221 protein-coding genes, 2 tRNA genes, 4 other RNA genes and 6 pseudogenes (2 of these 233 cut by a window edge) are annotated in these 226437 nt (G+C 56.6%); 91 read left to right on the top strand and 142 right to left on the bottom strand.

The annotated features are described in order from the left end of the window. Positions 1-3 carry the beginning of a two-component system response regulator RssB gene (gene rssB, locus ACF8PE_RS13520; RefSeq protein WP_032611283.1) on the bottom strand. 1011 nt of this gene lie to the left of the window's left edge, so the window shows 3 of its 1014 coding nt (coding positions 1-3); its start codon is at positions 1-3; the stop codon falls past the left edge of the window. A 92-nt stretch (positions 4-95) separates the two neighbouring features. Further along, the gene (gene rssA, locus ACF8PE_RS13515) at positions 96-998 is read right to left on the bottom strand and encodes a patatin-like phospholipase RssA (RefSeq protein ID WP_059307700.1); all 903 of its coding nucleotides are present in this window, start codon (positions 996-998) and stop codon (positions 96-98) included. Between the two features lie 114 nt (positions 999-1112). Between rssA and ACF8PE_RS13510 the strand changes: the two genes are divergently transcribed. The 8 genes from ACF8PE_RS13510 (at position 1113) to ACF8PE_RS13475 (ending at position 3514) form a co-directional block, all read left to right on the top strand. Further along, positions 1113-1571, top strand: coding sequence for a YchJ family protein (locus ACF8PE_RS13510; RefSeq protein WP_071886439.1), 459 nt, complete (start codon positions 1113-1115; stop codon positions 1569-1571). A 46-nt stretch (positions 1572-1617) separates the two neighbouring features. Further along, positions 1618-2460, top strand: a complete 843-nt coding sequence (purU, locus tag ACF8PE_RS13505) for a formyltetrahydrofolate deformylase (protein ID WP_032611289.1) — start codon at positions 1618-1620, stop codon at positions 2458-2460. Between the two features lie 156 nt (positions 2461-2616). Continuing rightward, positions 2617-2701, top strand: a tRNA-Tyr gene (locus ACF8PE_RS13500). Between the two features lie 43 nt (positions 2702-2744). Then, positions 2745-2876, top strand: a non-coding RNA gene (locus ACF8PE_RS13495) — RtT sRNA. Positions 2877-2910: 34 nt separating this feature from the next. Continuing rightward, positions 2911-2995 (top strand) — tRNA-Tyr (locus tag ACF8PE_RS13490). Between the two features lie 46 nt (positions 2996-3041). Then, a non-coding RNA gene (locus tag ACF8PE_RS13485) (RtT sRNA) lies at positions 3042-3172 on the top strand. 46 nt (positions 3173-3218) lie between these two features. Further along, positions 3219-3349: non-coding RNA, RtT sRNA (locus tag ACF8PE_RS13480), on the top strand. Positions 3350-3394: 45 nt separating this feature from the next. Next, a non-coding RNA gene (locus ACF8PE_RS13475) (RtT sRNA) lies at positions 3395-3514 on the top strand. 129 nt (positions 3515-3643) lie between these two features. Here ACF8PE_RS13475 and ACF8PE_RS13470 read toward each other — a convergent pair. Beyond that, positions 3644-4087, bottom strand: coding sequence for an Lrp/AsnC family transcriptional regulator (locus tag ACF8PE_RS13470; protein WP_144882857.1), 444 nt, complete (start codon positions 4085-4087; stop codon positions 3644-3646). Positions 4088-4193: 106 nt separating this feature from the next. Between ACF8PE_RS13470 and ACF8PE_RS13465 the strand changes: the two genes are divergently transcribed. Further along, positions 4194-5090, top strand: coding sequence for a DMT family transporter (locus tag ACF8PE_RS13465; protein WP_059307698.1), 897 nt, complete (start codon positions 4194-4196; stop codon positions 5088-5090). Here the strand turns inward: ACF8PE_RS13465 and narI are convergent. The 5 genes from narI to ACF8PE_RS13440 all read right to left on the bottom strand — a co-directional run bounded on the left by narI (position 5087) and on the right by ACF8PE_RS13440 (position 13523). Continuing rightward, the gene (gene narI / locus ACF8PE_RS13460; RefSeq protein WP_032611294.1) at positions 5087-5764 is read right to left on the bottom strand and encodes a respiratory nitrate reductase subunit gamma; all 678 of its coding nucleotides are present in this window, start codon (positions 5762-5764) and stop codon (positions 5087-5089) included. The two genes, ACF8PE_RS13465 and narI, sit on opposite strands and share 4 nt — an antisense overlap. Beyond that, positions 5764-6474 carry a nitrate reductase molybdenum cofactor assembly chaperone gene (narJ, locus tag ACF8PE_RS13455; protein WP_032611295.1) on the bottom strand — a complete coding sequence of 237 codons (711 nt, stop codon included), beginning with the start codon at positions 6472-6474 and terminating at the stop codon, positions 5764-5766. The genes narI and narJ overlap by 1 nt, the downstream gene beginning before the upstream one ends. Then, the gene (narH, locus tag ACF8PE_RS13450) at positions 6471-8006 is read right to left on the bottom strand and encodes a nitrate reductase subunit beta (RefSeq protein ID WP_032611297.1); all 1536 of its coding nucleotides are present in this window, start codon (positions 8004-8006) and stop codon (positions 6471-6473) included. Before narH ends, narJ begins: the two co-directional genes overlap by 4 nt. Then, positions 8003-11746 carry a nitrate reductase subunit alpha gene (locus ACF8PE_RS13445; protein ID WP_032611299.1) on the bottom strand — a complete coding sequence of 1248 codons (3744 nt, stop codon included), beginning with the start codon at positions 11744-11746 and terminating at the stop codon, positions 8003-8005. Before ACF8PE_RS13445 ends, narH begins: the two co-directional genes overlap by 4 nt. 382 nt (positions 11747-12128) lie before the next feature. After that, entirely contained in the window at positions 12129-13523 is a 1395-nt protein-coding gene (locus ACF8PE_RS13440) for a NarK family nitrate/nitrite MFS transporter (protein WP_032611300.1), read from the bottom strand. Positions 13524-13832: 309 nt separating this feature from the next. Between ACF8PE_RS13440 and narX the strand changes: the two genes are divergently transcribed. Next, the gene (narX, locus tag ACF8PE_RS13435; RefSeq protein WP_392494978.1) at positions 13833-15629 is read left to right on the top strand and encodes a nitrate/nitrite two-component system sensor histidine kinase NarX; all 1797 of its coding nucleotides are present in this window, start codon (positions 13833-13835) and stop codon (positions 15627-15629) included. Beyond that, positions 15622-16272 (top strand): two-component system response regulator NarL, encoded by a 651-nt coding sequence (gene narL, locus ACF8PE_RS13430; RefSeq protein WP_032611305.1) that lies wholly within the window; start codon positions 15622-15624, stop codon positions 16270-16272. The genes narX and narL overlap by 8 nt, the downstream gene beginning before the upstream one ends. A 2-nt stretch (positions 16273-16274) precedes the next feature. Here the strand turns inward: narL and ACF8PE_RS13425 are convergent, their stop codons facing one another. The 7 genes from ACF8PE_RS13425 to nasR all read right to left on the bottom strand — a co-directional run bounded on the left by ACF8PE_RS13425 (position 16275) and on the right by nasR (position 28677). After that, the gene (locus tag ACF8PE_RS13425; RefSeq protein ID WP_191152551.1) at positions 16275-17678 is read right to left on the bottom strand and encodes a YchO/YchP family invasin; all 1404 of its coding nucleotides are present in this window, start codon (positions 17676-17678) and stop codon (positions 16275-16277) included. A gap of 191 nt (positions 17679-17869) precedes the next feature. Then, the gene (locus ACF8PE_RS13420) at positions 17870-20380 is read right to left on the bottom strand and encodes a nitrate reductase (protein WP_059307694.1); all 2511 of its coding nucleotides are present in this window, start codon (positions 20378-20380) and stop codon (positions 17870-17872) included. Then, complete coding sequence (gene nirB, locus ACF8PE_RS13415) at positions 20377-24357, bottom strand: nitrite reductase large subunit NirB (RefSeq protein WP_392494977.1); 3981 nt, start codon at positions 24355-24357, stop codon at positions 20377-20379. Before nirB ends, ACF8PE_RS13420 begins: the two co-directional genes overlap by 4 nt. An 11-nt stretch (positions 24358-24368) precedes the next feature. Next, the gene (locus ACF8PE_RS13410) at positions 24369-25157 is read right to left on the bottom strand and encodes an ABC transporter ATP-binding protein (protein WP_032611310.1); all 789 of its coding nucleotides are present in this window, start codon (positions 25155-25157) and stop codon (positions 24369-24371) included. Between the two features lie 9 nt (positions 25158-25166). Next, a complete protein-coding gene (gene ntrB, locus ACF8PE_RS13405; protein ID WP_032611312.1) occupies positions 25167-26045 on the bottom strand; it encodes a nitrate ABC transporter permease in 879 nt (292 codons plus the stop codon). Between the two features lies 1 nt (position 26046). Next, on the bottom strand, positions 26047-27294 hold the full coding sequence (locus ACF8PE_RS13400; RefSeq protein ID WP_032611314.1) for a CmpA/NrtA family ABC transporter substrate-binding protein: 1248 nt from the start codon (positions 27292-27294) through the stop codon (positions 26047-26049). A 228-nt stretch (positions 27295-27522) separates the two neighbouring features. Further along, entirely contained in the window at positions 27523-28677 is a 1155-nt protein-coding gene (nasR, locus tag ACF8PE_RS13395; RefSeq protein WP_059307693.1) for a nitrate regulatory protein NasR, read from the bottom strand. A 70-nt stretch (positions 28678-28747) separates the two neighbouring features. Here nasR and ychN point away from each other — a divergent pair, with 70 nt between their 5' ends. The 3 genes from ychN (at position 28748) to ACF8PE_RS13380 (ending at position 31448) form a co-directional block, all read left to right on the top strand. Then, the gene (ychN, locus tag ACF8PE_RS13390) at positions 28748-29101 is read left to right on the top strand and encodes a DsrE/F sulfur relay family protein YchN (protein ID WP_032611323.1); all 354 of its coding nucleotides are present in this window, start codon (positions 28748-28750) and stop codon (positions 29099-29101) included. 107 nt (positions 29102-29208) lie between these two features. Beyond that, the gene (locus ACF8PE_RS13385) at positions 29209-30993 is read left to right on the top strand and encodes a methyl-accepting chemotaxis protein (RefSeq protein ID WP_336654039.1); all 1785 of its coding nucleotides are present in this window, start codon (positions 29209-29211) and stop codon (positions 30991-30993) included. A gap of 212 nt (positions 30994-31205) precedes the next feature. Continuing rightward, on the top strand, positions 31206-31448 hold the full coding sequence (locus tag ACF8PE_RS13380; RefSeq protein ID WP_032611330.1) for a DUF1883 domain-containing protein: 243 nt from the start codon (positions 31206-31208) through the stop codon (positions 31446-31448). A gap of 42 nt (positions 31449-31490) precedes the next feature. Here ACF8PE_RS13380 and ACF8PE_RS13375 read toward each other — a convergent pair whose 3' ends face one another. Both ACF8PE_RS13375 and chaB read right to left on the bottom strand, forming a co-directional pair. Then, complete coding sequence (locus tag ACF8PE_RS13375) at positions 31491-32186, bottom strand: gamma-glutamylcyclotransferase (protein WP_032611333.1); 696 nt, start codon at positions 32184-32186, stop codon at positions 31491-31493. A 193-nt stretch (positions 32187-32379) separates the two neighbouring features. After that, positions 32380-32610, bottom strand: a complete 231-nt coding sequence (chaB, locus tag ACF8PE_RS13370) for a putative cation transport regulator ChaB (RefSeq protein WP_032611335.1) — start codon at positions 32608-32610, stop codon at positions 32380-32382. 268 nt (positions 32611-32878) lie between these two features. Here chaB and chaA point away from each other — a divergent pair, with 268 nt between their 5' ends. After that, on the top strand, positions 32879-33979 hold the full coding sequence (chaA, locus tag ACF8PE_RS13365; RefSeq protein WP_032611337.1) for a sodium-potassium/proton antiporter ChaA: 1101 nt from the start codon (positions 32879-32881) through the stop codon (positions 33977-33979). 94 nt (positions 33980-34073) lie between these two features. Here chaA and kdsA read toward each other — a convergent pair whose 3' ends face one another. From kdsA to hemA, 6 genes are read right to left on the bottom strand one after another with little or no spacing between them, the layout of a single operon-like run. Beyond that, a complete protein-coding gene (kdsA, locus tag ACF8PE_RS13360) occupies positions 34074-34928 on the bottom strand; it encodes a 3-deoxy-8-phosphooctulonate synthase (protein WP_059307690.1) in 855 nt (284 codons plus the stop codon). A gap of 36 nt (positions 34929-34964) precedes the next feature. Beyond that, positions 34965-35774, bottom strand: a complete 810-nt coding sequence (sirB1, locus tag ACF8PE_RS13355; RefSeq protein ID WP_392494976.1) for an invasion regulator SirB1 — start codon at positions 35772-35774, stop codon at positions 34965-34967. 3 nt (positions 35775-35777) lie between these two features. Beyond that, the gene (gene sirB2, locus ACF8PE_RS13350) at positions 35778-36170 is read right to left on the bottom strand and encodes an invasion regulator SirB2 (RefSeq protein WP_130588656.1); all 393 of its coding nucleotides are present in this window, start codon (positions 36168-36170) and stop codon (positions 35778-35780) included. Beyond that, on the bottom strand, positions 36167-36997 hold the full coding sequence (gene prmC, locus ACF8PE_RS13345; RefSeq protein WP_280713329.1) for a peptide chain release factor N(5)-glutamine methyltransferase: 831 nt from the start codon (positions 36995-36997) through the stop codon (positions 36167-36169). The genes sirB2 and prmC overlap by 4 nt, the downstream gene beginning before the upstream one ends. After that, entirely contained in the window at positions 36997-38079 is a 1083-nt protein-coding gene (gene prfA / locus ACF8PE_RS13340) for a peptide chain release factor 1 (RefSeq protein ID WP_032611342.1), read from the bottom strand. Before prfA ends, prmC begins: the two co-directional genes overlap by 1 nt. 42 nt (positions 38080-38121) lie before the next feature. Next, positions 38122-39378, bottom strand: coding sequence for a glutamyl-tRNA reductase (gene hemA / locus ACF8PE_RS13335; protein ID WP_032611343.1), 1257 nt, complete (start codon positions 39376-39378; stop codon positions 38122-38124). A 268-nt stretch (positions 39379-39646) separates the two neighbouring features. On the opposite strand from hemA, the gene lolB reads away from it, so the two are divergent. From lolB to dauA, 4 genes are all read left to right on the top strand, one after another. Further along, a complete protein-coding gene (gene lolB, locus ACF8PE_RS13330) occupies positions 39647-40258 on the top strand; it encodes a lipoprotein insertase outer membrane protein LolB (RefSeq protein WP_392494975.1) in 612 nt (203 codons plus the stop codon). Next, positions 40255-41124 (top strand): 4-(cytidine 5'-diphospho)-2-C-methyl-D-erythritol kinase, encoded by an 870-nt coding sequence (ispE, locus tag ACF8PE_RS13325; RefSeq protein ID WP_032611347.1) that lies wholly within the window; start codon positions 40255-40257, stop codon positions 41122-41124. Before lolB ends, ispE begins: the two co-directional genes overlap by 4 nt. A 123-nt stretch (positions 41125-41247) precedes the next feature. Then, positions 41248-42195, top strand: coding sequence for a ribose-phosphate diphosphokinase (gene prs, locus ACF8PE_RS13320; protein ID WP_003856663.1), 948 nt, complete (start codon positions 41248-41250; stop codon positions 42193-42195). 120 nt (positions 42196-42315) lie between these two features. Further along, a complete protein-coding gene (dauA, locus tag ACF8PE_RS13315; RefSeq protein ID WP_032611399.1) occupies positions 42316-43992 on the top strand; it encodes a C4-dicarboxylic acid transporter DauA in 1677 nt (558 codons plus the stop codon). Here the strand turns inward: dauA and ACF8PE_RS13310 are convergent. After that, on the bottom strand, positions 43978-45021 hold the full coding sequence (locus ACF8PE_RS13310) for a MerR family transcriptional regulator (protein WP_392494974.1): 1044 nt from the start codon (positions 45019-45021) through the stop codon (positions 43978-43980). The two genes, dauA and ACF8PE_RS13310, sit on opposite strands and share 15 nt — an antisense overlap. Positions 45022-45140: 119 nt before the next feature. After that, entirely contained in the window at positions 45141-45416 is a 276-nt protein-coding gene (gene ychH / locus ACF8PE_RS13305; RefSeq protein ID WP_392494973.1) for a stress-induced protein YchH, read from the bottom strand. Positions 45417-45690: 274 nt separating this feature from the next. Here ychH and pth point away from each other — a divergent pair, with 274 nt between their 5' ends. Both pth and ychF read left to right on the top strand, forming a co-directional pair. Further along, on the top strand, positions 45691-46275 hold the full coding sequence (gene pth, locus ACF8PE_RS13300) for an aminoacyl-tRNA hydrolase (protein WP_032611351.1): 585 nt from the start codon (positions 45691-45693) through the stop codon (positions 46273-46275). A gap of 126 nt (positions 46276-46401) precedes the next feature. Next, a complete protein-coding gene (gene ychF / locus ACF8PE_RS13295) occupies positions 46402-47496 on the top strand; it encodes a redox-regulated ATPase YchF (protein WP_032611353.1) in 1095 nt (364 codons plus the stop codon). 64 nt (positions 47497-47560) lie between these two features. Here the strand turns inward: ychF and ACF8PE_RS13290 are convergent, their stop codons facing one another. Beyond that, entirely contained in the window at positions 47561-49621 is a 2061-nt protein-coding gene (locus ACF8PE_RS13290; protein WP_392494972.1) for a beta-galactosidase, read from the bottom strand. An 11-nt stretch (positions 49622-49632) separates the two neighbouring features. Continuing rightward, a complete protein-coding gene (locus tag ACF8PE_RS13285) occupies positions 49633-50865 on the bottom strand; it encodes an oligosaccharide MFS transporter (protein ID WP_117385427.1) in 1233 nt (410 codons plus the stop codon). A 340-nt stretch (positions 50866-51205) separates the two neighbouring features. On the opposite strand from ACF8PE_RS13285, the pseudogene ACF8PE_RS13280 reads away from it, so the two are divergent. Then, positions 51206-52195, top strand: a pseudogene (locus ACF8PE_RS13280) (LacI family DNA-binding transcriptional regulator); the annotation flags it as partial. A gap of 41 nt (positions 52196-52236) precedes the next feature. Here ACF8PE_RS13280 and ftrA read toward each other — a convergent pair. Beyond that, positions 52237-53217 (bottom strand): transcriptional regulator FtrA, encoded by a 981-nt coding sequence (ftrA, locus tag ACF8PE_RS13275; protein WP_392494971.1) that lies wholly within the window; start codon positions 53215-53217, stop codon positions 52237-52239. Between the two features lie 108 nt (positions 53218-53325). On the opposite strand from ftrA, the gene ACF8PE_RS13270 reads away from it, so the two are divergent. After that, positions 53326-53721 carry a rhodanese-like domain-containing protein gene (locus tag ACF8PE_RS13270; protein ID WP_032611361.1) on the top strand — a complete coding sequence of 132 codons (396 nt, stop codon included), beginning with the start codon at positions 53326-53328 and terminating at the stop codon, positions 53719-53721. A 23-nt stretch (positions 53722-53744) separates the two neighbouring features. Here the strand turns inward: ACF8PE_RS13270 and ACF8PE_RS13265 are convergent, their stop codons facing one another. Then, the gene (locus ACF8PE_RS13265; protein ID WP_392494970.1) at positions 53745-55181 is read right to left on the bottom strand and encodes a purine-cytosine permease family protein; all 1437 of its coding nucleotides are present in this window, start codon (positions 55179-55181) and stop codon (positions 53745-53747) included. Positions 55182-55397: 216 nt separating this feature from the next. Between ACF8PE_RS13265 and ACF8PE_RS13260 the strand changes: the two genes are divergently transcribed. The 4 genes from ACF8PE_RS13260 (at position 55398) to ACF8PE_RS13245 (ending at position 59442) form a co-directional block, all read left to right on the top strand. Further along, positions 55398-55970, top strand: coding sequence for a HutD family protein (locus ACF8PE_RS13260; protein ID WP_059307683.1), 573 nt, complete (start codon positions 55398-55400; stop codon positions 55968-55970). Continuing rightward, on the top strand, positions 55963-58236 hold the full coding sequence (locus tag ACF8PE_RS13255) for an FdhF/YdeP family oxidoreductase (RefSeq protein WP_392494969.1): 2274 nt from the start codon (positions 55963-55965) through the stop codon (positions 58234-58236). The genes ACF8PE_RS13260 and ACF8PE_RS13255 overlap by 8 nt, the downstream gene beginning before the upstream one ends. Before the next feature lie 106 nt (positions 58237-58342). After that, positions 58343-58750, top strand: a complete 408-nt coding sequence (locus ACF8PE_RS13250) for an MbcA/ParS/Xre antitoxin family protein (RefSeq protein WP_051915989.1) — start codon at positions 58343-58345, stop codon at positions 58748-58750. Further along, complete coding sequence (locus tag ACF8PE_RS13245; RefSeq protein WP_392494968.1) at positions 58747-59442, top strand: RES family NAD+ phosphorylase; 696 nt, start codon at positions 58747-58749, stop codon at positions 59440-59442. Before ACF8PE_RS13250 ends, ACF8PE_RS13245 begins: the two co-directional genes overlap by 4 nt. 7 nt (positions 59443-59449) lie before the next feature. Here ACF8PE_RS13245 and ACF8PE_RS13240 read toward each other — a convergent pair whose 3' ends face one another. The 3 genes from ACF8PE_RS13240 to ACF8PE_RS13230 all read right to left on the bottom strand — a co-directional run bounded on the left by ACF8PE_RS13240 (position 59450) and on the right by ACF8PE_RS13230 (position 61040). Beyond that, entirely contained in the window at positions 59450-59851 is a 402-nt protein-coding gene (locus ACF8PE_RS13240; protein WP_392494967.1) for a YybH family protein, read from the bottom strand. Positions 59852-59980: 129 nt separating this feature from the next. Next, positions 59981-60304 carry an AzlD domain-containing protein gene (locus tag ACF8PE_RS13235; RefSeq protein ID WP_103792048.1) on the bottom strand — a complete coding sequence of 108 codons (324 nt, stop codon included), beginning with the start codon at positions 60302-60304 and terminating at the stop codon, positions 59981-59983. A gap of 1 nt (position 60305) precedes the next feature. After that, complete coding sequence (locus tag ACF8PE_RS13230) at positions 60306-61040, bottom strand: AzlC family ABC transporter permease (RefSeq protein ID WP_032611376.1); 735 nt, start codon at positions 61038-61040, stop codon at positions 60306-60308. 113 nt (positions 61041-61153) lie between these two features. Here ACF8PE_RS13230 and ACF8PE_RS13225 point away from each other — a divergent pair, with 113 nt between their 5' ends. Further along, the gene (locus ACF8PE_RS13225) at positions 61154-61990 is read left to right on the top strand and encodes an AraC family transcriptional regulator (protein ID WP_392494966.1); all 837 of its coding nucleotides are present in this window, start codon (positions 61154-61156) and stop codon (positions 61988-61990) included. A gap of 122 nt (positions 61991-62112) precedes the next feature. Here ACF8PE_RS13225 and catA read toward each other — a convergent pair whose 3' ends face one another. The 17 genes from catA to ACF8PE_RS13140 all read right to left on the bottom strand — a co-directional run bounded on the left by catA (position 62113) and on the right by ACF8PE_RS13140 (position 76050). Then, positions 62113-63039 carry a catechol 1,2-dioxygenase gene (gene catA, locus ACF8PE_RS13220; protein WP_059307679.1) on the bottom strand — a complete coding sequence of 309 codons (927 nt, stop codon included), beginning with the start codon at positions 63037-63039 and terminating at the stop codon, positions 62113-62115. Between the two features lie 51 nt (positions 63040-63090). Beyond that, positions 63091-63375, bottom strand: a complete 285-nt coding sequence (gene catC, locus ACF8PE_RS13215; RefSeq protein WP_077227085.1) for a muconolactone Delta-isomerase — start codon at positions 63373-63375, stop codon at positions 63091-63093. Between the two features lie 12 nt (positions 63376-63387). After that, positions 63388-64503, bottom strand: coding sequence for a muconate/chloromuconate family cycloisomerase (locus tag ACF8PE_RS13210; RefSeq protein WP_155166955.1), 1116 nt, complete (start codon positions 64501-64503; stop codon positions 63388-63390). Next, the gene (pcaD, locus tag ACF8PE_RS13205; RefSeq protein ID WP_155166956.1) at positions 64487-65266 is read right to left on the bottom strand and encodes a 3-oxoadipate enol-lactonase; all 780 of its coding nucleotides are present in this window, start codon (positions 65264-65266) and stop codon (positions 64487-64489) included. The genes ACF8PE_RS13210 and pcaD overlap by 17 nt, the downstream gene beginning before the upstream one ends. Then, positions 65267-65929: a 3-oxoacid CoA-transferase subunit B gene (locus ACF8PE_RS13200; RefSeq protein WP_130588643.1), complete on the bottom strand. Its 663-nt coding sequence runs from the start codon at positions 65927-65929 to the stop codon at positions 65267-65269. Between the two features lie 9 nt (positions 65930-65938). After that, on the bottom strand, positions 65939-66625 hold the full coding sequence (locus ACF8PE_RS13195; protein ID WP_077227082.1) for a 3-oxoacid CoA-transferase subunit A: 687 nt from the start codon (positions 66623-66625) through the stop codon (positions 65939-65941). Beyond that, positions 66622-67947 (bottom strand): MFS transporter, encoded by a 1326-nt coding sequence (locus ACF8PE_RS13190; RefSeq protein WP_077227081.1) that lies wholly within the window; start codon positions 67945-67947, stop codon positions 66622-66624. The genes ACF8PE_RS13195 and ACF8PE_RS13190 overlap by 4 nt, the downstream gene beginning before the upstream one ends. A gap of 24 nt (positions 67948-67971) precedes the next feature. After that, complete coding sequence (locus ACF8PE_RS13185; RefSeq protein WP_059307674.1) at positions 67972-68466, bottom strand: flavin reductase; 495 nt, start codon at positions 68464-68466, stop codon at positions 67972-67974. Between the two features lie 10 nt (positions 68467-68476). Then, the gene (locus tag ACF8PE_RS13180) at positions 68477-69409 is read right to left on the bottom strand and encodes a PDR/VanB family oxidoreductase (RefSeq protein WP_151585068.1); all 933 of its coding nucleotides are present in this window, start codon (positions 69407-69409) and stop codon (positions 68477-68479) included. Between the two features lie 9 nt (positions 69410-69418). Beyond that, on the bottom strand, positions 69419-70159 hold the full coding sequence (locus ACF8PE_RS13175) for an SDR family NAD(P)-dependent oxidoreductase (protein ID WP_155166957.1): 741 nt from the start codon (positions 70157-70159) through the stop codon (positions 69419-69421). Positions 70160-70169: 10 nt separating this feature from the next. Then, positions 70170-70649 (bottom strand): aromatic-ring-hydroxylating dioxygenase subunit beta, encoded by a 480-nt coding sequence (locus ACF8PE_RS13170; RefSeq protein WP_059309093.1) that lies wholly within the window; start codon positions 70647-70649, stop codon positions 70170-70172. Beyond that, positions 70649-71962 (bottom strand): Rieske 2Fe-2S domain-containing protein, encoded by a 1314-nt coding sequence (locus ACF8PE_RS13165; protein ID WP_144882879.1) that lies wholly within the window; start codon positions 71960-71962, stop codon positions 70649-70651. The genes ACF8PE_RS13170 and ACF8PE_RS13165 overlap by 1 nt, the downstream gene beginning before the upstream one ends. 28 nt (positions 71963-71990) lie before the next feature. Further along, entirely contained in the window at positions 71991-72506 is a 516-nt protein-coding gene (locus ACF8PE_RS13160) for a nuclear transport factor 2 family protein (RefSeq protein WP_392494965.1), read from the bottom strand. Between the two features lie 8 nt (positions 72507-72514). Continuing rightward, positions 72515-72871, bottom strand: coding sequence for a hypothetical protein (locus ACF8PE_RS13155; RefSeq protein ID WP_032611415.1), 357 nt, complete (start codon positions 72869-72871; stop codon positions 72515-72517). A gap of 21 nt (positions 72872-72892) precedes the next feature. Then, positions 72893-74020 carry an acyl-CoA dehydrogenase family protein gene (locus ACF8PE_RS13150; RefSeq protein ID WP_059307670.1) on the bottom strand — a complete coding sequence of 376 codons (1128 nt, stop codon included), beginning with the start codon at positions 74018-74020 and terminating at the stop codon, positions 72893-72895. A 105-nt stretch (positions 74021-74125) separates the two neighbouring features. Then, positions 74126-75250 (bottom strand): amidase, encoded by a 1125-nt coding sequence (locus ACF8PE_RS13145; protein ID WP_392494964.1) that lies wholly within the window; start codon positions 75248-75250, stop codon positions 74126-74128. A gap of 335 nt (positions 75251-75585) precedes the next feature. Then, positions 75586-76050, bottom strand: a complete 465-nt coding sequence (locus ACF8PE_RS13140) for a MarR family winged helix-turn-helix transcriptional regulator (RefSeq protein ID WP_032611424.1) — start codon at positions 76048-76050, stop codon at positions 75586-75588. 311 nt (positions 76051-76361) lie between these two features. On the opposite strand from ACF8PE_RS13140, the gene hpaX reads away from it, so the two are divergent. Next, complete coding sequence (gene hpaX, locus ACF8PE_RS13135) at positions 76362-77747, top strand: 4-hydroxyphenylacetate permease (RefSeq protein WP_059349897.1); 1386 nt, start codon at positions 76362-76364, stop codon at positions 77745-77747. A gap of 49 nt (positions 77748-77796) precedes the next feature. Here the strand turns inward: hpaX and ACF8PE_RS13130 are convergent, their stop codons facing one another. Continuing rightward, positions 77797-78993, bottom strand: a complete 1197-nt coding sequence (locus ACF8PE_RS13130) for an MFS transporter (protein WP_032611428.1) — start codon at positions 78991-78993, stop codon at positions 77797-77799. Positions 78994-79108: 115 nt separating this feature from the next. Here ACF8PE_RS13130 and ACF8PE_RS13125 point away from each other — a divergent pair, with 115 nt between their 5' ends. Further along, positions 79109-80065, top strand: a complete 957-nt coding sequence (locus ACF8PE_RS13125) for an AraC family transcriptional regulator (RefSeq protein ID WP_155166962.1) — start codon at positions 79109-79111, stop codon at positions 80063-80065. Between the two features lie 17 nt (positions 80066-80082). Here ACF8PE_RS13125 and ACF8PE_RS13120 read toward each other — a convergent pair whose 3' ends face one another. The 3 genes from ACF8PE_RS13120 to ACF8PE_RS13110 form a co-directional block, all read right to left on the bottom strand. Beyond that, positions 80083-80832, bottom strand: coding sequence for a phage antirepressor KilAC domain-containing protein (locus tag ACF8PE_RS13120; protein WP_392494963.1), 750 nt, complete (start codon positions 80830-80832; stop codon positions 80083-80085). A gap of 128 nt (positions 80833-80960) precedes the next feature. After that, the gene (locus ACF8PE_RS13115; protein WP_151585078.1) at positions 80961-81797 is read right to left on the bottom strand and encodes an MBL fold metallo-hydrolase; all 837 of its coding nucleotides are present in this window, start codon (positions 81795-81797) and stop codon (positions 80961-80963) included. A gap of 12 nt (positions 81798-81809) precedes the next feature. Continuing rightward, a complete protein-coding gene (locus ACF8PE_RS13110; RefSeq protein ID WP_392494962.1) occupies positions 81810-82607 on the bottom strand; it encodes an OBAP family protein in 798 nt (265 codons plus the stop codon). A 757-nt stretch (positions 82608-83364) separates the two neighbouring features. Here ACF8PE_RS13110 and treA point away from each other — a divergent pair. Beyond that, positions 83365-85035: pseudogene (gene treA / locus ACF8PE_RS13105) on the top strand (alpha,alpha-trehalase TreA); the annotation flags it as partial. Between the two features lie 471 nt (positions 85036-85506). Here treA and ACF8PE_RS13100 read toward each other — a convergent pair. Then, complete coding sequence (locus tag ACF8PE_RS13100; protein WP_032611437.1) at positions 85507-85761, bottom strand: GlsB/YeaQ/YmgE family stress response membrane protein; 255 nt, start codon at positions 85759-85761, stop codon at positions 85507-85509. Positions 85762-85967: 206 nt separating this feature from the next. Between ACF8PE_RS13100 and ACF8PE_RS13095 the strand changes: the two genes are divergently transcribed. After that, positions 85968-86699, top strand: a complete 732-nt coding sequence (locus ACF8PE_RS13095; protein WP_032611439.1) for a flagellar brake protein — start codon at positions 85968-85970, stop codon at positions 86697-86699. Positions 86700-86735: 36 nt separating this feature from the next. Here the strand turns inward: ACF8PE_RS13095 and emtA are convergent, their stop codons facing one another. Further along, positions 86736-87347, bottom strand: coding sequence for a membrane-bound lytic murein transglycosylase EmtA (gene emtA, locus ACF8PE_RS13090; RefSeq protein WP_032611441.1), 612 nt, complete (start codon positions 87345-87347; stop codon positions 86736-86738). A 113-nt stretch (positions 87348-87460) separates the two neighbouring features. Between emtA and ldcA the strand changes: the two genes are divergently transcribed. Both ldcA and ACF8PE_RS13080 read left to right on the top strand, forming a co-directional pair. Then, positions 87461-88375: a muramoyltetrapeptide carboxypeptidase gene (gene ldcA / locus ACF8PE_RS13085; protein ID WP_392494961.1), complete on the top strand. Its 915-nt coding sequence runs from the start codon at positions 87461-87463 to the stop codon at positions 88373-88375. 98 nt (positions 88376-88473) lie between these two features. Further along, positions 88474-90207 (top strand): potassium/proton antiporter, encoded by a 1734-nt coding sequence (locus ACF8PE_RS13080; RefSeq protein ID WP_032611445.1) that lies wholly within the window; start codon positions 88474-88476, stop codon positions 90205-90207. Between the two features lie 38 nt (positions 90208-90245). On the opposite strand, the gene dadX is transcribed toward ACF8PE_RS13080, so the two are convergent. After that, positions 90246-91316, bottom strand: a complete 1071-nt coding sequence (dadX, locus tag ACF8PE_RS13075) for a catabolic alanine racemase DadX (protein WP_392494960.1) — start codon at positions 91314-91316, stop codon at positions 90246-90248. A gap of 12 nt (positions 91317-91328) precedes the next feature. Then, positions 91329-92627 carry a D-amino acid dehydrogenase gene (locus ACF8PE_RS13070; RefSeq protein WP_392494959.1) on the bottom strand — a complete coding sequence of 433 codons (1299 nt, stop codon included), beginning with the start codon at positions 92625-92627 and terminating at the stop codon, positions 91329-91331. 323 nt (positions 92628-92950) lie between these two features. Between ACF8PE_RS13070 and ACF8PE_RS13065 the strand changes: the two genes are divergently transcribed. After that, positions 92951-94483, top strand: a complete 1533-nt coding sequence (locus ACF8PE_RS13065; protein WP_032611453.1) for a SpoVR family protein — start codon at positions 92951-92953, stop codon at positions 94481-94483. A gap of 71 nt (positions 94484-94554) precedes the next feature. On the opposite strand, the gene fadR is transcribed toward ACF8PE_RS13065, so the two are convergent. Next, the gene (gene fadR / locus ACF8PE_RS13060) at positions 94555-95274 is read right to left on the bottom strand and encodes a fatty acid metabolism transcriptional regulator FadR (protein WP_032611456.1); all 720 of its coding nucleotides are present in this window, start codon (positions 95272-95274) and stop codon (positions 94555-94557) included. 198 nt (positions 95275-95472) lie between these two features. Here fadR and nhaB point away from each other — a divergent pair, with 198 nt between their 5' ends. Beyond that, positions 95473-97011 carry a sodium/proton antiporter NhaB gene (gene nhaB, locus ACF8PE_RS13055; RefSeq protein WP_155166964.1) on the top strand — a complete coding sequence of 513 codons (1539 nt, stop codon included), beginning with the start codon at positions 95473-95475 and terminating at the stop codon, positions 97009-97011. A 142-nt stretch (positions 97012-97153) separates the two neighbouring features. Beyond that, complete coding sequence (gene dsbB / locus ACF8PE_RS13050) at positions 97154-97684, top strand: disulfide bond formation protein DsbB (protein ID WP_032611461.1); 531 nt, start codon at positions 97154-97156, stop codon at positions 97682-97684. Between the two features lie 38 nt (positions 97685-97722). On the opposite strand, the gene ACF8PE_RS13045 is transcribed toward dsbB, so the two are convergent. The 3 genes from ACF8PE_RS13045 to ACF8PE_RS13035 form a co-directional block, all read right to left on the bottom strand. Continuing rightward, positions 97723-98166, bottom strand: a complete 444-nt coding sequence (locus tag ACF8PE_RS13045) for a YcgN family cysteine cluster protein (protein WP_077227068.1) — start codon at positions 98164-98166, stop codon at positions 97723-97725. A gap of 93 nt (positions 98167-98259) precedes the next feature. Beyond that, positions 98260-98919 (bottom strand): fumarylacetoacetate hydrolase family protein, encoded by a 660-nt coding sequence (locus ACF8PE_RS13040; protein WP_032611466.1) that lies wholly within the window; start codon positions 98917-98919, stop codon positions 98260-98262. A gap of 47 nt (positions 98920-98966) precedes the next feature. After that, positions 98967-99242, bottom strand: a complete 276-nt coding sequence (locus ACF8PE_RS13035; protein ID WP_032611469.1) for a YcgL domain-containing protein — start codon at positions 99240-99242, stop codon at positions 98967-98969. Positions 99243-99367: 125 nt separating this feature from the next. On the opposite strand from ACF8PE_RS13035, the gene minC reads away from it, so the two are divergent. From minC to minE, 3 genes are read left to right on the top strand one after another with little or no spacing between them, the layout of a single operon-like run. Next, complete coding sequence (minC, locus tag ACF8PE_RS13030; protein WP_032611471.1) at positions 99368-100060, top strand: septum site-determining protein MinC; 693 nt, start codon at positions 99368-99370, stop codon at positions 100058-100060. A gap of 23 nt (positions 100061-100083) precedes the next feature. Continuing rightward, complete coding sequence (minD, locus tag ACF8PE_RS13025; RefSeq protein ID WP_032611473.1) at positions 100084-100896, top strand: septum site-determining protein MinD; 813 nt, start codon at positions 100084-100086, stop codon at positions 100894-100896. Between the two features lie 3 nt (positions 100897-100899). Further along, entirely contained in the window at positions 100900-101169 is a 270-nt protein-coding gene (gene minE, locus ACF8PE_RS13020; RefSeq protein WP_032611475.1) for a cell division topological specificity factor MinE, read from the top strand. Positions 101170-101259: 90 nt separating this feature from the next. On the opposite strand, the gene rnd is transcribed toward minE, so the two are convergent. From rnd to ACF8PE_RS12995, 5 genes are all read right to left on the bottom strand, one after another. Next, positions 101260-102387 (bottom strand): ribonuclease D, encoded by a 1128-nt coding sequence (gene rnd, locus ACF8PE_RS13015; RefSeq protein ID WP_200142406.1) that lies wholly within the window; start codon positions 102385-102387, stop codon positions 101260-101262. A gap of 74 nt (positions 102388-102461) precedes the next feature. Beyond that, complete coding sequence (gene fadD, locus ACF8PE_RS13010) at positions 102462-104147, bottom strand: long-chain-fatty-acid--CoA ligase FadD (RefSeq protein WP_072250878.1); 1686 nt, start codon at positions 104145-104147, stop codon at positions 102462-102464. Positions 104148-104351: 204 nt separating this feature from the next. Next, a complete protein-coding gene (locus tag ACF8PE_RS13005; RefSeq protein ID WP_032611481.1) occupies positions 104352-104936 on the bottom strand; it encodes a Slp family lipoprotein in 585 nt (194 codons plus the stop codon). Between the two features lie 37 nt (positions 104937-104973). Continuing rightward, complete coding sequence (tsaB, locus tag ACF8PE_RS13000; protein WP_077227066.1) at positions 104974-105669, bottom strand: tRNA (adenosine(37)-N6)-threonylcarbamoyltransferase complex dimerization subunit type 1 TsaB; 696 nt, start codon at positions 105667-105669, stop codon at positions 104974-104976. 66 nt (positions 105670-105735) lie between these two features. After that, positions 105736-107646, bottom strand: coding sequence for an ATP-dependent DNA helicase (locus ACF8PE_RS12995; RefSeq protein WP_117385407.1), 1911 nt, complete (start codon positions 107644-107646; stop codon positions 105736-105738). Between the two features lie 127 nt (positions 107647-107773). On the opposite strand from ACF8PE_RS12995, the gene ACF8PE_RS12990 reads away from it, so the two are divergent. Then, positions 107774-108118, top strand: coding sequence for a RidA family protein (locus tag ACF8PE_RS12990; protein WP_032611486.1), 345 nt, complete (start codon positions 107774-107776; stop codon positions 108116-108118). A gap of 5 nt (positions 108119-108123) precedes the next feature. On the opposite strand, the gene ACF8PE_RS12985 is transcribed toward ACF8PE_RS12990, so the two are convergent. After that, on the bottom strand, positions 108124-108309 hold the full coding sequence (locus tag ACF8PE_RS12985; RefSeq protein ID WP_032611488.1) for a YoaH family protein: 186 nt from the start codon (positions 108307-108309) through the stop codon (positions 108124-108126). 61 nt (positions 108310-108370) lie between these two features. On the opposite strand from ACF8PE_RS12985, the gene pabB reads away from it, so the two are divergent. The 4 genes from pabB to ACF8PE_RS12965 all read left to right on the top strand — a co-directional run bounded on the left by pabB (position 108371) and on the right by ACF8PE_RS12965 (position 113610). After that, a complete protein-coding gene (gene pabB / locus ACF8PE_RS12980) occupies positions 108371-109723 on the top strand; it encodes an aminodeoxychorismate synthase component 1 (RefSeq protein ID WP_392494958.1) in 1353 nt (450 codons plus the stop codon). A 3-nt stretch (positions 109724-109726) separates the two neighbouring features. After that, positions 109727-110305, top strand: coding sequence for a CoA pyrophosphatase (locus tag ACF8PE_RS12975; RefSeq protein ID WP_032611493.1), 579 nt, complete (start codon positions 109727-109729; stop codon positions 110303-110305). Positions 110306-110488: 183 nt separating this feature from the next. Next, positions 110489-111853 (top strand): L-serine ammonia-lyase, encoded by a 1365-nt coding sequence (gene sdaA / locus ACF8PE_RS12970; protein ID WP_059307653.1) that lies wholly within the window; start codon positions 110489-110491, stop codon positions 111851-111853. A 164-nt stretch (positions 111854-112017) separates the two neighbouring features. Next, complete coding sequence (locus tag ACF8PE_RS12965; RefSeq protein WP_077227063.1) at positions 112018-113610, top strand: EAL domain-containing protein; 1593 nt, start codon at positions 112018-112020, stop codon at positions 113608-113610. On the opposite strand, the gene yoaE is transcribed toward ACF8PE_RS12965, so the two are convergent. Both yoaE and ACF8PE_RS12955 read right to left on the bottom strand, forming a co-directional pair. Continuing rightward, the gene (gene yoaE / locus ACF8PE_RS12960; protein ID WP_032611501.1) at positions 113611-115170 is read right to left on the bottom strand and encodes a CNNM family cation transport protein YoaE; all 1560 of its coding nucleotides are present in this window, start codon (positions 115168-115170) and stop codon (positions 113611-113613) included. Continuing rightward, entirely contained in the window at positions 115158-115316 is a 159-nt protein-coding gene (locus ACF8PE_RS12955; RefSeq protein WP_371320486.1) for a protein YoaL, read from the bottom strand. The genes yoaE and ACF8PE_RS12955 overlap by 13 nt, the downstream gene beginning before the upstream one ends. 316 nt (positions 115317-115632) lie before the next feature. Between ACF8PE_RS12955 and manX the strand changes: the two genes are divergently transcribed. From manX to mntP, 5 genes are all read left to right on the top strand, one after another. Then, the gene (gene manX, locus ACF8PE_RS12950; protein ID WP_032611503.1) at positions 115633-116607 is read left to right on the top strand and encodes a PTS mannose transporter subunit IIAB; all 975 of its coding nucleotides are present in this window, start codon (positions 115633-115635) and stop codon (positions 116605-116607) included. Between the two features lie 46 nt (positions 116608-116653). Beyond that, positions 116654-117451: a PTS mannose/fructose/sorbose transporter subunit IIC gene (locus tag ACF8PE_RS12945; RefSeq protein ID WP_032611504.1), complete on the top strand. Its 798-nt coding sequence runs from the start codon at positions 116654-116656 to the stop codon at positions 117449-117451. Positions 117452-117463: 12 nt separating this feature from the next. After that, on the top strand, positions 117464-118315 hold the full coding sequence (locus ACF8PE_RS12940; protein ID WP_032611505.1) for a PTS mannose transporter subunit IID: 852 nt from the start codon (positions 117464-117466) through the stop codon (positions 118313-118315). A 57-nt stretch (positions 118316-118372) separates the two neighbouring features. Continuing rightward, complete coding sequence (locus tag ACF8PE_RS12935; RefSeq protein WP_032611507.1) at positions 118373-118831, top strand: DUF986 family protein; 459 nt, start codon at positions 118373-118375, stop codon at positions 118829-118831. A gap of 390 nt (positions 118832-119221) precedes the next feature. Then, positions 119222-119785, top strand: a complete 564-nt coding sequence (mntP, locus tag ACF8PE_RS12930) for a manganese efflux pump MntP (RefSeq protein WP_032611566.1) — start codon at positions 119222-119224, stop codon at positions 119783-119785. Here the strand turns inward: mntP and rlmA are convergent. The 7 genes and pseudogenes from rlmA to mgrB all read right to left on the bottom strand — a co-directional run bounded on the left by rlmA (position 119782) and on the right by mgrB (position 125009). Then, complete coding sequence (gene rlmA, locus ACF8PE_RS12925) at positions 119782-120597, bottom strand: 23S rRNA (guanine(745)-N(1))-methyltransferase (RefSeq protein ID WP_191152522.1); 816 nt, start codon at positions 120595-120597, stop codon at positions 119782-119784. The genes mntP and rlmA overlap by 4 nt on opposite strands. Before the next feature lie 66 nt (positions 120598-120663). Next, a complete protein-coding gene (gene ftsI / locus ACF8PE_RS12920; RefSeq protein ID WP_059307650.1) occupies positions 120664-122382 on the bottom strand; it encodes a peptidoglycan glycosyltransferase FtsI in 1719 nt (572 codons plus the stop codon). 217 nt (positions 122383-122599) lie between these two features. Beyond that, entirely contained in the window at positions 122600-122809 is a 210-nt protein-coding gene (gene cspE, locus ACF8PE_RS12915; RefSeq protein WP_001062678.1) for a transcription antiterminator/RNA stability regulator CspE, read from the bottom strand. 18 nt (positions 122810-122827) lie between these two features. Continuing rightward, positions 122828-122966: pseudogene (locus ACF8PE_RS12910) on the bottom strand (DUF2627 domain-containing protein); the annotation flags it as partial. A gap of 526 nt (positions 122967-123492) precedes the next feature. Beyond that, positions 123493-124482, bottom strand: coding sequence for an MBL fold metallo-hydrolase (locus tag ACF8PE_RS12905; protein ID WP_392494957.1), 990 nt, complete (start codon positions 124480-124482; stop codon positions 123493-123495). 19 nt (positions 124483-124501) lie between these two features. Continuing rightward, positions 124502-124792 (bottom strand): YebO family protein, encoded by a 291-nt coding sequence (locus ACF8PE_RS12900; RefSeq protein WP_032611519.1) that lies wholly within the window; start codon positions 124790-124792, stop codon positions 124502-124504. A gap of 73 nt (positions 124793-124865) precedes the next feature. Then, on the bottom strand, positions 124866-125009 hold the full coding sequence (gene mgrB, locus ACF8PE_RS12895; RefSeq protein WP_032611520.1) for a PhoP/PhoQ regulator MgrB: 144 nt from the start codon (positions 125007-125009) through the stop codon (positions 124866-124868). 157 nt (positions 125010-125166) lie between these two features. Between mgrB and ACF8PE_RS12890 the strand changes: the two genes are divergently transcribed. Then, positions 125167-125406: a YobH family protein gene (locus tag ACF8PE_RS12890; protein WP_117385402.1), complete on the top strand. Its 240-nt coding sequence runs from the start codon at positions 125167-125169 to the stop codon at positions 125404-125406. Positions 125407-125459: 53 nt separating this feature from the next. Here ACF8PE_RS12890 and kdgR read toward each other — a convergent pair whose 3' ends face one another. Continuing rightward, the gene (kdgR, locus tag ACF8PE_RS12885) at positions 125460-126251 is read right to left on the bottom strand and encodes a DNA-binding transcriptional regulator KdgR (RefSeq protein ID WP_032611524.1); all 792 of its coding nucleotides are present in this window, start codon (positions 126249-126251) and stop codon (positions 125460-125462) included. Between the two features lie 178 nt (positions 126252-126429). Here kdgR and ACF8PE_RS12880 point away from each other — a divergent pair, with 178 nt between their 5' ends. Further along, positions 126430-127803 (top strand): MFS transporter, encoded by a 1374-nt coding sequence (locus ACF8PE_RS12880; protein WP_392494956.1) that lies wholly within the window; start codon positions 126430-126432, stop codon positions 127801-127803. Between the two features lie 47 nt (positions 127804-127850). Here the strand turns inward: ACF8PE_RS12880 and htpX are convergent, their stop codons facing one another. The 4 genes from htpX to ACF8PE_RS12860 form a co-directional block, all read right to left on the bottom strand. Continuing rightward, positions 127851-128732: a protease HtpX gene (gene htpX, locus ACF8PE_RS12875; RefSeq protein ID WP_032611530.1), complete on the bottom strand. Its 882-nt coding sequence runs from the start codon at positions 128730-128732 to the stop codon at positions 127851-127853. Between the two features lie 193 nt (positions 128733-128925). Next, on the bottom strand, positions 128926-130974 hold the full coding sequence (prc, locus tag ACF8PE_RS12870) for a carboxy terminal-processing peptidase (protein WP_032611532.1): 2049 nt from the start codon (positions 130972-130974) through the stop codon (positions 128926-128928). A 19-nt stretch (positions 130975-130993) separates the two neighbouring features. Further along, entirely contained in the window at positions 130994-131680 is a 687-nt protein-coding gene (gene proQ / locus ACF8PE_RS12865) for an RNA chaperone ProQ (protein WP_032611533.1), read from the bottom strand. 97 nt (positions 131681-131777) lie between these two features. Then, positions 131778-132275 (bottom strand): GAF domain-containing protein, encoded by a 498-nt coding sequence (locus tag ACF8PE_RS12860; protein ID WP_059307646.1) that lies wholly within the window; start codon positions 132273-132275, stop codon positions 131778-131780. A 131-nt stretch (positions 132276-132406) separates the two neighbouring features. On the opposite strand from ACF8PE_RS12860, the gene yebS reads away from it, so the two are divergent. From yebS to ACF8PE_RS12835, 5 genes are all read left to right on the top strand, one after another. Then, positions 132407-133690: a membrane integrity lipid transport subunit YebS gene (gene yebS / locus ACF8PE_RS12855; protein ID WP_059307645.1), complete on the top strand. Its 1284-nt coding sequence runs from the start codon at positions 132407-132409 to the stop codon at positions 133688-133690. Next, positions 133659-136292, top strand: coding sequence for a PqiB family protein (locus tag ACF8PE_RS12850; protein ID WP_032611541.1), 2634 nt, complete (start codon positions 133659-133661; stop codon positions 136290-136292). Before yebS ends, ACF8PE_RS12850 begins: the two co-directional genes overlap by 32 nt. A gap of 77 nt (positions 136293-136369) precedes the next feature. Further along, a complete protein-coding gene (rsmF, locus tag ACF8PE_RS12845; protein WP_223610250.1) occupies positions 136370-137812 on the top strand; it encodes a 16S rRNA (cytosine(1407)-C(5))-methyltransferase RsmF in 1443 nt (480 codons plus the stop codon). A 103-nt stretch (positions 137813-137915) separates the two neighbouring features. Then, positions 137916-138155: a YebV family protein gene (locus ACF8PE_RS12840; protein ID WP_032611546.1), complete on the top strand. Its 240-nt coding sequence runs from the start codon at positions 137916-137918 to the stop codon at positions 138153-138155. Between the two features lie 103 nt (positions 138156-138258). Beyond that, positions 138259-138450: a YebW family protein gene (locus ACF8PE_RS12835; protein ID WP_032611549.1), complete on the top strand. Its 192-nt coding sequence runs from the start codon at positions 138259-138261 to the stop codon at positions 138448-138450. Here ACF8PE_RS12835 and pphA read toward each other — a convergent pair whose 3' ends face one another. After that, the gene (gene pphA / locus ACF8PE_RS12830; RefSeq protein WP_155166974.1) at positions 138451-139095 is read right to left on the bottom strand and encodes a protein-serine/threonine phosphatase; all 645 of its coding nucleotides are present in this window, start codon (positions 139093-139095) and stop codon (positions 138451-138453) included. Positions 139096-139273: 178 nt separating this feature from the next. On the opposite strand from pphA, the gene ACF8PE_RS12825 reads away from it, so the two are divergent. The 4 genes from ACF8PE_RS12825 to ACF8PE_RS12810 all read left to right on the top strand — a co-directional run bounded on the left by ACF8PE_RS12825 (position 139274) and on the right by ACF8PE_RS12810 (position 141912). After that, positions 139274-140221: a VirK/YbjX family protein gene (locus ACF8PE_RS12825; RefSeq protein WP_155166975.1), complete on the top strand. Its 948-nt coding sequence runs from the start codon at positions 139274-139276 to the stop codon at positions 140219-140221. Positions 140222-140984: 763 nt separating this feature from the next. Next, the gene (locus ACF8PE_RS12820; RefSeq protein ID WP_213279076.1) at positions 140985-141299 is read left to right on the top strand and encodes a hypothetical protein; all 315 of its coding nucleotides are present in this window, start codon (positions 140985-140987) and stop codon (positions 141297-141299) included. Next, entirely contained in the window at positions 141299-141544 is a 246-nt protein-coding gene (locus ACF8PE_RS12815) for a hypothetical protein (protein ID WP_194499913.1), read from the top strand. Before ACF8PE_RS12820 ends, ACF8PE_RS12815 begins: the two co-directional genes overlap by 1 nt. Then, entirely contained in the window at positions 141526-141912 is a 387-nt protein-coding gene (locus ACF8PE_RS12810) for a hypothetical protein (protein WP_326293257.1), read from the top strand. The genes ACF8PE_RS12815 and ACF8PE_RS12810 overlap by 19 nt, the downstream gene beginning before the upstream one ends. 272 nt (positions 141913-142184) lie before the next feature. Here ACF8PE_RS12810 and ACF8PE_RS12805 read toward each other — a convergent pair whose 3' ends face one another. The 6 genes and pseudogenes from ACF8PE_RS12805 to ACF8PE_RS12780 all read right to left on the bottom strand — a co-directional run. Continuing rightward, positions 142185-142505 (bottom strand): hypothetical protein, encoded by a 321-nt coding sequence (locus tag ACF8PE_RS12805; RefSeq protein WP_326293258.1) that lies wholly within the window; start codon positions 142503-142505, stop codon positions 142185-142187. A 939-nt stretch (positions 142506-143444) separates the two neighbouring features. Further along, the gene (locus tag ACF8PE_RS12800) at positions 143445-144308 is read right to left on the bottom strand and encodes a hypothetical protein (RefSeq protein ID WP_231736528.1); all 864 of its coding nucleotides are present in this window, start codon (positions 144306-144308) and stop codon (positions 143445-143447) included. A 10-nt stretch (positions 144309-144318) separates the two neighbouring features. After that, on the bottom strand, positions 144319-144621 hold the full coding sequence (locus ACF8PE_RS12795; protein ID WP_156654757.1) for a hypothetical protein: 303 nt from the start codon (positions 144619-144621) through the stop codon (positions 144319-144321). Beyond that, positions 144621-146282, bottom strand: a complete 1662-nt coding sequence (locus ACF8PE_RS12790; protein ID WP_156654758.1) for a hypothetical protein — start codon at positions 146280-146282, stop codon at positions 144621-144623. The genes ACF8PE_RS12795 and ACF8PE_RS12790 overlap by 1 nt, the downstream gene beginning before the upstream one ends. A gap of 64 nt (positions 146283-146346) precedes the next feature. Further along, complete coding sequence (locus ACF8PE_RS12785; protein WP_392494955.1) at positions 146347-150597, bottom strand: DUF1983 domain-containing protein; 4251 nt, start codon at positions 150595-150597, stop codon at positions 146347-146349. Between the two features lie 59 nt (positions 150598-150656). Then, a pseudogene (locus tag ACF8PE_RS12780) lies at positions 150657-151133 on the bottom strand (terminase small subunit); the annotation flags it as partial. Positions 151134-151153: 20 nt separating this feature from the next. On the opposite strand from ACF8PE_RS12780, the gene ACF8PE_RS12775 reads away from it, so the two are divergent. Further along, positions 151154-151765: a hypothetical protein gene (locus ACF8PE_RS12775; protein WP_139565001.1), complete on the top strand. Its 612-nt coding sequence runs from the start codon at positions 151154-151156 to the stop codon at positions 151763-151765. Between the two features lie 81 nt (positions 151766-151846). On the opposite strand, the gene ACF8PE_RS12770 is transcribed toward ACF8PE_RS12775, so the two are convergent. The 11 genes from ACF8PE_RS12770 to ACF8PE_RS12720 form a co-directional block, all read right to left on the bottom strand. Then, positions 151847-152182, bottom strand: coding sequence for a hypothetical protein (locus ACF8PE_RS12770; RefSeq protein WP_139565000.1), 336 nt, complete (start codon positions 152180-152182; stop codon positions 151847-151849). A gap of 299 nt (positions 152183-152481) precedes the next feature. Continuing rightward, the gene (locus ACF8PE_RS12765; protein WP_139564998.1) at positions 152482-152754 is read right to left on the bottom strand and encodes a hypothetical protein; all 273 of its coding nucleotides are present in this window, start codon (positions 152752-152754) and stop codon (positions 152482-152484) included. Then, on the bottom strand, positions 152751-153293 hold the full coding sequence (locus ACF8PE_RS12760) for a glycoside hydrolase family 108 protein (protein ID WP_392494954.1): 543 nt from the start codon (positions 153291-153293) through the stop codon (positions 152751-152753). Before ACF8PE_RS12760 ends, ACF8PE_RS12765 begins: the two co-directional genes overlap by 4 nt. Then, positions 153290-153571, bottom strand: a complete 282-nt coding sequence (locus ACF8PE_RS12755; RefSeq protein ID WP_072778333.1) for a phage holin family protein — start codon at positions 153569-153571, stop codon at positions 153290-153292. The genes ACF8PE_RS12760 and ACF8PE_RS12755 overlap by 4 nt, the downstream gene beginning before the upstream one ends. After that, entirely contained in the window at positions 153568-153966 is a 399-nt protein-coding gene (locus ACF8PE_RS12750) for a putative holin (protein WP_061353777.1), read from the bottom strand. The genes ACF8PE_RS12755 and ACF8PE_RS12750 overlap by 4 nt, the downstream gene beginning before the upstream one ends. 263 nt (positions 153967-154229) lie before the next feature. After that, positions 154230-154919, bottom strand: coding sequence for a bacteriophage antitermination protein Q (locus tag ACF8PE_RS12745; protein ID WP_392494953.1), 690 nt, complete (start codon positions 154917-154919; stop codon positions 154230-154232). Continuing rightward, positions 154916-155056 (bottom strand): YlcG family protein, encoded by a 141-nt coding sequence (locus ACF8PE_RS12740; RefSeq protein WP_057107415.1) that lies wholly within the window; start codon positions 155054-155056, stop codon positions 154916-154918. The genes ACF8PE_RS12745 and ACF8PE_RS12740 overlap by 4 nt, the downstream gene beginning before the upstream one ends. Beyond that, a complete protein-coding gene (locus ACF8PE_RS12735; protein ID WP_392494952.1) occupies positions 155053-155658 on the bottom strand; it encodes a recombination protein NinG in 606 nt (201 codons plus the stop codon). Before ACF8PE_RS12735 ends, ACF8PE_RS12740 begins: the two co-directional genes overlap by 4 nt. Positions 155659-155660: 2 nt before the next feature. Next, complete coding sequence (locus ACF8PE_RS12730) at positions 155661-155861, bottom strand: hypothetical protein (RefSeq protein WP_392494951.1); 201 nt, start codon at positions 155859-155861, stop codon at positions 155661-155663. A gap of 4 nt (positions 155862-155865) precedes the next feature. Next, positions 155866-156465, bottom strand: coding sequence for a DUF1367 family protein (locus ACF8PE_RS12725; protein ID WP_392494950.1), 600 nt, complete (start codon positions 156463-156465; stop codon positions 155866-155868). 34 nt (positions 156466-156499) lie between these two features. Continuing rightward, complete coding sequence (locus tag ACF8PE_RS12720) at positions 156500-156739, bottom strand: hypothetical protein (protein ID WP_392494949.1); 240 nt, start codon at positions 156737-156739, stop codon at positions 156500-156502. Between the two features lie 693 nt (positions 156740-157432). Between ACF8PE_RS12720 and ACF8PE_RS12715 the strand changes: the two genes are divergently transcribed. Beyond that, a complete protein-coding gene (locus tag ACF8PE_RS12715) occupies positions 157433-157918 on the top strand; it encodes a hypothetical protein (RefSeq protein WP_392494948.1) in 486 nt (161 codons plus the stop codon). 44 nt (positions 157919-157962) lie between these two features. On the opposite strand, the gene ACF8PE_RS12710 is transcribed toward ACF8PE_RS12715, so the two are convergent. From ACF8PE_RS12710 to ACF8PE_RS12690, 5 genes are all read right to left on the bottom strand, one after another. Then, positions 157963-159846, bottom strand: coding sequence for a DNA cytosine methyltransferase (locus ACF8PE_RS12710; RefSeq protein WP_392494947.1), 1884 nt, complete (start codon positions 159844-159846; stop codon positions 157963-157965). Beyond that, on the bottom strand, positions 159843-160100 hold the full coding sequence (locus tag ACF8PE_RS12705) for a hypothetical protein (protein ID WP_392494946.1): 258 nt from the start codon (positions 160098-160100) through the stop codon (positions 159843-159845). The genes ACF8PE_RS12710 and ACF8PE_RS12705 overlap by 4 nt, the downstream gene beginning before the upstream one ends. Beyond that, positions 160100-161089, bottom strand: coding sequence for a replication protein (locus ACF8PE_RS12700; RefSeq protein ID WP_392495028.1), 990 nt, complete (start codon positions 161087-161089; stop codon positions 160100-160102). The genes ACF8PE_RS12705 and ACF8PE_RS12700 overlap by 1 nt, the downstream gene beginning before the upstream one ends. Before the next feature lie 81 nt (positions 161090-161170). Then, positions 161171-161740 (bottom strand): toxin YdaT family protein, encoded by a 570-nt coding sequence (locus ACF8PE_RS12695; protein ID WP_392494945.1) that lies wholly within the window; start codon positions 161738-161740, stop codon positions 161171-161173. A gap of 11 nt (positions 161741-161751) precedes the next feature. Continuing rightward, positions 161752-161961, bottom strand: a complete 210-nt coding sequence (locus ACF8PE_RS12690) for a YdaS family helix-turn-helix protein (RefSeq protein WP_000145712.1) — start codon at positions 161959-161961, stop codon at positions 161752-161754. A gap of 13 nt (positions 161962-161974) precedes the next feature. Between ACF8PE_RS12690 and ACF8PE_RS12685 the strand changes: the two genes are divergently transcribed. From ACF8PE_RS12685 to ACF8PE_RS12625, 13 genes and pseudogenes are all read left to right on the top strand, one after another. Beyond that, the gene (locus ACF8PE_RS12685; RefSeq protein ID WP_392494944.1) at positions 161975-162442 is read left to right on the top strand and encodes a helix-turn-helix domain-containing protein; all 468 of its coding nucleotides are present in this window, start codon (positions 161975-161977) and stop codon (positions 162440-162442) included. Between the two features lie 151 nt (positions 162443-162593). Beyond that, positions 162594-162773, top strand: a complete 180-nt coding sequence (locus ACF8PE_RS12680; RefSeq protein ID WP_233210484.1) for a hypothetical protein — start codon at positions 162594-162596, stop codon at positions 162771-162773. Further along, entirely contained in the window at positions 162736-163575 is an 840-nt protein-coding gene (locus tag ACF8PE_RS12675) for a hypothetical protein (protein ID WP_233210485.1), read from the top strand. The genes ACF8PE_RS12680 and ACF8PE_RS12675 overlap by 38 nt, the downstream gene beginning before the upstream one ends. A gap of 363 nt (positions 163576-163938) precedes the next feature. Beyond that, complete coding sequence (locus tag ACF8PE_RS12670) at positions 163939-164145, top strand: hypothetical protein (protein ID WP_230986986.1); 207 nt, start codon at positions 163939-163941, stop codon at positions 164143-164145. Continuing rightward, on the top strand, positions 164145-164342 hold the full coding sequence (locus tag ACF8PE_RS12665; protein WP_392494943.1) for a DUF1482 family protein: 198 nt from the start codon (positions 164145-164147) through the stop codon (positions 164340-164342). The genes ACF8PE_RS12670 and ACF8PE_RS12665 overlap by 1 nt, the downstream gene beginning before the upstream one ends. A 9-nt stretch (positions 164343-164351) precedes the next feature. Next, complete coding sequence (locus ACF8PE_RS12660; protein ID WP_392494942.1) at positions 164352-164507, top strand: YdaE family protein; 156 nt, start codon at positions 164352-164354, stop codon at positions 164505-164507. Between the two features lie 87 nt (positions 164508-164594). Next, positions 164595-164882: a DNA breaking-rejoining protein gene (locus ACF8PE_RS12655; RefSeq protein ID WP_392494941.1), complete on the top strand. Its 288-nt coding sequence runs from the start codon at positions 164595-164597 to the stop codon at positions 164880-164882. 128 nt (positions 164883-165010) lie between these two features. After that, positions 165011-167956, top strand: a complete 2946-nt coding sequence (locus ACF8PE_RS12650) for a RecE family exodeoxyribonuclease (protein WP_392494940.1) — start codon at positions 165011-165013, stop codon at positions 167954-167956. 11 nt (positions 167957-167967) lie between these two features. Beyond that, entirely contained in the window at positions 167968-169083 is a 1116-nt protein-coding gene (locus ACF8PE_RS12645) for a RecT family recombinase (RefSeq protein ID WP_392494939.1), read from the top strand. Between the two features lie 197 nt (positions 169084-169280). Then, positions 169281-169583 (top strand): annotated as a pseudogene (locus tag ACF8PE_RS12640) (DUF550 domain-containing protein); the annotation flags it as partial. 140 nt (positions 169584-169723) lie between these two features. Continuing rightward, positions 169724-169963, top strand: coding sequence for a DUF4060 family protein (locus tag ACF8PE_RS12635; protein ID WP_392494938.1), 240 nt, complete (start codon positions 169724-169726; stop codon positions 169961-169963). 64 nt (positions 169964-170027) lie between these two features. After that, the gene (locus ACF8PE_RS12630) at positions 170028-170300 is read left to right on the top strand and encodes an excisionase (protein WP_392494937.1); all 273 of its coding nucleotides are present in this window, start codon (positions 170028-170030) and stop codon (positions 170298-170300) included. Then, on the top strand, positions 170269-171354 hold the full coding sequence (locus ACF8PE_RS12625; RefSeq protein WP_392494936.1) for a tyrosine-type recombinase/integrase: 1086 nt from the start codon (positions 170269-170271) through the stop codon (positions 171352-171354). The genes ACF8PE_RS12630 and ACF8PE_RS12625 overlap by 32 nt, the downstream gene beginning before the upstream one ends. Before the next feature lie 320 nt (positions 171355-171674). Here the strand turns inward: ACF8PE_RS12625 and ACF8PE_RS12620 are convergent, their stop codons facing one another. The 3 genes from ACF8PE_RS12620 to yobA are packed head-to-tail and all read right to left on the bottom strand — an operon-like array spanning position 171675 to position 173276. Then, positions 171675-172013 carry a YebY family protein gene (locus ACF8PE_RS12620; RefSeq protein WP_032611900.1) on the bottom strand — a complete coding sequence of 113 codons (339 nt, stop codon included), beginning with the start codon at positions 172011-172013 and terminating at the stop codon, positions 171675-171677. Positions 172014-172027: 14 nt separating this feature from the next. After that, positions 172028-172900 (bottom strand): copper homeostasis membrane protein CopD, encoded by an 873-nt coding sequence (gene copD / locus ACF8PE_RS12615; protein WP_032611902.1) that lies wholly within the window; start codon positions 172898-172900, stop codon positions 172028-172030. A 1-nt stretch (position 172901) separates the two neighbouring features. Then, a complete protein-coding gene (gene yobA, locus ACF8PE_RS12610) occupies positions 172902-173276 on the bottom strand; it encodes a CopC domain-containing protein YobA (protein WP_032611904.1) in 375 nt (124 codons plus the stop codon). Positions 173277-173412: 136 nt separating this feature from the next. On the opposite strand from yobA, the gene ACF8PE_RS12605 reads away from it, so the two are divergent. From ACF8PE_RS12605 to exoX, 3 genes are all read left to right on the top strand, one after another. Continuing rightward, positions 173413-173643 (top strand): DNA polymerase III subunit theta, encoded by a 231-nt coding sequence (locus ACF8PE_RS12605; protein WP_032611906.1) that lies wholly within the window; start codon positions 173413-173415, stop codon positions 173641-173643. Between the two features lie 107 nt (positions 173644-173750). After that, complete coding sequence (locus tag ACF8PE_RS12600; RefSeq protein WP_032611908.1) at positions 173751-174407, top strand: nitrilase-related carbon-nitrogen hydrolase; 657 nt, start codon at positions 173751-173753, stop codon at positions 174405-174407. A 24-nt stretch (positions 174408-174431) separates the two neighbouring features. Next, on the top strand, positions 174432-175094 hold the full coding sequence (gene exoX, locus ACF8PE_RS12595) for an exodeoxyribonuclease X (protein WP_032611910.1): 663 nt from the start codon (positions 174432-174434) through the stop codon (positions 175092-175094). Here exoX and ptrB read toward each other — a convergent pair. The 3 genes from ptrB to yebF all read right to left on the bottom strand — a co-directional run bounded on the left by ptrB (position 175076) and on the right by yebF (position 178339). Further along, positions 175076-177157, bottom strand: a complete 2082-nt coding sequence (ptrB, locus tag ACF8PE_RS12590; protein ID WP_032611912.1) for an oligopeptidase B — start codon at positions 177155-177157, stop codon at positions 175076-175078. The genes exoX and ptrB overlap by 19 nt on opposite strands. A gap of 90 nt (positions 177158-177247) precedes the next feature. Further along, entirely contained in the window at positions 177248-177898 is a 651-nt protein-coding gene (locus ACF8PE_RS12585) for a tellurite resistance TerB family protein (protein WP_077227049.1), read from the bottom strand. A gap of 87 nt (positions 177899-177985) precedes the next feature. Then, positions 177986-178339: a protein YebF gene (gene yebF / locus ACF8PE_RS12580; RefSeq protein WP_392495027.1), complete on the bottom strand. Its 354-nt coding sequence runs from the start codon at positions 178337-178339 to the stop codon at positions 177986-177988. A gap of 149 nt (positions 178340-178488) precedes the next feature. On the opposite strand from yebF, the gene purT reads away from it, so the two are divergent. Continuing rightward, on the top strand, positions 178489-179667 hold the full coding sequence (gene purT / locus ACF8PE_RS12575; RefSeq protein WP_392494935.1) for a formate-dependent phosphoribosylglycinamide formyltransferase: 1179 nt from the start codon (positions 178489-178491) through the stop codon (positions 179665-179667). Between the two features lie 124 nt (positions 179668-179791). Here purT and ACF8PE_RS12570 read toward each other — a convergent pair whose 3' ends face one another. The 3 genes from ACF8PE_RS12570 to zwf form a co-directional block, all read right to left on the bottom strand. Further along, positions 179792-180433, bottom strand: coding sequence for a bifunctional 4-hydroxy-2-oxoglutarate aldolase/2-dehydro-3-deoxy-phosphogluconate aldolase (locus tag ACF8PE_RS12570; protein ID WP_106993318.1), 642 nt, complete (start codon positions 180431-180433; stop codon positions 179792-179794). A 39-nt stretch (positions 180434-180472) separates the two neighbouring features. After that, positions 180473-182284 (bottom strand): phosphogluconate dehydratase, encoded by a 1812-nt coding sequence (gene edd / locus ACF8PE_RS12565; RefSeq protein ID WP_392494934.1) that lies wholly within the window; start codon positions 182282-182284, stop codon positions 180473-180475. A gap of 231 nt (positions 182285-182515) precedes the next feature. Continuing rightward, positions 182516-183991 (bottom strand): glucose-6-phosphate dehydrogenase, encoded by a 1476-nt coding sequence (gene zwf / locus ACF8PE_RS12560; protein ID WP_059307635.1) that lies wholly within the window; start codon positions 183989-183991, stop codon positions 182516-182518. A 321-nt stretch (positions 183992-184312) separates the two neighbouring features. Here zwf and ACF8PE_RS12555 point away from each other — a divergent pair, with 321 nt between their 5' ends. Both ACF8PE_RS12555 and pyk read left to right on the top strand, forming a co-directional pair. After that, positions 184313-185218 (top strand): MurR/RpiR family transcriptional regulator, encoded by a 906-nt coding sequence (locus ACF8PE_RS12555; protein ID WP_071886436.1) that lies wholly within the window; start codon positions 184313-184315, stop codon positions 185216-185218. Between the two features lie 123 nt (positions 185219-185341). Continuing rightward, positions 185342-186784 (top strand): pyruvate kinase, encoded by a 1443-nt coding sequence (gene pyk, locus ACF8PE_RS12550; protein ID WP_032611932.1) that lies wholly within the window; start codon positions 185342-185344, stop codon positions 186782-186784. A 72-nt stretch (positions 186785-186856) separates the two neighbouring features. Here pyk and lpxM read toward each other — a convergent pair whose 3' ends face one another. The 3 genes from lpxM to znuA all read right to left on the bottom strand — a co-directional run bounded on the left by lpxM (position 186857) and on the right by znuA (position 190227). Further along, the gene (gene lpxM, locus ACF8PE_RS12545) at positions 186857-187828 is read right to left on the bottom strand and encodes a lauroyl-Kdo(2)-lipid IV(A) myristoyltransferase (RefSeq protein WP_130588620.1); all 972 of its coding nucleotides are present in this window, start codon (positions 187826-187828) and stop codon (positions 186857-186859) included. A 116-nt stretch (positions 187829-187944) separates the two neighbouring features. Beyond that, complete coding sequence (gene mepM, locus ACF8PE_RS12540; protein ID WP_032611935.1) at positions 187945-189267, bottom strand: murein DD-endopeptidase MepM; 1323 nt, start codon at positions 189265-189267, stop codon at positions 187945-187947. A 15-nt stretch (positions 189268-189282) separates the two neighbouring features. After that, a complete protein-coding gene (gene znuA / locus ACF8PE_RS12535) occupies positions 189283-190227 on the bottom strand; it encodes a zinc ABC transporter substrate-binding protein ZnuA (RefSeq protein ID WP_392494933.1) in 945 nt (314 codons plus the stop codon). 78 nt (positions 190228-190305) lie between these two features. Here znuA and znuC point away from each other — a divergent pair, with 78 nt between their 5' ends. Both znuC and znuB read left to right on the top strand, forming a co-directional pair. Beyond that, the gene (gene znuC, locus ACF8PE_RS12530; protein WP_032611939.1) at positions 190306-191061 is read left to right on the top strand and encodes a zinc ABC transporter ATP-binding protein ZnuC; all 756 of its coding nucleotides are present in this window, start codon (positions 190306-190308) and stop codon (positions 191059-191061) included. Beyond that, positions 191058-191843, top strand: coding sequence for a zinc ABC transporter permease subunit ZnuB (gene znuB / locus ACF8PE_RS12525; protein ID WP_032611941.1), 786 nt, complete (start codon positions 191058-191060; stop codon positions 191841-191843). The genes znuC and znuB overlap by 4 nt, the downstream gene beginning before the upstream one ends. An 89-nt stretch (positions 191844-191932) precedes the next feature. Here the strand turns inward: znuB and ruvB are convergent, their stop codons facing one another. The 6 genes from ruvB to aspS all read right to left on the bottom strand — a co-directional run bounded on the left by ruvB (position 191933) and on the right by aspS (position 197300). Then, on the bottom strand, positions 191933-192943 hold the full coding sequence (gene ruvB / locus ACF8PE_RS12520; protein ID WP_032611943.1) for a Holliday junction branch migration DNA helicase RuvB: 1011 nt from the start codon (positions 192941-192943) through the stop codon (positions 191933-191935). A gap of 8 nt (positions 192944-192951) precedes the next feature. Then, positions 192952-193563, bottom strand: coding sequence for a Holliday junction branch migration protein RuvA (gene ruvA / locus ACF8PE_RS12515; protein ID WP_032611945.1), 612 nt, complete (start codon positions 193561-193563; stop codon positions 192952-192954). Between the two features lie 82 nt (positions 193564-193645). After that, positions 193646-194167, bottom strand: coding sequence for a crossover junction endodeoxyribonuclease RuvC (ruvC, locus tag ACF8PE_RS12510; protein ID WP_032611947.1), 522 nt, complete (start codon positions 194165-194167; stop codon positions 193646-193648). A 34-nt stretch (positions 194168-194201) separates the two neighbouring features. Further along, positions 194202-194942 (bottom strand): YebC/PmpR family DNA-binding transcriptional regulator, encoded by a 741-nt coding sequence (locus ACF8PE_RS12505; protein WP_032611949.1) that lies wholly within the window; start codon positions 194940-194942, stop codon positions 194202-194204. Positions 194943-195082: 140 nt separating this feature from the next. Beyond that, positions 195083-195526: a dihydroneopterin triphosphate diphosphatase gene (nudB, locus tag ACF8PE_RS12500; protein ID WP_032611952.1), complete on the bottom strand. Its 444-nt coding sequence runs from the start codon at positions 195524-195526 to the stop codon at positions 195083-195085. A gap of 1 nt (position 195527) precedes the next feature. After that, complete coding sequence (aspS, locus tag ACF8PE_RS12495; RefSeq protein WP_032611955.1) at positions 195528-197300, bottom strand: aspartate--tRNA ligase; 1773 nt, start codon at positions 197298-197300, stop codon at positions 195528-195530. A 240-nt stretch (positions 197301-197540) separates the two neighbouring features. Between aspS and ACF8PE_RS12490 the strand changes: the two genes are divergently transcribed. The 5 genes from ACF8PE_RS12490 to cmoB are packed head-to-tail and all read left to right on the top strand — an operon-like array spanning position 197541 to position 201118. Continuing rightward, positions 197541-198107 (top strand): hydrolase, encoded by a 567-nt coding sequence (locus tag ACF8PE_RS12490; protein WP_130588619.1) that lies wholly within the window; start codon positions 197541-197543, stop codon positions 198105-198107. Further along, entirely contained in the window at positions 198104-198922 is an 819-nt protein-coding gene (locus ACF8PE_RS12485; RefSeq protein ID WP_059307631.1) for a DUF72 domain-containing protein, read from the top strand. Before ACF8PE_RS12490 ends, ACF8PE_RS12485 begins: the two co-directional genes overlap by 4 nt. Positions 198923-198973: 51 nt before the next feature. Beyond that, positions 198974-199369 (top strand): MAPEG family protein, encoded by a 396-nt coding sequence (locus ACF8PE_RS12480; RefSeq protein ID WP_032611959.1) that lies wholly within the window; start codon positions 198974-198976, stop codon positions 199367-199369. A 40-nt stretch (positions 199370-199409) separates the two neighbouring features. Next, entirely contained in the window at positions 199410-200150 is a 741-nt protein-coding gene (gene cmoA / locus ACF8PE_RS12475) for a carboxy-S-adenosyl-L-methionine synthase CmoA (protein WP_032611960.1), read from the top strand. Continuing rightward, complete coding sequence (gene cmoB, locus ACF8PE_RS12470; protein ID WP_032611961.1) at positions 200147-201118, top strand: tRNA 5-methoxyuridine(34)/uridine 5-oxyacetic acid(34) synthase CmoB; 972 nt, start codon at positions 200147-200149, stop codon at positions 201116-201118. Before cmoA ends, cmoB begins: the two co-directional genes overlap by 4 nt. 192 nt (positions 201119-201310) lie before the next feature. Here the strand turns inward: cmoB and cutC are convergent, their stop codons facing one another. Together cutC and ACF8PE_RS12460 are read right to left on the bottom strand one after the other, a co-directional pair. After that, a complete protein-coding gene (cutC, locus tag ACF8PE_RS12465; protein WP_148569325.1) occupies positions 201311-202054 on the bottom strand; it encodes a copper homeostasis protein CutC in 744 nt (247 codons plus the stop codon). 85 nt (positions 202055-202139) lie between these two features. Continuing rightward, positions 202140-202700: a VOC family protein gene (locus ACF8PE_RS12460; RefSeq protein ID WP_032611963.1), complete on the bottom strand. Its 561-nt coding sequence runs from the start codon at positions 202698-202700 to the stop codon at positions 202140-202142. A 175-nt stretch (positions 202701-202875) separates the two neighbouring features. On the opposite strand from ACF8PE_RS12460, the gene argS reads away from it, so the two are divergent. Next, on the top strand, positions 202876-204609 hold the full coding sequence (argS, locus tag ACF8PE_RS12455) for an arginine--tRNA ligase (protein ID WP_032611966.1): 1734 nt from the start codon (positions 202876-202878) through the stop codon (positions 204607-204609). An 88-nt stretch (positions 204610-204697) separates the two neighbouring features. Here the strand turns inward: argS and ACF8PE_RS12450 are convergent, their stop codons facing one another. The 16 genes and pseudogenes from ACF8PE_RS12450 to ACF8PE_RS12375 form a co-directional block, all read right to left on the bottom strand. After that, the gene (locus tag ACF8PE_RS12450) at positions 204698-205837 is read right to left on the bottom strand and encodes a glycoside hydrolase family 105 protein (protein WP_032611967.1); all 1140 of its coding nucleotides are present in this window, start codon (positions 205835-205837) and stop codon (positions 204698-204700) included. 4 nt (positions 205838-205841) lie between these two features. Next, positions 205842-207425 carry an MFS transporter gene (locus tag ACF8PE_RS12445; protein WP_032611968.1) on the bottom strand — a complete coding sequence of 528 codons (1584 nt, stop codon included), beginning with the start codon at positions 207423-207425 and terminating at the stop codon, positions 205842-205844. A 260-nt stretch (positions 207426-207685) separates the two neighbouring features. After that, complete coding sequence (locus ACF8PE_RS12440) at positions 207686-208078, bottom strand: flagellar protein FlhE (RefSeq protein WP_032612114.1); 393 nt, start codon at positions 208076-208078, stop codon at positions 207686-207688. Beyond that, positions 208078-210156, bottom strand: a complete 2079-nt coding sequence (flhA, locus tag ACF8PE_RS12435) for a flagellar biosynthesis protein FlhA (RefSeq protein ID WP_032611969.1) — start codon at positions 210154-210156, stop codon at positions 208078-208080. The genes ACF8PE_RS12440 and flhA overlap by 1 nt, the downstream gene beginning before the upstream one ends. Then, positions 210149-211297 (bottom strand): flagellar biosynthesis protein FlhB, encoded by a 1149-nt coding sequence (flhB, locus tag ACF8PE_RS12430; RefSeq protein ID WP_032612116.1) that lies wholly within the window; start codon positions 211295-211297, stop codon positions 210149-210151. The genes flhA and flhB overlap by 8 nt, the downstream gene beginning before the upstream one ends. A 218-nt stretch (positions 211298-211515) precedes the next feature. Further along, positions 211516-212160, bottom strand: a complete 645-nt coding sequence (gene cheZ / locus ACF8PE_RS12425; protein ID WP_032611970.1) for a protein phosphatase CheZ — start codon at positions 212158-212160, stop codon at positions 211516-211518. A 10-nt stretch (positions 212161-212170) separates the two neighbouring features. Next, positions 212171-212560, bottom strand: coding sequence for a chemotaxis response regulator CheY (gene cheY, locus ACF8PE_RS12420; protein WP_032611971.1), 390 nt, complete (start codon positions 212558-212560; stop codon positions 212171-212173). Between the two features lie 16 nt (positions 212561-212576). Further along, the gene (locus ACF8PE_RS12415) at positions 212577-213626 is read right to left on the bottom strand and encodes a chemotaxis response regulator protein-glutamate methylesterase (protein WP_032611972.1); all 1050 of its coding nucleotides are present in this window, start codon (positions 213624-213626) and stop codon (positions 212577-212579) included. Then, complete coding sequence (cheR, locus tag ACF8PE_RS12410; RefSeq protein ID WP_032611974.1) at positions 213623-214489, bottom strand: protein-glutamate O-methyltransferase CheR; 867 nt, start codon at positions 214487-214489, stop codon at positions 213623-213625. The genes ACF8PE_RS12415 and cheR overlap by 4 nt, the downstream gene beginning before the upstream one ends. 23 nt (positions 214490-214512) lie before the next feature. After that, the gene (gene tap / locus ACF8PE_RS12405) at positions 214513-216114 is read right to left on the bottom strand and encodes a methyl-accepting chemotaxis protein IV (RefSeq protein ID WP_392494932.1); all 1602 of its coding nucleotides are present in this window, start codon (positions 216112-216114) and stop codon (positions 214513-214515) included. A gap of 44 nt (positions 216115-216158) precedes the next feature. Next, the gene (tar, locus tag ACF8PE_RS12400; protein ID WP_103792082.1) at positions 216159-217814 is read right to left on the bottom strand and encodes a methyl-accepting chemotaxis protein II; all 1656 of its coding nucleotides are present in this window, start codon (positions 217812-217814) and stop codon (positions 216159-216161) included. A gap of 83 nt (positions 217815-217897) precedes the next feature. Then, a complete protein-coding gene (locus ACF8PE_RS12395; protein WP_077227038.1) occupies positions 217898-218863 on the bottom strand; it encodes a spore coat U domain-containing protein in 966 nt (321 codons plus the stop codon). Next, a pseudogene (locus ACF8PE_RS12390) lies at positions 218860-221245 on the bottom strand (fimbria/pilus outer membrane usher protein). The gene ACF8PE_RS12395 and the pseudogene ACF8PE_RS12390 overlap by 4 nt, the downstream one beginning before the upstream one ends. After that, positions 221221-221979 carry a molecular chaperone gene (locus ACF8PE_RS12385; protein WP_032611981.1) on the bottom strand — a complete coding sequence of 253 codons (759 nt, stop codon included), beginning with the start codon at positions 221977-221979 and terminating at the stop codon, positions 221221-221223. The pseudogene ACF8PE_RS12390 and the gene ACF8PE_RS12385 overlap by 25 nt, the downstream one beginning before the upstream one ends. Before the next feature lie 16 nt (positions 221980-221995). Next, positions 221996-222475 (bottom strand): spore coat U domain-containing protein, encoded by a 480-nt coding sequence (locus tag ACF8PE_RS12380; protein WP_392494931.1) that lies wholly within the window; start codon positions 222473-222475, stop codon positions 221996-221998. Positions 222476-222559: 84 nt separating this feature from the next. Further along, positions 222560-223111, bottom strand: a complete 552-nt coding sequence (locus tag ACF8PE_RS12375) for an SCPU domain-containing protein (RefSeq protein ID WP_390888510.1) — start codon at positions 223109-223111, stop codon at positions 222560-222562. Positions 223112-223554: 443 nt separating this feature from the next. Between ACF8PE_RS12375 and ACF8PE_RS12370 the strand changes: the two genes are divergently transcribed. Then, complete coding sequence (locus ACF8PE_RS12370; RefSeq protein WP_204231339.1) at positions 223555-224814, top strand: cation:dicarboxylate symporter family transporter; 1260 nt, start codon at positions 223555-223557, stop codon at positions 224812-224814. A gap of 660 nt (positions 224815-225474) precedes the next feature. On the opposite strand, the gene cheW is transcribed toward ACF8PE_RS12370, so the two are convergent. Beyond that, a complete protein-coding gene (gene cheW / locus ACF8PE_RS12365) occupies positions 225475-225978 on the bottom strand; it encodes a chemotaxis protein CheW (RefSeq protein WP_032611989.1) in 504 nt (167 codons plus the stop codon). A 21-nt stretch (positions 225979-225999) separates the two neighbouring features. Next, on the bottom strand, positions 226000-226437 hold the 3' portion of the coding sequence (gene cheA, locus ACF8PE_RS12360; protein WP_032611991.1) for a chemotaxis protein CheA. Its footprint extends 1584 nt past the window's final position; 438 of the gene's 2022 nt are visible here — the last part of the coding sequence; the start codon falls outside the window, past its right edge — the gene reads right to left on this strand; its stop codon occupies positions 226000-226002.

Genomic DNA, 226437 nt, shown 5'->3' with positions numbered 1-226437 from the left:
CATGGTTTCTCCCGGCGCTGACAATAGATCAATAGTGGCATGCTATCGGTACTATCGCCTGTCAGATTTTGCTGAAGTAATCAAAAAAAGCGTGCTCAGGCAGAAGCCCGCACCAAAGGTAATAATTCATCCATTTTCTTTTCGACTGCCTGCGCGCCAGCAGCTATTGCCGCTTCAGCACGATGGAAATCAAGTGTTGAAATTTGTGGACAAAAAGGTTGAATCAATATATCTGGCGGGTCGCCCGCCATTCGATTGCGTTTCAGGCGATTTTCCAGCACCTGAATCGATGTCGTCATAATTTCCATCGCGGTGGGTGCGGCAACCCGTTTACGTGTCGCCGCCCTGCTCAGGCGTCCACGCAAGCGCTCATGCCACGCGAGATCGTCGAGTGCGCCGTCATCCGTTTGGGTATTTACCGGCATCAGGTCCTGCTGCATCAGATGCGCATCATGCTGGAGATCGACCGCAATCACGATATCGGCCCCCATGGCGCGGGTCAGAGAAATTGGAACAGGATTCACAACACCGCCGTCCACCAGCCAGTAGCCATTGTGCGGAACCGGTGCCATCAGACCCGGCATACTACAGGAGGCACGAACGGCAAGATGGATATCGCCTTCGGTGAACCAGATTTCCCGGCCGGTGCTGAGGTTGGTTGCGACCGCACCGAAAGGCATCAGGCAGCTGGAGAATTCGGTCAGCGGCATTACCTGGCGAAAACGGTTAAAGACGCGTTCACCGCGTAATAATCCGCCACGTTGCCAGGAGAGGTCCATCAGGCGAAGGACGTCCCAGTAGCTAAAGGATCGTACCCAGGTTTCCAGCTCGGGGAGTTTGCCACACGAATAGGCGGCCCCTACCAGAGAACCTATTGAGCAGCCTGCGACAAGATCTATTTCGATACCTAAACGTTGTAAGGCATTGATCACACCAATATGCGACCAGCCCCGGGCTGCTCCTGAGCCCAACGCCAGTCCGATTTTTACTTTTCTCATTAGCCCTGTTTAATGTCCCCTGGATTCCTGGCATAGCGTCATTGCAACCGCTCAGTTAACATAGTGCTACCCTGGCGTTACGCGCCATTCATTTTTAATTTCAGGAAGAGCATTGTGTCACAACTCTGTCCCTGCGGTAGCGCTCTGGAGTATAGCCTATGTTGCCAGCGATATCTTACTGGAGAACAGGTTGCACCGGACCCGGCCTCACTTATGCGGTCCCGTTATGCCGCTTTTGTGATGCGGGACGCAGACTACCTGGTTAAGACCTGGCATCCCTCCTGCCATGCTACTGATTTTCGTCAGGAGATCGAGTCCGGCTTTGCGAATACGCAGTGGTCCGGCCTGACTCAATACGAAACGGCAACGGGTAAGGATGAGAACGAAGGGTTCGTCAGTTTTGTTGCCCGTTTTACCGAGCATGGTAAGGCAGGTGCCATCATCGAACGCTCACGTTTCTTAAAGGAGGGTGGACGGTGGTACTATATTGACGGTACGCGTCCACAGTTCGGTCGTAATGACCCCTGCCCCTGTGGTTCGGGTAAAAAATTTAAAAAGTGTTGCGGGCAATAAGGCCTGACGACACCTTTTCAGCAAACACGCAAAGGATTTTCCGGCAATGCAATCAACACAACGCAAAGTGCTGCGCACCATTTGTCCCGACCAGAAAGGGCTGATCGCCCGTATTACCAATATTTGCTATAAGCATGAACTGAACATCGTGCAGAACAACGAGTTTGTTGATCACCGTACCGGTCGCTTCTTTATGCGTACCGAGCTGGAAGGCATTTTCAACGACGCGACGCTACTGGCCGATCTGGACGGCGCGCTGCCAGAAGGATCTGTGCGTGAGCTGACCCCAGCCGGTCGTCGCCGGGTGGTAATCCTGGTCACCAAAGAGGCGCACTGCCTTGGCGATCTGCTGATGAAAGCTAACTACGGCGGTCTGGATGTGGAGATCGCCGCGGTCATCGGCAATCATGAGACGCTGCGCACCCTGGTCGAGCGCTTTGATATTCCGTTTGAGCTGGTCAGCCACGAAGGGCATACCCGCGAAGAGCATGACAATTTAATGGCGCAGGCCATCGAAGCGCATAACCCGGATTACGTGGTGCTGGCGAAATACATGCGTGTCCTGACGCCATCCTTCGTGGCCCGGTTCCCGAACAAGATCATCAATATCCACCACTCGTTCCTGCCGGCTTTCATCGGCGCGCGCCCTTATCACCAGGCTTACGAGCGCGGCGTAAAGATCATCGGTGCTACGGCCCACTACGTGAATGACAACCTGGATGAAGGTCCGATCATCATGCAGGACGTGATTCATGTCGATCACACCTACACGGCAGAAGATATGATGCGTGCCGGGCGCGACGTTGAAAAAAATGTCTTAAGCCGTGCGCTGTATCAGGTGCTGGCGCAGCGTGTCTTTGTCTACGGTAACAGAACGATTATTCTTTAATCCTTTATAAAATGAATTGATTAGCTTTACGTCTTTGTGCGTAAAAAGCAGGCAAACGATTCAATTTAGCAAAGGAAGTCTTTACAGGGGCGTGTCATTTGATATGATGCGCCCCGCTTCCCGCAAGGAAGCAGGCCAGTAAAAGCATTACCCCGTGGTGGGGTTCCCGAGCGGCCAAAGGGAGCAGACTGTAAATCTGCCGTCATCGACTTCGAAGGTTCGAATCCTTCCCCCACCACCATTATTCACCACAGCGATGTGGTAACACCGATGAGATGTAGCAAAGTTTGCACTTATCGGGAAGGGTGAGAACCTTCGATTAAGGTTCGAGTCGAGCGTAAGCGAGACAACGTTGCCAAAGGCAACGGCCCGAAAGGTGAGGAACGAAGTGACGAATAATCCTTCCCCCACCACCATCTCCAGTAATACCTCAAAATATGAATTACCCCTGGTGGGGTTCCCGAGCGGCCAAAGGGAGCAGACTGTAAATCTGCCGTCATCGACTTCGAAGGTTCGAATCCTTCCCCCACCACCATCACTTCCAGATTAATCAAGATTTCCTGTTCGTACCATGCCTCATACATCTTCCGATGCAGGGAAGGATGAGAAGCTTCGACTAAGGTTCGATTCGAGCGTAGCGAGAAAGCGTTGCCGCAGGCAACGACCCGAAGGGTGAGGAGCAAAGCGACGAATTATCCTTCCCCCACCACCATCACTTCCTGATTGCTATAAACTTCCTGTTCGCACCATGCCTCATACATCCTCCAATGCAGGGAAGGATGAGAATCTTCGACTAAGGTTCGATTCGAGCGTAGCGAGAAAGCGTTACCGCAGGCAACGACCCGAAGGGTGAGGAGCGAAGCGACGAATTATCCCTCCCCCACCACCATCACTTCCTGATTGCTATAAACTTCCTGTTTGCACCATGCCTCATACTCTTCCAATGCAGGGAAGGATGAGAAGGTTCGATTCGAGCGTAGCGAGAAAGCGTTGCCGCAGGCAACGACCCGAAGGGTGAGGAGCGAAGCGACGAATTATCCTTCCCCCACTACCATCACTTCCAGATTGCTTTAAACTCCATATTCGCTCCACCTCACAACAGTTACAAAATAATCGCACCCTGGTCGCTTGCCACGTCAGGCAACGCCGTCACCCGGCATGATAGCTGCACCCCGGTAAATCCCTACAACGGCGGCAGCCGACGCGTGACCGGGGAGCTCTTCACAATCGAGGTATTACACTGGGCATGTTCTGCCAGTCCATCCAGCAATGTATCCAGCTGCTCTATCGAGCGCACCACCAGTCTGATGACAAAACAGTCCTCGCCGGTCACTTTGTCACTTTCTATGCACTCCGGCATCGCCTGGATATAGTTATCTACCTTATGTAATAACCCCGGCAATGGCCGCACGCGCACCATCGCCTGCAGGGTATACCCTAACGCCGCCAGGTTCACCCGGGCGCCATATCCCTGGATGACGCCCCGCTCTTCCAGCCTTTTAAGCCGCTCTGCCGTACTGGGTGAAGTCAGCCCAACCCGCCCGCTCAGCACCTTCAGCGACATCCGCGCGTCCTCCACCAGGCAGGCCAGAATCTGGCGGTCGATCTCATCGATAAGGTAATCCATAACATTCACCTAATTATAAAAGCAAATCACCCCTACCACCTTAATTCAGCGCTGTTAAACCGCACGCTTTTTTTCAACAATAAAAGCATTAATCAGGAGGTGTACGATGCGTGAAATTCAACAGGGCGTCTGGCAAATGAGCCTGGCGATGCTTATCTCCGGTTCCATCGGCGCGTTTGTTTTGCTTTCAGGCTTGCCGGTAACAGAAGTGGTATTCTGGCGCTGTCTCATCGGCGCCATTGCACTGTTTCTCTTTATTCGATTCAGTAAGCACCCTTTTAGCCCGTTAACCAAAGTCACACTGGGTCTCGCTGTTCTCGGCGGCGTCGCGCTGGTGGTTAACTGGCTGCTGCTGTTTGCCGCCTTCGAACGTATCTCAATCGGTCTGTCTACGGTGGTCTATAACACCCAGCCCTTTATGCTGGTACTGATGGGCATGTTGCTGGGTGAACGGGTGAGCCTGGTGAAATGGGGCTGGTTACTTCTCGCCTTTGGCGGCGTCGTTATTCTGCTCTCCAGCGAACTGACTGGCGGACATGAAGCCGGATGGCTGGCAGGTATCGGCCTGGCGCTGGCCGCAGCTTTCTTTTACGCCCTCACCGCCATTATCACCCGAAAATTAAAGACCATCGCGCCACAGCACATTGCCTTTATTCAGGTCCTGACTGGCGTGGTGATGCTCCTGCCGCTGGCGCAGATGCCAGCCTTCTCGACCGATTTCCCGTGGGGGATTTTATTGACGCTGGGCATTGTCCACACCGGAGTCATGTACCAACTGCTTTATAGCGCCATTCAGAAGCTCCCTACCCCCATTATCGGATCGCTGTCGTTTATCTATCCGGTTGTCGCGCTGATTGTCGATAATCTGGTGTTTAACCACGCGCTGAGCTTCACCCAGTTAGCTGGCGGGGCGTTAATTCTGCTGGCGGCAGCGGGAAATAATCTCGGCTGGGGCGAAAAAAAACCCCGCCAGAGCGGGGTTCAGATTAAAACAGCGGATTAGCGACGGGCACGCACGATCTGATATCTGCGCGTCAGGTACTCCACCGGCGCGCTCCAGATGTGCACCAGACGGGAGAACGGGAACAGCAGGAACAGCGTCATACCCAGCACCAGGTGTACGCGGAAGATAAAGGCCACACCGTCCAGATGTTCAGACGCACCGCCGTGGAAGGTCACCACGGATTGCGCCCAACCCACCAGCTTCAGCATTTCGCTGCCATCCATGTGTTGCGCAGAGAATGGAATGGTCAGCAAGCCCAGCGCGCACTGCACCATCAGCAGGGAGAGGATCAGAATGTCTGCCCCGGTGGTGGTGGCCCGCACACGCGGGCTGAACAGACGACGCTTCAGCAGCATCAGGCCACCCACCAGGGTCATCACGCCGCAGGCCCCCCCGGCAATCATCGCCATCTTCTGTTTTACGTCCATCGGCAGGAAGGATTCATACATCCAGTGCGGCGTCAGCATCCCGAGGAAGTGACCGGCAAAGATACCCAGGATCCCGATGTGGAACAGGTTCGATGCCATGTTCATCCCTTTGCGATCCAGCATCTGGCTGGAGGCGGCACGCCAGGTGTACTGACCGTAGTCGTAACGCAGCCAGCTACCAATCAGAAATACCGAACCCGCAATATACGGATAGATATCGAAGAAGAACATATTCAGGAAGTGCATTATTGCTGTCCTCCGTTAGAGATATTCAAATATTGCGGGGCAACGGCACCGGCAAAACGACGCTGGTGAGCGGAGATTTCCGACTCGCCGCAGCTCTGGTCAGCAAAGAACTTCACCTGCTCCTCTTCCCAGACTGCATCCAGGGCCTGGGGAGTATCATCCCGGGCTTCATCCGCGATTTTCTCCGCCACTTTTTCACTGTCGACCGAGGCGTTTGCCAGCTTCACCAGCAGATCGAACAGCACGGCGTAGCGGCTTTCACGCTGTTGCAGACGTGCTCCCAGCAACGCCAGGATTGGCGCGATATCCTGCAATCCGCCGAGCGCCTCCTCTTTCGGCAGTTGCGCCAGATACTCAAGGTACAGCGGCAGGTGATCGGGCAGCTCGCGGCTGTCGAGCTGCATACCATGCTGCTCATACTGTGACATCAGGTCGACCATCGCCTGACCGCGATCGCGGGATTCGCCGTGCACGTGTTCAAACAGCAGCAGCGAGGTGGCGCGGCCGCGGTCAAACAGCTGGCTGTAGTCAGACTGGGCATCCAGCAGATCACGCGCCAACAGATCGCGCAGGAAAACGCCCAGGGTCTGGGCATCCTCTTTCTCCAGGTTTTCCGATGACGCGAGTGCATCGAAGAGTTCCTGTTGATGCTGCGCAAGCGCAGCATCCGGATACTCGAGCAGACGCGAAACAATGACAAGTTCAATCATTGGTGCGGCTCCGTTTTGCTGGTCACATCCATCGCATCAATGCGGCGGCTGTTGAACAGGTTGAATTTGTTGTCTGAACCGTGGCAACCGTCGCCGAAGGTAAAGCCACACCCGCTTTTTTCCGGGAAGGCTTCACGGGCCAGTTCACGATGGCTGCTTGGCACCACGAAACGATCTTCGTAGTTAGCAATGGCCAGATAACGATACATCTCCTGGGCCTGCGCTTCGCTTAAGCCCACCTCTTCCAGCGCGCGGGTATCGATGACGCCGTCAACGGTCTCCGCACGTTTGAAGTGGCGCATGGCCAGCATACGTTTCAGGGCCAGGAGGACCGGCTGGGTGTCACCTGCGGTCAGCAGGTTCGCCAGATACTGCACAGGGATACGCAGGCTTTCGACATCCGGCAGAATACCGTTGCTACCCAGCTCGCCCGCATCCGCCGCAGACTGAATCGGTGACAGCGGCGGCACGTACCAGACCATTGGCAGGGTACGGTATTCCGGGTGCAGCGGCAGGGCCAGCTTCCAGTCCATCGCCATTTTGTACACCGGAGACTGCTGCGCCGCGTCGATTACGCTCTGCGGAATGCCGTCTGCCAGCGCCTGAGCGATCACTTTCGGATCGTTCGGATCGAGGAATACGTCCAGCTGACGCTGATAGAGATCTTTCTCATGCTCGGTGCTTGCCGCGTTCTCAATGGCGTCTGCGTCATACAGCAGCACACCCAGGTAACGGATACGCCCTACGCAACTTTCGGAGCAGACGGTTGGCATCCCGGCTTCGATACGCGGATAGCAGAAGATGCACTTCTCGGACTTACCGCTCTTCCAGTTGAAGTAGATTTTTTTGTACGGGCAGCCGGTGATGCACATACGCCAGCCGCGGCACTTATCCTGGTCGATCAGTACGATGCCGTCTTCTTCACGCTTATAGATGGCGCCGCTCGGGCAGGTGGCGACACAGGCCGGGTTAAGGCAGTGTTCGCACAGGCGCGGCAGATACATCATGAAGGTGTTTTCGAACTGGCCGTACATCGCCTTCTGCATGTTTTCGAAGTTCTGGTCTTTGGCGCGTTTTTCGAACTCGCCCCCCAGAATCTCTTCCCAGTTTGGCCCGCTGGTGATCTTGTCCATGCGCTGGCCAGTGATCAGCGAGCGTGGGCGGGCGATCGGCTGGTGTTTGCTTTCCGGCGCGTTATGCAGGTTCTGATAATCAAAATCAAACGGCTCGTAGTAATCATCGATGCCCGGCAGATGCGGGTTAGCAAAGATTTTACCCAGCAGCAGCGCGCGGTTACCCATGCGTGGCTGCAGTTTACCGTTGATTTTACGGATCCAGCCGCCCTTCCACTTCTCCTGGTTTTCCCAGTCGGTGGGGAAGCCGGTACCCGGCTTGCTTTCCACGTTGTTGAACCAGGCGTATTCCATACCTTCGCGGCTGGTCCAGACGTTTTTACAGGTGACTGAGCAGGTGTGACAGCCGATGCATTTATCCAGATTCAGCACCATGCCGACTTGTGAACGAATTTTCATTTTACGCTCTCCTGTACCTGGTCATTACCTTCGCCGTCTAACCAGTTAATATTCTTCATCTTACGTACCACCACGAACTCATCGCGGTTCGATCCTACGGTGCCGTAGTAGTTAAAGCCGTAGGCCAGCTGCGCATAGCCGCCAATCATATGGGTCGGTTTCGGCGTAATACGGGTCACGGAGTTGTGGATCCCGCCGCGCTGCTCGGTGATTTCTGAACCCGGCAGGTTCACGATACGTTCCTGCGCGTGGTACATCATGGTCATCCCGGCAGGCACACGCTGGCTCACTACTGCACGAGCGGTGAGCGCCCCGTTGCTGTTGAACACTTCGATCCAGTCGTTATCTTCAATCCCCAGATCTTTGGCATCTGCCTCGCTCATCCAGACAATCGGGCCGCCGCGCGACAGGGTCAGCATCAGCAGGTTGTCGCTGTAGGTCGAGTGAATACCCCACTTCTGGTGCGGCGTCAGGAAGTTCAGCGCCTTCTCCGGGTTACCGTTAGATTTCTTGCCCATCACGGCTTTCACCGAACGGGTATCGATAGGTGGACGATAAACCAGCAGGCTTTCACCGAAATCACGCATCCACTGATGATCCTGGTACAGCGACTGACGGCCAGTCAGGGTACGCCATGGGATCAGCTCATGAACGTTGGTGTAGCCGGCGTTGTAAGACACATGCTCATCTTCAAGTCCTGACCAGGTCGGGCTGGAGATAATTTTGCGCGGCTGGGCCTGAATATCGCGGAAGCGGATCTTCTCGTCTTCTTTATTCAGTGCCAGATGCGTATGGTCACGACCGGTAAATTCACTCAGCGCTGCCCAGGCTTTCACCGACACCTGACCGTTGGTTTCCGGTGCCAGGGTAAGGATCATCTCTGCCGCATCAATCGCCGTGTTCAGCATTGGCTGGCCTTTGGCCGGGCCGTCTGCTTTGGTGTAATTGAGCTTACGCAGCAGATCCATTTCGCTCTGGGTGTTCCACGCAATGCCTTTACCACCGTTACCGATCTTCTCCATCAGCGGGCCGATAGAGGTAAAGCGCTCATAGGTTGCCGGGTAATCGCGTTCAACCGGGATGATGTGCGGTGCGGTCACGCCCGGGATCAGGTCGCATTCGCCTTTTTTCCAGTCCTTCACGTCCAGCGGCTGGGCCAGTTCAGCGGCGGAGTCGTGCTGGATTGGCAGCGTCACCACGTCGGTCTCTTTGCCCAGATGTCCTACACAGACTTCGGAGAATTTCTTCGCGATATCTTTGTAGATATCCCAGTCGCTTTTGGATTCCCATGCCGGGTCAACGGCGGCTGAGAGCGGATGAATAAACGGATGCATATCCGAGGTATTCATGTCGTCTTTTTCATACCAGGTGGCGGTAGGCAGCACGATATCGGAGTACAGGCAGGTGCTGGACAGACGGAAGTCCAGGGTCACCACCAGATCCAGCTTGCCGTCCAGACCGTTATCTTTCCACTCCACCTCTTCTGGCTTCACGCCACCCTGCTTGCCAAGATCTTTGCCCTGGATACCGTTTTCAGTGCCCAGCAGATACTTGAGCATGTACTCGTGGCCTTTACCGGACGAGCCGAGCAGGTTGGAACGCCAGATGAAGAGGTTACGCGGGTGGTTTTTACCGTTTTCCGGCTGTTCCGCCGCGAAACGAATCGAGCCTTCTTTCAGGGATTTGACGGTGTAATCAACCGGCGTCATGCCTGCTTTCTTCGCCTCTTCTGCGATGCGCAGCGGGTTGGTTCCCAGCTGTGGTGCAGACGGCAGCCAGCCCATGCGCTCTGCACGCACGTTGAAGTCGATCAGGTGGCCGCTGTAGCGGGATTTATCTGCCATCGGCGACAGCAACTCCTGCGCGGTGACCGTCTCGTAACGCCATTGACTGGAGTGGTTATAGAAGTAGGAGGTGCTGTTCATGTGACGTGCCGGACGCTGCCAGTCAAGGGCAAACGCCAGCGGCTGCCAGCCAGTCTGGGGACGCAGTTTTTCCTGGCCGACATAGTGCGCCCAGCCGCCGCCGCTCTGACCGACGCAGCCGCAGAAGATCAGCATGTTGATCAGCCCACGATAGTTCATATCGAGGTGATACCAGTGGTTCAGACCGGCACCCACGATGATCATCGAACGACCGTGAGTTTTATCCGCGTTATCGGCAAACTCACGTGCGGTACGGATGATCTGCGCCCGCGGTACGCCGGTGATCTGCTCTGCCCAGGCCGGGGTGTAGGCTTTCACGTCGTCATAGTGCGTCGCACAGTTTTCATCGTTCAGACCGCGCTCCAGGCCGTAGTTGGCCAAAGTCAGGTCGTAAACAGTGGTCACCAGCGCGGTGGAACCATCCGCCAGCTGCAGGCGTTTTGCCGGCAGTTTGTGCATCAGGACGTTTTGCAGTTGGACCTTGTTGAAGTGCTCAGAGCCTTCACCGCCAAAATAAGGGAAGCCAACATCGGCGATCTCATCCTGGCTGCCCAGCATGCTCAGGCGCAGTTCGGTCTCAACGCCTGTCGTACCATCACGCTGTTCAAGGTTCCATTTACCTTTTTCACCCCAGCGGAAACCGATAGAACCGTTAGGCGCCACCAGCTCGCCGTTGCTGTTACAGGCAACGGTTTTCCATTCCGGGTTGTTTTCCTGGCCCAGCGCATCCACCAGGTCGGCGGCACGCAGCATACGGCCAGCGGCGTAGTAACCGTCGCGCTCTTCCAGCATGACCAGCATCGGCATGTCGGTATATTTGCGCACGTAATCAGTGAAGTACTGGCTTGGCTTATCGAGGTGGAATTCACGCAGCATTACGTGGCCCATCGCCAGCGCCATCGCGGCATCTGTACCCTGCTTCGGTGCCAGCCACAGGTCGCACAGTTTGGCGATTTCAGCGTAGTCCGGGGTCACGGCAACGGTTTTGGTGCCTTTGTAACGCACTTCGGTAAAGAAGTGGGCGTCCGGGGTACGGGTCTGTGGAACGTTAGAACCCCAGGCGATGATGTAGCTGGAGTTGTACCAGTCAGCGGATTCAGGCACATCGGTCTGCTCACCCCAGGTCTGCGGAGACGCTGGCGGCAGATCGCAATACCAGTCGTAGAAGCTCAGGCAGGTGCCGCCGATCAAGGAAAGGTAACGCGCGCCAGAAGCATAGGAGACCATCGACATCGCCGGGATTGGCGAGAAGCCCGCGACACGGTCCGGGCCGTAGGTTTTGACGGTATAGACGTTAGAGGCAGCAATCAGCTCGTTCACTTCCTGCCAGGAGGAGCGTACAAAGCCGCCACGACCGCGAGCCTGCTTGAAGCTTTTCGCTTTGTCGGCGTCTTCGATAATGGATGCCCAGGCATCAACCGGATCGCTGTGCTGCACTTTCGCTTCACGCCACATTTTCATCAGGCGTTTACGCATCAGCGGATATTTCAGACGGTTGGCGCTGTAGAGATACCAGGAGTAGCTGGCGCCACGCGGACAGCCGCGCGGTTCATGGTTCGGCATATCCGGGCGGGTGCGCGGGTAGTCAGTCTGCTGCATTTCCCAGGTCACCAGACCGTTTTTCACGAAAATCTTCCAGCTGCATGAGCCGGTGCAGTTTACGCCGTGGGTGGAACGGACAACTTTGTCATGCTGCCAGCGCTGACGGTAACCGTCTTCCCAGTCCCGGTTGGTTTCCAGAACCTGGCCGTGCCCATCGGCAAAAGTCTCGCCCTTCTGTTTGAAGTAGCGAAACCGGTCCAAAAATTTGCTCATCGGGTATCTCCTGTGTGGAGCCTGTGGCTCTCTAAATCGACATTGCTGATTTGCAGCGAAGGTAACGCTATGAAAGATGGTGGGAATTGATAACGATCAAGTGGAACGGGGGATGTAAAAGGAGGCTAATCCTTGTCTACCTCTAAAGCGGTACAAGCATATTCATCGCAACCACCTGTTATATATCGTTATTTTTTATTTATCCTACAAAAGAGCGCGAAGCAGACAGGCGCAGTGGTATTAAGGGGTAGAACATCCTGTTCAGCGATGGCGATCACAGTGGCGACCATGATAGATGCAGTAACCACCATCAGTATGTTGTAACTAAATGCGACCTAAAAAAAGCGCGGCACCAGGCCGCGCAAACGGATAATCAACTTACTTACTTTTTATTAGAATTGCGTCCGTATACCAGCCAGGTGACAAACACGCAGACGATATAGAAAACGAGGAACACTTTCATGGCGCCCGCCGGTGAACCGGTCAGATCCAGAGAGATGCCAAAGGCTTTAGGAATAAAGAACCCACCGATTGCGCCAATCGCAGAGATAAAGCCCAGCGCGGCTGCGGTGTCGGTGGCCGCTTCACGCATCGCCTGCTGTTCGTTGCCGCCCTGCGCTTTTACGCGATCCATCGTCAGCTTACGGAAGATGACGGAAATCATCTGGAAGGTCGAGGCACTACCCAGTCCGGCGGTCAGGAACAGGACCATGAACACTGCGAAGAAGGCACCAAAGTTACCGCCCACGCCGTTAACCGGCAGGGTCATAAACAGCAGGGCACAGAAGATCGCCATCACCACAAAGTTCACCAGTGTCACGCGGGTGCCGCCCAGACGGTCGGAAATCATCCCCCCGGTGGAGCGCGCCAGTGCGCCAATGAACGGGCCGAAGAAGGCATAGTGCAGGATCTGCACGTCCGGGAACTGGGTTTTCGACAGCATTGCAAACCCGGCAGAGAAGCCGATAAAGGAGCCGAACGTCGCCAGATAAAGCAACGCCATGATCCACAGATGGGCGCGCTTCAGCACCGGCAGTTGTTCGCTCAACGACGCTTTAGACGCCGCCAGATCGTTCATACCGAACCAGGCCGCCAGAGTAAATACCACCAGGAACGGCACCCAGATCCACGCCGCATTTTGCAGGAACAGGTACGAGCCATCGGCCTGCTCAACGCCCGCGCCGCCAAAGGCTGCAAAGATAGAGACGGAGATCGCCAGCGGCGCAATCAACTGCATCACGCTCACGCCCATATTGCCCAGGCCGCCGTTGATGCCCAGCGCCCCACCCTGTTTCTGTTTCGGGAAGAAGAAGCTGATGTTCGCCATGCTGGAGGCAAAGTTAGCGCCTGCAAAGCCGCACAGCAGGGAGATAATCACAAAGGTGCTGAAAGGAGTAGAGGTATCCTGTACCGCAAAGCCCAGCCATACGCACGGAATAATCATGATCCCGGTACTAAAGGCAGTCCAGCGGCGACCGCCGAAAAGCGGCACCATAAAGGCATAAGGCACACGCAGCAACGCACCGGAGAGCGCCGGTAGCGCCGTTAACATAAACAGCTGGTCGGTGGTAAATTTGAACCCCACTTTGGGCAGGTTAACCGCGACGGCACTGAACAACATCCAGACGCAGAACGCCAGCAGCAGACAGGGAACCGAAATCCATAGATTACGACTGGCTATACGTTGGCCGCGCTGTTGCCAGAACGCCGGATCTTCCGGGCGCCACTCCGTAATAACCGGGCCAGAATCCCTTTCGGGGGTAGTTGAGTGACTCATAGACACCTCTGATTCTTAAAAGATGCTACAAAGATCAGGGTTTTAAGCAGACAGGAAGTTGATGTAAATCAAGGGGAAGGCGGGCAGATTCTGCGCCAAAAAGTCGCTATACTCCCTGGTGAGTAGCGTATTCCGTTAAAAAAGGTGTGGTTTTTCACGGCGCTGCTACTCCTGACTACCCCCCTCCTTCCATTCGTCCGACAAATGGCAATTAGTGGGTAATCCTTTTGGGGTATGGGTATACTCCAGGGGATGCCTGAGAATAGGCCGCTTGCCGGATTCAGGCATTGTCAGGAGCCAGACTGCCCTATGTTTAAACGCTGCTTTTCACCGCTAACGCTGGTTAACCAACTGGTATTGATTGTCATGCTGTCCACCGCAATTGGGGTGACGGGGATGGCAATTTCCGGCTGGCTGGTCCAGGGCGTTCAGGGCAGCGCGCACGCTATCAACAAAGCCGGTTCGCTGCGCATGCAGAGCTATCGTCTGCTGGCGGCGATCCCGCTGAAAGCCAAAGATCAGGGCCTTCTTACAGAGATGAACGCAACGGCGTTCAGCCCGGCACTGGAAAGCGCAGCACAACGCGATAATCAACAGGCGCAGCTGAAAGCCCTCCAGGATTACTGGCAAAATCAGCTGGCACCGGGGCTTCAGCAGGCGCAACAGCCTGACGCGGTCGCCAGTGACGTCGCGGCTTTTGTCAGTCGCATCGATAACCTGGTCTCCGCCTTCGACAGCAATACCGAACAACGCATTGAACGGGTGGTGCTGATGCAACGGCTGATGGTGCTGTTTATGGCGCTGCTGCTGGTGTTTACCATCCTCTGGCTACGTGCCAGGCTGCTGCACCCCTGGCGGCAGTTGCTGGCGGTGGCCCGCGCCGTTACCCAGCGCGATTTTACCCAACGCACCCACATCAACGGGCGCAATGAGATGGCCATGCTCGGCGACGCACTGAACACCATGTCTGGCGAGCTGGCCGAAAGCTATGCCGTGCTGGAGCAGCGGGTGCGGGAAAAAACCGCGGGGCTGGAGCAGAAAAACGAGATCCTCTCTTTCCTCTGGCAGGCCAACCGCCGCCTGCACTCCCAGGTGCCGCTGTGCGAGCGCCTCTCGCCGGTGCTAAATGGGCTACAGAATCTGACCCAACTGCACGATATTGAGCTCCGGGTGTATGACAGTGAAGATGAAAAAAATCACCAGGAGTTTACCTGTCAGTCCGACGCCAGTTGCGATGAGATTGGCTGCCGTCTCTGCCCGCGCGGCCTGCCGCCGCTGACCACCAGCGGAACAACCCTGAAATGGCGCCTGGCCGATAACCTGACGCAGTACGGTATTTTACTGGCGACCCTCCCCGCCGGACGCCATCTTAGCCACGATCAGCAGCAACTGGTGGATACCCTGGTAGAGCAACTGACCGCCACGCTGGCGCTCGACCGCCACCAGGAAAAACAGCAGCAGCTGATTGTCATGGAAGAGCGCGCCACCATCGCCCGCGAGCTGCATGACTCCATCGCTCAGTCGCTCTCCTGCATGAAGATGCAGGTCAGCTGCCTGCAGATGCAGGATACCGACCTGCCCGAGAGTAGCAAACAGCTGCTGAGCCAGATCCGCAACGAGCTGAACACCTCCTGGGTGCAACTGCGTGAACTGCTGACCACCTTCCGCCTGCAGCTGACAGAACCCGGCCTTCGTCCGGCGCTGGAGGCCAGCTGTCAGGAGTTCAGCGCCCGACTCGGCTTTACCGTGTCGCTGGACTACCAGTTGCCGCCCCGTTTTGTGCCTTCTCACCAGGCCATTCATCTGCTGCAGATCGCCCGGGAAGCGTTAAGCAACGCGCTAAAACACGCCGGGGCGACGGCGGTTTCGCTCACCGTCAGTCAACACGACAACCAGGTCAAACTGGTGGTACGTGACAACGGCCGCGGGTTACCGGCCAACGCCGAACGAAGTAACCACTACGGTCTGATTATTATGCGTGACCGCGCGCAGAGTCTGCGCGGAGATTGCCAGGTCCGTCCCGGCGAGTCTGGCGGAACGGACGTCATTGTCACCTTTATTCCCGAAAAGCCTCTTTTCACTGCCCAAGGAGAACACCATGTCTAATCAGGAGCCAGCCACAATCCTGCTAATCGACGACCATCCGATGCTGCGCACCGGCGTAAAACAACTTATCAGCATGGCCTCGGATATCACCGTCGTGGGCGAAGCCAGTAACGGCGAACAGGGCATTGAACTGGCCGAAGCGCTCGATCCTGATTTGATCCTGCTCGACCTGAATATGCCCGGTATGAACGGCCTGGAAACGCTCGATAAGCTGCGCGAGAAATCGCTCTCCGGGCGCGTGGTGGTGTTCAGCGTCTCCAATCATGAAGAGGACGTGGTCACTGCCCTGAAACGCGGCGCCGATGGTTACCTATTGAAAGACATGGAGCCGGAAGATCTGCTGAAATCCCTGCAACAGGCGGCGGCGGGTGACATGGTGCTGAGCGAAGCCCTGACCCCGGTGCTGGCGGCCAGCCTGCGCGCTAACCGCGCCACCTCCGACCGCGACGTGAGCCAGCTCACCCCGCGCGAGCGCGATATCCTTAAGCTGATTGCCCAGGGCCTGCCGAACAAGATGATCGCCCGCCGTCTTGATATCACCGAAAGCACGGTCAAGGTGCATGTGAAGCATATGCTGAAAAAGATGAAGCTTAAATCACGGGTCGAAGCTGCGGTGTGGGTGCATCAGGAACGCATTTTCTGAGTTTACTCATCCGGCAGCAGCGCCCAACGCGGATCCGCTTCTGGCAGGGCCAGTAGCGGCTGCGTCAGAGCCAGCGTGATCTCATTGGAAGAGACACGCTGCCCGGCTTTATCTTCCACCACCACTGACAACCGCCAGCGATTAGTCGCCCCCTCGCGGTTATCCCACGCTGGCAGAATAATGCTCCAGCCCTCGCTGTCATTAGCCTTCGCCGGTGAGGTCAGGCTCAGCGCCTGCGTGTCCCCCTGCCAGTTCAGGGTACGCACCCCATGACGGCTGCGAATATCCAGTTTCAGCACCACCGTTTCACCCGGCTTCAGATCCCACGGTGGCGTCGCCAGCCACACCGACAAGGTTTTACGCTGCCGGAACTCCAGCACCGGCAGATTCTCGCGTTCCGGCGGATCGTAGCGGCTGCCCCGCAGCGAGCGGCTGTCGATCACTTCGCTGGCAGAGAGTTGTTTTTTCAGCGGCACGCCAAAGCGATAGTTGAGCTTCAGGCCGAGATTGTTCTGACTCACTCCGCTCTCCCCCTGCTTGTGTGCGGCGGACAGGGTCACCAGCGGCACCGGGGTATAATCCAGCCCCAGATTAACCGCCAGCGGATTGCGATAGCCGGTGCCGGTATGAAACAGATCGACATTGTCGCCGTAGTATTGTTCAAAGCTGACGCTGGTATTGAGGTGATGATAGAACGGCAGCCAGGCTTTGGCGGTAATGTCGTAGCCGCGCGCCATGCGCTGCTCCTCTACCGCCGAGCTGTCACGCCAGCTGGCGAAGGGCTGATAGTAGTTGGCCGACAACCGCAGGTATTCGCCCCAGGCTTCGGCACCCAGCCCGGCGCGTTGCAGGTTCTCATCCAGCAGGTTGTCGTAAAAGGTGTTGTAACCCAGCAGCCATTTGCCCGCCACCCAGCGCTGGCCGATGCCCGCGTTGCTCACCAGGCCGTCTTCCTGCTGGGTAAGACCCAGCTGGCTCCAGGTCAGATAGTGGTTGTTATCCTGCCAGGGGATGAACCAGCTGCCCTTACTGCCGGTGAAACGCCCTTCGTCGTTGACCAGCAGATCCACACTGGCGTTTCCCCAGGGTGATAGCCACGACTCAATGTGCTGGTTGACCTCCTGACTGACCGCATCCCGCACCTTCCCCAGGGCAAACTGCCGGGCCTGCTCTTCGGTGGTGAGGCCATTGTCGGTCATGCTGGCCTCACCGAAGGCTTTCGCCATTTCCGCCAGATGCTTTTCCGCTTCCCCGGTGGGGGTCGCCATACCCAGATCCGGCAGGCTGTCGCCGTTATTATCAAAGGGGTTTTGCGCCTGATGAATAAAGGAATTCGGGGCAGCCTGAACGGCTCCGACATAACAGAGGAGAAGGCACAGCGAACGAATGCGGGGGGAAACAACCATCACCGTCGGGAAAGGGCACCTGTGTTAATAAAAAATAGAGTAAACACCTTAGCGCGATTGGGGAAAATTTTCAGCCATAAGGGAAATTTCAGGAATAACCTGAAAGGGTTCAGGCGATAAGTGTCGAATGGCGCTACACCTACCCGGCCTGTGCGCCCTGCTGGCCAGATAGGCGTAGCGCCATCAGGCAGTTACACCCGTACAGAAAGCATCGCTTTCAGCTCCGGCACGCAGGAGCCGCAGTTGGTGCCGCAGCGAAGTTTCGCCCCCAGCGCCGGCGCCGAGTCGCATCCTCCCGCCATCGCTTCGCGGATAGCGTTTTCTCCCACGCTGAAACAGCTACAGATAATGCGTCCAGGCTCGACGTGCTCACCGGCCTGTTGCCCGTTCAGCAGGGCGTGACGTTCAGCCAGCTGCACCGGCGCGGTACGAAAAGCCTCTTCGATAAAGGTATGCGCCAGCACCGGCAATCCAGTTCCTTGCCAGAATCCTAACATCAGTGCCCCGTCATGCCAGGCCAGCACGCTGCTTCGCTCGCCGGTTTGTGCGATTTGCAGCTGCCAGCCCTGCCCGGTGCAGTGCGCCATCAGCCATTCCAGCAGCGGCTTATCTGCCGCCAGAGTCATGCGTGATACCCCGGCCGTCGCCTTCCGCCACCAGTGGACCAAGGTCGGCAGCGTCAGTTCTTCCCGGCTGTAAAGCTCCCCCTGCCAGGCAGGTTGCCACGGCATAAGCCGCACTGCGGTTTGCTTGCTCTCCGGCTGGCCGGAATGCGGATCGCAGCGCCCCTCCACCAGCGCATTCACCTTGCCCTGACGGGAGAAACAGCTGTTCCAGTGCATCGGAACAAACAGCTCCCCGTCCCGCTGGCCGGGATTGATCTTCGCGCGAGCCACCATCAAGCCGCGCGGGGCGCTGATGCGCGTCAACTGCCCCTCCTGCACCCCCAGCCGTGCGGCGTCCTGTGGGGAGATATCTACCGTCGGCTCCGCGAGGTGCTGCATCAGGCGCGGCACATAGCCGGTGCGGGTCATGGTGTGCCACTGGTCGCGGAGACGCCCGCTGTTGAGCATCAGGGGATAAAGCAGATTTGGCGTCGCGCCGTGCGGCTGCGGGGTGACCTGCACCCGGCGGGCGTGGCTTAACGCCTCGCGATTAATCGGCCACTGCCAGGGCGCCAGGGCATCCCACTCTGCGCGGGTGAGCTGCGCCAGGGCCGCCAGGTTCAGCTGCCGATCGCCGTGGTTCTCAAAGGCCGTCAGCGCGGCGTGCTCGCTAAAGATGGCGTGGGGATGATCCCAGGCAAAGGCCGCGCCGTGGCCCAGCCGCTCTGCAATGCGGGCGATGATCCACCAGTCGGGTTTTGCCTCGCCGGGGGCAGGTAAAAAGGCCCGCTGGCGGGAAATACGGCGTTCGGAGTTGGTTACCGTCCCCTCCTTCTCTCCCCAGCCGAGCGCCGGAAAGCGGATGTGGGCGAAGCGGCTGGTGTCGGTGTCGCGCATCACTTCCGAGACCATCACCAGCGGGCAGGCCGCCAGCGCCTGACAGACCGCATGGCTGTCCGGGAGCGACACCGCCGGGTTTGTGCCCATGATCCATACCGCTTTCACCTCTCCGCGGGCAATGGCCTCGAACAGTTCCACCGCCATCAATCCGGGCGTTTGTGCCAGCCGTTCAGTTCCCCAGAAACGCGCCACCCGGCTCAGATCGTCCGGGGTAAAGTGCATGTGCGCCGCCAGTTGATTGGCCAGCCCACCCACCTCGCGCCCGCCCATCGCATTGGGCTGACCGGTCAGCGAAAAGGGTCCGCAGCCGGGGCGGCCGATTTTGCCGCTCGCCAGATGGACATTAATAATCGCATTGCACTTGTCACTGCCGCTGGTGGACTGGTTGATCCCCATGGTATAGAGCGTTACCGCCCGCGGGGCAGCGATAAACCAGGCGTAAAACGTGGCGACGTCGTCAGACGGCAGCCCGCAAAACGCCGCGACCCGCTCAATCGACCAGTCGCTACCCTGCCCTGGCTCGATAGCGTTCAGCAGGCCGACAAACAGCCCGGCATCGCTGCCCGGCGCCAGGGCCAGATGCAGGTCTGCAATCTCGCAGGTCGCGGTGCGCCGCGGGTCGATCACCACCACCTTCATCGCCGGATTAGCCGCCCGCGCCTGCACCAGCCGCTGATAAAGCACCGGGTGGGTCCAGGCGGCGTTAGAGCCGACCAATACCACCAGGTCGGTCTGCTCAAGATCCTCGTAGCTGCACGGGACAATATCCTCCCCGAAGGCGCGCTTGTAGCCCACCACCGCCGAGGACATGCAGAGCCGGGAGTTGGTGTCGATGTTCGCCGCGCCGATAAAGCCTTTCATCAGCTTGTTGGCGGCGTAGTAATCCTCGGTCAGCAGCTGGCCGGAGGCATAGAACGCCACCGCCTGGGGGCCGTAGGTGTCGATGATCGCCCGCAGGCGGGTGCTGGCGGTATCCAGAGCCTGTTCCCAGCTCACCGGCTGGTCGTCCACCTCCGGGTGCAGCAGTCGGCCCGCTAAGCCCGTTGTCTCCCCTAACGCCGAGCCTTTGACGCACAGTCTTCCGAAGTTGGCCGGGTGGCGGTCGTCGCCGCGCACGCTTACCTCGCCGTTTTCGACGCGGGCGATCACCCCGCAGCCTACGCCGCAGTAAGGGCAGGTAGTCCGGGTTTCACTCATGAGGCCTCCGCACGCATCACCAGCTCTTCGCTTCCTACCAGCACCCGATCACCGTCAATTTTCACCGGCCAGGCGCGTACCGCCACTTCGCCTGTATCGACCTGCCGTCCGTCGCGCAGGCGGATGCGTGTTTTGTACAGCGGGGAGATCACTACCGGCTCACCGCCAGCATCGCCGAGAATGCCGCGGGAGAGTACGCTGACGCTGCCGCCCGGCTCCCGATCTTCCAGCGCATAAACCGCCTTACCAAAGCGGAACAGCGCGATGTGCTCCCCACCCAGACGGGCGCCAATTCCGGCCTCTTGGGGGATCTCATCGAGGGTGCAGACCGCCTGCCAGCGTTTTGTTGCCACCGGGGCGGCATCGAGGGTGCGGAACTGCGCCAGACGACCAGGATCCTGCAAGGTGGTCTGCCATTCGCACTGATATGTATCCACCACGCGCTGCATCTCCTGCTCCAGCTCGTCGGCAATGCCGAGGCTGTCGTCGATGATCACTTCGCGGAGGTACTCCAGCCCGCCTTCGAGGTTATCCCGCCAGGTGCTGGTGCGCTGCAGGCGATCGGCGGTGCGGATGTAAAACATCAGGAAGCGATCGACATAGCGCAGGAGCGTGGCGTCATCGAGATCGCTGGCAAACAGATCCGCGTGGCGCGGCTTCATGCCGCCGTTGCCGCACAGGTACAGGTTCCAGCCCTTATCCGTGGCGATCACCCCCACGTCCTTGCTCTGGGCTTCGGCACACTCGCGGGTACAGCCCGACACTGCCATCTTGATTTTGTGCGGCGCGCGCAGCCCCTTGTAGCGATTCTCGAGGATCACCGCCAGCCCGGTGGAGTCCTGCACGCCGTAGCGGCACCAGGTGGAACCGACGCAGGATTTCACCGTGCGTAAGGATTTGCCATAGGCATGCCCGGTTTCAAACCCGGCATCGATCAGTTGCTGCCAGATCTCCGGGAGTTGCTCCAGCCGGGCACCAAACAGGTCGATACGCTGCCCGCCGGTGATTTTGCTGTAGAGCTGATAGCGTTTGGCGATCTGGCCGATGGCGATCAGCCCGTCGGCAGTCACTTCCCCGGCGGCCATGCGCGGCACGATGGAGTAAGTACCGTCTTTCTGGATGTTGGCAAAATAGCGGTCATTGGTGTCCTGAAGCGGCAGGTGGGCCGGTTTCAGCAGGTATTCATTCCAGCAGGAGGCCAGTACCGATCCCACCAGCGGCTTACAGATTTCGCACCCGTGGCCCTGCCCGTAGCGGCTGATGAGCTGTTCAAAAGTATGGATGCGGTTGACGCGCACCAGGTGGTAAATCTCCTGACGCGAGTACGCGAAGTGCTCGCAGATGTCCTTTTTCACCTCTACGCCCTGGGCTGCCAGCTGGAATTCCATCACCTGTTTCACCAGCGCGCTGCATCCGCCGCAGCCGGTGGCCGCTTTGGTGCAATGTTTTACCGCCCCGATGTCGGTCGCGCCATTGCTCACCGCCTGGCAGATATCGCCTTTGCTGACGTTATGGCAGGAGCAGATCTGCGCGCTCTCCGGCAGGGCCGCGACCCCCAGCGCTTTCGGCGCACTGCCTGCCACCGCAGGCAGGATCAGGGTCTCGGGATCCTTCGGCAGGGGGATATCGTTAAGCATCATCTGCACCAGGGTCGCGTATTCACTGGCATCCCCCACCAGCACCCCGCCGAGCAGGGTTTTGCTGTCGGCGCTGACCACGATCTTTTTGTAGATCTGCTGCGGGCCGTGGGTCCACTGGTAGCTTAGCGCCCCCGGCGTGCGGGCGTGGGCATCGCCGAACGAGGCCACGTCCACCCCCAGCAGCTTGAGTTTGGTGCTCATGTCTGCCCCGGTGAAGGCATTCGCCTCTCCGGCCAGGGTGGCCGAGGCTACCCGGGCCATTTGATAGCCTGGCGCCACCAGACCGTAGATTTTCCCTTCCCACAGGGCGCACTCGCCGATGGCGAAAATATCCTCATCGGAGGTGCGACAGTGGTTGTCGATGGCGATCCCGCCGCGCTCGCCCAGCACCAGACCGCAGCCCCGGGCCAGCGCGTCCTGCGGGCGGATCCCGGCAGAAAAGACCACCATGTCGGTGGCCAGCTCGCTGCCATCGGCAAAACGCAGCACCTTGCCCGCCCCGGTATCAACGATCTCCGTGGTGGCTTTGCTGATATGCACCCCCACGCCGAGGGCTTCGATTTTGCGCCGCAGCATGGCAGCGCCGTCGTTATCGAGCTGCACCGCCATCAGGTTCGGGGCGAACTCCACCACGTGGGTCTCCAGCCCAAGCTGTTTCAGGGCGTTGGCCGCCTCCAGCCCCAGCAGCCCGCCGCCGATCACCACCCCGGTACGTGAGCCTTTGGCGTGCGCAGCGATGTTATCCAGATCGTCAAGGGTGCGGTAGACAAAGCAGCCCGGCAGCTCGCGCCCCGGCACCGGCGGCACAAACGGATAAGAGCCGGTGGCCAGCACCAGTTTGTCCCAGTGGGTTTCATGTCCGCCAGCGGTGCGTACCACCCGGGCGTCGCGATCGATGGCGATAATTTGCTGCGACAGGCGCAGCTCAATACCGTTGTCGGCAAAGAAGTCGCCGGCCACCATCGACAGTGAGTCGGCGCTGCGTCCGGCGAAGTATTCCGACAGATGAACGCGGTCATAGGCGGCGTAGCGCTCTTCACCGAAGACCACAATCTGGTATTGCTGATGCAAACCGCGGTTCACGCAGTCTTCAAGAAAATGGTGGCCGACCATACCGTGCCCAACCACAATCAGAGTAGGTTTTGTCATCGCGTTTTGTCCTGCAACCTGCGGCTGCGTAGTGAATCGATCGAACAGCCAGTCCGCCTGAGCGGGTTCTGACGTAGCCAGTAAATCGGTAAGGGTGGCCGCACTGCGACACTCCCCCATCAGCAGCACGCCTGCCAGCGTGCCGTTGCGAACCAGTAAGCGGCGGTAGTGGTGGGTCAGCGGATCCCAGCTGGTCCACACCGCATCATTTTCCCGGGCAGTGATTTCTCCCACACTGAACAGCTCAACCCCGGTCACTTTCAGGCGCATGCCGGTTTGCATCGGGGTAAAGGGCGTCACACTCTCTCCGGCCAGACGCGCGGCGAGGATCCCGGCCTGGGCGAGACACGGAGCCACCAGCCCCCAGGTTTGCCCGTCTATTTCGCAGCACTCGCCGATGGCGCTGATGCCGCTTAGCGCGCTGCGCATCTGGTCATCCACCCGGATCCCGCGCCCGCACGGCACCCCGCTGGCCTGGGCCAGGGCAATGTTGGGGGTCACGCCGGTCGCCAGCACCACCCGCGTGGCCGCTAAGGTGCGCCCGTCACTGAGGGTGACGCTGTCGGCAGCAATCGCCGTCAGGCCGCTATTCAATTCACAGCCGATGCCCCGATCTGCAAGCGCCTGCTCCAGCAGCAGCCCGGCCTGCTGATCCAGCTGCTGCTCCATCAGCCACAGACCGCGATGAACCAGAGTGACGTTGTCACCGTGACGTTGTAACGCCGCGGCCGCTTCCACCCCGAGCACCCCGCCCCCCAGCACCACCGCCGGGCCGGGTGTCGTCAGAATGGCGTTCACGTCGTCGAGGGTGCGGAAGGTAAAGACGTGCGACAGACCACTGCCAGATATCGGCGGTACAAAAGGCTGCGACCCGGTGGCGAACACCAGCTCATCCCACCCCATCAGTCGTTTATCGGTGCGCAGCATCCGCGCCGCGCACTCCACCGCCAGGACCCGCTCCCCGCTCAGCACCGTAACGCCGCGCTGCTGATACCAGGCCTCATCGTGCAGCCGGATGGCGGCAGCCTCTTTCTCGCCTCCCAGCACTGGCGACAGCTGTATACGGTTGTAGGCTGGCATCTGTTCGTCACCGATGACGGTGATCGCGTAGCGACCGGGCGCGCGGTCAGTCAGCGACTCAATCAGTCGCGTTGCCGCCAACCCGTTTCCAATGATGACCAGGCGCATGGTGGTGCTCCTCAGGCCGCTTTCGGCTGTTTTTCGTAGAGGAAATGAAGGATCTGCTGGCGCATATGGTGATAGCGGCTCTCCTCCGCCAGCTGCACCCGGTTACGCGGGCGCGGCAGGTCGACGCGCAATATCTCCCCTACCGTTGCCGCCGGGCCGTTGGTCATCATCAGCACCCGATCCGAGAGCAGCACCGCCTCGTCAACGTCGTGGGTAATCAGCACGATGGTGGTGTTTAGTTCCTGCTGAATTTTCATCACCGAATCCTGCAGATGGGCGCGGGTCAGGGCGTCGAGGGCACCGAACGGCTCATCCATCAGCAATACTTTCGGCTTCATCGCCAGGGCGCGGGCAATGCCGACCCGCTGCTTCATGCCGCCGGAGATCTCTCCCGGACGCTTGTGGATGGCATGCCCCATCTGCACCCGATCGAGGTTGTGTTCAATCCACTCCCGACGCTCGGCCTTGCTCATGCTGCGGCGGAACACCTGATCCACCGCCAGCGCCACGTTGTCGAAGCAGGTCAGCCACGGCAGCAGGGAGTGGTTCTGGAACACCACCGCCCGCTCCGGCCCCGGGCCTGCGATCTCGCGGTTATCGCAGATCAGCCCGCCTTCGCTGGGCAGGGTGATACCGGCGATGAGGTTCAGCAGCGTCGATTTGCCGCAGCCGGAATGGCCGATCAAACTGACGGTCTCCCCCTCGTGGATATCAAAAGAGACGTTCTGCAGTGCCAGAAACTCGCCGCTGGCCGTGGAAAAACGCTGGCTGACGGCCTGGACCTGAATTAATGGTTTCATGTGCGCTCCTTATTTTTCCTGCCAGCTGAAACGACGGGCGATGAGCATCAGCCCCTGCTCCAGCAGTAAACCCACCACGCCGATAATGACGATGGCGATGAGAATGTTTTCGACGTTGAGGTTGTTCCACTCATTCCAGATCCAGAAGCCGATCCCCAGCCCCCCGGTAAGCATCTCGGCGGCGACAATCACCAGCCAGGCGATGCCGATAGAGAGGCGCACCCCGGTCAATACCGCGGGCAGCACGGCAGGAAACAGAATGCGGCGCATCACCGTCCACTCAGAGAGCTGTAACACCCGCGCCACGTTGAGGTAATCCTCGGGAATACGGCGTACCCCTTCGGCGGTGTTAATGACCATCGGCCAGATTGAGCAGATAAAAATGGTCCAGCTGGAGGCGGGTTCGGCTTTCTGGAACAGCAGCAGGCCAATCGGCAGCCAGGCCAGCGGGCTGACCGGGCGCAACAGGGCAATCAGCGGGTTAAACATGCGCGCCAGAAAGGTAAAGCGGCCAATCATAAAGCCCAGCGGGATCCCGACCAGCGCCGCCAGGCCAAAGCCCATCGCGACACGCTGCAGCGAGGCCAGTACGTTCCAGCCCACCCCCATGTCGTTCGGCCCGTCGCGGTAGAACGGATCGGCAAACAGGGTGATGGCCGAATCCAGCGTGCTGAGCGGCGTCGGGAAGCCTTTGCTGTTGATGGCCGCCAGTTGCCAGGCGATGACCAGCAGCCCGAGGCCGAGCAGCGCCGGGATAAGGCGTTGCAGCAGGTCGTTCATCCGGCGGGCAAAAGCGGGAGTGCGGCGGCGCACCTGCACCGGCGGCAGCGCGATCACTTCCCCGCTGACCGGCGCAGCGGGTGCCGCTTTGGTGTTTACGTTTTTCATATCAAGCCCCTGTACGGTGAATAGCAAAACGGTTGGCGTACCCCTGAGGATCGGTGCCGTTCCAGACGGTGCCGTCCATCAGGGTGCTGCTACGCAGCGGCGACGAAGGTGCGCGAATGCCTCCCACCGCGCTGGCGGCGTCCTGCCAGACGTCGGTGCGATTGATGCGCCGGGCGATGGCGGCGTAGTCCGGGTCGGTTTTCAGCAGCCCCCAGCGGCGGAACTGGGTTAAGAACCACATCCCGTCGGAGTGCCACGGGTAGCTGACCGCCCCATCCTCAAAGAAGCGGATCGGATGGGCATCCTGCCAGCGCTGACCTACGCCATTGTCGTACTCCCCCAACATGCGGCCGGTGAGGTACTGCTCTTTGGTGTTGAGCCAGGCGCGGCGGGCCAGCAGTTGGGCGGTCTCCTGCTTGTTCTGTGGCGAAGCATCGATCCAGCGCTGCGCCTCCATCAGAGCGCTGACCAGCGCCCGGGCGGTATGGGGATAGCTCTCTACCCACTCCCGACGGGTGCCCAGGATTTTTTCCGGGTGTTCCGGCCAGATGGACTGGGAGGTGGCAGCGGTAAAACCAATGCGATCGTTAATGGCGCGGGCGTTCCACGGTTCGCCGACGCAGAAGCCGACCATATTGCCGATGCGCATGTTCATCACCATCTGCGGCGGCGGCACCACCACGGTGCGCACGTCGTCAAAGGGGTTAATGCCCGCGCTGGCCAGCCAGTAGTAGAGCCACATGGCATGGGTGCCGGTGGGAAAGGTATGGGCAAAGGTGTACGTGCCCGGTGCCTGTTGGCCGATGAGCCTCTTCAGCCCCTCGCCGTCGCGTACGCCCTGCTGCGCCAGATCGCTCGACAGGGTGATCGCCTGCCCGTTCTGGTTGAGGGTCATCAGGTTGGCCATGGGCTTAGGTTTACCGGCGATCCCCAGCTCCAGGCCGTACAGCAGGCCATAGAGAATGTGCGCGGCATCCAGCTCCCCGGCCACCAGCTTGTCGCGAACCGCTGCCCAGCTGGCCTCTTTGGTGGGCACCAGGGTGAAGCCATATTTTTTATCGAACCCTTTATATGCCGCGATCGCCAGCGGCGCGCAGTCAGTGAGCGGGATGAAACCCACCCGCACCGTATCGAGTTCCGGTTTATCGGAGCCTGCGGCCCATGCGGCCTGCATGACGCCTGGTAACATCAGCGCCCCGCCTGCCAGCGCACTGGCCTGTAAAAAACGCCGCCTTGTCCATTCCACCATGCTCACTCCTGAAAAAAAGCCAAAAAAAAGCGCCCGGCAGTGCCGAAGCACTGCAGGACGCCTTTATCCTGAAGACCGCCGCACCGCCGTTGGCGCGTGGTCTCAAATTGTTAATGAGCTAATGCAAAGGGGATGCCAGCTTTTAACTCCTTGCCTGTCGGGCATTTTTTAACGGCGGGCGCAGGCAGCGCACCTCAATCATGCAAAGGTTGCCCATCGGGAGTGCATCTACTGCTGCCAGAGCGCCTTCACCGTGAGTAGCGCCCGGGCGATATCCACCATGCGCTGGTTCTTGTCCATCGCCATCTTGCGCAGCTGGCACCAGGCCTGCTCCTCGCTCATCTGCTGATGGGTCATCAGCACGCTTTTGGCTTTATCGATCACCTTGCGCTCCTCCAGGGTGTCGCGCATTGAGGCCAGTTGGCGGGAGAGCTGTTCGATCTCCCGCGCCTGCTGGCGCACCAGCGGCAGGAGCGGCTTTTGCGGATAGAGGGCCAGCGGCTCTTCCGTTGACGGCTCCTCCGGCAGGTCGTCGTCGGCCCGGCCAATCAGCGTCTCCACCGCCAGCATCAGATCGGCAATCTGCATCTCTTCGAGGGTGCGCAGGTGTTCGAGGCGCTCGGTCTGGAGCGAAAACCAGTGCAGCGCCAGCACGCCCTTATCCGCCGCAGGCTGCCGGGTGCAGGCCAGCCGTCGCAGCTGTTCAGTTTCGGCGCCCGGCACGCTGAGGGTGAAGTGGTCATGCAGGCTGGCGGGCGTCAGGGAGAGAAAAACGTCGAAGCAGGCCTGCTGTCCGTCGATGCGGTCCACCAGGGTCTGGCGCATCTCATCGCTGAAATAGCCCTGGGTGAAGCCTATCGCCCCCAGCGCCCGCTCCTGCCCGACCAGCTCTTTGCCCTGCATCAGGCTGTAAAGCGCGACAAACCTACCAGCGATTTGCGGATCGTCAATGCTGTCGTTAAGTTGCGGCACGATACTGAGCAGGTTGCGCAGCGTGCGGCTGTAGCGCTCCATCGCGACATCGGCGGGCAGCGCACAGGCGGTAATGGCCTCGCGCAGCGCAGGAAGTTGCTCCAGGCTTTGCAGGGCATTTGCGACTCGCTCGCTGAGGGCGCCGCTGGCCATCAACGGCGTACCGAGGGCCTGGAGCAGCGCCTTAAGATGATCGTCCACCAGTGCGCGGCTGGCTTTACACTCCAGGGCATACAGCGTGCCCTGTGAGCAGAGCCAGATATTGGAAGCCCCGCGCTCGCACTGTAGCATGTGTGCAAGATGGCTGATCCGGCTAACAAGCTGGCCTAACTGGGCCAGTTTGCACAGCTGCTGTTTACGCATCAGTCTGGCGTGCTGAAACCATGCGGTGGCGCCGGTGATAATCGTCATGCTTACTCTCCGGGTCAGTGTTTGACAGAGAGAAGCAATTTTCATGCCTTTTTAATTTTCAGGAGTCAAGATGCAGAAGATCGTGATCGTCGCCAATGGCGCGGCCTATGGCAGTGAGTCCCTGTTCAACAGCCTGCGGCTGGCAATTGCTTTACGCGAGCAGGAGAGCGAGCTGGATCTGCGCCTGTTTTTAATGTCCGATGCGGTCACCGCCGGGCTGCGCGGCCAGAAGCCTGCCGAGGGCTACAACATCCAGCAGATGCTGGAGATCCTCACCGCGCAAAACGTGCCGGTGAAGCTGTGCAAGACCTGCACCGACGGCCGCGGCATTAGCGCCCTGCCGCTGATTGACGGGGTGGAAATCGGCACCCTGGTGGAGCTGGCGCAGTGGACGTTATCCGCGGATAAACTATTAACTTTCTAATAATGATTTAACTGAAATATTATTTTCTTATGAGCGCGGTTCCAGCATCAAGTTTGCCTGCCCGATGCCGATAGGCTTCTTACAACAACACAGCAGGTATAACAATTATGTTCAGGTCAATTCGCGCTCGTATTATTGCGGCGACGGTCGGATGTCTTATCGCCGCGCTCATTTTGAACACCGTGATTAATTTCCAGGTCACGCGTCAGGATAATCAACAGTCGCAACGCGACATGCTGGCCAGCACCAGCGCCAGCCACAGTCTGGCGATAGCCGACTGGGTTAGCAGCAAAACCACCATTATTAACTCCCTGCAAAGCGTAGCCCTGAGCGACGATCCGGTGCCGATGTTTAAACAGCTGGCGCAGGCGGGCGGGTTTATCAACGTCTATGTTGGCTATGCCAGCAAAACCGCGAAGTTCTCCAATCCTGACGGCGTGCCCGCCGACTACGATCCCACGGTGCGTCCGTGGTATCAGCAGGCGGTAAACGAGGATCGCGCGATTGTTACCGCCCCTTATGTTGATACCGGAACCAAAAAGCTGGTGGTCACCTTTGCGGTCCCGGTGAAAGAGAACGGCGAGCTGAAAGCAGTCCTGGCGGGAGACGTGGCGATGGACAGCGTGATTGCCAACGTGCGCGGCATTCATCCAACGCCTGCCAGTAGCGGGCTGCTGATCGACAGCGACGGCACAGTGATCGCCGCCAACGATCCTGCCCTGACCCTGAAACCCTTTGCCGATGTCATCCACGGCGTTGACCTGAATATCCTGAAAAGCGGAAAGCGCGCCGAAGGTCAGTTTAACGACGCGGCGAAAACCTTTGCCGCCACCCCGATAGCCGGGACCCAGTGGCAACTGGTGGTCGCCCTTGACAGTGATGATGCGACCTCCGGGATGCGCACCCTGCTGAAAGCCTCTTCCCTGTCGCTGGTGATCCTGGTTCTGCTCAGTGCCGTTGTGGTTCATTTCGTGATTGCCCGCCTGCTGAAACGCCTGTCGGATATTCGCGATGCGATGCATGCCATCGCTAACGGCACTAACGATCTTTCCCAGCGTCTGCCGGAGAAAGGTGAGGATGAGGTAGCGCAGATTGCCCATGCCTTTAACGCCTTCAGTGACAAGCTCTCGGTGGTGATGGTGCAGCTGCGTGATGCCAGCGCCTCGGTGAAAAACGCCGCTCAGGAGATCGCCGCCGGCAACCAGGATCTCTCTGGCCGTACCGAGCGGGCCGCCTCCAGCCTGCGCGAAACCGCCAGCGCCGTAGAGCAGATCACCGCCTCTGTCGCCCAGTCAACCGAATCGGCCGCCATTGCCAATGCGCAGGCAGGCAAAGCCTCCGAGGCGGCCACCCGCGGTGGCAGCGTCGTCTCCCAGGCGATCACCACCATGCAGTCCATCGAAGCCGCGTCCACCAAAATTGGCGACATCACCAGCGTGATTGACGGCATCGCCTTCCAGACCAATATTCTGGCACTGAATGCCTCAGTTGAAGCCGCGCGGGCGGGTGAACAGGGTCGTGGTTTTGCGGTTGTCGCAGGGGAAGTACGTAATCTTGCCAGCCGCAGCGCCCAGGCAGCCAAAGAGATTAAAAGCCTGATTGATTCCACCACCGACAGCGTGGCGACCGGTTCGCGCTTTGTACACCTGGCCGGACAGAGCATGGATGAGATTGTCACCAGCATCGGCAGTATGTCGGGCATCATGCGAGAGATCACCGTCGCCACCAGCGAGCAGATGAAAGGTATTCAGGAGATCAACCGGGCGGTAACGCATCTCGACAGCATGGTGCAGCAGAACGCCGAACTGGTGGTGCAGTCGGCCGCCGCGGCCAGCGCCCTGCAGGGTCAGGCAGGCGAGCTGGCTGAAACCGCCGGACATTTCCGCATTTAATGTTAACCCGATGCCTGAAGGCGGTGTAAAGCGATGCTCGCTGAACGCTTTCAGGCATATTGTCATTTTTGTTTAAGGGTTATGCCATTTTTTGATCAAAATCAGCACCCCTGACCTTCCCCTTTGGTGTTATGCCATGAGTGAATTGTGAACAACATCACGCTCAGGATTAACCGCAAGGAGAGCGTTGTTTCCATACAGGGGTAAAAAAAATGGCATTGGTAAAAGCAAGTCTGAAGTTGTTTGGTGGGGATACGGTGGTGGTACGTTGCTCAGAGCGTTGTCATATTCATCTGATGAGTAACAAAGCCCCACGCAAAACGCAGGCAGATATTCTAAGCGTGCAGAACCGGGATAGCGCCTGGCTCACGGTACCTTATACCGGCATCTGGGAGGTGCTCATCGACAGCCACAGCCAGTCGCTTGAGCACTCCATTAGCTACGTTGCCGCCTGAGGCGAGATCGCCCGGTATGCTGTAAAGCTACCGGGCGTTTTTTCAGGCAAAGCCTGGCGTCAGTGGGCTGTCAGGCTGGGCGCCGTCCAGCAAGGCCCGCACACGCGATACCAGCTCATTCAGACAATCATCCCGCATGCCCAGTCGCGTCAGCTCCTGATCGAGCGAGAACAGGTACTGGGCGTTAGTCCCAAGCGGGCCGCTGGCCGCAGCAATCAGTGGCGCGATGACCTGCGCACGGGTGTCGGCTTCAAACAGCGGATGGCGCGGATCCATAATGAATACCAGCGCATTGACGGTGCGTCCGTCATCAAGTTCCAGCTTGCACCAGCTCGGCATATAGCAGCCAGTGATCATCTCGCGCTTCCACAGCAGGGACAACTCCTCTTCCAGGGTTGCATCTGGCAGGCGATAGGCCACGCCCGTGGTGCGTCCGCCCTCTTTCAGTGCAAGCATACGTCCAGGCTGGCAGGCGCTACCGCGACCGGCGGTCAGGCGCAGACAGAACGCGCGGTGCCAGCCCGGCAGGGTGCCGGTTGCCGATTCGACAAACTCCAGCGCCGGGTTCCACATCAGCGAGCCATAGCCAAAGAGCCACACCGGACCGTTGTCCGGGCGACAGGCAAGGGTTGCAGCCAGCGACGCCGCACGCTGCTCGGCTGACCACAGAAGCGATTCTTCAATCGCACCGAAGGCCGTTTTACAGTCGGCCTTCATAAGAAAATCACGCGTTAACATATTGCACCTCCGCCACTGCCTGCTTCCTTGCGCACACTTTTGTGAACCTTCCAGGTCCTTTTACTGCTCAATTAGAAAGCAGTAACGTGACGATATGCAATAAACTCGCCGGGTGCAATACAACTCCAGCGCAACCGCCTTAAAAGCTAACGCGCAGCGTGCAAATTTTTAAACACAGCCCAGTGTAAACAGGCTATTTCTTCGGGTGCCACTTATCATCGTCGCCCTTTTCGTAGTCGTTCTTCACGGCCGCCCAGGCCACGCGGTGGGCGGTCTCTTCCCGGCTGGCATCGCCCCGGCGATCTTCTTTATCCTTGTATTGATCCCAGGCGCTGTTGAACGCTTCTTTATAAATTTCCTGTGCATGGGCTGGCAGAACATGCTGGACGTTATCTGGTAAATCGCTTTTCGATTTATATGGCATAGCAAACCCCTCTTTTTAATCAATTATTAAGTGTGGTCGACAATGCCAGAGGCTTCCAGTCGAAATGATAATCGTGTAACTATTTTTCTTAATTCACTGTTATTAAGAATATATTTAACAATAAACAGCTATTATGAGGTTTTCAGACGATATTTTATCAATACCGTAAAATCAGGTAAAAGATAGCCAGAATTTAACGGTAATCTGTTAATTTAACGCCCTCTTTTTCTATCTATAATGACAAGCACCTGCAACTCTGGAGAATCACATGACAACCGCACACGAGACGGTGAAAACCCGTCACAAGGAGACGTCTCTCATTTTCCCGGTGCTGGCACTGGCCGTGCTGCTCTTCTGGGGAAGTAGTCAGTCGCTGCCAGTGGTCATCGGCATTAATATCCTTGCACTTGTTGGTATTCTGAGCAGCGCCTTCAGCGTTGTCCGTCATGCCGACGTGCTGGCTCACCGCCTGGGAGAGCCTTACGGCTCGCTGATTTTAAGTCTTTCCGTCGTTATTCTCGAAGTAAGCCTCATTTCTGCCCTGATGGCCACCGGCGATGCGGCACCTACCCTGATGCGCGATACGCTCTACTCCATCATTATGATTGTCACCGGGGGACTGGTCGGCTTCTCACTGCTGCTGGGCGGGCGCAAATTCGCTACCCAGTACGTGAACCTGTTTGGTATTAAGCAGTATCTCATCGCCCTCTTCCCGCTGGCGATTATCGTGCTGGTGTTCCCGATGGCGCTGCCGGGCGCTAACTTCTCCACCGGCCAGGCTCTGCTGGTAGCGCTGATCTCAGCGGCCATGTACGGCGTGTTTCTGCTTATTCAGACCAAAACGCACCAGAGCCTGTTTGTGTATGAGCATGAAGATGAGGGCGACGACGATGACCCGCATCACGGCAAGCCGTCCGCGCACAGCAACCTCTGGCATACCCTCTGGCTGATCGTGCATCTGATTGCGGTGATTGCGGTGACCAAGATGAATGCGGCCCCGCTGGAAACGCTGTTGACCGAACTGAACGCGCCAGTGGCCTTTACCGGTTTCCTGGTGGCCCTGTTAATCCTGTCTCCTGAAGGTCTGGGCGCGCTGCGTGCAGTGCTGAACAATCAGGTGCAGCGCGCAATGAACCTGTTCTTTGGTTCGGTGCTGGCGACCATCTCTTTGACCGTTCCGGTGGTGACGCTGATCGCCTTCCTCACCGGCAATGAGCTGCAGTTCAGCCTTGGGGCACCGGAGATGATTGTGATGGTAGCGTCGCTGCTGCTGTGCCAGATTTCGTTTTCAACCGGGCGCACCAATGTGCTTAACGGCGCTGCGCATATGGCACTATTTGCGGCCTATTTGATGACGATATTTGCCTGATGCTTCCAGTCTCTCCTCTCCCGCAGGCTGAGGAAGAACACAAAAAAAACGGCAACCTCAGGTTGCCGTTTTACTTTTATGGGGTGGTTCTTAATTAGTTGCTGGTATCCAGCTCATCAAAGCTCTTAACCAGGTCGTCAATGGCTTTGATTTGTTTCAGGAACGGTTCCAGTTTGTCCAGCGGCAGCGCAGACGGGCCATCGCATTTCGCGTTGGCTGGATCCGGGTGGGCTTCGATAAACAGCCCCGCCAGGCCGGTAGCCATACCGGCGCGCGCCAGTTCAGTCACCTGACCACGACGGCCGCCGGAGGCTGCGCCAAACGGGTCGCGGCACTGCAGAGCGTGCGTTACGTCGAAGATCACTGGCGACTGGTTAGAAACGTTCTTCATCACGCTGAAGCCCAGCATATCCACAACCAGGTTGTCATACCCGAAGTTTGCGCCACGGTCGCACAGGATCACCTGGTCGTTACCGCCTTCGATAAATTTATCGACGATGTTGCCCATCTGGCCCGGGCTAACGAATTGCGGTTTTTTTACGTTGATCACTGCACCGGTTTTCGCCATCGCTTCAACCAGGTCGGTCTGACGCGCAAGGAAGGCTGGCAGCTGAATCACATCGACAACGTCGGCTACAGGCTGCGCCTGGCTTGCTTCATGGACGTCGGTGATCACTTTCACGCCAAAGGTCTGCTTCAGCTCCTGGAAAATCTTCATCCCCTCTTCCAGGCCTGGGCCACGGTAAGAGCGAATAGAGGAGCGGTTGGCTTTGTCAAAAGAGGCCTTAAACACATACGGAATGCCCAGCTTCTGGGTCACGGTCACGTAGTGTTCGCAGATACGCATCGCGAGATCGCGGGATTCCAGAACGTTCATGCCGCCGAACAGCACGAACGGCAGGTCGTTCGCCACGTTGATATCGCCAATGCTAACCACTTTTTGTTTCATAGGATCGCCTTATTCAGGGGTGAATCGGAATTAAGATTAATGCAGTGTAATCTGTTTATGCGCGATGGAATTAATCTGCGCGCGAATCATCTCGCTGATAGGATCTTCCGGGCACTGCTCAACGAAATAACTCAAATCAGTCAGCGCAACGTGGTCACACTCAAGCTGGACGTAGATCAGACCGCGGTCGCGGATCTCATACGGATCTTCCGGGTTAAACTGCAGCAGCACCTCGCTGGCATGCAGCGCCAGCTCCATCTGCCGCTCTTCCATCAGCGCCGACTTTAAGGTGTCCAGCAGTTTGCGCACCACTTCAGCGTTATCCGCTTCGTCCAGATCTTCGTTGTACAGCTCTGCCATTGGGCTGATGTTGCCCTTCAGCCAGACATCCAGCGTGTGATCGTCGAGGGTGTCGCCATTGAACGGGTTGATTAACCACATTTCACCATCAAGCCACTCGGCGCGCAGCAGCATCTGCGTCGGGAAGATGACCGGCACCAGCGGAATATCCAGGCGGTGCGCCACCCATAATAAAATGGCCCCCAGGGAGACAGCGCTACCCTGACGGTTTTTCAGTACCTGATCGAGCCACAGCGCATCGGAGAGCCGATACACGCCACGCGTATCGCAAAAGCCCCATTCGCCGTAGAACAGCTCAATCAGTTTCTCCAGTTGCCAGTCCTGCGGGCGCGCCTGATTAATCTCTTCACGCGCCAGACTCACCAGATTCTCCAGCTCGTCGTAGACGTATTGTGAAATAAAATCATCGCGGATCATCTCTGATACTTTGATCATTCCATCGCACAACGGCACTTTGTTAAATTCGAAATCGGCCAAGGACTCCATGACTTACCCCAGTAACGGTATTCTTGTGGTGGCGAGTTTAATGATGATGTACAGCACCACCAGCCCCAGCAGAAAGGCGATAAACCCCACCTGCTGGCTGCGCGGACGATGACGCCCCAGCGCAATAAAACCCAAAACGATGTAGATGATAACGCCAAACAGCTTTTCAGTCAGCCATGTACCGTTATCAGTAAATGGCAGATAACCCGTCACCCACATTAATCCTGCCCCCGACACAAAGAGAACGGTATCGATGCAGTGCGGCAGTACCCGCACCCAGCGGGCGTTGATCAGCTGATTATTGCTGTAACGCCACCAGTAACGCAGCGCGAAAAAACTGATGGTCAGGGTGACGGCGGTCAAATGCAAGGCGATCAGCACAGAGAAGCTATTCATGGCAGCTTGCCTGCGGTCAGGCGCTCATTCCCGCCATAATCACGACAGGTTTCAACCTGGTCAAAACCTGCCTGCAAAAAGAGCGTACGCACGGCTTCGCCCTGGGTCCAGCCGTGCTCCAGCAGCAGCCAGCCGCCGCTCACCAGATGGTGACGAGACTGAGTAATGATATGGCTGAGATCGGCCAGCCCCTGATCGGCGGCAACCAGCGCGCTGAGCGGCTCGAAACGCACATCCCCTTCGGCGAGATGGGGATCCGCTTCATCAATATAGGGCGGGTTACTGACGATCATTTCAAACTGCCGGTCGGCAAGCGCGGTGAACCAGCTGCTGTGCAGCACCGTCACATTAGGCAAAGCCAGGCGCTCAAGATTGCGCTGGGCCAACGCAACCGCATCGGGCATCACATCCACCGCAGTGACCTGACAGTCCGGGCGTTCACTGGCCAGCGCCAGGGCAATGGCCCCGGTGCCGGTGCCTAAATCAAGAATGCGCGCAGGCGCAGCGGGCAATCTCGCCAGCGCCTGTTCCACCAGACACTCGGTGTCGGGACGGGGGATCAGGGTGGCTGCAGAGACATACAGCGGCAGCGACCAGAACTCACGCTCCCCCACCAGATGCGCTACCGGCTCGCCGGTTTTACGGCGGGCCAGGAGCATCTCAAGCAGGGCTTGCTGGTCGGCGGTTAGCTCTGTTTCGCCAAAGGCAAGAATGTAAGTCCGTGCTTTCCCGGTCACATGCCCGAGCAAGATCTCCGCGTCGCGACGTGGGCTTTCGCCTCCCGCCAGCTCGCTTACCGCCTGCTGTAGCCAGTGCTGAAAATCCATTAATCCTGCTCTGCCAGCGCCGCCAGCTGATCGGCCTGGTACTCCTGCACGATAGGTTCAATCAGTGAATCCAGCTTGCCTTCCATGGTCTCATCCAGACGGTAGAGGGTCAGGTTGATACGGTGGTCGGTCACGCGGCCCTGCGGGAAGTTGTAGGTGCGGTTGCGATCGCTGCGATCGCCGCTGCCCAGCAGGTTGCGACGGGTCGACGCTTCGGCCTGCTGGCGTTTTGCCATTTCTGCTGCGTGAATACGCGCGCCCAGCACCGACAGCGCTTTGGCTTTGTTTTTGTGCTGGGAACGTTCGTCCTGACACTCCACCACAATGCCGGTTGGCAGGTGGGTAATACGGATCGCGGAATCGGTGGTGTTAACGTGCTGACCGCCCGCACCGGAAGAGCGGAAGGTATCGATACGCAGATCGGCCGGGTTGATGTCCGGCAGCTCGGCTTCCGGCAACTCAGGCATCACCGCCACGGTGCAGGCAGACGTGTGGATACGGCCCTGGGATTCGGTGGCCGGTACGCGCTGCACACGATGGCCGCCGGATTCAAACTTCAGGCGACCGTACACACCCTCGCCGCTAATTTTGGCAATCACTTCTTTATAACCGCCGTGCTCGCCTTCGTTGGCGCTCATGATCTCCACGCGCCAGCGGCGGGATTCGGCATAGCGGCTGTACATGCGGAACAGATCGCCGGCAAACAGGGCCGCCTCATCCCCGCCGGTTCCGGCGCGGACTTCGACAAAGGCGTTGCGCTCATCGTCCGGGTCTTTCGGCAGCAGCAGCACCTGCAGCTGTTGCTCCATCTCTTCCGCGCGAACTTTGGCTTCCTGCAACTCTTCCTGCGCCATCTCGCGCATTTCCGGGTCATCGAGCATCATCTGCGCGGTTTCGATATCTTCCTGAACCTGTTGCCAGTCGGTAAAGCAGCGTGAAACATCGCTTAATTGAGCATACTCGCGCGACAGGGCGCGAAAACGTTCCTGGTCGGCAATGGTTGCGGCATCGCCGAGCAGCGCCTGAACTTCTTCATGGCGCTCGTGCAATGCTTCCAGTTTGGCGACGATAGAGGGCTTCATAGGCGTAAGTGCACCTTATAATAATAAAATGGGTATGGCGCGCTATTCCAGCCCGAGGCTGTCGCGCAGAATGTTCAGGCGTTCGTCGTCCCCGTTACGGGCGGCCTGTTGAAGTGATTTGGTTGGGGCATGGATCAGGCGATTGGTCAGTTTCCATGCCAGTTCCTGCATGATGACCTGCGGATCGCCGCCCTGTTCGAGAGCCGCCATCGCTTTGGCAGTCAATTCATTACGGACCTGTTCCGCCTGACCGCGGTACTCGCGAATGGTCTCGCTGACGCTTTGCGCGCGCAGCCAGGCCATAAATTCGCTGGTTTCCTGCTCAACAATGGTCTCGGCCTGCACCGCTGCCGCTTTACGCTGGGCAAGGTTGTGCGAAATGATGCTCTGCAGATCGTCCACGCTGTACAGATAGGCGTTCGCCAGTTTGCCGACGTCAGGCTCGACATCGCGCGGAACGGCAATGTCTACCAGCAGCATCGGCTGATTACGACGGGATTTCAGGGCGCGCTCCACCATGCCTTTACCGATGATCGGCAGCGGGCTGGCGGTGGAACTGATAATGATATCCGCTTCGTGCAGACGGGCGTCGATGTCGCTCAGGGCGATCACCTCCGCACCGACTTCATCCGCCAGCGTCTGGGCGCGTTCGCGGGTACGGTTGGCGATAATCATCTTCTTCACTTTGTGCTCGCGCAGATGGCGTGCGACCAGCTCGATGGTTTCGCCCGCGCCCACCAGCAACACAGAGACCGTGGAGAGGGATTCGAAAATTTGTCGCGCCAGGGTACAGGCAGCGAAAGCAACCGAAACGGCACTGGCGCCAATGTCGGTTTCGGTTCGCACTCGCTTGGCGACAGAGAAGGATTTCTGGAACATGCGTTCCAGCTCGCTGGCCTTGAGGTGGCCTTTCTGCGAATCGGCAAAAGCTTTTTTAACCTGCCCGAGGATCTGCGGCTCGCCCAGTACCAGCGAGTCGAGACCGCTGGCCACGCGCATCAAATGGCTGACCGCATCATTATCCTGATGCCAGTAGAGGCTGTTGCGCAGCTCTTCTTCGTTCAGATTGTGGTACTCGCATAACCAGCGAATCAGCGCTTCGTGCAGGTTGTCCTGCTCTTCGACGCTAAGATAAAGCTCAGTACGGTTGCACGTTGACAACACCACGCCCCCCTGCACCATCGGCTGGGCAAGCAGACTTTCCAGCGCCTGGTCGAGCGTATCCGGCGCAAACGTCACACGTTCTCGCAGTGAAACCGGGGCTGTTTTGTGGTTAATACCGAGTGCTAAAAGGGTCATATGAGCGGGAGTAGTACCAGCGTTAATAAGGTTAGCAGGCCGCATCATACAGGATGCGCGAGATCAATAAAAGAGACTGCCCCCTTTCGGAGTAATAGGTTATCAGTTCATATTCACCAAAAAAGTTCGTTATGCCGCCAACGCATCTGCAACATGAAGTATGAAGTTAATTCTATGATTTAGGATAACTTGAGCGTAGACGCTGCGGCATACGGGCGCTAGCATTAAGAACTATAACTGCCACGTATCTCAAGGATTCGTCATCATTATGACCAGACTGATTCGCCTGCTGCCCCTGGCCGCGCTGGTGCTGACCGCATGTTCTATTACACTGCCTAAAGGACCGGGCAAAAGCCCGGATTCGCCACAGTGGCGCCAGCACCAGCAAGCGGTGCGTGCGTTAAACCAGTATCAAACCCGCGGCGCCTTTGCTTATCTGTCGGATCAGCAGAAAGTGTATGCCCGTTTCTTCTGGCAGCAGACCGGGCAGGATCGCTATCGCCTGCTGCTGCTGAACCCGCTGGGCAGCACCGAAATGGAGCTGATTGCCCAGCCGGGCAGCGCACAGGTCACCGACAATAAAGGGCAGAAATATACCGGTACCGATGCCGAAGAGATGATCGGCAAGCTGACCGGGATGCCTATTCCTATTACCAGCCTGCGCCAGTGGATCCTCGGCCTGCCGGGCGACGCCACCGACTATAAACTCGATGACCAGTATCGCCTGAGCGAAGTGAACTACAGCCAGAACGGTAAAAGCTGGAAAGTGGTGTACGGCGGTTACGACAGCCACAGCAAACCGGCCCTGCCGTCCAGCCTGGAGCTGACCGAGGGTAACCAGCGCATCAAGCTGAAGATGGATAACTGGATTGTCAAATGATGACCCACTGGCCTTCGCCCGCAAAACTGAACCTTTTTTTATACATTACCGGACAGCGTGCTGACGGGTATCACACCCTACAGACGCTGTTTCAGTTTGTAGACTACGGCGACACCATTTCCATCGAGCTGCGTCAGGACGGGCAGATCCGCCTGTTGACCCCGGTGGACGGCGTGGCCGACGAAGATAACCTGATCGTGCGCGCCGCCCGCCTGCTGATGCGCGCCGCGCATGATTCCGGCCGTCTGCCCGCGGGCAGCGGTGCGGATATCAGCGTCGATAAACGCCTGCCGATGGGCGGCGGACTCGGCGGTGGATCCTCTAACGCCGCTACCGTGCTGGTGGTGCTCAACCACCTGTGGGGCTGTGGCCTGTCGGTGGATGAACTGGCCGCGCTCGGGCTGACACTCGGTGCCGACGTGCCGGTGTTTGTTCGCGGACACGCAGCCTTTGCTGAAGGTGTGGGCGAGATCCTCTCTCCGGCAGAACCTGCAGAAAAATGGTACCTGGTGGCCCATCCCGGCGTAAGTATTCCGACCCCGGTTATCTTTAAAGATCCAGACCTTCCGCGCGATACCCCAATAAGGTCAATAGAAACGTTATTAAACTGTGAATTCAGCAACGATTGCGAGGATATCGCAAGAAAACGTTTTCGCGAGGTTGATGAAGCGCTTTCCTGGCTGTTAGAATACGCGCCGTCGCGCCTGACTGGCACAGGGGCCTGTGTCTTTGCTGAATTTGATACGGAATCCGCTGCACGTCAGGTGCTCGAGCTGGCTCCAGAGTGGCTGCATGGTTTCGTAGCGCGTGGTATGAATGTCTCCCCGCTGCAGCAGGCCATTCTGGCGCAACCTGAGTTTCGGTGACAACGTCACCCTGTTCCAGACGTTGCATCGCGCTCTTTAATACACCGCCTGGATAGCATTCGCCTGGCCCGCACAGTTTACGGCGAACTATCCACCACTGGACGCATGCCTGAGGTTCTTCTCGTGCCTGATATGAAGCTTTTTGCTGGTAACGCCACCCCGGAACTAGCACAACGTATTGCCAACCGCCTGTACACTTCTCTTGGCGACGCCGCCGTAGGTCGCTTTAGCGATGGCGAAGTCAGCGTACAAATTAACGAAAATGTACGCGGTGGTGATATTTTCATCATCCAGTCCACCTGTGCTCCAACGAACGACAACCTGATGGAATTGGTTGTTATGGTCGATGCCCTGCGCCGTGCTTCCGCTGGCCGTATCACTGCTGTTATTCCTTACTTTGGTTATGCCCGTCAGGACCGCCGCGTCCGTTCCGCACGTGTACCTATTACCGCTAAAGTTGTCGCTGATTTCCTCTCCAGTGTTGGCGTTGACCGCGTTCTGACGGTTGACCTACATGCCGAGCAGATCCAGGGCTTCTTCGACGTTCCGGTTGATAACGTATTTGGTAGCCCAATCCTGCTGGAAGATATGCTGCAGCTGAACCTGGACAACCCGATTGTGGTTTCCCCGGACATCGGCGGCGTGGTTCGCGCACGTGCTATCGCTAAACTGCTCAACGATACCGACATGGCGATCATCGACAAACGTCGTCCACGCGCTAACGTTTCTCAGGTGATGCACATCATCGGTGACGTCGCTGGCCGTGACTGCGTGCTGGTTGACGACATGATCGACACCGGCGGCACTCTGTGCAAAGCCGCCGAAGCGCTGAAAGAGCGTGGTGCAAAACGCGTATTCGCTTACGCGACTCACCCGATCTTCTCCGGCAATGCCGTGAACAACCTGCGCAACTCCGTCATTGATGAAGTTGTGGTGTGTGACACCATCCCGCTGAGCGACGAAATCAAAGCGCTGCCAAACGTGCGTACTTTGACCCTGTCCGGGATGCTGGCCGAAGCGATTCGTCGTATCAGCAACGAAGAATCGATCTCTGCAATGTTCGAACACTAATCGGACGCAGTCTGAAAACCCGCTACGGCGGGTTTTTTTGTCTGTGGTATTCATTTGTATGATTAATGCCTCCTTCACCTGCCATTGATATGACAGATGATGCGCAACTGGATAATGATTGTGAAAAACGCTTCCTCTCATGTTCTTCCCTTCCGCGCCCTCATCGACGCCTGCTGGAAAGAGAAATACACCCTGTCACGCTTTACCCGTGACCTTATCGCCGGGATCACCGTCGGTATCATTGCCATTCCGTTGGCGATGGCGCTGGCGATTGGCAGCGGCGTGGCACCGCAGTACGGCCTGTATACCGCCGCCGTCGCCGGGATTGTGATTGCCCTGACCGGAGGGTCACGCTTTAGCGTCTCCGGGCCGACCGCAGCCTTTGTGGTGATCCTCTATCCGGTATCCCAGCAGTTCGGCCTCGCCGGGCTGCTAGTGGCGACCCTGATGTCCGGGGTATTTTTGATTCTGTTCGGCCTGGCGCGCTTTGGCAGGCTGATTGAGTACATTCCGCTTTCCGTGACCCTGGGCTTTACCTCCGGGATCGGCATCACCATCGGCACCATGCAGATTAAGGATTTCCTCGGCCTGCAGATGGCTCATGTGCCAGAGCACTACCTGCAAAAAGTGGGTGCGCTGGCGATGGCGCTGCCGACGACAAACCTCGGCGATGCGGCGATTGGCGTGGTGACGCTGGGGACACTGATCCTCTGGCCGCGCCTGGGCATTCGCCTGCCCGGCCATCTGCCTGCTCTGCTGCTGGGCTGTGCGGTAATGGGCGTGGTGAACCTGCTGGGCGGCCACGTGGCCACTATCGGCTCGCAATTCCACTATGTCCTGGCGGATGGTTCCCAGGGAAACGGTATCCCGCAGCTTCTGCCGCAGCTGGTACTGCCCTGGAATCTGCCCGGATCCAGCTTCACCTTAAGCTGGGATTCCCTGCGCGCCCTTCTGCCCGCCGCCTTTTCAATGGCAATGCTGGGGGCGATTGAGTCGTTGCTCTGCGCGGTGGTGCTGGACGGCATGACCGGCACCAAACACAAAGCCAACAGCGAGCTGGTCGGTCAGGGGCTGGGGAATATTATCGCGCCGTTCTTCGGCGGGATCACGGCGACCGCAGCCATTGCCCGCTCGGCGGCGAACGTGCGTGCCGGGGCAACCTCCCCGGTCTCGGCGGTGATCCACTCGGTACTGGTGATCCTCGCCCTGCTGGTGCTGGCTCCCCTGCTCTCATGGTTACCGCTGTCGGCCATGGCGGCCCTGCTGCTGATGGTGGCGTGGAACATGAGTGAGGCGCACAAAGTGGTGAACCTGCTGCGCCGCGCACCGAAGGACGACATCATCGTGATGCTGATCTGCATGTCGCTGACCGTGTTGTTTGACATGGTGATCGCGATAAGCGTCGGGATTGTGCTGGCCTCGCTGCTGTTTATGCGCCGTATCGCCCGCATGACCCGTCTGGCAGCGGTTAACGTCACGGTTCCGGACGATGTGCTGGTGTTGCGGGTGATCGGCCCCCTGTTCTTTGCTGCCGCCGAAGGCCTGTTCAGCGATCTGGAGTCGCGCATTACGGGTAAGCGGATTGTGGTGCTGAAATGGGATGCAGTGCCGGTGCTGGATGCGGGCGGGCTGGACGCCTTCCAGCGCTTTGTGCAACGCCTGCCGGAAGGCTGTGAACTGCGGGTGAGTAATCTCGAGTTCCAGCCCCTGCGCACCATGGCGCGCGCAGGAGTGCAACCTATTGCCGGTCGTCTGGCCTTCTATCCGAACCGCGAGGCCGCGTTAGCGGATTTGTGACATCCGCCGCTGCATCATGATACTTATCGCCTGCTGGAGCCATGCATGGACAGCAGGCGTCATCCAGGTCCCTTTCATCAGATGCGGCTCCTGCTGCATCGCCTGACGAAATTTCTGCTGCGTCACGGGGTTGGTTCCCGCATAAGACTGGAACAGTTCCAGCCAGTTTTCGGCCAGCTGTTGCGCGTCGTCAGAGGCGGGATCCAGCGTTTCTGACTCGGCCCGGTGCAGCTTCGCCACCAGCGGTGGCCACTCCATCATGCGATCAAAATAGTGCGCCCGGGTAAACGCCATCTCCTCCGGTGAGAGGTAGTTTTGCCAGATGGCGAGTTTTGATTCCGCAAATGCCCGGGTTATGTAATCCATTATCTCTGTCGTGATACCCGTTTGCTCGCGCATCTGCGCCTCGACGTTGTGCATCTCGTTGAGACGGGTCAGAAACGCCGGTTTGCCCGCCGTGTCCTGCTCAAGGCGCACCATCCAGCGCGTGGCCAGATCCTGCGCCCTGGGATCAGAGACCTCAACATTGTTCTCCAGCAGGGTTTTCACCTCCACTACCAGAGCGGCCCAGATCTCTGCCAATGCCTCTTTGTGCATTGCAAAGGGCAACTGCTGTAACTCTTCTTTACTAAACCAGCGATCGTACATGTTCATTAACTCCAGAGTCTGTAGCCAGGACTCCAGATCGAGATCCTCACGGGTATCAAGCCCGGTGCGTAAATCAACAAGCCTGTCGCGCAGCGTGGTAATGCTGCGCACCTGCTTATCCAGCAGACGGATTTGCGCGTCGAGCAGTTCCGATAACGTGAGGGAATCTTTTTCCAGAAAATCCCGGATTTCAGCAAGTTCCAGCCCTGCCTTTGCCAGCGCCTGAATCATATGCAGGCGCTGAACATCGGCCAGATTATAGAGCCGGTACCCTGCCGCGCTTCTGGCAGAAGGCAGCAACAATCCTGTTTGCTCATAGTGGTGCAAGGTGCGCACGGTGATCCCGGCACGTTTTGCCAGTTCTCCGACCTGAATTAACATAACGGCTCCTTCTTATGCCAGTGGCGTCACTCTGGGGCCTTACGTTACGTGAGGGTCAATACGTGATGCAAAAAAAACGACTCCAGAAGGAGCCGTTTCGGTGTTCATTGGTGAGCACTTTAGCTGTGCTTATGCTGACCGCGACGGCAGCGCTTGTCGTAGTGGCGCACCCACCAGTATTTGTCGCAGACCTGCTCGTGACCGCTGACGCGAGCACCCGCAAGCCACAATACGGCACCCAGGAAAATGCTCAGGACCGCGCCATGCGCAAAGTATTGCGGCAGGTCAAGTTGCGGCAGCTGGTTTAAAATGGAATACCCGACGCCAACCACCATAACCATCAATCCCAACCCCATTAGCACGTTACCGAGTAACGAAGCGTTTCTGCGTTTCATGTGTCACCTCCGTAGCTTTGGGTTGCAGGGGAATAATCTCCCTAATCCTTGTGTGTAAAGTATAGACACCACCCCTGGGCCTGATTGCGTAAGGGATCACATTTACGCACATCCGGGCAACAAAACTTTACAAATAAATCCTTGAGTTGCATGAAATTCTAATGATTCAAACCGGGTACTATTCAGGTTCTACGTAACGGCGTGCAGAATTTTGTCAAGCGACGCGGCAGACAGTACACTACGCGCCAGACTTAGCACTTTCAGGAACAAAAACGTGACGATTAAACTGATTGTCGGCCTGGCCAACCCCGGCGCGGAATATGCGGCTACCCGCCACAACGCGGGCGCCTGGTATGTTGATCTGCTGGCCGAACGGTTGCGCGCTCCCCTGCGCGAAGAAGCGAAATTCTTCGGGTATACCTCTCGCGTAAACCTGGCCGGAGCGGATGTGCGTCTGCTGGTGCCGACCACGTTTATGAATTTAAGCGGCAAAGCCGTGGCCGCGCTGGCGACCTTCTACCGTATCAACCCGGATGAGATCCTGGTTGCGCATGACGAACTGGATCTTCCTCCGGGTGTCGCAAAATTCAAACTCGGCGGCGGTCACGGTGGGCATAACGGTCTAAAAGACATCATCAGCAAACTGGGCAATAACCCTAATTTTCACCGTTTGCGCATCGGTATTGGTCATCCGGGCGATAAAAACAAAGTTGTTGGCTTTGTACTCGGTAAGCCTCCGGTTTCCGAACAGAAACTGATCGACGAAGCGGTAGACGAAGCGGCGCGTTGCACAGAAATCTGGCTGCAGGATGGCTTAACCAAAGCCACCAACCGTTTGCACGCTTTTAAAGCGCAATAACCGGGGCGCGACGCCTTTTTTGCCCCGCACGCTGCGGGTTACGTGTATAATAGGCGTAGTTATTTACTTTTCTTCGACTCGTTAATGTTAACGTGTTGAATATCAAGACATTAAGGTGATTCAGAAATGGGATTCAAATGCGGTATCGTTGGTCTGCCTAACGTTGGCAAATCCACCCTGTTTAACGCGCTGACTAAAGCGGGCATCGAAGCGGCTAACTTCCCGTTCTGCACCATCGAGCCAAACACCGGTGTCGTGCCAATGCCCGATCCGCGTCTGGACCAGCTCGCGGAGATCGTTAAGCCGCAGCGTATTCTGCCAACCACCATGGAGTTCGTGGACATTGCAGGCCTGGTGAAAGGCGCGTCCAAAGGTGAAGGCCTGGGCAACCAGTTCTTGACCAACATCCGTGAAACCGAAGCCATCGGCCACGTTGTCCGTTGCTTTGAAAACGACAATATCATCCACGTGAACAACAAAGTGGATCCGGCTGACGATATCGAAGTCATCAACACCGAACTGGCCCTGTCTGACCTCGACACGTGCGAGCGCGCCCTGCATCGCGTGCAGAAGAAAGCCAAAGGTGGCGACAAAGACGCGAAAGCAGAACAGGCCGCGCTGGAAAAATGTCTGCCACAGCTGGAAAACGCCGGCATGCTGCGCGCGCTGAAAAACCTGACAGAAGAAGACAAAGCGGCGATCAAATACCTGAGCTTCCTGACCCTGAAGCCAACCATGTACATCGCTAACGTCAACGAAGACGGTTTCGAAAACAACCCATACCTCGACAAAGTGCGCGAAATCGCGGCTGCCGAAGGCTCTGTGGTGGTAGCGGTCTGTGCCGCGGTAGAATCCGATATCGCCGAGCTGGACGATGCCGACCGTGAAGAGTTCATGGCCGAGCTGGGCCTGGAAGAGCCAGGTCTGAACCGCGTGATCCGCGCCGGTTACGAACTGCTGAACCTGCAAACTTACTTCACCGCTGGCGTGAAAGAAGTGCGTGCCTGGACTATCCCTGTCGGCGCAACCGCTCCACAGGCAGCGGGTAAAATCCACACCGATTTCGAGAAAGGCTTTATTCGTGCGCAGACTATCGCGTTTGAAGACTTCATCACCTACAAAGGTGAGCAAGGCGCGAAAGAAGCAGGCAAGATGCGTGCAGAAGGGAAAGATTACATTGTTAAAGATGGCGATGTAATGAACTTCCTGTTCAACGTTTAAGGTTTAGCTACCTGAAAAAAATCCACGCCGATGCGTGGATTTTTTTTGATAAAAGGAAAGCCCCTTATTCCTTTTCTGCTAAAAACACTTCTGCGCCAAATGCAGGCAGCGGATAGTGTTCCCCCCGCAGCACATCGCCATTGAGTAAGGGTTTCAGCGTCCGGCTTTCTTCTGCCAAATCAAGCGTGACGGCTTGTTTGCCATAGTTCTGTACAAAGATATATGCCTGTCCTTCGCTCTGCCTTACCGTTGCAACCACACCTTTTGGCAGGGGCATCGATGTAGAGGCGGTAATGCTATTTTCATCAGCAACCATCCGGTAAAAATCGTGCAGAAAATCCCCATCGGTTCTTGCTGCAAGGTAATACGCCTGCCCATTTCCCCAGGTGTTACGGGTTACTGCTGGCCGGCCCGCGTAAAAATCCTGTTGGTAGACGCCCAGGACTTCTGCCGTTTCCGCATGAATAAGATCGCAAAGCTCCCGACATTCATACTCGCGTCCCGGACTGTGCCAGGTTGATGACGTCATGCTGATTTGATTCGTTTCGCCGTCATACAGACCGTCGATCTCTTCCGACCAGATACCCAATACGTCGCGTAAAGGCCCCGGGAAACCAGTTGTGAAGCACAGATCATCCGTATTAACGATACCTGTCCAGTAGGTCGCAATAAACACCCCTCCAGCCGCCACGAACTGATTAACGCGTTCGGCAAAGGCTTCATTCACCATATAGAGCATCGGGGCGACGATTACCCGGTATGCGCTGAGGTCGGACTGTTGGCAAACAATATCCACCGGGATACTCTGCTGCCACAGCGCCTGGTAGTGCTGCTGCACCGTCTCTTCAAAGTGGATACCACAGTTACGTGGCCCGGCGGCGTCGTTGACCGCCCAGCGATTATCCCAGTCATACACCATCGCCACCTCAGCCCGATAATCCCCCCCTGCTATCGATGCCAGTTTCTCAAGTGCAGCGCCAACCTGCTTGACATCCCGCCCGACGCGGGTATCGAGATGGCCGACGTGATCTACCACCGCACCGTGTAATTTTTCGACCGAACCCCGGCTTTTACGCCACTGAAAATATTGTACCGAGTCAGAACCGTGGGCAATCGCCTGCATTGCCGACAGCAGATGCATCCCCGGTCTTTTGAGTTTGCTGACTGCCTGCCAGTTGGTGGTCCCGGGAGTGGACTCCATCAACAGAAACGGCAATCCGGGCTTCAGGCTTCGCATCAGATCAAACGTGAAGGCCGTGTAAGAGGCGATATTTTCCTGCTGTTGAGTCTTATGCCACTCCGGATAGCTGTCCCATGAGATGAAATCAACCTCCTGCGCCAGGCGCCAGTAATCGTAATCATTAAATACACCGTGAAAATTAGTGGTGGCGGGCATCGCGGGATTGAAGGCTTTCACCGTCTGAATTTCATGACGGCAAAACAGCGCAACCTGCTCACTCATAAAGCGTCGCCAGTCGATATTCAGCCCATGGACCGACTGTTCACCCAGTGGCCCCGGCGAATGAATCTGGCTCCAGCTCGAATATTCGTGGCTCCAGAATGCACTCCACCAGCGCTGGTTCAGGTTATCTAACGTTTGATACTTCTGTTTCAGCCAGTCGCGGAATGCCTGCTGGCAAATATCACAGTGGCAGTCACCGCCATACTCGTTTGAAATATGCCAGGCCAACACTGCCGGGTGATGCGCATAACGTTTCGCCAGTTGCTTATTAATATTTCCGGTCAGTCGTAAATATTCAGGAGATGAAACACAGTGATTATGTCGCTCCCCATGCAGATTTTTCGTCAAATCTTTATTGGTCCGTAATACCTCTGGGTATTTTTCTGAAACCCAGGCCGGTCTTGCACCGCTCGGTGTCGCCAGGAAGACATAAATCCCACTGGCGTAGAGGGTATCCAGAACGCTATCCAGCCAGCCAAACTGATATTCACCTTCTGCGGGTTCAAGTTTAGACCAGCTAAATATCCCTACCGACATCACGTTGCATTTTGTCTCTTTCATCATCGCGATATCCTTCTCAAGAATATCGGGCTGACTGAGCCACTGGTCCGGATTATAATCGGCACCGTGCAATAAATTGAGGTCCGTAAATAATTTGCTCATATTTTTCTTCCTTATGCTAAGGACGCTCTCTCCTGAGAAAGATCAACGGCTTTTCCTTTTCTGCTCCTGAGCGAAAATACCGAGAACAGCGTAAACAGCCCTGAAACAGCGCCAAGAATGATATAGGTATTAGCAAACCCAATGGTGTCGTATAAATGCCCTACCACCGGGGAATAGACTGTCGTCGCAATGGATGCTGCAAACAGCACCAGTAAATAGATTGTGGATGACAATTTATGGTCAAAATTCTGGGCAATAAACTTAAAGACGGAGATCAGGATTAAGGGTTTTTCAATGGCGTGCATCATCTTCACTGCCGCAATCCATACCGGACCCAGCGGAACCGCAGATCCCAGAATACGCACCGACATGATCGACCCGGCTATGACCAGCGCCCGCTTCGCCCCGACGCGATTGACAAACCACGGCATCAGCCCAAGGAATAAAGTTTCGCCACACACCTGAATGGATGCCAGAGTGCCGTACCATTTATTCCCTTCGTCAACGCTCGGGAACTGTAAAGAGAAGTACTGCGCAAACTGTTGGTCGTAGGTATCATAGATTTGGGTAACAAACAGCGTAAAAATAATCAGCATCCAGAACTGCTTGTCTTTCATTAATTCAAAAACATGCCCCGCTTTCAATGACGAGGTCATCTTCTCTTCTTCCAGTGTGACTGTGATTTTCGTCAGCATAAAGCAGACAGCCGCTAAGACAATGGCAATACTGGCCAGCCAGAAAGAGAGATTGGGATTATCGTTAATATTACGCCCGACAATATAGGCCGCAGCCGCCCATCCCAAAGAGCCCCACATTCTCACACGTCCATATTCGAAAGCGTAGCGGCGGGATATTTTGTCAATATACGAGTCAATGACTCCACACCCGGAGTTAAAAATAACCCCAAGATAAATGCCGCCCAGAATCGCGCCCAACCAGAAGGAGCTGACGAGGAGGGGCGCATAAATATAGATAAAGAACGGCCCGACCGGCAGCAGCAAAGCAAGAATTAAAAAAATCAGCGATTTTTTTGTGCCAAATTTATCTGATATAAAGCCAAAAAATGGCTGCATGGTCAGCGCAATAAAGGCATTTATTGCATACAACCACCCCGTTTGGGTGGCGCTAATGCCTAAATGCTGAGTCGTCCAGATGACAAAAAAAGCCATCGTCGACGACCAGGCAAACAGATAGAGAAAATCGAAAATGCTTAAAAGGACATAGTTCCTTTTACCGGTAACCATATTTTTCTTCCTCAAGAAGGAACAGGGTCGGTGCTTCACTGTGGGCTCAGTGAGTCGCGTTCTTTTAGATCATGCCTGGGACGATATGCACCCGATTAGTGATAATGTGAAAATGTATGACGCTCACATCAACGTGTTACATACAATACCTGACAAAAGACGCGAACAACTCTCCTTGATGAAAAGTGCAATCAACATCACAGAACGTAATTTTAAAAGCAGAAAAAGGTGAGCAAGATCGCCAAATTTCGCCATGTGAAGGTATGACATTTTGATATAATTTCGCTCACGCCACCGATGACAGGCGTTTTTTCAGCCACGCAAAAAGAAAGGATTGAGGGTGAACAAGAACAGAAATGCGACCCTGGAAGATGTGGCGCGTCAGGCCGGTGTCTCCTACCAGACCGTTTCCCGGGTACTCAATAAATCGGTGAACGTTGCCGAAAAAACGCGTCTTCGTGTCGAGCAGGCGATTGAAGATTTGCGCTACGTTCCTAACCGTCTGGCGCAACAGCTGGTCGGTAAACGCACCCAGACGCTGGGGTTAGTGACCACCTCCCTCGCACTGCATGCGCCGTCGCAAATTGCCGCCTCCGTAAAAAAGCACGCCCGTGAGGCGGGTTACCAGGTCCTGATTTCGATGATTGATGAAGCTGACCCTACGGTCATACAGCAATCGATTAACGATTTTAAATCCCAGTTTATTGAAAAAATCCTGATTAACGTCCCGCTGGAAACCCCTCCTGCCAGAAAGCTGGCTGAACAGAATAACGAGGTCACCTGTCTTTTTCTCGACGTTGCCCCGGACAGCGGTGTGTTTCATGTCATCTTTGATCCGGCAAACGGTACCCGGGAGAGCGTTAAACGCTTATGCGAACTGGGGCATAACAGCATCGTACTGATGCCGGGCCCTCAGCACTCTGTCTCGGCAAAGCTGCGTCTGGAAAACTGGATAAGCAGCCTGGCGACATTTGGCAAAACGCCCGCAGCCGTTATTTTTGGTACCTGGGATGCCCAAAGCGGCCACGATGGCGCGCGGCAGCTTATCGAAAATAAGATTGAATTTAGCGCTCTGCTGGTGGGTAACGACCAGATGGCGCTGGGCGCCTTGAGTGCGCTCAATAAGGCGCAGATAGAGGTACCCCATCAGGTTTCCATTATCGGCTACGATGACAGTTACGAAAGTGCCTTTTTCATCCCTTCCCTTACCACTGTGCGCCTCGATTTAGACGCCCAGGGTAAAGAAGCGGTGACCAGAGTGCTGGCGGCGACACCCGAAAGCATACCTGACAGCAGCATTTTGCCCGCTGAATTTATTTTACGTGATTCGATTGCGACGAACTGACAGAGATAAAAAAGCCGCGCGAGCGGCTACTCAGCCTTAATGACTCTCCGCGCTGGCTGAGAAAACCCCCTCCGGTACGCCGCAGGCGTGGTCGATAGCTGATTTCTGAAGTGATGACGCATCGTCGCCACGCTGCCAAACCCGACTTCCTCCGCAATGCGCTCCAGCGACAGCTGGCTGTTCTCCAGCAGATCCTGGCTGCGATTCAGGCGGGCGTTCAACAACCACTGGGCAGGGGTTTTACCGGTCGTCGCTGCAAAACGGCGCAGAAAAGTGCGTGGACTCATCCCGACAAACTTCGCCAGTGAATCGACGCTGTGCGGGGCGGCAAGGTTTTCAAGCAAATAATCAAACAGCGCGCCAAGCCGATGGCCTTCGTAGGCGACGGGTACCGCCTGCTGGATAAACTGGGCCTGACCCCCATCGCGATGCGGGGACACGACCAGCCGACGCGCCACCTGGTTGGCCGCCACGCTACCATAATCCCGTCGCACCAGGTGCAGGCACAGGTCGATCCCCGCCGCGCTTCCGGCCGAGGTGAGCACATCACCGTTATCGATATACAACACATCCGGCGTCACCTGAATGGCGGGATAACGCTGTTGCAGCACGTCAGTGTACCGCCAGTGGGTCGTGGCCTGCCGGTTGTTGAGCAACCCTGCGGCGGCCAGCACAAAGACGCCAGAGCAGATAGAGAGGATCCGCGCCCCACGCGCATGGGCGGCAACCAACTGCTCGCACAGTGCGGTGGGGACCGGTACATCCGCGCCCCTCCAGCCGGGGACGATAATGGTCCCGGCCTCCGCCAGCAGCTCCAGCCCGCCGTCAACCACCAGCCGGATGCCGCCCGTGGCGCGCAACGCCCCCGGTTCGACCCCCGCCACTGCAAAGCGATACCAGTTATCCCCCATTTCAGGGCGTGCAAGGCCGAAAATTTCCACGGCAATGCCGAATTCAAACGTGCATAAGCCGTCATAGGCCAGAGCCACAACCAGAGGATTGTTCATTACCGCACTCAGGGTATTTTGTCAGGATCCTGATGGTATATGGCATTTCTGCCTGCTGTCAAAACAGCGCGGCAATCGTAAAGTGATGGCTCAACTCAGGAGGACATGATGAGCTATGTAACTGATTACCCTGCTGCGTCAGCAGAAAACGCGGCGAAGCATTTTTTACAACGACTGAGTGTGGAAACGGATTGCGATGATGTCCATACCGCGCTCAAAGAGGGTGATGTCGATTTTGTATTGCTGCATGTGGTGGGCACCCCGGAGGCGTTTGCTCGCCGTCATATTCCGGGGGCGCTGCATCTGCGACATCGTGATATGACCGCGCAAAGCATGGCGGAATGGCCAGCCGATACCCTGTTTGTGGTCTATTGCGCCGGGCCGCACTGCAACGGCGCCGATCGCGCGGCGCTGAAGCTGGCACAACTGGGCCGCCCGGTGAAGATCATGATTGGGGGTCTGACCGGATGGGCCGACGAAGGTTTTGCGTTTAACGCCGCATAACGCCCCGGGTCGGCCCTCCACCCTTACCTGCCTGTTGCCGGATAGATGGTCTGTTCCGGCAACACCCGGCGATCAAAACGTCTGAAGGCATAGTACAGCGCCGCAGTGCAGAACCAGCCGATGATCCACGACACATCGTTGTCGGCAAAAATCCAGGTCAGCGAACCGTGGTAGAGCGGGTTCTCGATAAATGGCAACTGGATCAGTACGCCCACGGCATACACGCTGATACCAAACATATTCCAGTATCCGTAGCGTTGGCGGGGATCGAACAGCGCCGGAATATCTACGGCTTTACGGGAAATAATGAAGTAGTCGGTCAGGCTGATGGCACTCCAGGGTACAAAGAACGCCAGCAGGAACAGCAGGAAATGGGTGAAGTGTTTCAGGAATGCGGGTTCACTGAGCAGTGCAATCACGCAGGAGATGGCTACCATCAGCACCACAAAGATCACCCGGCTTCTCTGGCTCAACGTGGTCTGGTTGCGAAAACCGGACACGATGGTCGTCAGTGACATAAAGCTGCCGTAGGCGTTCAGGGTAGTAAAGGTGATTTTGCCGAAGCAGATGGCAAAGTAGATCACCATCGCCATTGCTTCACTTTTACCCAACCCGACGATATAGCTCACCTCATGTCCCTTAAAAGCGCTCCCGGCAATCGCCGCGGTGATCACTCCCAGCGTCATCGACGCCTGGGTGCCCAGCACCGTACCGCTAAAGACCGAGAAGAAGGTTTTCACGCCCGAGACGTTGCGAGGCAGATAGCGTGAGTAGTCCGACACATAGGGGCAAAAGGCGATCTGCCATGAGGAGGAGAGCGACACCGCCAGCAAGAACATCGGCATCGAGAAGTGATTATTCTGCGCAATCGCCCCCAGGTCGCTGGACATCAGCAGCGCGATAAACAGATAGAGAAACGCCAGCACCCCTACCACGCTCGCCACCTTGCCGAGCTTGTGGATTACGCGATATCCCAGCACCGCAATCACGATTATAATCGCGCTGAACAGGATCATCCCCGCGACGTTCGACACCGAGAGTAATTTCGCCATCGCCTGTCCGGCCAGCACCGTGCCGCTGGCTGAGAAGCCTACGTACATCACGCATACCAGCACCAGCGGGATCACCGCGCCCAGGACACCAAACTGCGCGCGGCTGATGATCATCTGCGGCAGGCCCAGACGTGGCCCCTGCAGGGCATGGAACGACATCACCACCGCGCCGAGTATCTGTCCCACCAGCAGGCCAATAATAGACCACACCACATCGCCGCCCAGCACGACCGCCAGCGCCCCGGTCACAATGGCCGTAATCTGCAGGTTACCGCCAAACCACAGCGTAAACTGACTGAAGGGATGACCGTGGCGTTCATTATCCGGGATGTAATCAATGGAGCGCGTTTCCGATAACCGCGTCCCGTTTTTCTTAGACTGCTCTTCTGAAGACGAAAAAGACGACATAGTTTTCTCTCTGAATGGATGATTAATGACCGCCAGACACCCAGCATGCGTCAGGGCAACGCCACATGACAGATCATGTATATACAACCATTGACATCTGCCCACACGAATCTGATGATGGATTTGTGAACTGAACTGTGAATAATTTGTAATTGTTTTGAAAATTATCTGTAGCGAAGATAGATCATTAACCCCCAATATCAGGGTGAAAAGGATATGATTACGCCCTTCACGTTCGCTTCCTTGCCGGTCACTCCGTGGAAAAACGGGGCGGGTGAAACCCGGGAGATCGTCAGCATTCCCTCTGCAGATGCCCCCTTTCTGTGGCGGGCCAGCATTGCCACGCTTGCCCAGGAGGGTCCTTTCTCCCTCTTTCCTGGCGTCGATCGGGTAATCATGTTGCTCGGCGATGGCGGGCTGTGGCTGCGCGGTGACGATCTGCTTCACCGCCTTGAGCCTGGCGTTCCCTGGGCATTTCCGGGAGAGTGGCGTCTTGCCACCGAGGGCGTCAGCGGACCAGGCCTGGACTTTAACGTTATGACCCAGCGCAGTCGGGCCTCCGCGCAAGTGACAATTGCCACTACCGCTCAGCAACCCGGCGCAGAAGGCATCGCCTTTGTGCTGAAGGGGGACTGGCAGCTCGCCGGAAATCATTACTCTCTGGCCAGCGGGATCTGGTGGCAGGGAGAGACGCCGGGGGCGTTTATGCCACACTCAGAGGAGGCCTCGCTGCTGCTGGCCGACATTCGCCGCCATAATGAGATACCCGACAGGAGTAAAAATGAATAACAACAGACGAAACGTTCCCGGGATCCGCCATTACGCCGGTCCGGCGGGCGGCTGGGGAGCCTTAAAGGCGACGGCAATCGCCGTGCGCACGCAGATGGATGCCTTTGACGCCCCCGCCACGTTGTTGCGCACCAACCAGCCCGACGGCTTTGACTGCCCGGGCTGCGCCTGGCCGGATAAAGAACACAAATCCACCTTCCAGTTTTGCGAGAACGGGGCCAAAGCAGTAACGTGGGAAGCGACCACGAAGCGCGTCACGCCAGACTTTTTCGCGGCGCACACCGTCAGTGACCTGTGGGCGAAAAGCGATTTTGAGCTGGAAGGCTATGGCCGTCTGACCCATCCCATGAAGTACGATCCCCAAAGCGACACCTTTCGCCCGGTAGAGTGGGACGACGCCTTTGCCCGTATCGGGGAGGTACTGCGCGATCTTTCGCCGGATCAGGTGGAGTTTTACACCTCCGGGCGCGCCTCGAACGAAGCGGCGTTCCTGTATCAGCTGTTCGCCCGCGAACTGGGCACCAATAATTTCCCCGACTGCTCCAACATGTGCCATCAGGCCACCAGCGTCGGCCTGCCCCGCTCTATCGGTATAGGAAAAGGCACCGTCTCGCTGGAGGATTTTGACCACACCGAACTGGTGATCTCAATCGGGCATAATCCGGGCACCAACCACCCGCGGATGATGGGCACGCTGCACGAACTTGCCCGCCGGGGGGTACCGATTATCGTCTTTAATCCGCTGCGCGAAACGGCGCTGGAGCGTTTTGCCGATCCGCAAAGCGTCAAAGAGATGGCAACCTACAGCGCGACCGACATCGCCTCAACCTATTACCAGGTCAAAGCCGGGGGCGACGCCGCCGCGTTAAAAGGGATTGCAAAACATCTTCTGGTCCTGGACGCGCTGGATCATGATTTTATCGCCACCCAGACTGAGGGGTTTACCACGTTTGCCTCCGATATCGCCGCCACCCCCTGGGAGGCCATAGAACGCGAGTCCGGCCTGCGCCGCGCCGACCTGGAGAACGTGGCGCAGATCTACGCCGCTTCCAGCGCCACCATCATTACCTACGGCATGGGGATCACCCAGCACAACAAAGGTACCGCCAACGTGCGCCTGATTGCCGACCTGCTGTTGCTGCGCGGCAATTTCGGTAAGCCCGGCGCGGGCATCTGCCCGTTGCGCGGCCACTCCAACGTGCAGGGCAACCGCACGGTGGGGATCACTGAAAAACCCTCAGCCGCCTTCCTTGACCGGCTGGGCACGGTGTTTGGCTTTACCCCGCCAGCTGCGCACGGTCACGACGCGGTGCAGGCCGCGCAGGCGATGATCGACGGCCAGGCAAAAGCGCTGCTCTGCCTGGGGGGCAATTTTGCCGTGGCGATGCCGGATCACGACAAGGCTTTCCCGGCGCTGAAAACGCTGGATCTCAGCGTGCATGTGGCGACCAAACTGAACCGCACGCACCTGCTGGTGGGCAAAGAGACGTATCTGCTGCCCTGCCTGGGGCGCACCGAACTGGATATGCAGCGCAGCGGCCAGCAGTCCATCACCGTAGAAGATTCCATGTCGATGGTGCATGCCTCCAGCGGGAAACTGAAACCGGCCTCCCCTTTCCTGCGCTCAGAACCTGCCATTGTCGCCGGGATCGCCCACGCCACCCTGACAAACAGTAAAACCGACTGGCTGGAGCTGGTCGCCGATTACGACCGCATCCGCGACCGAATTGAACAGACCCTTCCCGGCTTTGAGAACTTTAACGCCCGCATCCGGGTGCCCGGCGGATTCCGTATGCCGCTGCCGCCTACCGAGCGCGTCTGGCCGACGGCAACCGGCAAAGCGATGTTCTCCCTGTTTGACGGCGTAACCGAGAACAGCCCGGGGGAAGGTGAAAACGTCCTGCGTCTGGTGACCCTGCGCAGCCACGACCAGTACAACACCACTATCTACGCCCTCGACGATCGCTATCGCGGGGTTTTCGGTCGTCGCGACGTGCTGTTTATGAACGAAGAGGATATGCAGCAGCAGGGGCTGGAGCATGGCGACCGGGTGGATATCACCACCGCCCTCCCCGACAGTCAGCAGCGCCTCGACGACATCACCGTCGTGGCGTACAACATTGCGCCCGGTACGGTGGCCGCCTATTACCCGGAGGCTAACGTGCTGGTTCCGCTGAACTATCTGGATAAAGAGAGCGGTACCCCGTCGTATAAATCGGTGCCGGTGCAAATCACCCTGCGTTCAAAGGAGATTCGCCCTTTATAAAACGTCACGATCGTCGCCCGGAGCAAAGATGTCTTCACGTAGACATATTTGTATATTTAGTTCATGCTAAGACTATATCAATCACTCTGCGCTGAGGGAGCATCCCATGACGAAGCACCTGAACCTGGACTCTGAAGCCCGCGGCGATCGCGATCTGATCGCCATCAGAGCCGCAATGAATATTCTGGAAAAATGGGGCTGCTCGACAGAGCAGCAGCAGAATATTCTGCAGCTCTCCAGAGCGGCGCTCTACAAATACCGACAGAAAGAGACGAAGACAGCCTCGCTGACTCACGACCAGTTAACCCGAATCAGCTACCTGCTGAATATGCATTCGGCACTGCGCATTGTGTTCAGTAACCCGGAGAACGTCTACGGATTCATGACCATGGAAAACCACAATGCTTACTTCAATGGGGCAACGCCATTATCCCTGATTGAGGGCGGTGAGTTCGGCAACCTGCACGAAGTGGCGAAACGGGTGGACGTGCTGCGCGGAGGCCTCGCCGGATGATCCATCCCGAGATCCCCCGTACCGCGGTGGTTCCCCTCAAGGGCTACCGGCTGCTGCATACCAAGTATCCTGCCATCTATGTCTTCGAAGACGTCGCCACGCCCGAGGCATTCGATGTGTTGTATGAGATCCAGAAGCTCACCAATCCGCGCCTGACCCAGGAGGTGGGCAATCTCGCTCTGCTCCCGCGTAAAGAGTGGGTGCTGGGGATCCGCGGGGCGCACTATGCAATGGCCGCCTTTACCCACGTTAACCCGGACGGTAGCCGCTTTTCGAACGGCGATTATGGCGTTTACTACCTCGGAGACAGCAAAGAGACGGCGCTGGCCGAAATTGTCTACCACTGCCATCTTTACTGGCATAACGTGCCGGATCTGAAGTTCGAACGCTTCGAATACCGCTGCCTGGAGACCGAACTGGAGGGCTGTGCGTTTGCTGATATCACCGGCCTGCCGGATTCATACCCCTGGTATCATCCCACCGACTACCGCGAGCCACAGCAGTTTGGTGCTCGGCTGCGCGTCGCGGGGGAGACCGGAGTGACCTATCGCTCGGTTCGTAAACCTGGCGGCATCTGCTGGGCGCTACTCACGCCAAAACCTATTACCAGCATCATTCAGACCTCTCTGCACCAGATTATCTGGGACAAAGGGATTGTCAGCATCGGACTGGTCACGCCAGTCAGCAAATAAAAGTGCTTCAGGCAGACTCAGCGCCCAGGACAGATGTCCCATAAGAGTTATCAATGGTGCACAGCCAACGATCGTTTTCCAGGCGGAAAACATAGGTTGCACGGCGGGTGATTTCTGTCGTGCCGCCCTGTTCATCCGGGAAAAAAAGATGGGTTTCCATGATCACCAGCGCATCTCCCCCGCCTTCAATGACCTGGATATCGCCCTGTTTCACGATAAGCTGATCCTGAAAATAATCAGCGATAGAAACAAAGGCGTTGCGGATATTATTCTTACCTTTCACGATCATGCCGGGCTTTACGACCAGCGCGGCGTCTTCAGCGTAATACTCCATCAGCGAGTCAAAATCTTTAGCTGAGATCGCCCTGTCACACGACTTGATGATCTGGCAAAGCGGATGTTCGTTCATGTGCATTTCTCCTGGTTAATGACGGCCTGTATTCACTGTACCATCAGCCAGCCCAATATGTAGGCCAAAGACGCGCGACGCCCCGTAGGCCCTCCGATAAGACGCCGCGCAGACCTTACGCTTTATAGACTATTGCGCCAGGAAATACCCCGCCGCGCAGAACGCCACCACACCTGCAATCACCGTAGCGAATAACCCGCGGGTAAGAATGCCCACCAGCGTGGCAAAGGCCGCAGCCAGCAGCGAGATGCTAACCCCGGAATTCGTCATTGCGGGCTTGCTCAGCAGTTCGGCAGCCACCAGCGCGGCCATGATGGCGGTGGGAATAAAGCTCAGCCATTGCAGCATCACCTCCGGCAGACGAAAGCGCGATAACAGTAACACCGGTACGGTACGCATCAGCGCAGTGACCAACGCAGAGGCAAGAATAGTCAGAAGAATATGGCGTTCCATCTTATTTTCCTTTCCGGGTGCGTAACAGCAGCGTTGCCAGCGTGGCGGCAAGGGACGCGGCCACAATCACCACCAGACTGAGGGAACCACTCCCGGCAGTTAACAAGGTAATGACCACCGCAACAGCGATATTGATGCTTTCCAGTACCTTTCTGCGGCTGGCGAACCACATCATCAGGATCAGGCCAATAAACATCGACACCAGGCTGAAGCCCAGCCCCTCCATCAGCGATGCCGGCAGTGTGGTGGCCAGCCAGGCTCCGGTGACACAGGCGATGATCCAGTTCAGCCAGGCGGTAATATTCAGACCCAACATCCAGCTATAGCTGATTTTGCCCTGCGGACTGGCGCGCTGCACCGCCACGCCAAAGGTTTCATCCGTCAGCAGCAACCCACTCACCACTTTTTGCAGGGCCGTGTAGTCGCGAAAAAAGACGCTCATCGATGAACTCATCAGCAGATAACGCAGGTTCACCAGCAGCACGCTCAGCACCACGGACGCCATTTCGGCCCCCGCCGCCCACAGGGAGTAAAACAGAAACTGCGCCGAGCCTGCATAGAGCGCGCTCGCCAGCAGGGCAATTTGTCCGGTCGTAAAGCCGGATAGCGTGCCAATCGCCCCTGCGGCAAAGCCTATGCTCCAGTAACCGGCAATGGTCGGAATACAGGCGGCAATACCGGCCCGAAACTCCCCCGTGGCAGACGCGGGATGCCCGGTATTTAACTTCGTTAACATTATCTCTTCCCTTATATTACTTAGTTCAATAACTATCTTAAGAATCATCAACAATCGCTATAGTAAAATCCTGCTCAGCAGTGAAATTTACTCAGGTTGTGGGAGGCGCGAACGTGGGGCAACAAAAACGCGATGAGATCAGCCTGTGGCGCGACAGTCAGCTGCACGGCGGCATGGAGATCCTGCAAGCCACCTGCTATGAGCACAGCTACCCACCCCATTTTCATGATGAGTTTGTCATCGCTGCCTTTGCCCGCGGTGCGCAGCGCACCCGGGTATGCCGACAAAACGGCATTGCCGCGGCGGGTTCGGTGATGATTATCGCCCCGGGCGAGGTGCATACCGGCGAGGCGGTGCAGCGTGACGAAGGCTGGGATTACTGCGCGTTCTATCCGGGTGAAAAGCTGATTAACGAGGTGGCGCAAACGGTGCTCAGCGGCAAGGGCGACGTGAATTTTGGCCTGCAAGGGATCCGCCACGATCCGCTGATGGCCCGCCGTATGCTCCACGCTGCCAGCGTGATGAAACAGAGTCATGACCCGCTGGAAAAAGAGTGCGTGATGTATCAGATCCTCAATGTACTGGTAGGGCATTACGGGGAGCGCACCGTCAAAGGGTCGCGCCTGAGCGTTTTGCGGGCTGATATTCGCAAAGCGATCGCGTTTTTGCACTCAGCCTACGCCCAGCCCCTGACGGTTAAGGAGATTGCCCAGGTGGCGGGGCTAAGTGAATTCTATTTTATGCGCACCTTTCAGAAGATGACCGGCCTGTCGGTGCATCAGTATCTGACGCAAATCCGTCTGATGCGCGCTAAAGGGCTGTTGGCGAAAGGCATCGGCGCAGCGCAGGTTGCCAGCGATATCGGCTTTTTCGACCAGAGCCATTTGATCAAACAGTTTCGCGCCCATTTTGGTACGACGCCGGGGATGTTTGCCGCGGCGTCGATGTGAGGACACAGCGGGCGCTCTCGGTAAGACGCTTTCACGCACTCAGTTTCTGCGCGCGCAATGTCCGTCCCAAAATAACAAAACCGGGGCCGCTATGCGGACCCGGCCCTTTCAATCCTCAGCAATCACTCCTTAACACGCGCCCGCTTCCCTCTCTCCTCTTCCCCACCGTCTGTCGCTTCCACCAGCGTAAAATTAAAGTTCACCTCCGTATGCTCCCCACTCAGATCGCGCGACTGCGCCACAGCCGGATCTGTCACCTTCACCGGGTCCGCAATCAGCTCCGCCCTCGTCGCGAACGCAAAGTCATCCCACAGATATTCATCGCCGTTCAGGTTGATCTGCGTGGTCAGGTGCTTATACCCCGGCGCCGACACAAAGAAGTGTACGTGTGCCGGGCGGTTGCCGTGGCGACCCATGGCGGTCAGCAGTTTCTGCGTTGGGCCGTCCGGCGGGCAGCCGTAGCCACAGGGTACGATGCTGCGCACGGCGTAGCGACCATCGTCGCCGGTACGGACGCGGCGGCGCAGGTTGTATTCGCTCTGGGACTGATCGAAGAACGAGTAGCCGCCGAGAGTGTTGGCGTGCCAGATATCAACAATCGCCCCGGCCACCGGTTTACCGTGCAGATCGGTCACCTGACCCTGCAGCCACATGGTTTCGGCCTGCTCTTTGCCGTCGTCCATGCGGGCAAAGCCCTCGCTCAGGGGGGCGTTCGCTACATACAGCGGCCCTTCGATGGTGCGCGGGGTGCCCACCTCGTGGCCGGATGCGGCCTCTTTCTCGTCGGCACGCATATCCAGATAGTGCTCCAGGCCCAGACCGGCCGCCAGCAGCGCCGCTTCCTGGCGTCCGCCCAGCTCGTTGAGGTAGTTCACCGCCACCCAGAACTCTTCATCGGTCACGTCGAACTGCCTGATGGTCTTGCACAGGTCGCTCAGCAACTGGTGCATGATGTTTTTCAGACGATCGTTGCCGCCAGTGGAATTTAAGCCGCTGCTGATCGCCAGTAAGGATTCCAGTTCGGTTTGATGCACAGGATTCACAGACATTGCATGTTCCTCTTTGTAGGGTTCAGTTTGTTGTAGTTATGTCGATGACGATTATTCGTTGTGAATGGATGACGGGTGCGCGCACAGGGGCTGCACGCTGATTGCCATCCACGGGTAGAGCGGCAGCGCGGTCAGGATGTCGTGCAGCTCCTGGTTGTCTGCCACGTCAAAGATGCTGACGTTGGCGTACTGCCCGACCACACGCCAGATGTGCGGCCATTTACCTTCGCGCTGTAAGCGCTGGGAGTAGGCTTTCTCTTTCGCTTTGATCGCTTCCACTTCTGCCGACGGCAGCGATGACGGAATGTTGACCGTCATTTCCACTTTAAAAAGCATCGCGTTTTCCTTTTATTGGCGTGCGTAATGACGCAGCTTGTCTTCGTCTATGTCGATGCCTAATCCAGGCCCCTGCGGTAACGTCACCTCTCCCTGGCTGAAATCCAGGGGACGTACCACGATGTCATCCTTCAGCAGCAGCGGGCTGAACATCTCGGTGCCCCACTGCATTTTTACCGTCGACCAGGCGTGCAACGAGGCCACGGTGCCCAGCGTGCCTTCCAGCATGGTGCCGCCGTACAAGGCCACGCCAGCCGCCTGCGCCACGTGCGCCAGCTTCAGGACCTGAGCCGGGCCGCCCGCTTTGGCGATCTTCAGGGCATAGACGCCGGTAAAACCGCCGCTCGCCAGGGCATAGCCGTCATGGCTGGTCGCTACCGCTTCATCGGCCAGAATCGGCACCGCAAAACGCTGGCTGAGGGTGATTAACCCTTGCCGATCCCACAGCGGGATCGGCTGTTCCACCAGGTCGATCCCGCCCGCCTGCAACTGCGTCATCCCTTTGATGGCAGTGGTGAGATCCCAGGCCTGGTTGACGTCCACCCGCACGCTGACCTCATCCCCCAGCGCGGCTTTGATCGCCAGCGCATGACGAACGTCCAAATCCAGCCCACGCGCGCCGATTTTTAGCTTGAAGGTGTCGTGGCGCCCTTCCGCCAGCAGACGTTTACCCTCTTCAATGTCTTTTTGGGTGTCGCCGCTCGCCAGGGTCCACAGCACCGGCAGGCGCTGAGTGAGCGCCCCGCCCAGTAGCGCGCTGACCGGCAGCCCCAGCGCTTTGCCCTGGGCATCGAGGAAGGCGGTTTCGAGGGCAGATTTGGCGAAGGTGTTGCCCTTCACGCTGGCGTTCATCTTCTGCGCCAGGTCGGCGACGCCCTGGAACGACTGGCCGCACAGCAGCGGAGCCAGATAGGTTTCAATCGCGGATTTGATCGCTTCCGGGCTTTCTGCCCCGTAGCTCAGGCCGCCAATCGTTGTCGCTTCTCCCCAGCCGGTGATCCCATTGGCGCACTGCATGCGGACGATGGTCAGCGTCTGGCAACCCATGGTCGCCATCGACAGCCGGTGCGGGCGAATGGTGGGGATATCCACCAGCCAGCAGGCCAGGGATTCAATGGTGATGGTCATGTACAGCTCCTGCGGTTAAAAAAGTCACGACGTGATGGTTAAAAGCGTCCGGGCAGGCCACGTTCGACAGGTGCGAGGCGGGTAAAGCGACCCATTTGGTCTGCTTCGCCTGGGCGGCGAGCCACATGGCGTCCTGCACGGTGGTGACCGGATCGTCCTCGCCGGCAATCACTAGCATCGGGCACAGCATGGCCGCCACGTCAGGACGCAGATCCGCCGCGGCCAGCGCTTCGCAGCAGGCGGCATAGCCTTCGGCCGGGGTGTGGGCGAGATCGTCGATCAGCCGCTGGACTGTGCCGGGGTGCTGCTCGCGGTATGCCGGGGTAAACCAGCGATCCGCCGCCGTGCTGGCGACCGGAGCCATGCCCTGCTGACGCACCGTGGCCGCACGCTGCAACCAGCCTTTGGCCTCGCCGATCTTCGCTGCGGTATTCGCCACCACGATGCGCGAGAAACGCGACGCCGCGTGGCGGTTGAGCCACATTCCGGTCATCCCACCGAGAGAGATGCCGCAAAAAAAGGCGCGCTCAATATCCAGGTGATCCAACAGGGCAATCACGTCCTGCCCCAGCGTTGCCAGGCTGATACCGCTTTCCGGTAACGGAGAGCATCCGTGCCCGCGGGTGTTGTAGCGCAGCACGCGGAAATGTTCCGTCAACGCGGCCATCTGCGGCTGCCACATCTGCCAGGTCGTGCCCAGCGAATTAGAGAGCACCAGCACCGGTGCCTCCTGCGGCCCATCGAGGCGATAGTCCAGATCCATTCACGCCTCCTCGGTTTGGGCGTTCAGGGCAAACGTCAGCGCCACCGGGGTGACGGACCGGAGATACTCTTCGGTCACATCGCCAAAGAGTTCGCGCACCACGATGCCCTCCGGGGTGATGTCCATCACCGCCATATCGGTATAGATGCGGTCGATACAGGCCATGCCGGTCAGCGGGTAGGTGCAGGTGTTGACGATTTTGCACTCGCCCTGGCGGGTCAGATGTTCGGTCATCACATACACGCGCTTCGCGCCAATCGCCAGATCCATCGCCCCGCCAACCGCAGGAATGGAGGACGGCTCGCCAGTGCTCCAGTTCGCGAGGTCGCCGCGCCGGGAGACCTGATAAGCGCCCAGCACACAGATATCCAGATGACCGCCGCGCATCATGGTGAAGGAGTCGCCGTGGTGGAAATAGCAGCCGCCCTGCAGGAGCGTTACCGGCTGTTTTCCGGCGTTGATCAGCTCGGGATCTTCGCAGCCCGGCTCCGGCGCAGGCCCCATGCCGAGAATGCCATTTTCGCTGTGGAGGAAGATCTCGCGATCGGCGGGCAGATAGTTGGCAATGCGGGTTGGCAGGCCAATGCCGAGATTCACATACGCCCCTTCCGGGATGTCGCGGGCAATGCGTTCCGCCAGCTGTTGATGGGTCAGTTTATTCACGGGATCTCCTTATGCCGTCTGCGGCAGGCGGGCCGTCGCCACCGACACCACGCGCTGAACAAAAATGCCCGGCGTCACCACTGCTTCCGGGTCGAGTTCGCCGAGGGCGACAATCTCGCTCACCTGGGCAATAGTGCAGCTGGCCGCCGCGGCCATAATCGGCCCGAAGTTGCGCCCGGTTTTGTCATACACCAGGTTGCCCCAGCGATCGGCTTTCAGGGCTTTGATCAGGGCGAAATCGGCTTTCAGCGGGTACTCAAGAACATAATCTTTGCCGTCGATATGGCGGGTCTCTTTGCCTGCGGCCAGTTCAGTGCCATACCCGGTGGGGGTGAAGATCGCCCCCAGACCGCTGCCGCCCGCCTGAATGCGCGCCGCGAGGTTGCCCTGCGGCACCAGCTCCAGCGCCACTTCACCGCGACGGTACAGATCGTCAAAGACCCAGGAGTCGGTCTGGCGCGGGAAAGAGCAGATCACTTTTTTCACGCAACCGGCCTTCAGCAGTGCCGCCAGGCCATAGTCACCGTTCCCGGCGTTGTTGCTGATAAGCGTCAGCTCCCGCGGCTTGCGGCGGATCAGGGCATCCAGCAGTTCGGCAGGCTGTCCGGCTGCGCCAAAACCGCCCACCATCACCACGGCACCGTCGAAGATGTCGGCCACCGCGCCATCGGTGGCAGCAATCCGTTTGTCAATCATTTGCTTACCTCGTTATTTTTAGTCGTGGCGGGCAGACTGCGTAACGCAATCCATGCCAGCAGCGCATAACCCATCAACAGAAGCGAGACCGGCCACGAGGCGTCGAAGTGCATCAGCAGTGCCACCGCCAGCATTGGCCCCAGGCCACCGGAGAAGATCGAGCCAACTTCATGCCCCAGCGCCAGGCCGGAATAGCGCACGCGCACCGGGAACAGGTCGCTCATGATGCAGGGCTGGGTGCCGATCATCGCCCCGTGGCAGAACGGCAGGCCGAGGAACATCGCCAGCATGATCCAGCCGTAGTCACCGGTGGAGAGCAGCCAGAAGAACGGGAACGCCATCACCAGCAGGCCAATCACGCCGATGTAGTAGACCGGCTTCAGGCCGATGCGATCCGAGAGCGCACCCCAGAACAGGATCGAGAAGAACTCCACCAGCATCGCCAGGGTCACGGCGCTGATGATCTCCCCGGTGCTAATGCCGATGTGTTTCGCGTAGACCACCGAGAAGGTGAAGAAGATATAGGACGCGCCATTCTCCGGCAGGCGCAGGGCGATGGCTTGCAACAGTGCCTTCGGATGCTCGCGGATCAGGACCATCAGCGGGATCTTCTCGTGCTTTGTTTCCGGCTTTGCCTGGCTGAAGGCCTTGCTCTCGCGGATGTTTTTGCGGATGTAGACCCCGACCAGGAAGATCAGGATGCTGAGCAGGAAAGGCACGCGCCAGCCCCAGCTCATCAGATCCTCTTCCGGCAGCTTCTGCACCAGGTAAAAGGCGAAGGCCGAGAGGACAAACCCACCGGACACGCCCATCTGACTCCAGGCGGTAAAGTAGCCGCGACGCGACGACGGGGCGTTCTCGCTCAACATGAGCACCCCACCGCCCCACTCCCCGCCGGACGCCACGCCCTGTAAAAAGCGCAGGGTGATCAGCGAGACTGGCGCCCAGATACCAATCTGGGCATAGACCGGCAGCAGGCCGATGATAAAGGTGGTGGCACCCATCAGGGTCAGGGTCATGATCAGCGTCATCTTGCGGCTGTAGCGATCCCCGATATGCCCGAAGACGATGCCGCCCAGCGGACGGGCGAGGAAGCCCACCGCAAAACCGGAAAACGCCAGCAACGTGCCCTGCATCGGGTCGCCGCCCACCGGGAAGAACAGCGGGCCGAAGACCAGCGCCGCCGCGGTGCCGTACAGGAAGAAGTCATACCATTCCAGGGCATTCCCCAGCACCGAGGCGATGACCAGCTTGCGCAGTTGCTTTGCATCCTGCGAGGCAGCCACCGGCGCGGCGGTTGTTTCAGTCACGACATTGCTCATCAGCGTTCCCCTTATTGTCTGGTTTTACGCTTCCACGTCATGCCCGACGGCATGGTAGCGACGGTTGAAATAGACCAGCCCGCGCGGGGCTTCGCTGATGCGGATCGCCTGCACCTGGCAGTAGAAAACGGTGTGGCTGCCCACCTCATGGCAGGTGTCGATCACGCAGTCGAAGCTGGCGACAGCCGAGCTGAGCACCGGTGCGCCGCTGGCCATCACCTGCCAGGAATCGTACTCAAAGCGCTGCTCGGAGCGCAGGCTGGCGTTGGCGAACACCCCGGAGAGATCCTGGTGGTCACTGGAGAGAACGTTGACGCACAGCGCCCCGTTCTGTTTGAAGTGTGCATTGGCAAAGGAGTTGCGGTTCATACAGACCAGCAGGGTCGGCGGCGCGTCCGTGACGCTGCACACGGCAGAGGCGGTAAAGCCAAATTTGCCCGCCGGGCCGTCGGTGGTAATCACAGAGACCGCACTCCCCAGCTGCGCCATGGCATTCCGAAATTCGGTTTGCAGTGTCATAAGTTCTTCCTCACAAATCGATGACTAAACGGGCACTTTTCGCCCGGGAACAACACAACAAAATCTGGTCGCCGTCGGCTTTCTCTTCATCGGTCAGGTAGTGGTCGCGATGATCCGGCTCGCCTTCCAGCACGTCGGTCAGGCAGCTGCCGCAGATCCCCTGTTTGCAAGAGACGCACACCTTCAGCCCGGCAAGCGCCAGTGCCTCGACGATGCTTTGGTTCTGCAACACCTGCACGGTGATCCCGCTGGTTGCAGCGAAAACCTCGAAGGCCGCGCCGCCGGTGTCCACTTCGGCGCTGAAGCACTCCTGGTGCACCTGCTCCGGGCGGTAACCCTGCCCCAATGCCACGTCGGTGACGGCATTCATCAGGCGCGTCGGGCCGCAGGTGTAGACGTGGGTGTTGGCCGGCACGTCACTCAGTACCGCCGCCAGGTTCAGCCGTTGGGTATCGCTAAAGTGCAGATGCACGCGGTCGGCCCAGGCCGCCTGCTCCAGCTGCGCAATAAAGGCGGCCTGGGCGCGGGAACGGGCGCAGTAGTGCAGGCTGAACGAACGCCCGGCGGCATGCAGTTCCGCCGCCATCGCCAGCATCGGGGTGATACCAATCCCGCCGCCAATCAGCAGGCTGTGGCTGGCGGTTTCGTCCAGCGCAAACAGGTTGCGCGGGTCGCTGACCTGAATCCGATCCCCTTCGCGCAGGGCATGGACTGCCCGCGAGCCGCCCTGGGACTGGCTCTCTTTCAGAATGCCGAGCTGGTAGTGCTGGCGATTCTGCGGGTCGCCGCACAGGGAATACGGACGCACCAGGTCTTCTGCCAGATGCAGGTCGATATGCGCCCCCGCGCGGAAGGCCGGGAGGTCGATACCGTCGGCATGCGCCAGCGTCAGCAGGACCACCTCGCCCTGCAACTCCCGCCTGATAACCTGTAATGTCAGCATGTTGACTCCTTAACGCATAAACAGACCGCCGTTGATGTCCCAGGTCGCCCCGGTGACAAACGACGCCTGCGGTGACGCCAGCAAGGCCACGGCCTGGGCAACAAACTCTGCTTCACCTAACGTGCCCACCGGGATCATCTGCAACAGCCCGGCCATCTTCTCTTCCGGCACCAGGGCGTGAACCATCGGGAGATCCAGTGGCCCCGGCGCAATGGCATTGACCGTCACGCCGGATTTGCTCAGCTCGCGGGCAAAGATTTTGGTCAGGGTCAGGATGCCGCCCTTCGAGGCCGCATAGTGGGCACCGGAGGCCGTGCCGCCGTTCTGCCCCGCCAGTGACGCCAGGTTGATGATGCGGCCGTAGCCGCGTGTGGCGAAGTAACGCCCCATGGTCTGGCAGCCGACAAAGGTGCCGCGCAGGTTGGTGGCAATCACCCGGTCGAACTCCTCCACGGCGATCTCCATTACCGGGGTAGCGAGGGTCAGCGCAGCGTTGTTTACCAGCACGTCCAGGCTGCCGAAGCGGGTAATGGTCGCGTCCAGTGCGTCCGTGAAATCCTGGGGCTGGCAGATATCCAGCCCCAGCGCCAGCACCCTGTCCTGACCGTCATCAAGGCGCGCCGCGGCTTCGCGGGCTCGGGTGGCATCGACATCGGTCAGCACCACCTGGTAGCCCTGCTTCAACAGGCTGGTGGCAATGACATTGCCCAGACCGGCGGCTGCGCCGGTCACTAATACGGTTTGCGTCATCAATGGCTCCTCAGAGGATGTAACCGATGCTGTGCAGCACATCGTCGCTGTTGACCAGCCGGATCACTTTCTGGGCAATCAGCAACCTGCCGTCTTTGGGCAACAGGTGCCAGGTGATATCCGCGGCGTAGTGGCGGCTGTGCCCTTTGCGGTGTTCCCACAGGGATTGCGCCCCCCGCACCACAATCAGATCCTCGCGGGATTCCAGCAGACGGAAGCGTGACAGGGTGCGCAGCGTTCTGGCGCGCGGCGTGGTGGAGATCGACTCCCCGCTGTACAGACGCTTCACCCGGCGCTCGCGCATATGGTGATCGTCGCAGGCGTAGTTGAGGGTGTTTTTGAAATCCTGCTCATTCGGGTCGATGGGTACCACGTACAGGCCGTCGTGCTGCCACAGATCCAGCCAGGCATTGAACTCGCCCTGGTCAAGCAGATCGCCTTCCAGGTTGATTACGGACATGGCCGCAAACAGGACAGAATCGGGGGTCATCATTTTTCGCTCTCCGTCATCAATTTTTTCCACTGCTGGTAGGCCGCACGCATGCCGGTTTCGGCGCTGACGTCGCTGCGCAGACCGTCATCGGTGCGGTATTCCCCGGCCAGGCCGCGGTTGAGCATGATCCACAGGTCATCCCCTGCGGTGGCCCCGCGCTGAACGCGCTCCCAGGCTTCGGAGTCATCCGGGGTGCCAAAGCCCATCGGCCCCTGGAAGTGTTCGTGCAGACGCAGACGCGCCTGGTTGGCAATCTCTGGCCCGCCGTCCATGGTGATCACCGCGTGGTGAATTTCGGTTTCCATCACCGACACCGGCTGCAACACCCGGAAGAAGGCCATGGAGCAGGCAATGTTCGGGAACAGGTTAAGGTTGAAACCGGAGCCGCCCACCGCCCGCACGATGCGACGCACTTGCGCTTCGTCGTGCTCTTTGCGCAGTTCTTCAGCCAGCCCGATAAAGCGTTCCGGGATCGGCGCGTCGAGGTTGGCCTCCAGATCCACCAGCTCGGGGATCATCACCATCACGCTGTGGCCGTTGCCGAGATCTTCGACGTAGCCGCTGCCGTCGACGAAGTTCAGCATCTCTTCAGTCTGCTTATCTACCGAACTCAGGAAGGAGCGATGCACCACCGGGAAGTGGTAGCCGTCCGTGGTGTTCTCGAGCTGGATTTTCCAGTTGCCGGGGAAGCGGAAGCGGTGCGCAGGCCCGGTTTTGATCGGGTAGCCCGCCCCCTGCTTCATAAACAGATCCATCCATTTTTTCGCCGCACCGAGGAAATCCTCCAGCGGTTCGATCTGTTCGTTAAAGGTGGCGAAGACCATGCCCGCGTACTGCTCGGTGCGCAGCGACACCAGCCCCAGTTCGTTTTTCTCCAGCTGGTCGGCATAGCTTTCCGGGTGCGGCACGCCGCGCAGGCTCCCATCGAGGGCGTAGCCCCAGCCGTGATACGGGCAGACGAAGCTGTTGGTTTTGCCGGTGCGGTGTTCGCAGACGGTAGCGGCGCGGTGGCGGCAGCGGTTCAGCAGGGTGTGAATGGTGCCCTTGCGGTCGCGCACCACGATCACCGGCTGGGTGCCAATCTCGGTAGTTTTGAAGCTGCCGGTTTCCGGGATTTCGCTGACGTGCGCAACCCAGACCCAGGTCTTCGTGAAAATACGATCCAGCTCCAGCTGGAACAGTTCCTCAGAGGTGTAGAGCGAGGTGTGGACGCGATCGGGTTGTACCAGGGCGGCAATCTCTTCGCGGCCCGGTGCCGGCTGCGCCGTGGTATCGATATTTTTGACATTGATGATGTGGTCACACTGCATAATCTTTCTCCTGCTCGTCGTCGAGGTTCTAATTTTTGTCAGGTACCGGTAACGCATCCGCCGCATGCCAGTGGCTCACCGGCCTGCTGAACAGGTTGCGGGTAGTGAAATGGTGGATGGTCATCTCACCCGCCTCGCGACGGAAAACAATCTCGATCTCTGCGGCATTCAGGTGTGCGCCTCCGGCATTGAACGCGGAGGTTTGCAGCATCATCCAGCGGCCATGAAGCTTGCCGTCGGCATCCTGATACAGCGCTTCGGAACACAAAAAGTGGGCATTCAGGGCGAAGTGCGCAGGCTGGCGGACATAGCTCGCCATCATCGCCATAATCGCCTCGCGCCCCTGATGCTTGCCCAGCCGGGTGGCGTAAGGCTCACCCACCCCTTCCCAGCAGGCGTCTGCACTGAACAGCGCGCCGATGGCCTGTACCCGCTCCATGCTGTCCAGCCGATCGCACAAATGCATGTAGTTGCTGATACAGATCCGGGCAGCCTGCTGATCCTCAAGCTGCTGTAAACGCAGCGCATCCTGTGGGTTCATCATCTGCTCCGTTACTGAATAATCAGTTCACGACCGACGCGAGCTTCGATCTTGCAGTACTTCCACAGCTTGCTCTCGCCGTCGCCCACCGGGGTGGTGCGGAACAGGTTGCAGGCAGCCACCACGCTGTCGAGATTGTCGGCATCGGCCAGCACGTAGGTGGTCCACGGCGAGGCGGTGGAGGGGCCGACCATCAGACGGTCGTCGTCCATGTTGCCGATCACGCGGATGCCCTGGGTTTCGTCGATACCTTTCATCATCACGCCGAAAGCGCCCCACACCTGTTTGGCTTCTGCCGGGGTGGCATCAAAGAAGTTCTGGTTCACGCCGATGCAAAACAGCACGCGTAAGGTTGTTGTCTGGCTCATCTGTTGCTCCTTTGGTCAAAATTACAAATAACCCGGCAGAGGTTGGCCACCGAAGTAGACCGTACCGGCGTTGAGATAAGAGAGGTCGCCCATAAAGGCGTGCTGGGTGATCACCAGGGTGTCGCGCACGTAGCGTTGCAGGGGGCTTGTCATGGTGATGCCGCCCATGCCGTTCAGCGCCAGCGCCTGGCGGGTGACTTCGGCGGCCACGCGAGTAACGTGGGTGGAGGACAATCGCAGGGCGTTGATCTGCTCGCAGGCGGGTTCATCCCCGGCAAGAATGCACTGCCAGACATCGTCGATGGCGTCGTAGAACCAGGCCCGGGCGGAGCGCAAATCCGCTTCGCAGCGGGCAATTTGCATCTGCGCCTGGGGGCGGTCGGCCAGCCGCGGGGCACCCGTGACGGACTGCTGGCGATGGGCAATGGTGTAAATTTCGTTGAGCGCGGCGCGGGCCACGCCGAGCGCCACCACCGAGAGCACCTGGGTAGCAAGAGAGAGCACCGGATAGCGATAGAGCGCGCCGTCGAGGTTAAGGGCACCGCCGCGCACGAAGGTCCACTCCTGCGGCACAAACGCATCGTTGACAACCAGATCGTGGCTGCCGGTTCCGGCAAGGCCTACGGTGTTCCATACCGGGTCGATCTGCACGCTGTCGCGCGGCAGGACCGCCATCCGCGGCAGGGGTTCGCCGCTTTCCGGCAGGATGCCGACGCCAAATACCGAGGCTCCCATACTGCCGCTGGCGAATCCCCAACGGCCACTGACGCGATAGCCGCCGTCGGCCAGCACCGCTTTCTGCGGCGGGAAGATACCGCCAGCAAAAACCACGTCCGGGCCGTCGCGGTAAAGTGCTTTCAGGGTGTCCGGCGGCAGCGCGCCGAGGTAAAACGGGCTCATACCAAAGCTGGCCACCCAGCCTGCGGAGCCATCGGCGGTCGCGATCTGCTCGATAAGCTCGCAGAACTGCGCCGGGGAGCACTCCTCGCCGCCGTAGGCTTTGGGGACGAGCGCCCGGTAGACGCCAATCTGCTTAAACCGGGCGATGATGTCGTCAGAGATATGGCGCTGTTGCTCGAAATCGGCGCTGCGGGCCGCAACGTCCTTCAGCAGTGGAACGAGTTCCTCACGAACATGAACGGCTGACATAGCTTCCTCCCGAAAAGAGTGTGCGGCCCGCAAAAGACGAGCGCTGCCGCAATGAGTGGTACTCACTGAGTTATTGTGAAAACGGTATTCGGCAAAACGGGATGGTTAGCGGCGTCGTCGTTCAGCCAGCCATTCGGCGGCCTGGATCAGCAGGCCCTCCTGCCCTTTGGTGGCAACCAGCTGGAGCGCCACCGGACGCCCCTGAAGTTCACCCATCGGCAGGGTCAGCGCCGGGTGGCCGCTAAGGTTAAATGGGCGCACCAGCCGGGTCAGGTTCACCACGCTGAGCGGGTCCTTCGCCTCTTCCAGAGTCGGTGGCAGCTCCGGCAGGGTTGCCAGCGCCAGCAGCGGGGTTTTCGCCAGCTGAGCATCCACCTGGGCGGTAAATCTCTGGCGGATGGCCTCTGCGGTGTGCAGGGCATCGGCATCAATGCTTTCCCCTGCGCGAATGCGGGCGGCCACGTCGGCGGAAATGCTTGCGTTGCGCAGTAACGGGCTAAACGCCTGCCAGTTTTCATGGCTGATGACCGTCAGCCCGGCGCGATGAGCATCGCCCAACAGGGGCAGCTCAACCTGCTGCGGACAGAGGCCCCGTTGCGCCAGGGCGTTCAACAGCAGGGTGTCAATTTCAAGGGTAGCTGTCAGGATAAAGCCGACGGCAGGCAGCGTTGCCAGCGGTGCATTCACCGGAAGGTCAAGACGGGCCAGCACCTGGCGCAGGACGTCGGTATGGCGGGCGAAGATACCCACGCAGTCCAGCGAGCTGTGAGCTGGCATGACGCCTGCACGACTCAGCGTGCCGTACGTCGGTTTTAAACCGAGGATCCCGCAGCAGGCGGCGGGCATCCGCACCGAGCCGCCGGTGTCGGTGCCGAGGGCGAAATCCACCTCGCCCGAGGCCACCACCGCAGCCGAGCCGCTGGAGGAGCCGCCGGGGATCAGCTCAGGAAAATGGGGGTTCACCGGCGTGCCGCTCCAGGGATTTATCCCGGTAACGCCAAACGCCAGTTCGTGCAGGGTAGTCTTTCCGGTCAGGATGCAGCCCTGTCCGAGCAGCGTTTTTACCACCCCGGCATGCTGTTCGGCTGGCGGGTTTGCGGCCAGGGCCGGGCAGCCAGCGCGGGTCGGGAAGCCTGCGATGTCGAGGGTGTCTTTAACCGCGAAGCAGAGGTCGCCCTCGCCCAGGGTAAATCGTTCTACATAACCATTGCTCTCAGTAACCGGCTGCATAATTCGCACCTTAACCAGAAAAAATGAATCATATTTGGGCGGGGCAGTCTTCGCTGCGATTCAACCCACGTGAACTCAGGTCAATCATGGAAGATTTAGATGAATATTCAAGTAATATTTCACGTTAATTTTACGTAAAAATAACATGGAAACATTTTTATAACACTTGTGGAAATGGGGGGTATGGTGATGATAAATAACAATAAAGCGGGCGTGGAAATAAAAAAAAAGCCGCGCTGAAGATCGGCGCGGCCTAAAATTAACCTGTTGTTTTATATTGCATTATCTGGAATTTTTAAGGCTGTCACAAAACCGCAATTCTCTCTTCGGCACCCTCAAAGCTCGTTGAGGTTATCCAGTACCTTTGCCAGGGAGAGGTTCATTTTTTCCATCTGGGCGGCGGTCATGCCCTTGAAACCTTTCTCGAAAACCTTGCTGACAAGACGGTGCGCTTCGGCCACTTTTTCACGTCCGGCATCGGTCAGCATCACCTCGGTTACCCTCGCATCCTGTACGCTGCTGGCGGTGGTCACCAGGCCGTCATCACGCAGGCGACCGACAATTTTGGTGACGGTGGGCATTTTGGCCATCGCATATTCAGAGATTTGCGAGATGCTGGCTTTACCGTACTGCCCGGTAATCATCAGCACCCGAAAGCGGGAAACATCGAGCTGCGCCTTTTTTAGCGTAATTTCCATAACTTGCGTATAGCGCGCATAGACATTAACGATCCAGTAGAACGGGAACTCTTCGCGGTGAAACGTGGCCCCGCTGTCTGACGATGTAGTGGTTTGACTCATTAAATGACGTTCCAGAAGTGATGCAATGATCGCAATTATACCCGCTATTGCCCGCCCGCTATAGCCTCTTCACACCCGGCAAGGGCTTCTCTTATTACCTGCGCGCCACGAAAGCCGATCGATATCGCATTATGATTCAAAAACGCTACGTGATTAACAAATGCGTATCATTTTTTAAACATAACATTGACGTCCATATGTGCGCTTTCCTATACGTTAGCGCACGTGTTGACGTTGGGTGGGCTGAGGTAATGCCCTGGCATAACACGTCCTGGGTTGTTATTACCGATTAACGCAATGTGGAGCATTTCATGAACGACAGTCCATCGATGGAACAGACACGCACTGACGTGCTGGCTCCTCCTGCGCCTGCAGACGTCACGCTCGATCCGCGCCAGCAGCGGGTGATCAAAAAGTTATTCCGCAGGCTGATCACGTTTTTATTCATTCTGTTCGTCTTCTCGTATCTGGATCGGATCAACATCGGCTTTGCCGGGTTGACGATGGGCAAAGATCTGGGCCTCACCAGCACCATGTTTGGTCTGGCCACGACCCTGTTTTACGTGATGTATGTTATCTGCGGGATCCCCAGCAACATGATGCTCAGCAGGGTGGGCGCCCGTCGCTGGATCGCCATCCTGATGGTGGTGTGGGGGATTGCGTCTACCGCCACCATGTTCGCCACCGGCCCTAACAGCCTGTATGTGCTGCGCATGCTGGTGGGGATCGCCGAAGCGGGCTTCCTGCCAGGCCTGCTGCTCTATTTAACCTTCTGGTTCCCGGCGCACTACCGCGCCCGCGCCAACGCCCTGTTTATGATTGCGATGCCGGTCACGATGGCGCTGGGTTCCGTGGCCTCGGGGTATATTCTTAACCTCGATGGCGTGATGAATCTGAAGGGCTGGCAGTGGCTGTTCCTGCTGGAAGGCTTCCCGTCGGTGATCCTCGGTCTGGTGGTGTGGTTCTGGCTGGACGACAGCCCGGATAAAGCCCGCTGGCTGACCAGCGACGACAAGGCCTGTCTGAAGGAGATGCTGGAGGCGGATCGCCTCAACGCCCTGAGCACCAAACAGCGAGAGCAGGCCGCGCTGGCACCGAAGCAAGGCAGCCTGATGCGGGAACTCTTTACCCCAACCATCATGCTCTACACCCTCGCCTACTTCTGCCTGACCAACACCCTGAGCGCCCTCAGCGTCTGGACGCCGTTGATCCTGCGCAGCATCAGCCAGGAGAGCAGTAACGTCACCATCGGGATCCTGAGCGCCATCCCACAAGTGTGTACCATTGTGGCGATGATCTGGTGGAGTAAGCGTTCCGACAAGCGTAACGAGCGTAAAGTCCACACCCTGCTGCCGTACCTGTTTGCCGCCGCAGGCTGGATCCTGACCGCCACCAGCAGCGATCCGATGCTGCAGTTCATGGGGATCGTCATGGCCTCGTCAGGTGCCTTTGCCGCCATGGTGATCTTCTGGACCACACCGGACCGCGCTATTTCACTCCGCGCCCGCGCGCTGGGTATCGCGGTGATTAACGCCACCGGGATGACCGGTGCCGCGCTGGGGCCGCTGCTGATGGGGATGATGAAAGACCTCACCGGCAACTTCAACGCCGGGATCTTTATGGTGGCCGGGTTCCTGGTACTGGGCGCGTTTGTTATTTCACTCATTCCGATGAAAAAAACCGCGCAACAGGCCTGATGATTTACACCGTCCTCTCCCCTGAGAGAGGACGGTGTTCAGCGTTGCATTACTCTGCCGCTACCGGCTTCACCTTTACTCCGGCAAACACCATCACCATCGCTGCCAGCAGCAGCACGCCGCTGGCGGTAAATACCCCGCTGGCGCCATTGAGATCAAAGACCGCCCCGCCCCCTGCCGCACCGGCGCTTATCGCCAGCTGGATCGAAGCGACCATCAGGCCGCCTGCGCTTTCGGCCTCGTCCGTCACTGTCGTCGCCAGCCAGGTGGACCAGCCCACCGGCACCAGACCGAAGGCAAAGCCCCACAGGCTCACCAGCAGGCCGTCAACCAGCGCCAGATGACCAAAGGTCACCATCAGCAAGGCGAGGATCCCCATCGCAAACGGCACCAGCGCCAGCGTAAGACGCAGGTTGCGCGCCAGCAGATGCCCGGCAATAGAGGTTCCGACGAAGTTCGCCACGCCAAAGCCCAGCAGGATCAGCGAAATGGTTTCAACGCTGGCCTGCCCTACCGTCTCAAGGAACGGACGCAGATAGGTAAAGAAGGCGAAATGCCCGCTGAAGATAAGAATGGTGGCCAGCAGGCCGCCAATCATTCCCGGACGACGCAGCACCCGCAACAGGGTACTCAGGTTGCCGCTGTTCTCCGGGCGCATGGACGGCAGTACCCACAGCTGCCACAGCAGCGCCAGCGCGCTGGGCACCACGCAGAGGATAAAGACGTTGCGCCAGCCGATCAGGCTGCCGAGATAGCTGCCCAGCGGCGCGGCTACCACGGTGGCAATCGAGACGCCTGAGAAGATGATCGCCAGCGCCTTCGGCACATCGCTGGCGGGAACCAGCCGCATCGCAGTAGCGGTGGACATCGCCCAGAAGCCGCCAATGGCCACGCCCAGCAGCAAGCGCCCCATCAGCAGGACATGCAGGGACGGCGCGAAGGCGACCATCAGGCTGGAGATGATTTGCAGCACCGAAAAAAACATCAGCACCCAGCGGCGGTCGATGCTTTTGGTGGCAGAGGTGATCAGCAGGCCGGTGACCAGCGCCACCAGCGCGGTAGCGGTCACCGATTGCCCGGCTACGCCCTCGCTGACGCCGAGGCTGGCCGCCATCGGCGTGAGCAGGCTGGCAGGCAGGAACTCGGCGATGATCAGGCCAAAGACGCCCAGCCCCAGCGACCAGACCGCACGCCAGGCGGGTCTGGCCGGTGCGCTGGCCTCGTTTGCGACGATGGATGAATGCATCTGTTACTCTCCGGTTATAAAAATGTGATGTATGTCGCAAAGCATAGGGAGTTCATCACGGACGATCTATGACATATAATCTCCACTTATTGATTATTCGTCCGGGAAGAGAGAAATGACGATTAAGTCGCCTGATCTGATCAGTGAACTGCTGCGCGGAATGCGTCTGTCAGGAGTGAAATACCGTCGGATAGAGGCCAGCACGCCCTTCGGTGTGGCCTTCGGCGCGGCCCCGGGGAAAGCCCAGTTTCACTTTATCAGCCGCGGTCCGGCGGTATTGCGGATGCACAGCGGGGCGCGTTTCGCGCTGAACAGCGGCGATGCGGTGTTTATTCCCAACGGCGATGCACACGCCCTGCTCTCGGGGGATGATGCAGCGGTAACGCCAGTCTCGGCATTTCCCAGCGAGCCGATCTGCAACAGCGTATGCGATATCCATTGCGAGCCGTGCCCGGACAGTGACAACGTGGTGATATTCAGCGGGTGTATGGATTTCGATCTCGGGGGGATGCAGCCGCTGATCAAAGCGATGCCGGAGGTAATGATGGTGAGTCGCCTGATGACCACCTGGCCGGAGATCCATCCCCTGCTGGAGGCGATGGAGCGCGAGTCGATGGCCCGTCAGGTGGGGTTTGCCGGGATCCTCGCCCGTCTGGCAGACGTCGTGGCGGCGCTGATTGTCCGCGGCTGGGTCGAGGCCGGATGTGGGAAAGCCACCGGCTGGATCCAGGTGCTGCGCGATCCGCGCCTCAGCCGGGCGATCTACGCCATGCACCAGCAACCAGGGGTCAACTGGAGCGTGGCGACGCTGGCCAAGGAGGCAGGCACCTCCCGGTCGGTGTTTGCCGAACGTTTTCTTTCGGCGACTGGCACCACCCCGGCGAAATACCTGACCGAGCTGCGGATGCGGCTGGCTATCCAGTATATTGGCCAGGAGAAACAGGCGATTGAGACCGTGGCCTTGCGTCTGGGGTACGGATCGTTGGCGGCCTTCAGCCGGGCGTTTAAGCGTATTGTCGGCCAGTCGCCAGGGGCGTTACGCGAAGCCAGTCAGACCCCAGAGGCGATCTGACCGGTTCACTTCAGAGATTACAGCCAGCTCTGCTGCGACATTTTCCCTTCGCTGCGCTCCTCGCGGGGCAGCTTAATGGCCAGCGTGGAAAGGTGTCTGGACCAGAGATCGGCCACCCACTTCACGCCGCGGGCGGTAAAGCGCGCCTGAGACCAGGTGTGCTGGTTTTCGCCCACGCCGCTGTGCAGCGTAAAATAGCCCGCGTCGATATGGTGCTGCGGCGGAACCAGATTGCCGCCGACGCGCTGCATGATATTGCGCTCCAGCAGGAACTCGCGGAACTGCGGCTCTTTAGCCTTGAGCATTTTACAGAGCTGACGAAAACCCATTGACTCCTTGACCCTGACGAACTGGTCAAAAAACGCCGCCTTTGGCGCCCAAAGGGCAAGCTGCTCCTCGGCACGATGGCATTTTTCATACTGCTCGGCCCAGGCGCGTGCCGCCGCCGCCGGATTAGTGAAGTCCGGGATATTGGCGTTTCGTTCACGCTCCTGCCAGCGATCCAGCATGGCCGCCGTAAAGCCCGGGGAGATGCGCGAAACGGTCAGCAGGGAGTCTCGTTTGTTCAGCAAAAACTCCTGCCGCGTTTCACCTTCGCGCTCGTACAGACTGGCCGTTACCGGCTGCGAAAGACGCTGCGCTGTTTCCAGACTCGTCACCATGCGCTTCACCTCGGCATGGGTAATGCCGGTCAGCCTGGCGATTTCACGGCTGCTGATGGTGGCAAGCTGATCATGGGACTGGAAATTTTCAACAGGAATTACCATAGGTTTCACCCCTCACTCATAAATTACTCGGGTAATTTGCTCTAATAGTATACAAACACCTGTTCAAATATCCAGTATAATTTTTAAGCGTCTTCTTCGCAAAGCAGGCCACGCCTAAGTTCCGGTATTCAGGCCGGTTTTGGCTGCGCCGCCAGGCTCTCAAGTTCCCGTGCATCATGGCTACAGAAAAAAGTAATGTCATGATCGTGGGCGCAGGAGAGCTCGCGCAGCCGCTGCTGGTTCCGCCGCCGGGCCTCATTGTCCATCGCCATCATCCACTGATAAAAGCGCAGTCCGGGGGTACAGTGGCGCTGCGGCTGGCGCATCTCATCCCGGTAAAACCAGGCGTCGCCGCCGTGCAGTAGCCACCCCTGGGGCTGGCTGATGGCAATCCCCGCGTGGCCCGGTGTGTGCCCGGCCAGCGGCACCAGTAGAATCTCCGGCGGCAGCCCGCGTAGCGCCGTCACCGCGTCGAAGCCGAACCAGCGCTCGCCCTGAGCCTGATAGCCCTCCCAGCCGGAGATGCCGCCCCACTGCCCCGGGCGATAGCGCTCCCGCTGCAGCCAGTTGTGACGCTGTTGCGCCGTATCGATCTCCTGCTGCATGAGGTGAATGCGAGCATGGGGGAAATCCGTCAGCCCGCCCGCATGATCGAAATCCAGGTGCGTCAGAATGATGTGACGGACGTCAGCCACGCTAAAACCCAGCGCCTCGACCCGGGCGCGTGCCGTGAGCGACTCGCGGCGCTGGATGTTATTCAGCACCCGGAAAAAGCCCGGCAGCCGGGATGGCTCCCGCACGTCGCCCAGTCCGAAGCCGGTATCCACCAGCACCAGCCCGTCGCGATCGGTTTCAATCAACAGGCAGTGGCAGACCAGGTGCGCATGCAGCCCCTTGCTAAAACCGTCGTAAAATGCGCCGCCCAGCGGGCACATACACCCGCAGTTAAGGTGATGAATCTTCATATCGCCTCCTCATCAACGTGATGGCGCCTGCTGGCTCTGCTCAGACGTGCCAAAATGCGTGGTGTCGCCATGGCCGTGCTCACCGCTCCCCTGCACGCGCTTAAGCTGAATGAGCTCGCCGCGCTCCCAGGCGTTAGCACCGCTTGCCACCGGGCGAGCCACGATATCGGCGCGCTGGCGTTTAATCTCCTGGGTGTCTATCCCGAGACGCCGGTCGCGATCCGCCAGCAGCGCCGGGTCGAGTTGCCCCTCCCCGGTAAAGCCCATCATCAGAGCCGGGATGCCGAGCGGCAGGGTTTTGTCGCGATCCGTATGCCAGGTGTGCCAGGTTTTGCCGTAGGTGTTGACGATTTTGCTCATCAGCGCCTTGTCAGCCACCGCAGGCAGGCCGGGGGCCACAAGGCTGCCCGATTTCACTTCATACTGGTGGCTGTGCCAGAGCTTTTTCTCCTCCGGCGGCAGGGTATTAAACAGGCGTTCACTGATGATGTACTCGACGCCCATCAGCCGGGCATCTTTGGTATTGCCGTCATAGATGACCGCCTGCATGACGTCCTCATTGAGCACCGTCACGTAGTGATGGGCTTCCATCTGCCCGTTTTTATCCCCGCTGTAAAAATGAAAGCCGTCCAGATAGGCGCTGATCGCCTCCACCGGCGGGCGGGACTGGATAACCTGGGCGCCCGTTTCCAGAGTACGCATTTTGGCGGAGGTGCTTTCACCGGGGATGGGTGCCTGCGGCGGAGAGTTATTCGCCCCGCAGCCGAGCAGTAAAACCAGGGCTGGAATAGTCAGAGGTAATGATTTCATTGGCACTCCCTTTTATCTCATTAAGTTATGAAGGTAGTGCAGGTGTGGAAAGCCAGCCAGGCCGTAAAGGCACTCTGGCTGGCATTCGGTCAAAATAATAGTTAACGCGGACGCGTCTAACGTAGCGGCTATTCCCTCTCTGCGTATGGAGACGAGAAAATTTAAATGTTAGCGGCGTAAGAAATAAAACGGCGCAGCCAGGAACGTGAATAACCGGAAAATAGTCTGCACGGCATGCGGTGACTGCCTAATACTTGCAGGGTGATATTTAACAGCGGCCAACACCCTGCCGGGAATAGCGTCGCCTTCAGCATCATAATGTTAAAAACAGTGGGGACATACCAATGCAGGTTGCGAAAAAAAACTTGCCGTCACGCATTGCATGCCGGTTTGTTTTTACTTCTACTCTCTCGATGGCCGAGATGCCCTGCCTCTCGCCGTTACCCTTCGCACGGCGAATGTAGAGTGCCGCGCTATTGGCCATTACCACAGGGCGCGGCGAAATTATTTTTCACACAACGAAATTATTATTTTTGCTTAACGTAAGCCCTACGATGAGTGGATATTCTCCCGCAAAACCCGGCAAGGCGATTATATATTTACGCGCAATTTTAAGGTCTTCTCAGACGCAACGGTAATTAATCTGTATTTACGCAAAATGATACATCCAACACGCGAACTGTCTGAGATTCGTCTAAGGTTTTCAGGTGATTGATGACAACGGCCACGCTGTTCAGCCTATATAAGGAGAATAACCATGATCAAACCTCAACGGCACGCAACCCTGCGGCTGGCGATTGGCGGTATCCTGCTTGGCATCACCGCCGTGAGCTATGCGGACGACTCATCCGGCAGCTTGAAACAACCTCCTGACATCCTGTTTGGCCCCCTGTTTAATGATGTGCAAACCGCGAAACTCTTCCCTGACCAGAAAACCTTTGCCGATGCGGTGCCGAAAAACGATCCCCAGACGATCCTCGCTGATTACCACATGCAGCGAAAACAGTCCGGCTTCGACCTGCGTCATTTTGTCGACGTGAACTTTACCCTGCCAGCCGAAAAGGAAAAATACGTTCCGCCTGCCGGGCAGAGCCTGCGCGCGCATATCGACGGCCTGTGGCCGGTGCTGACGCGCACCACCTCCAGCGCCGGGAAGTGGGATTCGCTGCTGCCGCTGCCTAAACCTTACGTGGTGCCGGGGGGACGTTTCCGGGAGATCTATTACTGGGACAGCTACTTCACCATGCTGGGTCTGGCGGAGAGTGGACACTGGGATAAGGTCGCCAGCATGGTCGATAACTTTGCTTATGAGCTGGACAGCTGGGGCCATATTCCCAACGGGAACCGCAGCTACTATCTGAGCCGCTCCCAGCCGCCGTTCTTCTCCCTGATGGTGGAACTGCTGGCGACGCACGACAGCCAGGCGCTGAAAAAATACCGTCCTCAGATGGAAAAAGAGTACGCCTACTGGATGGAAGGGGTGGATGCCCTCCAGCCGGGTCAGTCCAGCCAGCGGGTAGTCAAGCTGGACGATGGTGCCGTGCTTAACCGCTACTGGGACAATCGCGATACGCCACGCCCGGAATCCTGGCTGGATGACATCAACACCGCGAAAAAATACCCCAGCCGCCCGGCGACCGAGATCTACCGCGATCTGCGCTCCGCTGCCGCCTCTGGCTGGGACTTTAGCTCCCGCTGGATGGACGATCCGCAGCAACTGGGGACGATCCGCACCACCAGCATCGTGCCGGTGGATTTGAACGCCCTGATGTTCAAGATGGAAAAACTGCTGGCGAAGGCCAGTCAGGATGGCGGCGATAGCGCTGCCGCCAGCCGCTACGAGGGTCTGGCGTCCGATCGCCAGAAGGCGATGGAGCGCTATCTGTGGAATGAAAAAGAGGGCTGGTATGCGGATTACGATCTGAAAACCAAACAGGTGCGTAATCAGCTGACCGCTGCGGCGCTGTTCCCGCTGTACGTCAAGGCGGCTTCCCAGGAGCGGGCAGATAAAACGGCTGCGGCCGCCGAGGCCCAGCTGATCAAAGCCGGGGGGATTTCCACGACGACCGTAAATAGCGGCCAGCAGTGGGATGCGCCAAACGGCTGGGCACCGTTGCAGTGGGTGGCCACCGAAGGCTTGCAGAACTACGGGCATAAAAAAGTGGCGATGGACGTCACCTGGCGCTTCCTCACTAACGTGCAGCATACCTACGATCGTGAGCAGAAGCTGGTGGAGAAATATGATGTTTCCACTACCGGCACGGGTGGCGGCGGTGGCGAATATCCGCTGCAGGACGGCTTTGGCTGGACTAACGGCGTGACGCTGAAGATGCTGGATATGGTTTGTCCGCAGGCTAACCCTTGCGACAAGCTGCCAGCCACACAGCCTGCGGCGAATGATGAGCCAGCGACCACAGCCCCAGCGGCTACCGGTAATCAACCGGCGGCGAATAGCGCGCCAACCACAACTGACCAACCGGCGGCAACAACGCCATCGACCACAAGCGATCAGCCTTCGGTAACGACGCCTCCGGCCACAACCGATCAACCGTCGTCAACAACGTCGCCATCGACCACGACCGATCAACCATCGTCAACAACGTCGCCATCGACCACGACCGATCAACCGTCGTCAACAACGTCGCCAACGACAACCGATCAGCCGTCGTCAAACACGCCACCGGCCACGAGCAATCAGCCGTCAGTCACCACGCCACCGGCGACCAGCGGCAACGCCAGCTCACAGCCAGCTGCGAATGATGATTCGGCAGAAACGCAGAAAAGTGTCGGGCAGTAAGGCGATGTGATGCGTAGGCCGGGTAAGGCATAGCCGCTACCCGGCATTATTACGGGGGACACCAAAAAAAACGGCTCTTAGTTAAGAGCCGTTTTACGTGGGTCAGGCGCGTCGTACCATTCTGTAGATAAGCAGCACGAGAATAGCGCCCACCACGGCGACCAGGAAACTTTGCAGGTTAAACCCGGATACAGTGCCGCCGATGCCAAACATCGTTGCCAGCCAGCCGCCGACAACCGCACCTACGACCCCAAGGATACAGGTCACAATAAAACCACCACCATCCCGTCCCGGCATGATGAATTTTGCGATAACACCAGCAATCAGACCAAATATAATCCAGGCGATAATACCCATAGTGATGCCCTCTTGCAGAGTTAAGCTTGCGCAGAACACCCGCCCGCGCAGGTCAATTAAGTTTAGGCAATAGCCAGAAAACCATTTTGAGTACACTGACTTAATTACGGCTCTGACGAAAAAATATTTGCTGGTTTGTATTAAGTTTCGCGGACAAGTGCCGATAACGCATCCACAGATTGTCATCTATCAAGGAGCCCTGGGGCGTGAGTAATTACAGTGAGCAGTTCCTGAAAACTAATCCGCTGGCTGTACTAGGGGTATTACGCGATCTACAAAAACAAGACACGCCGGTGCGCATCAGTTGGGGGAACAACCAGTTCATCAGCAAAATTCTGGATGCAACGCCAGAGCGGCTGGTGATGGATTTAGGCAGTCAGGAGTACGAAAACCGCTCGGTACTGCGCGCAGGCATCATTACCGTAGCCGCCGACACCCAGGGGGCGAAAGTGGAGTTCGACCTGCCGCAACTGGAACAGGGAACCTGGCAGGGGCTGCCCGCCTTTATCACCTCGTTGCCCGCATCGGTGTGGTGTATCCAGCGACGGGAGTTTTTCCGTATCAATGCCCCGCTGCATCCGGCCTACTTCTGCAAAGCCAAAATGCCGGACAAAAGCGTGCTTCGTTTCCGTCTGCACGATCTCTCCCTCGGCGGCATGGGCGCCTTAATGGATAGTGCGAAGCCAGACGCGTTGGTCGAGGGGATGCGTTTCTCGCAGATCGAACTGGATATGGGCGGCTGGGGTCGCTTCTTCTTTGATGCGCAGCTGATCACGGTGAGCGAACGTAAGGTGGTGGACAGCAAAAACGAAACCATTACCACGCCGCGTCTGAGCTTCCGTTTTCTCAATGTCGGGCCAGGCCCGGAGCGTGAACTGCAGCGAATTATCTACTCGCTGGAGCGTGAAGCGCGGGAGCGCGCCAACAAGGTGCGTTAAACGCGACCGGGCAGCGCGTGGCTGCCCGGTAACGGATTACATAGCGTCCATCGCCTTCTGGACTTTCCAGATGTAGCGCGGTGCCTGCGGGGCGGGGTGATTGTTGACGACGTGATCAAAGAATTCGTCTTTGTCCATATCGTTAATCTCAGCAATCGCCTTTTTACGATCGGAGGAGAAGGTACGCAGCAGCGCGCCTGCCCCGTTAACGTAGGAGACCACCAGCGCATACTGCATCACCTCTGGATCTTCAATTCCCTTCAGGATCCCATGCTCCAGAATGCTCAGGTAGGCGGTGCCCATCGAGATATTGCGCTCCGGGTTCTTCAGCTCACTGGTGGACGGCTGGCCGCTCCAGCCCATATGCCGGTAGACCTCCCGTCCCGCGGTGGAGGCTTTCAGCTGCATCAGGCCCACCGCATTCGATTTACTGACCAGATTCGGATTCCCGCCCGACTCCACCGCAATGATGGCGGTCACCAGACGCGGGCTGACGCCCCAGGCTTCACCGGCTTTTTCGCTGATCGGCATCCACTGCATCGCCCGTTTCACCGGGACTTCCGGGTTCCATTCCGGTTTCTGGTAATCCTGCTTCGAACTGCATCCAGCAAGCAACACAATCAAAAAAGCAAACCATCTTAATTTCACGTCATCTGTCCTTATGGTCATTCATCGCTATTACCCTATCCTCCGCTTGATGAAGGATGCGCTCAGGCGGCATGATATATACATTTAGATTTATAAGTCAGCAAGGAAATGCCATGTCTCAGGTTCATCTCATCGCACCATCAGGTTACTGCATTAATCAGGAAGCGGCCCAACGGGGCGTTGCACGTTTACTGGACGACGGGCATCAGGTGCAAAATCAGACAATTATACCCCGCCGCCAGCAACGATTTGCCGGAACCGAGACGCAGCGACTGAACGACATCAACGCCCTTACCCGCCTGGAAGGTGCCAACCAGATTGTCCTGGCGGTGCGCGGCGGATACGGTGCCAGCCGCCTGCTGGAGCAGATCGACTGGCAGGGGCTGGCCGAACGCCAGCAGCAGGACCCGCTGCTGATTTGTGGCCATAGCGACTTCACGGTTATCCAGCTCGGCCTGCTGGCGTTACACAACGTCATCACCTTTAGCGGCCCGATGCTGGCGGGCAATTTCGGCGCGCCCGAGCTGAACGCCTTTACCCTGGAGCATTTCTGGCGCGCGCTGCAAAACAGCACCTATTCCGTTGAGTGGCAGGGCGACGGCCCGGCGTGTGAACGCACAGGCCCGTTGTGGGGCGGCAATCTGGCGATGGTTGTGTCGTTGATCGGCACCCCCTGGCTGCCCGCCATTGAGAACGGCATCCTGGTGCTGGAAGACATCAATGAGCACCCGTTCCGCGTTGAACGCATGCTGTTGCAACTGCACCATGCGGGCATTCTTGACCGCCAGCAGGCGATCGTGCTCGGCAGTTTTAGCGGGGCGACCGCCAATGATTACGATGCCGGATACGATCTGGCGACCATGATCGATTACCTGCGCTCCCGGGTATCGGTGCCGATTATCAGTGGACTCGATTTTGGCCATGAACAAAAGACCGTCACCCTGCCGCTCGGCGCGCAGGCTTCGCTTGTTCACGCCGCAGGTAAGACCTGTTTAACCCTGAGCGGGCATCCGGTGATGAAAGCATAAAAAAAGCCGCTTAAGCGCCGGATTAGCGCGTTATAAGCGGCATTAATATGTTAGGGTTTTAATAACAGTCATCGCGTCACGCAGGGAGTACGCACACATTGGATGCCGCAGCAATAATCAGTCTTTTTATCCTGGGTTCAGTTCTTGTAACCTGTAGTATTTTATTGAGTTCGTTTTCTTCCCGTCTCGGCATCCCCATTCTGGTCATTTTCCTCGCCATCGGCATGCTGGCGGGCGTTGATGGCGTCGGAGGCATTCCCTTCGACAACTACCCGTTTGCTTACATGATCAGTAACCTCGCGCTGGCGGTGATCCTGCTGGACGGAGGGATGCGTACCCAGGCCAGCTCGTTTCGCGTGGCGCTGGGCCCGGCCCTGTCGCTGTCAACGGTCGGGGTACTGATCACCTCCGGTCTGACCGGGATGATGGCCGCGTGGCTGTTTCATCTGGATATCATGGAAGGGCTGTTGATTGGCGCCATTGTCGGCTCGACCGATGCGGCAGCGGTCTTCTCGCTGCTGGGCGGCAAAGGACTGAACGAGCGTGTCGGCTCAACGCTTGAGATCGAATCCGGCAGTAATGACCCGATGGCCGTGTTTCTTACCATTACCCTGATTGAGATGATTCAGCAGCATGAGACCAGCCTGAGCTGGATGTTTGCCTGGCACATCATTCAGCAGTTTGGCCTGGGGATCATCATTGGCCTGGCTGGCGGTTATCTGCTGCAACAGATGATCAACCGCATCGCGTTACCGGGCGGGCTTTACCCGCTGCTGGCGCTGAGCGGCGGGATTTTGATTTTCGCCCTCACCACAGCAATGGACGGCAGCGGCATTCTGGCGGTCTACCTGTGCGGCTTCCTGCTGGGGAATCGCCCGATCCGCAACCGTTATGCCATTCTGCAAAACTTCGATGGCCTCGCCTGGCTGGCGCAGATCGGTATGTTCCTGGTGCTTGGGCTGCTGGTTACGCCGTCGGACCTGCTGCCGATTGCTGTTCCGGCCCTGCTGCTGTCGATATGGATGATCTTCTTTGCCCGTCCGCTGTCGGTATTTGTCGGGCTGCTACCGTTCAAGGGATTTAACCTGCGCGAGCGGGTGTTTATCAGCTGGGTTGGCCTGCGCGGCGCGGTGCCGATCATCCTGGCGGTATTCCCGATGATGGCCGGGCTGGACAATGCCCGTTTGTTCTTTAACGTGGCCTTCTTCGTGGTACTGGTGTCGCTGCTGTTCCAGGGTACGTCCCTGTCGTGGGCAGCGAAAAAAGCCAGGGTCGTCATTCCCCCGGTGGGTTGGCCGGTCTCCCGCGTAGGACTGGACCTCCACCCGGAAAATCCGTGGGAGCAGTTTGTCTATCAACTCAGCGCCGACAAGTGGTGCGTGGGCGCCTCGCTGCGGGATCTGCATATGCCCGCCGAAACGCGCATTGCTGCCCTGTTCCGCGATAACGCCCTGCTGCACCCGACCGGGAGCACCCGGCTGCGTGAAGGGGATATTCTCTGCGTGATTGGCCGCGAGCATGACCTCCCTGCCCTCGGCAAGCTGTTCAGCCAGTCGCCGCCGGTGGCGCTGGATCAGCGCTTCTTTGGTGATTTTATTCTCGAAGCCAGCGCCAAATTTGCCGACGTGGCGTTGATCTACGGCCTGGAGGAAGGGCTGGAGTATCGCGATAACCAGCAGACGCTGGGCGAGATTGTCCAGAAGCTGCTGGGTGCCGCGCCGGTGGTGGGTGACCAGGTGGAATTTGCCGGGATGATCTGGACGGTGGCAGAGAAAGAAGATAACACGGTGCGCAAAGTGGGCGTGCGCGTGGCGGAGGATGCCGAGGAGTAGCTTTCTTCCCCTCTCCCTGAGGGAGAGGGGATAACCCTTCAGAGCGTAACGACCGGCACCCGCGGGGCTAATGCAGTTAACAACTCGTAGCCGATGGTACCCGCCGCGGCAGCAACATCGTCTACTTTCACTTCATTCCCCCACAGCTCAACCGGCGTACCGATCCCCGCGTGCGGGCATGGCGTAAGGTCGATGGCCAGCATATCCATTGACACCGTGCCTACCGTGCCGGTACGTACGCCGTCTACCCATACCGGCGTGCCGGACGGGGCAATGCGTGGATAGCCGTCGGCATACCCGCCAGCGACAATACCGATCCGCTGCTCGCCCGAAGCGTGATAGCGGCTGCCGTAACCCACGGTATCCCCCGCTTTCAGGGTCTGAACGCCAATGATTTCACTGCGCAGGGTCATCACCGGCTTCAGGCCGCTGTTGGCGATATCCTGCCACTGCCCGGACGGTGACGCGCCGTAAAGAATGATCCCCGGCCGTACCCAGTCGAAATGCGCTTCCGGGTGCCAGAGGGTCGCCGCCGAGTTAGAGAGCGAACGCGGGCAGTCCAGCCCTTCCGCCGCCTGCTCAATATGCCTCATCGGCTCAACGATGCCTTCCGGCTTTTCCGCATCGGCAAAATGGGCCATCAGCGTCATGCCGCCGACGTTCTTCAGCGCCCGTAGCTGCTGCCAGACGCTGTGAACCCGATCCGGCTGAAAACCGAGCCGGTTCATGCCGCTGTTCACTTTCAGGTAGATATCGAGCGGGGCGTGCAGCTTCGCATTCTGCAACGCCTTAACCTGCCAGTTGCTGTGCACGCTGGTGGTCAGACGGTACTTATCAAACAGCGGCAGTTCATCGCTGTTGAAAAAGCCTTCGAGCAGCAGGATCGGCCCTTTCCAGCCGCGCTCGCGCAGCAGGATCGCCTCTTCCAGATTGAGCATCGCAAAGCCATCGGCCGCGCTTAACGCGCTCCAGATGCGATCCAGACCGTGGCCATAAGCATTGGCTTTGACCACCGCCCAGACTCGTGAAGCGGGCGCGGCGCGCCGGACAATGTGCAGGTTATCCTTCAGGGCCTGAAGATCCAGCTGAGCCACAACAGGACGGGACATGACGACTCCTTGTTAGTTATGCGCGCCGTGTAAATGCTGTGGACGTGACGGAGTGAACCCCGGACGGTAGCGCGCGACGCTTAAATCATCAAACGGAATAGCGGGTGTGCGCCCGGAAATCAAATCACTGAGTAACTGCCCTGAACCGCAGGCCATCGTCCAGCCCAGCGTACCGTGCCCGGTGTTGAGCCACAGATTCTTAAAGGGCGTGCGGCCCACAACAGGGGTGCCGTCCGGGGTCATCGGGCGCAGCCCGGTCCAGAAGGTCGCCTGTTCGATAAAGCCGCCCCGCGGGAACAGGTCGCCAACGACCATCTCCAGCGTTTCCCGACGCGGTTGCAGTAACTCGGTGTTAAAGCCGACGATTTCCGCCATGCCTCCCACGCGGATCCGGTTGTCAAAACGGGTGATCGCGATTTTGTATGTTTCATCAAGAATAGTTGAAACCGGCGCCCCCCTGTCCTCTTTCACCGGGATAGTCAGCGAATATCCCTTCAGCGGGTAGACCGGAATATCCACAATGCCCTTCAGCATGGCGGTAGAGTAAGAGCCAAAGGCCATCACGTAGGCGTCGGCTTTCACCACCTCGTCGCCGCACAGCACGCCGTAAATATTGTCCCCTTCGTACAGAAGCTTATCCACGGAGGTGTTATAGCGGAATTTCACCCCTGCCTGCTCGGCCATCAGCGCCAGATTCTGGGTAAATAGCTGGCAGTCGCCGGTTTCGTCATTCGGCAGACGCAGACCGCCGGTCAGCTTGTGTGCCACCTCAGCCAGCGCCGGTTCGACCTGCGCCAGCTGGCTGGCTTCCAGCAGCTGATACGGTACTCCGGCATCCTCAAGGACGGCGATATCGCGGGTGGCGTTTTCATACTGCTGGGCGGTACGGAACAGTTGCAGGGTGCCCCCCTGGCGGCCCTCATACTGAATACCGGTCGTGGCACGCAGCGCTTTCAGGCAGTCGCGGCTGTACTCCGCCAGGCGTACCATCCGTCCTTTGTTTTCCATGTAGTGCGTGGTGTCGCAGTTGCGCAGCATCTGCCACATCCACTTGAGCTGGAATTGCGTGCCGTCAAGACTGATCGCCAGCGGTGCATGGCGCTGGAACATCCATTTAATCGCCTTCAGCGGCACACCCGGTGCTGCCCAGGGTGCCGCGTAACCCGGAGAAATTTGCCCGGCATTAGCGGCGCTGGTCTCCAGTGCCGGACCCGGCTCACGATCGATCACAGTTACATCGTGCCCGGCCTGACTCAGGTACCAGGCGCTGGTTACGCCAACGACGCCACTTCCCAGTATGACAACACGCATAGCCACTCCATTTATAAGCAAAAGAACAATCTTCTGATTACATATTGATAACCCAGCCGAAAATATTATTCAACATAGGCCTTTTTTATGGTGACACATCTCACACCTTCCCCTGCTGACGCGGGTAGCGCGGTTTTGGCATCTCCTGCTGCGCGGCATTTTTAACCAGCATATTGTGCTGCCGGACACCCCTTTTCTGTCACAGGAAAAACGGGAAATCGCAAAGAAAAAAATAGCGTGCCAGCACGCTTTTGAATGGCGTGTTCTATGCTTGAAAAGAGGTTCTCCAGACAGAGAGAGCTACCAACAATGAGGGCGCGCTAATGGCTACTATTGATTCCATGAATAAGGACACCACACGTCTGAGCGATGGACCCGACTGGACATTCGAGCTGCTTGATACCTACCTGGCGGAAATTGACCGGGTGGCGAAACTCTACCGTCTGGATGCCTATCCCCATCAAATCGAAGTGATTACATCTGAACAGATGATGGACGCTTACTCCAGCGTCGGGATGCCCATTAACTATACCCACTGGTCGTTTGGTAAGAAATTCATCGAAACCGAACGGCTCTATAAGCATGGTCAGCAGGGGCTGGCCTACGAAATCGTCATCAACTCGAACCCCTGCATCGCCTACCTGATGGAAGAGAACACCATTACCATGCAGGCACTGGTGATGGCGCATGCCTGCTACGGCCATAACTCCTTCTTCAAAAATAACTACCTGTTCCGCAGCTGGACCGATGCCAGTTCGATTGTCGATTATCTGATCTTTGCCCGTAACTACATCACCCAGTGCGAAGAGCGCTATGGGGTGGAGGAGGTCGAGAAGCTGCTCGACTCCTGCCATGCGTTGATGAACTACGGCGTGGATCGCTACAAACGTCCGCAGAAAATCTCCCTGCAGGAGGAGAAAGCGCGGCAGAAAAGCCGGGAAGAGTATCTGCAAAGCCAGGTGAATACGCTGTGGCGTACCCTGCCGAAACGCGAAGAAGAAAAAATGGTGGTCGAAGCTCGCCGTTATCCTTCCGAGCCGCAGGAGAACCTGCTCTACTTTATGGAGAAAAACGCCCCGCTGCTGGAGCCGTGGCAGCGTGAGATCCTGCGTATCGTGCGTAAGGTGAGCCAGTACTTCTATCCGCAAAAACAGACCCAGGTGATGAACGAAGGCTGGGCGACGTTCTGGCACTACACCATCCTCAACCACCTGTATGACGAAGGTAAAGTCACCGAACGCTTTATGCTGGAGTTCCTGCACAGCCACACCAACGTTGTGTTCCAGCCGCCTTACAACAGCCCGTGGTACAGCGGGATTAATCCGTATGCGCTGGGCTTTGCCATGTTCCAGGACATCAAGCGTATCTGCCAGAATCCTACGGAAGAGGATAAATACTGGTTCCCGGATATCGCCGGTTCCGACTGGCTGGAAACGCTGCATTTTGCCATGCGCGACTTCAAGGACGAGAGCTTTATCAGCCAATTCCTGTCGCCGAAGGTGATGCGTGACTTCCGCCTGTTTACAGTGCTGGATGACGATCACAACAACTATCTCGAGATTTCGGCGATCCACAATGAAGAGGGGTATCGTGAGATCCGCTCCCGCCTCTCGGCGCAATACAACTTGAGCAATCTGGAGCCGAATATTCAGGTCTGGAATGTGGATCTGCGCGGGGATCGCTCCCTGACGCTGCGCTATATTCCGCATAACCGCGCGCCGCTGGATAAAGGGCGTAAGGAAGTGCTGAAGCATGTGCATCGTCTGTGGGGCTTTGACATTATGCTGGAGCAGCAGAATGAAGACGGCAGCGTGGAGCTGCTGGAACGGTGCCCGGTGAAAGGCAATATGTTGTAACCCGGGCGGTTTGTTGCCGGGCTACGCCTGGTTTAGCCGAAAAAAAACCTCTCAAACGAGAGGTTTTTTATTTAGCGCCCCTGAATCACCAGGTCGCCCGGCAGGGATTTCTGCATCCGGTGCCAGATCTCACCGCTCTCACGACCATAGCGACGCACGGTGTCGTACACCTGATCGTGCTGGCCTTCTGAGCAGAGTTCACTGAGCTTGTGATAGAAACCGAGCGCCAGGCTGCGGGCTTCCGGATTGGCAAAGTAATGACGGCCGATGCGGGTATAAAGCCCTTTCATGCCGTTGAGGATCAGGCCGTAGATCGGATTACCCGAGGCAAACGCCAGACCGCGGAAGACATTGTAATCCAGCAGCGCAAAGGCATCAGCGTGATCTTCCACCGCCGTGGCGCGGGCCAGCACCTCCAGCGCCTTATCCGGGTGCTGGCGAAACGCTGTACGGATAAAGATGGTGGCAATGTTGGTGCGCACGGAGAGCAGGTTATCGATGAGCTGCGGTACGCTCTCGTGGTCGAGACGCGCCAGCGTTTCAAGAATATTCAGACCCGACGTTTCCCAGAAGTTATTCACTTTGGTCGGTTTGCCGTGTTGGATCGTCAGCCAGCCATCGCGGGCCAGTCGCTGCAACACTTCACGTAAGGTGGTACGTGTGACGCCAATCAGTTCAGAGAGTTCGCGTTCTGCGGGAAGTATCGAGCCTGGCGGGAAACGGTTATTCCAGATGCTTTCGATAATGTACTCTTCCGCGAAACCCGCCGGGCTTTGCGCCTTTATGACCATAGTGAATTTTCCATTAACTGCTTTTTACAAATTTCACTCATCATACCAGAGGCAGACAGAGGCAGATAGCGCAGCGAGGCGAGAAAAAAGGGATCGCTGTTTTATTTTTATCATTTAAAAGTCGGGCCTCCGCCCCCCTGCCCGGCGCGGTTTGCGTATACTTAGGATGTAATTATGTGATGGGCAAGGAAATCTGTTGTGGAAATGTCTTATAGCCGCGCACTGTGGCGCAATTTTTTAGGCCAGTCACCCGACTGGTATAAAGTGACCCTGGTTGTTTTTCTGGTTCTTAACCCCTTTATCTTTATTGTCGATCCCTTCGTTGCCGGCTGGTTGCTGGTTGGGGAGTTTATCTTTACCCTGGCGATGGCGCTGAAGTGCTACCCCCTGCTGCCGGGCGGCCTGCTGGCCTTCGAGGCGGTGGTGATCGGTATGACCAGCGCGGAACACGTGAAGGAAGAGTTGGCGTCAAATCTGGAAGTGCTCCTGCTGCTGATGTTTATGGTGGCCGGGATCTACTTTATGAAGCAGCTGCTGCTGTTTATCTTTACCCGCCTGCTGCTGAGTATTCCCTCCAAGACAATGCTGTCGCTGTCTTTCTGCGTAGCCGCCGCCTTTTTGTCGGCCTTCCTTGATGCCCTGACCGTGGTGGCGGTGGTGATCAGCGTCGCCGTGGGCTTTTACGGGATCTATCATCGGGTGGCCTCCGCGCAGCCCAAAGATAATTTGCAGGATGACAGCCAGGTCGATGCCCGGCAGCGCGAAGTGCTGGAACAGTTCCGTGCGTTTCTGTGCAGCCTGATGATGCACGCAGGCGTGGGCACCGCGCTGGGCGGGGTGATGACCATGGTCGGGGAGCCGCAAAACCTGATCATCGCCAAAGCCGTCGGCTGGAATTTCACCGACTTTTTCCTGCACGTAGCGCCGGTCAGCGTGCCGGTGCTGGTGTGCGGCCTGTTCACCTGCTGGTTGGTAGAGAAGTTTAAATGGTTTGGTTACGGCACCCTGCTGCCGACCCCGGTACGTGAGGTGTTACAACGTTTTGATGAAGAGAGCCGCAGCAAGCGTACCCGTCAGCAAAAACTGGCTATGATCTTTCAGGCCATTATTGGCATCTGGCTGATTATCGCCCTGGCGTTTCATCTGGCGGAGGTGGGCTTGATTGGCCTGTCGGTCATTATCCTGGCGACCTCTTTTACCGGCGTGACGGATGAGCACGCGATTGGCAAAGCCTTTACCGAAGCGCTGCCCTTTACCGCCCTGCTGACGGTCTTTTTCGCGGTGGTGGCAGTGATTGTCGATCAGCAGCTGTTTGCGCCGATCATTCGCTACGTGCTACAGGCCGAACCGGATGCCCAGCTGACGCTGTTCTATTTGTTTAACGGCCTGCTGTCAGCCATCTCTGATAACGTGTTTGTCGGTTCGGTCTATATCAATGAGGCCAAAACCGCACTGCAGAGCGGGGCAATCAACCAGCAGCAGTTTGAAATGCTCGCGGTGGCGATCAATACCGGCACCAACCTGCCTTCCGTCGCCACGCCAAACGGCCAGGCGGCGTTCCTGTTCCTGCTCACCTCGGCGCTGGCTCCTTTAATCAGGCTCTCTTATGGCCGGATGGTATGGATGGCGCTGCCCTATACGGTGGTATTAACCACCGTCGGCTTGTTGTGCGTCAAAATTACCCTTATTCCATTTACCCAATGGATGTTGCAGACGGGTATACTGACGGCGCATTAAGAGAGTCAGCCGGGTCGTATATGGCCCGGCTGCACTTTCGAATGATAAATATCCGATTACGTTATATTTTGCGCGCTGAGGCTGGCGCGCGAATTGTTTTCGTTTACACTGCGCTTTCTATACCTGCTCCAGGGAAATGATTATGTTGAAATTTTTAAACCAGTGCTCGCGTGGACGCGGCGCATGGTTGCTGTTGGCCCTGACCGCCTTCGCGTTAGAAATGGTGGCATTATGGTTCCAGCATGTGATGTTGCTGAAGCCCTGCGTGCTGTGCATCTACGAACGCTGCGCGCTGTTTGGCGTGATGGGCGCGGGCCTGGTCGGTGCCATTGCTCCAAAAAGCCCGCTGCGCTACGGTGCGATTGCTATCTGGCTCTACAGCGCCGGAAAAGGCCTTCAGCTGGCCTGGGAACACACCATGATCCAGCTGCATCCGTCGCCGTTCCAGACCTGTGATTTTGCCGCCAGCTTCCCGAGCTGGCTGCCGCTGGACAAGTGGCTGCCGCAGGTCTTCGTGGCAAGCGGTGACTGTTCCGTGCGTCAGTGGGAGTTTCTGACTCTCGAGATGCCGCAGTGGCTGGTAGGCATTTTCGCCGCTTTCCTGGTTGTGGCGCTGCTGGTGCTGATTGCCCAGCCGTTCAAACCGAAAAAACGCGATCTTTTTGGACGTTAATGTCCGACAATAAAAAACCCGCCTCGGCGGGTTTTTTATTATGCGCGGTTGGGATGATTCAAAATATGGTCTTCCCAGTCCCGCACCTCTGACTCTTTCACCGCAATGTGGCGCACTGAGATTCGCTCGCCGTGCATCGCCGCTTTTGAACCGGCCAGCAAGGGGTGCCACTTCGGCAGATCCTTCCCTTCCGCCAGCAGGCGATAAGCGCAGGTCGGCGGCAGCCATTCGAAGGTGGGCAGGTTGTCGCGGGTCAGCTTGATGCAGTCCGGCTCTAACTCAAAACGGCGCTCGTAGTTACGGCACTGGCAGGTTTTGATGTTCAGCTGATTGCAGGCGACGTTAGTGAAATAGATTTCGTCCGAGTCTTCATCCATCAGCTTATGCAGGCAGCACTGCCCGCAGCCGTCACACAGCGATTCCCACTCGGCGTCGGTCATGTTGTCGAGAGTTTTGCTTTGCCAGAAAGGAGTTTCGCTCATAAGGATGTCCACACGTCAAAATAAAGCGCACCTTATAACCAGTCTGGCACCTTGATGCAAGTTTTGCCGCCCAAAAGGGGCGGCAAGCGGGGATTACAGTACACGGGTTTTCAGGGACAGGCCGTTAACGGCCACTTCCAGCTCATCGCCACTGGCGAGTGGGCCAACCCCTTCCGGGGTACCCGTAAGAATGACATCACCCGGTTTCAGGGTGAAATAACGGCTCATATAGGCAATCAGCGGCACAATCTTGTGGATCATGTCGGCGGTCGACCCCTGCTGGCGCACCTCGCCGTTTACCTTCAGGCTCAGGGTGGTGTTCTGCGGATCGTCCTGGAATTCCGATGCCGGTACGAACCCGGAGATTGGGCAGGAATTATCAAAGCCCTTGGCTTTTTCCCACGGCTGGCCCGCTTTCTTCATTTTGCCCTGCACGTCGCGCAGGGTCAGATCCAGCGCCACACCATAACCGGCAATCGCCTTCTGCACATGATCTTCAGAGGCCTGACGCAGCGTGGCGCCAATCAGCACCGCCAGCTCCACTTCGTGATGAACCGAGCCAAGCCCCTGCGGTAATGCCAGCGGCTGGCGAATATCACAGAGCGCCGTTTCCGGTTTAATGAACAGCACTGGCTCTTCTGGAACCGCACTTCCCATCTCCTGAATATGCTTTGCGTAATTACTTCCTACGCAGACGACTTTACTTACCGGATAATCCAGTAAGGCTCCTTGCCAGTTATGATGTTGATACATAAACGTCCCCTGAACGGTGAATGTGACGCTGACAGAAAACTCCTAAACTATTTTTTCCCCTGCGCCTCAAGATGCTGTTTCAGTAAATTCTCTTGTGGCGGAGGAAGTTGTAAATAATAGCCCTGTTCCGTCAACGCGGTTTTTACTTTTTCCAGATCGGCGTTACTCAGCTGCTTGCGCCCGTCGAGCGGCATCAGCATTACCAGCTGCGGCTTACCGAAGCTTTTCATCAGTGCCTCAGGCACACGGGAAAAATCGTCCTTTTTTTCGACATACAGGTAGGTCTGGTCGCGCTGGGTACTTCTGTAGATCACACAAAACATATATTTACTCTGAATTAAGCGGGAGGGTGACTTGCCTCAATATAATTGTGACTATAACATGCCTGATACTCTTCGGAATATCACGGCGCACAGGTCGTGGTAAAAGCAAATTGAGTAAGGCCAGGATGTCAAACACGCCCATCGAGCTTAAAGGCAGTAGCTTCACCTTATCAGTGGTTCATTTGCATGAAGCAAAACCCGAGGTTATTCGTCAGGCGTTAGAAGACAAAATTGCGCAGGCGCCCGCATTTCTTACCCATGCGCCGGTGGTCATCAACGTCAGCAGCCTTGAGGCGCCGGTAAACTGGCACCATTTGCAACAGGCGGTCTCCGCTACCGGCCTGCGAATTGTGGGCATCAGCGGCTGTAAAGACGCTGAACTGAAAGCCGAAATCGATCGTGCGGGTCTTCCGTTGCTGAACGAAGGCAAAGACAAAGCTCCGCGCGCCGAACCCCCTGCTCCACCAGAACTCCCTGTTACTCCTGTCACAAAAACGCGATTGATTGATCTGCCCGTGCGTTCCGGTCAGCGTATTTATGCGCCAAACTGTGACCTGATTGTGACCAACCACGTCAGCGCTGGGGCGGAGCTGATCGCGGATGGCAATATCCATATTTATGGCTCAATGCGAGGCCGTGCGCTGGCGGGTGCCAGCGGCGATCGCGATGCGCAAATTTTTTGTACCCACCTGGAGGCGGAGCTGGTCTCCATCGCAGGGGTTTACTGGCTGAGTGATAACATCCCGGCCGAATTTTCTGGCAAAGCGGCACGTCTGCGGCTGGCAGACAACGCTTTGACCGTTCAACCGTTGAATTGATCCCTTTTTAACAAGGAATTTCTATGGCACGCATTATTGTTGTTACTTCGGGTAAAGGAGGCGTTGGCAAGACCACCTCCAGCGCGGCCATCGCTACTGGTTTGGCCCAGAAGGGAAAGAAAACCGTCGTTATCGATTTCGATATCGGCCTGCGTAACCTTGACCTGATTATGGGTTGTGAACGCCGCGTGGTGTACGATTTTGTGAACGTGATTCAGGGTGACGCCACGCTGAATCAGGCAATGATTAAAGATAAACGTACCGACAACCTCTATATTCTTCCCGCTTCGCAGACGCGCGACAAGGATGCGCTGACCCGTGAAGGCGTGGAAAAAGTGCTCGATGAGCTGAAAAAAATGGACTTCGATTTCGTGGTCTGCGACTCACCCGCAGGCATCGAAACGGGCGCGCTGATGGCGCTCTACTTCGCCGACGAAGCGATCATCACCACCAACCCGGAAGTGTCGTCTGTACGTGACTCCGACCGTATTTTAGGGATCCTCGCCTCGAAATCCCGCCGTGCGGAAAATGGCGAAGAACCGATTAAAGAGCACCTGCTGCTGACCCGTTATAATCCGGGTCGTGTCAATAAAGGTGATATGCTGAGTATGGAAGACGTGCTGGAGATCCTGCGCATTAAACTGGTTGGCGTCATCCCGGAAGATCAATCCGTGTTGCGCGCGTCTAACCAGGGTGAGCCGGTTATCCTCGACGCTAACGCAGACGCCGGTAAAGCGTATGCGGATACGGTAGATCGTCTGCTCGGAGAAGAACGTCCTTTCCGCTTCATCGAAGAAGAGAAGAAAGGTTTCCTCAAACGCCTGTTCGGAGGATAAGTTATGGCATTACTGGACTTTTTTCTCTCGCGGAAAAAAAGCACCGCTAACATCGCAAAAGAGCGTCTGCAGATCATCGTGGCAGAACGCCGCCGCAGCGACGCGGAACCGCATTACCTGCCGCAGCTGCGCAAAGATATTCTGGAAGTGATCTGTAAGTATGTGCAGATTGATCCGGAAATGGTCACCGTGCAGCTGGAGCAAAAGGACGGGGATATCTCGATTCTGGAGCTAAACGTGACCCTGCCGGAAGCGGAAGAGTCGCGTTCATAATTGAGCGCATTGCCGGGCGGCACGTTGCTTGCCCGGCCCAGCGTTTGTAACCCCGGCAAGCCTGGCGCCGCCGGGGGTTACAGACCGCAATTATTGCGGATACTCTTCCAGCAAGGCGTTCAGGCGAGCGGCCATCAGTTCCCCACGCCAGCCTGCCATCAATTCAGGCGTACCGTTCTGCGGTTTCAGCTTCCAGTGCGCGTTCAACAGCTGGTTAATCTGACGGCGTGAGGCCAGCAGCTCAGCACTCACTTTGCTCTCCGCTGCCACTTCCTGAACCAGGGCTTTGATCGCCTTGAACGCTTTGCGATAGCCCGGCATATCCATCAGGTTCAACAGCGGTTCCGGCAGCGCCTCATCCGGCAATGCCTGCGCTTTCGCCACCAGTGCCAGCAGGGTTTTGCCGTGGAAGCGGATCTCCGAACCGGAAAGCCCGATGCTGTCCAGCTCGCCCAGACTGCCCGGCATATACCGCGCCACCGCCCACAGATGCTCTTCACGCACCACAAAGTTTACCGCCAGGTCACGCTCCCGCGCCTTGCGCAGACGCCAGTCGGCCAGCAATTGCAGACAGGCGAGCTGGCGGGTGCGCAGCTGCCAGGCGTTGTTGATATCGCGCCAGGCTTCTTTTGGATCGGTGGTCTCCTGACGACGCAGCTGCGTCATCCGGCACTCATTCAGGGCGGCAGCCAGCCAGCCGGAGGCTTCAGCCTCTTTCATCAGCTGACCGGCAATCGGCAGCAGGTAAAACACATCCGCCGCCGCGTAATCCAGCTGGCGTTCCGTCAACGGGCGCGCCAGCCAGTCGGTGCGGGATTCGCTCTTGTCGATAACCAGCCCGGTATACTCTTCCACCATGGCGGCAAAACCCCAGGAGAGCGGGCGCCCGGCAAAGGCGGCAAGGATCTGGGTGTCGATCAGCGGTTCCGGCATAATGCCGAAGGTATTGAGGAAAACTTCCAGATCTTCACTGCCGGCATGCAGGTATTTGGTGATGGCGGTATTCAGCAACAACTCGCGCATTGGCGCCCAGTCGGTGATCCCCAGCGGGTCGATAAGCGACACATGTTTACCGTCATACATCTGGATCAGACCCAGTTGCGGATAATAGGTGCGGGTACGCACAAACTCGGTATCCAGCGCGATGGCGGGGGCGTCACGGGTGACATCGCACAGCGAAGCCAGCTCGTCGTTGGTAGTGATCATCTGGTAATTCAAATCATATTCTCTTTGGTTTGCGCCCATAAAAAAACGCTGGCATGGCCAGCGTCTTGGGGTGACTAACACGAAGCTCAGGCTTTATTGTCTACTTTGGCGCGTGCTTCGTCACGTAATTCTCGTCGTAATATCTTCCCGACGTTCGATTTTGGCAGTTCATCGCGAAACTCCACCAGTTTCGGCACTTTGTAGCCGGTCAGCTGGCGACGGCAGAAGGTGATCAGCGCCTCTTCGCTGAGGTCAGGATCTTTCTTCACCACAAAGATCTTCACCGTTTCACCGCTGCTGCCCGCCGGAACGCCCACCGCAGCCACTTCCAGCACGCCGTTGTGCTGCATCACCACATCTTCGATCTCGTTCGGATAGACGTTAAACCCGGAGACCAGGATCATGTCTTTCTTACGATCGACGATACGCAGGAAGCCTTCGTCGTCCATCACCGCGATATCCCCGGTGTGCAGCCAGCCGTCCTTAATGATTTCATCGGTGGCGTCCGGGCGCTGCCAGTAGCCCAGCATCACCTGCGGCCCTTTCACGCACAGCTCGCCCGGTTCGCCATGCGGCACTTCGTTATCCTCGTCATCCACCAGTTTGGCTTCAGTGGAGGGCACCGGCAGGCCAATGCTGCCACTGTGGTAATCGATATCGTGCGGGTTCACGCTCACCAGCGGGGCGCACTCGGTCAGGCCATAGCCCTCCAGCAGATACTGGCCGGTGAGCTTCACCCAGCGTTCCGCCACCGCCTGTTGCACTGGCATCCCGCCGCCCGCCGACAGATGCAGAGTCGAGAAATCAAGCTGCTGGAACTCTTTGTTGTTCAATAGGGCGTTGAACAGCGTGTTTACCCCCGTCATGGCGGTAAACGGATATTTCGCCAGTTCTTTCACCAGGCCCGGAATGTCGCGCGGGTTGGTGATCAGGACGTTCTGCCCACCCAGCTCGATAAACAGCAGGCAGTTCATGGTCAGCGCGAAGATGTGATAGAGCGGCAGCGCGGTGATCACCAGCTCTTTGCCGCGATGCAGCAGCGGGCCGTAGGTGGCGTTCACCTGCTCGAGGTTCGCCAGCATGTTGCGGTGGGTGAGCATCGCCCCTTTCGCAACTCCGGTGGTGCCGCCGGTGTACTGCAGGAAGGCCAGATCCTGGGACACCACTTCCGGTTTCACGTACTGCATCCGGTAGCCGTTGTGCAGCGCCCGGCGGAAGGAGATGGCGTCCGGCAGGTGATATTTTGGCACCAGACGTTTAACGTACTTGACGACGAAGTTAACCAGCGTCCCTTTCGCAGTGGAGAGCTGATCGCCCATTCGGGTGAGAATAACGTGTTTGACCTGCGTCTTATCGACCACTTTTTCCAGGGTGTGCGCGAAGTTTGAGACAATCACAATCGCCGCCGCGCCGCTGTCGTTCAGCTGGTGCTCCAGCTCACGCGGGGTGTAGAGCGGGTTGACGTTAACCACGATCATCCCGGCGCGCAGGATGCCAAACAGTGCCACCGGATACTGCAGCAGATTAGGCATCATCAATGCTACCCGATCGCCTTTTTTCAGGCCTAAACCCTGTTGCAGGTAGGCCGCAAATGCCCGGCTGCGCTCTTCCAGCTTACGGAAGGTCATCACCTCGCCCATGTTCACAAACGCAGGCTGATCGGCGTAGCGCGTGACGGAATGTTCAAACAGTTCAACCAGGGATTGATAACGGTCAGGATTTATCTCTGCAGGCACATCCGCAGGATAACGGTTAAGCCAAACCTTCTTCACTACATCACCTCTGAAATGCGTGTTCGTCGTCATCACAGCCCCGGTTAATAAACAAGTCGTTAACATAATATTAACTCAGCGTACCAGTTTATTAATTGTCCGGATTTAAGGTTGCGAAGCGCGTCACTATTTATTTTTGTTATAACCGTGGAAAAAACGAAACAGCGGCCGGGCCGCTGTTTCTTATTCAATAATAACAGTCACTTACTCTGTTACTACTGTCCGAACCTGAGCGGGTCCGGGGCCGTAAGCTGGCCAGCCACCGTAACCATAGCCATACCGCCAGGGATGCGGTCCCCAGTACCAGGGATCGACCGGCGGCGGCATCATCACCTGCTGCACCACCCGCCAGCGTTTATAGCCGTTGGTCTGCAGGACCATAAATTTGTACGGCGTGTTGCCAATTTTGCCCTGCTCCGCGCCGGCGATCGTACCGACCACGGTGATCAGTTGACCACGGAAGTCCACCGGGTCGAGGAAACCATTCACATCGGCATAGATGCGTCCGCGCGAGGCGTCACCCAGAATCGGCCGCGCACCGCTGTCCAGCGGAACGGTGGCGATTTCCAGACGGGTTTTCCCCTGCTGGTTGAAGACCTCCACCACTTTGCCGCCGAAGCGTGCTTCCTGACCGACATACAGTTCTGGGGCATTCATTACCCGGACCAGATCCTGCTGCGGCGTAGGGCTGCTGCCCTTGATCGCATCAGGGACAGAGACACATCCTGTTAATGCCAGGGCCAGCGCCCCGACGGTCAGCAGACGAACTACATATTTTTGAACCGCCATGATGCGACTCCTTTTTCTCAGGCTCTGATACTGAGATTCACTCCCGGCCTGGAAGTTTCTTCCACGCTACGGTGTTTCGCAAATAAACCGGTTCGGCCTTCTCGACCGCCACGGTATTGCCTGCGGCCAGCAGCTGACGGGCGATGGGCAGCATATCTTCCGCGGCAGGCAGCAGCACCTTGCCATCCACCAGCGCCAAGCCGCTCTCTTTTGCCATCTCCGGCCACGCTGGCCAGCCGGTTCCGACGGTTGCCCACTCGCCGGAAAGCTGCTTCATGCGCTCGCCCGCCGCTTCCGGCGTAAGTACAGCTTCGCTCTCTTCACCGTGCCATACGCCCTGCTCATCGCGGGTGTACTCTGCCCAGTAGACTTCGCCCATTCGGGCGTCGATGGCGGCCAGCACGCGAGTCGCTCCGGTATTACGCCAGGCGCCCTCGGCCATAGTGGCGAGCGTCGAGACGCCAATCATCGGCAGTTCGGCACCCAGCGCCAGCCCCTGGGCAATGCCAATACCGATGCGCACGCCGGTAAAACTGCCGGGGCCACGGCCATAGGCCAGGGCATCGAGATTATTCAGGGAGGTGTTGCCTTCGGCGAGGATCATCTTCACCAAAGGCAGGATACGTTGGGTATGTTCCCGGGGGCACTCTTCGAAATGAGCACAGAGTTTACCGTCGTTCCACAGGGCAACAGAGCAGGCCTCTGTAGCGGTATCAATAGCCAGAATTCGCATGTGTTGTCGCGCTCTCGCAAGGGTCAGTCACAAAAAGGCGCGCATTTTAACACACCCGTCAGTAAATTACTCCGCCTCAGACGCCGCCAGGAAGCGCACCGCGCGATCGATATCCCGGGTGCGCGGTGCCGGCGGCAGGCTGGCGATAAAAGTAGCCCCGTACGGGCGCATCACCAGCCGGTTATCGCAGATCACCAGTACCCCGCGATCGTCCACGTCGCGGATCAGACGCCCCACTCCCTGCTTAAGGGTGATAACCGCGTCCGGGAGCTGCACCTCGTCAAAGGGATCGCCACCGCGCAGGCGGCAATCTTCCATGCGCGCCTTCAGCAGCGGATCGTCCGGCGAGGTAAAGGGCAGTTTGTCGATGATCACCAGCGATAGGGCGTCGCCGCGCACATCCACCCCTTCCCAGAAGCTGCTGGTCGCCACCAGCAGGGCGTTGCCCGCCGTGACAAACTGTTGCAACAGCTGCCCTTTGCTGGTTTCACCCTGCAACAGCACCGGCAGGGTCATGGTGGCCCGGAACTGCTCCGCCAGGTCACGCATCATGGCGTGGGAGGTACAGAGCATAAAGCAGCGGCCGTTATTGGCCTCGATCATCGGTTTGAGCATGGCCGCCAGATGGCGGGCAGCGCCGGGCTGATTAGGCAGCGGCAAATTACGCGGCACGCAGAGCAGCGCCTGGGTGGCGTAATCAAAGGGGCTGGGCAGGAGCAGGGATTTCGCTTCTGTGATGCCGAGACGTTCGGTGAAGTGGTGCAGATCGTCGTTGACCGACAGCGTGGCGGAGGTAAAGATCCAGCTGCCCGGTTTCTGGGCCATCACTTCCTTGAACTTATCGGCCACCGTGAGCGGCGTCAGGGCAAGGGTAAAATGGCGTGAATTGCATTCATACCAGTAGCTATAGCCTGGCTGGTTAAACTCTTTCAGCCGCTTCAGGCGGGCACGGTACAGCGTGGCGCGCTCGAAGGCGGCATCCAGCAGCGCCGAGCGGCCGAGAGAAAGCTTCGCCACGTCGTAACAAAGCTCCAGCGCATCGTCGAGCAGCAGCAGCGCACGCTGGATATGCTGATCGGCCAGCACTTCGCGCAGATTGCCGCGATAGCCTGGATCGCCCAGCTGCATGCGGAAATCCTGCGTGCTTTGCGCCAGGCGGTCGCCGCACTTCTGCAGCTGCTGGGTATCTTTCAGTTCAGTGCGGTAGGCGATGGTGAAATCTTTCGCCAGGTCCAGCAACTGGCGGCTGGAGAGGGACTGGCCGAAATACTGGCTGGCGATATCGGGGAGCTGATGGGCTTCATCGAAAATCAATACGTCGGCCTCGGGGATCAGCTCGCCAAAGCCGCCCTCCTTCACCACCATATCCGCGAGGAACAGATGATGGTTGACCACTACCACGTCGGCATCCATCGCCGTTTTACGCGCTTTGACCACGAAACAGTCTTTATATAACGGGCAGTCGCTGCCGAGACAGTTATCATTGGTGCTGGTGACCAGCGGCCAGACGGCAGAATCTTCCGCCACATTGGCGCAGGTGCTGATGTCCCCGTCGAGGGTCTGGTTGGCCCAGCTGCGCAGAATGATCACATCACTGAGAGTCTGCACCGGCAGATCGCCCCCCGCCAGCGCCTGTTGTTCGAGACGTTCAATACAGAGGTAGTTAGAGCGCCCTTTCAGCAGGGCCAGGCGGCCTTTGTATTTGAGGGCTTTGGCCACGGTGGGCAGATCGCGACTGTAAAGCTGATCCTGCAACGCTTTTGAGCCGGTGGAGATGATCACTTTCTTTTTGGCGCGCAGCGCGGGCGCGAGATAGGCATAGGTTTTACCGGTGCCGGTTCCTGCTTCTACCACCAGCGGCTGGGCGCTGTCGATGGCATCGGCTACCGCGTGCGCCATCTGACGCTGCGGCTCGCGCGGCTTAAAACCGGGAATTGCCTTTGCTAATTGTCCGTCTGCTGCGAAATCGTCTGCCACTCTGCCCCCTGTATTTTTACACAGGGGATTATGTCAGGCCGCTCGTCCTGGCGCCAGTCGAGAGTGACGCAGGCAAAACAATATGGCAGTCTTGCCTGCTGAAACAGACATTCATAAGGAAACCTGTATGACAATTGTGCGCATTGATGCCGAAGCCCGCTGGTCAGATGTTGTGATCCACAACCAGACCCTGTACTACACCGGCGTACCGGCGAATCTCGATGCTGAGGCCTATGAGCAGACCGCCAATACCCTGGCGCAGATCGACGCGGTGCTGGAAAAACAGGGCAGCGACAAGTCCCGCATTCTGGATGCGACCATTTTCCTTGCCAGCAAAGACGATTTTGCGGCGATGAACAAAGCCTGGGATGAGTGGGTGGTGGCCGGTCACGCGCCTGTACGCTGCACGGTACAGGCGACGCTGATGAAACCGCAGTATAAGGTTGAGATTAAGATTATCGCCGCGGTGTAAGCGCGTTACTCTTCTTCATCCTCATCTTCAAAGCGCGCCACGATCCGCTCGCCGGTATGGGTGGCGCGCAGCTCCTGTGCTACCTGAGAAATCGCCTGTCCGCTGCTCATCCCCTGGGACATCAGCTCCTGAATACGCTCGACGGCCTTTTGCTGCTGGTCGTGGCTCAGTGAAGGTAAACCTGCAAACATCGTCAACTCCTGCTAAATTATCAGCGCTAATTATTTCACGCTGCCCGGTAGTCTACCACCCATGAACCCGTTATCCCCCACTGTTTTGACATTACCCTGGCGCACGGACGCCGCAGAATTCTGGTTCGCGCCAATAAGCCATCTCCCCTGGGCAATGCTGCTGCACTCCGGCCATGCGGATCATCCTTACAGTCGCTTTGACATTCTGGTGGCCGACCCGCGCACGACGCTGGTGACCCATGGCGCGGATACCCTGATTGACGGTGTTCACTCGGACGCCTGCCCGTTGAGTTTGCTCCAGCAGGCGCTTGATGAGATGGGCCTGCCCTGCACGCCGAATCCGGCTCTGCCCTTCCAGGGTGGCGCGCTGGGGTTGTTTGGCTACGACCTTGGCCGCCGCTTTGAAAAGCTGCCGGAACGGGCCGAGCGCGATATCACCCTGGCAGACATGGCTGTCGGCCTGTACGACTGGGCGATCGTGGTCGATCATCAACAGCAAAGCGTCTCGCTGGTGTGCCATGGCGATGCCGGAGCCAGGCTGGCGTGGCTGGAATCACATCGCGCCCCCGCCACGGTGCCCGCGTTCCGGCTCACCTCCGGCTGGCAAGCCAATATGACGGCGGCGGAATACCGGGAAAAATTCGATCGCGTGCAGGCCTTTTTGCACAGCGGCGACTGCTATCAGGTGAATCTGGCCCAGCGTTTTCAGGCCAGCTATGAGGGCGACGAGTGGCAGGCCTTTACCCGGCTGAATGCCAGCAACCGCGCCCCGTTCAGCGCCTTTTTACGCCTTGAAGAGGGGGCCATTTTAAGTCTTTCGCCGGAGCGTTTTATCCATCTGGCGGAGGGCGTCATCCAGACCCGGCCGATCAAAGGCACCCTGCCGCGGCTGGCGGAGGCAGATGCCGATCGCCAGCAGGCAGAAAAGCTCGCCACCTCGCCGAAAGATCGCGCCGAGAACCTGATGATCGTCGATCTGATGCGAAACGACATTGGCCGGGTGGCGGCACCAGGAAGCGTGCGGGTGCCGGAGCTGTTCGTGGTGGAGCCTTTCCCTGCTGTGCATCATCTGGTCAGCACCATTACCGCCCGGCTGCCGCCTGCGCAGACCGCGTGCGATCTGCTGCGTGCCGCCTTCCCGGGCGGGTCGATTACCGGCGCGCCTAAAGTGCGGGCGATGGAAATTATCGACGAGCTGGAGCCACATCGCCGAAACGCCTGGTGCGGCAGTATCGGCTATCTCAGCCTGTGCGGCGGGATGGACACCAGCATTACTATTCGCACCCTGACGGCGGTGGCCGGACAGATCTACTGTTCCGCAGGCGGCGGACTGGTGGCTGACAGCCAGGCGGCGGCGGAATATCAGGAAACCTTTTATAAAGTGAATCGTATTCTGCAACAACTGGAGAGCTAACTGGTGGATACCCGCGACCTGACCCTCGACAACTTTTTATCGCGTTTTCAGCTTTTGCGCCCGCAGGTGAACAGCACCTCATTGAATCAGCGTCAGGCGGCGGTGTTAATCCCGGTGGTGCGTCGGGAGCAACCGGGTCTGCTGCTGACCCGTCGTTCCTCGCAGATGCGCAAACATGCCGGTCAGGTGGCGTTTCCTGGCGGCGCGGTGGATAGCACCGACGCGTCGTTGATTGCCGCAGCTCTGCGCGAGGCGCAAGAAGAGGTGGCGATCCCGCCGCATAAAGTCGAGGTGATTGGTGTCCTGCCACCGGTGGACAGCGTGACCGGTTTTCAGGTGACGCCGGTTGTCGGGATTATCCCACCAAATTTGCACTACCATGCCAGCGTTGACGAAGTGGAGTCGGTATTCGAAATGCCATTGGCGGAAGCCCTGCGTTTGGGTCGTTATCATCCCCTGGATATTCAACGCCGTGGCCACGATCATCGGGTGTGGCTCTCGTGGTATCAGCATTATTTTGTCTGGGGCATGACCGCGGGAATTATTCGCGAGCTGGCGCTACAGATCGGCCTGAAACCTTGACTATACTTTACATTCGGCTCTTTTTTACTCCTTTGCGATCCGCCTCCCGCTATTAGTTAATCCCGTCTTAGCCATTAGTTTAATTCATGTGAATAGTTAAGCTGACGACGGGCTTCCCTCTTACACTATGCGAAGTTATTACATCGTTACTGGAAAACTGGTAACCCTGTCAGGAGTGTTAAAGTGATTAGTATATTCGACATGTTCAAAGTGGGGATTGGTCCCTCTTCTTCCCACACTGTCGGGCCAATGAAGGCCGGTAAACAGTTCGTCGATGACCTGGTCGAAAAAGGATTACTGGACAGCATTACTCGTGTGGCTGTGGACGTTTACGGTTCACTGTCATTAACGGGTAAAGGCCACCACACCGATATCGCCATTATTATGGGTCTGGCCGGAAATATGCCGGACACCGTAGATATTGACGCCATTCCGGCGTTTATCCGCGACGTGGAAACGCGCGGTCGTCTGCTGCTGGCCAATGGCCGGCAGGAAGTGGATTTCCCGCAGGACGACGGCATGCGTTTTCGCAGCGACAACCTCTCGTTGCATGAAAACGGGATGCAGATCCACGCCTTTAACGGCGATAAAGTGGTCTACAGCAAAACCTATTACTCCATCGGCGGCGGCTTTATTGTCGACGAAGAGCATTTCGGTAAAGACACTGCGGGCGACGTGAACGTGCCTTACCCGTTCTCGTCAGCAAAAGAGATGCTGGATTACTGCAAAGAGACCGGCCTGTCCCTCTCTGGCATGGTGATGCAGAACGAACTGGCGCTGCACAGCAAAAAAGAGATTGAAGACTATTTTGCTAACGTCTGGCAGACCATGCGTGCCTGTATCGATCGCGGCATCAACACCGAAGGCGTGTTGCCTGGCCCGCTGCGTGTACCGCGTCGTGCCTCTGCCCTGCGCCGGATGCTGGTCACCACCGATAAGTATTCCAACGATCCGATGAATGTGATCGACTGGGTCAACATGTTTGCCCTGGCGGTGAACGAAGAGAACGCCGCGGGCGGACGTGTCGTGACGGCACCGACCAACGGTGCCTGCGGTATCGTTCCGGCGGTACTGGCCTACTACGATCACTTTATCGAATCGGTTAGCCCGGACATCTACATCCGCTACTTCCTCGCCGCGGGCGCGGTGGGTGCGCTGTATAAGATGAACGCCTCTATTTCCGGCGCCGAAGTGGGCTGTCAGGGTGAAGTTGGCGTGGCCTGTTCGATGGCGGCGGCCGGTCTCGCTGAGCTGCTGGGCGCCAGCCCGGAACAGGTGTGCGTCGCCGCAGAGATCGGCATGGAGCATAACCTCGGTCTGACCTGCGACCCGGTTGCCGGTCAGGTGCAGGTGCCTTGCATCGAACGTAACGCCATTGCCTCGGTGAAAGCCATCAACGCCTCACGCATGGCCATGCGCCGCACCAGCGAACCGCGCGTCTCGCTGGATAAGGTGATCGAAACCATGTATGAAACCGGCAAAGACATGAACGCCAAATACCGCGAAACCTCTCGCGGCGGGCTGGCGATCAAGGTGCAGTGCGACTAATCCTCTGACGACGTCCCTGCAACTATTGTCTTTCATACCCCTTTCGCCCATCTGATACGGATGGGCGAATTTCATGAACATTTCTCGTTACCTGAAATAATGCCCACTACACTACCTGAGTTGCCACGGGCATTCACGCCAGTGGCTTTTCGGGTGGCCGTGGCATGCAAACAGCTCACAGGATAATTACCAATTATCGCCGCAAACGGATTATCGTCTGCCTGGTGTTGTCACTTACTACCCTCGTTTGCACGCTAATTATTGGCTTTATTTCACAGCGCAATTTAAATCAGCAATCTACCGCCGCCTTCGTTTCACACGCGGTTGAAACGCTGGATAAGATCCTGCAGCCTCTGGAGACCGGGCGCGACGTGGTGCAACCGCTGATCGGCCTGCCCTGCATGGAGGTCAATTTTTTACTACGTAAACAGGCTGCCTCCCTGCAAACCGTGCGCTCGATTGGCCTGATCAAAGACGGCATTCTCTACTGCTCCAGTATGTTCGGCGAACGCGATATTCCCATCAGCCAGTTCCAGCCCCAACTGCCCGCCTCCCAACCTTTACTGTTTCTCACTACCGATGAGGCCCTGCTGCAAGGCAGCCCGGTGCTTATTCAGTGGTATCCGGTGCCCGGCGAAGGTGACGATGGGGTCATGGAAATTGTCAATATCGAGCTCATTGCCCGACTGCTGCTGGAGCCAGAGCTGCCGATCATTAATGACGTCAACCTCAGCGTGGGCGGAAAACATCTGAATCATGACCGCCAGCTCTCGGATGCGCTGGTGTTTGACAGCGACCAGACGGTGTATCAGCAGGCCTCCGGCAATTTCCCTTTCACCATTACCGTGAACGGCCCCGGCCCGACGGACCTGGCGCTGAGAAGCCTGCCCTCACAGCTGCCGCTGGCGGTGATACTCACCATGCTGGTGGGGTATATCGCCTGGCTTGCCACTGCCAGTCGGATGAGTTTTACGCGAGAGATCAATTACGGGCTGGCGACCGGTGAGTTCGAGCTGTTTTGCCAACCGCTGATCGATGCCCAAAAGCAAGATTGTGTCGGGGTGGAAATTCTTCTGCGCTGGAATAATCCGCGGCAGGGGTGGATTTCCCCGGATATCTTTATTCCGCTGGCAGAGGAGCATAACCTGATTGTCCCCCTCACCCGCTACGTGCTGATCGAAACCGTCAACCATCTGCCGATATTCCCCACCGTGTCGGGTTTTCATATTGGCATTAACGTGGCGGCCAGCCATTTTCGCGACGGGGTGCTTCTCCACGACCTGAACCACGTCTGGTTCAGCGCCCAGCCAGCACAGCAACTGGTGATTGAACTTACCGAGCGCGATACCCTGCTGGAGATGGATTACAACATTGTGGAGGCACTGCATCAGAAAGGGGTCAAGCTGGCGATCGATGATTTCGGCACCGGCAACAGCTCGCTCTCGTGGCTGGAAAAACTCAATCCTGAGGTGCTAAAAATTGATAAATCCTTCACCGCCGCTATTGGCACCGATGCCGTTAATTCGACGGTGACGGATATTATTATTGCCCTCGCTCAACGCCTGAACATTGAGCTGGTGGCGGAGGGGGTGGAGACCTGCGACCAGGCCAGCCATCTTCGCCTGCACGGCGTGGAGTTTTTGCAGGGGTTCCTGTATGCGCGGCCAATGCCACTGCGGGATTTCCCGCAGTGGCTGGCGGAGAGTTCACCTCCGCCAGCCACGCATAACGGGACGATGATGCCGCTATTACCCTGATTACTCTTCTTCGTCGTGGGCAGATTGCTCTTTAACAATGCGCACCAGGTCAACGCGGTAATCATTGGCGGTCACGATCGTTATCTTCAGCGGCGGTAATTCGAGAACATCACCAGTACGCGGGATTTGACCGTTAACGGCAATCACCAGACCAGCCACCGTCGCAATATCCTCATCGTGGTTGGTCAGATGTTCCAGACCCAGCGTATGTTGCAGGGCATGCAGGTCGGTGGTGCCTTTGACCAGCCAGCCATCACCGTCATTGATGATTTCTGGCGTTTCGTCAGCATCCGGGAACTCACCGGCAATCGCTTCCAGTACGTCCAGCGGCGTAACCAGACCCTGTACCACGCCGAACTCGTTGGTCACGATAACAAAGCTACCCCGGGCACGGCGCAGTACGCCAAGCAGGTTGATCGGGTCGAGGGTTTCTGGCACCACGATGGCAGGCGACGCAGCGGCAATGGCTTCAACGTTTGCCCCCTCTTCCAGCGCCACCAGCATCTCTTTGGCGCGCACAACACCAATGATCTCATCCAGCTCACCGCGACACACCGGGAACAGGCTGTGCGGGGAGGAGAGCAGCTGCTGGCGGATTTCTTCCACGCTCAGGCTGGCGTCAACCCAGCTGATCTCGCCACGCGGGGTCATGATCCCGCGCAGGGAGCGCGAGGCCAGCGACAGAACGCCGTTGATCATATAACGCTCTTCTTCCACAAAGGCGCCTTCCGGGACCGGCACCGGAACATGGTTATCGCTGTCCTGCTGGGCTTTGGCTTCACGGCGGCCGCCCATCAGACGCAGGATCGCATCAGCGGTACGGGCACGCAGCGGCTGGTTCGACTGCTGGCGAATAAAGTTGCGACGGGCAATCTGGTTAAACATCTCTATAATGATGGAGAAACCAATTGCGGCGTACAGATAGCCTTTCGGAATATGGAAGCCGAAACCTTCTGCCACCAGGCTCAGACCAATCATCAGCAGGAAGCTCAGACAGAGCACCACCACGGTCGGATGCTGGTTGACGAATCGTGTCAACGGCTTTGAGGCGAGCAACATCACCGCCATCGCAATGATCACGGCAGCCATCATCACCGGCAGATGGTTCACCATACCGACAGCGGTAATCACCGCGTCGAGGGAGAAGACGGCATCCAGCACCACAATTTGCAGTACCACCACCCAGAAGCTGGCGTAGCCTTTACCGTGTCCGTCGTCATGCTGGCGGTTTTCCAGCCGTTCATGAAGCTCGGTTGTGGCTTTGAAGAGCAGGAATATCCCCCCCAGCAGCATGATCAGGTCACGCCCTGAGAAGGTGAAATCGAATGCGGTGAACAGCGGTTGCGTCAGCGTCACCATCCAGGAGATGACCGACAGCAGTGCAAGACGCATGATCAGCGCCAGTGACAGGCCAATTAAGCGTGCTTTATCTCGTTGTTTAGGCGGAAGTTTATCGGCAAGGATAGCAATAAACACCAGGTTATCAATGCCGAGAACGATCTCAAGCACAACCAGCGTGAGCAATCCTACCCAGATTTGCGGGTCCATTAAGAATTCCATGACAAGCTCCTGCTAAAGGAATGGCAAAACGGCGCCACGACAGATTCGGGCGAAACGGTAAAAGGCGTAAACAGTGAGTGGCGTGAATAGCCGGTAAGGCTGGCCAGAGTTGGCCGGATGTGTGACTGGCGTCGGTGACGGTCCATACAGTGGGCTACTGCCCAATACTCCTGACAAGTAAACGGAAGCTAAACATATCAGAGACCTGGGCTTTGTGGCAAAGATTTACTTTCCTTTGCAAACAGATGTTTCCGTGCTTATTTCGATCACAGAAATATCTGGTTGGCTTAGGCTAAATTACGGATCTTCATCACATAAATTATTTTTTCACTGTCTAAAATAAATCGCGTAAGTCTTAGTTCATTGAACTCTAACCCTTATCTGAATCGATTCGTTCTTTCGAAGATGATCACTAATGCCTCACTCGTGCGGGGTATTAACGATAATAAAAGGAGGTAGCAAGTGACTATTGCTATTGTTATAGGCACACATGGTTGGGCTGCAGAGCAGTTACTTAAAACCGCAGAAATGCTTTTAGGCGAACAGGAAAACGTCGGCTGGATCGATTTCGTTCCCGGTGAAAACGCCGAGACACTGATAGAAAAATACACGGCTCAACTGTCCAGACTGGATACCAGCAGCGGCGTATTGTTCCTTGTTGACACATGGGGCGGCAGCCCGTTTAACGCCGCCAGCCGCATTGTGGTCGATAAAGAGCAGTATGAGGTGGTCGCCGGGGTCAATATTCCGATGCTGGTTGAAACCCTGATGGCACGCGACGATAACCCAACCTTTGACGAGCTGGTTGCGCTGGCGGTCGAAACCGGTCGCGAAGGCGTGAAAGCGCTGAAAGCGAAACCGGTTGAGGTCGCAAAAGCCGCACCCGTTGCCGCCGCAGCGGCTGCGAAACCCGCCGCCTCGCAAAAGCCGATGGGTCCGAACGATTACATGCAGATTGGCCTGGCGCGTATCGACGACCGTTTGATTCATGGTCAGGTTGCGACCCGCTGGACCAAAGAGACCAACGTGCAGCGCATTATCGTGGTCAGCGATGAAGTGGCCGCCGATACGGTCCGTAAAACCCTCCTCACCCAGGTAGCGCCGCCGGGCGTGACCGCCCACGTGGTGGACGTTGCCAAAATGATCCGCGTTTATAACAACCCGAAATATGCGGGTGAACGCATCATGCTGCTGTTTACCAATCCGACAGACGTTGAACGCGTTGTCGAAGGCGGCGTGAACATTACGTCCGTCAACATTGGTGGTATGGCGTTCCGTCAGGGTAAAACCCAGGTGAACAATGCGATTTCAGTCGATGAGAAAGATATCGAAGCCTTTAAAAAACTCAATGCCCGCGGTATTGAGCTTGAGGCTCGTAAAGTTTCCACCGATCAGAAACTGAAAATGATGGATTTGATCGGCAAAGTCGGGAAATAACCCTGCGCTGATTTTCACATAAAGCTTATGTCATAGGAGAAGTACAATGGAGATTACCACTCTTCAGATTGTGCTGGTGTTCGTCGTCGCTTGTATAGCGGGTATGGAATCCGTACTTGATGAATTTCAGTTTCACCGTCCGCTGGTTGCCTGTACGTTAATCGGCGCCGTTCTCGGGGATATGAAAACCGGTATCATCATCGGTGGTACCCTGGAAATGATCGCCCTCGGCTGGATGAATATCGGTGCCGCCGTGGCCCCGGATGCGGCGCTTGCCTCCATCATCTCTACCGTTCTGGTTATTGCCGGCCATCAAAACATCGGTGCCGGTATCGCGCTGGCTATTCCACTGGCAGCTGCAGGTCAGGTTCTGACCATCATCGTGCGTACCATCACCGTTGCGTTCCAGCATGCGGCTGACAAGGCGGCGGAGAATGGCAACCTGACGGCGCTCTCCTGGATCCACGTCTCGTCCCTGTTCCTGCAGGCGATGCGTATTGCTATCCCGGCGGTCATCGTGGCGATCTCTGTCGGCACCAGTGAAGTGCAGAGCATGCTGAACGCTATTCCAGAGGTGGTTACCGGCGGTCTGAACATTGCGGGTGGCATGATCGTGGTGGTGGGTTATGCGATGGTCATCAACATGATGCGCGCAGGCTACCTGATGCCGTTCTTCTACCTCGGCTTTGTTACCGCGGCATTTACCAACTTCAACCTGGTTGCACTGGGCGTGATTGGTGCGGTAATGGCTATCCTCTACATCCAGCTCAGCCCGAAATATAACCGCGTAGCCGGTGGTGCACAGGTTGCTGGTAATAACGATCTCGATAACGAACTGGACTAGCAGGTGAGCGACATGGTTGATATGACTAAAACTACCCCTCAGAAAAAACTGACTCCAGGGGATATTCGTGGCGTGTTCATCCGTTCAAACCTGTTCCAGGGTTCATGGAACTTCGAACGTATGCAGGCGCTGGGCTTCTGCTTCTCGATGGTGCCGGCGATCAAACGTCTGTACCCGGAAAACAACGACGCGCGTCGTCAGGCGATTAAGCGTCACCTGGAATTCTTCAACACCCACCCTTACGTCGCGGCCCCGGTACTGGGCGTAACGCTGGCGATGGAAGAGCAGCGTGCGAACGGCGCCGAGATCGACGATGGTGCCATCAACGGTATCAAAGTGGGTCTGATGGGGCCGCTGGCAGGCGTTGGTGACCCGATCTTCTGGGGGACTGTACGTCCGGTCTTTGCAGCGCTGGGTGCGGGTATTGCTATGAGCGGTAGCCTGCTTGGTCCTCTGCTGTTCTTTATCCTGTTCAACGTGGTACGTCTGGCGACCCGTTATTACGGCGTGGCGTACGGCTACCGTAAGGGCGTGGATATCGTTCAGGATATGGGCGGCGGCTTCCTGCAAAAACTGACCGAGGGGGCGTCAATCCTCGGCCTGTTTGTCATGGGGGCGTTGGTGAACAAGTGGACGCACGTCAACATCCCGCTGGTGGTGTCCACCATCACCGGCCAGGATGGCCAGACGCGCGTGACCACGGTACAAACCATCCTTGACCAACTGATGCCGGGCCTGGTGCCGCTGCTGTTGACCTTCGCCTGTATGTGGCTGCTGCGCAAGAAGGTGAATGCGCTGTGGATCATCGTCGGCTTCTTCGTTATCGGTATCGTGGGTTACGCTATCGGTCTGCTGGGCCTGTAAGTTTTTGCTGAATACACCGGGGGCAAGTATGCCCCCGTTTTTTTATCTGGAGGATGAATGACGGTCACGGACATCGTACTGGTTGTCTTTATTGCTGCCCTTCTGGCGTATGCCATTTACGACGAATTGATCATGCCCCGCCGCAACGGTACGACCTTGCTCACGATCCCCCTGCTGCGTCGCGGCCGCGTTGATGGTGTCATCTTTGCTGGCCTGCTGATGATCCTGATTTATAACAACGTGATGAGCCAGGGTGCTTTATTAACCACATGGTTATTATGTGCACTGGCATTAATGGCCTTTTATCTGTTCTGGATGCGGGTGCCGAAAATAATCTTCAAACCTGCTGGGTTCTTTTTCGCCAATGTCTGGATAGAATATAACCGCATTAAAGAGATGAATTTATCAGAAGACGGCGTACTGGTGATGCAATTAGAGCAGCGACGCCTGCTTATCCGGGTAAAGAATATCGACGATCTCGAGAAGATATATCACTTACTCGTTAAAACTCAATGAGTTAAAATAATAGCCTTGGCTATATTTGGATGTGGGTTTTACCCTGCCTTATAGCCAAAGCTATATTTCTTTTGTGAATACACGCCATATTCTTAACGTTATTTTCACATCCACATCCAAATGAAAATCGTTATCATCGAATAGAACGAATAATACTTTCCGGTTGTTGTTTTAACTTCTCAAAATATGTTAAGGTTGCGCCCGTCGTTGGGGAGTAGCCGATTTCCGGTATGCCGGAAATGTACGTGTCAACATACTCGTTGCAAAACGTGGCACGTACGGATTGTTTCTGCGTCAGGCAGAGGGATCAGGCGAGACCATAGACGCATCAACTGCTGTTTACTGGGGGCAGTGATGTGTCATATGGATATTCCCGGTCTGGACGCGCTGATGAACCTCTCTGCAACACTTCTTCTGGCCTTTGGTATGTCTATGGATGCTTTTGCCGCCTCCATGGGGAAAGGCGCCACGCTCCACAAACCCAAATTCTCTGAAGCCCTGCGTACCGGCCTTATCTTCGGCGCTATCGAAACCCTGACGCCGCTGATCGGCTGGGGTCTGGGGATGCTTGCCAGCCAGTTCGTGCTGGAATGGAACCACTGGATCGCCTTTATCCTGCTGACTTTCCTCGGCGGTCGTATGGTTATCGAAGGTATTCGCAATGATGTCGGTGACGACGAGCCGGTTCAGCGTCACGGCTTCTGGCTGCTGGTCACCACGGCGATCGCCACCAGCCTTGATGCAATGGCGGTAGGCGTCGGGCTGGCGTTCCTGCAAGTGAACATCATTGCTACCGCGCTGGCCATTGGTTGCGCGACCTTAATCATGTCCACTCTGGGGATGATGGTCGGCCGGTTTATCGGCCCGCTGTTAGGCAAACGCGCCGAGATCCTCGGCGGTATCGTGTTAATCGGTATTGGCGTGCAGATTATGTGGAGCCACTTCGCCGGTTAACCGACGCGCTGCCAGCAGTGGATGCTAAAATCTGTCTGGCAGCTGAAAAGTTCCTGTTTTGCCAGCGTCTCCCACACTTCTGGTTTTGCCCGCCATGCGAACGGCGTCATCTGTAACAGCGCCACTGCCTCAGTTCCGCTCAGGGACATGTTATAAGCCAGCGATTGCTCCTCCCGAAGTACAAAGCCTGCCAGTTGCTCCGAGTGCGGCGCATGCAGCAGAACCTCATTGTAAATCAGCCCTTTCAGCTCCATCAGATGACGCGGACCAGGCGTAACGGTGATCACCCAGCCCTCCTCTTTCACTACCCGGGCTAACTCTTCGCCTTTGCAGGGGGCGTAGATGCGGATCACTGCATCCATACTGCTCTCTTCAAACGGCAGACGGTGGCTGGATGCCACGCAAAAGGTGGCCTGCGAATAGCGTTTGGCTGCAGCGCGGATGGCGGATTTTGAGACATCCAGCCCGAAGGTCGACGCGCCTTTTTCCCGCGCGGTGTCGGCAAAGGCGGCGGTGTAATACCCTTCCCCACAGCCAATATCGAGAATTGATGTCGCCCCTGCAGGCAATAACGCCGCCAGCTTCCCGGCAACTTCGTCGCGCAAAGGCTGATAATGACCCGCATCGAGAAAGGCTCTGCGCGCCTGCATCATCTCTGCGCTGTCGCCCGGATCGCGCGAACGCTTATGCTGTACCGGCAGCAGATTGACATAGCCCTCTTTCGCCATATCGTACCGATGCCCTTGTGGGCAGGCGTAACTTTTATCCGTATGCGCCAGCGGCGCGTGGCAAAGAGGACAGCAGAATGTCATGGGAACTCCGGGCAATCATAAAGGGCGAAAGTGTACCGCTAATCGCCCCGCTGTAAAACGCCTTGCTTAACGCATTACGATGAGATGGCTGGAATCGGCCGGTAATCCATCAGGTTTGATGTTTTCGATGCGCAGCACGTCACCCATAATCTGGCTGAACACGGGCGCGGAGACCGCCCCGCCGTAATAGGCCCCGTTTTGTGGATCGTTAATGACCACCGCCAGGGCGAAGACAGGCCGGCTGGCTGGTGCAACACCGGCGGTATAGGCCACATATTTATCAACATAGTTGCCGCGGTCATCGATTTTCTTCGCGGTGCCGGTTTTCACCGCTACGCGGTAATCACGCACCGCTGCCTTAACCCCGCCGCCGCCAGGCAAGGCCACGCTCTCCATCATGTGCTCCACCTCCTGCACAATGGATGCTGGCATCACCTGCGTGCCGATCACCGGCGGATCAATACGAGTAATGGAGAGTGGACGTTCCAGGCCATTGCCGCCAATGGTGGCATAGACATGCGCCAGTTGAAGCGGAGTTACCATCAGGCCATAGCCAAACGCAAAGGTAGCGCGATCGAGCTGGCTCCAGAATTTACGCTCAGGCAGTAGGCCGCTGCTCTCCCCTGTTAATCCAAGGCCGGTAGAGCGACCAAAACCAAACCCATGATAGGTGTCCAGCAGACGCTGGATCGGCATTGCCAGTGAGAGGCGGGACACGCCGGTATCGCTCGATTTTTGCAGGATGCCGGTTAGCGTCAGTTCCGGGTAGTAACCGACGTCGCGAATGCGGTGTCCGGCCAGAGTGTAGGGATGGGTGTCGATAACGCTATCTGGCTGCACCAGCCCTTGCTGTAACGCGGTCATCAGCACCAGTGGCTTGACGGTGGAACCAGGTTCAAAGGTGTCGCTGATGGCGCGATTACGAAAATCATTCAGCGTGGCACCGTCACGGTTATTGGGATTGAAATCCGGGAAGTTGGCCATAGCGAGGATCTCCCCGGTCTGGATATTGATCAGCACCGCCGCGCCCGATTCCGCTTTGTTCCACGCCACGGCATTGTCCAGCGCGTCTTCGGTGATAGTTTGCAGCCGCTCGTCAATACTCAACTGAATATTATGGGCCGGTACGGGCGGAACTTCGGTAATATTCTCAATCACATGACCGTAGCGATCTTCGCGGACGCGTCGCAGACCGGGCTTACCGGTCAACTGCGCATTAAAGCTTTTCTCTATTCCTTCAATACCCTGCCCGTCGATATTGGTAAAGCCGATAAGGTTGGCCGCCACGTGCCCGGCCGGGTAGAAGCGCCGGGACTCATCGCGCAGGCTGATACCCGGCAGATGGAGCTTATCGATCCACTGGGCCTGGGCAGGATCCACCTGGCGAGCCAGATAGATAAAACGCCCCTGCGGATTGCTGTTGATTCGTGCGGCAAGGTTGGGAAGGGACAAATGCAGCGCACTGGCTAACGCCTGCCAGCGATTATCAAATCCGACCCCACCTTTCGCCAGCACCGTTTTCGGATCGGCCCACACCGCCTGCACCGGCACGCTCACTGCCAACGGCCGCCCCGCCCTGTCGACTATCATTCCTCTCGGAGCGTTAATCGCGACTTCCCGCAGGGAGCGCATATCCTCCTGCTTAACGAGGGGATCCGGTTTCACAATCTGCAGCCAGGCGACGCGCCCGAGCAGGAAAACCAGGCTGCCAAAAATGGCGACACACAGAAGGGCAAAACGTAACGGGGTGAAGTTTGCTGCGGGATTGACGGGTTTCTTTTTCACCAGAACTCCAGGGCTGAATAACAACGCCCTGATTTAACGGCAAATTTGCGTCCTGATGGGGAAAACAATGCTAATACTCTCGCAGCTTTGCAACAAACTGCAAACAGAGACGCAGGTGGTAACACTTTGAAAAAATTGCATTAAAAAGCCCCGCACAAGCGAGGCTTTATCTCTGCAACTGAAACGTCGAAACGCTTCAGACAAGGCAGGGGTTCGATCAGATAGCGGTTACGTTAACAGCAGCCGGACCTTTCTGGCCGTCCTGAATTTCGAACTCAACGTTCTGGCCTTCAGCCAGAGTTTTGAAGCCGTTACCCTGGATTGCAGAGAAGTGTACGAACACATCTTTGCTACCGTCAGCAGGAGTAATGAAACCAAAACCTTTAGACTCGTTGAACCACTTAACTTGACCTTTAATCTTTGCCATTTGCAAAATTCCTTTGAATGTTTTCTTAGCCCGTGGGCATTCACTGAGATAAAACTGAGACATTACTGCATGAGGCACTAATATAAGGTTCGGCAGAGAAGCGGTATTCAACGACAACGTGTTTACTCAGGACTTCTTTACTGAAAATGCCACACATAAACAGAACTGTACCTCGTTTGACCCAAACCGTGTTATCACATACAACTTAAATAATGGCAAGCCATTTTTAAACGTGTCTCGATCAGCCGCACAAATTGGGGGACTGATTTGCCACAATCTGCACAGTAATGCACTTACGTGTATACAGAGCCTGTTTGTTGCGCGATCAGTAACCGTCAGGGGAGACGCTGTTATCAAAGACTTTTTTACCTTAGACCAATAACTTCAGATCGTCCAGCAAGCGAAGCTGATTTCGTGACAGGGTTATTTCCGTTAGAACAATTGGTAAGAAGTTATGCTGTTTTAATCGCAACGGCAGAGATTTGTTTCCTTGCTTAAAACAGCCCTGGGCGCTTCGCTTGTTTAACTTATATACATCGCAACGTTGTTCGTCGCTATGCACCAAAATAATGATATTTTTATGAACCTGCCTCAAAAAAAGGCAATCAAAACGTTTCGATTAAATTAAAATATGATCCGCGTCGGTTTAATACGGAATAAGTACTATCTGAACTCGTAATAGTTTATATGGATAAATATTGACCAATGCGCAAGGGCTGAAAGTTATCGTCCGGCAGCGACAACGCCCTCAGGGTCTGAGACAGCTCTCTGACCGGTTCATCCAGTGACTCATCCGTCAGCTCAAACACGCCCCAGTGGATGGGGATCGCCCGCGGCATGCCCAGCTGTTGCCAGAGCGCCACCGCTGCCTGCGGATCCATATGATGAATCGACATGAACCAGCGTGGTGCAAAGGCGCCAATGGGTATCGCGATGGTATCCAGTTTTCCCAGCCGCTGGGGGATAGTCAGCAGATCTGGGGTGTAGCCCGTATCGCCGCTGAACCAGAAGCGCTGGTTTTGCCCTTCAAAGACCCACCCACACCAGAGCGAACGGTTGCGATCCCACAGGGTTCGCATGCTCCAGTGCTGCGCCGGAACGGCGGTGAATACCACTCCTTCGAAGACATAGCTTTGCCACCAGTCCAGCTCGACGATCTGTTTTGCCCCACGACGACGACACCATTCTCCAAGGCCTAAGGGCACAAAAAAGGTGAGCTGCGGAAAACGTCGCACCAGCTGGCGTACCGTAGCGGCGTCAAGATGATCATAATGGTTATGGGAAATCACCAGCGCATCCAGCGGTGGGAGCGCCGCAACGCTCATCACCGACGGCGTTTTTCTGGCAGGTCCGGCAAAGGGGACCGGGGAAGCGCGGCGGGAAAAGACCGGATCGGTAAGAATGTATTTCCCGTTCAGGCGTAGCAGCAAGCTGGCATGTCCCAGCCACCAGACGCCGTCCTCTTCATGGTTATTCAGGGTGACAGGTTGCCACCACTGGCGGATAAAATGCTCATAGCCCTGTTCGGGCGGCTTTGGCAGGCGGGCGGCTTTTCGCTCTTTCTGCCAGCGTTCGACATCGCCAGGCTGGTGCTCAGCGCCATCGACATTGCGAAAACCCTGCGGGGTATGATGCGCGAGGGAGGCGTTATACCAGGGATTGCTCCAGGCCATACTCACCTCCCCTGACTGGTTAGCGTTCAGCTACCAGACGAATAAAGTCATCGTCCTGGCTATTAGCCGTCTCTTCTGCCGCTTTTGGTGCTACTTTCTCTTCCGGTTCATTGGCTTCGCACAGGCGGCGCAGCAGCGCGTTCTGTCGTTTCTGCAAATCGACCAGCGTTTCAAGCAGTTCAATTTGCTCATTGGTACGGGAGCTTGCACGGTTGATAAAAAACCACAACACCAGCCCCACCACCAGCAATAGCACCGAGATCGCCAGAGATGCCACGCTCAGCATCCCGGAATTCACTAACTCACCCATTTCACCCCCCAATAAAAACGCTCATATTACCACTCGCGTTCAGGAAGGAAATCATTTGCGAGAAAAATGCCCGTTACCAGGGGATAAACTTATTCACAGAACAAATACCGCTAAAAAACTGTACGTCCTGGTCACACATCACATTGATGGTCTGCGTCCAGAGCAACACACAGGCCAGCAATACCAGCACCAGAATCACCCAGCGTATTTTTTTCACTCCACTCTCCGTCCATAACTGCCTGATGCCAGGTTATCATGCGCAACTTAAACCATGCCTAACTGTACCGTGAAGACGAGCCTTTCGGAATCATAGGCTTGTTAACGCAAATGTATCGGTTACGCTATGGGGCAGTCATTAAAAAAATGAGGCAATAATGCGCTTTTTTATTCGTACACTGATCGTTATAGCCCTGATCTGGACGGGTTTACTGCTGGCGGGTTATGGCGTGCTGATCGGCAGTAAAGAAAATGCGGGCGGACTGGGTATCCAGTGCAAGTACCTTACCGCGCGCGGATTCAGTACAGCACAATACATTCATTCTGACAGCGGCATTATCGGCCTCACTCGCTGCCCATTGCTGCGAAAGAGCGAGATAGTGGTCGATAACGGCTAATTCCGCACATAAAAAACGCTGCCCAAGGGCAGCGTTTTTTTATACCGGAAAACTCAGAACGGATAGTCGTTGTAACCCATCTGCTCAGAAATTTTTCGCGCCGCCGTGTGCAGCATTTCCACATATTCGTGCAGATGCTCTTCAGAGAAACGCAGCGTCGGGAAGGAGATGCTCAGGCCAGCAATCACCACACCGAAGCGGTCAAATACCGGCACGCCGATGCAGCGTAAGCCCTCTTCCTGCTCCTGGTTATCTTCGCCATAACCCTGCTCACGCACCTTATCCAGCACCTCTAACAGCTCATCGGTAGTGGTGATGGTGCGTTCAGTGCTGCGTTTATACTCGACGTTCTCGAGGATCTGCTTCACTTCTTCACGGTCGCGCCAGGCCAGCAGAACTTTACCGATAGCGGTACTGTAGAGCGGATTGCGGCGACCAATGCGTGAATACATGCGCAGGTTATACATGGAGTCGATCTTATGGATGTAGACAATGCTGTCTTCATCCAGCGCACCGAGGTGCACCGTCTCTTTCGTCAGACGAGAGAGTTCACGCATCTGAATATCAGCGCTACGGATCAGATCGACGTTCTGCAGCGCGCGTGCGCCCAGTTCGAATAGCTTCAGGGTCAGGGAGTATTTTTCAGACTCACCTTCCTGTGCAACATAACCCAGTGATTTCATGGTCTGCAAAAAGCGGTAAACGGTGCTTTTTGACATCATCACACGCTGGGACAGCTCAGTAATACCAATTTCGCGCTCTTCGCCAAGCGCCTGCAAGATGCCGAACACCTTTAACACAGAAGAAACAGAATCTGGCTGTTTATCCAAATCCGCGATTGCCATTAATCACCTCAACGCAAGTGTTTTATAAAATTTAGAACCGGTTTTTATTATAAATTCGCAGTGGCATTGCTGCAATCAATCCTGGCTTACCTGGTTACAAATCTGCGACATATAACCGAAATAACAGTGATAATATCGTTACCCTGTTAATAATAACCTGTATTGCTCATTCATTCTCATGACACTTACCCCCAAAGATGGACTGCCGTTACCGCAGCGCTATGGTGCAATTGCGACCATTATCATCGGTATTTCTATGGCCGTGCTGGATGGCGCGATCGCGAACGTCGCTCTGCCGACCATCGCCAGCGATCTGAATGCCTCGCCTGCCAGTTCGATCTGGATCGTCAACGCCTACCAGATAGCTATTGTCATCTCCCTGCTGTCGTTTTCGTTTCTGGGCGACATGTTTGGCTACCGCAGAGTGTATCAGTGCGGGCTGGTGGTCTTTACCCTGACCTCGCTGTTTTGCGCCCTTTCCGACACCTTGCACACCCTGACGCTGGCGCGCATCATCCAGGGGTTTGGCGGCGCGGCGCTGATGAGCGTTAATACCGCGCTGATCCGGCTTATCTACCCGCAGCGGCATCTGGGCCGGGGGATGGGGATCAACTCTTTTATAGTTGCGGTATCATCGGCGGCTGGCCCGACAATCGCCGCGGCGATCCTGTCGGTGGCTTCCTGGCAGTGGCTGTTCTTAATCAACGTTCCGCTGGGTATCGTGGCGCTTGTGTTCGCCCTGCGTTACTTACCCGCCAACGGCCCGAAAAGCAGCATGCCTAAATTCGATCTGCCAAGCGCGGTAATGAATGCCCTCACCTTTGGCCTGCTGATTACCGCTCTGAGCGGTTTCGCCCAGGGGCAGTCGCTGCCGTTGATCGCGGGCGAGGTCGTGGCGCTGCTGGTGGTGGGCTTCTTCTTCGTGCGTCGTCAGCTGGCGCTACCGGTACCGTTGCTGCCGGTGGATCTGCTGCGCATTCCCCTCTTCTCCCTCTCCATCGGCACCTCGATATGCTCTTTCTGCGCGCAGATGCTGGCCCTGGTCTCGCTGCCCTTTTTCCTGCAGAGCGTTATTGGCCGCTCGGAAGTGGAAACCGGTCTCCTGTTAACGCCATGGCCGCTGGCAACCATGGTAATGGCGCCGCTGGCTGGTTATCTGATTGAACGGGTTCACGCGGGATTGCTGGGTGCGCTGGGGATGGTAGTAATGGCGGCGGGTCTGTTCGCCCTCGCCCTGCTCCCGGCGGCTCCGCACGATCTGAATATCATCTGGCGAATGATCTTGTGCGGGGCCGGCTTTGGTCTGTTCCAGTCTCCGAACAACCATACGATTATCACTGCCGCCCCGCCTCATCGCAGCGGCGGAGCCAGCGGGATGCTGGGTACGGCGCGCCTGCTGGGACAAAGCACCGGCGCGGCGCTGGTGGCCTTACTGTTTAACCTGGCCGGGCAAAACGGCACGCACCTGGCGCTTCTGACCGCCGGCACGCTGGCCGCCGCTGCTGCCATCATCAGCGGGCTGCGGGTGACGCAACCACGGCCGCAGGCATAAAAAAAGCGCGTCCGTGGACGCGCTTTTTCATTCACAAGCCAAAGCCGTTATTTCAGGTACTCGCCGCTACGCAGCGCTTCAATACGCTTATCCAGCGGTGGGTGAGACATGAACAGCTCACTCAGCGATTTCGATTTACCGTTGATGCAGAACGCCATCATGCTGGAGGCTTCCTGCGGTTCGTAGCTGGTTTTCAGACGCTGCAGGGCAGCAATCATCTTCTCGCGGCCCACCAGTTTGGCAGAGCCAGCATCCGCATGGAACTCACGATGACGGGAGAACCACATGGTGATAATGCTCGCCAGGATACCAAACACCAGTTCCAGTACCATTGAGACCGCAAAGTAGATCAGCGGGTTACCGTTACTGGATTCGCCTTCCTCACGATCCCCGCCCATAAAGCCTGCGGCAATCTGCGCGATAATGCGTGAGATAAAGATAACGAAGGTGTTCACCACACCCTGAACCAGGGTCATGGTCACCATATCGCCGTTGGCAATGTGGCTGATCTCATGGGCAATTACCGCCTCGGCTTCGTCACGGCTCATGTTCTGCAACAGGCCGGTACTCACCGCAACCAGCGACGAGTCACGACGCGCACCGGTAGCAAAGGCGTTGATATCCGGCGCGTGATAGATCGCGACCTGCGGCATGGCAATCCCCGCCTGACGGGCCTGATTGGCGACGGTATTCATCAGCCAGCGTTCCATATCGTTACGCGGTTGCTCAATAACCTCGCCGCCCACGGACTTGAGCGCCATCCATTTGGACATCAGCAGCGAGACAAAGGAGCCACCAAAACCAAACAGCAGCGCCATAATTAACAAGCCCTGAACGCTGCTCGACTGAATTCCTGTCAGGCTAAGTACCAGCCCGAAGACCACCATGACCGCAAGGTTGGTGAGCAGGAAGAGCGCGATTCGCATCATAATATTCTTTTAACCTCAGTTTAACAAAACGCACTATGCGATTACCCACATCGTATGGGTATTCCGCATATTTTCAAGGATTGCAGCGATGTAAGTCACCAGAAAGACACAACTTTACATAATGAAATGACTGGCTGACGGCAGGAGGAGGTTAACAAAAAAACAGGCACAATTTCTTGTGCCTGTTGAGGGATTATTTTGCCGGAGCGGGGTTCCCGGCAGGTTGGTCTTTTTCCAGTTTCGCCAGGTCAATGGCGATCTTCACCGTCTCATCAAGATACGGATCTGGCTCCTGATAATCCTTCGGCAGATCATCCAGTTTCTTGAGGAGTGGCTTACCTTCACGTTTAAAGCGGTCGTTGATACGCGCCAGACGTGTTGCATCATCCTCTTCGTTCTCTTTCAGACGCTGAGCGTAGTTCAGAGAGACAATATTGCGTTTCGCTTTCAGGGCATTGAAACGGGCAATATCCTTCACGATGTACTGGAATTCAGGATCCTTGGCGATGCGCTCGTCATGTTGTTTCAACAGCGCCGGACCAAACTGAGTGATATCGCCCGACTTCACGTAGGTGGCAGCATCAACGCTATCCCACGGCAACGCGTTATCTTCGAACTTCTCACCGGTTTCGGTCTCTTCGGTGCCGGTCGGCATGATGATGTCCGGGGTTACGCCTTTACGCTGGGTACTGCCGCCATTCACACGATAGAACTTCTGAATGGTGTACTGTACCGAGCCAAGCGCTGGCCATTCCGGGCGCAGCATCTGATCGTAAATGCGGTTCAGGGAACGATACTGCTGTACCGTGCCCTTCCCGAAGGTCGGTTCGCCAACAATCAATGCGCGGTTGTAATCCTGCATCGCGGCGGCAAAGATTTCCGATGCCGATGCACTAAAGCGATCGACCAGGACCACCAGCGGGCCTTTGTAGTAAACAACGCCATCGGTGTCGGCGTCTTCACGCACTTTACCGTTGTTATCACGTACCTGTACCACCGGACCGGACGGAATAAACAGGCCCGACAGCGAAACCGCTTCGGTCAGGGCGCCGCCGCCGTTGGTGCGGAGATCGATGATCACGCTCTTCACGTTTTGTTTTTCAAGCTTCTGCAGTTGAACCTTGACGTCGTCCGTCAGGCCTACGTAGAAACCAGGAATATCCAGCACGCCGACCTTGTCTTTACCCACGGTTTTCACCGACATTTTCACCGCGCGATCTTCCAGACGGATACGTTCGCGAGTCAGGGTAACGATACGGGTCTTGGTGCCTTTACCGGCAGGCAGAATTTCCAGACGGACCTTGCTGCCTTTCGGCCCTTTGATCAGGGCTACCACATCATCCAGGCGCCAGCCAATTACATCCACCATGTTCTGGCCAACCTGGCCGACACCCACAATGCGATCGCCTACGCTAATCGCCTTGCTTTTGGCCGCCGGGCCGCCCGCAACCATGGAGTTGATCACCGTGTAATCGTCATCCATCTGCAGCACCGCGCCAATCCCTTCAAGGGAGAGACTCATTTCGGTGTTGAACTGCTCGGTGTTGCGCGGAGAGAGATAGTTGGTGTGCGGATCGATTTCGTGCGCGAAGGCCGTCATCGCCAGCGAGAACACATCTTCACTGTTGGTCTGCGCCAGACGACGAATGGCAAATTTATAGCGGCGGGTCAGCGTTTCGCGGATCTCTTTCTCATCTTTACCGGTGAGTTTGAGGCTCAGCTCATCGTACTTCACTTTGCTGTCCCACAGCGCGTTCAGCTCGGCTTCATCTTTCGGCCACGGCGACTTACTGCGGTCAAGATTAAAGGTGTCGTTACCCGTGAAGTCCATCGGACGTTCAAGCACCTTAAGCGCATATTGATAGCGCTCGAAACGGCGTTTCTGCGACAGGTTATACAGGTCGTAGAACAGGTCGAGCTTGCCGCTGCGTAACTCGTCGCCTACCTCAGACTGCTTTTTGGCAAATTGTTCGACATCGCTTGCCAGCAGGACGTTATGACTGTAGTCCAGCAGGTTCAGATAGCGGTCGAAAATTTTTTTCGAAAAAGCCTGGTCGAGGTCGAACTGACGATAGTGCGAACGGGTGAAGCGCGATGTCACGCGCTCACTGACCGTTGCGTGCTGAGTCTCTTCCTTCAGAACCGGAATTTGATCGACACGCGTAATCTCGTCCACAGCGAAGGCGTGGCCTGTTATCGCAAACAGGCCAGCCAGCGCGGTGAGCTTAAAAAATGTGTTCATGCCGGGCTTGGCCTCCGTTTTAGAACAACAAGTGTTCTGCGCGTACAATCATTGACAGACCAGAAGTCAGCTGTACACGAACGCCATCTTTGGTGATTTCCAGTACGGTGGCATCCATAGCATTGTTGCCCGCTTTTACTTTCAGAGACTGACCCACGTTCAGGACGTTGATGTCAGAAACCGGAGTATGGCGCGGCTCTTCACGAGGCGCACGCGGGGCTTTTGCCGCCGGTTGCTCAGCACGTGGCTTACGCTCGGTGTTTTCTTTGCGACGCGGTGCAGGACGTGGCTTGCGTTCACGACGAGGCGTCTCTTCCTGGCCATTGGCCGCAGCCGCTTCGCGTTTCTTCGCCTGCTGTTCAGCACGCTGAGCCTGAACACGCGCTTTGGCTTCTTCGAGCTGCTTACGAGCGTGCTCTACATGCTGCTCATCCAGCACACCGCAAGGGTTGCCGTCGAGATCAACACGCGTCGCGCCCGCTTTGATACCGTACAGGTAACGCCAGCTCGAAGTATAAAGACGTAAGGCGGAGCGGAGTTGGGTTTTGCTGAGATTCATCTCACCTTCAACACGCTCTACCAGATCCTGAAAAATACCAATTTTCAGGGGACGAGCTTCGCCTTCGGCACTAAAACATTGAGGAAAACGTTCGGCCAAAAACGCGATAACTTCTTTACTGCTATTCAACTTAGGTTGATTTTCCATGAAATTTCCTGATTACAACGGACGTTGCCGACAAGCCGCAGGCATGAACAGGCGTCATTATAATGACGCCATCGGTAAATGCTACGTTATCCGTTGATTATCCTGCGACGCTCGCAAAGAATTTATGATAATCGGTCGCGGCGAGAACGTTTTCAAGGTTCGCCACCAGCTCGCGCAGCCCCTGCTCATCCTCGCGGGTAAAGCGATTGAAGACCGTGCTGTCGATATCCAGTACACCAATAATCTGATTATTCACTTTCAGAGGAAGGACGATTTCAGCATTGCTGGCGCTGTCGCAGGCAATATGCCCGTCGAATGCGTGGACGTCATCAACACGTTGCACCTGGTCTTGCGCTACTGCGGTACCACACACGCCGCGCCCAACCGGAATACGTACGCAGGCCAGTTTGCCCTGGAAGGGCCCCAGCACCAGCGTCTCGCCTTCAAGCAGATAGAAACCGGCCCAGTTCACCTCAGACAGACGTTCGAAAAGCAACGCGCTGGTATTCGCCAGGGTGGCTAAAAAACTGGTTTCACCTGCCATCAATGCCTGAAAATCACGGTTCAAATCCGCGTAGAATTCTGTTTTGCTCATTATTCAATCACTTGGTTGTCTTACAAAATTACAGCATAGCCTATTAAAATAAGCTTTATTTACGCCCATGCTCAAGATGAATCCATTCATGAGTTAAGATAACTATTAACTATCCTTTTTTAGCGCGACCGATGGCTCTTAAAACACCAAAAATATCAACGGCGAAAAAGATTACTGTGCATGCGGTCGGCGATGCGCTTCCTCGTGCACATTATCAGCGTTGTCCACAATGCGATACGCTTTTTACGTTGCCAAAGATGAAATCACACCAAAGTGCTTTCTGCCCGCGATGTAACGCAAAAATTCGCGATGGCCGTGACTGGTCCCTGACGCGACTGGCCGCGATGGCCGTCACCATGATGCTGCTGATGCCTTTTGCCTGGAGCGAACCGCTGCTCAGTTTGCACCTGTTAGGCGTGCGTATCGACGCTAACCTGCTACAGGGGATCTGGCAGATGACCCGTCAGGGGGATCCCCTCACCGCCTCGATGGTGTTGTTCTGTACCGTCGGCGCGCCGGTGGTGCTGGTAGCCGCCATCGCCTATCTGTGGTTTGGCAATATTCTGGGAATGAACCTGCGCCCGGTGCTTCTGATGCTCGAGAGGCTTAAAGAGTGGGTGATGCTGGATATCTATCTCGTGGGGATCGTCGTGGCCTCTATTAAAGTACAGGATTACGCCTGGCTACAGCCCGGTAGCGGCCTGTTCGCTTTTATCGCGCTGGTGATCCTGAGCATTCTTACGATGATCCATCTGAACGTGGAGCAGCTCTGGGAGCGGTTTTATCCCCAGCGCCCCGCCACCCGCTACAACACCGATTTGCGGGTCTGTCTGGGCTGTCACTATACCGGTCTGCCCGACGCGCGCGGCCGTTGCCCTCGCTGCCATATTCCGCTGCGCCTGCGCCGCCACAATAGCCTGCAAAAATGCTGGGCGGCGCTGATCGCCTCGCTGGTGCTACTGTTACCCGCCAACCTGCTGCCTATCTCGGTGATTTACGTCAACGGGGCGCGGCAGGAAGATACCATTATGTCGGGCATTATTTCGCTGGCGCAGAGCAATATTGCCGTCGCGGCCATCGTGTTCATCGCCAGTATTCTGGTGCCCTTTACCAAAGTCATTGTGATGTTTACCCTGCTCATCAGTATTCATTTTAAGTGTGAACAGGGGCTGAAAACCCGCATACTGCTGTTGCGTTTTGTGACCTGGATTGGCCGCTGGTCAATGCTGGATTTATTTGTCATTGCGTTGATGATGTCGCTGATCAATCGCGATCAGCTCCTTGCTTTTACTATGGGACCCGCAGCGTTCTATTTTGGCACTGCGGTGATATTGACTATTCTTGCAGTCGAATGGCTGGATAGCCGCTTACTTTGGGATGCACATGAGTCAGGAAACGCCAGCTTCGCCGACTGAAGCGCGAGTTAAAACAAAACGTCGTATTTCGCCTTTCTGGTTACTGCCGGTTATCGCACTGATGATCGCCGGCTGGTTGATCTGGACCAGTTACGAAGATCGCGGCAGTACCATTACCATTGATTTCCAGAGCGCCGATGGCATCGTTGCGGGTCGTACACCCGTGCGCTTCCAGGGCGTTGAGGTGGGCACTGTCCAGGATATCTCGCTCGACAAGAACCTGAATAAAATTAAGGTTCGCGCCAGCATCAAGTCCGATATGAAGGACGCCCTACGGGAAGAGACGCAGTTCTGGCTGGTGACGCCGAAAGCCTCGCTGGCGGGGGTCTCCGGGCTGGATGCGCTGGTGGGCGGTAACTACATCGGCATGATGCCGGGCAAAGGTGAGCCAAAAGATCACTTTACCGCCCTGGATACGCAGCCGAAATACCGGCTCAATAACGGCGATCTGATGATTCATCTGCATGCGCCGGACCTCGGTTCACTGAACAGCGGATCGGTGGTCTATTTCCGCAAGATCCCTGTTGGTCGCGTCTATGACTACGCCATTACCCCGAATAAGCAAGGGGTGACCATCGACGTGCTGATCGAACGGCGCTTCACCTCCCTGGTGAAAAAAGGCAGCCGTTTCTGGAACGTTTCTGGCGTCGATGCCGATCTCAGCCTGAGTGGGGCCAAAGTGAAGCTGGAAAGTCTGGCGGCGCTGGTGAACGGTGCCATCGCCTTTGATTCGCCGGAGGGTTCTGCGCCTGCCACCCAGGAAGATGATTTCGGCTTGTACAAAGATCTGGCCCACAGCCAGCGCGGCGTGATTGTGAAGCTGACCCTCCCCTCTGCGGATGGCCTGAAGGAGGACTCCACGCCGCTGATGTATCAGGGGTTACAGGTTGGGCAGCTCACCAAAATGACGCTAAATCCGGGCGGCCTGGTCACCGGTGAAATGACCGTTGACCCCAGCGTGGTCGATCTGCTGCGAAAAAATACACGTATTGAAATGCGTAGCCCTAAACTGTCGCTCAGTAACCCCAGCATCAGCAGCCTGCTCACCGGCAGCACTTTTGAGCTGATCCCCGGCGGCGGCGAACCGACTAACCAGTTTACTATCGCCCCGGCCGATAAGGCGCTGTTACAAAAACCCGGAGTCCTGACCGTGAAACTCAGCGCGCCGGAGAGCTACGGTATCGACGCGGGTCAGCCGCTGATTCTGCACGGCGTGCAGATTGGGCAAGTGCTTGAGCGGTCATTATCCAGCAAAGGGGTCACCTTTGAGGTGGCGATTGATCCGCAGTACCGCGAGCTGGTGCATGGCGACAGCAAATTCGTGGTCAATAGCCGGGTGGATGTCAAAGTCGGGCTGGACGGCGTTGAGTTTCTGGCGGCCAGCGCCAGCGAGTGGATCAGCGGCGGGATCCGTATCCTGCCGGGCGAGAAAGGCGCTATGCGCGACAGCTACCCGCTGTTTGCCAACCTCGATAAAGCGCTGGAAAACAGCCTGAGCGATCTGCCGACTACCACCCTCACGCTGGTAGCCGATACCCTGCCGGACGTGCAGGCGGGCTCGGTCGTGCTGTATCGCAAATTCGAAGTGGGTGAAGTGATCCTTGTGCGCCCACGTGCAAATGCCTTTGACATCGAACTGCATATCAAACCGGAATATCGCAAATTGCTCACCAGCAACAGCGTGTTCTGGGCTGAAGGCGGGGCCAAAGTGCAGCTTAACGGCAGCGGGCTGACGGTGCAGGCTTCTCCGCTCTCTCGTGCCCTGCGCGGTGCTATCAGCTTTGACAACCTGAGCGGTGCCAGCGCCAGCCAGCGTAAAGGTGATAAGCGGATCCTCTATCCGTCTGAAACCGCCGCCCGTGCGGTCGGCAGCCAGATCACCCTTCACGCCTTTGATGCGGGCAAGCTCGCAGAAGGGATGCCGGTGCGCTATCTGGGGATTGATATTGGTCAGGTCCAGAGCCTGAAGCTGATTACCGCCCGCAATGAAGTGCAGGCTACGGCGGTGCTGTACCCGGAATATGTCGACAACTTCGCCCGTACCGGAACGCGTTTCTCGGTGATCACGCCGCAGATTTCTGCCGCAGGGGTGGAGCATCTGGATACCATCCTCCAGCCTTATATCAACGTCGAGCCAGGACAGGGCAAACCGCGACGCGACTTTGAGCTGCAGGAAGCGACCATCACCGATTCGCGCTATCTCAATGGTCTGAGCATTGTGGTAGAGGTGCCGGATGCAGCATCGCTTGATATCGGTACGCCGGTACTGTTCCGCGGGATGGAAGTGGGTACGGTGACCGGCCTTTCGCTCGGGACGCTCTCCGACCGGGTGATGGTGGCCCTGCGCATCAGCGATCGTTATCAGCATCTGGTGCGTAATAACTCCGTCTTCTGGCTGGCCTCCGGTTACTCGCTCGATTTCGGCCTGACCGGCGGCGTAGTGAAAACCGGGACCTTCAATCAGTTTATCCGTGGAGGGATCGCCTTCGCGACGCCGCCGGGTACGCCGCTGGCGCCAAAATCTCAGCCCGGTAAACACTTCCTGTTACAGGAGAGCGAGCCGAAAGAGTGGCGCACCTGGGGCACCGCCCTGCCACGTTAATGCCTGCGCTCCGGTGTCAACGCACCGGAGCCTTTGTGATACACTGCGCGCCTCTTTTTACTCCCTGTGGTGCGCTCGTGTCTCAACGTCCCGTCTATCTGCCAGATGAATTTCTGGCGCAAATGCGCCAGGCTCTGCCTGACCCTCTCGCTCTCGATGCGTTTATCGCGGCTTGTCAGCGCCCGCTGCGCCGCAGCCTGCGCGTCAATACCCTGAAAATCAGCGTCGCGGATTTCCTCACGCTTGTTGCCCCCTACGGCTGGCAACTCACCCCGGTTCCGTGGTGCGAAGAGGGGTTCTGGATCGAACGTGACGACGAAGAAGCTCTGCCGCTGGGCAGCACCGCCGAGCACCTGAGTGGGCTGTTTTACATTCAGGAAGCCAGCTCCATGCTGCCGGTTGCCGCGCTGTTTGCCGACGGCAATACGCCTGATCGCGTGATGGACGTTGCAGCAGCCCCCGGGTCCAAAACCACCCAAATCGCCGCGCGGATGAATAATCAGGGCGCGATCCTCGCCAATGAATTTTCCGCCAGCCGCGTCAAAGTGCTGCATGCCAACATCAGCCGCTGCGGGATCAGCAACGTTGCTTTAACCCATTTTGATGGCCGCGTGTTTGGAGCCGCCCTGCCGGAAGCCTTTGATGCGATCTTGTTGGATGCCCCCTGCTCCGGCGAAGGGGTGGTGCGCAAAGATCCCGACGCACTAAAGAACTGGTCCGTCGCCAGCAATCTGGAGATTGCGGCCACTCAGCGTGAGCTAATCGACAGCGCTTTCCATGCCCTGCGCCCCGGCGGCACCCTGGTGTACTCCACTTGCACCCTGAACCGCGACGAGAACGAAGCGGTCTGCCTGTGGTTACAAGCGCAATATCCCGACGCCGTGGAGTTCCTGCCGCTGAACGATCTGTTCCCCAGCGCCAGTGAATGTGTGACCCCAGAAGGCTTCCTGCACGTCTTCCCGCATATCTATGACTGTGAAGGTTTCTTCGTGGCGCGGCTGCGCAAAACCTCCGCTATCGAGTCGCTCCCGGCGCCGACATTCAAGGTGGGTAATTTCCCCTTCACGCCGCTTAAAACCCGCGAAGCCGCGCAGATTACCGCTGCGGCAAATCTGGCGGGCCTGCAATGGGGAGATCACCTGCGCCTGTGGCAGCGCGATAAAGAGGTGTGGTTGTTCCCGACGGAAATAGAACCGTTAATCGGTAAAGTGCGCTTCTCTCGTGTCGGCATCCGTCTGGCCGAAACTCATAACAAAGGTTACCGCTGGCAGCATGAAGCGGTGATCGCGCTGGCGGGTCAGGACAACACGTTTGCCTTAACCCAGCAGGAAGCGGAAGAGTGGTATCGCGGCCGTGATGTCTATCCCCAGACGAGTCCTGCCGGGGATGATGCGGTAGTAACGTATCAGGGTTTCCCTATTGGGCTGGCGAAAAAAGTGGGTTCACGCCTAAAAAATAGCTACCCGCGCGAGCTGGTTCGCGATGGTCGCTTGTTTACCGGTAACGTCGACGCGAGTTAAAAAACGCACTTTTTTACTGGCGCTTTTGCTCTTCATTGACCAGGCTGAAAAGTGGGCGACTATACTGGTCGTACCAGAACACAGCGAGTTAATGGAGAGCATTATGACGAAAACCAATGTGCGCATTGGCGCATTCGAAATCGATGATGCCGAGTTAAACGGCGATACGCAGGGCGAACGAACGTTAACCATTCCGTGCAAGTCTGACCCCGATCTGTGTATGCAGCTCGATGCCTGGGATGCAGACACCAGCGTCCCGGCTCTCCTCGATGGCGAACACTCTGTCCTGTACCGTGAGCATTACGATCAAGGTTCCGATGCCTGGATCATGCGCCTTGCATGATTCAGAGAGAACCCGCCCGCAGGCGGGTTATTTGTCCCTCTATTTCCCCCTTCCCTGATCATCCCCTACAATATTAATACGATAGTGAATGCTGAGGGGCATGATGTACGCACTGGTGTTGTTTATTTGTTATCTGGATGCGGGTTGCGAAGACCTGGTAGTGGATGTTTATCGCACCGAAATCCAGTGCGAGGCATCGATGGACGATCAGCGGATCCGCCACGGCGGGTGCTATCCGGTTGAAGAGTTCATCGACGGCTTCTGGCGCCCGGCCCAGGAGTATGCCGACCTATAATCACTGTAGCTGTGCCAGCGTCAACGTCCCACCAAACACCGCTCCGGTGTCAATATAGTGCAGGTTCTGGCAATCAAACCGCTTCCTTAGCGGCGTATGGCCAAACCAGAAGTGATCGGCTCCGGCGATCCCCTTCTCCTGACCGCTCATCAACTCCCGCAGGCGATCCCTGTCCCACAGAATCTGCTGCTTCGGGACCGGTTTATCCCATTCATACTGCGATGATGGGTAATCGGCATGAGCAATCACATTCACGCCGTTGGCGCAGGTGATCTCAATAATCCACGGCAGCGTTTCACATTGCCTGAACAGCTCGAGAGCCTGCTGTTGTTCTTCGCCCTTTAATTCGGCAAACCAGACGCCGCCATTCATTAACCACAGCCCAAAGCTCTTATTATGCAGGGCATCCAGCGCCATCTGCTCATGATTGCCGCGTACGGCATAGAACCATTTTTCATTTAATAACTGCAGGCATTTCACGCTGTCTGGTCCGCGATCGATTAAGTCACCGACACAAATAAGTAAATCCTCATACGGATTAAGCTGTCGCTGCTTTATTTCATCCATAAGCATTTGATAACACCCGTGAAGATCGCTTACTACCCAGACGTGTCGCCAGTTGTGACCATCAAGTTTTAGATACATAGCGCCTCCTCAGGATCAGTATAGCCCGTGCGGAATGGACCACTCAGGAAGTGCGAAGGCCGTCCTCTTTAATAACCTCAATCGATATTAAACGAAGCGGAAATAAAGGTTTAGCAACGGTTAAATCATTATCCGATGACCTTTAAGATAATCGCAGAATTACATAGAGGTCTTTATCGTGTCTAATACCATCCTGCCCGTTGAGGTGTCATACGCCCACCGTTCTTCCGTTATTCTCGCCCTGGCGAAAGGCGATCTGACGCCCGGGCCGCTGTGGCAGAAACGCGATTACCGGTTGAAATTCTTCCTGCGCACCCTGCTTTTCTGGTCCTCGACCACCCGTATGCTGGAGACGATCTCCCGGCGCGATGATTTTTCTACCTTGCTGAAGGCACAGCCGACGCTGCCGGTGAAAACCCAGCGCCAGTACCTGACCCGCGGAATGACGGCCAGTGAGCGCGCGGAGGCGATCCTGCATCACTATGCCTGGATTGATGCGCTGCCGGACAATGGCCTTGCCCACCTCTTTACCAGCCCGTCGCCGCTTCCCCTGCTGCAGTTTGCGACCAAAGAGGAGGCGAGCTATACGATCTATGCCACCTCTGCGGTTAAGGCTGAACGCGAGGGCGAAACCACGCTCTGGTTACGTGCCGGGGATAACACTCTGCTGGCGAGTCTGACCTTCAGCGTCATCCGCGAAAACGACCGCAGCGTGCTGGTCATTGGTGGCCTGCAGGGGCCACGGCGAGATGTCGGACGGGAGACGATCAAAAACGCCACCCGTGCCTGTTACGGCCTGTTCCCTAAGCGTATTCTTCTGGAAGCCGTTTTCAATCTGGCGAAGCAGTCTGGTATCAGCGCCCTTTATGGCGTCAGCGACGAGGGCCATGTTTTTCGCGCCCTGCGTTATCGTTTGAGTAAAGGTCGCCATCTCCACGCCAGCTATGACGAGTTCTGGGCCTCACTGGGTGGAAAACCCGACAATGCCTTCCGCTGGGCCCTGCCGTTTGGCATGGAACGTAAATCGCTGGAGAGCATTGCGAGTAAAAAACGCGCCGAATATCGACGCCGCTTTCAGCTGCTGGATGAGATTGAACATGCCATCGACGCCTATTTTTGCCGCTAATCTCTGCTTTCATCGGTAACAGGCAAAAATTTAACACAAGCGCTAAAAAGCGCTGGACTTCCCTCGGGCGTAGTGTGGTATGGTTTAACGAAGAACAGAGAATGTTGCCCATCTGTTAAAGTTCGCAAAGGGAAAAGGCGTTTACTTTCAACAGATAAAAAGAGACCGAATACGATTCCTGTTTACGGCTCAATCCCCGTTCTTCGTTATCTATCAAGCAGTTACCATCGCAAATACCCCAAAATAAGCGTTACAAAACTTACTATTGCGTTCTTTCAAGATCAAACCGTTACTCTCTTATTCGAGTGCGCGACGAGTAAACTTCGTGGGTTTGCTTTGTCTAACTAAATTAGGTCATTGAGACCTCTTCTCACATGAGGTGATGAAGTCAATCAGCACACTGACTAAACTGCCCATTAACATATGACCAACATTTAATGATTTTAATCATCATCACAAAGAATTCTTCGAGTTAGTCACCTGAATTTTTTCATTAAGATCAAAAAGTTATGCTACAACTACGCAACTAACTTCTTTTTTTAAGTTTTATACTTATGTATACAAAGTTTTAACTTCTATTAAAGATTTTAGGATTCAAGTCGATACTCTTTTCATCTTGGATGTTCTATAATTTCTTCATGGATGTTTAAATTAGTTATGGGTATGTTTGTAAGAGTTACTTACTTGATTCTTTGGTTTTAAAGTATTGCATTGGCGCAAAGATGAAGTATGATTCTCGTCCATCAAAGGGAAGAACTCCAAAATGAATGAGTCAGATAAAAAATCTACACCTGAAGAAGCCATGAACAGAATTGAGAATGATGCGCATTTTCATGATGTATTTGCTGATATAGCTGGTGTGACCGAGTACAACCTTGATGGAGCGCACTATGTTAACCTGTCTTTCTTGAGTCATCGCGTACTTCCATACGCAGATGATACAGGTCGTCCATCAAGTTCAAGAATTGATATAAAACGAGTCGCCTCCGTTACGCTGACTCGAGAGAAAGCCATAGCATTACGCGATACGCTTAATGCAAATCTAACTGACGAGCCACACGATGTGGAGATAGGATAATGAGTATTAACGCTATGTTTGTGGTTTCTACATTTTCAACCCCAACTGGCATCAGTACTGTTAACGTAGCTGATTTTATGAGCTCTCATGTTGCCAATGCAACCAAAACGAAGTTTACGAGCCGAGATACGTTTGCTAACTATCCCATGGATGAGATCGGTGCTTCTATTTCGACTGCAGATATCCTCATCCCGTCTCAACTCGCTTCTGCTGACGAGATTGATGCATGGCTAATGGATCTGTAAACGTATCTGTAACGGAACACTTTAAAGCTAGATACAAAACATTCCCTCCATCTAGCCGAAAAAAAATCAGTACTTTCATTCAGAAGGTTATGGAATCAGGTTTTACCAATCTTGAAGGAAGAAACAAATTTTCCGACGATGTTAGTACTGATGATCCTGATTTTATAGCTAAAGTTAGGTTCGTTCATGAACACTGCTTATGGCATTATCATGTTGGCATTCATGAGTATGAACCTAGCACGCCATATGGTGATAGAACTTCAATGTTTGTTTTGCATTATAAAAGACATGATCCCGCAAACATTAGTGTAAATCATTTATCACCTCATCCACCTTTTACATTGCCTACTCTAGAGATGTTTACCTAGATCAGGTGGATTAAATCATTCTGCTTTTTTACTCTGGCGGATATCAAATCGCTGTGAACCAACCCGCGGAGGTTGGTTTTTTTATGCCTTCGATTTGGCGATGGCAAAATGATGCCAAACCCCCATATTTTACGAGGTTTAGTGGTCGCCAGATCCTAATGCAAAACTTTGCGTAGCTCCTTTCAGAAATCACATCTGCCGCTTTACCCGGCACACTTCCTTGTGCAAAATCACTACCGATCCGTTGCGGTAATAATGGTGCGCACCACTTTTTACACCGGAGACTCATCATCGATATCAGCGCTGTTTATGAAGAAAGTCACCCTACCCATTACTTCTACCTCTTCCGCTACCTCCCCTTCTATGGCTTCGCCATCATCACAGATTAGAGCTTTTCCCCTCAGCTCTGCAAACTGCGTCCGGCCACCTGAGAGGATCAGCAGAGTTTGACCCTGCACTAGCCTGGTAACAGGCTCGATCACCGCAAACCCGGATGACGTTTCCAGGATGCGGGTATCAATGCCTACGCCGCAAATCCTTTCTGCAGTGAGCCTGGTCTCTATATAGTCGCTTGCAGGTGAAGGGAATCCCATTACAGAACCCTCCCCATATTGCGCAGCATCCATAGGCGGTTCTGGCTACCGTCCGGCGTCTTGTCTACGAAGCAAGTCTGGTACTGCTCGATCCATTCATTCGCATTAGCCTGGGTGAAATGCCAGTTCCTGGCGCGCAGCTCACGTATGAAGTCATTCGTGTGAAGGCACTGATACCCTTTCGGGTTTAGCTGTATGGCCGCGGTAAACGCCGCGTTAATGTCTGATTTGCGGGGCATGGTGACCTCTCATTTATTATTACTGTGTATTTATACAGTAGTTTTAAAGAGGTTGCAGATCAAGAAAGCATTGCCTATTGATAGATAATGCTGAATATCCGGCTGTTCTGCCGAATTGACCAAGCGGGTATACCAGAATTTCCGGTATAAAACTGAGCTCTGAAAAGCCCAGAGGACTGTAGCGGTGACAGGAGCCCGCTTCGTGTCAGCAGGGACTTAATCCACCTGTTTAGGCCAGCGTCTTCTGCGTGGCGTTGGACGAATGGAGCGCGTAGTAAGTCGGGTTCCGCATACGGAACATACCGCGCCGTGGGGCAGGTTTTGCTCGGGATTAAAGGAGGTGAAAAAGAACCGGTTACTTCTGCAAACAGGACAGATGAATTTCATGACAGGTACGATGCCCCCGGGCCGTTAGCTGTATCAAATTAATAAATATTTTTATATAGCTAACAGTGCCTCAATTCAACATTTCTCAGTATCAATACTTCACACGCAGTTTGACCCTGCCCCATTTCCGCCTGTGCCATTTGGCCGGTCGACATTTTAAAAAGCTGATTTTTAAAGTAATGGCAAATGCTGCCGATATGTTACTTACCTGCGTCATGAACGCAGGATTAATAACAAAGCTAAGGGAGTTATGCCCGCTCCCGTGCGGGCTTTTTTTCTATCCTGAGTTGTTCGCTGAGACAGCTGATGATAATTACGGCTGAACATCCGGCTGTTCTTCTGGGACTGTTTCAGCCATAGCAGCCGCGGCCTCCAACTGGCGCTGATTCCAGATGCTGTCCACCGGCATCTCCACACGGACAGAGACGAACTGATCGACCGGGATATCAACCGGGTCGCCTTCGGAAATCCCGGAGATCTCATTTCTGGCGAACGCCGGAGCATCAGGGTGGGTACGGTGAAAGGTTTTTACCAGCACTGAGCCGTCCGGGTTAACTTTATAATCCAGCCAGATAAGCGGCTGACGGTTACGGTCTTTGGGTATATCGAACCCGCCATCAACCCCACCCCAGGCCGCATCTGAATTGAGCCCTATGCAGCCGCTTATCAGATACTCCCCGACGCCCAGTCGCTCAACTGCGCACCCCTCAGATTCTTCGTTGCAGACTGCGCGGCCGTCATGAAACAGGCGGATGACTGGCGAGGCTGCTTTTAAGGTTCCATCGGCAGCCTGGGTCGTATTCCCTGAGTGATAGAAATTAACCCTCCACTCTTCAGACGCACCAAAGCATGCAACCCCTACAACCTTCCTGTCCCGGTTGAAGTAATTGATCATCCTGATTACTGAGAGGCCGCCTGTTGCAGCAGATGAAGCCCTGAGAACGTGCTTGAGTTCCACGCCTGAGCCACCATACCCGGTGTTCCCGTCATAATATGCGTAATGAGCGCCCTTCTCCTGAGCTGACGTCGGGACAGTAACGACGGGATCACCTATTCCCAGCGTATCGCCCACCGTTATAACCTGCCCCTTCGCTGCGCCAACATCCTTTTTGGCGGCCGTGCCCAGATCCGAAATCTCCGCAGTGGTCAGAGTAATACTGTCTTTTCTGTTTGCCATGATTTAACTCCTAAGCCCAGACGCGAGCCGGTGTTTTCGGTGTAACCACAAAGTCGTTCAGCCCGGATAAATCGAGCGAGTCATTCATGACCCGCAAATTGACGTGATAGCCGGGTTCGGTGGTGTATTTGATAACTTCGTTTACCTCACCGGGATTGATAACTTCAGCAGGAACAGTGATAACGCCGACGATATCCAGGCTGATATCCGGGTGATAAAAGCTGCCATGCCCCTCATCATCCATAAACCCCGCCGCGATTAACTGCGTGCGCATTTCGTCGGCGTCATTAAAGCGCAGATATAAGTCTCTCATTAGCGGAGTCCATTAATTTGGTTATCAGTTAATGCGCGGTGCCAGATGCGCAGATTTCGAATGTAATATACGAACCGGGCAACTGACTGACTTGTATTCCCAAATTTCGTAATTACATTATTGTCAGTATTAGCTCGTGTGCCTGATGTAATCTTGCCATTGAATGACATATACACATTATTACCCGCAACTCTGTATGAAAAAATACTTGCCGTCCCATCTTGTGAGGCAATTTCCAGCGGGGAACTCCTGTAAGAACGGATCATTTTATTCGTATCAAGTCGACAAATGATGTCATATCTAGGACCCTGGACAGATATAGCCTCTGTATAGCCACCAACAGGCATAAATTTTGTCGTTAACTCCACGGCAACGGTTCGGTCAAAAAGCGTGGTAAGAGTTTTATATCCTGCATTCTCCGCTGGGATGACCCAACTATCCGCGGTCCGAGTCACTGCTGCCGCATTTGTAGGGATGTATGAAGTTGGGAAAGGACTGTCTTCTAATTGCGCACCCCAGACATATAAACCGGATACACCGTCACCGGTATAACTCGAAGAAGGTCCATTCCCCAATTGAAGGCGAATAACTGTACTCTGGCTGGCCGCAGCGGTAAATGTCATCCAGACGCGAAAGATACCATTACTGAGAACTTCAAATCCACGGTCGACAAACTGAGCACCATTACCAGTTCCAACCCAGGCACCCGCTACAGGGTCGAAGAAAACACCGGCTGTACTACCAGCTGCGACACGCAGATATAGATTACGTGGATTTGTGTGAGCTTTTACGAAAACCGAATAACAATAAGTTGTGCCTGCTGTTAACGATATATTTCGGTCTTGCGAGTAGTGTTCAGAACTTGCTGTATCCTCAACCAATAACGCCATCGTTTTATCGCCACGAGGCGAGTCGCCGCTATTATTGGTTGTGGTAACTCGTTGCCCCGCCCCCCACTGTTCGGAGTTTGTATATAAATTCGTGGCCTGAGATTCCATTAATAACCCCCCGCGCTCAAAACGCGGTTCGTTAATATCTGCTAAACGCATTGACCCTGACTTATCCATAACTGTTGCAGTGGTTGAACGGGCAAAGGTCGCTGACTTTGTTGGTAGCTCCAGTACCTGCCCGGAAATCGTCAGCCGGTCATAAGGCGCGGAACCCGCCAGCAGGCGCATGTCATCATTCAGCGGTAACCAGACGTCAGGGAACGGAGCCTCCTCGTAAGGTACAGACGTCAGCAGCTGTGCCGCCGCCAGTGATGCTGCGGCGTTCGTTTCGCTGGTTTTGGCGTTATTCTCTGAAGTCTTCGCGTTCGTCTCAGACGTTTTCGAGTTGGTTTCTGAAGTTTTGGCCGCGTTCTTCGACGAGAGAGCATTCCCCTCAGACGTTGCCGCGTTCGTGGCGCTTTGTGCTGCTGCATTTTTTGAAGCAAGAGCGTTTGTTTCGCTGGTTTTGGCTGCGGCGGCGCTGGCTCCTGCCGCACCCGCCTGGGCGATCAGCTTCGTCCAGCTGGGACCCGTCTTTTTCGAGCCGTCTGCCAGGGTTACGGTGACATCACCGGCACCCGATAAAATAAGGTCCTGGTTGATGATACTGCTTTGCGCCAGGCGAAACCCTTCCGTGACGGCTTTCGCTAAATCGTCATCAAGTGTGGCCATTCGTGATGTCCTTAAAATGAAAAACCCAGCCGGAGCTGGGTTGGATGGTCTGAGGTTGTAGGGATCAGGAGAAGGAGCCGGTACCGCGGGTCACAGTGATAGTTGGTGCATAAATTGCCACGGTTGCATTACTGGAATTAACGACAATGCTGGCATCAATACGTTGTCCACCCATCCCGGTCGCCGCGTGCCGTGCAGTGAACCATAGCCCACCTACAGGAACGTCATAATTGAACGTACGGACGTTACCCGCGATAGTTACCTGAACGGTGGACGTAACCGCACCTGTAATCCCCCGCACATATATCAATGACTCTACAACGGCGTTTTTATTCAGCACGCTATTGCTGGAGTCGGTATACGTCATAGCTACACTGGTAGAAACAGCATTGTTCGACCGGTTGCTGGAGTCGGGGTACACCCCTGTGTTGGCGACATCGCCAATGAAAGATGTCGCCTCAACCGTGCCCTTAAAGCTCCCGCTGGTCGCCTCAACTCTGCCTCTAAAACTCCCATCGGTGGCATAAATCGTCCCGCGAACAGTCACACCGTTAAACGTGGCATACCCGGATTTATTGATATGCCAGCCGACATTGCCGGTCCCGTCCCAGTTGCTTGACTGGATGTAATTGCCGATCTTGCCGTTATCGATGGACCCGTCCTGGATGAACACCGAACGCATGAACATCTGTCCACCGGTTGCCGCAAACACCAGCTCCTGCCCGTTCGTCGTCGGGTTATAAACCGCAAACGTATCGGCTGAAATCAGGAAGTTTGAGGCCCCTGTACCGTCAATGCCAAGCTGGATACCCGCGATGCGTTTAACGCCGTTCGCCTCCACCTGAACTTTAACGCCCCACTGCGCGCTCAGCTTGCCATTGATATCAGCAACAGCCTGGCTGGTCGTCTGGACGTTGGCATTGGTATCGCCAATTGCAGCCGTCACCTGCTGAATGCTGGTCGCTGTTGCGCTCTCCAGATCCGCAACCGTCCGGTCAATCCTGGTGATCGCTGCGGCGTTGGTCTGGCCGTTTTGCTCAACCGTGGCCTTAAGCGTAGTGACCTGCTCCGCCACGGCGCTTGTAGCATCCGCTGCGGTCTTCCGGGCTTCGGTGATCTCGGCCATCGTTTTTGTTTCGCCAACGGCGAACGTCACGCGCTGATCTGAGAACGCCATGAAGTTGGCGAGCGCATTGGTGACGTTACCAACAATACCGGCGTCCCGGCTGGCCGTGTTACCGTCCACATCAACCTTGAGGCTGTCGATACGGCGGCCCAGCGCGCTGTCACCATCCGTACGGGCCGTGGTTTCCGTGCTGATATCCGCCGTGTTCTTGTCGGTCGTGGCCTTAACCGCAGCCAGCGCGGAGGTCTGCGCCTGATTGTTATCAGAAACGGCTTTATCAATGCGCGTTATCGCAGCGGTGTTTTTGCCAACTGTGGTCTGCAGGCCCGAAAGCGTGGTGGCCTGGGCCTCCTGCTCTGTCGTCAGCGTCGCCAGCTCCTGAGTAACAGATGCCTGATTAGTGTTAACGGTCGATTCCAGCTTCTTCCGCTCCGTCACCTCAGCTTCCTGCGCCGTGATGCGTGCCTGGCGTTCGGTGTACAGCAGACCCGATGCCAGTTTTGACGGATCGTCACCGGTATAGCCGCCCCGGATCTGCGTCGCCAGCGTCTCGCGCGCTGTGGACTCCGCCTGGTCGCCAGCGACACGTGCTGTCGTTTCCTGCTGCAGCGCCGCCATACCTGCACCGGGCGTAGGCCGCCCGAGCGCCACCCAGTCAATCAGGTAGTAGTTCGTCGCATCCTGCTTAGTGGACAGATCCAGCCTGAACTGATTCATTGTGGCTTCAGTCAGCCAGGGAATATTGTCGAACTCCAGCGTGGCGATCCCGTTCGCGTCATAAGCAGGCTCGGCGACGGTGACCATGTTGGTATCGTTAAAACCACCGGTACCCCGCCACCGCAGCTGCCCCGCCCAGCCCGGCGCCCCGAACTTCCTGATGCGCAGTTTAACGAAGCGATAGGACGACGAGTTAACACCCAGTGAACCGGGAGACGCCACCCATGGATCGGTGGCATGGTTCGCCGGGCGGATCCACCCGTCAACAAAGGTCGGGGTCCCGTTCCCGGTCCAGCCCTCCACTGTCGAATCGAAATACCAGATTTTGAGTGGATCAAACTGTGCGCCAGTACCCGCAGAAATCTGCGCCATCATCTGCGCCAGTGATTCGGTGGTGGTCTGGATCGTCTGATTGACGTTGCTGATATCCGCGACGCGCGCGTTCTTCTCGGTCAGCAACGCCTGGCCACGTGCTGCCGCTTCATCGGTGATTGCTTTCTTACGGTCCGTGACCTCCTGTGCCAGGCCTGCTTTGGTTGCCGCAGACTCTGTCGTGACTTTGCTGATGTCGTCGCGCGCTGACTGAATATCGTCGCTGAGATCGGCGATATCCGCGGTGAGTTCCTTATACGCGTCTGTCTGTTTGATCTGGTTATCGATATCCACCAGGTAATCAGCTGCAACCGAGCTGCTGCTGCCCTGAATGAAATCAGTCCATGCTGACTTATTGCCGGTGCGATCGACAAGCCGCGCACGGTACCAGAATCCCACCCCGGCTTTCAGGCCCAGTTGCTGATAAACATGCTGCGGATAGGGTACCCCGGCCAGCAGAAGCGGATTTGTGCCGGTCGATGCAGTGGAATACTGGATCTCCGTCTGTAAGGTATCGCCGGTACCAGCCGGGAAATCCCAGTCCAGCTGCACGCCCCAGAGCAACGGCGTGGTACGGAAATTGGCGGGCTTTGGCACATCACCGGCCCGGCCCTTGAGATGCGTCAGCACTGAGGTGGCCCACAGGCTGGATGCGCCGCCAGCGTTAATCGCCCTGACACGCACCAGGTAATCACCTTCGTAGATCCCCGGCACTTCGATATTGCGCAGCCCGGTTTGCGGTACGTTAACCCACTCACTGTCACCCCGTCGCCACTGTGCCTGGTAGGCGATCACGTCTGCCTGAGGTTTCCCGGCTTTATCCAGCGGAGCATCCCAGGAGGCCGTCAGCGTGGCAATGCGCTGCCCCTGTCGCACCGAGTCGTAACTCGATACCACGACGTTTCCGGGCTGAGAGACAACACCTGTAGGAATCAGGCTGACTGGCGGGATGTCCAGGCGCGCATTGTTATCGACAGCGTCATATTTCGAGGCGTTGTATTCCGCACCAGTAATGGTGTAGGTGTTCTCCTCGTCGTTGAATGTCAGGTTCATCACACGGAAATACTGCAGGCGCAGCTGTCCGGCATCGATAACGAAAACGGCATCTGGCGCTGGCGCAGAGGAAAACGCCGTGGCCACGATTAACTGCATGCCGTTGACCGCCTGAATGACCCGGTTTTCCACAATGCCGCCCTGGGTGCGGATCATCAGCGTATCGCCCGGGACGGCGCTGGTCCCGCGATCGGTTGTAACGGCTTTAAGCCCGGCGTCGTAGCTTACAACTCGCCCACCATACACTCGCCCGGAAAAGCGCTCATCCGCAAAAGCGAACACGGTGCCGGGAACATAGGCAAAGCCATCCAGCCCGGTTTGCAACGTGATCATGCGATCGAGGTAGTTGGAGTACACCGCCCATCCGCCGCGGCGCTGCGCCTCACTCTCGCGCGTACAGCCGATGGCAGTCAGCTGCGTTTGCTTGAATTTGAACTGCTTCACCAGGTCAGGAAACATCACCGCAGTGGTGCGATCCTGATAGTGGTTGTCCGGGTCGCTGAAGTTAATCAGCGCCGAACTGTAGCGGTTCTTCTCGCTGCCGCTGGAATAGTTCGGCTTTCCGACGACCGAGGCGCGAGTGAGGATCTGCAGCTTCGTCGTGTCCGCTGGCATGTCCGAGACAACATTGAACATGTTGTTGCCCCAGAACGTCATACCGTTGAAGCCAGCGGCGATATCCTTAATCACCTGCCAGGCATCGGCCTGCGACTGGATATAGACATCAAACATGAATCGCGGTTCTGTGCCGGTACCGCCCTTCCCGTCCGGTACCTTCTGGTCACAGCGCTGGGCAATGCGGTACAGCTCCCACTTATCCAGCATGGCTGCCGTTACCCGACGACCCAGGCCAAAGCGCGGCTCCGTGAGTACATCGAACCAGATCCATGCCGGGTTATTCGACCAGCCCCATTTGAATGTCCCATCCCAGGTGCCGTTATAAACCCGGCTAACCGGATCATAGTTCTGCGGGATGCGGATAATCCGCCCTTTCGGCTTGCAGGATATCTTCGGGATGTTGTTGAAGGATTTTGCGTTGAACGACACATACAGCAGCGCGGTATGCGGATATCGCAGGAGGGGACCGGCATGATGCTGTGGGTTGCGGTGACCTTCTGCTCGACCTGCTCTTTGAATGCCTGCACACGCACATGCTTGCCGAGGAGTTCGAGGTTTTTAACCTTGTCAGGCCATTTAATCTTTTTGAGGATCGTTTCCGTGGTCTTCTCGTCAAAATCCTGAATGGTCGTTGAGATGTCCATCCCCTGCAAGGTAATGCGCCACACCTTAGGCCACTGTGATATGGGCTTTAATGTTCCATCGTCTTTTAGGATGTCCAGAACGTCCATCTGGTCGATTTCAACCAAGCGCCGGAGCACATAATCAGCATCAATGCCCACATCCTCGTTGCGCTTACTCTTGAGTTCGGCAATTCTGTTTTGGATGTCAAGTTTTGACAATAGCTGAGCGGCGATGCGGTTAGCAGTTTTAACGCTGTACCCCGCCCGAATAGCCGCTTGCGTGGCGTTTAAATCGATGAGGTACTCGCGACAAAACATATCCTGCTTTGTGTTGAGTGCCATATTTTCACTTTGGAGAGTTTATGGAGAAAAACACGGGTTTTAGTTCGCTTATTGACACATTAAAGCAAAACAAAGACGTCATAGCAGACGCTTGTGATGCAGGCCTTGAAGCTGCAGAATCAATACCTTTCGTTGGCTGGGCATTAAAATTATGGAATGTAAAAAATACCTACCAAGAAAGAAAGCTGTACAGAAATACGAAAGCGTTTTGGGAGGCCTCGCTAATAAAAGACCCTGAGGCGTTACGCACCAAATTTGCTACTCAAGAAGCCGCTGAGGAGTTTACAGACACGTTAGTTCAGGTGCTAATAGACTCAGAGAAGCCTTATAAAGCAACCATGGTATCCAACGTAACGAATGCTTTGGCTATGGGCGTACTAACCCACGAAGAAGCTAACGACATGATTTTAATCATACTAAATGCTTCAGTTCCGGCATTGAAATCCTTGCGTAAATTTTATCCAAGGCTTCATGGCGGGAAATACATTCCTACGGCCTTATTAGAGGATACCGATAAGGACGGGACGCATAGCATGCTGAATTCCATGGGGCTAATTTATCGATGGGCTGATCAAACGGCCTTGTCCAAAGTCGGTAGAAACATTGCTCAAATCGCTTATCGCGGTCTTTAGTTTTACAATTCGCCCGCTACGCCATTACGATGGGTCTGCCCATGGTGATGGCAATAAAAAACCGCCCGGAGGCGGTCTTCGTTAAAGGCATTTACTTAATCTTGCTATCAAGTTTACAACGTCATCTTTTTCCCATACTGCAAACAACTCATCCTCTTCGAATAGTCGTTCCGGATATTCTCTAGCGAAATCCATACCGAAGCTCACGCCGTCATCCTCTGCTGCTACGAGAATATCAAATTTATCTAACTCTGGATCAGACATATCTACAGCATTTGTAATCCTGCAGTTCATAAATTCATATCTGCCAATCGTATTACCCTTGATCTCAAGGTCACCTAACATACAAGACTTATATCTACTGTAAACAGTATTAGCGGGCAGCTTATGGAACTGTTTTTTGTTAACTATTTTCATCGCGTTACACCGTGATTTTCGAAGAGACTATTTTAATCTCTTTTAACAAACTCATCATCAGATACGCTGTATATTTCCGCCTAATAAAAATCACTCTCTCAAAGTGGTGGCGCTCATCTGGTTTTTTCAGTTAGTGAAATCACCGCTATTGCGAGGCCCGGTATTCATTCGGCTGGCAGTTCACCTGCCACGACTTGTTATGCACCAGTACGTCTTTCTTCGTCTGGCGATCCATCACTTCGATGTCATGCTCTGTGAGGCGGATGACGTTGACCCAATCACAGCCGGTGTCGGTAACCTCAACCTTTGCGGGTCCAGTTTGCGCGCAGCTCACGATCGACATCGTCATCAGGCATATGGTTAACAGTCTGCTGAACATTGACGGCCTCCCTAGTTACTTCTACGCGGCGTTCTGCGGCTGCTTTGGTAGCTTCGGCGTTCTCGTCGGCACGTTTCTTTTCTGCCTCTGCTTCGGCCGTTTCTCGCCCACGCATACCGCCAATACCAAATGCGGCCAGAACCAGCATGATGGCGAGCCCGATTCCTGCCAGGATGGCTTTCAGTTTGGTCATAGGCTGACTCGCTCCCGGATCCAGCCATACACGAATGACTCATTAGCCGGACGCTGCTCTGCCAGCTCGAGGTATCGCTGGCCCTGGCTGCAGTTCAATGCGCGGAGCAATACGGTTTCCCCTTCACTACCGCGTTTCGCCAGGAAGGATTTCAGCGCACTGATGCTGCGCGGGCCAATCTGGCCGTCGGCGATCAGATCGGGATAGAACTGCTGCTGGTTGTTGAATACGTTCAGCCAGCGCTGGAACCACTTTACCTGTACCGATGGCCCCATGTTCACGCCGGTATCGCAGAGCTCGGCGGCGATAACTGGTGATACAGCTGCCACCTGATCGAAGCGTGGACCATACCAGTAATCAGCCTCGAGGATTTCCAGAGCCTGCTCGCGGGTCAGGTTGCGCATATCACCGGAATAACCATGAGCGCGGGCCGTCGCCTGGGTAATGCCCCAGTTCGTCGGGCCGCCTTTGTCATCCGGGTGATTTACGTAGCCGCCCTCTTTGCCGAGGATGGCATTGAAGATGTCGTCTTTGGTCATTGCCCGGCCTTCTGAAAAACTTTGGCGAGATTACCTCGGGAGCGCCACACCGCGACGCATATGGCGACGTTGAGCATCAGCTCTCCCGGATCGACCTGCAGATATTTGCCGTAGAGAATGCGGAATGAAGTAAATCCAGCCGCCAGAATCATCAGGTACGCCATCCATGCAACAGCTGGACGGTGTCGCTTTCCACTCTTACTGAAGAACATCAGCCGGACGGCTATCAGCGCGCAGATAATGGCGTTTACATCAAGAACGATGGTTTGCCATGTCATTTACCTTCCTCCTCCAGTCCCGGCATTTTCCCCCGCTTTGATTTGGCGAGGATGCGAAGCAGGACTGCGACAGAGATGGAAGCGGAAACCAGCGCGCCAATGTTCGGGGATACCTCGATGCTTACCGGAGGCTGCAACAGGCCAAGGGCGGTGTTAATCACCCCGGCCAGTATCTTCGCCATCGGTACCGAGAAGAACACCCCACCAACAAAGCTGATGACGGCGAACAGGAACTGCTTCCACAGTTGGTGTGGATCGGATGTCAGAACGTACATTGCTGCACCAGCCAGCGCGCACAGCATTACGCCGGGCGTTGCCTCGGGGAACAGAGATGCGAACGTCACTCCGATAGTTGCGGACGTGACACCGCCAGCAATGGTTAGAGGTTCAGACATAGGTAGTCCATGTGTAGAGGTGGGGCTCTCGGGATGAATTAACGACAAAACGAGTTGATGATGATCCCCGGAGCCCTGAATAAAAAAGGCGGGTTCTGGTCCGCCAATCGATGGGTGCTGCGTTGCGCTATGCGCTTATAGTCCCAGGTAGGGTATTCCAGATACGAAAAAGCCCAAGGGGTTAACCTCGGGCTCTTTTGTGTGATTCGGTCGACAACCAAAGCTATGGCGACGATATCAGATTTAGTCGAAATATACGTCAATTAGTTCATTTCTGCAATACTTGGTTGATAATTAGATGCCTTTTGTTGTGAACGTGATCGCGAAACTTGCTTCAGTGAGTCAGTATCTAAGCGGCAAAACAGCCCTGTCATCTTTTCCCAATGCTCGACATAGTTCTGAGACCAATTGGTTTTGTTCACACCCACCAGCGCGGCCAGATCCCCATACTGATAATGGTCACGCCCGGCCAATACCTCCTTCACGTCCTGCGCCGCCAGCCAGATTAAGGTCTTCAGCCTGTCCATGGTCTTGCCGGCCACTTTCCTAGTGCCCAGTTGCGCCCTGAACTCGGCCCAGGCCCATTGGGTGATCGCCACCTGGTTCTCCCAGCGCGTGTTTTCGCTGTAGTTCCAGAGCAGCCACGCCTTCTGGTGCTCTTCAAGCGACAGGACCGCCCGGCGCCACGATGCTGTGGAGTATTCGACCGGCTGAACCAGAGGAATGTGCGAGCCTTTCGCGTGTGACTGTTTGCCGGGGATCGGTGGGTTATCAACCGGTACCCATTTCTCGCTTTCTTCGTCCCAAACTTTGGGCTTCTTCCGCTTAAAGGTCTTCGTGTCGAACTGGGCGTTCTCCAGCCAGGCCATCAACTGCCCTTTCGTCGCCCCGCTCAGATCTGCAGTCGCAACGATGAGCTGCTGACGTACAAATTCCAGGTCTTGAGTGATCATGCTGCAGCTCCTGCAATCTGGTAGATGCGAATAAAGTTACGAAGGATGCGATAGTCCACCAGCACCGTACCCGGGCGGCGATAAATGCGGAGGCGCAGCCAGCGCATGCGAAGCGATTCGATCAGTTCTGGTTTCATGCGGCCACCTGCTGCTTAAGTTCTTTGAGTTTTGCGCGGTACTCATCGCGGATCCGGATGTAGTCGTCGCGCTTCCATTTCGGTAATTCGTGCGGGCCCATCAGGAAATCAAAGCGGGCCTGGCCGATTTTGGCGATCAGCGCCGGACGGTAGGCCGTCAGGTTGCCCGATAGATGGTTATTGCAGGCTGAGCATTGCTTATGACAGTTGTCTTCGTTGAAGCGCAGTTCTGGATTGGCGCCAGTCGTGCGGAAGTGGCCGGCGTGGTATTGCCCGTCATGGTAGTGGCCGCAACTGATGCATGGCTGATGCCGATCCCGGTACCGGATGAACTCGTTGAAGGACTGCTGTGCCTGGTCGCGGAAGTAACTTAACGGCTTCACTGCCTGGCGACGCTCGGCCTGCCGCGCACGCTGCTCCTTCTCCTCTTCGCGCTGGCGCTTCTTCTCAGCACGCAGAGCCTCGGCCCGGTTCTTCGCGGTCTGCGCTTTGGCAACGGCGGTGGCGCATTCGTAGCAGCAGACCACCTGGCCGTCACGAGCCGGGTGGAACCACTCACGGCAGCTCTGGTTTGCGCATTTACGGCGGGGTTTCTTAGCCATGCTCACCCCCAGACCTTTTGCCGGAACGTACGCGGCGTGGGCTCGAGGTACTTCACCTCCTGCCGCTCTACGCTGACGGTCCATGTTTGGTAGCCAGGGTTGAGGCTGCGCGTTACGGCTACGCCGCGGCGCTGGTACAGCCGCTGAAGTTCATCGGCCTGCTCGGTTGTGCATTCGGTGTAGTGGAACCATGATTTAGCCATCTGGTCAGCCCCCGAAGCTCAGCAGCTGCGCAGCGGCGTTCTCAGCCTCGCGCTGATCCCTGAATGCCCTGGACAATATCCATCGCCACAGAACATCGAGCGCGGCTCTGTAGAGCTGCTGAAACTCGGTCTCGTCCATGTTGGCGAAGGCGATGCTACGGGGATGTTTCCGGAGGGTTCCATCAGGCAGCTGGATGGTGTCATAGTGCCCAGATTCGATGGTTACCCAAGCGCGGTAGGCGTCGAACGATTTGCACAGGCTGATGCCGTTGGTGACGCGGCGGTTTCCCACCTGCTCGAGATACTGCTCAGCAGCATCCAGCAGCGCGGTTTCACTCCCGCCAAACGATGCCAGGAACTTCGCATAGCCGGTCACCAGCTTGCGTTCGTTGGAGGAGATAGCGCCGCCGGTTGGCTCCCAGTATTCGAAGCCGAGATTCAGCAGAGCAAAGAAGCGACGATGGAAGGCCGGATTACGGACCTGTTTGAAGTCGGCCACCAGCACAGCGCCGAGCTTGATTTTTGATTGCAGTAATTCACTGGTCTCCGGCGATGCGGGGATCAGGGTTCCTGCAGAATTCTTGATGAGTTGTAACTGCGCCATGGTGTTCTCCGTGGCGCATCAGGTCAACGGGTGTTCAGTCCGTTGATATCATAATATCAGAGGGTTGATTGACGTGGTAGCCGAGGCGGCGAAGAAAACGGGTTCCGGACGTAAGATTAAAAATCCCTTCATCCTCCAGCAGCGGGCGGCACGAAACCATGCCATTCCTAGTGTAGACGAGACATCGGCTTTCAAACGGCATAGAACCAATAAGCTTGCCGTCTGAACGCCTGATAATGTCGTACCAGTCACCCTGCTCCTGCTTTTCTTTCACATCGACCTCCTCACTTTGCTATCACCAAATACCCTCTCCCGGCGGGGAGAACTCCACTCCACAGAGCCAAAATAACAAATGGCGCAAATTTCCTAATAGGTTCGCCGGAAGAAAAATTCATTTTTTTCTGTAGCACTTAAACCATACAACAAAATACTGTATATATAAACAGTAATTATCCGTTTGGCTTAAGTATGCCCGTGAACCCCATGTATACGCAAGCGCATTCATCTGTTTGATTTGAAGGAATTTTTGCGTCACTTCCATGTAAAAATTGCCCCTTATTTTTAACACCTGCGCGGGGCAGAAACTGCTGGAGTAAATATTTGATTAGAAAACCTTCAGCAGCGTGAAACCGTATGCGGGCGGGACTCTTACGGTATATAGCGACGCTGACACTCCATGTCAGGTTGATAATTTGTTGCCGCCCACGGTTAATATCTGATCAATTTCATTGATCAATATCGTGATATCGATCGGTATTATCGATCAGGTGAAGAAATGCCGCGGTTAAACGGCATTCAGGGTACGCATCAAGCGGCCTATTCCTTCCCAGCACAGAGCTTCAGCAGGTTTGCCTTCGCCAACACCTTAGTGAACGGCGATAGCATGCATTGCCATATACTACTGATTTTGGGAAGATGAAGCTGAAAAGCTCGGTGGGTTCATGCAAATTAACGTGAGGATATCTTCATGGGTTTCTGGGGCAAGGGTAATAATCCATTTTTTAACCACGACTTCGATGCCGCGCAAAGGGATAGAGAAGCACACAGAGCAAGCGAGACTGCTCATAAAGAAAAACTCGCTCACGAGCTTGATTCACAGACCCAGCGTTTGGATGCGGATGCCGCTCTTTCGAAACTGAGGATTCAAAAAAATGCGATGCAAGCAAAGTATGAAGGCCAGCTCAAAAAATACGAAGCCGATAATTTGGAAATGCGTAAGGCTTTTTTCAAGCTTTGCTTAAGATCAAACGTTCTTACAACCTCACTGGATGAACTATTCAACAAACATCCGGATATGAAAGAACCTATTTTAGATATAATTCAGTCCAAAAGAGATGAACGTAACACCGATGAATATAAGAGCAAATGGTGGGACTGGGTGCGCACAGCGGATATTAAAAGCGATATGGAGTATTTGGAGTTTCCTTACGAAAAACGGGAAACAAAAAAATAATCTGATTACTCATATAATCCCCTCAGTATTGAGGGGATTATAGGTCAGGCTGCAATTTTTTTTGACTGACATAGCTCCGGCAAATTAGCACGCACCAGCGCTTCAGCGAACGGCGGCGGCACGGCGTTACCGCAGCGGGCAACCTGTTTATCCTTCGCGTACTTCACGCCCCGGAAGTCCTGGTCGATGATATACCACTCAGGGAAACCCTGGGCGCGGTACAGCTCTGCGGGCTGCAGCATACGCATGCCGATATCAACGATACGGTAAACAACGCCGTCAACCGTCACCAGACCGTCAGCATCTGCCCCGCAATACTCATGCAGGAACGCCAGCGCCTGCGCCGCGCGCTGCTGATCATATCCCTCAGTCGCTAATGTGGTTTCGACGTTGCCAACGTGTAGACCTCCAGCAGTAAGACCAGGCGCTGGTGCGTCAACCACCCTCCCGTCCCGGCAGGTTCCGCGCAGCATCACCAGGTGCGATGTGACCAGGCCATGATGATCGGTGGTGGTGACCGTGTGGGCTGGCTCATCCAGCGCTACACCAGCGCCCTGGTAGTTCCCGCCGAAGTGCTTGACCAGATTCGCCGCCACCAGCCCGAACTTGCCGCCACCAGCGACGACCGTTCCCAGCGGCTTATGCAGGCCGGGCACGCGCGGTTCCTGCCCCGGGCGTTCGCCGTAACCCATCTGAATCAGGGTTGTGGACACCAACTGCGATTTCCCACCACCACCGGCGGTGATCGTGGCGCTTGGCTCGTCTGCGCGGTGCCCGATGCTGGCACCGAACTGCCGGGCGATCAGCGGGGCCAGCTCCGCCTCAACGATACCCAGCGCATGCCCATTTCCGCCAGGGCGCACTGACGTGCCAGCTGTCACCGTTGGCACCGGTTCGGAAACCGGCTGCCCGGTCGCTCCGGTGCGGAACTTAGTCAGGTGCGGTACCGCAATCGCATAGCCGTGCGTTTTGGTGATGGTCTGCAGCGGCTCCGCCAGCGCCTGCCCGCGAAAGCAGTCGTATTTCCCTTCCTTCGTGGTGTGGTTGCACTTCACGATAAACGGCGAGGCGCTATCAATCACGAAGCGCTGGATGCCGCGCGCGATGCGCTTAAGCGTGTTCTCTGCCAGCGGCTTTTTGCGGTCGAAGATGGACTGTCCCGGAATAGACCAGTCGATACATTCCGCCGCGGTGCGCCATGGGGCCAGCTTGCCGCTCTGCACTGCTGGCGTTTTTGGGTCACCGTGGGTCGGATCCGGCCAGGTCACTGGCACGCCATCGCAGCGCATTACCATGAAGAATCGCTTCCGGATGGTCGGCGCGCCAAAATCGCAAGCTCGCAGCTCACGGTGATCAACGGCATAACCCAGCCCGGTCACCAGCTGATGCGCCTGCACGCCGTCGGCGTCAATATCCAGAAACTCGCAGCACTCCAACAGCGCCGGATGCCCGGCGGGGATACCTCCAGATAGCATGCCGCAGAACGCTTCGAAGGTTTCGCCAGCGCGTTCCGGGTCCGGTCGCTGCCCGCCGTCTGCCGATTCGATAAGCGGCCCCCACGTTTTGAACTCTTCCACGTTCTCCAGCATCATCACGCGCGGTCGAACCGCCAGCGCCCAACGAATGACGATCCACGCCAGACCGCGAATTTCTTTCTCCACCGGTTTTGAGCCTTTGGCCTTTGAAAAGTGGCGGCAGTCCGGCGAGAACCACGCCAGCCCCACCGGGCGGCCAGCAGTCGCCACGAGGGGATTTACATCAAAAACCGATTCGCAGTAGTGCAGCGTGTCCGGATGGTTCGTGGTGTGCATCGCCACAGCGTTCTCGTCGTGGTTGATGGCAATGTCCACGCTGCGGCCGGTCGCCAGCTCAATCCCCGTACTCGCCCCGCCGCCGCCTGCAAAGTTATCAACGATGATTTCTCTCACGCGTATTCTCCCATTGCGCAGGCCAGTGATCGGGCCGCGGTAACGATGGCCGGCACCGGCATATTCTCCAGCCACATGCGGTTGATGTGATGCTTCAGGCGGCGCTGGTCATGCGCCGGGAGATCCGCGGCGTTTTCGACTTGGCCGTAGACCATGCCCACTTCGGCTGGCCATACGGTTTCGGTCACGTCCACCAGCATCAGGCTTTCAAGCTCGCTCAGGCGCTTACAGGCGTATTGCAGTAACGGGTCCACTATTTAGCCCCCCTGAAACCCGATGGAATAGTCTTATCAGGCTTGGAAATGTGATTAACATCCCGCCCCGCATTGCGGCTGTTCAGCCCGAATTTTGGCTTGAACAGTCCCTGGTACCCGTTGGCGATACTGGCGTTAATTACGGCTACCGGATCGTGACCTTCGTCCAGACACTGCTTCAGCAGGCTGAACGCCTTGGTGACGGTCAGTTCGGTTTTGATGGCTTTGCCAGACTGCTTGCGATAAGCAACCCACTCACTCCAGGACGACGCATCCAGCCATTCAGGAACCGGGATACTCAGCGGGTCAAACTTCACCTTCCCCCCTGGGGGATTAGAGGGGGTTAGATCTGTATTTATATTTGTCTTTGGAAGAATGTCTTTGGTGTTCCCTGTTTTCAGGGATACCTCTCCCTGTTTTTGGGGATGGTTATCCCTGTTTTCAGGGATGGTTGAGGGGGTAAAACTGCTATCCCTGTTTTCGGGGGTGGTTATCCCTTTTTTCAGGGATGATTCTCCCTGTTTTTGGGGATGGTTATTTCCGCTTTCGGGGAGGGTAATAACCCATGAGACAACTTCAGCAGCAGGGAAAGCCGCTGGACACTTCATGCAATTCGGCTTGGCGTAAGCCCATTTATCCAGGTTGGTGTTGATCCCTATGTATCTGGTTTGCCCAATCCGGCGCAGGATGATGATGTTCCGGTAAGCCAGGCTCAGCACAGCTTCAGAGACATGCTTCACCTTCAGCGTCGTTTTGTCTGCGATGAGGCTATTGGCGATCCGGTCTGATTTCTTCGACCAGCCATACGTCAGGCGAACGATAGCGTTCAGCACACGGAATTCACGTCCTGATAACTCGACGATACACAGGGCATCCTGAATCTGGTTAGCTAAACGCAAATAGCCGTTCTCCAGTTCAGCCATGCGGCTCTCCTGTTTTCCCTGCTGCGCGGGGAATTTGATAACTTCAGCGGTATTTGACATACTGATCTCCGCAATTACCTACCGTTTTTGCACCTGAAAGCCGTTGGTGTTCGCGCACCGCGGCTTTCGCCTTTTTAGAAACTGTCATCACATCACACCCGGAACCATCGCGGCCAGGCTCGCCAGAACTGGGCCGAGGGAATCAGTCGGCAGAAAGCGCAGTAAAGCTTCTGCGGCTTCCCGGACCTCTTTCTCCAGTCGCTGGATTGGCTGACCCAGTAACTTCGCCTGCTGCGCTTCGCCACACTCTTTGATGGCATCTGCGATCAGCTCTTCGTTCGTTTTGCCCATCACCAGGCCGAACTTTCGCGCTACTGCTTCGTTATCGCGAGCCATCACCGCCACGATCGCCGGAGTCAGCATCTCCAGGTACTTGTCATACTTCGGCCCGGTGTTGTTAATCATCCGGAAGAAGTTAACTTTGGTGCCGTGCACCGAACCGGCCAGCAACAGGCCACGACCACCACTGGCAAACCACTCTTTCGCAACCAGCTGCGAGATGTAGTTTTGCGCATCGCCGGGCGTTGCCCTGTTCCAGGCTTTGACGGCCTCCCGGATGTTCGAGAGTCTGCACGATTTGCGCGGAAGCTCTTGATATTTCGATATCACCAGCCCTGGGGGCGGGTTGCTATCATGGTTATAAATTCGTGTTTGCATTGTCAGTGCTCCTACTTGGGTAAACCATCAGTGGGATTCGGGTAGAGATCAGGGCGCAATTCGTGGGGAGTTACGCCTGTAGCCTCGAACACTGGCAGCACTCGTTCGGCAGGAATGCCTTTGCGGCGCCAGAGCGAAACGGCCATTTTTGAAACGCCGATCAAAGCGCCAAGCGCGCTGGCTGAGCCAGATCGTAGAATTGCATTTTCAATACCAGTCATAGGACCTCCTTAAGTGAGCAAAGTAAAGCACCAATTTACCATTGAGTCAATACACGCCTGCCTACCAACTGGTAAAGCTATTGTTTACAATCCCTATATGAATAAAAAAGATCCTAACCAGAGCCTTATCTCCAGGCTGATTGAATTGAATGGTAAAGGCTTCTCAAAAACAGAGATGGCCAAGGTTGCCAATGTCAGCAAGCAAGCGGTGACCGGATGGTTCAGAACCGGTAAAATCAGTAAAGAATCAGCCCTGGCTGTTGCAGACGCAGCTGGCGTGTCGGTGCCCTGGCTACTCGGAGAGGATGTTGGCGAAAAAGACGGCCTTAAGCCTGACGAACAGCGCCTGCTGGAGCTTTACCGCCAGTTGCCGGAAGAAGAGCAACAGAACATGCTCCGCATCTTCGCGATCCGCCTGAAGGAACTGGACGAGCTGTATGAGAAGTACATGAAGGGGCGGATTAGGTCGCAAGGGGATTAAGGTGTTCTGGTCGGCGCATAGCTGGTAGTGGCCTGACGAGACGCTTGGGTGAAGGAGTGCTTTATGGAACTCCTGTTTGGTGGGTAGGAAGTTGCTTTAGCAACGTAAAGAGAACATAATTTAAGCTGCCAGTTCTCTTTGGGGGTTCATCATGCTCAAAAAATTATTTAAACAAGCCAAGCCCAGCGTGCCTAACGAGGTCGAGGATGAACTTGTTCAACTTTTTGATGAGATAGATGAAAAGCAACGGAAAATTGCTGAAAAAAAAGAAAGAGCAAAAGAGGAATGGCAAAATGGAGCAAGAGCAACAAAGCACCGATTCACTATATGATTTTCTTTATGTCGATAATCAACGCGCATCTTCCCTTCTTGCTCAGATGCATGGCCCAGGTGTCGTAACCTCCATTAAGCATATAACGGCAGAAATTGATAAATCTATGTCCGACGCGGGGTTTGACTTAAGGATTGTCAAGGCCAAAACCGGCGTTGAAGAAACCATAAACCAAACTCAAGAAAAAAGTTTTGATGCATCCTGGACTCTCCCAATCAACCTTCTTGATAAACTTGATGAAAACGGGCTGATAAGAAAAGACCTCAATGGAGAGCGCCTAGGGAGCACTGTTTTGTGTAAGGGTAGAATGAGAATTTTTGACATCTCAGTTCTCCAAAAAAGCGTTCCATTTATCGCAAAGATGATGGAAATGGAACAGCCAAAGCTGCCGCCGAAAGCCAAAAAATCCAATTTTAATGTTGAAGAACAATTCATTGCCCCTGGTGTAACATTTGGAATGATGAAAGAGGTTTTAAATATCGTTCCAAACACTTTGCAGGTTGATTTCATTAACGAAGCTGGCCAAACAATTTGGATGACCATAAATCGTGACTACTTGACGATTAATCCAGATGATATGGTTTTGAAATATGGTTCGAGTCTGCCAGGCGAGTGGTATGTGATTGGTTTCATTGACGCACTTCCCGAAGCGGAAGAAGATGAAATAGATACTTTATCTTTTGAGCCAAATTCAATGAAAGACGGCATTCACGGGATGCTGTCCGGTATAAGAGGATTAGCCGGACGGAGTAGTAATTCATATGGTATGACACCACTTGTTATTTTCAGGAATATTAGATAAAAAACCCGGCCACCGCGCCGGGTTTTTTGTACCCACAACCACCAGCTCTACCTTAATCCTCCACCTCGAACTCCCCGATCCCGGCCTTTGCGTCGGGATTTTTTTTGCCTTCAATCACGTAATTTCACTCTCCAAATCACACCAGTAAAGCAATGCTGTACTTTTTACAACTTCAATGCTTGACCATTTAGTAAAGTGGTGATTTACTAGTATCACCAAGACGCACCACGAACCACCCAGGCATGGAGCCCACGAAGTAGCCGCCGACGGCATACGAATAGTCGGATGAGGTGGAGTGATTAACGCGCATCAGGTTAAAGAAACGTTCCGCTAGCCTGGCGACAAGGGCAAAAGGGGATTGAGATGAAAGCTAACCCAGCAGTACCCAACAGCGGTTGTGCCGTTCCTATGCGCAACCAGCGTACCGGCGCAGCATGGCTGGTCTCTTTTAACTACATCGAAGGCACCTACTGGCATGAACCGCAGGGCAACCTGCGTCACATTCGCCGCCCGTACGCCTCCCGCAGTCTGGAGCCGCATCTGGTTCCCGCCGGAACGGGGATGCATTGATGGGGACTTTATTCGCGCTCGTCCTGTCCATCGGCATGACTAATGGTGAATTCCAGGATGTGGTTCTCGATGTCTATGACAGTCAGCAGCAATGCGAGCAGGCCGCCATTGACCAGAAGGTTTCGGGGGATTGCTACCCGGTAGAACAGATCGTCCGCAGCGAAGAAGTACCAGCGGAAACCACCGTTAAGTTCTGAGGAGTGATTATGCAGATCGAATGCGGTTATTGCGGCAAACCCGTTGAAGGCGAGCCGGTAAAAAGCGAGCTGATATTCCTCCAGGGAAATCGGCTGGCGCGGAAAGAAAAAGAGTACTGCTCCAAGCGTTGTGTCGAGCACGACCAGATGGCCCACGAAGCCTAATTAAATTATCTGAAATATCGCACCAAACGAAACGCCCTTTATTTTGGCAGGGATTCTTACAACCTAAATTCAGGAAACCGGAAAATTATGAAAGTTATTACCGTTAATTTAAATATCAAGGCAATTAACAAAGAGATCGCGCTGTTCAACTGCGATGAAAAATTCTCTGGCGTTATCCATTCCACCTCAAACGGCGCAACCACTGTCGTCCTTGATGGCGGTTACATCCTCGGCGAGTTCGACTGCCCGCACTGCGCCGTAACTGAGCTTTCCCTTCTTTCAGCCAACATCACCACTGGTGATAAAGCGGGGCTTGGCGACTATCGCAGTTACAAGCTCGAATTCGCGGAGCGTATTTTCAAGACCATCCATTAAGCGAAAGCCCACACAAGGTGGGCCTCCCCGTCCGGTACCACCGACCAAAGCGAACCGGACTTTAGCTAAATAACCTCAGGCGGTTTGAATAGCCGCTTGGGATATTACATCCAAAATGAGGATCTGACATGGAATTTTTCTACCTGGTTAAGGCCACTCAGAAATCCGGAAAGCAAGATGCAGTGATTTGGTTCACTGCCAAATCCGAAGCGCGCGCCGCCCTGACGCTCGATGTCGCGCTGGAAGATGCATGCATCGAAACCGGTCGTGGTAAGGACTACGGCAAACCTATTCGTACTGACATGCCAGTTGTTGACGATCTGCCTGAAGAAGGTGTCGTCTGCTTCGAGTTCTGTAAACGCTACGCTCTGGCCGATGACCAGCGCACCTGGAACGTGATCCCCGGTGCCGCACATCAGGGTGAAACTCCCCTCCCTCCGGTGGCCACCAGCGATGCGTATCTGCCTGTCGCGCCGACAGCTACCGTTAATACGGCGGATGAACCGGACTACTGGTATGAGAATGGACTAAGGGTCCTCAAATGCGGTGATGAATCCACTCGTTACGCGGTTTGCAAGCTGCCATTCCGTCAGCAGTTGCTGGCTCAACTGACGGTGGACGAGCTGCGCCACCATGTCACCCGCGGCGAACATGCGGAACTGCATGCGATGGAGTGTGATACTGACAATAGCTATGTCCAGACCCTTCTGCTTGCTGCTGAAAGCTGTGCAGAGCTGAAGGCTCTTGACACCAAAGCTCTGTGGAGCTACACCGACGCGATCCGGAAAGTATTCAGCCAGGAAAAACGTCACGAGCTGGCTCTGGTTCTTCGCTTCACCAGAATGTGGGTGGCTACTGAAGACTGTGACCACGAAACCCTGACCAGTGAATGGGCTGCCGGCCATCGCACTGAAGCTGTCTGTATTTCCAAAGACCAGCAATCAGAAGAGCCACAACCTTCCGAACCGTACAAGCGCGCGGTGCCGCAGAACATGGCGAACCTGAGCATAGAGCTTGCGATCGCCCTGCTGTACCCGGATGCCGTACCCGGCAAAATTAACCGTGCTCAGCTTATGGCGGCCAAAGAGCTGGCTGACAAAAAAGATGAGGCCCACGCCAGAGCGCTTAAGGTGCTCGGTAAAACCTCTGACATTACCGATTACAACGCTGACAGTATTTTTGGTATTGCCCGTGCGCTCCCCTGGAGTGAAGAGATAACGACGGTCGAACTGCGTAAGCAGGTTCGTGAATGGTTCACCGCGAACGGCATCTATGAAAATGGCGAGCGCTCAAAAGGCTATCCGGAGTGGGATGAAGATCCTCGCGCAGGTCGTCAGCCCAAAGTGGAAGAAACAACCAGCGAAGAAGTTAGCCACCAGCTGGCGGCTGACCGCGGCGAATTTGTAGAAGGCATCAGCGACCCAGAAGATCCGAAGTGGGTTAAAGAAAACCTGGCCGCGTCCACCCAGCCGCAGGTCGCGAATCTCGGCGGCGGCATGTTCTCCATCGAAGGCCTGATGAACGAAAACCAACCACAAACAGATGACCGTTCATCGGTTACAGAGGAGACCACCAGCGATGTGCAGATGGAAACGACTGACCCGGCGGAAGGAGAAAGTGTTGACGCGGTTCCGCCAGGCGAAAGCACTGATGCAGCTGATCCGCAAACAGTTGCCCTAAACCCGGTTGAGATTCTGGCCGCCGCGGCGCCGGAGCTGGCGAACACTACGCAGCCGGAAGTAACCACCGAAGCGCCGGAGGAAACCGCCAGCACGCCGGAATACCCAGCATATTTCGAACCGGGCCGCTATGAGGGCCTGCCGAATAACGTGTATCACGCAGCAAACGGGATCAGCAGCACCCAGGTGAAGGATGCCCGTGTGAGCCTGATGTACTTCAACGCGCGCCACGTTGCCAAGACCATCCCGCGCGAAGGCTCCAAAGTGCTGGATATGGGTAACCTGGTACATGCGCTGGCGCTGCAGCCGGAAAACCTTGATGAAGAGTTCAGCGTGGAACCGGTGATCCCGGAAGGGGCCTTTACCACCGCGGCAACCCTGCGCGCCTTTATCGACGAACACAACGCCAGCCTGCCAGCACTGCTGAGCGCTGACGATATCAAAGCGCTGCTGGAAGAGCACAACGCTACCCTGCCCGCGCAGGTGCCGATGGGCGGCAGCCTGGAAGAAACAGCGCAGAGCTATATGACGCTGCCAGCTGAGTTTCAGCGTATCGAGGCAGACCAGAAGCAGACCGCTGCCGCGATGAAGGCCTGCATCAAAGAGTACAACGCCACCTTGCCCGCGCTGGTGAAAACCAGCGGCAGCCGTGACGCGCTACTGGAGCAGCTAGCGATCATCAATCCTGACCTGGTGGCGCAGGAAGTGCAGAAACCGGCACCGCTGAAAGTGTCCGGCACCAAAGCGGAGATGATCCAGGCGGTTAAGTCCGTTAAGCCGGATGCCGTGTTTGCTGACGAACTGATGGATGCGTGGCGTGAGAATCCTGACAACAAAATCCTGGTCACCCACCAGCAGATGGAAACGGCGCTGGCCATTCAGAAAGCGCTGCATGAGCATCCGACCGCCGGGAAACTGCTGCTGCACCCTGATCGCGCTGTCGAGACGAGCTATTTCGGTATCGACGAAGAGACCGGGCTGGAAATCCGCGTACGCCCGGATCTGGAAATCGACATCGAGGCGGTGCGCGTGGGCGCTGACCTGAAAACCATCAGCATGTGGAACGTGAAGCAGTCCGGCCTGCGTGCTCGCCTCCACCGGGAAATCATCGACCGCGATTATCACCTCAGCGCGGCCATGTACATGCAGACCGCTGCACTGGACCAGTTCTTCTGGATTTTCGTCAACAAAGACGAGGGTTACCACTGGATCGCCATCGTCGAAGCCAGCGAGGAGTTGATTGAGCTGGGGATGCTCGAGTATCGCCAGACGATGAACCGCATCGCTAACGCATTCGACACTGGCGAGTGGCCAGCGCCGATCACCGAAGACTACACCGACGAACTGAACGACTTCGACCTGCGCCGCCTTGAAGCGCTGCGTACTCAGGCATAAGGGGAATGACGATGGAAAACATGAATATCGTAACCGCGGAGCAGCAGGCTCCAAACACTATCTCTGCCAGCAACGCCATCTTCAATGTGCAGGCATTAACCCAGCTGCAGGCTGTTGCCGGTTTAATGGCTCAGGCTGCTGTAACGGTCCCTGAACATCTTCGTGGTAACCCAGCCGACTGCATGGCCATCATCATGCAGGCTATGCAGTGGGGGATGAACCCATACGCGGTGGCGCAGAAAACGCACCTGGTCAACGGCGTGCTGGGCTACGAAGCGCAGCTGGTGAACGCGGTGATCTCCAGCTCTAACGCGATTGTGGGCCGCTTCCACTATGAGTACGAGGGCGATTGGTCGAAATGCGCCAGCAGCCGCGAAGAGATCGTGAAGAAGCCTGCAAAAGGCGGCGGGACGTACGACAAGAAAGAAATGGTGCGCGGCTGGACCAGCGCTGATGAGCAGGGTTTGTCCGTTCGGGTTGGGGCGGTCATTCGCGGGGAAAGCGAAATCACCTGGGGCGAGCCGGTTTATCTGTCGAGCGTCATCACGCGCAACTCGCCGCTCTGGATTTCTAACCCTAAGCAGCAGATCGCGTATCTGGCCCTCAAATACTGGGCGCGCCTGTACTGCCCTGCGGTCGTCCTCGGCGTGTACACCCCGGATGAAGTCGAGCAGCGCACCGAGAAGGAGATCAACCCGGCGCCCGCCCAGCGCGTGAACCTGGCTGATATCAAAGGTGACAGCGTAACAACAACCCATAGCGCGCAGGAATCGGCGGCGAACATCGACGCTATGGCCGATGAGTTCCGGGATCGCATTGAAGCGGCGCAGGACGTGGATAACGCCAAAGCAGTACGGGCCGACATCGAAAGCGCCAAGAACACCCTTGGCTCAGCCCTGTATACCGAGCTGAAAAACAAGGCCGTGAAGCGTTACCACCTGGTTGATGCGTATAACCGGGTCGAGGCGGCGATCAACTCCCTGCCGCAATCCGGCGAGCCGGATGCCGCTGAGCGCTTCGAGGAAGCCGAGCGCGTGCTGGCAGCGGCAAAACGTCACCTGGGCGATGACCTGCACGATAAGTTCAGCATCACCCTGGCAGATATGAAACCGGAATACGTGGCCTAAATGGAGGCGGGAGGGTGCGCCCTCCCGATAGTTAGATGAGCAAATTCACAAAAGAGCAGTTGATCGAGCAAGCAAAAACACGAATGGAAGCTAACCGGTATTTACTGACGCGGCTGCCACTGGAGCTGGCAACGGCAAAAGAGGTGGCAATGAATCTCGCTGTGGATGAAATCGCACTGGCAGCGCTGACAGCTGAACCGATATTGGAACGCGATCAGGTTCGCCGAGAGCACGCGGAGTGGTCGAAATCAACGTTTGGTGATGTCGGCCCCGTGGGTCCACTTAAGCATCTGTCGAAAGAGGCTCTGGAGGCAGCAGCAGAACCAGGCGACCTCAGTGAATGGGCTGATATGCAGTTCCTGCTCTGGGACGCTCAACGCCGCGCCGGCATCACCGACGAGCAAATCACTGCTGCCTGCATCGAGAAGCTGGCGATAAACAAGCAGCGCCAATGGCCAGAGCCACAGGACGGGGAGCCACGGCTGCATATCCGAAGCGAAGGGGAATCTCTCAACGCCCGGCGGCGCCGTAATCGTGAGTCAAACGCCCGCGCCCGCGAACGTGAAACGCCCACGCAACGCAAAGCCAGATTGGCAAAAAACAGGGCGAGGATGGCTATCAGACGCAAAGGCGGTGAAGCATGAAACTGATTAACCGCAGCACACATTCACCGCTCGCGCGACAGGCCTGCGAGCTGGCGCTGGCAGCCCACGCAGAACGCTACGGCGATTACGGGCGCAGCCGGATGAAAGAGACGTACACGGTGCGAGTGGAAGGCGTGAAGGTCTGGGTGGAGGTGGTGAACCGCAAAGCGAGCTACGTGGCCACGGCGATGACGGGCATGCGCCGCCTGCGATCTTTATCCGGGCATGCCGCCTGATATTGAAATATCACAAACACTTTTCCGGCAACTTTATAATGAGTTGTCGGAAGCAGGAGGATGTATGGCCAAGCTTCTAAATTTACAGGAATGGGCAGAAGAGACTTACTCAAAGCCGCCCTCCCTTTCCACTCTGCGCCGCTGGGCACGAGAGGGGCGTATTTACCCCGCCCCCCAACTGCACGGTAGGGAATATCAGGTTGAGCCTGGCGCCACGTATGTGGATCCGAGCAAAAAGAATCTGCGCCCCAAGACAAAACACATGAAGCTGCCAACTGGCGGCACCTTACTGGAGAGACTGACTCATGGCGAAAAGGCCAGTTCGTTACGACGCTAATCTGCCCCGTAACCTGACCTATCGCAAAAGAGACAGGCTTTACAGCTGGCGAAATCCGACAACCGGCCAGGAAATCTCTCTTGGCCGGATCGACAGAAAAGACGCCGTCGCCCAGGCAATCGAAGCCAACAACTATATTGACCAGAACTACCTCCCGTCCTCACTTCTGGACCGCATTAAAGACGCGCCGACTTTCACGGTGTCGGCGTGGCTTGAGCGTTACGAGGTAATCCTGGAGCGAAGAGAGCTGAAGCCAAACACGATGAAGGTCAGGCGAAATCAGATCGCCACTATTAATGATGAGTTCGGCCGCACGCCGTTGTCGTCAGTCAGCACAAAGGACATATCCAACTTCCTGGAGTCATACATCCTCTGCGACAAGAAGAGCATGGCTGCCGGCTTGCGGTCGGTACTGTTGGACATATTCAGGGAGGCAATCGTGGAGGGGCATATAGAGAGGAACCCGGCGGAGCCGACACGAACGCCGACGCCGAAGGTTAAACGTGAGCGTTTGCTGCTCGAGCATTTTGTTGTGATCAGGGAGGCGGCTTTCACTCATTCGGAATGGCTGCCGAATGCGTGCGATCTTGCCCTGGTGTCTGGTCAGCGCCGCGAAGATATTTCGCTTTTCCGGTTCAGTGATGTAAAAGAAGACAGGTTGTTCGTTACTCAGGAAAAGACCGGGCACAAGCTGGCGCTCCCACTCGATTTAAAACTGGAGGCCGTCGACCTGGTCCTGGGGGATGTGATCGAGCGCTGCAGGGTGAATAACCCAACTGATTTTATGCTTTATTCACCAGTAAGGCGCGGCGGGAGAAAGCCGGGGCCGTTAACCCCAGACGGATTAACTCAGGCGTTTGCCGACGTTCGTGATGCGACTGCTTTAAAATTTGGGCCTAACCCGCCTCCATACCATGAGATCAGGAGCTTGGCGAGCAGACTCTATGAAAAGGAACGTGGCGAGGATTTTGCACAGCGATTACTGGGCCACAAAAATTTAACAATGACGAAAAAATACCTGGACGCACGCGGTGCAGAGTATGTTATGGTTTAGACAGGATATGGATATTTCGAGTAATTTTCGTGGGATTTCGTGAGGACGCCGAAAAAACCCATATAAAACAAAGACATAAAAAGAGACCGAATACGATTCCTGTATTCGGTCCAGGGAAATGGCTCTTGGGAGAGAGCCGTGCGCTAAAAGTTGGCATTAATGCAGGCTAAGTCGCCTTGCACTTTAAGAATAGATGACGACGCCAGGTTTTCCAGTCCACAACAAAAGTGGCCTGAAAAAAAGCGTTAGCCTGTCCTTAAACACAAAAACCGCAATGCTTCCGAAGAGAAGCCTGCGGTTTTTTTATTGGAAGCGGGAAACTAGCAGAGCGTATTTGCGCGCTCGATAAAGGGTGCCAGGCTCATCTTCTGCCCCGGATTTTTCGGGTCGTCAACCTGGATAATGGCGATCGGCTGGCCGTTGCTCTTACCGCTGTCCACCTGCTGCTGCGCAACGTCGTTCAGAGGATATTGCACCAGCGTGCTCGGGTTGATGGCATACAGCGCATGACCCGGACGGCAGGTGAGCATCACCTCTTCCCGGTTAAACGCCCATTTATCTTTACCCACCTCAAACCGGCTCACGGTGATCACCTGCGGTGCCGCCAGCGCCGTGCCGGAACAGGCCAGCAGTAAGAGAGAAAGTACGGTTTTTTTCATTGTGTTCCACCTCGTCAGAAGGGTTCCCAGGTCGCGAACAGGCTGACTGCCGCCAGAACCAGCGCCCCCAGCACAACCTCAGTCTGCGTCATCCTGATAAAATAGCGTTGCTCGCGTCCGTCGCCAGAACGAAATCGCGGCACCAGAACATACCGATTCACCAGGGCAATTACCACCATCATTGCCACCAGCGCACATTTCAACAACAGCATTCGCCCCCAGCCCGAGTGCCACGGCACGACCCAGCCCTGGATCAACAAGGTGTTGATCGCCCCGGTGAGTAACACCCCGGCTACAGCAAGGTGACCGTAGCGCGAGAAGCGCATCATGGTGTGGATCGCGGCCTCCCGCCAGCGCCCGTGCGACAGACGCAGGCAAAACAGCAGCGGCAATAAGCCACCCAGCCAGACAGCGGTACACAGCAGATGCAGGGCATGATTGCTGCGCTGCACCCTGCCCAGAATACCGTCATGCATCGCCGCATGCCCGGTTCCCGCCAGCAGAATAAACTGCGCGGCGGTAAACAGCAGGAGCAGGGGCGCGGCTTTACGTGGCTCCAGCCAGGCAATCCAGAGGGTCACGAAGGCCAGCATCATCTGCCATAGCCAGACCCGACCGAACTGGGTGGTCAGCACTGCTTGCCAGGTCGGCGGACTGATCACATCCTGCCAGCCACTGCCCATCATCCCCCCCTGGAGCGCAAGCATTATCAGCGCCGACAGCAGACTGATGAGCGCGATCGTTTTTTGCCGACGGCGAAAACGCCGCTTCAGCAAACGCCGCAGGGAGGCAGGCGCCAGCCAGGCGCTGTACAGGGCGTTACCGAACAGCACCATCAGGGCAGAAAAATGAATAAATCGCAGCGTAACGTAGCAAAACGCCAGCATATTACTTCACGCTAAAACGGTAGCTACCTTGGGTTTTGTGACCGTCTACGGAGACCACATGCCAGTCCACCTGGTAAGTGCCTGCCTTCAGCGAAGATGCCATCGGCACGATCAGCTGCGTCGGGTCTTTTTCATTGCGTTTGACCGCGCCGGTTTCAACGGGCTGCTGATTAGCATCCTTGACGGAAACGCCGCTAAACCGCGGCTCGATCCCCTCGGAGAAGTTAAGCGTTAATGCCTGGGGTGCCGCGTCGACGGCAGCATCGGCCGCGGGATACTGATGCTTCAAATGCGCATGGGCAAAGACAACCGGAGTCGTCAGCGTAGTCAGTAACAGAGTCAGCGTGCAGACAGCACGGGAAAGGCGCATCGCCATCACATACATTCCTTTTTGTTATGCCTGATTGTCAGAGAATAACTCTGTATAATGATCCAGTCGAGGATCATCCTGCCCGGACTTGTCAATACGCCGCCGTTTGGGTAACGTTGGCCCGCAAATGAAGGAGACGGTTATGAAGATTAATCTCGCCACCCTCCCCCAGGAGGAGATGGACAAAGTGAATGTGGATTTGGCCGCGGCGGGCGTGGCATTCAAAGAGCGCTATAACATGCCCGTTATCGCCGAGGTGGTGGAACGGGAACAACCGGCGCACCTGCGCGACTGGTTTCGCCAGCGTCTGATTGCTCACCGCTTGACCTCTGTCACCCTCTCACGCCTGCCGTGGGAACCGAAAGTTAAATAACCTTACCGGTTGATACATTTCCTTACACAGATTATGGCAGGATAAAAAGCCCTGATTCATTCAGGGGCTTTATGAATTTCTGCGACTCCGTGCATAAGGAAATCACGATGTCTCACTGGAATATTGCGGCTGCTCAATACCAGCCGACCCATCATTACGTGGATGACCACATTACACACCATCTGCGTTTTATCGCCGCCGCCGCACGCCAGCAGTGCAATTTGTTGCTCTTCCCGGAACTCTCGTTAACCGGCCCGGTCTTACCAGACAGCCAACTCCCTGCCCCACCCACTCATCAGCAGCTCGCACCTCTGCATGAGGCCGCGCAGGTGTGTAACCTCTCGGTTATTGCCGGGGTCACTGTAGACGAAAACGGCCAGCGCCAGCGTGGACTGGCGTGGTTTAGCCCGGACCAGCCTCAGGCCATTGTCTATCCGCATGGCGCGGGTGCCTGTCTGGAGAGCCGACACAGCGGCCTGACCCTGGTGGATACCCACGCCGACCAGCCCGGGATCGCCCCCAACGCCACGCTGCTTACCCGCAGTATGGCGCTGAGTGAAGCTGAGCGACCTGCCACTTTTGCCCGGTTACAGCGTTTTGCTCACCGCTATGCCATTGCGGTGCTGGTGGCAAACCACGACGGCGGCAGCGCCCTGTGGGATGCCCGCGGGCAGTTAATTCTTCGCGCCGATCGCGGCGAGGTATTATTAACAGGCCGCTATGTTGAGCAGAGTTGGCAAGGTGAGATCATTCCATTACGCTAAACCTTTTACGGCCAGGAGAGAGCCATGCTACGTGTCATCGACACCGAAACCTGCGATCTGCAGGGAGGGATTGTGGAAGTGGCGTCTGTCGATGTTGTGAACGGGCAGATCGTCAATCCATGCAGCCATCTGGTGCGCCCGGATCGCCCCATTAGCCCGCAGGCAATGGCTATTCACCGCATCACAGAGGCAATGGTGGCCGACAAACCCTGGATTGAAGAGGTGATCCCCCACTACCACGGCAGTCAGTGGTACGTGGCCCATAACGCCAGCTTCGATCGCCGCGTTCTGCCCGAAATGCCGGGGGAATGGATCTGCACCATGAAACTGGCCCGGCGTTTATGGCCGGGCATTAAATACAGCAATATGGCGCTCTATAAGTCGCGTAAACTCAGCGTCAGAACGCCAGAAGGGCTGCATCACCACCGTGCCCTATACGACTGCTACATTACCGCCGCATTACTGATCGATATTATGAATACCACCGGCTGGACCCCGGACGAAATGGCCGACATCACCGGACGCCCGGCGCTGCTGACCACCTTTACCTTCGGTAAATACCGCGGGAAGGCGGTGGCGGAAGTGGCGGACAAAGATCCGGGCTATCTGCGCTGGCTGTATAACAACCTCGACAGAATGAGTCCTGAGCTGCGTCTGACGCTAAAGCACTACCTGGGCGGATCCTGATCCGCCTCTCCCGACCGGCTTGTTAACGTCTCCTGCGCCAGGCCGACGATAAAGGCGTACTCCAGCGCCACCCCTTCATAGGATTTGAAACGCCCGGATTTCCCGCCGTGTCCGGCATCCATGTCGGTGCAAAGCAGCAGTAAATTATCGTCGGTCTTCAATTCACGCAATTTCGCCACCCACTTCGCAGGCTCCCAGTACTGCACCTGGGAGTCATGCAAACCGGTGGTCACCAGCATGTGCGGATAGGCCTTCGCCTCAACGTTATCGTAGGGGCTGTAGGATTTCATGTAGCGGTAGTAGGTCGCATCCTGAGGGTTACCCCACTCCTCATATTCGCCGATGGTCAGCGGGATGGTTTCATCCAGCATCGTGGTCAGCACATCGACAAACGGCACCTGCGCCACCACGCCTTTAAACAGCCCCGGACGCTCATTAATGACGGTGCCCATTAGCATGCCCCCCGCGCTGCCCCCCATCGCGAAGCACTGTTTCCGATCGCCATAACCCAGCTCGAGCAGTCCATCGCAGACATCCAGGTAGTCATTGAAGGTATTTTTCTTTTTCAGGAACTTGCCGTCTTCATACCATTTCTGCCCCAACTCCCCGCCGCCACGGATATGGGCAATCGCGAAGACAAAGCCCCGATCAAGCAGGCTCAGGCGGCTGCTGCTGAAATCGGCGTCAATGCTGGAGCCATACGAGCCGTAGCCGTAGATAAGGATGGGGTTTTTGCCCTTGCGAAAATGGTGCTTATGGTAGACCAGCGAGACCGGCACTTCAGTGCCGTCGCGGGCCACGATCCAGACGTGTTCACTGCGATAGAGGTCAGCGTCAAAGCCTTTGACCTCGGCCTGCTTCAGCACCTTGCGCTGCCCGGTATCCATATCCAGCTCAAACAGGGTGTCCGGGGTGGTCATGGAGGAGTAGCCGTAGCGCAGCCGCGACGTTTCCGGCTCGGGATTATACCCAATCCAGGTCACGTAGGCAGGATCGTCGAAGGCAATCCCGATGACCTCCCGGGTTTTGCGATTGATCTGGCGCAGGCTGGTCAGCCCGCGCTGGCGCTCTTCCACCACCAGCCAGTCGGTAAACAGGGTAAAGCCTTCGAGCATCACCTGATCGCGCGGCGGGATCAGCACTTCCCATTTGCGTTCATCACGCACTTTGGTTTTGTAGAGGCCAAAGTTTTTGCCTTCCCGGTTGGAGCGCAAATAGAAGGTGTGCTGGAAGTGATCGAGGCTGTATTCATGATCCTTACGGCGCGGCATAAAGCACAGCGGCTGGGCGTCCGGCAGCTCGGCATCCAGTAGCAGCACCTCGGTCGTGGTGGCGCTGGCGAGGAAAATAATCACGTAGTGTTTTGAGGTGGTCTTATGCAGGCTGACGTAAAAGGTTTCGTCTTTCTCCTCATAGACCAGCTCGTCACTGGTGGACGCAGTGCCTACCGTATGCCGCCAGACCTGAAAGGGGTGCAGCGTGGTGCCATGCTTCTTAATGTAGTAGACCGTCTCTGAGTCGTTGGCCCAGATAAAATCGGGGGAGACGTTATCGAGCATCTCGGGATACCAGTTCCCGGACTCCAGGTTGCGGAATCGCAGGCCATACTGACGCCGCGAGAGGTAATCTTCCGCCAGCGCCATAATGGCGTTATCCGGCGACACGGCCATCCCGCCCAGGGTATAAAACTCGCTGTGCGAGGCCCGCTGGTTGGCATCCAGCAGCGTTTCCCACTCTTCCCACTCGGCGCAGAGTACCGACTGCCGCTGATAGATGGCGTATTCGTTCCCTGGCTCATAGATGTGCCGGTATCGATAGCCGTTTCGACTCCAGGGCGCCGAGACATCACGCTGCGGGACGCGTTCCACCATTTCGTTAAGCAGGCGATCCTGTAACGCCTGCTGCGTCGACATGACCCGATGGCCATAGTCATTTTCATCGTGGAGGTAGTCCAGCACCTCCGGCTGTGAGCGGGTATCGTCGCGCAACCAGTAATAGTTGTCGATACGCGTATCACCGTGTGCGGTGAGAGCATGCGGTATGCGTTGGGCTTTAGGTGGCATGTCAATATGATTCTTTTACGATTTACACCCTATAAGGTTGGCAAAACATGCGCACGATGCAAGCGAAACGGGATAACCGGACGTAAAAAGTTAGCCGGGGAGCGCCTGTTTTTGCTGGCGAATATCCTGCTCAATCCCCTCGCGAACCTCCGTCGGGATCTTCAGCGCATCACCCAGCGCATTCAGATAGCTGCGCTCCATAAAGTGATCGATATCGATCGCCGCACAGCTCAGGAAATAGAGCTCCAGCGCTTCCTCTTCATTTTTGATCCCCTGGGCCAGACGCTGTGGATCAAGTGGCTGCTCAATGGCCTGTGCCACCAGTGCCCTGCCCTGCTCCTCCACGCCCGCTTCACGGAGCTGTTGCTCGATGGCGGCACGCTCTTGATCATCAATATGACCGTCACTCTTTGCCGCAAAGACCAGCGCCAGGATCAGTCTTTCACTGCGCACATCAAGCGGTGAGGCCTGCTGACCAAACTGCGGTTCATCCTGATGGGCGTTGCGTACCTTGTCCTTATACTTGTTCCACAGCACGCTGCCAGCAATGGCACCGCCCCCCGCCAGCAGAGCGCCGGTGCCATATTTTGCCAGCAGCTTTCGCGAAGATTTATTCGCCACCAGCAGCCCGGCCAGGCCACCAAGTGCGCCTGGCGCCAGCATTTTGCTCAGCCCTTCACCCGAGGAGGCCCCCGTTTTCTGCCCAAGCAGCGACTGTAATTGATTCAACCAGTTTGACATGATTTCCCTCACTTAACGGTGCATGTATTTCACAGCGTAAGCGAGGGGATGTCAGGAAATGTCTGCGGCAACAAAAGAAGCGAAAATTCACTTTTTGGGTGAGAGGTATTGGGCACTGCCCGCTTTACAATCAATTTTCACCTGATAATGGATATCGGTGTTTTTACCGCGTACCGTCAGCGGAACAGTCCACTTATCTTTTTCCCCTCTCACCTCCTTCGGGTTGATCCACGCCACCGGATCCGCCATTCCCAGCGTCTTTTGATCGTCTGCCCAGCGCACGATGCGGTTTTGCAGATAGTCCCGCTTCACGCTGGCGGCAATCCCTTTAGCATCCAGCCCTTCACAGGCCGGAAATTTCACCTTTTTCTCGTTTGCGGCCTGCGCCGTCAGGCTGGCGGCCATAAGCGCCAGCGCCATCACTGCCCCTGTTTTGTTCATCATGCTCTCCTGTATTGGCTTCCCCAAAAGCATGGTCGAAAACGGCCATGATGCAAATAACCACCTGTCCAGACAGCGGATTTCTGCGAAGCAAGACAGACGCAAACGTTTTCGTTTATACTGCGCGCAACTTTTTCAGGGGGATGATTATGACTCGTTTAGGAACAGCGCTGCGACCAGCAGCGACGCGCGTGATGTTGCTCGGCTCCGGTGAACTGGGCAAAGAGGTGGCCATCGAGTGCCAGCGGTTAGGGATTGAAGTCATTGCCGTCGATCGCTATGCCGATGCACCGGCCATGCACGTTGCGCACCGCTCGCACGTCATCAACATGCTGGATGGCGATGCCCTGCGCGCCGTGATTGCCGCAGAACAACCGCACTTTATAGTGCCGGAAATCGAAGCTATCGCCACCGACACCCTGCTGGCGCTGGAGGCTGAAGGCCAGCGCGTGGTGCCTTGCGCCCGCGCCGCGAAGCTGACCATGAACCGGGAAGGCATTCGCCGCCTGGCCGCAGAAGAGCTGTCCCTGCCCACCTCCCGCTATCGCTTTGCCGACAGCAAAAGCGATTTTCTGCAGGCGGTGAGCGAGATTGGTTACCCGTGCATCATTAAGCCGGTGATGAGTTCTTCCGGCAAAGGGCAGAGCTTTGTGCGCAGCGCCGAACAGCTGGATCACGCCTGGGATTACGCCCAACAAGGCGGCCGCGCCGGTGCCGGACGGGTGATCGTTGAGGGTGTGGTGCAGTTTGATTTTGAGATCACCCTGCTTACCGTCAGCGCCGTCGATGGCGTACATTTCTGCGATCCGATCGGTCATCGCCAGGAAGATGGCGACTACCGTGAGTCCTGGCAGCCGCAGCAGATGAGCCAGTTGGCTCGCGCGCGCGCCGAGGAGATCTCCCGCAAAGTGGTCCTGGCTCTGGGTGGTCATGGCCTGTTTGGTGTCGAGCTGTTTGTCTGTGGAGACGACGTGATCTTCAGCGAAGTCTCCCCGCGTCCACACGATACCGGCATGGTGACCCTGATCTCTCAGGATCTCTCTGAGTTTGCCCTCCACGTTCGCGCCTTCCTGGGCTTGCCGGTCGGCGGCGTGCGGCAGTATGGCCCGGCAGCGTCGGCGGTGATCCTGCCGCAACTGACCAGCCAGAACGTCACCTTTGATAACGTCGATGCCGCAGTGGGCGCGGGCCTGCAGCTGCGCCTGTTCGGTAAACCGGAAATCGAAGGCTCGCGTCGTCTGGGCGTGGCGCTGGCGACGGGTGAAAGTGTGGAAGAGGCGATTGAGCGGGCGAAACAGGCCGCCGCGAGCGTCCAGGTAGCAGGATAAAAAAAACGGGCCGAATGGCCCGTTTTTATTGACATTGCCTGGCGGCGCTTCGCTTGTGTTGACCTGCAAGGTATTGAACTTGCAGGCCGGGTAAGGTAAAGCCGCCATCCGGCAAAACAAAACCTTACTGCTGCGCGCCTTCTACCGCTTCGCGCGCCAGCTTAGTGATGCGATCCCAGTCGCCCGCTTCCAGCGCATCCGCCGGAACCAGCCAGGAACCACCGATGCACAGCACGCTTTTCAGCGCCAGGTAGTCACGGTAGTTCGCCGGGGAGATGCCGCCAGTCGGGCAGAAACGGACGTTGGCGAACGGACCTGCGATTGCCTGCAGCGCTTTGGTGCCGCCGTTGGCTTCCGCCGGGAAGAATTTGAACTCTTTCAGACCGTAGTCCAGACCCAGCATCAGTTCAGAAACGGTGCTGATACCCGGGATCAACGGAATGGAGCCTTCGGTTGCCGCTTTCAGCAGAGGCTCAGTCAGGCCCGGGCTGATGGCGAACTGCGCACCGGCTTCGGTGACTTCAGCCAACTGCTGTGGGTTCAGCACGGTACCCGCACCGATGATAGCTTCCGGTACTTCTTTGGCGATGGCGCGAATTGCATCCATTGCACAGGCGGTACGCAGGGTGACTTCCAGGACGCGAACGCCACCGGCAACCAGCGCTTTCGCCATTGGCACAGCGTGTTCCAGCTTATTAACCACGATCACCGGCACTACCGGGCCAGTTTTCAGGATTGCTTCTGCACTTGTCTTCCAGTTTTTCATCAGAGTTTTTCTCTCGCCAGATCGATAATTCTTGTCGTCTTAAAACGTAATACAGGTCGCGCCCTGCTCTGCGCCCGAGAGGTTCTCGCGCAGCGCACTGAACATTTCGCGCCCCGTGCCCACGCGCGATGCGCTCAGGTCAGGAATATGTGGCTTACGTGCGGCAAGCACCGCCTCATCCACCAGTAAGGTCAACTCGCCGGTCTGACCGTTAACGCGGATGATGTCGCCATCGTAGACTTTTGCCAGCAAGCCACCGTCGTATGCTTCCGGGGTGACATGGATGGCAGAAGGCACTTTACCTGAAGCGCCGGAGAGGCGTCCATCGGTTACTAACGCAATTTTGAAACAGCGGTCCAATAATACACCAAGTGGCGGCATTAGTTTATGTAATTCTGGCATGCCGTTCGCTTTTGGTCCCTGATGACGGACCACCACCACGCAATCTTTATCCAGCAGGCCCGCTTCGAACGCTGGCAGTACGTCATGCTGGCTTTCGAACACCACCGCCGGAGCTTCGATAATCTGATTTTCCACCGGCACCGCAGAGGTTTTCATGACTGCCCGACCCAGGTTGCCATTCAGCACTTTGGTGCCGCCGTGGTGGGAGAACGGCTTGTCGAAGGTGGCGATCACGCTGTCATCCAGCGGGGCCTGTGCCCCTTCACGCCAGGCCAGCTCGCCCTCGTTCAGCCACGGCTCCAGGGTATAACGCTGCAGGCCGAAACCGGCCACCGTGTTGACGTCCTCATGCAGCAGTCCACCTTTCATTAGCTCGCGCATCAGCACAGGTACACCACCCGCTGCCTGGAAGTGGTTAATATCCGCCGGGCCATTCGGGTAGAGTCGGGTCAGCAGCGGTACCACTTCGGAGAGGTCAGAGAAATCGTCCCAGTTGATCAGGATCCCCGCCGCACGCGCCATCGCCACCATGTGCATGGTGTGGTTAGTGGAGCCGCCGGTCGCCAGCAGGGCCACGATACCGTTCACCACTACTTTTTCATCAACCATTTTACCGAGCGGCATCCACTCGTTGCCGTTACCGGTCAGGCGGGTCACCTGACGCGCCGCGGCGGCAGTCAGGGATTCGCGCAGCGGTGCATCCGGGTGGACAAACGACGAGCCAGGCAGTTGCATCCCCATAAACTCCACCACCATCTGGTTGGTGTTGGCAGTACCGTAAAACGTGCAGGTGCCCGGCGCGTGGTAGGACGCGGCTTCTGACTCCAGCAGCGCCATGCGATCCACTTTGCCTTCGGCATACAGCTGGCGAATACGTACTTTTTCTTTATTCGCAAGACCGCTGGCCATCGGGCCTGACGGCACGAAAAGCGCAGGAAGATGACCAAACGACAGCGCCGCCATCGCCAGACCCGGGACGATCTTGTCGCACACGCCGAGGTACAGCGCGCCGTCGAACATGTTATGCGACAGGCCCACCGCGGCAGACATGGCGATCACTTCCCGGCTCAGCAGCGAAAGCTCCATCCCGTCCTGGCCCTGAGTGACACCGTCACACATGGCTGGCACCCCGCCCGCGACCTGGCCCACCGCATTGGCCTGGTGCAGCGCTTTTCGAATAATGTCCGGGTAAGTCTCATACGGCTGGTGCGCGGAGAGCATGTCGTTATAGGAGGTAATGATGCCGATATTGTTACGCAGCATGCTTTTCAGGGAGGCTTTATCTTCTGGCTGGCAGGCGGCAAAGCCGTGCGCCAGGTTACCGCATGCCAGTTGCGAACGATGGACCGTGTCGCTCTTCGCCTGCTGAATGCGCGCGAGGTAGGCTGAGCGGGTCTTTTTCGAGCGTTCAACAATGCGCTGTGTTACCCGTAACAAAATTGAATTCATAGAAGCTCCTGTCATTTATCTGTCCGCGCTCTGGAATTAACAAAGTGTTCGAGCCTATAACATCGCTGAAACGCTTGATAGCCGGAGCTGTGGGGCAAAATCGCTTCGGGCAGTGTAATAAAAAAAGCTCCGGGTGGAAATCCACACGGAGCTTAAATGATTAAATAATGTGCACTGGCCTGAGCCAGATCATGTTACCGGTAAAATAACCCCTAAGGATTAACGTTCACGTTACTCAAACTCGTTCCAGGAACGGCCATCGCGGGTAATCATTGCCACAGAGGCAACCGGCCCCCAGGTCCCCGCCTGATACGGTTTTGGCGCATCCTGATCCGCCGCCCAGGCTTCGGTGATGGAGTCGACCCATTTCCACGCCTCTTCGACTTCGTCACGGCGCACAAACAGAGCCTGGATTCCACGCATGGTCTCCAGCAGCAGACGTTCGTACGCATCCGCCAGATGAGTCTGGTTGAAGGTTTCGGAGTAGCTCAGATCCAGCTTGGTTGTTTGCAGGTTGTGTTTGTGATCCAGGCCAGGAACCTTGTTCAGCACCTGAATATCCACACCTTCGTCCGGCTGCAGACGGATGGTCAGCTTGTTCTGCGGCAGCTCCTGCCATGACTCTTTGAACAGGTTCAGTTCCGGGTTTTTGAAGTAGACGACCACTTCAGAGCATTTGGCTGGCAGACGCTTACCGGTGCGCAGGTAGAACGGCACACCCGCCCAACGCCAGTTATCGATATCCACGCGGATGGCGACGAAGGTTTCGGTGCTGCTGGTTTTATTCGCACCCTCTTCTTCCAGATAGCCCGGCACTTTTTTACCCTGGGCAAAACCGGCGGTGTACTGACCGCGCACGGTTTTTTCACGCACGTTGGAGCGATCGATGCGGCGCAGGGACTTCAGCACTTTCACCTTCTCATCGCGAATGCTGTCCGCGGTGAGATCTGATGGCGGCGCCATGGCAATCATGCAGAGGATTTGCAGCAGGTGGTTTTGGATCATGTCGCGCATCTGACCAGCCTGGTCGAAGTAACCCCAGCGCCCTTCAATCCCCACCTCTTCCGCCACGGTGATCTCTACGTGGTCGATGGTGCGGTTATCCCAGTTGTTGACGAACAGGGAGTTGGCGAAACGCAGCGCCAGCAGGTTCAGCACCGTCTCTTTACCGAGGTAGTGGTCGATACGGTAGACCTGGCACTCTTCGAAGTATTCACCGACCTGGTCATTGATTTCGCGGGAGGTTGCCAGCGACGTGCCCAGCGGTTTTTCCATTACTACGCGTGCTGGCTTGGCGTTCAGTTTTGCTTCGCCCAGCCCTTTGCAGATAGCGCCAAAGGTGCTTGGTGGCATCGCAAAATAGTTGATGGTGACGCGCTTTTCCTGATCGAGCATGGCGCTCAGATCGGCAAAGGCTGAGGTGTCGTTAACGTCGAGGTTGCAAAAATCGAGACGTCCGCTCAGCGTATCCCACAAACTTTCATCGATCTTCTCTTTCATGAAAGTTTCCAGCGCTTCGCGCACTACCTTTGTATAGGCGTCTTTATCCCAGTCGGCACGGCCCACGCCCAGGATACGTGTCTCCGGGTGGATTTGACCCGCTTTTTCCAGTTGGTACAGGGAAGGCAGCAATTTACGGCGTGCAAGATCGCCTTTCGCGCCGAAAATGACCAGGTCACATGCCTGGGCTGTTTGCGTTACCGCCATGTCATTCTCCTCAGTTGGATACCCTGGTGCTTTTGCCAGAATATCGTTGTAATTTTATTACATGCACTCTACTGCTTTTATGTCATTCCCGAAACCATTTGCACTTATCCTCGCGTGCGATACCGCGAAATTTCGCCAGACGCTGATACAGCGAAGGGTAATAACGGGCAAATGGGTGAAATTTTGCGCTATCAGGTTGTTGCTAAAATCCGACCGCGATCAAGTAATGAAAAAAAACAACAACATTTTTTCCGGGTTTGCCCTTTTTGGCATATCACAGGCGTATATTCTTGCTAATTCGAATCGCGATTTCACCCATTAATGAAATCGTTTCCACCGATGAGCGCCGTGTTAATAATGAACATGCTAGAAAAAATCCAGTTTCAACTGGAACACCTTAGCAAATCCGAGCGAAAAGTGGCTGAAGTAATTCTCGCCGCCCCCGCGCAGGCCATTCATTCCAGCATCGCCACTCTGGCTCAGGAGTCGGGGGTCAGCGAACCAACCGTTAACCGCTTCTGCCGCAGCATGGAGACGCGTGGCTACCCGGATTTTAAACTCCATCTGGCGCAAAGTCTGGCTAACGGCACTCCCTATGTAAACCGCAATGTCGATGAAGACGACAGCGTAGAGGCCTACACCGGCAAAATTTTCGAATCGGCAATGGCGACGCTGGACCAGGTGCGTCAGTCCCTGGATATGAGTTCGGTTAACCGGGCGGTTGATCTGCTGACCCAGGCCAAAAAGATTGCTTTCTTTGGTCTCGGATCGTCAGCCGCCGTCGCACATGATGCAATGAATAAATTTTTTCGTTTTAATGTCCCGGTTATCTATTCCGACGACATCGTGCTGCAACGCATGAGTTGTATGAATTGTAACGAAGATGACGTGGTGGTGTTGATATCGCATACTGGGCGCACCAAGAGTCTGGTGGAGTTGGCGCAGCTGGCGCGTGAAAACGATGCCATGGTAATTGCCCTCACCACCACCGGTACGCCGCTGGCGCGTGAAGCGACGCTGGCGATCACGCTCGATGTGCCGGAAGACACCGATATTTACATGCCGATGGTGTCGCGCCTGGCGCAGTTAACCGTCATCGACGTGCTGGCCACCGGCTTTACCTTGCGCCGTGGGGCAAAATTCAGAGATAACTTGAAGCGTGTCAAAGAAGCGCTCAAGGAATCGCGTTTTGATAAAGCGTTGTTGATTAAGGGTGAAGTTCCCTGATCGTCACTGATAAAGTTGTTACTTTTTTCGGCATTCGGTAAGTTTCTTGTTGGTATTACGGCGGACAACGTGCCGAATCATCGTTCACGCAACACCAGGTTGTTTCAGACAACGGAGTATTACATGTCCAGAAGGCTTCGCAGAACCAAGATCGTTACCACCTTAGGCCCGGCTACCGATCGCGATAATAACCTCGAGAAAATCATCGCGGCAGGTGCCAACGTGGTACGTATGAACTTTTCTCACGGGACACCGGAAGATCATAAATTACGTGCAGATAAGGTCCGTGAGATTGCGGCAAAACTGGGACGTCATGTCGCTATCCTCGGTGACCTTCAGGGTCCTAAAATCCGCGTATCGACCTTCAAAGAAGGCAAAGTTTTCCTCAATATCGGTGATAAATTCCTGCTCGACGCTAACCTGAGCAAAGGCGAAGGCGATAAAGAGAAAGTCGGCATCGACTATAAAGGCCTGCCTGCTGACGTGGTTCCGGGCGATATCCTGCTGCTCGACGACGGTCGCGTTCAGCTGAAAGTGCTGGAAGTTCAGGGCATGAAGGTCTTCACCGAAGTGACCGTTGGCGGCCCGCTCTCCAACAATAAAGGCATCAACAAACTGGGCGGCGGTCTCTCTGCCGAAGCCCTGACCGAAAAAGACAAGGCCGACATCCTCACCGCGGCTGAGATCGGCGTTGACTACCTGGCTGTCTCCTTCCCGCGCTGCGGCGAAGATCTGAACTACGCTCGCCGTCTGGCACGTGATGCAGGTTGCGATGCCAAAATCGTCGCGAAAGTGGAACGTGCTGAAGCGGTGTGTAGCCAGGACGCGATGGATGACATCATCCTTGCTTCTGACGTGGTGATGGTGGCCCGTGGTGACCTGGGCGTTGAGATTGGTGACCCGGAACTGGTCGGGATCCAGAAGGCGCTGATCCGCCGTGCCCGTCAGCTTAACCGTTCCGTAATCACTGCGACCCAGATGATGGAGTCGATGATCACTAACCCAATGCCGACCCGTGCGGAAGTAATGGACGTGGCGAACGCCGTGCTCGACGGTACCGATGCGGTAATGCTGTCAGCCGAAACCGCTGCGGGCCAGTATCCTGCAGAAACCGTGGCCGCGATGGCGCGCGTCTGCCTGGGTGCAGAGAAGATCCCAAGCATCAACGTCTCCAAGCACCGTCTGGACATTCAGTTCGACAACGTGGAAGAAGCCATTGCGATGTCTGCAATGTATGCCGCTAACCACCTGAAAGGCGTGACGGCAATCATCACCATGACCGAATCCGGCCGCACCGCACTGATGACCTCGCGTATCAGCTCCGGGCTGCCGATCTTCGCTATGTCCCGTCATGAGCGCACCCTGAACCTGACCGCGCTGTATCGTGGCGTGACGCCAGTGTTCTTCGACAGTAACAACGACGGCGTGGCTGCGGCGAACGACGCAGTGAACCTGCTGCGCGATAAAGGTTATCTGGTTTCCGGTGATATCGTCATCGTGACCCAGGGCGATGTGATGAGCACCATCGGCTCCACCAACACCACCCGCGTGATGACCGTCGAATAAGCCCTTTGCGCGGCTTTCCATAAGCGCGCACATAGCTTGCCATAAAAAAATCCCCCGAAACCGGGGGATTTTTTATTTTTTAGGATACAGCTCTTTACGCTTATACGGTTCTTTCTCGCCCGGCCTGCGCGTCTTAAGCAGCTTCAGGATCCAGGTGTACTGCTCCGCATGCGGCCCCACCAGAATCTCCACCTCTTCATTCATGCGGCGCGCAATGGTGTTGTCGTCGGCGGTAAGGAGATCGTCCATCGGCGGGCGCACTTCAATCGTCAGGCGATGGGTTTTGCCGTTATAAATCGGGAATAACGGGATCACTCGCGCCTGACATACCTTCATTAACCGGCCAATGGCGGGCAGCGTCGCTTTATAGGTGGCAAAGAAATCAACAAATTCGCTGTGTTCCGCCCCGTGATCCTGGTCTGGCAGATAGTAGCCCCAATAGCCCTGACGTACGGATTTAATAAAAGGTTTGATGCCGTCGTTACGGGCATGCAGGCGGCCGCCAAAGCGGCGACGCACCGTATTCCACACATAGTCGAAAACCTTGTTCCCCTGATTGTGGAACATGGCCGCCATTTTCTGCCCCTGCGAGGCCATCAACATCGCCGGAATATCCACGCCCCAGCCATGCGGCACCAGGAAGATCACCTTCTCGTCATTGCGACGCATCTCCTCGATGATCTCCAGCCCTTTCCAGTCAACGCGGCTGGCGACCCTTTCCGGCCCGCGTAACGCCAGCTCGCCCATCATCGCCATCGCCTGCGGCGCGGTAGTGAACATCTCATCAATGATCGCTTCACGCTCCGCCTCGCTCTTCTCCGGGAAGCAATAGAAAAGGTTTATCTGCGCACGACGACGGGCGCTTTTACCCAGCTTGCCCGCCAGACGCCCCACTTTGCCCAGCAGCGGATCACGCACGGACGCAGGCAGCATCGCCAGGCCTGCAAAGGCATACACACCCAGCCAGGCGCCCCAGAAGCGCGGATGACGAAAGGACTTTTCGAATTCAGGAATGTACTCACTGTTGTTTTTTTGGGTTTCCATGCTTTTTCCAGGGCGGGTGATGCTTAAAAGAGTAATGCGTTAGTTTAGCGAGGCCATGCGCAAGGCACAAAAGAAAAAGCCGGTGCAGTAACGCACCGGCTTCTGACGCTGCAGAATTAATCAATACTGAGCTGCGGAATAACCTCTTTGACCTGCGCCAGATAATCGCTGCGGTCTTTGCCGGTCAGCCCTTCGGTACGCGGCAATTTCGCCGTTAACGGGTTGACCGCCTGCTGGTTAATCCACACTTCATAGTGCAGATGCGGGCCGGTAGAACGGCCGGTATTGCCTGACAGCGCAATACGGTCGCCACGTTTCACCTTCTGGCCCGGCTTCACCAGCAGCTTACGCAGGTGCATATAGCGGGTGGTGTAGGTTCGCCCGTGGCGCACGGCTACGTAATAGCCCGCCGCACCGCTGCGTTTGGCCATCACCACTTCGCCATCACCCACGGCCAGAACAGGGGTTCCCTGCGGCATGGCGAAATCCACACCACGGTGCGGGGCGACGCGGCCGGTCACCGGGTTCAGACGGCGCGGGTTAAAGTTCGACGAGACACGGAATTGTTTCGAGGTCGGGAAGCGTAAGAAACCTTTCGCCAGCCCCGTACCGTTGCGATCGTAGAATTTGCCATCTTCAGCGCGGATGGCGTAGTAATCTTTCCCGCTTGAGCGCAAACGTACACCCAGCAGTTGGCTCTGCTCACGCTTGCCGTCCAGCATCTCGCGGGACATTAGCACCGAGAAGGCATCGCCTTTTTTCAGCTTGCGGAAGTCCATCTGCCACTGCATGGCTTTGATCACCGAGCTGATTTCGCCGCTGGTCAGCCCGGCTTCACGGGCGCTGGCAACAAAACTGCCGCCACTTAACGTACCTTTGATAGCGCTATTAACCCAGTCGCCCTGCTGCATTTCGCTGGTCATCTTGAAACCGTTTTCAGCACGATCGTAGGTGCGGGTTTCGCGACGGGACACTTCCCAGGTCAGGCGCTGTAAATCGCCGCTGTCAGTCAGGGTCCAGGAGATCTGTTGGCCGATTTTCAGGTTACGCAGCTCTTTATCGGATGCGGCAAGCTGGCTGATTTCGCCCATTTCAATGCCGTACTGATTCAGAATGCTGCTGAGTGTATCCCCAGTGGAGACGACATATTCATGCACGCCCACTTCAGCTTCCGTTTTATCGTCAAGCTCATCCTGCGGAATAGCTTCTTCTTCCTGTGGAGCCTGATCGATAGGTTCACTGGCTTCGGGTAACAGCGAGCGGATTTCACTTTTTTCCAGTTCGATAGTTTTAATAACTGGCGCGGAATTAGGGTGGTAAACATAGGGCCGCCAGACTGCGACCGCTAAGGTGAGAACAGTAAGCGACCCCAGCATGACGCGGTGGGGCCGGGGCAGATTATTAAATGCCAGGGCGACAGAGCGGGCTATCTGTTGCACGTATTCACTTCCTCGTTAATCTCCTTTCAGGCAGCTCGCATACTGGTTCGCCAGTTGGCTGAGAAACTGCGAATAGCTCGCTTTGCTCAACTGGATAGAGGTACCAAGTGGGTCAAGGGTGCCCATACGCACGGACGTACCCCTTGCCACGGCTTCAACGACCGCTGGCCTGAACTGTGGCTCAGCAAAAACGCAGGACGCTTTTTGCTCAATCAACTGTGTTCTGATTTCATGTAAACGCTGCGCACCGGGTTGAATTTCTGGATTGACGGTGAAATGGCCAAGCGGCGTGAGACCGTAGTGTTTTTCGTAGTACCCGTAGGCGTCATGAAAAACGAAATATCCTTTACCTTTCAATGGTGCGAGCTCGGTACCCACCTGCTTGTCGGTTGCGGCAAGTTGTGCCTCAAAATCCTTCAGGTTGGCGTCAAGTTTGGCTCGACTTTGCGGCATAAGTTCCACTAATTTTTCATGGATTGCAACCGCCGAAAGCCGTGCTATTTCTGGGGACAGCCAAAGGTGCATGTTGTAGTCACCATGATGGTGATGTTCGTCACCTTTTTCCCCTTCCGCTGTACCGTGATCGTGGTCATGATCGTCATCCTCAGACCCTTTCATGAGAAGCGGTTTCACACCAGATAGATTAGCAATGGTAACCTTTTTAGCCTCTGGCAACTGATTTGCCGACTTTTGCATGAAGGCTTCCATCTCTGGGCCAATCCAGACCACTAAGTCTGCGTTTTGTAAGCGTTTTACGTCCGAAGGGCGCAGGGAATAATCGTGCTCAGAGGCGCCATCAGGCAGGAGCACCTGGGTTTCCGTCACGCCATCTGCGATAGCGGAAGCGATAAACCCGAGCGGTTTAAGCGAAGCGACAACAGCGGCTTTAACATCTTGTGCTGTTGAACCCCAAAGGGCAGCGGATAATGCTGCGAAAAGAAGCGTATTTTTCTGTAACATAATGCGACTATTCATCGTAATGAGTGGGCGAAATGTGATATTATAACATTCGTTGACTTCTGCAAGCATAAAATTGATATGACGAATCTGGTATCTCTCGAAAACATTTCGGTTTCATTCGGTCAGCGCCGCGTCCTCTCTGACGTTTCGCTGGATTTGAAGCCTGGCAAAATTTTGACGCTGCTGGGTCCTAATGGCGCAGGTAAATCGACGCTGGTACGCGTGGTGCTGGGCCTGGTAGCACCCGACAGCGGCCTTATCAAGCGTGACCGGCAACTGCGCATCGGTTACGTGCCGCAAAAGCTGCATCTGGACGCGACTTTGCCGCTGACGGTAAGCCGTTTCCTGCGTCTGCGCCCCGACACGCGTAAAGAGGACATTTTGCCGGCGCTCAAACGGGTGCAGGCCGGGCATCTGATCGATGCGCCCCTGCAAAAGCTCTCCGGCGGCGAAACCCAGCGCGTGCTGCTGGCTCGCGCGCTGTTGAACAAGCCGCAGCTGCTGGTGCTCGACGAACCGACGCAGGGTGTAGACGTCAACGGTCAGGTGGCGCTGTATGACCTGATCGATCAGCTGCGTAAAGAGCTGGACTGCGCCGTGCTGATGGTCTCGCACGACTTGCATCTGGTGATGGCGAAAACGGACGAAGTGCTCTGTCTGAACCATCACATCTGCTGCTCTGGCACACCGGAAGTGGTCTCCATGCACCCTGAGTTTATCTCGATGTTTGGCCCTCGCGGCGCCGAACAGCTGGGCATTTATCGCCACCATCACAACCACCGCCATGATTTGCAGGGACGCATTGTCCTGCGCCGGGGAAACGGTAACTCATGATTGAACTTTTATTGCCCGGCTGGCTGGCCGGGATGATGCTCGCCTGCGCGGCGGGTCCTCTCGGCTCGTTTGTCGTCTGGCGCCGGATGTCTTATTTTGGCGATACCCTCGCCCACGCCTCCCTGTTGGGGGTGGCATTTGGCTTACTACTGGATGTGAATCCGTTCTATGCGGTGATTGCGGTCACGCTGCTGCTGGCCGCCGGTCTGGTGTGGCTGGAAAAGCGCCCTCATCTGGCAGTGGATACGCTGCTCGGGATTATGGCGCACAGCGCCCTGTCTCTGGGTCTGGTGGTGGTCAGCCTGATGTCCAATATTCGCGTGGATCTGATGGCCTATCTTTTTGGCGATCTGCTGGCGGTCACGCCGGACGATCTGATCGCCATCGCCATCGGGGTGGTGATCGTGCTGGCTATCCTGCTGTGGCAGTGGCGCAGCCTGCTGGCAATGACCATCAGCCCGGATTTGGCCTTTGTTGACGGCGTGAAGTTACAACGCGTGAAGTTACTGCTGATGCTGGTGACCGCGCTGACCATTGGCGTGGCGATGAAGTTTGTCGGGGCGCTGATCATCACTTCACTGCTGATCATTCCCGCCGCGACCGCGCGCCGTTTTGCCCGCACGCCGGAGCAGATGGCCGGTGTTGCCGTGGGCGTGGGAATGATAGCCGTGACCGGCGGGTTAACTTTCTCGGCGTTTTACGACACGCCCGCCGGGCCGTCAGTGGTACTGTGTGCGGCAACGCTGTTTATCTTCAGTATGATGAAGAAACCTGCCAGCTGATGTGATGCCCGGTGGCGCTTCGCTTACCGGGCCTGCAATTGCTCTAAGCCGGATAAGGCGCTGTCGCCATCCGGCCTTTTACCTCGGGGTTATGGCATCGCCGGTGGCGTAATGCCAAAGTGATCCCAGGCTCGCACCGTTGCCATGCGCCCGCGCGGTGTACGCTGCAAAAAGCCCTGCTGGATCAGGTATGGCTCAAGCACATCTTCAATGGTTTCCCGCTCTTCACCGATGGCGGCCGCCAGGTTATCCAGCCCGACCGGCCCACCAAAGAATTTGTCCAGCACCGCCAGCAGCAACTTGCGGTCCATGTAATCAAACCCTTCGGCATCCACGTTCAACATATCCAGTGCCTGGGCGGCGATCTCCAGCGAAATAGAGCCGTCGTGCTTCACTTCGGCAAAATCACGCACCCTGCGCAGCAGACGGTTGGCGATACGCGGTGTTCCGCGGGAACGCTTCGCCACTTCAAAAGCCCCCTCTTCGCTCATCTCCAGCCCCATGTAGCGCGCGCTGCGGCTGACAATGTGCTGGAGATCGGGCACCTGATAAAACTCCAGTCGCTGTACGATGCCGAAACGGTCGCGCAGCGGCGAGGTTAACGAGCCTGCGCGTGTGGTGGCGCCAATCAGGGTGAAAGGTGGCAGATCGATTTTAATCGAGCGCGCCGCCGGGCCTTCGCCAATCATGATATCCAGCTGGTAGTCTTCCATCGCCGGATAAAGCACCTCTTCCACCACCGGTGACAGGCGGTGGATCTCATCGATAAACAGCACATCGTGAGGTTCAAGGTTCGTCAGCATCGCTGCCAGATCGCCTGCCTTCTCCAGCACCGGGCCGGAGGTCGTACGCAGATTGACCCCCATTTCGTTGGCAACGATGTTGGCAAGCGTGGTTTTCCCCAATCCTGGCGGGCCAAAAATCAGCAGATGATCGAGGGCATCGCCGCGTAATTTTGCTGCCTGGATAAAGATCTCCATTTGCGAGCGCACCTGCGGCTGGCCAATATACTCATCAAGCAGCTTCGGACGGATCGCACGGTCCACCAGATCTTCTGCCTGAACATTGCCTGCCGAGACCAGACGGTCTGCTTCAATCATCCTTTACCTCACAACGCCGCGCGCAGCGCTTCACGAATCAGGGTTTCACTGGTGGCGTCCGGTTTAGCAATTTTGCTGACCATCCGGCTCGCTTCTTGAGGTTTATAGCCCAGCGCCACCAGCGCGGCAACCGCTTCCTGCTCCGCATCATCGTCAGACGGACCCGCAGGGGATGTCAGCACCAGATCGGCTGCTGGCGTAAACAGATCGCCATGCAGACCTTTGAAGCGGTCTTTCATTTCGACAATCAGGCGTTCTGCCGTTTTCTTGCCGATGCCAGGAAGTTTCACCAGGGCCGCCAGCTCTTCACGCTCAACAGCATTCACGAACTGCTGCGCCGACATCCCGGACAGGATCGCCAGGGCCAGTTTCGGGCCGACGCCGTTGGTCTTAATCAGCTCTTTAAACAGGGTACGTTCCTGCTTGTCATTGAAGCCAAACAGCAGCTGAGCATCTTCACGCACGATAAAGTGGGTAAAAATTATTGCCTCTTTACCCACTTCCGGCAGTTCGTAGAAACAGGTCATTGGCATATGGACTTCGTAGCCCACGCCTCCGGTCTCAAGCAGCACTATCGGGGGTTGTTTTTCGAGGATGATGCCTCTGAGTCTGCCTATCACGTGACGCTCCTGCGTTAAGAACTAAAATTTACCGCTGCCATCATAAAAAAAGGCTGGATAAACATCCAGCCTGATTTTTCATTTAACGCAATCGGCCTCGGGCCAGATTGAGCCGCGATTCGCTTATTTGCATCGCGTTCTGGGTGACGTGGCAATGGGTTATCGCGATGGCCAGCGCATCGGCGGCATCCGCCTGCGGATTGGCCGGCAGTTTCAGCAATGTGCGCACCATATGCTGCACCTGACTTTTATCTGCCCCGCCATTGCCTACCACGGTTTGCTTGACCTGTCGCGCAGCGTATTCGAACACGGGCAGGTCCTGATTCATCGCCGCGACAATCGCCACGCCACGGGCCTGACCGAGCTTCAGCGCCGAGTCGGCGTTTTTCGCCATAAACACCTGTTCGATGGCGAAAAAATCCGGCTGGAACTGAGTGACGATCTCCGTCACGCCTGCATAGATAAGCTTCAGGCGCGACGGCAGATCGTCCACTTTAGTGCGGATACATCCGCTGCCCAGGTAGGTTAACTGACGCCCGACCTGGCGGATGACGCCATAACCGGTGATGCGTGAGCCAGGGTCAATGCCGAGAATGATCGCCATCACGCCTCTCCGGTTGTCGGTTTAGGCTCAGCCATTACAGCGTTGCCGCAACCTCGTCGGAGATTTCACCGTTGTGGTAAACTTCCTGCACGTCGTCGCAATCTTCGAGCATGTCGATCAGACGCAGCAGTTTTGGTGCGGTTTCCGCATCCATGTCCGCTTTGGTGGACGGGATCATGGTAACTTCAGCCGCGTCGGCTTTCAGGCCAGCCGCTTCCAGCGCATCACGCACCGCGCCCATCTCTTCCCATGCGGTATAAACATCAATCGCGCCGTCGTCGTAGGTCACCACGTCTTCAGCACCGGCTTCCAGCGCGGCTTCCATGATCACATCTTCGTCGCCTTTCTCGAAAGAGATCACGCCTTTTTTGCTGAACAGGTAAGCTACGGAACCGTCGGTGCCCAGGTTGCCACCGGTTTTGGTGAAGGCGTGACGCACTTCAGCAACGGTACGGTTACGGTTGTCGGACAGGCACTCAATCATCACCGCCGTGCCGCCTGGACCGTAACCTTCATAAATGATGGTTTCCATGTTGGTGTCATCGTCGCCGCCTACGCCACGGGCGATAGCACGGTTCAGCGTGTCACGGGTCATGTTGTTGCTCAGCGCTTTATCGATCGCTGCGCGCAGACGCGGGTTAGAACCGGCGTCGCCGCCGCCCAGACGGGCTGCAGTCACCAGTTCGCGAATGATTTTGGTAAAGATCTTACCGCGCTTGGCATCCTGTGCCGCTTTGCGGTGTTTGGTGTTGGCCCACTTACTATGACCTGCCATAAAAAGTTCCTCAAAAATTATCCTGCGCCGTTCAGCCACCAGTTGCGTTGGCTACGCCCGCTTACACCCGTCACTTACCCACGTAAGCGACTGGCGATGCTCGGCCTTGCCGTCTTCCTGATAACTGAAATGCCTGGAAATTAATTAACATTGATTACAAATTCTTCAATCGCCTGCCGGTTGCTCCACGACTTGGTTAAGCCTGCGGCCTCGACCGCATTAACCCAGCGGTAAGTCAGGTGTTCGGTGAACACGATCTCCCGCTCGTGGGGAAGCGCAAGGCAGAACCAGGATTCTGTATTGCGTTCGGTCCCCGGCGCATAGCGATGACGTAAATGGCTAAAAATTTCAAAATCCACCGTGCGCTGACAGTCCGTCAGGGTCAGTTGCTCGCGAGCAACATCAATGGCGACCTCTTCCTTTACTTCGCGCGCGGCGGCCTGCAGTGCGGTTTCACCCTCTTCCAGACTGCCGGTTACCGACTGCCAGAACGCGGGATCGTCGCGCCGCTGCAACATCAGCACCCGCTTCGTGTCCTGGGCATAAATGACAACTAAGACAGAAACGGGAAGCTTATATGTCATATCAGTTTTTCTCTTCCTTTTTCACCACTTCGATACCCAGCTCGGTCAGTGAGGTTGGGTTAGCAAAGCTTGGCGCTTCGGTCATCAGACAGGCCGCAGCGGTGGTTTTCGGGAAGGCGATAACATCACGGATGTTGTCGGTGCCGGTCAGCAGCATGGTCAGACGATCCAGACCAAACGCCAGGCCTGCGTGCGGCGGCGTGCCGTACTTCAGGGCGTCCAGCAGGAAGCCAAACTTCTCGCGCTGTTCCTGTTCGTTGATGCCCAGAATGCCGAATACGGTCTGCTGCATGTCGCCGCTGTGAATACGCACGGAACCGCCGCCGACTTCGTAGCCGTTGATCACCATGTCATAGGCGTTTGCCACTGCATCTTCCGGGGCGGCCTTCAACTCTGCCGCGGTCATCTCTTTCGGAGAGGTGAACGGGTGGTGCATCGCGGTCAGACCGCCTTCGCCGTCGTCTTCAAACATTGGGAAGTCGATTACCCACAGCGGCGCCCATTTGGCTTCGTCGGTCAGGCTCAGGTCTTTACCCAGCTTCAGACGCAGGGCACCCATTGAATCCGCTACCACTTTCTTATTGTCTGCGCCGAAGAAGATCATGTCTCCGTCCTGGGCTTCAGTACGCGCCAGAATGGATTCCACGATGTCAGCATTGAGGAATTTGGCGACCGGGCTGGTGATGCCTTCGATGCCTTTTGCACGCTCGGTGACTTTGATATAAGCCAGGCCTTTCGCGCCATAAATCTTGATGAAGTTGCCGTAGTCGTCGATTTGCTTACGGCTTAAGCTTGCGCCACCCGGTACGCGCAGAGCAGCCACGCGGCCTTTCGCATCGTTAGCCGGGCCGGAGAAGACGGCAAACTCAACGTCTTTCAGCAGGTCAGCAACGTCCACCAGCTCCATCGGGTTACGCAGGTCTGGTTTGTCGGAGCCGTAACGACGTTCCGCTTCGGCGAAGGTCATGATTGGGAAATCGCCCAGATCCACGCCCTTCACGTCCTGCCACAGGCTACGCACCAGCGCTTCCATCACTTCACGCACCTGCTCGGCGGTCATGAAGGAGGTCTCGACGTCGATCTGGGTGAATTCAGGCTGACGGTCAGCACGCAGGTCTTCGTCACGGAAGCATTTCACGATCTGATAATAACGATCGAAACCGGACATCATCAGCAGCTGTTTGAACAGCTGAGGAGACTGTGGCAGCGCGTAGAATTTACCTTTATGCACACGGGACGGCACGAGGTAGTCACGTGCGCCTTCCGGGGTCGCTTTGGTCAGCATCGGGGTTTCGATATCGAGGAAACCGTGATCATCCATAAAGCGGCGCACCAGGCTGGTGATTTTCGCACGGGTTTTCAGGCGCTCGGCCATTTCCGGGCGACGCAGGTCGAGGTAGCGATATTTCAGACGCGCTTCTTCGGTATTGACGTGGTTGAAGTCCAGCGGCAGTGATTCTGAACGGTTAATAATGGTCAGATCGGTCGCCAGCACTTCGATTTCGCCGGTCGCCATGTCGCTGTTGATGTTCTTTTCGTCACGCGCACGCACGGTGCCGGTCACCTGGATGCAGAACTCATTACGCAGCTCGGAGGCCAGCTTTAACGCGTCGGCACGATCTGGATCGAAAAACACCTGCACGATGCCTTCACGGTCGCGCATATCGATAAAGATAAGGCTGCCAAGATCACGACGACGGTTGACCCAACCACACAGGGTCACCTGCTGTCCGACGTGGGACTGACGCAGCTGCCCGCAATATTCTGTACGCATGAGATATCCCTTAACTTAGCCGCAGGCTACAAGGTCGCAGCTTTCTGTATGTCAAACTGGATGAAAAAAGGCGGCTATTATACTGGAAATTCCGCCAGACGATAAGAGAGAAGCACACCAGACGCGCGATTGCTGCTCGCATCTTGCATATTCTCACAAAAATTAACAAAAATATCAGGCCCGGAACACGCCATGGCAGCGTAAGGTATTAGCAACACTAACTATTTAACAGGAAAAACCATGTTGACATTCGACGCTGCTAAAACTGCCCTGGTCGTCATCGATTTACAGGAAGGGATCCTGCCCTTTGCCGGTGGCCCGCATACCGCCCAGGACGTGGTCAGCCGCAGCGCCCGCCTGGCAGAAAAATGCCGCGCCAACGGTTCGCCGGTGGTGTTGGTCCGTGTCGGCTGGTCTGCTGACTTCGCCGAGGCGCTGAAACAGCCTGTTGATGCCCAGGGGGCGGCCCATGCCCTGCCGGACAACTGGTGGGACTACCCACTGTCACTTGGCAAGCAAGAGAGCGATATTGAAGTGACCAAACGCCAGTGGGGCGCTTTCTACGGCACCGATCTTGAGCTGCAGCTGCGTCGTCGCGGCATCGAGACTATAATTCTCTGCGGGATCGCCACCAATATTGGCGTGGAATCTACCGCGCGCAACGCCTGGGAGATCGGCTTTAATCTGGTGATCGCCGAAGATGCATGCAGCACGGCCACCACCGAGCAGCACCAGGCCAGCATGACCCATATCTTCCCGCGCATCGCCCGTGTGCGCAGCACTGAAGAGATTATCAACGCGCTATGATCTATCTGGGTTTACCCCAATGGTCGCACCCGAAGTGGGTACGACTGGGCATTAACGGTCTTGAAGAGTACGCCCGCCACTTTAACTGTGTGGAGGGCAACACCACGCTGTACGCCCTGCCAAAGGCCGAGGTGGTGGCGCGCTGGCGGGAGCAAACCCGCGACGATTTTCGTTTTTGCTTTAAATTCCCGGCCACCATCTCCCATCAGGCCGCGCTGCGTAATTGCGACGATCTGACCGAAGAGTTTTTCTCCCGGCTGTCACCGCTGGCGAACCGCATTGGTCAGTACTGGGTGCAGCTCCCCGCCACCTTTGGCCCCCGCGATCTGCCTGCGCTATGGCAGTTCCTCGATGGCCTGCCCCGGGAATTTACCTACGGGGTTGAAGTTCGGCATCCTGAGTTCTTCATGAAAGGCGAGGCAGAGCAAGCGCTCAATCGTGGTCTGCACGAGCGCGGCGTCAATCGCACCATCCTCGACAGCCGTCCGGTACATGCCGCCGTGCCGCACAACGAAGCCATCATCGACGCCCAGCGCAAAAAACCGAAAGTGCCGGTGCATGCGGTGATGACCGCCAGCAACCCGATGGTGCGTTTTATCGGCAGCGACAATATGCCGCAAAACCAGGCGCTGTTTGCCGTCTGGCTGCAGACCCTGGCGAAGTGGGAACAGACCGCCACGCCGTATCTTTTTTTACATACGCCTGATATTGCCCAGGCACCTGAACTGGTCGATGCTCTCTGGCAAGCCTTGCGGGACGTGGCTCCGTCGATAGGCGATGCCCCCACCATTCCGCAGCAATCTTCTCTTTTCTGATCCCAGCCCCTATCATATGAAGTGCCATCTGCCAAAAAACAGGGAGTTTGTATGGTTTGCGCGCTGTATGCGGTGCTGGGTGCGTTACTGTTAATTAAGTTTTCGTTCGATGTTGCGCGCCTGCGGATGTTATACCGCGTTTCTTATGGCGACGGTGGGTTTTCGGAGCTGCAAACCGCGATCCGCATTCATGGCAATGCGGTGGAGTACATCCCGGCTGCCTTGATCCTGCTGTTGTTTATGGAAATGAACGGTGCCGAGACCTGGATGGTGCATGTCTGCGGCCTGCTGCTGATTGCCGGACGCCTGATGCACTATTATGGTCTGCATCAGCGGCTGTTCCGCTGGCGCCGCTCCGGTATGAGCGCCACCTGGTGTTCGCTTGTGCTAATGGTGCTGGCTAACCTGTGGTATATGCCGTGGGAGTTGGTTTTCTCATTGCATTAGCGCACAATACGCCCCTTTATTTTTCCCGGATTTTTACGTTATGTCAGATCGCGACACGCTTTTTTCTGCGCCTATCGCCAGTCTGGGCGACTGGACCTTCGATGAACGGGTAGCGGAAGTCTTCCCGGATATGATCCAGCGCTCGGTTCCCGGCTACTCCAATATCATCTCCATGATCGGCATGCTGGCGGAACGTTTTGTTCAGCCCGGCACGCAGGTCTACGATCTGGGATGTTCACTGGGCGCGGCCACGCTGTCGGTTCGTCGTAACATCAAGCACGACGGCTGTAATATCATCGCTGTCGATAACTCACCGGCAATGGTAGAACGTTGCCGTCGCCATATCGACGCCTGGAAAGCGCCGACTCCGGTCGAGGTGGTCGAAGGCGATATCCGCCATATTGAGATTAAAAACGCCTCGATGGTGGTGCTGAATTTTACCCTGCAATTCCTGGAGCCGGACGATCGCCAGCTGTTGCTGGACAAAATTTATCAGGGGCTGAACCCTGGCGGCGCGCTGGTGCTGTCTGAGAAATTCAGCTTCGAAGATGCCACCGTCGGCGAACTGCTGTTCAACATGCACCACGATTTCAAACGGGCCAACGGCTACAGCGAGCTGGAGATCAGCCAGAAGCGCAGCATGCTGGAGAACGTGATGCTGACCGACTCGGTTGAAACGCACAAGGCCCGCCTGCATAAGGCCGGGTTCGCCCACAGCGAGCTCTGGTTCCAGTGCTTTAACTTTGGCTCTCTGGTGGCGCTTAAAGGCGGTGATGCATGATTGATTTCGGTAACTTTTATCAGCTGATTGCTAAAAATCACCTGTCGCACTGGCTGGAAACCCTGCCAGGGCAGATCGCCGCCTGGCAGCGCGAATCGCTGCACGGCCAGTTTAAGCAGTGGAGTAACGCGGTCGAGTTTCTGCCGGAGATGACCCCTTATAAGCTGGATCTGTTGCACAGCGTCACCGCTGAAAGCGAAACGCCGCTGAGCGAAGGCCAGATGCTGCGCCTCGACAAGCTGATGCGCAATCTGATGCCATGGCGTAAGGGGCCGTTCTCCCTGTATGGCATGCATATCGACACTGAATGGCATTCAGACTGGAAATGGGACCGCGTGTTACCGCACCTGTCCGATTTAACCGGGCGTACCATTCTGGACGTGGGCTGCGGCAGCGGGTATCACCTGTGGCGCATGATCGGCGCAGGCGCCCATCTGGCGGTCGGTATTGACCCAATGCAGTTGTTCCTCTGTCAATTCGAAGCCGTGCGCAAACTGCTGGGCAACGACCAGCGCGCGCACCTGTTGCCGTTGGGCATCGAGCAGCTTCCGGCTCTGGCGGCGTTTGATACCGTCTTCTCAATGGGCGTGCTCTATCATCGCCGTTCCCCGCTGGAACACCTGTGGCAGCTGAAAGATCAGCTGGTCAGTGGCGGTGAACTGGTGCTGGAAACGCTGGTGATTGAGGGCGATGAAAATGCGGTGCTGGTGCCGGGCGACCGTTATGCGCAGATGCGAAACGTCTACTTTATCCCATCGGCGCTGGCGCTGAAAAACTGGCTGGCGAAGTGTGGTTTTGTTGATATCCGCATTGCCGATGTTTGCGTCACCACCACCGAAGAGCAGCGCCGCACCGAGTGGATGACCACCGAGTCGCTGGCCGAATTCCTCGATCCTGACGATCGGACAAAAACCATTGAAGGTTATCCGGCGCCGATCCGTGCGGTATTGATTGCCACCAAACCCTAGTGTTTTGCCGGGTGGCGGCTTCGCCTGACCCGGCCTTTATCGGGCGCGTTTTATCCCGACTATTTCAGGTTGCAGCGGCGCGGCTTGAAACAGGAAGGATAAAATGGACAAAAAAAGACCCCTGTTGAAATTGCAGGGGCCTGGTACAAACAAGCATCATATTGGGCGACATGATGCGCGGTAAAAACTGTTTCAGCGGCGAAACCTTTCGATTATCGCCTTCATCTCTGCAACCGACTCGCCATCGACGCCATAGCGGGAATATTCATCCGCTTCAGCATCCGTCGACATCGACAAGCCTGTGTTGCGATAGCGCATGGGTGACGGCAACCATTTGCCTGCCGAGCTGTGAAGCTCTTCTACCCCTGCCTGTAAAAACGTTTCCAGGTTAGCGGCGCGAACGCCAGCACCCGCCATTATTATTGGAACACCTGATCGCCCTTTTAGTTCCTTAATTAATGAAATACCTTTTTCGGCAGAGGGCTGCTGGCCGGAGGTGAGCACCCGTGCAACCCCCAGTTCCGCGAGGTTTTCAAAGGCTTGCTGCGGATTTACGCACATATCGAAGGCGCGATGAAAAGTTACCGCCATCCCCTGCGCGGCGGCCATAATCTGGCGCATACGCGGCATATCGATATGGCCATCTTCATTTAGCAGGCCGGTTACCAGCCCCGGGAAACCCAGTTCCTTCACGAGGGCGATATCGTCCAGCATGGCGTCAAACTCGCCCGGGCTGTAGCAAAAGTCCCCGCCGCGGGGGCGGATGATCGGATGCACGGGGATACTTACCGCCTGACGCACCGATTTCAGCACACCATACGAGGGGGTCAGCCCGCCCTCTTTCGGGGCCGCACAAAGTTCAATACGATCGGCACCCTGCTGCTGCGCGGTCAGGGCACACTCCATGCTGTAACAACAAATCTCCAGCAATGCCACGAAACCTCCTTACGATGAGTTGGGTTTTGCATCATGCCATGCCGCCTTATCTGCGACACGGCGTCAGCTCACAAAGTCTTATGCATTATTCTTCGCTGGCGACAATCTCTTCGATGGTCCATGGGTGAAACTTCACCGTCACGCTGCCATCGGTGACCGCCAGCGTCGGGTTCGGCAGACGTTCGCGCTCCCCTTTTGGTGAACTGGTTTTGACAAAGATCCCAGGCTGGCTCAGCCCGTGGTCAGACAGTAGCGCCAGGGCACGGGCATTCAGGGTATCGGGGTCGCCAGGCAGCACGATTTCGATGTGCTCCCAGCCTTCGAGGGGATAGCGTTTCTCACCCGGCCACGGCAGTTCAACGACCGTAAAGCGCCAGTGAGCAACGCACACCGGCTCATGCAGCTTGAACAGGCAGATCGGGCGGCCATTGATGATGTTTTCCGAGAGCAGCTCGCCGCACTGCTCAAACCCGCGTCGCCAGCGCTCGGCGGTGGCATTCTGGTGGCAGCGCAGAGAGATATGGTCTGCTGCGAGCGGGGCAATATCCAGCCCCAGGCGCCCGGTAAGTGCTGTAAAAGCCTGGGTGAAACGCGGTAAATCAGCTGCAATATCCTGCAGCTCGTCAACAGATTGCCAGTTCGCCATCATTCCTACTCTTATCGTCATGCAAAAGCGTTAATTTACTCTGTTGCTGCCCGACGACCAACCGCTGATTTGAGCCAGTGCTGACGGCAACGGGCAATTGCAGTATACTCCCGGCCTAAATTCTTTAACGGGCGCGGCAGCATGATGGCCCGCGTCAAAAATGTAAGGTATCCCGGTGAATATTCAGGCTCTTCTCTCAGAAAAAGTCAGTCAGGCACTGATTGCTGCAGGCGCACCTGCAGACTGTGAACCGCAGGTTCGTCAGTCAGCGAAAGTACAGTTTGGCGACTATCAGGCCAATGGCGTGATGGCAGTGGCTAAAAAACTGGGCATGGCGCCGCGACAACTCGCAGAGCAGGTCCTGACGCATCTGGATCTCCAGGGTATCGCCAGCAAAACCGAAATCGCCGGGCCGGGCTTTATCAATATCTTCCTCGACCCTGCCTTCCTGGCGCAGCATGTTGATGCGGCCCTGAAGTCCGACCGTCTGGGCGTGGCGCAGCCACCAGCGCAAACCATCGTCGTTGACTACTCCGCCCCTAACGTGGCGAAAGAGATGCACGTAGGTCACCTGCGCTCCACCATTATCGGCGACGCATCGGTGCGCACCCTTGAGTTCCTCGGCCATAACGTGATCCGCGCGAACCACGTCGGTGACTGGGGTACTCAGTTCGGCATGCTGATCGCCTGGCTGGAAAAGCAGCAGCAGGATAACGCGGGTGAAATGGCGCTGGCCGACCTCGAAGGCTTCTACCGCGACGCGAAAAAGCACTATGACGAAGACGAAGCCTTTGCCGAGCGCGCACGTAGCTACGTGGTGAAACTGCAGGGCGGCGACGAGTATTTCCGTCAGATGTGGCGTCAGCTGGTGGATATCACCATGTCCCAGAACCAGCTCACCTACGATCGCCTGAACGTCACCCTGACCCGTAAGGATGTGATGGGCGAGAGCCTGTACAACCCGATGCTGGCCGGGATCGTGGCCGACCTGAAGGCCAAAGGGCTGGCGGTCGAGAGCGAAGGCGCAACGGTGGTCTTCCTTGACGAGTATAAAAACAAAGAAGGCGAACCGATGGGCGTCATCATCCAGAAAAAGGATGGCGGCTACCTCTATACCACGACCGATATCGCCTGCGCCAAGTATCGTTACGAGACGCTGCATGCGGATCGCGTCCTCTATTACATCGACTCCCGTCAGCACCAGCACCTGATGCAGGCGTGGACCATCGTGCGTAAAGCAGGCTATGTACCGGATTCCGTGCCGCTGGAGCACCACATGTTCGGCATGATGCTGGGCAAAGACGGCAAGCCGTTCAAAACCCGTGCGGGCGGCACCGTGAAGCTGGCAGATCTGCTGGACGAGGCGCTGGAACGTGCCCGCCGTCTGGTGGCCGAGAAAAACCCGGACATGCCTGCGGACGAGCTGGAAAAACTGGCTAACGCCGTCGGTATCGGTGCGGTGAAGTATGCGGATCTCTCCAAGAACCGTACCACCGATTATGTCTTCGACTGGGATAACATGCTGGCCTTCGAAGGCAACACCGCCCCGTATATGCAGTATGCCTATACCCGTGTGCTGTCCGTCTTCCGTAAAGCCGACATTGACGAAAGCGTGCTGGCCCAGGCGCAGGTGACCATCAGCGAAGATCGCGAAGCTCAGCTGGCGGCGCGCCTGCTGCAGTTCGAAGAGACGCTGGCCGTGGTCGCCCGCGACGGTACGCCACATGTGATGTGTGCCTACCTGTACGATCTGGCGGGTCTGTTCTCCGGCTTCTACGAGCACTGCCCTATTCTCTCTGCTGAGAGTGAAGCCGTGCGCAACAGCCGCCTGAAGCTGGCGCAGCTGACGGCGAAGACCCTGAAGCTGGGTCTGGATACCCTGGGTATCGAAACCGTAGAACGTATGTAATCTGTGATGATTGGCTAGCCCCGGTAGCGAAGCGCCATCAGGGCTACAGAACGAATAAAAAACCCGGCATTTGCCGGGTTTTTTATTATCAGAAGTACTTGCGGAGATATTCCGTTAAACAGAGGATCGCCATCGCCTGGCCGTACGGCATGGAGGTTAGCGGGATCTGGCGATAGAACTCCAGATCGCTGCCCATCCCGGTTCCAAACGAGGTTTGCAGCAGTTCGCCGTCCGGGGAGATGTTCTTCACAATCCCGCGAATGGCTTTCTCGGCAACTATGGCGTATTCCGCCGCCACATAACGCTTACGCACCGCTTTCAGGATCCCGTAGCTGAACCCCGCCGTCGCCGAGGCCTCCAGATAGGAGTTCGGATCATCAAGCAGCGTATGCCACAGGCCGCTCTCATCCTGACATTTCGCCAGGGCGGCGATCTGCGCATTCAGCACCTGCACCAGATAACGGCGCACGGCATTGTTCTCCGGCAGATCCACCAGCTCCAGGAAGTCGGGTATCACGATGGTTAGCCAGCTGTTGCCGCGCGCCCAGCGGGCATTGGCAAAGTTGTGCTGACCGTCGTAGTTCCAGCCGTGGAACCACAGCCCGGTCTCCCGATCCATCAGGTTTTGCACATGCAGCAGGAACTGATAGACCGCCTCTTCCACGTATTCCGGTTTATTAAGCAGTTTGCCAATCTTCGCCAGCGGCAGGACGGTCATCATCAGGGTGTCATCCCACATCTGCTGATGGTTCTCTTCTGCCAGGGTGATGTGCTGCATACCGCCGTGATCGGTGCGCGGCATGTCGTTCATCGCCCACTCTGCCCAGCTCTCCAGCCACGGCAGCCATGCCGGGTTGCGCGTCTCTTCATAGCGATACGCAAGGGTCAAAAACGGCGACATGGTGTTGACGTTTTTGGTCGTGGCCCCTTCGGCGAAGCGGTCGGCAAACCAGCTGTCGATGATATCGCGCATGCCTTCATCCCCGGTCTGGCAGTAATACTGCCAGATACCGTAGAGACCGACCCCATGCGTCCACTCCCAGCCCGCCCAGCCTTTGGTGTCGATTACGCGCCCGTCGTCCAGCCGCAGTAAAAACTCGCCGGTTTTATCGTGAATGTTCACCAGGTTATGCGTCACTTTCTGGATCAGCGCTTTCAGTTCATCCCTGGCGATAAAACGCTCGGGCTGACGCAGTAACGGGCTATGTTTGACAGGCCAAACCTTCATAATCTTAACCTCTGTTGTATGTCGAATTCAGTGGAGCACGTTCTTTCAGGGACGGTGCAGCGGGTTTATTGCGATTCAGATAGCCGATGTTGTTGTTACCCCACAGGCAGTCGTACGGCATACCGGCCAGCATTTCGACCGTAGCGCGCGCCTGCGGTGTAGCGGTCTCCGGCATTGCACGGCCAGACTCACGCATTTTGGCGGTCTCTTCACGCAGCGTGCTGTGCGTTTGTAAGTTCAGCTTAAAGCGCAGTGACACCAGGAAGCCGCAGCACAGGACCAGAATGGTGCCCACGCTCAGGATCATCAGGATGGTGTGGCTTACCTCTTCAGGCTGTACCTTCTGCCCGCTGACAAAGCCGGACATCTGCATGACGATACCCACCAGCATGATGGCCCCCGCCTGCGACGCTTTGCGGGTTAAGGTCATGATGCCTGCAAAGATGCCTTCGCGACGTTGACCGGTGATCACTTCATCCACGTCAGCAATGTAGGTGTAGGTATTCCAGGGTACATAGTTGATGCCACCGCGGCCAAGACCTGCCAGAGCAGACACCAGCAACAGCAGCGCGTAGATATCGCTCATACCGGCATAATAAAGCCCTGCGTAGGAGAGCGACGCCAGACCAAACAGCACCACCACCATGCGGTAGGACGGGGCCGGGCCAAAGCGGATGCACAGTGGGATCATGGCGATCACGGCGAGGAACTGGAAGATGGCCATCGTGCCCAGCAGGTTCGAGGCCATTGACGCTTCCTGCATCAGCACAAAGACCACGTAGTAGGTAAAGACGGCGTTAAACACGTCCTGCGCGATATAACCCCCGAGGTACATGCCCAGATGCTGACGGAAAATTTTGATCCGCAGGGTGGAACTTAACTCAACGAACAGACGATTCAGGCTCTGACCAAGGGTCAGTTTTTTCTTCTCTTCTTCTGCACGCAGCGCGGCTTCGCTCCACTCTTCACGCGGGCGTTCCCAGGTAAAGAACCAGACGAAGGTGAGCATCAGGGCGCACAGCACCGAGAACACCAGGCTCGCATAGAAGAAGGAGATGGCATTGTCTTTGCCAAAATGGGTTAACAGAATGCCCGGCAGGAACGACGCCAGAATGGCCGACATCTGCGCCATAGAGATACGCGCGCCGGAGAACTTGGTTTTCTGTTTGAAATCATCGGTCATTTCCGGCACCAGCGTTTCGTACGGTACCAGGATCATGGTGTAAACAATATCAAAGACCAGATAGGTCAGCAGGTAGTACCAGAAGCCCATATCCCCGACCCACATCAGCGAGTAGCTGAAGACGCACGGGATACCGAGCAGGATAAAGAACTTACGGCGGCCAAAGCGTTTGCCAAGCCAGGTGGTACCAAAGTTATCGGTCAGGAAGCCCATCAGCGGACTGACGACGGCATCGAGCACCCTTGCGGCAGCAAAGATGAAGGTGGCCTCAATCGGCGTAAGGCCGCAGAAAGTGGTATAGAAATAGAGCAACCAGGCAGCGGTTAACGCTGTGGTTCCCGCTCCGAGAAAATCGCCCGATCCGTAGGCCAGATAGTTTGCAAGTCCAATTTTACGTGTTTTCATTACCGTCGACCCTGTAAGTTTCAGATGACTCCCGGTTAACCCGGAGGGAACGGGAGTGTCTACAGGGTTACAGTAAAAGTATCCCTACGCGGATACCTTTCTGTTTCTGCCACCGCTATCCGGCAACTGGCAAAAATGCAAAGAGATTTACTACGCGCGTCACTCTTTTATAAAACAGTGTTTCTTTTGCTTCAAAAGGCGAGGTCAATAATGAGAGCCAGTCATCAGAATGGCCTGATAACTGGCGAAAAAGCGGGCATTTAGCGGTAGTTGACGATCACTTCGTTACGTTGCACCTTCAGGGCGGGGATCAGGCGACCGCCGCCCGGCACTTCCCAGATAAAGCGCAGCGGCTCAGCCGCGGGTACGCTGTTAAAGGCATGGGTGGTGCCGCTGGCACCGTCCAGTTCGGTGCAGCGCGCCTGGGAGCATAACCGCACCCGCAGGCCAGCCGGGATCGGGCCGTTCAGCTCATAGCGCCAGGCCACCAGCGTCATCAAACCCGACACCGGCTGCTTCGCAGAGAGCGGGCGCGACGAGGCCGCCACGCCGCGGTTATTGAGGGTCAGGCCGATACTGCTGTCCTGCCAGGCCCCCTCGCCTGCCGCCTGCGCCACCATCGGCAGCGCCAGTAACAACAAGAGTTTACGCATCATTGACCTCCAATGCTGGCGGTCATGCGGATGTGGCGATTGTCCGACAGCTCCATGTTCGACAAGACCACCAGTTGCGTCAGGCTACGGCGCAGGAAGCGCGATAGCAGCGGACGCAGGGCATGATTGACCAGCAACACCGGCGGCGCGCCCAGCATCTCCTGACGTTGCAACGCCTCCTGGGTTTGCGCCAGCAGACGATCCGCCAGCCCCGGTTCCAGCCCGCCGCCGCCCTGCAACGCCTGCAACAGCAGACGCTCAAGCGGCGTGTCTAACCCAATCACCTGCACTTCGCCGGTGCCCGGGAACCACTGCTGGGTGATGGCGCGGCCCAACGCCACGCGCACCACTGCCGTCAGCTCGTGCGGATCGTTTTGCAACGGCGCATGCTCGGCCAGGGTTTCCAGAATGGTACGCATATCGCGGATCGGCACTTTCTCGTCGAGCAGGTTTTGCAGCACCTTGTGCAGCGTGGTCAGGGTCAGCACGCCAGGCACCAGATCTTCGGTCAGCTTCGGCATCTCCTGGGTCACGCGATCCAACAGCTGCTGTGCTTCCTGGCGACCAAACAGCTCCGCAGAATGCTGGCTAATAATGTGGTTGAGATGGGTGGCGACCACGGTACTGGCTTCCACCACGGTATAGCCCTGGATCTGCGCCTGCTCTTTCAGGGCGCTTTCGATCCAGATTGCCGCCAGACCAAAGGCCGGATCGATAGTTTGTTCCCCCGGCAGCGTGCCCGCCGCCGTGCCCGGGTTAATTGCCAGCCAGCGCCCCGGATAGGCGTCGCCGCTGCCGATCTCCACCCCTTTCATCAGGATGCGGTAGCGTGCAGGCGGCAGATCCATATTGTCGCGGATATGCACCACCGGTGGCAGGAAGCCCATGTCCTGGGCGAATTTTTTACGGATACTGCGGATACGCCCCAGCAGTTCGCCGTCCTGTTGGGAATCGACCATCGGGATCAGGCGATAGCCCACTTCCATCCCCAGTGAATCTTCAAGCTGGACGTCGTTCCACGTGGCTTCCACCGCCTGGGTGTTTTCCGGCATTTTAATCGGCGCAGGCTCGGCCTTCGGTTTGGTCTCGCGCCCGCGCAGCCACCAGGCCAGGCCCAGCAGCGCACCGGTGAAGAGCAGGAAGACGAAGTTCGGCATGCCTGGCACCAGGCCCAGCAGCCCCAGTACCGCCGCCGACAGCATCAACACGTTCGGGTTGCTGAACAGCTGGGTCACCATCTGCTCGCCGACGTCCTGGTCGGTGGCGACGCGGGTCACGATCACACCGGCCGCGGTGGAGATCACCAGCGCCGGGATCTGGGCGACCAGGCCGTCACCGATGGTCAGCAGCGTATAGCTTTCTGCCGCTTGGCCCATGTCCATTCCGTGTTGCAGAACCCCAACCAGCAGGCCGCCCACCACGTTGATCACCATAATCAGAATACCGGCGATGGCATCCCCGCGAACGAACTTACTCGCACCATCCATCGAGCCGTAGAAATCGGCCTCCTGGGTTACGTCGGCACGGCGTTTTTTCGCTTCATCTTCGCCAATCAGCCCGGCGTTCAGATCGGCGTCAATTGCCATCTGTTTGCCTGGCATCCCGTCCAGTACGAAACGTGCGCCCACTTCCGCGATACGTCCCGCACCTTTGGTGATAACCATAAAGTTGATGATCACGAGGATGACAAACACCACGATACCGATGGCGAAGTTACCGCCCACCAGGAAGTGGCCGAAGGCCTCGACCACCTTACCTGCCGCCGCACCGCCGGTATGCCCGTCCATCAGGATGATACGGGTGGAGGCCACGTTCAGCGCCAGGCGCAACAGCGTGGTGAACAGCAGAATGGTCGGGAATGCGGCGAAATCCAGGGTACGCTGGGTGAACATCGCCACCAGCAGCACCATGATCGAGAGCGCAATGTTGAAGGTGAAAAGCAGGTCGAGGATGAATGCCGGAAGCGGCAAGACCATCATCGACAGAATTAGCAGGATGAGGATCGGCCCGGCAAGGATCTGCCATTGAGTCGATTTCAGGTTGCCGGGGAGGCGCAACATTGCCACCAGATTAGCCATCAGAGTCCTTCTCGTTCATAAAATCCAGCGCTGCAGGCACCGGGAGATTCTCAGGTTTCACAGGCCGTTGACCACCGGCCAGACGCCAGCGTTTCAACTGCCACACCCATGCCAGCACTTCCGCCACTGCGGCATACAGCTGGCCTGGGATTTGTTGTCCAATTTCCGCATGGCGATAAAGCGCACGCGCCAGCGGCGGGGCTTCCAGCATCGGAATACGGTTTTCATTCCCAATTTCGCGGATCCGCAGCGCAATCAGCCCTGCCCCTTTCGCCACGACCTTCGGCGCGCTCATTTTGTTTTCGTCATACTGCAGCGCAACGGAGTAGTGGGTCGGGTTGGTGACGATGACATCCGCTTTCGGCACATCTTCCATCATCCGGCGACGGGCGGCGGCACGCTGCATCTGGCGAATACGGCCTTTGACGTGCGGGTCACCTTCCATCTGCTTGTATTCATCGCGGATATCCTGACGGGACATGCGCAGTTTTTTAATGTGGCTGTAAATCTGGAAGAAGACGTCAAAACCCACCATCGGGATAATCGCCAGCACCACCAGCAGCGAACATAACCCCACCAGGTTGAGCGCGTTGCGCATCGCGGTAAAAGGCGATTCGCTGATCAGGCGCATCATCTCCGGCCAGTTATGCCAGATAAAAAAGCCGGCCACGCTACCCATCAGCGTGGCTTTCATCAACGCTTTCAGCAGCTCAGCGGCGGTCTGGGCGGAGAACATCCGCGCGATGCCGGGCAGCGGGTTGAGTTTGGAGAATTTAAACTGCAGCGATTTCCCACTAAACACCAGCCCGCCCAGCATTACCGGCGACACCAGCGCCACCAGCACCACCCCGGTGATCAGCGGCAGCAGCGCGACCATCGCGCTTTTAATCAGCAGGATAATCTGGCTGAGGATCAGGTTCGGGTCGTTAACCATGCTGTGATCGAAGCGCAACCCGGCCGAAAGCATACCGGCCAGTCTGCGGGCAAGGGACTCCCCACCAATCCAGATAATGCACACGCCCACTAATAAAATCAGCAGGGAGGTGAGTTCCTTGGATCGGGGTATCTGCCCTTCCTCACGCGCTTTATCAAGTCGGTGGGGTGTGGGGGCTTCTGTTTTGTCGTCGCTATCTTCTGCCACGGCAAGCATCTCGCAGGTAGAGGTCTGGACGATATGATGCCAAAGCCGCGCGCGACCAATGGGTTAATTAAGGACGTTAAAAGGGCCGATTTAGGCCATTCAGGTGTGACCGGGGCAATCGAAGGCGTGCCACGAATCAGTGAGAGGACGAAAAAATGCCACCTTTGCAGGTGGCATTTGTGCCGGGCAATGCCCGCTGTGCGCACATTCTCTGTGGGCTAGAAACCTAAGCTGTCCAGCAGGTCGTCGACCTGATCCTGGCTTGCCACGACACCGGCTTTGGTGGTGTCGAGCTGCGGGCCATTCAACAGGCTTTCGTTCTCGCGCTGTGGACGTGCAGAAGGTTCCGGCATGTTCTCCAGCAGCACCATCAACAGCTGACGCTCAATCTCCTGGATCACATCCATCATGCGCTTGATCACCTGACCGGTCAGATCCTGGAAATCCTGCGCCATCATGATGTCCAGCAGCTGCGCGTTAGTGAAGCTGGTATGGCCCGGCACGTCACCCAGGTACTGGCGAGTATCGGTGACCAGTTCGCGGGCGTCGGACAGTTCGATTGGATTTTCGAACCACTCGTCCCAGCGTTTGGTCAGCGCTTTCGCGCCCTTTTCCATCTCATCCTGATGCGGCTGCGACGCTTCAACACTGTTCAGCGCACGCTCTGCCGCCTGGGCAGTCATTTGCACAACATAGTCAAGACGGTCACGGGCATCGGGGATCGCTTCCGCGGCTTCCGCAATCGCCTGATCCAGTCCCAGCTCACGCAGGCTGTCGCGCAGCATGCGCGTCAGGCTACCGATCCGGGCAATTATGTCACCGGGTGAATGCTCATCCGTGGGTTTAATCGAAGGCTGCATCATCTCCCGTACCTCACATGCCGAGTTTCTCGAAGATCTTACCGAGTTTTTCTTCCAAAGTTGCAGCGGTGAATGGCTTCACCACATACCCGCTTGCGCCAGCCTGTGCCGCAGCAATAATGTTCTCTTTCTTCGCTTCGGCCGTTACCATCAGCACAGGCATAGAGGCCATCGCAGCATTCGCACGAATGGTTTTCAGCAGTTCCAGACCATCCATGTTTGGCATGTTCCAGTCAGAAATGACAAAACCAAAGCCACCGGCATTCAGTTTGTTCAGTGCATCAACACCGTCTTCCGCTTCTTCAACATTATTAAAACCCAGCTCTTTCAGCAGGTTGCGCACGATGCGACGCATGGTGGAAAAGTCATCCACAACCAAAAACTTGAGCTCTTTGTCCGCCATAAAACTACACTCCTCGTTAAATACGTATTGCCTGTCCGGCACTGATTTTTGCCAGCATCTGCTGACTAACCTGACTAAGATCGACCACTTCGCTGACGCCACCCATATTGATGGCCTCGCGCGGCATGCCGAACACTACACAACTTGCTTCATTCTGCGCGATGGTCCAGGCGCCAGCCTGGTGCATCGCAAGCATTCCGGCGGCGCCGTCGTTGCCCATCCCCGTCAGGATCACTCCAACGGCGTTGCGCCCCGCATGTTTCGCCACCGAATGAAACAGCACATCCACCGACGGACGGTGCCGGTTAACCGGCGGCCCGTCATGAATTTTGATTTGATAGTTCGCGCCGCTGCGCGCCAGCTCCATATGCTTGTCGCCGGGGGCAATGTAGGCATGCCCCGGCAGAACGCGCTCGCCATCTTCCGCCTCTTTCACGCTGATCTGACACAGCTTGTTCAGACGCTCCGCGAACGAACGGGTAAAGCCTGGCGGCATGTGCTGGGTAATCAGAATACCTGGGCTTGAGAGCGGCAATGGCTGGAGTACATGCCGAATTGCCTCTGTTCCCCCGGTCGATGCCCCAATGACCAGCAGTTTTTCCGAGCTTAACAGCGGGCCTGCTTTCAGGGTGGCAGGCGCGGCCATCGGCTTGTGCGTCGCTACCCGCGCCCGCGCGGCGGTACGGATTTTCTCCGCGATCATCTCGCTGTACGCCAGCATCCCTTCACGAATGCCGAGCTGCGGTTTGGTGACAAAATCCACCGCCCCCAGCTCCAGCGCCCGCAGGGTGATCTCGGAACCTTTGCCGGTCAGTGAAGAGACCATCACCACCGGCATCGGACGCAGACGCATTAACTTCTCAAGGAAGTCGATGCCGTCCATACGCGGCATTTCGACATCCAGGGTCAGCACGTCGGGGTTATATTTTTTGATTAAATCCCGGGCTACCAGCGGATCGGGGGCCGTTGCCACCATCTCCATGTCGCTGTGACTGTTGATAATCTCCGTCATGATCTGGCGCATTAACGCCGAATCATCAACTGACAAGACCCTGATTTTACTCATGCTTTATCCTTACTCAGCGCATATACCGTCTGCCCACGCAGGCTGAATTCGCGCACGAGATTGCTGAAATTCTCCGAGTGCCCGGCAAACAGTAATCCGTCCGGCTTGAGCAACGGTACAAAGCGGCGCAGGATCTCCTGCTGCGTCGTTTTGTCGAAATAGATCATCACATTACGGCAGAAAATGGCGTCAAAGGGCCCCGCCACGTTGTACTGCTTCTCCAGCAGATTGACCATGGAGAACTCCACCGCATTCGCCAGTTCACTGCGCACCCGTACCAGCCCCTCGTGCGGGCCAGTGCCGCGCATGAAATAGCGCTGAAGCTGCTGCGGCGACAGGGTTTTCAGCTCGTCCTGGCGATAGATACCGCTCTGCGCTTTTTGCAGCACTTCGGTATCAATATCGCTGGCGAAGACCTTCCAGCGGCCCGGCGCGGTCCCCAGGGTATCGGCCAGGGTGATGGCGAGAGAGTAAGGCTCCTCGCCGGTCGAGGCCGCCGCACTCCATACGCGATACTCGCCGCTGCGGCGACGCGCATGTTCCGCCAGCACCGGGAAGTGGTGTGCTTCCCGGAAAAAGGCAGTCAGGTTAGTGGTCAGGGAGTTGATAAACGCCTGCCACTCCGCGCTGTTCGGGTTCGCTTCCAACATGCCGAGGTAGCGACCAAAATCATCCAGCTCGAGCGTTCGCAAGCGACGCACAAGACGGTTGTAGACCATGTCCCGCTTGTGATCGGCAAGCACGATCCCCGCGCGCTGGTAGATTAACTGACATATCCGACGAAAATGCGCATCGGACAGCGCGAGGCGCTGTGTCATCTGTAACAGTAATGACGATTGCCCTGAGGGCAGTGGTGATGTCATAGCGCCTTCTTACTTAATCACGTTCAGGTTCCGACTGGTACGGCTTGAGACCGCCCGACTTCTGTAACTGTTTCAACACGTTCATTCACATTAAATACTGCTACCAGCGAGGTCAGATGATCCGCCTGACCGGCTAACTGGTCGGTGGCGGCCGCGGCTTCTTCTACCAGCGCCGCGTTCTGCTGCGTCACCTGATCCATCTGGCTGACGGCCAACGCAACCTGCTCAATGCCGCGACGCTGTTCATCGGATGCCGAGGCGATTTCCCCCATGATGTCGTTAACCTGCGTCACCGAGCTGACAATCTCGGTCATGGTTTTCGCTGCGGTATCCACCAGCTCCGACCCTTGCTGCACGCGTGAGACCGACTCTTCAATCAGCCCCTTAATCTCTTTCGCCGCGTTGGCGCTGCGGCTTGCCAGGTTACGCACTTCCCCTGCCACCACCGCAAAACCGCGTCCCTGCTCGCCCGCGCGGGCGGCTTCCACCGCGGCGTTCAGCGCCAGAATATTGGTCTGGAACGCGATGCCGTCGATGACACTAATAATGTCGCCAATCTTCTGGGAGCTGGTGGCGATCTCATTCATGGTGTTTGCCACGCGAGAGGCCTGCTCACCGCCTTTCTTCGCCGTCTGCGCCGCGCTCTTCGCCAGACCGGAAGCCTGACGGGCGTTGTCGGCGTTCTGCCCGACGGTGGCCGTCAGCTGTTCCATGCTGGCTGCCGTTTGCGCCAGCGATGCCGCCTGCTGTTCGGTGCGCGACGAGAGATCGTTATTGCCTTCGGCAATTTCGGAGATCCCGGTGTGCATGGCATAGCTGCCCTGACGCACCTCGGAGACCGTTTCCCGCAGCGAGCCTTGCATTGCTTTCAGGCTGGCGAAAATAGCCGATATTTCATTTTTGCCGTACACCGCCACCGGCCGCGCCAGATCGCCCTTCGCAATGCTGTCGAAATGGCTGCTGATGATCGCCAGCGGCTGCACAATCATCCGGCGAGACCAGAACAGCGCGGCGCTGGTCAGTATCGCGGTCAGCACAATCATGGTGGCGAAGATCACGCCCGACATGTGATAGCTGGTGCGACTGTCGTTCCCCGCCGCCTGCACAAACTGGTTAATCTCCTGCTGCCAGGCCTCGGTGCTGGCATCAAACGCCGCCTGCGATTCCTGCACCGGCGCGGTGAGGAAGTCCGACAGCTGGTTGTTTTCCAGCCAGGTGGCCTGATGATCCAGATCGCTGTACCACTGGTTAAAGGCCGCCTGCATCGCTTTTTTCAGCTCGCCGTCTTTCGCGCTGATCGCCGCCTGGTCGTTAAAGGTTTTGAACATGCCCTCAGCCTGTTTCAGGCTGCTGCGCGCGGTGGTCATTAGCGACTTAATGTCATCAGGCGGATAACTCAGCGCGGTCAATGTGCCCGCTTTATTCAGCGCCGTACTGGCCTGGAGCAGAACGGCGCGGCTCTGGGTAAGTAGCGCGCGCTGCTGATTGCTGCCCTGCATCTCCTGCAAATTCTGATAACCATCGCGAAATGCCCAAAACGACAAGCCATTACTGCCAACCTGCAACACCCCACAGACAATCAAAATCAAAAACAGGGTGGTCGAGATACGAATACGATTTAACATCCACGCTCCCATTTAGCGGCCAGCAGCCGCGAATTAACGTTCGATCAAAATGTTTCCCAGTTCTCATCTTTTCCGGTGGTCAGCGCGCGTACCTGGGCCGGTGCATTGACCGGCGCGGCCGGTTGATGGCTGGCACGCGATGACACCGTGTTTCCAGGTGCAGAAGTAAGACGAAACGCCGAAACGGCCATCTTCAGACGGCTCGCCTGCTCTTCCAGTTGTGCCGCAGCGGCTGCGGACTCCTGAACCAGCGCGGCGTTTTGTTGTGTGACACGATCCATTTCCGATACCGCCAGGGCCACCTGGTCGATACCACGACTCTGCTCATCAGAGGCCGAGGCGATTTCACCCATGATGTCGGTGACGCGCGTTACCGCGTTGACGATGTCATTCATGGTTTCTCCCGCGCTTTCCACCAGCGTCGAGCCGGTATCCACGCGCGCGACAGAATCTTCAATCAGGGCTTTGATCTCTTTGGCCGCATTGGCGCTGCGGCTGGCGAGGTTACGTACTTCACCGGCGACCACCGCAAAACCGCGACCCTGCTCACCCGCACGCGCGGCTTCTACCGCGGCGTTCAGCGCCAGGATGTTGGTCTGGAAGGCGATGCCGTCGATCACGCTGATGATGTCAGCGATCTTCTTCGAGCTTCCGGCGATGTCATGCATGGTTTTCACCACCCCATCCACCACCTTGCCGCCGCGCTGTGCGGTCTCCGAGGCGCTATTTGCCAGCTGTGACGCCTGACGGGCGTTGTCGGCATTCTGCTTCACGGTGGCCGTTAACTGCTCCATGCTGGCCGCCGTCTCTTCCAGCGCCGACGCTTGCTGCTCGGTGCGGGAGGAGAGATCGTTGTTGCCCATCGCGATTTCGCTGGTGCCGGTGTAGATGGCATCCGAACCCTGACGCACGTTGGCCACCGTTTCGCTCAGGGAGCGCTGCATATGGTCAACGGTGACCGCCAGTTGGGTAATTTCACTGCGCCCGGCGATAGCCAGGGTGTGGGTGAGATCGCCGCTGGCAATCTGGCGAATGTGGTCGATAACGCGGTTTAACGGGTTAAGCAGGGTATGACGGATGCCGTACCAGACGCCCACCAGCACGATGGCCAGCGCCAGGGCCAGGATCCCCATCTGCCATTTGGCAAAGGTGTAATCTTTCACGCTGGCGTTGTACGCCTCCTGGTTACGCGCGTCAGACGCAGCGACATAATCCCGCAGAGCGGTGCCCAGCGCGTTCTGCTTTGACTGGGTGGCCTGGGCGAAATAGGCGTCCATATTGCCGCTCTCAAGGAACTGAATAAGCTCCGTCAGGGCCGCAGCGTAGTCCTGGTATTTGTCATTGATGGTCTGGCTGACCTGCTCCATCGAAGGCTGTGGTGCGATGGCGCGGTATGCGTTGAAGTGTTTGTCTGCTTCCGCCAGCGTCGTACGGGCATTGTTGATCAGCTCCGGTTGCTGGTGCGTGGGATCGGTCGCCATGCGCGCGGAGGCGCGGCTCAGGTTGATGCGCGTTTGCAGCAGGTAATCCCAGGTGGAGGTGATTTCACTCTGTTGAACACGAAATTCGTTAGAAACCGCAAAACTGTCCTGGTTAGCCTTAATGGATGAGAAAAAGAGACTGCCGGAAATAAGCTGCAGCAGTGCGAAGACAACCAGCACTAACATCAGCATTGTGACAACGCGCATACGGTTCAACATACAACACCTTCTTATGAATTTGTTCTCGGTGTTATCGGCACAACTGGCGGGAACTTTACATTTGCGAAAGGGAAAAGCGCGGGTCAGAACGCGACGTCGACGACCAGAGTGTCGCTGTAGTTACCGGCGGGCGGGGTGGCCTGATTCGTCAGCACGCGGGCGGTGTAGTTATAGCTGCGTAACAGCCCGTCGGTGCTCACCTGCGAAGAGGCACCGCTGGACCAGCGTTCGCTGCCGCTGCTGCCCCAGCGATTCGCTGTCGCTTCTTTATAAATCTCATAGCTCATACGGTTATTGCCGCTGGCCATCTGGCGCACGTTATTGCTGGCGTTGGCACCGTTATTGATGCCGATGGTATAGACGCTGCCCTTGGTGCAGGTGACCGAGATAGCCTGGGAGATCGTCGGGAAGTTTTGCACCAGCGGCGCGCTGTTGAAGTTAACGTTCGGGGTGGTCATGGCGCTGCAGTCGTTAGTGACCGTCATGTTGAGGGTAATGCTGACTGGCGTGGTGCCGGTTTGCGCGGAGGTACAGAGTCCCAGCGCCCCCAGCGCGCAGACGCTGTAACTCACGTTGAAATTGAGGGTCACCTGATACGGCCCGGCGCTGACATTCTGCCCGGCGACGGTGCGAAAATAGAGTGGGATGTTGTACTGCCTGGAACCGAGCAGCCCCAGCAGCGACGACCCGCTCCAGGTATAGGCTTTGCCGATCTGCACTTCGTTGGTGGCGTTGCAGGTATTTAGTCCGCAGAGGCGGGTGGGGATCACATCGGTGATGGTGGCATTATCGGTGCGCTTCATGGTTGCGCGGCTGCTGGCGCTAACGGTGGCCCCGGTGTAGTTGAGCGTCACCGTATCGTTGGTCAGTAAATTAAGCACCGTATCGCAGTTCACCACCAGCGTACCGGTGGTGGCCACTTCGTTGCTGCCGCTCAGGGCAAAGGAGGTGACGCTGCCAAAGCTGGCATTGACGGTACTGACCCGGCACGCTCCCCAACTGGTGGCGGAGAACAGCAACAGTATCATCACCAGCAGCAGGCGTTTCATGGTTCCACCCGGCAGGTCAGAGGGCCGTAGGTTTGCAGCTTATGCTCCGGGTTCGCCGTCAAGCTGAGAGTGACATGGCAGCTTTTACCCGCCGGGGTGATGACCTCCAGCGGGTTGACGTCTGCCAGATCTTCCAGCCAGGCAAGTCCGTCATAGCCCACCACTACCGGCTCCCTGCCCTGGCGTCGCACCTGGCTGCCAAGGGGGATCGCCTCCCCTGCCCCGTCGTGCAGGATCACGCTGGCAACCCGCTCCTGCTCCATGGGGAAATCAACCAGATAACCGCTGTTACGCCGCAGGGCAATACGGCGTTCAGTCTCTTTCAGGCGGGTGTCGGCGGGTAAGTTAAGGGTGTTGATGCTGTAGCTGGCCGGGTAATAGGCCGATACACCGCTGATCAGCAGATAACCGTTGCGGTTGGTTTTGCCCACCGGCTGATTCTCATAGCTGACCGGCACGTCCGGCTGACCGTCAGTGCTGACCACCACGAAGGCGTCGTTGATTTTGTTGGCGGCAAACAGCTCGCCGTCCATCAGCACCAGCGCACCCATCGCCTCGCCCCACCAGGTCATCATGTCGCGCTCGCCGTAACCGCCGCCCTGCACTTCGATATTGTTATTACGCCAGCCCAGCGTGGCCTGCTGATAGTTGCTGGCCTGCGACTGCCGCGCCCACGCCATGTTCCAGCTAAAGCCGCCGTCGGTGGGCATCGAGTGGTTATAGTTAAGCCGCTGGGTGCTGCCCGCATCCGGTGTATTTTCGAGGGTGATGGCGGCGCTGTCGCGTTCGCCCAGCGGGATCTGCAGCGACAGGGCGACCGTCCAGTCGCCTTGCTGCTGGTCACGGCTGGCGGCGAGGTAAATACTGCTGCTGCCCCACAGATTACGGCTCCAGGAGAGGTTCAGCAGCTCGGTTTTCTGATCGTCGAAACTCTGCACGCCGATCCACGCCGCGCCAACGTTGCCAAAATCGCCAAGGTTAAAGGTCAGGGAATACTGATCCGTATTGCGGCTCAGGCTGGCAATGGGCTGGTTGTATTCATCATAAATGGTGGGTTGATCGTAGAGCGCGAGATTGCCGAAGCCGCGATCGCGACGGCTGTGCTGGGTGGCGATACTGAAGGCGTTGGTACTGTACTGGTAACCCCAGTTGAGCTGTCCGCCAGTATCGCCGCGCATTTTACTCTGGGTCCAGGCGCTATTCCCTACCCCGAGACGCCCCAGTTTGACGATGGTCCCGGCTCCGCCCAGCGTCAGCTTCTCCGCCCCTTCGACGTGCCCTTCCAGCGTCAGCCAGTCGGTGAGGCCATAACGATACGAGCCGCTGCCCGCCGCAGGGCCGTAGTCAAAATTCTCGATACCGTAATTGCGGCGCAGGCTGCCGAGGGTCATGGCCCCGTCGCTTAGCCCCTGCCGGAGCAGATCGCTGGTGACGTAGAACGGCATAGTGGTGCTCACCTGACGCCCCAGCGCATCGGTGGTGACCAGCACCGCATCCCCGGCGCCGTTAATGTAAGGCAAATTGGTGAGGGTGAAAGGTCCGGGCTGCAAACGGGTGGAGCCTGCGCGATAGCCGTTCACGAACAGATCCACCGACGTGGGCACTGCCGCCTCGCCGGAGAACTCCGGTAAGGGCCAGGTGACAAGGTCGGGGCGCAGGGAGAAATCGCGGCCATAGCTGATGCCGCCCATGCGCACGCTGCTGCTCCAGCTCAGGGCATCGCTGATCACATCCCCGGCGGTCCAGGTGGTGGCATCCTCTTCATCGGTGATCATCAGGGTGGTGTCGTAGCGCACGTACCCCTCCTGCTGCCCGCTGCCGCCGGACAAGTTCTTTCTCACGTAACCGGTGGAGGATAACGATCCCCGGTCGTCAAAATAGCGTAATTCATGCCAGAGGGAGGGCCTGGCCGCCGCTGTGTTCAGTGTGGTTGGTATAGAAGTCGTAGTTGAGCAGCGCCCCTTTACCAAAATGGGGGGTGCTGCGCGCCATCTGCCCGCTGAAGGGGGTCACGCGCGCGCTGACCCACTCCCGGGGAACGTTGAGCAGCAACCGTTGCCCGGTGCTGTCGTACTCGGCACGCACGTCCTTCAGACGGCTGACGTTTACCTCCCCCGGTGGCACGTGCTCGGCGGGCAGCCCAGCGCGGCGCAGATCGGCGCTGGCAACCAGATACTCCGCCTGTCGCCGGGTGACGGGCACCACCAGCCCGGTGTCGTAGTGGTTGACGATAAGCGCCAGCTGGAACACCGCCTCGTCATTTACCGACTGCGGCACCGGCGGTGGAGGCAGCATATCGTCACCGGGATCGGCCCAGCTTGCGGAGCTGACGCAGAGCAGGATAAGCATCGACGGCTTCAGTTGACGGGGGCCGACTGCCATTGGGTATCCCGGGCATTAATCTGTGCACGCATCTGGCTCGGGTGGTCCATCCCTGACGGCAGTGGCCAACTGCGGGCGCTGCCCGGCAGCACATAACCCAGCAGGCCGTCGGCTAAGGTGCGATTCTGCCCCCCCTGTTGCAGCGAAACCTGACTCAGGCGGACATGCACATTGCCCTGATTCCGCACCTGGATCGCCGCCTGGCCGTTCTCGCGGATCACCCGCCAGTTCAGATCCCGCGTCTCGACCAGGGCGTGGTGTGCGCCGTCCTTGATGGTGGCAATCCCCTGTCCGTAGACAAACAGCGGAATGGAGTAGCGCATTTGCAGTTTCAACCCCATCTGCGGGGTCTCTTTATCCTGCGGCTGAGGGATCTCGTCCACGATAATGCGGTAGGCCTGCTCTACCCCGACCGGCACCTCACTCTGTTTGATCAGGCGGATTAACTGCTTGCTGCCCTTCGCAATGGTGACAATCGGCGGGCTGGCGACAACATCCTGCTGGGCGGTATAGCGTTCAAGGCCGTTCTCCTGTCGCCAGCGCACGATGCGTACCTGCATGGTGGTGGCGCTGTTGCCCTGATTCTGCACCCACAGCTCGGTGGCTTTGGTATCCGCCGCCAGCCAGGGGTCGATGGGCCACAGCAGAATAGTGGCGGCCCCGTGGGCGGTGTTGAGCGTCGCGCCCAGTGCCATCAGCAGACAAAGCCTGCGATATCCCGAAAATGCCTTCATCGTCCTTCTCCCTTTATCACCACGACAGGGTCACGGTGAGTTGATCGGAATAATTTCCGGCCGGGCTGAACCCGGTCAGAAGCGCCACACCAAAGAGCGGTAGCGCAATGTTATTGCTGTTGGTGTAGGCCACAGACACCGCCTGGTTAACACCGATCTCACCGTTGGCCGCCAGAGAGCTGCTGCTGTACAGGCGGTACGGCACCAGACTGGTCCCCCCGGACCGCTGCATATTGCGCACCGAGGTGTAGTGCTGACCGCCGTCGATACTCATGCTTAACGCCACGCCAGGCGTACAGGCGATGGAGAGTGAACCGTTCGGCACAAAGCTGGTGTTCACCGATCCCCGTTCCACCCCGCTATGGGTGCCAAAGTTAAGGGTGCCCAGAAGGCCACCGCTGCCTGTGGCGACGGAGCAGCCGGGGGTGATCGTGGCGCTCACCTGAAAGGATTGCGTCGTCACCGCCTCGCCGTTTCCTGCCACAAGCAGCAGCATGCTCAGGACAAAAAAAGCGCGCAGTTTGCCCTCTCCCGTATGTCGGAGCCTTTGTTTTTCCACGCTTATCTAAACGTGCTGACGCTAGTAGGTGACGCTGACGTTGATAGTGTCGGTGTAAGTGCCGGGCACCACGGTGACGCTATTGCCCCCGCCGGTGATGCGGCCGTACAGCGTATAGCTGTCAACTCCCCCGGCGGTGGAGGTCACCGGCAGTGGGGCGTTATTGGCGATGATGTTGTTGAACCCGCCGTCGCTGAACAGGCTGTAGGCAACGCCCTGGCTGGTGTTGGCAGTATTCACCAGATAGCGCGCAGGCGTACCCGGTGTACCCACTACCGTGCCGGGGGCCGTGGAGTTGGTATTGCCGGTGATCGCCACGGTGTAGCTGGCGGTGGTGCATTGAATCGTGAAGGTGTTGCCGCCGCTGGCCCCGGTAAGCTGGGTGGTCAGCGTGGAGAAGGTCGCCGGATGGGTACCGAAATCGAGCGTACCGAAGTTAATGCCATCCTGGGTCGGCGAGCCGTTAATCAGGCAACCATTAGTCAGTGTCAGCGTCGCGCCAATGGTGCCGCTGCTGGTGACGGCCTGACTGTTGCTGGCTGCCATTGCAAAAACGCTACCGGTAAACAGCATCAGGAGTTTTTTGTTCATTTTCCACCCTCCAGAAAATGTCACGTAAGGTTATCATTTTTTGATAACACTCAGTCTGTTAGCACCCTTCATGCTGTTGTCCGGGTGGTTATTGTGAAATTTAGTTTAAGGTTTCGTTCTCAACCACTTTTCACCCGATGCCCCATACCTTTGCATTATTGACACATTTTTACGAATTAAAACATAAGGATAAGAAATGACATCCGCTATGGCGTAAGCATAGCGGGAAGATATATTGCTTAAAATGTGATCTGCATCACAATATATCGTCGGTCATTTATTAACTAATTTAATAAATATTAAAAAAATATTGAAAAGCACGCTTATTTACTTCAATTTAGGTAATGAATCATTCATCCGCTGAATAATAAAAAATGAGACAGATCAGCTGATTAATTTCCCCTTTCAGTTAATGAGGTACTTTGGTGGCAAGCGCAAACCGACTCACGATTTTTATCGTAGTCTTTATGCTGGCGGGCATTCTGTCCGGGGCAGTCATTCATGAATACGCATCATCTGACGTGATAGCAGCCTGGTCAGACAACATCACTCTCCTGACCGATATCTTCTTACGCCTGATTAAGATGGTCATTGCGCCGCTGGTGTTCAGCACCCTGACGGTGGGGATCATGCGGCTGGGCGAGACCGCGACCATTGGCCGTGTGGGCGGTAAAGCAATGGTCTGGTTTATCAGCTCGTCGGTACTTTCCATCCTGGTCGGACTGTTTATCGTGACCTTGCTCCACCCGGGCAGTGGCCTGAATCTGGCCGTTCCGGCCGGCACGGTGGAGACCGGACTGGCGACCGGCGGAATGTCGTTGAAAGGCTTCCTTTCCCATACCATCCCTACCAGCATTGCCGGGGCGATGGCCAATAACGAGATCCTGCAGATCGTGGTGTTCTCGATGTTCTTTGGCATTGGCGGCGCATCGCTGGGGGAGAAATTTAACGCCCCGCTGGTTGCGGCGCTGGACGTGGTTTCCCACATTATGCTGAAAGTCACCGGTTACGTAATGTACGTTGCACCGCTGGCGATCTACGCCGCGATCTCCTCGGTGATCGCCACCGAGGGGCTGGGGATTTTGCTCAACTATGCCTCGTTTATTGGCGGCTACTATCTGGCGATCGTCCTCACATGTCTGGTGCTGGTGGCGGTGGGTTATATGGTGCTGAAAAACGACATCTTCCGCCTGGTGAGCATGCTGAAAGATCCGGTGCTGGTGGCCTTTACCACCAGCAGCTCCGAAGCGGCTTACCCGAAAACGCTGGAGCAGCTGACCCGCTTCGGCTGTTCCCGCAATATCGTCTCCTTTGTGCTGCCGATTGGGTATTCGTTTAACCTCGTGGGGTCGATGGTCTACTGCTCGTTTGCTTCGATGTTTATCGCCCAGGCGTACAACATTCAACTGTCGTTTTCGGAAATTACGGTGTTGATGTTAACCCTGATGCTGGCCTCGAAAGGCATTGCCGGGGTGCCGCGCTCGGCGCTGGTGGTGCTGGCTGCCACCATCCCGAGTTTCCATATTCCGGTGGCGGGGATTTTGCTGCTGATGGGGATCGATCACTTCCTGGATATGGGGCGTTCCGCGATTAACGTGCTGGGGAATGGCGTGGCGACAGCAATGCTGGCGCAGAATGAGGGGCTGCTGGAGGATGAGGTGGGGCTTGTCGAGCAAGAAGTTTGATGGCTCGGTGGAAAGGTTCCGTTCACCTTATGTCCAGCAGAATATGACGTTCCGGGACCTGTGAACGTGACAAGGGGGCCACCGCGGCCCCCTTGTCAATCCCCGCGGCCCCGCGACGAAATCGGTGCTTCGCACTACGCTCACCTCCCGACCTGCTGCCTGCGGTCGGCTCAACTCGACATCCTGTCTCGATTCGCCTCTGGCCGCCATCCCTGGCGTCCAGCCCTTGCCATCCGGTCTCCGGTTCGCCGATTTCAGCGGGGACTCAACACCCGTGCCACATTCAAACCGCAGAGAAGGTTGAGTGAGCGAAAGTCCGGCTGAAAATCGCTGAGGCGTTGACCGCAGGCCGGGGCGAGGCGCAGGGATGCGCTGAGAGGACGTGACCTGGATGGATGTAGGATCACGCCCGACCCGATAGCCGAAGGGAATAAGCTGAAGACAAAATGGCCGGGAGTAATTTTGAACAGCGCTTGCGCTGGCCCCGTAGGGGTGAGGGATGGGGCGAATATTACGCGAAGCGGCGATTTTCTTTGCCGGGAGCCGGGATTGATAAGGGGGCCGCGGTGGCCCCCTTATCACGTTCACGGGCTGTGCAAGTAACATATTTCCCCGTTCTTAAGGTGAACGGAAAAGCCCGCAAAAGTTACATTTACGACATTACGCTACGTGACTTGCCGCCACATCCAGCAGCGCCATCTCGTCGCTGTTCAGCAGCTTCTCGATGTTCACCAGAATCAGCATACGGTCACCGAGCGCACCCAGACCGGTCAGGTATTCGGTGGACAAGGTGACAGCAAATTCCGGTGCCGGGCGGATCTGCTCGGCGGTCAGGGAGAGCACATCAGACACCCCATCAACCACGATCCCCACCACGCGCTGGCCCAGATTGAGCACGATCACCACGGTGTTGTCATCATACTCAACATCGCCCTGGCTGAACTTCACGCGCAGGTCAACGATAGGCACGATCACGCCACGCAGGTTGGTCACGCCTTTGATGAAATCTGGCGTGTTGGCGATGCGGGTCACCTGATCATAGCCACGGATTTCCTGCACTTTCAGAATATCGATACCGTATTCTTCGTCACCTAAAGTGAAAACCAGGAATTCCTGCCCTGATGGCTCGCCGGCCAGCTTGGTTACATTACTCATACCGGTCATTTTTTTACCTTCTTAACTGAATCAGGCGGCTGTGTGCGCCATACGTTGTTCACGATTTAATCCCTGAAGCGCCGAAACATCGACGATCAGCGCCACGCTACCATCACCCAGGATGGTGGCGGCTGAAATGCCAGGTATTTTACGGTAGTTGCTCTCAAGGTTCTTCACTACCACCTGATGCTGACCAATCAGTTGATCGACCAACAGGGCATAGCGGCGGCCTGCGCTTTGCAGGATCACCACAATTCCTTGCGTGGCTTCGGTTTTAGCGCCGTCCACGTCGAACACTTTCCACAGCTCCACCATCGGCAGGTATTCACCGCGCACTTCCAGTACGCGCTCACCGCCCGCCAGCGGATGCAAATCTTCTTCACGCGGCTGGAGTGATTCCATGACCGCGTTCAGCGGCAGGATAAACACTTCGTCCGCCACTTTGACCGACATACCGTCGAGGATCGC

This window comes from Leclercia sp. GLN_9 (assembly GCF_043105735.1).
GTDB lineage: Bacteria > Pseudomonadota > Gammaproteobacteria > Enterobacterales > Enterobacteriaceae > Enterobacter > Enterobacter adecarboxylatus.
Note: the sequence above shows the minus strand (reverse complement) of the source record. Positions and strands in the feature narration are given on the sequence as shown.

What these genes read in the sequence shown, in the direction of transcription:
- rssA (WP_059307700.1), bottom strand. Translation starts at nt 998, where the DNA reads ATGAGAAAAGTAAAAATCGGACTGGCGTTGGGCTCAGGAGCAGCCCGG.
- purU (WP_032611289.1), top strand. Translation starts at nt 1,618, where the DNA reads ATGCAATCAACACAACGCAAAGTGCTGCGCACCATTTGTCCCGACCAG.
- ACF8PE_RS13470 (WP_144882857.1), bottom strand. Translation starts at nt 4,087, where the DNA reads ATGGATTACCTTATCGATGAGATCGACCGCCAGATTCTGGCCTGCCTG.
- ACF8PE_RS13465 (WP_059307698.1), top strand. Translation starts at nt 4,194, where the DNA reads ATGCGTGAAATTCAACAGGGCGTCTGGCAAATGAGCCTGGCGATGCTT.
- narI (WP_032611294.1), bottom strand. Translation starts at nt 5,764, where the DNA reads ATGCACTTCCTGAATATGTTCTTCTTCGATATCTATCCGTATATTGCG.
- narJ (WP_032611295.1), bottom strand. Translation starts at nt 6,474, where the DNA reads ATGATTGAACTTGTCATTGTTTCGCGTCTGCTCGAGTATCCGGATGCT.
- narH (WP_032611297.1), bottom strand. Translation starts at nt 8,006, where the DNA reads ATGAAAATTCGTTCACAAGTCGGCATGGTGCTGAATCTGGATAAATGC.
- ACF8PE_RS13445 (WP_032611299.1), bottom strand. Translation starts at nt 11,746, where the DNA reads ATGAGCAAATTTTTGGACCGGTTTCGCTACTTCAAACAGAAGGGCGAG.
- ACF8PE_RS13440 (WP_032611300.1), bottom strand. Translation starts at nt 13,523, where the DNA reads ATGAGTCACTCAACTACCCCCGAAAGGGATTCTGGCCCGGTTATTACG.
- narX (WP_392494978.1), top strand. Translation starts at nt 13,833, where the DNA reads ATGTTTAAACGCTGCTTTTCACCGCTAACGCTGGTTAACCAACTGGTA.
- narL (WP_032611305.1), top strand. Translation starts at nt 15,622, where the DNA reads ATGTCTAATCAGGAGCCAGCCACAATCCTGCTAATCGACGACCATCCG.
- ACF8PE_RS13425 (WP_191152551.1), bottom strand. Translation starts at nt 17,678, where the DNA reads ATGGTTGTTTCCCCCCGCATTCGTTCGCTGTGCCTTCTCCTCTGTTAT.
- ACF8PE_RS13420 (WP_059307694.1), bottom strand. Translation starts at nt 20,380, where the DNA reads ATGAGTGAAACCCGGACTACCTGCCCTTACTGCGGCGTAGGCTGCGGG.
- nirB (WP_392494977.1), bottom strand. Translation starts at nt 24,357, where the DNA reads ATGCGCCTGGTCATCATTGGAAACGGGTTGGCGGCAACGCGACTGATT.
- ACF8PE_RS13410 (WP_032611310.1), bottom strand. Translation starts at nt 25,157, where the DNA reads ATGAAACCATTAATTCAGGTCCAGGCCGTCAGCCAGCGTTTTTCCACG.
- ntrB (WP_032611312.1), bottom strand. Translation starts at nt 26,045, where the DNA reads ATGAAAAACGTAAACACCAAAGCGGCACCCGCTGCGCCGGTCAGCGGG.
- ACF8PE_RS13400 (WP_032611314.1), bottom strand. Translation starts at nt 27,294, where the DNA reads ATGGTGGAATGGACAAGGCGGCGTTTTTTACAGGCCAGTGCGCTGGCA.
- nasR (WP_059307693.1), bottom strand. Translation starts at nt 28,677, where the DNA reads ATGACGATTATCACCGGCGCCACCGCATGGTTTCAGCACGCCAGACTG.
- ychN (WP_032611323.1), top strand. Translation starts at nt 28,748, where the DNA reads ATGCAGAAGATCGTGATCGTCGCCAATGGCGCGGCCTATGGCAGTGAG.
- ACF8PE_RS13385 (WP_336654039.1), top strand. Translation starts at nt 29,209, where the DNA reads ATGTTCAGGTCAATTCGCGCTCGTATTATTGCGGCGACGGTCGGATGT.
- ACF8PE_RS13380 (WP_032611330.1), top strand. Translation starts at nt 31,206, where the DNA reads ATGGCATTGGTAAAAGCAAGTCTGAAGTTGTTTGGTGGGGATACGGTG.
- ACF8PE_RS13375 (WP_032611333.1), bottom strand. Translation starts at nt 32,186, where the DNA reads ATGTTAACGCGTGATTTTCTTATGAAGGCCGACTGTAAAACGGCCTTC.
- chaB (WP_032611335.1), bottom strand. Translation starts at nt 32,610, where the DNA reads ATGCCATATAAATCGAAAAGCGATTTACCAGATAACGTCCAGCATGTT.
- chaA (WP_032611337.1), top strand. Translation starts at nt 32,879, where the DNA reads ATGACAACCGCACACGAGACGGTGAAAACCCGTCACAAGGAGACGTCT.
- kdsA (WP_059307690.1), bottom strand. Translation starts at nt 34,928, where the DNA reads ATGAAACAAAAAGTGGTTAGCATTGGCGATATCAACGTGGCGAACGAC.
- sirB1 (WP_392494976.1), bottom strand. Translation starts at nt 35,774, where the DNA reads ATGGAGTCCTTGGCCGATTTCGAATTTAACAAAGTGCCGTTGTGCGAT.
- sirB2 (WP_130588656.1), bottom strand. Translation starts at nt 36,170, where the DNA reads ATGAATAGCTTCTCTGTGCTGATCGCCTTGCATTTGACCGCCGTCACC.
- prmC (WP_280713329.1), bottom strand. Translation starts at nt 36,997, where the DNA reads ATGGATTTTCAGCACTGGCTACAGCAGGCGGTAAGCGAGCTGGCGGGA.
- prfA (WP_032611342.1), bottom strand. Translation starts at nt 38,079, where the DNA reads ATGAAGCCCTCTATCGTCGCCAAACTGGAAGCATTGCACGAGCGCCAT.
- hemA (WP_032611343.1), bottom strand. Translation starts at nt 39,378, where the DNA reads ATGACCCTTTTAGCACTCGGTATTAACCACAAAACAGCCCCGGTTTCA.
- lolB (WP_392494975.1), top strand. Translation starts at nt 39,647, where the DNA reads ATGACCAGACTGATTCGCCTGCTGCCCCTGGCCGCGCTGGTGCTGACC.
- ispE (WP_032611347.1), top strand. Translation starts at nt 40,255, where the DNA reads ATGATGACCCACTGGCCTTCGCCCGCAAAACTGAACCTTTTTTTATAC.
- ACF8PE_RS13310 (WP_392494974.1), bottom strand. Translation starts at nt 45,021, where the DNA reads ATGTTAATTCAGGTCGGAGAACTGGCAAAACGTGCCGGGATCACCGTG.
- ychH (WP_392494973.1), bottom strand. Translation starts at nt 45,416, where the DNA reads ATGAAACGCAGAAACGCTTCGTTACTCGGTAACGTGCTAATGGGGTTG.
- ychF (WP_032611353.1), top strand. Translation starts at nt 46,402, where the DNA reads ATGGGATTCAAATGCGGTATCGTTGGTCTGCCTAACGTTGGCAAATCC.
- ACF8PE_RS13290 (WP_392494972.1), bottom strand. Translation starts at nt 49,621, where the DNA reads ATGAGCAAATTATTTACGGACCTCAATTTATTGCACGGTGCCGATTAT.
- ACF8PE_RS13285 (WP_117385427.1), bottom strand. Translation starts at nt 50,865, where the DNA reads ATGGTTACCGGTAAAAGGAACTATGTCCTTTTAAGCATTTTCGATTTT.
- ftrA (WP_392494971.1), bottom strand. Translation starts at nt 53,217, where the DNA reads ATGAACAATCCTCTGGTTGTGGCTCTGGCCTATGACGGCTTATGCACG.
- ACF8PE_RS13270 (WP_032611361.1), top strand. Translation starts at nt 53,326, where the DNA reads ATGAGCTATGTAACTGATTACCCTGCTGCGTCAGCAGAAAACGCGGCG.
- ACF8PE_RS13265 (WP_392494970.1), bottom strand. Translation starts at nt 55,181, where the DNA reads ATGTCGTCTTTTTCGTCTTCAGAAGAGCAGTCTAAGAAAAACGGGACG.
- ACF8PE_RS13260 (WP_059307683.1), top strand. Translation starts at nt 55,398, where the DNA reads ATGATTACGCCCTTCACGTTCGCTTCCTTGCCGGTCACTCCGTGGAAA.
- ACF8PE_RS13255 (WP_392494969.1), top strand. Translation starts at nt 55,963, where the DNA reads ATGAATAACAACAGACGAAACGTTCCCGGGATCCGCCATTACGCCGGT.
- ACF8PE_RS13250 (WP_051915989.1), top strand. Translation starts at nt 58,343, where the DNA reads ATGACGAAGCACCTGAACCTGGACTCTGAAGCCCGCGGCGATCGCGAT.
- ACF8PE_RS13245 (WP_392494968.1), top strand. Translation starts at nt 58,747, where the DNA reads ATGATCCATCCCGAGATCCCCCGTACCGCGGTGGTTCCCCTCAAGGGC.
- ACF8PE_RS13240 (WP_392494967.1), bottom strand. Translation starts at nt 59,851, where the DNA reads ATGAACGAACATCCGCTTTGCCAGATCATCAAGTCGTGTGACAGGGCG.
- ACF8PE_RS13235 (WP_103792048.1), bottom strand. Translation starts at nt 60,304, where the DNA reads ATGGAACGCCATATTCTTCTGACTATTCTTGCCTCTGCGTTGGTCACT.
- ACF8PE_RS13230 (WP_032611376.1), bottom strand. Translation starts at nt 61,040, where the DNA reads ATGTTAACGAAGTTAAATACCGGGCATCCCGCGTCTGCCACGGGGGAG.
- catA (WP_059307679.1), bottom strand. Translation starts at nt 63,039, where the DNA reads ATGTCTGTGAATCCTGTGCATCAAACCGAACTGGAATCCTTACTGGCG.
- catC (WP_077227085.1), bottom strand. Translation starts at nt 63,375, where the DNA reads ATGCTTTTTAAAGTGGAAATGACGGTCAACATTCCGTCATCGCTGCCG.
- ACF8PE_RS13210 (WP_155166955.1), bottom strand. Translation starts at nt 64,503, where the DNA reads ATGACCATCACCATTGAATCCCTGGCCTGCTGGCTGGTGGATATCCCC.
- pcaD (WP_155166956.1), bottom strand. Translation starts at nt 65,266, where the DNA reads ATGGATCTGGACTATCGCCTCGATGGGCCGCAGGAGGCACCGGTGCTG.
- ACF8PE_RS13195 (WP_077227082.1), bottom strand. Translation starts at nt 66,625, where the DNA reads ATGATTGACAAACGGATTGCTGCCACCGATGGCGCGGTGGCCGACATC.
- ACF8PE_RS13190 (WP_077227081.1), bottom strand. Translation starts at nt 67,947, where the DNA reads ATGAGCAATGTCGTGACTGAAACAACCGCCGCGCCGGTGGCTGCCTCG.
- ACF8PE_RS13185 (WP_059307674.1), bottom strand. Translation starts at nt 68,466, where the DNA reads ATGACACTGCAAACCGAATTTCGGAATGCCATGGCGCAGCTGGGGAGT.
- ACF8PE_RS13180 (WP_151585068.1), bottom strand. Translation starts at nt 69,409, where the DNA reads ATGCTGACATTACAGGTTATCAGGCGGGAGTTGCAGGGCGAGGTGGTC.
- ACF8PE_RS13175 (WP_155166957.1), bottom strand. Translation starts at nt 70,159, where the DNA reads ATGACGCAAACCGTATTAGTGACCGGCGCAGCCGCCGGTCTGGGCAAT.
- ACF8PE_RS13170 (WP_059309093.1), bottom strand. Translation starts at nt 70,649, where the DNA reads ATGACCCCCGATTCTGTCCTGTTTGCGGCCATGTCCGTAATCAACCTG.
- ACF8PE_RS13165 (WP_144882879.1), bottom strand. Translation starts at nt 71,962, where the DNA reads ATGCAGTGTGACCACATCATCAATGTCAAAAATATCGATACCACGGCG.
- ACF8PE_RS13160 (WP_392494965.1), bottom strand. Translation starts at nt 72,506, where the DNA reads ATGATGAACCCACAGGATGCGCTGCGTTTACAGCAGCTTGAGGATCAG.
- ACF8PE_RS13155 (WP_032611415.1), bottom strand. Translation starts at nt 72,871, where the DNA reads ATGAGCCAGACAACAACCTTACGCGTGCTGTTTTGCATCGGCGTGAAC.
- ACF8PE_RS13150 (WP_059307670.1), bottom strand. Translation starts at nt 74,020, where the DNA reads ATGTCAGCCGTTCATGTTCGTGAGGAACTCGTTCCACTGCTGAAGGAC.
- ACF8PE_RS13145 (WP_392494964.1), bottom strand. Translation starts at nt 75,250, where the DNA reads ATGCAGCCGGTTACTGAGAGCAATGGTTATGTAGAACGATTTACCCTG.
- ACF8PE_RS13140 (WP_032611424.1), bottom strand. Translation starts at nt 76,050, where the DNA reads ATGAGTCAAACCACTACATCGTCAGACAGCGGGGCCACGTTTCACCGC.
- hpaX (WP_059349897.1), top strand. Translation starts at nt 76,362, where the DNA reads ATGAACGACAGTCCATCGATGGAACAGACACGCACTGACGTGCTGGCT.
- ACF8PE_RS13130 (WP_032611428.1), bottom strand. Translation starts at nt 78,993, where the DNA reads ATGCATTCATCCATCGTCGCAAACGAGGCCAGCGCACCGGCCAGACCC.
- ACF8PE_RS13125 (WP_155166962.1), top strand. Translation starts at nt 79,109, where the DNA reads ATGACGATTAAGTCGCCTGATCTGATCAGTGAACTGCTGCGCGGAATG.
- ACF8PE_RS13120 (WP_392494963.1), bottom strand. Translation starts at nt 80,832, where the DNA reads ATGGTAATTCCTGTTGAAAATTTCCAGTCCCATGATCAGCTTGCCACC.
- ACF8PE_RS13115 (WP_151585078.1), bottom strand. Translation starts at nt 81,797, where the DNA reads ATGAAGATTCATCACCTTAACTGCGGGTGTATGTGCCCGCTGGGCGGC.
- ACF8PE_RS13110 (WP_392494962.1), bottom strand. Translation starts at nt 82,607, where the DNA reads ATGAAATCATTACCTCTGACTATTCCAGCCCTGGTTTTACTGCTCGGC.
- ACF8PE_RS13100 (WP_032611437.1), bottom strand. Translation starts at nt 85,761, where the DNA reads ATGGGTATTATCGCCTGGATTATATTTGGTCTGATTGCTGGTGTTATC.
- ldcA (WP_392494961.1), top strand. Translation starts at nt 87,461, where the DNA reads ATGTCTCAGGTTCATCTCATCGCACCATCAGGTTACTGCATTAATCAG.
- dadX (WP_392494960.1), bottom strand. Translation starts at nt 91,316, where the DNA reads ATGTCCCGTCCTGTTGTGGCTCAGCTGGATCTTCAGGCCCTGAAGGAT.
- ACF8PE_RS13070 (WP_392494959.1), bottom strand. Translation starts at nt 92,627, where the DNA reads ATGCGTGTTGTCATACTGGGAAGTGGCGTCGTTGGCGTAACCAGCGCC.
- ACF8PE_RS13065 (WP_032611453.1), top strand. Translation starts at nt 92,951, where the DNA reads ATGGCTACTATTGATTCCATGAATAAGGACACCACACGTCTGAGCGAT.
- fadR (WP_032611456.1), bottom strand. Translation starts at nt 95,274, where the DNA reads ATGGTCATAAAGGCGCAAAGCCCGGCGGGTTTCGCGGAAGAGTACATT.
- dsbB (WP_032611461.1), top strand. Translation starts at nt 97,154, where the DNA reads ATGTTGAAATTTTTAAACCAGTGCTCGCGTGGACGCGGCGCATGGTTG.
- ACF8PE_RS13045 (WP_077227068.1), bottom strand. Translation starts at nt 98,166, where the DNA reads ATGAGCGAAACTCCTTTCTGGCAAAGCAAAACTCTCGACAACATGACC.
- ACF8PE_RS13040 (WP_032611466.1), bottom strand. Translation starts at nt 98,919, where the DNA reads ATGTATCAACATCATAACTGGCAAGGAGCCTTACTGGATTATCCGGTA.
- ACF8PE_RS13035 (WP_032611469.1), bottom strand. Translation starts at nt 99,242, where the DNA reads ATGTTTTGTGTGATCTACAGAAGTACCCAGCGCGACCAGACCTACCTG.
- minC (WP_032611471.1), top strand. Translation starts at nt 99,368, where the DNA reads ATGTCAAACACGCCCATCGAGCTTAAAGGCAGTAGCTTCACCTTATCA.
- minD (WP_032611473.1), top strand. Translation starts at nt 100,084, where the DNA reads ATGGCACGCATTATTGTTGTTACTTCGGGTAAAGGAGGCGTTGGCAAG.
- minE (WP_032611475.1), top strand. Translation starts at nt 100,900, where the DNA reads ATGGCATTACTGGACTTTTTTCTCTCGCGGAAAAAAAGCACCGCTAAC.
- ACF8PE_RS13005 (WP_032611481.1), bottom strand. Translation starts at nt 104,936, where the DNA reads ATGGCGGTTCAAAAATATGTAGTTCGTCTGCTGACCGTCGGGGCGCTG.
- tsaB (WP_077227066.1), bottom strand. Translation starts at nt 105,669, where the DNA reads ATGCGAATTCTGGCTATTGATACCGCTACAGAGGCCTGCTCTGTTGCC.
- ACF8PE_RS12990 (WP_032611486.1), top strand. Translation starts at nt 107,774, where the DNA reads ATGACAATTGTGCGCATTGATGCCGAAGCCCGCTGGTCAGATGTTGTG.
- ACF8PE_RS12985 (WP_032611488.1), bottom strand. Translation starts at nt 108,309, where the DNA reads ATGTTTGCAGGTTTACCTTCACTGAGCCACGACCAGCAGCAAAAGGCC.
- pabB (WP_392494958.1), top strand. Translation starts at nt 108,371, where the DNA reads ATGAACCCGTTATCCCCCACTGTTTTGACATTACCCTGGCGCACGGAC.
- ACF8PE_RS12965 (WP_077227063.1), top strand. Translation starts at nt 112,018, where the DNA reads ATGCAAACAGCTCACAGGATAATTACCAATTATCGCCGCAAACGGATT.
- yoaE (WP_032611501.1), bottom strand. Translation starts at nt 115,170, where the DNA reads ATGGAATTCTTAATGGACCCGCAAATCTGGGTAGGATTGCTCACGCTG.
- ACF8PE_RS12955 (WP_371320486.1), bottom strand. Translation starts at nt 115,316, where the DNA reads ATGGACCGTCACCGACGCCAGTCACACATCCGGCCAACTCTGGCCAGC.
- ACF8PE_RS12945 (WP_032611504.1), top strand. Translation starts at nt 116,654, where the DNA reads ATGGAGATTACCACTCTTCAGATTGTGCTGGTGTTCGTCGTCGCTTGT.
- ACF8PE_RS12940 (WP_032611505.1), top strand. Translation starts at nt 117,464, where the DNA reads ATGGTTGATATGACTAAAACTACCCCTCAGAAAAAACTGACTCCAGGG.
- ACF8PE_RS12935 (WP_032611507.1), top strand. Translation starts at nt 118,373, where the DNA reads ATGACGGTCACGGACATCGTACTGGTTGTCTTTATTGCTGCCCTTCTG.
- mntP (WP_032611566.1), top strand. Translation starts at nt 119,222, where the DNA reads ATGAACCTCTCTGCAACACTTCTTCTGGCCTTTGGTATGTCTATGGAT.
- rlmA (WP_191152522.1), bottom strand. Translation starts at nt 120,597, where the DNA reads ATGACATTCTGCTGTCCTCTTTGCCACGCGCCGCTGGCGCATACGGAT.
- cspE (WP_001062678.1), bottom strand. Translation starts at nt 122,809, where the DNA reads ATGGCAAAGATTAAAGGTCAAGTTAAGTGGTTCAACGAGTCTAAAGGT.
- ACF8PE_RS12905 (WP_392494957.1), bottom strand. Translation starts at nt 124,482, where the DNA reads ATGGCCTGGAGCAATCCCTGGTATAACGCCTCCCTCGCGCATCATACC.
- ACF8PE_RS12900 (WP_032611519.1), bottom strand. Translation starts at nt 124,792, where the DNA reads ATGGGTGAGTTAGTGAATTCCGGGATGCTGAGCGTGGCATCTCTGGCG.
- ACF8PE_RS12890 (WP_117385402.1), top strand. Translation starts at nt 125,167, where the DNA reads ATGCGCTTTTTTATTCGTACACTGATCGTTATAGCCCTGATCTGGACG.
- kdgR (WP_032611524.1), bottom strand. Translation starts at nt 126,251, where the DNA reads ATGGCAATCGCGGATTTGGATAAACAGCCAGATTCTGTTTCTTCTGTG.
- ACF8PE_RS12880 (WP_392494956.1), top strand. Translation starts at nt 126,430, where the DNA reads ATGACACTTACCCCCAAAGATGGACTGCCGTTACCGCAGCGCTATGGT.
- htpX (WP_032611530.1), bottom strand. Translation starts at nt 128,732, where the DNA reads ATGATGCGAATCGCGCTCTTCCTGCTCACCAACCTTGCGGTCATGGTG.
- prc (WP_032611532.1), bottom strand. Translation starts at nt 130,974, where the DNA reads ATGAACACATTTTTTAAGCTCACCGCGCTGGCTGGCCTGTTTGCGATA.
- proQ (WP_032611533.1), bottom strand. Translation starts at nt 131,680, where the DNA reads ATGGAAAATCAACCTAAGTTGAATAGCAGTAAAGAAGTTATCGCGTTT.
- ACF8PE_RS12860 (WP_059307646.1), bottom strand. Translation starts at nt 132,275, where the DNA reads ATGAGCAAAACAGAATTCTACGCGGATTTGAACCGTGATTTTCAGGCA.
- yebS (WP_059307645.1), top strand. Translation starts at nt 132,407, where the DNA reads ATGGCTCTTAAAACACCAAAAATATCAACGGCGAAAAAGATTACTGTG.
- ACF8PE_RS12850 (WP_032611541.1), top strand. Translation starts at nt 133,659, where the DNA reads ATGAGTCAGGAAACGCCAGCTTCGCCGACTGAAGCGCGAGTTAAAACA.
- ACF8PE_RS12840 (WP_032611546.1), top strand. Translation starts at nt 137,916, where the DNA reads ATGACGAAAACCAATGTGCGCATTGGCGCATTCGAAATCGATGATGCC.
- ACF8PE_RS12835 (WP_032611549.1), top strand. Translation starts at nt 138,259, where the DNA reads ATGTACGCACTGGTGTTGTTTATTTGTTATCTGGATGCGGGTTGCGAA.
- pphA (WP_155166974.1), bottom strand. Translation starts at nt 139,095, where the DNA reads ATGTATCTAAAACTTGATGGTCACAACTGGCGACACGTCTGGGTAGTA.
- ACF8PE_RS12820 (WP_213279076.1), top strand. Translation starts at nt 140,985, where the DNA reads ATGAATGAGTCAGATAAAAAATCTACACCTGAAGAAGCCATGAACAGA.
- ACF8PE_RS12815 (WP_194499913.1), top strand. Translation starts at nt 141,299, where the DNA reads ATGAGTATTAACGCTATGTTTGTGGTTTCTACATTTTCAACCCCAACT.
- ACF8PE_RS12810 (WP_326293257.1), top strand. Translation starts at nt 141,526, where the DNA reads ATGGCTAATGGATCTGTAAACGTATCTGTAACGGAACACTTTAAAGCT.
- ACF8PE_RS12805 (WP_326293258.1), bottom strand. Translation starts at nt 142,505, where the DNA reads ATGGGATTCCCTTCACCTGCAAGCGACTATATAGAGACCAGGCTCACT.
- ACF8PE_RS12800 (WP_231736528.1), bottom strand. Translation starts at nt 144,308, where the DNA reads ATGGCAAACAGAAAAGACAGTATTACTCTGACCACTGCGGAGATTTCG.
- ACF8PE_RS12795 (WP_156654757.1), bottom strand. Translation starts at nt 144,621, where the DNA reads ATGAGAGACTTATATCTGCGCTTTAATGACGCCGACGAAATGCGCACG.
- ACF8PE_RS12790 (WP_156654758.1), bottom strand. Translation starts at nt 146,282, where the DNA reads ATGGCCACACTTGATGACGATTTAGCGAAAGCCGTCACGGAAGGGTTT.
- ACF8PE_RS12775 (WP_139565001.1), top strand. Translation starts at nt 151,154, where the DNA reads ATGGAGAAAAACACGGGTTTTAGTTCGCTTATTGACACATTAAAGCAA.
- ACF8PE_RS12770 (WP_139565000.1), bottom strand. Translation starts at nt 152,182, where the DNA reads ATGAAAATAGTTAACAAAAAACAGTTCCATAAGCTGCCCGCTAATACT.
- ACF8PE_RS12765 (WP_139564998.1), bottom strand. Translation starts at nt 152,754, where the DNA reads ATGACCAAACTGAAAGCCATCCTGGCAGGAATCGGGCTCGCCATCATG.
- ACF8PE_RS12760 (WP_392494954.1), bottom strand. Translation starts at nt 153,293, where the DNA reads ATGACCAAAGACGACATCTTCAATGCCATCCTCGGCAAAGAGGGCGGC.
- ACF8PE_RS12755 (WP_072778333.1), bottom strand. Translation starts at nt 153,571, where the DNA reads ATGACATGGCAAACCATCGTTCTTGATGTAAACGCCATTATCTGCGCG.
- ACF8PE_RS12750 (WP_061353777.1), bottom strand. Translation starts at nt 153,966, where the DNA reads ATGTCTGAACCTCTAACCATTGCTGGCGGTGTCACGTCCGCAACTATC.
- ACF8PE_RS12745 (WP_392494953.1), bottom strand. Translation starts at nt 154,919, where the DNA reads ATGATCACTCAAGACCTGGAATTTGTACGTCAGCAGCTCATCGTTGCG.
- ACF8PE_RS12740 (WP_057107415.1), bottom strand. Translation starts at nt 155,056, where the DNA reads ATGAAACCAGAACTGATCGAATCGCTTCGCATGCGCTGGCTGCGCCTC.
- ACF8PE_RS12735 (WP_392494952.1), bottom strand. Translation starts at nt 155,658, where the DNA reads ATGGCTAAGAAACCCCGCCGTAAATGCGCAAACCAGAGCTGCCGTGAG.
- ACF8PE_RS12730 (WP_392494951.1), bottom strand. Translation starts at nt 155,861, where the DNA reads ATGGCTAAATCATGGTTCCACTACACCGAATGCACAACCGAGCAGGCC.
- ACF8PE_RS12725 (WP_392494950.1), bottom strand. Translation starts at nt 156,465, where the DNA reads ATGGCGCAGTTACAACTCATCAAGAATTCTGCAGGAACCCTGATCCCC.
- ACF8PE_RS12715 (WP_392494948.1), top strand. Translation starts at nt 157,433, where the DNA reads ATGGGTTTCTGGGGCAAGGGTAATAATCCATTTTTTAACCACGACTTC.
- ACF8PE_RS12695 (WP_392494945.1), bottom strand. Translation starts at nt 161,740, where the DNA reads ATGCAAACACGAATTTATAACCATGATAGCAACCCGCCCCCAGGGCTG.
- ACF8PE_RS12690 (WP_000145712.1), bottom strand. Translation starts at nt 161,961, where the DNA reads ATGACTGGTATTGAAAATGCAATTCTACGATCTGGCTCAGCCAGCGCG.
- ACF8PE_RS12680 (WP_233210484.1), top strand. Translation starts at nt 162,594, where the DNA reads ATGCTCAAAAAATTATTTAAACAAGCCAAGCCCAGCGTGCCTAACGAG.
- ACF8PE_RS12675 (WP_233210485.1), top strand. Translation starts at nt 162,736, where the DNA reads ATGGAGCAAGAGCAACAAAGCACCGATTCACTATATGATTTTCTTTAT.
- ACF8PE_RS12670 (WP_230986986.1), top strand. Translation starts at nt 163,939, where the DNA reads ATGAAAGCTAACCCAGCAGTACCCAACAGCGGTTGTGCCGTTCCTATG.
- ACF8PE_RS12665 (WP_392494943.1), top strand. Translation starts at nt 164,145, where the DNA reads ATGGGGACTTTATTCGCGCTCGTCCTGTCCATCGGCATGACTAATGGT.
- ACF8PE_RS12660 (WP_392494942.1), top strand. Translation starts at nt 164,352, where the DNA reads ATGCAGATCGAATGCGGTTATTGCGGCAAACCCGTTGAAGGCGAGCCG.
- ACF8PE_RS12655 (WP_392494941.1), top strand. Translation starts at nt 164,595, where the DNA reads ATGAAAGTTATTACCGTTAATTTAAATATCAAGGCAATTAACAAAGAG.
- ACF8PE_RS12650 (WP_392494940.1), top strand. Translation starts at nt 165,011, where the DNA reads ATGGAATTTTTCTACCTGGTTAAGGCCACTCAGAAATCCGGAAAGCAA.
- ACF8PE_RS12645 (WP_392494939.1), top strand. Translation starts at nt 167,968, where the DNA reads ATGGAAAACATGAATATCGTAACCGCGGAGCAGCAGGCTCCAAACACT.
- ACF8PE_RS12635 (WP_392494938.1), top strand. Translation starts at nt 169,724, where the DNA reads ATGAAACTGATTAACCGCAGCACACATTCACCGCTCGCGCGACAGGCC.
- ACF8PE_RS12630 (WP_392494937.1), top strand. Translation starts at nt 170,028, where the DNA reads ATGGCCAAGCTTCTAAATTTACAGGAATGGGCAGAAGAGACTTACTCA.
- ACF8PE_RS12625 (WP_392494936.1), top strand. Translation starts at nt 170,269, where the DNA reads ATGGCGAAAAGGCCAGTTCGTTACGACGCTAATCTGCCCCGTAACCTG.
- ACF8PE_RS12620 (WP_032611900.1), bottom strand. Translation starts at nt 172,013, where the DNA reads ATGAAAAAAACCGTACTTTCTCTCTTACTGCTGGCCTGTTCCGGCACG.
- copD (WP_032611902.1), bottom strand. Translation starts at nt 172,900, where the DNA reads ATGCTGGCGTTTTGCTACGTTACGCTGCGATTTATTCATTTTTCTGCC.
- yobA (WP_032611904.1), bottom strand. Translation starts at nt 173,276, where the DNA reads ATGGCGATGCGCCTTTCCCGTGCTGTCTGCACGCTGACTCTGTTACTG.
- ACF8PE_RS12605 (WP_032611906.1), top strand. Translation starts at nt 173,413, where the DNA reads ATGAAGATTAATCTCGCCACCCTCCCCCAGGAGGAGATGGACAAAGTG.
- ACF8PE_RS12600 (WP_032611908.1), top strand. Translation starts at nt 173,751, where the DNA reads ATGTCTCACTGGAATATTGCGGCTGCTCAATACCAGCCGACCCATCAT.
- exoX (WP_032611910.1), top strand. Translation starts at nt 174,432, where the DNA reads ATGCTACGTGTCATCGACACCGAAACCTGCGATCTGCAGGGAGGGATT.
- ptrB (WP_032611912.1), bottom strand. Translation starts at nt 177,157, where the DNA reads ATGCCACCTAAAGCCCAACGCATACCGCATGCTCTCACCGCACACGGT.
- ACF8PE_RS12585 (WP_077227049.1), bottom strand. Translation starts at nt 177,898, where the DNA reads ATGTCAAACTGGTTGAATCAATTACAGTCGCTGCTTGGGCAGAAAACG.
- yebF (WP_392495027.1), bottom strand. Translation starts at nt 178,339, where the DNA reads ATGAACAAAACAGGGGCAGTGATGGCGCTGGCGCTTATGGCCGCCAGC.
- purT (WP_392494935.1), top strand. Translation starts at nt 178,489, where the DNA reads ATGACTCGTTTAGGAACAGCGCTGCGACCAGCAGCGACGCGCGTGATG.
- ACF8PE_RS12570 (WP_106993318.1), bottom strand. Translation starts at nt 180,433, where the DNA reads ATGAAAAACTGGAAGACAAGTGCAGAAGCAATCCTGAAAACTGGCCCG.
- edd (WP_392494934.1), bottom strand. Translation starts at nt 182,284, where the DNA reads ATGAATTCAATTTTGTTACGGGTAACACAGCGCATTGTTGAACGCTCG.
- zwf (WP_059307635.1), bottom strand. Translation starts at nt 183,991, where the DNA reads ATGGCGGTAACGCAAACAGCCCAGGCATGTGACCTGGTCATTTTCGGC.
- ACF8PE_RS12555 (WP_071886436.1), top strand. Translation starts at nt 184,313, where the DNA reads ATGAAATCGTTTCCACCGATGAGCGCCGTGTTAATAATGAACATGCTA.
- pyk (WP_032611932.1), top strand. Translation starts at nt 185,342, where the DNA reads ATGTCCAGAAGGCTTCGCAGAACCAAGATCGTTACCACCTTAGGCCCG.
- lpxM (WP_130588620.1), bottom strand. Translation starts at nt 187,828, where the DNA reads ATGGAAACCCAAAAAAACAACAGTGAGTACATTCCTGAATTCGAAAAG.
- znuA (WP_392494933.1), bottom strand. Translation starts at nt 190,227, where the DNA reads ATGTTACAGAAAAATACGCTTCTTTTCGCAGCATTATCCGCTGCCCTT.
- znuC (WP_032611939.1), top strand. Translation starts at nt 190,306, where the DNA reads ATGACGAATCTGGTATCTCTCGAAAACATTTCGGTTTCATTCGGTCAG.
- znuB (WP_032611941.1), top strand. Translation starts at nt 191,058, where the DNA reads ATGATTGAACTTTTATTGCCCGGCTGGCTGGCCGGGATGATGCTCGCC.
- ruvB (WP_032611943.1), bottom strand. Translation starts at nt 192,943, where the DNA reads ATGATTGAAGCAGACCGTCTGGTCTCGGCAGGCAATGTTCAGGCAGAA.
- ruvC (WP_032611947.1), bottom strand. Translation starts at nt 194,167, where the DNA reads ATGGCGATCATTCTCGGCATTGACCCTGGCTCACGCATCACCGGTTAT.
- ACF8PE_RS12505 (WP_032611949.1), bottom strand. Translation starts at nt 194,942, where the DNA reads ATGGCAGGTCATAGTAAGTGGGCCAACACCAAACACCGCAAAGCGGCA.
- nudB (WP_032611952.1), bottom strand. Translation starts at nt 195,526, where the DNA reads ATGACATATAAGCTTCCCGTTTCTGTCTTAGTTGTCATTTATGCCCAG.
- aspS (WP_032611955.1), bottom strand. Translation starts at nt 197,300, where the DNA reads ATGCGTACAGAATATTGCGGGCAGCTGCGTCAGTCCCACGTCGGACAG.
- ACF8PE_RS12490 (WP_130588619.1), top strand. Translation starts at nt 197,541, where the DNA reads ATGTTGACATTCGACGCTGCTAAAACTGCCCTGGTCGTCATCGATTTA.
- ACF8PE_RS12485 (WP_059307631.1), top strand. Translation starts at nt 198,104, where the DNA reads ATGATCTATCTGGGTTTACCCCAATGGTCGCACCCGAAGTGGGTACGA.
- ACF8PE_RS12480 (WP_032611959.1), top strand. Translation starts at nt 198,974, where the DNA reads ATGGTTTGCGCGCTGTATGCGGTGCTGGGTGCGTTACTGTTAATTAAG.
- cmoA (WP_032611960.1), top strand. Translation starts at nt 199,410, where the DNA reads ATGTCAGATCGCGACACGCTTTTTTCTGCGCCTATCGCCAGTCTGGGC.
- cmoB (WP_032611961.1), top strand. Translation starts at nt 200,147, where the DNA reads ATGATTGATTTCGGTAACTTTTATCAGCTGATTGCTAAAAATCACCTG.
- ACF8PE_RS12460 (WP_032611963.1), bottom strand. Translation starts at nt 202,700, where the DNA reads ATGGCGAACTGGCAATCTGTTGACGAGCTGCAGGATATTGCAGCTGAT.
- ACF8PE_RS12450 (WP_032611967.1), bottom strand. Translation starts at nt 205,837, where the DNA reads ATGAAGGTTTGGCCTGTCAAACATAGCCCGTTACTGCGTCAGCCCGAG.
- ACF8PE_RS12445 (WP_032611968.1), bottom strand. Translation starts at nt 207,425, where the DNA reads ATGAAAACACGTAAAATTGGACTTGCAAACTATCTGGCCTACGGATCG.
- ACF8PE_RS12440 (WP_032612114.1), bottom strand. Translation starts at nt 208,078, where the DNA reads ATGCGTAAACTCTTGTTGTTACTGGCGCTGCCGATGGTGGCGCAGGCG.
- flhA (WP_032611969.1), bottom strand. Translation starts at nt 210,156, where the DNA reads ATGGCTAATCTGGTGGCAATGTTGCGCCTCCCCGGCAACCTGAAATCG.
- cheZ (WP_032611970.1), bottom strand. Translation starts at nt 212,160, where the DNA reads ATGATGCAGCCTTCGATTAAACCCACGGATGAGCATTCACCCGGTGAC.
- cheY (WP_032611971.1), bottom strand. Translation starts at nt 212,560, where the DNA reads ATGGCGGACAAAGAGCTCAAGTTTTTGGTTGTGGATGACTTTTCCACC.
- ACF8PE_RS12415 (WP_032611972.1), bottom strand. Translation starts at nt 213,626, where the DNA reads ATGAGTAAAATCAGGGTCTTGTCAGTTGATGATTCGGCGTTAATGCGC.
- cheR (WP_032611974.1), bottom strand. Translation starts at nt 214,489, where the DNA reads ATGACATCACCACTGCCCTCAGGGCAATCGTCATTACTGTTACAGATG.
- tap (WP_392494932.1), bottom strand. Translation starts at nt 216,114, where the DNA reads ATGTTAAATCGTATTCGTATCTCGACCACCCTGTTTTTGATTTTGATT.
- tar (WP_103792082.1), bottom strand. Translation starts at nt 217,814, where the DNA reads ATGTTGAACCGTATGCGCGTTGTCACAATGCTGATGTTAGTGCTGGTT.
- ACF8PE_RS12395 (WP_077227038.1), bottom strand. Translation starts at nt 218,863, where the DNA reads ATGAAACGCCTGCTGCTGGTGATGATACTGTTGCTGTTCTCCGCCACC.
- ACF8PE_RS12385 (WP_032611981.1), bottom strand. Translation starts at nt 221,979, where the DNA reads ATGAAGGCATTTTCGGGATATCGCAGGCTTTGTCTGCTGATGGCACTG.
- ACF8PE_RS12380 (WP_392494931.1), bottom strand. Translation starts at nt 222,475, where the DNA reads ATGCTGCTGCTTGTGGCAGGAAACGGCGAGGCGGTGACGACGCAATCC.
- ACF8PE_RS12375 (WP_390888510.1), bottom strand. Translation starts at nt 223,111, where the DNA reads ATGCTGTTTACCGGTAGCGTTTTTGCAATGGCAGCCAGCAACAGTCAG.
- cheW (WP_032611989.1), bottom strand. Translation starts at nt 225,978, where the DNA reads ATGACCGGTATGAGTAATGTAACCAAGCTGGCCGGCGAGCCATCAGGG.